Here is a 230,686-nt window from a genome sequence, read left to right as displayed (position 1 = left end):
GATGTTGATACGCGGTATAAGGTGCCGTGACGACATTCAGTTGGCTCAGGTGGATTTTTAGCCTATCCAGGGTTAGGGGTTTAAACAGACACAGATCCATGCCATGGCTCAGCGCGCGCTCACGTTCGTGCGTTTGCGCATTGGCAGTGAGTCCCCATATCGTTAGCGGGTGATTTTTCTGACGTAGCGCCTGCGTCAACTCGAACCCGTCGAGTTTTGGCATGTTGATATCAGTGATTAACAAATCAACATGCTGCTCACTGGCTTTGATAAGCGCATCCTGGCCATCGCAAGCCTCTGTCACGGCATAGCCAAGCGTATTCAGCTGTCTTTTAAGAAGGAGACGATTGGTCGGGTGATCGTCCGCAATAAGGATCTTTAAACGGGCTGAGAGCTGACAGGAATTCTGATGGTTATCGGCTACCATGCTCTTGCGTGACATGATGGCAACGGGGATAGAAATGCTGAAAGTCGACCCAACGCCAGGACAACTTTTTACGCTAATCTCACCCTGCATTTTGGCGACAAGCTGTTTGCAAATAAGCAATCCAAGCCCTGAGCCCGTTTGCTGACGCCCACATCGTGTCTGGCTGTAAGGCTTGAAGAGCACTTTTTGTTCCTCTTCGCTTAACCCGCAGCCGGAGTCTTTGACGTGGATAACCAGTCTTGCCGTGTCGTTATCTTCCTGAGTCAGCGAAGCATGAAGCGTTACGCCACCTGCCTCTGTAAATTTCAACGCATTGCTTAACAGGTTGTTAAGGACCTGCTTGATTGCCTGAGGATCAATCATGACCAGGCTATTTTGAGCGATAGAACTTTCGATCGTTAAGGCAATGTTTTTTCTGGCGGCGAGCGTGTGGTAGGCACGGTAAATCATCATGAGGTGGTCTGCCAGGCCAACCCATTCGGGCTGCAACTGATACTTGCCGGACTCTATTTTGTCGACGTCCAGGATTTCACCAATCAGGCCAAGCAGAGATTGTCCTGTTGAATACGCGAGTTTCATGGCTTCCGCCTGTTGTTCAGCGGACTGTGTTTGACTGGCGAGCAGTTCCAGAAAACCCATAATGGAGCTTACTGGTGTTCTAATCTCGTGACTCATCGTGGCCAGGAATTGACTCTTGGCTACCGTCGCGTCAATGGCTTTGTTTTTTTCAACCTCGAGTGCATGAATGAGAGAATGCGTTTCAGTGATGTCTTCCCAGCCACAAATGAACACCCTGTCTGCGCTGGCAGGCATGTCGCAAAAGGTCACCCAGTGTTTGATATAACGCGTCGCCAGGCCATTACTGATTTCAAACTCGCACGTAATGATGGGACGATAGCCGTTCTCGTCGAGTTGCAAGCCCGAAAATTCAGCCATGATGGTTAAGAATGGCGAATGCGGATGCGTTAAGGGCAACGATGCTGTCGCGTAGTATTCCGGGGTGAAATACTGAGCAAATGCGCTGTTATGACTGGCAATAAGACCTGAGGGTTCAACCACATAGCTTGGATTGGGTAAAGAATCTGACAAGGCTTTGCGAAAGGAGATTTGATTTTCCAGATCGCCCTGTATCGCTTTACGACGATTCACTTCGCGTAGCAGATAAAAGCCCCAAAGCAGGCTACTGACTATCAGTGACACCGCAAGAGCTGTGACAATGTAAAACTGCTGGCTATAAAGATCCCATGTATCGATTGTGACATTGGGCATCTTTGTCCATTTTTCGGTTAAGCGCAGCAATTCGCTCGGCGGTAAATTATTCAGGGCTTTATCAATAATACTTTTTAACTCAGGTTCACCGCGAGGCAGGGCAAAGGTAATTGCCGCACGAGGAATATCCTGAATGCGAAAGAAAATCTGCGAATCCGGATAGTAATGGTCGAGCATATATTGCGCCGTGGGCTGTAAGGTAACTAGCGCATCAAGCTTACCTTCCTGAACCTGATGAAATGCTGCACTCGCATTGTCGACAGCCACCCATTCCACATCAGGGTGCTGCGCTTTCAGCGTTTCTCCCAACCCGTAATAAAGGGGTAATCCGACCTTCATACCCGGCAGAATTTTGTGGATTTTCATCCGATCTTTTTTTATGACATAGACATAGGGTGACATCATGAGTGCATTGGTGAAAGCGACCTGATGTTCACGCTGCTCTGTATAGATTGCGCCAGGAAAAATATCCCAGTTTCCTTCAGGATGCAGGGCTTCGCCCGCGGGTGTCACGGGGGAAGAGACAGGCACAAATTTCATTCCCGTTTGCAGCTCGATGATATTAAGCAGGTCGCCCATCATGCCGCGAGGGGTTCCTTCTTTATCGGTGATGAGAAAAGGAGGGTGGAAGGACGTTACCAGCACATTGACCGTTGGGTGCTTTTTTATCCATTTCCTTTCCTGCTTCGTTAGCGCCAGAGGCTGGTTAATAAAATCCAGATTGCCGACATTAAGCCAATTTTGCGCAACATCCCGTCTGACCTCATTCGTCAGACTTTTGACAAACCTGTTCAGGATCTCGGGTAGTACGGGCATCTCTTTACGGGTGAAAAAGAAGCTGCTTTTACAGGGGCAATCATAATATTTGATAGTATTGAGAGAGTGTGTGAAGTAGCGAGAGATTAACGTACTGGTCACGATATTGCTGCCGATAAAATACAGATTATCGCCGGACGAAACGGAGGCAAGCGCCTCGTAGTAATCATCATAATCGATAATGGTGGCATTGGGGAATGAACGATAAATGTCCGAGTTCGTTGGATAGCCTTTCACCCGAGCAATGCTCACGGGCTGGTTAGTACCGATGGGGCTCATGGTGTTTTCAATCGTGGTTACCAGCACCGGATAGGTGGTGATAAGGGGTCGGGAGACGTTAAAGGAGACATCTTTCGGACGTGTGTTAAGCAGGTCCGTCAGCATGACGTCGACATCACCATTCTTTAGCGCGTTAGCGGCATCACTCGCTTGAGGATAGATCCGCAGCACGATATTAACCTTGAGGTTTTGCTGCAGTAATCCCAGATAATCGACGTTGATCCCTTTCGCTTTTTGATCAGGAACGGTTTGCAGCAGCGTCGAATGCATGGTGCGGTCGATGGCAATAAAAAATTGCTTCTTGCTGTTGAGCCAGCGAAGCTCGTCATCAGTTAAACGCAAATCGTCCAGTTCGACGCTGCCATTGGTGTACTGAATATTGACATCCGTGTAAGTTGGTAGGGCAAAGGCATGTACATGGAAAAAGAGAAAAAAGGGGATGACAAAAACGTTGATCAGATGCATTCGGTTACCAGATCTTAGTGTTCTGCGCAAACGTGAAAAGGTTCATAAGTGATTTGCACTCAAGTTTTTCCATCAGTCGACTTTTATAGGTACTTACGGTTTTATTGCTGATAAACATTTTCTCGGCGATGGTATTGTTATCACACCCGTCGAGTATGTAGCGCAGTACGGCGATCTCCTGCCGGGACAGCGAATCTAATTTCTGCTGGTCAGAAGTAAGACGTCCGGTAAAACGTTCGAGGGCGAAGGGAAAGTAACAATAACCATTTTTCGCCGCTTCAATGGCCGCAATAATATTATTGACACCCTCCTTTTTACTAACAAATCCGTTTGCTCCTGCTTCCGCACTATAGCGACCATAAAAATAATCATTTTTGGCCGAAACGATAATGACTATGCCGGTGTAATGGCGTTTTCTCAGCTTCTCTAAAACTTGAATGCCATTGTAACCTGGAATATCTACGTCAATGATCATGATGTCAGGTTTTAGCGTTTCCATGTAATGAACTGCCTTACTGCCATCGCCGAGTTCGGCCAAAATTTCCATGGCGTGCTTACGCAGTAAATTACGTATAGCCGTAATAGCAAGAGGGTGATCGTCAATGATAATCGCTTTCATTTAAATATCTTATCCAATTAAAATTGTTTTCGCTGCGAACTCAACGTGTCACAGAGATTGAAGATTCAAACGATAATAGTTCCATGTCAAAACTGACCTGGAGGAAAGAGAGGTATAAAACAAGAGTCATGGTAAAGCCAACAAAGTAAACGAAACATGAATGAATGCAATTGGAGTTATTAGTTGTTGAAAATCATGTTCTTACGGTTATCTTTTTGAGCGTGGGATGACAGTTGTAGGAATTTTGAGGCAAATATATCAGGGAAATCTGCTTTTATATTTATGAAGTCTTTCTATCCTGTTCTCATTCGCAATGGACATATTGTGCATTTCTCACAAACAGAGGTGTTTACTGTTTGTTAAATCTTATGTGAGTTATCAATACATGATCTTAACAAGAGACTGAAAAGTGGAACAGGACAAAACATTAGAAAAAAAGAAGACCAGGAAAATATATTTTGCTGTATTTTTAGTCGTGTTACTGTTGGCAGCGATTAGCCTATTTTCTTACTGGGATATTATTCTCAGGCATCAGGTTAGTACGGATGATGCTTATGTGACGGGTAACATGAATTCCATCTCATCACAAATAAGCGGCAGCGTGACGAGCGTAAATTATACCAATACGGAATATGTGCATCAGGGGGATATCCTTGTCAGTTTGGATAAAACAGATACGCTGATTGCCTTCAATCAGGCAAAAAACAATCTTGCTAATACGGTACGCGAAATGCGTAAACTTTATCTACTCGCATCTCAATATCAGGCCAATGTTGCCGCTGCGCAAATTCAATCAAAACAGGCTTCAGAGGATTATCTCAGGAGGCAACGTCTTGCGGGAAGTGGACTTATCGCCCATGAAGATTTGGAACATTCAAAAGATAATGCGATCAGCAGCAAAGCGGCACTGGAAGCGGCTATTCAGGCCTATAACGCTAACAGGGCTTTAATTATGGATACCACCCTGGAGAAACAGCCTCAGGTGCTCCAGGCCGCGGAACAGATGAAACAGGCCTGGCTTGCGCTGCAGCGAACGGATATACGCAGCCCTGTTACGGGCTATGTGGCGCAGCGTAATGTCCAGGTTGGCGAGACGATCGCTTCTGCCCAGCCGCTGCTGGCCGTGGTGCCAGCCCAGCAAATGTGGGTAAATGCCAATTTCAAAGAGACACAATTAACGAACGTCAAAATCGGCCAAAGGGTTACGCTTACCAGCGATCTCTATGGAGATAAGGTCATCTTTCACGGTCATGTTAAGGGCATCAATATGGGAACGGGCAATGCGTTTTCGCTGCTTCCATCGCAAAATGCATCCGGTAATTGGATCAAAGTTGTTCAGCGCGTGCCTGTTGAAATAGAACTGGATAAAGGTGAAATAGGACGATACCCCCTGCGAATTGGCTTGTCGATGAATGCAACAATCGATACTGACGGAACCACCAGCGCCCCGATGCCGGTGAATTCATACGTTACCTCAGTTGTTCCTGCGTACGCCAGCGATGCCCTCGTAATTGATACCGGGCCAGTAGACGATGAAATTCACACAATCATCAAAATCAATGGTCAACGCTAATGAAAACCCTCAAATCTTTGCCGGAGCCATTGCGCGGTGCGACGCTGATCTGCATGACGTTCGCGCTTTCGCTGGCGACCTTTATGCAGATGCTGGACTCCACGATTTCCAATGTCGCAATCCCGACCATTTCAGGATTTCTGGGCGCCTCCACGGATGAAGGGACGTGGGTAATCACCTCCTTTGGGGTCGCAAATGCGATCGCGATTCCTTTAACGGGTCGCCTCGCCCAGCGCTTCGGTGAATTACGCCTTTTTTTATCCTCAGTAACCTGTTTTTCACTCGCGTCGCTGGCATGCGGCTGCTCGACGAGCCTTGATATGCTGATTTTCTTTCGCGTAGTGCAGGGGGCGATGGCGGGCCCGCTTGTCCCGCTGTCACAGAGCCTGCTGCTGCGAAATTATCCGCCAGAAAAAAGGACCTTTGCACTGGCCATGTGGTCAATGACGGTGATTATTGCGCCTATTTGCGGCCCCATTTTGGGGGGATATATTTGCGATAATTACAGCTGGGGCTGGATATTTTTAATTAATGTGCCCATGGGCGTCATCGCTGTTTCACTCACCGCCACACTGTTAAAAGGACGTGAAACTGAAACGCAATCCGTGAAAATGAATTACTTTGGGTTAACCCTGCTGGTTCTGGGGGTGGGGGCCTTACAAATCATGCTTGATAAAGGCAAAGATTTGGACTGGTTTAATTCTACCACGATTATAGCACTCGCAATAATATCGGTTATCTCACTTATATCATTGATTATCTGGGAATCAACGGACGATAACCCCATTCTTGACCTGAGTTTATTTAAATCGAGGAATTTTAGCATTGGAATCGTCTGCACTTCCTGTGCTTTTCTATTTTATTCAGGTGCGATTGTACTAATGCCGCAGCTATTGCAGGAAACAATGGGGTATAATGCAATCTGGGCGGGGCTGGCCTATGCTCCAATCGGAATCATGCCTTTAATTCTATCACCTGTCATCGGCTTTTATGGCAACAAGATTGATATGCGCATTCTTGTGACCTTCAGTTTCATAATTTATGCTATCTGCTATTACTGGCGGTCAGTGACGTTTACGGCTGAGATAAATTTTCTCAATATCATTAGCCCTCAGATTCTGCAAGGCTGCGCGGTGGCGTGCTTTTTCCTTCCACTGACCACGATAACCCTTTCAGGCCTGTCGGATAATAAATTTGCTAATGCCTCAAGTATGAGTAACTTTTTCCGCACGTTGTCGGGGTCAATTGGCACCTCACTGACCATGACCCTCTGGAGTCGCTGGGAATCCGACCAGCATACGTTACTGACCGGTCCAATTAATTTTTTTAACCCCGTTTTACATGCCTTCCTTGAACAAACAGGACATATTGGGTTGTCATTTTCTCAGTCGCTAGGTGAAATTAATCAATTGATAACACAGCAAGGAATGGTGATTTCTGCAAATGAAATATTTCGCCTTTCTGCTATTGCATTTATCCTGCTCACTGTACTGGTTTGGTTCGCCCGTCCTCCTTTTAGCGAGGGAAGAAAGGGGAGCGTTACAGATCGCTAAAGGAATCCATAAAGTAATCCGCCTGGGTTGTGGATGTTAATTTCTCCCGTAATTCCCCTCAGGATGACAACGGTAAGACGGAGATGACAAAGCGTGATCTGTAATCTCATTCTTTGCTGATGTGTTAGTCATTAAAATCGTTCAAGTGTTGTATTGATTCCATTCGGGGCGTAATTCGAATCGAATCAAGACGCGTTACGTTGAACGTAATCTATTTCGCTTTATTTCACCAAGGATATTCGAGTGACGATGAAAAGTGTTAAGAAAACAATCATTAGCTTTACCCTTTTTTCAACCCTGTTGCTCTCAGGATGTTCCATGATACCTGATAGTTTGAAGGGCGGGGAGGTTGCAGTGAGTCCCGCAACCTATGAACAACTTTCATTGATGCCTGATATGTATAAGGGGCAGGAGGTTCGACTGGGCGGGAAGGTTCTGAATGTCATTAACCTTCCAAACCGTACAATTATTGAATTAGGGGTGCTGCCTCTCAATAGCTATGCGCAACCTAAAATTCAACAATCTTTCCAGGGCCGTGTGTTGATCTATTCAGATAAATTCCTTGATCCTGATAATTTCCGCAATCGATATATTACCGTTCTTGGAAAAATGGACGGAACCGAGAATCGACTTATTGGCAAGCGACCTTACCGTTTTCTGAATGTTGGCCTGATCAGTTATCAGACGTGGCAGCTCGAAAATACTTTCATGCCAAATGATGGTTGGGTTTATGCATGGTCCCCTGAATGGGGTATTGCCCCTCCGCCAGGGTACTTCTATAGTGCGCCAGAAACGGTAAATGAAAACTCGTATCTGGAACCTTGATCCAGGAGGCATTATCTTATCACGTTGGAAGCGTCAGGATTTACATCGTGACGCTTTTTAACATTGAAATACTTGCTCTAAGGCTTGGGTTTAGCGACGGTGTTGCGACGAATTAAACGTAGGCAATCCACATATGCAGAAGATACTGGTGGAGCTGGTTAGACAACCCCGATTCTTGCCAGTTATGCAGCAAAAACCGTAATGTCTGCGAATACTTTTCAGCAAATGTTCTGTTTTTCATTGCTCGTGCATACCATCGTAAAAGGTGAAAATTTTCACTATTCGAGGTCATTTCACCTCTCTGCTGCTTATGCAAATAGAGTGATATAAGTGCACACCAGATTAAATGGGAGACGCTTTCCTTTGAAACCCCTGTTTCAAACCCAGCGTATTCTTTACTATTTGTTAAATTGTTTGTCATTTTCTTCATCACTTTTTGAGGCTTATCATCCCGTTAGTCTGGCATGAACACTATCATTCATAAATCAGAAAGAATGTATGGGCCAGAAAGCGAATTCTTTCGCATGTCATCCTGATGATGATTTCGAGGAAGATCGGTGGACACATTTCTTGTTTGATTATCACAATTTATAACAAAAGAGATGTTACATGTGTTCCTTATCCATTTAATTGGCGTTTATGAAGATGGACTTACACTTCCGGAAAGAATAAATGGTGAGGTTAAAGTAAATGGATAAGTTAATGATTACCGGCGTAACCGGGTTCATTGGTGGTGCAGTTCTGGAAAAGATTATCAACCAAAATGAAGAGTTGAATTTATTATTACTTGTCAGGGCGGTCGATCATGATGCTGCACTTGAACGGGTCAAAAATAACATGCGCAAGTTCAATGTCGATGAACGATGTCTGCAGCGTTTGAATAAATCCCACATTTTACTGGGAGATTTAGCGGCTCCCGCAACGTTTCTTAACGCTACTGAACTTCAGGATGTCACTCATGTTATTAACTGCGCAGCAGTGGCCTCTTTTGGCAATAATCCGCTGATCGAAAAGGTGAATATAACGGGGACTTTTGAATTCGCTAAACGGATGAATGAAAACAAAAATCTGAAACGTTTTCTACATGTGGGCACGGCCATGTCATGCACCCCAGAACCCGATTCATTGGTCTCAGAAAATGCGAGTTTCCCACAGGATGCAGAACACCTGGTTGAATACACGCGTTCAAAATCTACCATTGAGCGCTTAATGCGCGAAAATTTTCCCCAATTGCCACTGGTTATCGCCAGACCTTCTATTGTTGTCGGTCATACGCTGTATGGGTGTCAGCCTTCAAGCAGTATTTTTTGGGTCTTCCGGATGGGGTTGATGCTACAGAAATTTATGTGTTCGCTGGACGACAAAATTGATGTTATACCCGTAGACTATTGTGCTAATGCGTTACTGATGCTTCTTGAAAGCGAGCTGGAAAACGGCGAGATTGTCCACATTTCTGCCGGGGAAGAGAATAGCGTAAAGTTTTCTGATATCGACAGGGCAATGGCACAGGCTCTTAAAGCGCAGCCTGTCGGCGATCGCTACAGGCAGGTGGATTATGAAGCGCTTGTGAAAATGCGTCATCAACTTAAAAAAATCTTTGGTCCTTGTAACGAACGGCTGATGTTGAAAGCGATGCGCTTGTATGGCGCATTTGCGATGATGAATGTGCGTTTTAACAATGAAAAATTGCTAAGACTGGGCATGGTAAAACCACCCAAATTTACCGATTACCTCTCTCGCTGTGTTCAGACCACCCGAGAGTTGCCCATTCCTCAACAAATGATTGTCGATTTTAAATAACCTTTTAGTCAATACCTCCCTCACAGATTGTAGGGGAGGGATGACTCAGGCAGAGATGCTCCATCCCACATAACTTTCCACGCAATAAATATAAGTGCTAGAGATATCCTTTTCCGACTTATGTAGGAATGATAATACAAATAGAGTATACGTGTCCTATGTTTTATTTAATAGAGCCTGTTACGATCATTAATAACTGTATTATTTAAGAAGTGAAAGGTACAGGACAAATTCTCTTTCCTATTGAAGTGGAACAGTTATGGACAATAATAAACCTAAAGCCTCATCGGCAGGTCATCAGTTGGGTGTTCTGGCGATGACGCTATTGGTCGTCAGCGCCATGTTTGGCGGCGGTATATTCAATATCCCTCAAAATATGTCCCAGTCTGCCGCGCTTGGTGCGATTATTATCGCCTGGATAGTGACAGCTCTGGGTATTTTCTTTCTGGCGAAAACGTTTCAAATACTCTCCAATGTAAAACCTGAGATGAAATCAGGAATTTATATGTACTCCAGAGCGGGCTTTGGAAAACTTGTTGGTTTTCTCATAGCCTGGGGATATTGGATGTCTACCGCATTTGGTAATGTAGGCTATGCGGTTCTCTTAATGGATGCACTTAACTATTTCTTCCCGCCCTGGTTTAAAGGCGGAAACACATGGCAGGCTGTTGCATTGGCCTCGCTCTGTATCTGGGGGATGAGTTTCCTGGTGATTCGTGGCGTAAAGGCCGCTACGCTATTGAATAATATCGGCACAATCGCAAAATTTGTTCCTGTCATCATTTTTATTGCTATCGCGCTGTTTTACGCCGTTCAATATCATCGTTTTTCTGTAGATTTCTGGGGGAACATGAAGTCGAATATACTCAGCGATAAGCCACTGGGAAGTATTTTCGACCAAATAAAGAGCACGATGCTGGTTACGCTGTGGATGTATATCGGTATCGAAGGTGCTGTGGTGCTCTCTGATAAGGCTGATAGTAAGACCGTCGGTAAAGCAACGATATTAGGTTTTATCATTACAACGGTACTCTACGTTGCCGTTTCGGTACTGCCCTATGGCTATTTCTCCCAGGGAGAACTGGCCGCTATGGCTCCGCCTTCAACCGCCGCAATATTGTCTAAAATGGTCGGGCACTGGGGGGCAGTTATGATTAATTTCGGTGTGATCGTTGCTTTACTTTCATCCTGGCTGGTGTGGACAATGCTTGTCGCGGAACTTCCCTGGGCGTGCGCTAAAGACGGGGCTTTTCCGAAGGTTTTTGCCAGAACCAATGATGCTGGCGTAGCGAATGTATCATTGTGGACGTCCACTGTGGTTATGCAGTTAGCAATGCTGCTGGTTTATTTCTCAAATAATGCATGGAACGTCATGCTGTCAATCACCGGCGTGATTTTACTTCCCGCTTATATTTGTTCTTCGGCATATTTATGGCGTTTGATCTACACAAAGAAATATCCTGCAGAAGCAGCGTACGGGGCGACGACGGCACTTCTGACGAGTATTTTCGCAACTGTCTATGGTTTTTGGCTTATTTATGCTGCGGGGCTATCGTACATCCTGGTGGGTTGCGTTATTTACACCATCGGTTTGCTGGTTTTCTATAAAGCCAGGAAAGAAGAGTCACCCGATGAACCCGCATTTACACGTCATGAACTTTATATCAGCCTGATCATGGTCGCTATCGCCATTATCTCTCTGGTTATGCTATTCGATGGCATGCTTCCGGAAATTTATTCGTTTTAATTTATCTATATATCAAGTTGAGGATCGTATGAAAGCACATATTTTACCAGCGAAGAACACATATATTACGGGCAAATGGATGCCGTCTGATGAAAATACATTGGCATTCTGGCTCAATAAAATCATGAAAGAAGAAGCGGTGACTGAACGACCTTTACTGCCGGTTATTCAGGAATTTAAAGATTTTATCGAAAGCGATCCCGTTATTTTCATGCATTTCAATGAAATGTTCGAAGAGGTTCCTCATCGTCTGACCCATTCACCGATGAACGTACCGCAGGTTAGGGATTATGAACATATGCTTCGATTAATGAACATTATCATGACACACGCTCCGGAATTCGATGAGAGCGGGTTAGTTGGATTCCCTTTTAACGCCATTTTTAACTGGTCTATGGCTACTGAAAATGGCTGGAGCGCATTCCTGAATGATAAAATTAACGCGCACCTGAAAAAAATCCTCAATGAATGGGCCGTGTTCCTGCAGTCAGCTGAAAGTGTGCGGGTCCTGAATGATGATCCTGAAACTGGCTGGTTTGGCGAGCGTGCCCGCAAAGCCATGCCCACTTTCATTGATGATTTTCAATGCGACCCAACCAGACCACACTATGGTTTTACATCATGGGATGACTTTTTCACGCGTCGTTTCAGGGAAGGGGTTCGTCCCGTAGCTTCCCCAGAAGATGACAACGTCATCATCAATGCCTGTGAATCCGCGCCTTACCGTCTGGCCACAGATGTCCAACCGGTGGACAAATTCTGGCTTAAAGCACAACCTTATGCGTTGAATTACATGCTGGATCACGACGAACTGGCCGAGCATTTTGTCGGTGGAACAATCTATCAGGCGTTCCTGAGTGCCCTTAGCTATCACCGCTGGCATGCGCCAGTATCCGGACGCATTGTCAAAACGAAAATTATAGATGGCACGTATTATTCCGAAGCGTTATCTCAGGGACGGGACGATGCGGGTCCGAATGCGTCACAGGGTTATATTACCGAGGTGGCTACCCGTGGATTAATTTTTATCGAGGCAGATAATAAAGATATCGGTCTACTCTGTTTTATGGCTGTTGGCATGGCGGAAGTGTCCACCTGTGATATCCGGGTTTACGAAGGGCAGTACGTGCATAAAGGCGATGAGCTGGGTATGTTCCATTTCGGTGGCTCGACGCATTGTCTATTCTTTGCCAAAGATGTCGTGCTCGATTTTGATCTCCAGGGACAAGTGCCTGGCCTGGAAAGTCATAACATTCCGGTTAATGCCAAAATAGCGACGGTGAAACCTAAAGATTGTTGTTGAGGATCAGAAGGCCAGACGTGATCTGGCCTATCGCTATTAAGTCGTTCAGGCTATTTTTTCAGAATTTCCTGGCGGATGATTTCCGCCCCAGCGCTCAATGCCTGCAATTTACCTTGTGCGACCTTGTGGGGCAACGGAGCCATGCCGCAGTTGGTCGACGGGTAGAGCTTATCGGCATCGACAAACTGCAGCGCTTTGCGCAGCGTATCGGCTACTTCCTCCGGCGTTTCGACGTGATTTGTCGCCACGTCAATTGCCCCGACCATCACCTTTTTACCGCGGATCAGCTCCAGCAGATCCATCGGCACGCGCGAGTTATGGCACTCGAGGGAGATGATGTCGATGTTAGACGTTTGCAGCTTCGGGAAGGCTTCTTCATATTGCCGCCACTCTGAACCCAGCGTTTTCTTCCAGTCGGTGTTGGCCTTGATGCCATAACCGTAGCAAATGTGTACCGCGGTTTCGCACTTAAGCCCTTCAATGGCGCGTTCCAGCGCGGCGATACCCCAGTCGTTGACCTCATCAAAGAAGACGTTAAAGGCTGGCTCGTCAAACTGGATGATATCGACGCCCGCGGCCTCCAGCTCCCTCGCTTCCTGATTGAGGATTTTGGCGAATTCCCACGCCAGCTTTTCACGGCTTTTGTAATGTGCGTCATAGAGCGTGTCGATCATCGTCATTGGGCCTGGCAGCGCCCATTTAATCGGTTTGTCCGTCAGCTGGCGCAGGTACTTCGCGTCGTCTACGAACACCGGTTTCTGACGCGCGACGGCATCAACCACGGTGGGTACGCTGGCGTCGTAACGGTTACGAATGCGTACCGTCTGACGGTTTTCAAAATCAACGCCGCTGAGATGCTCAATAAACGTGGTGACAAAGTGCTGACGGGTCTGTTCGCCGTCGCTGACAATATCAATGCCCGCTCGGATCTGATCGTCGAGGGATAAACGCAGCGCATCGCGTTTACCGGCAATTAATTCTTCATCCTGCAATTTCCAGGGGGACCACAGCGTCTCGGGTTGGGCAAGCCATGACGGTTTAGGTAAGCTGCCTGCCGTGGACGTCGGGAGCAATGTTTTCATAATAAAAGACCTTTGGTGACGATGTATTAAAGCGCGTAGCAATCAGACCACTGCTCGAGTATGTGTTTGTAGGGCTTAATAAAATGCTCTTGCGTGAACTTACCCTGTTCAACCGCTAAATGACTGCGTTCTTCCCGGTCGTAAACAATTTTGGTCAAGGAGTGATCCTGCTGGTTCAGATCGGGCTGATAGCAATGCCCCGCCGCCGAGTTGGCGTTGTATATTTCCGGGCGATAAATTTTCTGGAAGGTTTCCATCGTGCTGATGGTGCCGATCAGTTCCAGGTCGGTGTAATCACGGAGCAAATCGCCGGAGAAATAGAAGGCAAACGGCGCGACGCTGTTTTCAGGCATGAAATAACGCACCTGTAACCCCATTTTCCCGAAGTATTGCTCGGTCAGCGAGGTGCCGTTCGGGCGATACTCTATCCCCAGTACCGGATGCTGATTTCCGGTGCGTTGATAGGTGTCTTTGCTGGAAACGCTTAAGCAAATCACCGGCCCTTTTTTGAAATTCTGTTTATAGACGCCTGAATTGACGAAGCTTTTAAACAGATTCCCGTGCAGCACGCCAAAGTCCTCGGGAAGGCTGAACGCCGCCCGGTTTGCATTGTGCTCGGGCAGTACGACGCTGAAATCATAGTCCCGCACGTAAGAAGAGAAGTTGTTTCCGACGATCCCGTCGAGGCGTTCGTTGGTTTTTTTATCAACGATATAGGTTTTCAGGATTTCAATGGCCGGGAAGGTGGCATGGCTACCTTCTTCAGCAATATTCAGGTCGGCTGAAATGATCTCAAGTTCCACGGCGTAGCGATCCGCGTTGGGGTTATCCCAGTGGGCTAACGCGTTGAAGCGGTTGTTAATCATCACGAGAGTATTACGCAAATTTTCCTGACGTTTCTCCCCGCGTGCCAGATTGGCAAAGTTGGTCGTCGTGCGCGTGTTTTCTGAAGGGTTATAATTTTCATCAAAGCAACTGCGCTTAAGCGTAAAGGTAAAAGCCTGGCTCATCGTGGTTTGTATCCTGACTGTTCATGTTGCTGATTCGTTAACAATGCATAATTTATGCCTGAGCGACGGGGCGAGGGGAAGTGACTTAATTTCACTGCAACATGAGGGTTCTTCATTCACGCCAAACCGTGTCGCTGGCACAGCCCGGCGGATTCCAGATATAATCACTAAAATTTACAACCGGTTTAGAAACGAAAATGACAAAACTCACCCTACAAGAGCAGATGCTGAAAGCGGGTCTGGTATCAAGCAAGAAGATGGCCAAGGTTCAGCGTACGGCGAAGAAGTCACGCGTACAGGCTCGTGAGGCCAGAGAAGCAGTGGAAGAGAACAAAAAGGCGCAGCTTGAGCGTGACAAGCAGCTTAGCGAACAGCATAAGCAGGCTGTGCTGGCAAAAGAGTTTAAGGCGCAGGTGAAACAGCTTATTGAGATGAACCGCATCACCGTATCAAAGGGCAACATCACCTTTAACTTCACCGACGGCAATCTAATTAAAAAGATTGAGGTGGATAAACAAACTCAGGCTCAGCTTATTAACGGTCGACTGGCGATTGCGCGTCTGGTCATCAATGCCAATGGCGACTGCGAATATGCAATCATCCCGGCGGTGGTGGCGGATAAAATCGCCCAGCGCGATGCCGACAGCATTGTATTAAACAGCGCGCTGAGTCAGGAAGAGCAGGATGAAGACGATCCGTATGCTGACTTTAAAATTCCTGATGATTTGATGTGGTAAATACCTGTCAAAACGGTGCAGCGTGACGGGCGTTGATCGCCTCTCCGCTCACCGGATGCACAAAGTCCAGCCCGCTGGCGTGCAACATCAAACGCGGCGTCCCTTCAGCCCCCGGCATTTCAAGCCCACCGTATAAATCGCAGCCCAGAATAGGGTGCCCCAGCTGCTGGCAGTGAATGCGTAGCTGGTGGGTCCGCCCGGTTTCCGGAATCAGTTCGACGCGCGTTAACGGCAATTCCTTACCCTTATCAATACGCTCCACTACCCGAAAGCGGGAGCGGGCCGGTTTGCCGCTGATGGCGCAAATTGACATTAACGGGAACAGGGCCGGGTCTTTAGCAATTGGGGCATCGATTATCCCTTCGTCGTCCTTAACGTGTCCGCAGAGCAGGGCGGTGTACGCTTTGCTTACGGCGCGCTGGCTGAACTGATGGCACAGCGCCGCGTTGATCGCTTTGTTTCGCGCAATCACCATAATGCCGGATGTGCCGAAATCCAGGCGATGCACCAGGGTGCAGCCGGGGAACGTCTGGACCAGGCGGTAATGCACCGAATCGAGATTCTGCGGGTTCTTCCCCGACAGGCTCAGCAGCCCGCTGGGCTTGTTGATCAGAATAAGATCGTCGTCCTGCCAGAGGATCTCAATGTCTTGCGTACACGGTGGGGCAATAAAGGTATCGATAATTACAGACATCAGGCTGCCCGGCTTAAGAGTGGGAGCGGATGATAACGAAATGCGGGGAAAAAGAAAAACCCTCCCACCGGGCGGTGAGAGGGGGAATACTTAGGCTGTTACCAGGCTGTCGATAGCGGCTTTCGCATCGGACTGCGCTTTGGTCGCCACTTCCGGACCGTACGCGATACCTTCAGCGAACACGAAGTTCACGTCGGTGATGCCGATGAAGCCCAGGAACAGGGTCAGATACGGTGAAACCAGGTCAGTTGGGGTATCTTTGTGGATACCGCCACGGCTGGAGAGCACGATGGCACGCTTGCCTTTCACCAGGCCTTCTGGACCGTTTTCGGTGTAACGGAAGGTTACGCCCGCACGCGCCACCAGGTCGAAGTAGTTCTTCAGTTGAGTTGGAATGTTGAAGTTGTACATTGGGGCGTTGATGACGATAACGTCGTGCGCCTGCAGTTCAGCAATCAGTTCATCGGACAGCGCCAGGGCTTCCTGCTGACGAGGGGTCAGTGGGGCATCGCTTGGGCGCAGTGCGCCAACCAGCTCACCGTCGAGGACAGGAACAGGGTTAGCGGCCAGGTCGCGAACGGTGATTTCGTCGGCGGAGTGCTGCTCACGCCATTGTTCAACGAAGTAGTCGGAAAGCTGACCAGACTGTGAGTACCCTGCCAGAATACTGGATTTCAACACTAATACTTTGCTCATGGGTGATTCCTGTTTTGTATTTGATTGAAGGGGGTTGCCCCGTTGCTTGTTGACACTTTATTCACAATCCTGCCACAGGGATAGCGCAATATATCGAAGTCTATGTTCGAAATTTTTGAATAAGGCGCGAAAAGCGCTGATGTGGTACTCTATATCAATCATTAAAAAGAGATTTTATCCGGCAGTGCACTGCCCGTTAACGCTATGACAGAACAACAAAAATTAACCTTCCCGATGCTCCTGCAACAGCTTGATTCCCTGATGCTGCGCGATAAGCAGCGTTTTGCCCGCCGTCTGCACGGGGTCAAGAAGGTTAAAAATCCTGATGCACAACAGGCCATTTACCAGGAGATGGCAAAAGAGATTGACCAGGCTGCAGGGAAAGTTGTGCTGCGCGAAGCCGCACGCCCGGCGATTACCTACCCGGAAAACCTGCCCGTCAGCCAGAAAAAGCAGGACATCCTTGAGGCCGTGCGCGATCACCAGGTGGTGATTGTGGCGGGAGAAACCGGCTCCGGTAAAACCACCCAGTTGCCGAAAATTTGTATGGAGCTGGGTCGCGGGGTTAAAGGGCTGATCGGCCACACCCAGCCGCGCCGTCTGGCGGCACGGACCGTGGCGAACCGTATTGCCGAAGAGTTGCAGACCGAGCCGGGTGGCTGCATCGGCTACAAGGTGCGATTCAGCGATCACGTCAGCGACAACACCATGGTGAAGCTGATGACCGACGGTATCCTGCTGGCCGAGATCCAGCAGGACCGGCTGCTGATGCAGTATGACACCATCATCATTGACGAAGCGCACGAGCGCAGCCTTAACATCGACTTCCTGCTCGGCTATCTGAAAGAGCTGCTGCCGCGTCGCCCGGACCTGAAAATTATCATCACCTCCGCGACCATCGATCCGGAGCGCTTCTCGAAGCACTTCAGCAATGCGCCAATTATTGAAGTGTCGGGTCGGACGTACCCGGTAGAAGTGCGCTATCGCCCGATTGTAGAAGAGGCAGACGATACCGAACGCGACCAGCTGCAGGCGATTTTCGACGCCGTTGACGAACTGGGTAATGAAAGCGCGGGCGATATCCTGATCTTTATGAGCGGCGAGCGCGAAATCCGCGATACCGCCGATGCGCTGAGCAAGCGCGATCTGCGCCATACCGAGATCCTGCCGCTGTATGCCCGTCTGTCGAACAGCGAGCAAAACCGAGTGTTCCAGGCGCATAGCGGGCGTCGCATTGTGCTGGCAACCAACGTGGCGGAAACCTCGCTCACCGTACCGGGCATCAAGTACGTTATCGATCCGGGCACGGCGCGTATCAGCCGCTACAGCTATCGCACCAAGGTCCAGCGTCTGCCGATTGAGCCAATTTCACAGGCCTCCGCCAACCAGCGTAAAGGGCGCTGCGGCCGCGTCTCCGAGGGGATCTGTATTCGTCTCTACTCCGAAGACGATTTCCTGTCGCGTCCGGAATTTACCGATCCGGAAATTCTGCGTACCAACCTGGCCTCCGTTATCCTCCAGATGACGGCACTGGGGCTGGGCGATATCGCTGCGTTTCCGTTTGTTGAGGCGCCGGATAAACGCAACATTCAGGACGGTGTGCGTCTGCTTGAAGAGCTAGGGGCGATCACCACCGATGAACAGGCCACCGCATACAAACTGACCCCGCTGGGGCGTCAGCTGAGCCAGCTGCCGGTCGACCCGCGTCTGGCGCGTATGGTGCTGGAGGCGCAGAAGCACGGCTGCGTGCGCGAGGCGATGATCATTACGTCGGCGCTCTCTATTCAGGATCCGCGCGAGCGTCCGATGGACAAACAGCAGGCGTCCGACGAAAAACATCGCCGCTTCCACGATAAAGAGTCCGATTTCCTCGCCTTCGTGAACCTGTGGAACTACCTGGGTGAGCAGCAAAAAGCGCTCTCATCGAACCAGTTCCGCCGCCAGTGCCGCGTGGATTTCCTGAACTATCTGCGGGTACGCGAGTGGCAGGATATCTACACCCAACTGCGTCAGGTGGTGAAAGAGTTAGGCATCCCGGTTAACAGTGAACCGGCGGAGTACCGCGAAATTCATATCGCGCTACTGACCGGCCTGTTGTCCCACATCGGGATGAAGGATGCAGATAAACAGGAATTTACCGGCGCACGCAATGCGCGCTTCTCCATCTTCCCGGGTTCCGGTTTATTCAAGAAACCGCCGAAATGGACCATGGTGGCGGAACTGGTTGAAACCAGCCGTCTGTGGGGACGTATTGCCGCGCGCATCGATCCGGAATGGGTTGAACCCCTGGCTCAGCACCTGCTGAAACGCTCATACAGTGAACCCCACTGGGAGCGGGCGCAGGGCGCGGTAATGGCAACGGAAAAAGTGACGGTTTACGGGCTGCCGATTGTGGCGGCGCGTAAGGTGAACTACAGCCAAATCGACCCGGCCCTGAGCCGTGAGCTGTTTATCCGTCATGCGCTGGTGGAAGGCGACTGGCAGACGCGCCATGCGTTCTTCCGCGAAAACCTGAAACTGCGCGCCGAAGTGGAAGAACTGGAGCATAAATCGCGTCGCCGCGACATTCTGGTGGACGACGAGGCGCTGTTCGAGTTTTACGATCAGCGTATCAGCCACGACGTGATTTCTGCCCGCCACTTCGACAGTTGGTGGAAAAAGGCGAGTAAAGAGACGCCGGACCTGCTCAACTTTGAAAAGAGCATGCTCATCAAAGAGTGGGCGGAATCGGTCAGCAAGCTCGATTACCCGAACTTCTGGCATCAGGGTAACCTGAAGCTGCGCTTAACTTACCAGTTTGAGCCGGGCACGGATGCGGATGGCGTCACCGTTCACATCCCGCTGCCGCTGCTAAACCAGGTAGAAGAGAGCGGTTTTGAGTGGCAAATCCCCGGGCTGCGCCGCGAGCTGGTGATTGCGCTGATCAAATCGCTGCCGAAACCGGTGCGACGTAATTTTGTGCCTGCGCCAAACTACGCCGAGGCGTTTTTAGGCCGCGTCACGCCGCTGGAACTGCCGCTGCTGGATTCCCTGGAGCGCGAATTCCGGCGCATGACCGGCACCACCATCGACCGGGAAGACTGGAACTGGGATCAGGTGCCCGATCACCTGAAAGTCAGCTTCCGTGTCGTGGATGAGAAAAACCGAAAACTGCAGGAAGGTCGCTCTCTGACGGCGCTGAAAGAGGCGCTAAAAGGCAAAGTTCAGGAGACGCTCTCGGCGGTTGCCGACGACGGTATCGAGCAGAGCGGGCTGCATATCTGGAGCTTTGGTCAGCTTCCGGAAAGCTACGAGCAGAAGCGCGGCAACTACAAGGTGAAGGCCTGGCCTGCGCTGGTGGATGAACGTGACAGCGTTGCCATCAAGCTGTTTGATAATCCGCAGGAACAGCAGCAGATGATGTGGCGCGGTCTGCGCCGCCTGCTGCTGCTGAACATCCCGTCGCCAATCAAGTACCTGCACGAGAAGTTGCCTAACAAGGCCAAGCTGGGGCTGTACTTTAACCCGTACGGCAAGGTGCTGGATTTGATTGACGACTGCATCTCCTGCGGTGTGGACAAGCTGATCAACGAGGCGGGCGGCCCGGTCTGGACGGAAGAGGCGTTTGCCCGACTGCACGAAAAAGTCCGCGCCGAGCTGAACGATACCGTGGTAGAGATTGCTAAACAGGTCGAGCAGATCCTGACGGCGGTGTTTAACATCAACAAGCGTCTGAAGGGCCGGGTGGACATGACCATGGCGCTGGGGCTGTCAGACGTGAAGGCACAGATGGCGGGGCTGGTGTACCGTGGTTTTGTGACCGGCAACGGCTTCAGGCGCCTTGGCGACACGCTGCGTTATCTCAATGCGATTGAAAAGCGCCTGGAGAAAATGGCCGTCGACCCGCACCGCGATCGTGCCCAGATGCTGAAAGTGGAAAGCGTCCAGCAGGCGTGGCAGCAGTGGCTGAATAAACTGCCCCCGGCACGCCGGAATGATGAGGACGTGCAGGAGATCCGCTGGATGATCGAGGAGCTGCGCGTCAGCTTCTTCGCGCAGCAGCTGGGGACACCGTATCCGATTTCGGACAAGCGTATTTTGCAGGCCATGGAGCAGATTTCGGCATAAACATTAGCGGTTTGGGGGCGTCGGGCACCCGAGCCGTATGTTTCCCCTCACCCTGACCCTCTCCCCAAAGGGGCGAGGGAATGGTTCGATGCGCGCATAAGCGGCAGTAGGCCGGGTAAGGCGCAGCCGCCACCCGGCACGCTGTCACTGACTGCGCCATCCTCCGCCGAGCGCCTTATACAGATCAATCTGCGCCAGCAGCAGGTTATTTTTCACCTGCACCACGTTAGTTTGCACCGAATAGAGCGTGCGCTGTGCGTCGAGGACGTCCATATAAGAGGAGTAGCCGTTGCGATAGCGATTTTGCGCGATGCGCAGCGTCTCTTGGGAAACCGCCTGCTGGGCCAGCAGTTCCGTCAGTTGTTCCTGATAGCGCGTAATGGCGTCAAGGCTATCGTTAACCTCCACGAACGCGTTACGCACGGTCTTTTCATAGGTGTACAGCGCCTGATTGCGCTGGGATTGTGAAATGTCCACCTGCGCATTCAGCGCCTGGCGGTTCAGCAGCGGCGCAAGAATACTCCCGCCTGCGCTCCAGAGCTGGAGCGGATTGTCCAGCAGCCCCGACAGCGTGCGATCCTGTACCGATCCGGTTGCCGTCAGGTTGATCGACGGCAGCAGGCTGGCGCGGGAGGCCGCGAGCGTGGCATCTGAAGCAACCAGCGCCCGCTCTGCCTGGACGATATCCGGGCGACGGTTGAGGAGCGTGGAAGGGAGCTGTGATGGCAACTTCAGTGGCGTAAGGACATCGAAACTCTCGCTGCGCGCCACCTCGCCGGGCTGCGTGCCGAGCAGCACGCTCAACGCGTTCTCCTGCTGTGCAATCTGGTGCTTAATCAACGGCACCTGCGCGCGCGTGGCGCGCAGTTCGGAATCGGATTGCATCAGCTCCAGCCGCGAACTGTAGCCGGTTTCAAACTGACGTCGGGCGAGGTTGAATGCCTCTTCGCGGGATTTAAGCGTCGACTGCGTCACCTGAAGCTGTGCATCCAGAGAGAGCAGGGTGACATAGCCGGAGGCCACCGATGAGGCGACGGTCAGGTCTGCGGCGGCGGCGGCGGCTTTTTGCGCCTCCAGCGATGCCTCTGCGGCGTTGGCGGTGCTGCGGTTCACCCCCCAGATATCCACATCGTAGCTGGCGGTCAGGCTGCCTTTATACAGGGAGCCGTATACCGGAAGCCCGGTAGCAGCAGACTGGGAGCGGGCGCGGGTGCCCGTCACGCCCGCATCCAGGGAGGGAAACAGGCTACCGTCGGCGGCATACACCCGCGCCTGATATTCGTTAATCCGCTCGCGGGCAATCAGCACATCGCTGTTGTTTTCCAGCGCCAGATCGACGTAGCGGTTCAGGTAGCTGTCGTGAAAATTTCGCCACCACAGCTGTTCTGTCGCACTGCCCGGGCCGGTCGCCGCGCGCCATTGCGCAGGAATGTGCAGCGTCGATTGCGCGGGCTTAACGTCGACGGACTGGCAGCCGCCAAGCAGGGCGGCTATGAGTAAACCGACCAGCGGGCGAAGGATCATGGCTTCGCCTCCCGGGTATCAATCGTGACCTGCACCGACATGCCGGGGCGCAGCAGCGCAGACGCTTCCGGATCACCCAGTACCTCAATGCGCACCGGAATACGCTGGGCGATTTTGACGAAGTTGCCCGTGGCGTTGTCCGGCGTGATGGCGCTGAACTCCACCCCCGTCGCCGGCGAGATACTCTCAACGCGGCCCTGATAGGCCTTATCGTTCAGCGCATCCACGGTGAACGTGACCGGCTGTCCGACGCGCAGATTGGCCAACTGCGTCTCTTTTATATTCGCGATAACCCAGTGCTGCGGCGGGACCAGCGTGGTGAGGTGGGTGCCTGCGGTGACATAAGCCCCCAGACGGACGGCGATCTGGCCGAGCTGGCCGTCGCGCGGGGCCACGATACGGGTGTTTTGCAGGTCAATCTGCGCCAGCTCCAGCGCGGCTTTAGCGTTATCGACATCGGCTTCCAGCGAGCCGCGATTCACGATCACCGTCTGCAGATCCTGACGCGACATCTCAAGCGTGGCTTTCGCCTGTTCGATGTCAGCGCTGCCCTGAGCAGCACTCGCCAGCGCCGCGTCGCGCTCGCGAACAGAGAGCGACCCGTCTGCCGTCAGATCTTTTACGCGTTTTAAATCCGCCTGATTTTTCAGGTTCTGCGCGCGGGCATTTTTCAGGGCCGCATCGTTTTTGGCGATCACCGCTTCCGCGCTTTTGCGCTGTTGCAGGTTGTTGTTCAGCGCGGCTATCTTCATTGCCAGCTGCGCTTCGGCCTGATGGACGCGCTGGCGATAGATACGGTCATCGATTTGCAGCAGCAGGTCACCCTTTTTGACCTTATCGAAATCCTTAACTCTCACGTCCGTGATATAGCCATTGACCTGCGGGCTGATAAAGGTGGTCTGCCCCCGGACGTAGGCGTTGTCGGTAAACTGGGCGTGGCGCGTAAACGGCGGAAGCTGCCACGCATAAAGGATCACCAGCACCCCGACAATACCGATTGCCGCAGCGGTGAAAACAGACACTATGCGCACATTTTTGCGGGTATTGGCCTGCTCTTTAGCGGCATCCTGCTGACTCATAACAACTCCCAAAACGTCATTGACTCGTATCCATTATTTGTTGCCGGTGGCATTTTTTAACGCCATTTGGGCAGTGATGCGCAGACGCAGCAAGCGCCATAAAATCCACACTAGCGTGGCGGCCGCGATGCTTGCCGTCAGCAGGTAGGTATCATTGTAAGCCAGAATATTCGCCTCAAGCGCGGTCACCGTCTGGAGCTGGGTAATGGCCTGCGTGCTCAGCAGCGCGCTGTCACCGATCAGGCTTTTATACAGTTGGGTATAGGCCTGAATGCGCTCGTTGACCAGCGGATTGAGGGTGGTGAGCTGATCGGCCAGCAGGCTGGAGTGATACTTTTCGCGCCAGGTCTGGAAGGTGCCGAGTATGGCTGAACCCAGCAGGCCGCCGACGTTCTGGCTCATACCAAACAGCACCGAGAAGCTCACCAGGTTGCGCGGGTCGGCGATAACCCCGCCGATGCCCGCCAGCATGGCCGGGGCAAGGAAGAAGGCGCTGCCAAAACCCAGCAGGAACTGGCTGAACATCAGTTGATCCGGTCGGGTCAGGTTGTTCGACTGGCTGTCCAGCAGCGAGGCGATAATCATTAACACCAGCGACGTGACGATCGGCCAGGCCAGCTTCGTGGGTTTAATCGTCAGGCAGCTGGTGACGATGCCGCAGACGATACCGGCAAAAATGGCCCACGCCAGATGGGTCATCTGTTCGTTCTGTAACCCGACGTACTGCAGCCAGCCGATGACGCCGGTATTCTGTTCCGCCAGCACGATACGGATCAGCAGCATGATCAGCCCAAGGCGTAAAATACTGCCGCTCGAAAGCCAGCGGGTGTTGAGCAGAGGGTTGCTGCGGTTATGCTCAAACACGATTGCCGAGACCACCAGCACCAGCGATAACGCCAGCGACCAGCCAATCCACGGCGCTTCAAACCACCAGTCGAGGCGGCCCAACGAGAGTACCGCGCACAGCAACGCCATGCCCGGAGCCAGCAGAAAAAAGGTGAGGAAATCTTTCTTTTCAAACACCTTGCGCCGATCTCCCGGCGGGAGTTTCAACGCCATCACGCAGGCCAGCGAGATCAGCGCCAGGCCAAGCTCGAAAAAGTACAGCCCGCGCCACTCATCAAGCTGCAACAGTTCGGTGGAAAACAACCGTGCAAGGGGAATGGCCAGTGACGATCCGGTGATGCCGATGGTGAGTGCTTTCAGGCGATGCTTCGCGGGCCAGGCCTGGATCTGGTAATAGATGCCGAGCGAACTCAGCGCCGCTGCCACCATCCCGTGCGCGGCGCGGACCATCAGCGCGGAGCTAAGATCGTTAACGAAGAGGTGGAAAAAGGTCACCAGTACATAGAGCACCAGAAACCCTTCGGTGAAGGCCCGCAAACCGTACTGCTGGCGGAATTTCACCAGCAGCAGGTTAATGGAGACGTTGGTCATGACGTACACGGCAGGCAGCCAGGCAATTTCGGTTGACCAGGCGCCAAACGTGCCCTGTAAATTTTGCAGGTTGGCGGTAACGACCGCGTTGCCGAGTGCGCCCGTCAGGCAGACCAGCAACCCCACCACGCCATAAGCTATCCGTTTCGGTGTGCTGTGTTCCGGCGTTGAAGGGGAACCCAGCAGGGCGGGTTTTTCGTGTGGCTGCCACTCGCGAGGAGCATAAGGGTCGCGCTGGGGCAGGCGCATAGCGTCGTTTACCTTTGAAATTGTTGAATAGTTAGTGGGCTAATGATTCTACGTCTGCCGTAAATCATAATTCAAGTGAATATGATTATCAGACATTTTAGGTTGGGTTGAAAGGTGACAAAATGAAAGAGTACGGACACGCCGGGATTCGGAGTGATCTCCTTTTCAGGACTGACGAGTACGGTACGCTGAACCTAACTGCTGTGAGGAGGTAACAATGACACTGGCACTTTTTCCTTGTTTACCCGAGGCAACCCTGAATGCCGCTAACGTCGCAGGACGCTGGCTGGCGCAGGATGACCTGCAACCCAATGCGCCCGTCGATTTGGTTATTCTCGCGGGCAACGCGGTGATCCCGGCTATCGATGCGGCGTGCAGGGTGGCCTCGGAACAGGGTGTCCCGCTGCTGATAAGCGGTGGTATCGGACACTCCACCACCTTTTTATATGCTGCCATTGCGCGCCACCCGCGCTATAACCGCATTCCTACCACCGGGCGCGCGGAGGCGGCTATCCTGGCTGACATCGCCCGGGAGGTCTGGTCCATACCGCCCGAGCGCATCCTGGTGGAAGACCAGTCTACCAATTGCGGAGAGAATGCCCGCTTCAGCTGGGAGCGGATCAAACAGACGGGGCTGACGCCTGAACGTGTGCTGGTGGTACAGGACCCCACCATGCAGCGCCGCACCATGGCGACCTTTGCCCATGTATGTCGGGACGAACTGGCGGCCCCGCTATTCATCAGCCACCCCGGCCTGACGCCCGTTCTGCAAAACAGCGATAACGGCCTGACGTTCAGCGGCGGACACGAGAGGCTTTGGCCGGTCGAACGCTATGTTTCGCTGCTGCTGGGCGAGCTTCCGCGCTTGTGGGACGACATCAACGGCTATGGACCGGCGGGGCGTGGCTTTATCGTCCACGTGGATTTTCCTGCCGAGGTTCAAGCCGCATGGCGTATCCTGCGTGAGGATGCGATCCTTACCGAGGCGCTTGAAAGCCGTTCCCTTATCTAACCTTCTGCCCGTTTGCGGCGTCTTTTTCGCAAACGGGCATTTTGTGTTGCGACTTTGTAATTTGAATGTTCTGCTGACCCGATTCTTCTATGAGATACCTCACAAAAACAGCCTGATAGAGTAGGCAAGTGCCCCTGTGATTGTAATTTTTAACAATAAATTTACTTGTTAAAAACAGTGTAATTACAGGAGCAGGTTATGACAGTACCCGTACAACATCCTATGTATATCGATGGACAGTTTGTGGCCTGGCAGGGTGACGCCTGGATTGACGTCATCAACCCGGCAACCGAAGAGGTCATTTCCCGTATTCCCGATGGCAGCGCCGACGATGCCCGAAAAGCCATTGACGCCGCCGAACGTGCGCAGGCGGGCTGGGAGGCGCTGCCTGCGATTGAGCGTGCAAACTGGCTGCGCAAAATTTCCGCCGGGATCCGCGAGCGCGTCAGCGAAATCAGCGCCCTGATTGTCGCCGAAGGGGGAAAGATCCAGCAGCTGGCGGAAGTGGAAGTCAACTTCACGGCGGACTACATCGACTATATGGCCGAATGGGCGCGCCGCTACGAAGGAGAAATCATTCAGAGCGACCGTCCGGGCGAGAACATCCTCGTCTTCAAACGCGCCCTGGGGGTGACCACCGGGATCTTGCCGTGGAACTTCCCGTTCTTCCTGATCGCACGCAAGCTCGCGCCCGCACTGCTCACCGGCAACACCATCGTCATTAAACCGAGCGAGTTTACCCCCAACAACGCCATTGCCTTTGCCAAAATTGTCGATGATATCGGCCTGCCAAAAGGGGTTTTTAACCTGGTGCTGGGCCGTGGCGAAACCGTCGGCCAGGAGCTGGCAGGCAATCCGAAAGTGGCGATGGTCAGCATGACCGGAAGCGTCGGCGCGGGCGAGAAAATCATGGCCGCGGCGGCAAAAAACATTACCAAAGTCGGACTGGAACTCGGCGGTAAAGCGCCGGCCATCGTGATGGACGATGCGGATCTGGAGCTGGCGGTGAAAGCCATCGTTGACTCCCGCGTCATCAACACCGGGCAGGTGTGCAACTGCGCTGAGCGCGTGTACGTGCAAAAAGGCATTTACGACCGCTTTGTGAACCGTCTGGGTGAAGCGATGAAGGCAGTCCAGTTTGGCAATCCGGCAGAGCGCACGGACATTGCGATGGGGCCGCTGATCAACGCGGCCGCGCGTGAGCGTGTCGAGCAGAAGGTGGCGCGCGCGGTGCAGGAGGGGGCGAAGGTGGTGCTTGGCGGTAAAACCGTCGAGGGCAAAGGGTACTTTTATCCGCCAACCCTGCTGCTGGACGTGCATCAGGACATGGCGATTATGCATGAAGAGACCTTTGGCCCGGTGCTCCCCGTAGTGGCTTTCGACACGCTGGAGGAGGCGCTGGCCATGGCGAACGACAGCGACTACGGATTAACCTCGTCGATCTATACCCGTGATTTGAACGTCGCGATGAAAGCCATCAAGGGGCTGAAGTTTGGCGAGACCTATATTAACCGCGAAAACTTTGAAGCGATGCAGGGGTTCCATGCGGGGTGGCGTAAGTCCGGTATTGGCGGGGCGGATGGAAAACATGGCCTGAACGAATACCTCCAGACCCAGGTGGTCTATTTGCAGTCGTAACCGTGATTCCCCCTCCGGTTGCGGAGGGGGCAGAGTTTTACAGTGAAGCGAATTTGTCCAGGGTACGCACCAGCTGCGTAACAAACCCGTATTCGTTGTCATACCAGGCGACGGCTTTCACCAGCTGAACGTCGCCCGCCTCGCTGACTTCCGTCTGGGTGGCGTCAAACACCGAGCCAAAGTGCGAGCCAATCACATCCGAGGAGACAATCTCTTCATCGGTATAACCGAATGATTTGTTGCCCTGCGTCGCTTTTTTCAGCGCGGCATGAATATCCTCCACCGTCACCTTTTTCTCGAGGATCGCCACCAGCTCGGTTACGGAACCGGTTTTAACCGGGACACGCTGCGCGTGGCCTTTCAGTTTTCCGCTCAGCGCCGGGATCACCAGCCCGATGGCTTTCGCCGCACCGGTGGTGTGCGGAATGATATTCTCCGCCGCCGCCCGGGAGGCCCGCAGATCTTTCCCACGTGGGCCATCCACCAGCGCCTGCGTCCCGGTATAGGCGTGAATGGTGGTCATGGTGCCCACCTTAATGCCAAAGGCGTCGTGAAGCGCTTTCGCCAGCGGGGCCAGACAGTTGGTGGTGCACGAGGCCACGGAAACAATCGTGTCGTTCGCGTCGAGGGTGTCGTCGTTAACGTTAAACACGATGGTTTTCATCTCGCCCGCCGGGGCGGAGATCAGCACTTTTTTCGCCCCTGCATCCAGGTGCGCGCGGGATTTCTCTTCCGAGGTGTAAAAACCGGTGCATTCGACCACGATATCAACGCCTGCGGCTTTCCACGGAATATGCTTCGCCTCTTTTTCGGCGTAAACCGAAATGGTTTTGCCATCGACGATCAGCGAATCTTCGGTGAAATCGACGCTCCACGGGAATCCGCCGTAGTTGGAGTCATGCTTGAGCAGGTAGGCCAGCACTTTCGGTGAGGTCAGGTCGTTGATGGCGACCACGGTGTTGCTGTCCTGGGTTTCAAGAAGGCGACGAAGTACAAGGCGTCCAATGCGTCCAAATCCATTAATGCCAATTTTACTCATGGTTATCTCCTGGAAAACGTGTCGGTACGACAGTTTGAACTTATCCAGGCTTAGACCATGACGGGCAGGGCGGCAATTGAAGATGTTTCATTGCCTGCGAAGTAATTGAAAAACCATACAGAAAAGTTAATGAATTTTTAAGGAAAGCTGGTTATGTTGACGCAATATCAGTTCTTTATCGGGAAAAGACATGCGCACTAAATATACGGGCCTGCAAATAGGTATTCACTGGCTGGTGTTTTTGTTGGTTATCGTGGCCTATTGCGCCATGGAGTTTCGGGGCTATTTCCCGCGCAGCGATCGCCCGCTGATCAACATGATCCACGTCTCCTGTGGCATCTCCATTCTGGTGCTGATGGTGGCGCGCCTGCTTATCCGCCTTAAATTCCCGGCACCGCCCATTCAGCCGAAGCCGAAAGCGATGGTAACCGGCCTGTCGCATCTTGGGCACCTGATTATTTATCTGCTGTTTATCGCGCTGCCGTTGATTGGCATTGTCATGATGTATAACCGCGGCAATGACTGGTTTGCATTTGGCCTGGTGATGCCGCATGCGGCAGAGGGCAATTTTGACGTCGTGGACATGCTGAAAACGTGGCACGTCACGCTCGCAAACCTGGGTTATTTCGTTATTGGCCTGCACGCCTTTGCGGCGCTGCTGCACCACTACTACTGGAAGGACAACACGCTCCTGCGCATGATGCCGAAAAAGCGTCAGTAACATCGAAAAAGGGCCTGCGCAATGCAGGCCCTTCTTTTTAGTTCAGACGGGCAACTTCATCTGCCGTCAGCTCCAGCGTCTCGGTTGACCCTGTCTCAGATGATTTCACTGCCGCTTCCAGCACGGCCATCACCGCCAGCGCCTCAACGGGGTGTACCGGATTATCCATTTTGCCGAACAACGCATCACGCACGTTAATGTAATACTGGCGCTGATCGCCTTTCGGGGTTTTTACCGGGTGCGGCTCACCGCTGGCATCAAACAGCACCATATCATCATCGTCTTCGCCCCACGTCGCGCTGCCCGGCACAATACCTGCCAGCAGCTGGGCTTCCTGCTGATCGATTCTGGCTTTCAGCACGCTGGCCTTGTCACCGTGAACGGCAAAGCGCGTCGCGCCGCCAGCGACCAGCATGCTGCAATGCAAAATAACCTTATGCGACGGGTAGTTGAGCACCACATGCGCCCAGTCGTTAATCTCCGCCCCGTCACGCAGGGTGGCGATGTTGCCTTGCACGGACTGCGGAAGGCCGAAAAGCTGCAGCGTCTGGTCGATCAGATGTGGCCCCAGATCGAACCACAGGCCGCTGCCAGGGACATTTTGCTCTCTCCAGCGTGCGCGAACCTCCGGGCGGAAGCGGTCGATGTGCGCCTCGAAGTGCTTCACGTTGCCCAGGCTGCCTTGCTCAATGACCTGCTTGATGCCGAGGAAGTCGCTGTCCCAGCGGCGATTGTGGAAAACGGAGAGCAGGCGCTGTTTTTCTTCCGCCAGCGCAATCAGATCGCGGGCTTCCTGCATGTCGAGGGTAAAGGGTTTATCGACCACAACATGTTTGCCTGCATTCAGGGCCAGCGTTGCCAGCGGGGCATGCGTCGCATTCGGAGAGGCGATTACTACCAGGTCGACATCGGGGTGCTGAATGGCCTCTTCAGGCGTCGCCACCACGATAACGTCTGCAATATCGCGTTTAACCTTTTCGGCATCCCGGGAGGAGACGACTGCCAGCTTCAGCCCGTCGATGGACTGGATCAGCGGCGCATGGAAGGTTTTGCCGACAAAGCCATACCCGATCAGCGCAATGTTGATTGTCTTACCGTTAACCTTATTCATGTGTTCTCCACGTTATTGTGCCTCTGCAAGGGTCACTTGCATGGCGCCACCGTCCCCAAGCTCGGGCCAGGGACGATCTAAAAACAGTTGATGAATGCCGGATAGCCCGGAAACCAGATAGGGTTCGCAGCGGTTGAGCTTCATATGGTCTGCCACGATCCAGTGCTCATGGCTCGCAGCCAGCATGGCGCGTTTGACCTCGGCATCAGCCTCCGTGCTGGCGCTTAAGCCAAGCTGCGCATGAATGGCGCAGGCACCGAGGATGGCAATGTCTGCCCGATAGCGCGACAGCAGAGCGAGTGTGGCGCTACCGGCAAACAGGCGCTGCTGGTGATCCCATTTTCCGCCAAGCAGGATAAGCTCGATATCCTCCCGCTCGCTAAAGCACTGGGCGATATCAAGAGAAGGGGTGATAACCGTTAGCGGCCCCTTAAGGACGTTCGCCACCGCCAGCATCGTGCTGCCGGCATCAAGGAACAGCGTCGACCCCGTTGGCACGCTTTGCGCGACCCGTTTACCCAACTGCTGCTTGATCTTCGGCAGCAAGGTATTCCGCCCCTGACGATTCATGGCTGACAAATTAAGCGCAATAGCACCGCCGTGATTCTTCTGCGCCAGCCCCTGTTTTGCGAGGTCCGTCAGATCGCGGCGAACCGTATCGGCAGAAACCTGCAGCTTTTCAGCAAGGTCGACGATGCTGGCCTGGCCCTGTTCGCTCAGGATATCAAGCAGATACTTTTGTCTGGCCGTTTTATGCATGTTTTTCCAAATCCTGCAAAATATCGCAATAAGTTGCATATTACAGCATTTCCCCGGAAAAGGAATGCGACTTGCTGCCGTAATCCGTCAGGGCTCATCATCCAGGGCGGTTGTGTTGCGAAAAATTGTTCACGTAGGTAATCATTAACAACCCATTGATTAAGTGTGGTTAATAAATTTTTAAAATGTTTGATTGGTGTTAAAACAATGTGTTGCATTTAATTTGGTTAAAGGAACTAATGAATAGCCAATCATCAACGAAAAATTTTACTTTTTTATTTTAACGTGGGTTTTTATTCCGCATATTATGTTTAATGTGGAATTTAATAATTTACAGAAGGGGGCGGTTACTTAAATTGACACTTCTTTGAAAATCTTTGTGTCTGACCCGAAATGAAATTAACCCAAAAATGTACAAACCGATAATTAAGAATTTTACTTAAGAAACAACGAGTTTATATGTTTCATCTGAAAGGCTCTTTTTACGGATTTGTCCAGAAACGTGAGGATTTTTCTTATTTGTAACACCACATTAACATTGTGGCTGTAGTGGGATATAAGACATTTTGTTATGCTGCCGGCACGTTAAAGAAATAAGTAAATTCCTAATTTAAATTAGTCCTTGGTCAGGCCTTATCTCCAGCGTGGATGGGTATGGGTTTCCTTTGCCGAAAATTCTTGAGGAGGATGATGAATAATCGCCAAATTATTTTTACCTCTTATTGGGTATCTAATTGCGCGACATTCAGCGACAGGAGAGAACATGTCTATATTGCCAACAAACCTATTATTTAAAATATCCGCCGGACTGGCGTTAATTTCGCTGGCGATTAATCCGGCAGTGGCGAATAACGGCCAGGCGGCATTTGCTCCCGTCGCGGCAACTACCTTAAAAGAAAGTATCCTTTTTGCTATCGACCGCGACCCGTCCGTTAGCCAGCAGGCCGCACAGTTGGGCATTGGTCAGGCGCAAATAGATGAAGCGCGCAGCGGCTGGATGCCGCAAATATCCCTGAACGGCAGCACCGGCCATAGCCAAACCACCGACTCCAGCGGGTCGCTGCGCAATTCTGCCGCCTGGGGATTAAGCCTGACGCAGCTGATCTACGATTTCGGTAAGACCAACAATAGCATCAGCCAGGCCTCATCCCAGCGGGACAGCTATCGCTTTCAGTTGATGAGAACGTTATCTGATGTGGCCGAAAAAACGGCGCTGAGCTATGTCGAAGTGAAACGCTATGCTGACCTCCTTCAGGCCGCCAGAGAAAACGTCCAGGCGCTTAAAAACGTTGAGAAACTGGCAACCCTTCGTGCGGATGCGGGGGTGAGTTCGACCTCGGATGAACTTCAGACCCGCACGCGGATTGCCGGGATGCAGGCCACCGTTGAGCAATATACCGCTGCGTTAAACAGCGCCCGCGCCAGGCTTGCGGTACTGACGGGGATGCAGGCCGAACGGTACTCACCGGTTCCCGCCAGACTGGCCATTGAGCAGGACGCCGTTAACCGCATTGATTACGCCTCGATCCCGGCGGTCATGGCCGCGCAGAATATGGAAAAGGCCGCGCAGTACGGGATCGAAACCGCAAAGTCTCAGCACTGGCCAACGCTGAGCCTGAAAGCAGGCCGTACGCGCTATGAGTCAGATAACCGCTCATACTGGGACGATCAGATCCAGCTGAATGTTGATGCCCCGCTTTATCAGGGCGGCGCGGTATCGGCCCGGGTACGCCAGGCGGAAGGTGCGCGCGCAATGGCCGCTTCGCAGGTAGATCAGGCGCGTTTTGACGTGCTGCAAAAAGCCTCTGTGGCGCAGGCGGACTGGACCGGCGCGCTCGGCAGAAGAGAGGCGGGCAAACGGCAGCTTGAGAGCGCGCTCCGCGCCCGGGATGTCTACAAAAATGAATACACCCTGAGCAAGCGCAGCATTAACGATTTGCTCAGCGTAGAACAGGATGTCTGGCAGGCCATTTCCGCGAAAATAATGGCGGAATATGATGGCTGGAGCGCCGCAATTAATTACGCCTCTGCGGTGGATAATCTCATGCCGCTGGTCGGAATAGAGACAAATACCGCGGCGAAATTACCGGATTTGAGTTAACGGAAGACGCGATTTTCAGCGTGGAATAAGTCAAAAAAGAATGGGGCGTAATCCCCAGGGCGAGTTACAGCTATCGGGTGGACATTTTCACAGGACACCGTACACCTGCAAGGAGAAGAATATGAGTAGCGTAAAAGTTGTTGATGTCATCATTCGTAAAACGGCGGAGAAGGCAAAATTAACCGGCGAGGGAAATATGTCGGTCTCGATCTCATCGCCCGCCGTGATTGAAATTCAGGGCTCTGCACAGGACGTGGCGCGCTATGTTCGCCAGGGTAAAGACCTGCTCATTTATATGAAAGATGGCAGCGTGATCCGCTGCAATAACTATTTCGCTGAAGATCCTGAAACGCACCACCATTCTGAACTGGTGTTTAACGATAATCAGGAATTAACCCATATTTCTTTTGCCGACACCGGAGAAGTGACCGGCGTCGCAACAGCCGAGCTGACCGCGCAGGCGGCACCGATTAGCAGCATTGAACCTTTCATGGAGCAGGGCGGCGTGCTCGGCGATGCGCCGTGGGGCTGGATTGCGGGCGCGGCGCTCGGCGGGGGGGCATTAGGTGCCCTGCTGGCGCATGGCGGGGACGGTGAAACCAAAACCCGCGTCATCGACAACACCAAAGAGGTAGAGAGCGCAACGCCGACCTTTATGGTGACGGACAAAGCGGGTGACAAGCAGGGTGTGCTGAGTGCAAAAGAGGTCACGGATGATAACACCCCAACCTTCAGCGGCACCGGCCAGCCTGGCGCAACCATTCAGATTAAAGACAGTAGCGGAAGCACCATTGCCAGCGCGATGGTGGCGAAAGACGGTACCTGGACGGTAAAACTGCCTGCGCAGACCGACGGGGAACATACCTGGTCCGTCGTGCAGATCGATGGCAGTAAAACGACCTCTGCGGGCAGCATCACCGTGACCGTCTCCACCGCAGACGCGAGCCTGACCCTGGCGACCACGGCGGGTGATAACGTGATCAACGCCAGTGAACAGGCGGCGGGCTTTACCCTGTCCGGTGCCAGCAAAAATCTGGCGCAGGGCACCAGCCTGACCGTGACCCTGAACGGCAAAACTTATTCCACCGAGGTTGGAGCCAATGGCGCATGGAGCGTAAAAGTGCCTGCGGCAGACGCAAAGGCGCTGGGCGACGGCACCTGGACGGTGAGCGTCAGCGGCAAAGACGCGGCGGGAAATACCGTGACCGGCAGCCAGACGATTGGCGTGGATACCGCCGCGCCGACGCTTTCCGTCGATACCCTCGCGCATGACAACATCATCAATGCGGCTGAGCACAATCAGGCGCTGACGCTGACCGGAAAAACCAGTGCGGAAGCGGGCCAGATTGTGACGGTCACGCTAAACGGCAAAAACCATACCGCTACGGTAGGAAGCGACGGCACATGGTCCGTTACCCTGCCTGCCAGTGACGTCAAGGCGCTTGGCAATGGCGACCACACCCTGACGGTCAACGTCAGCGATAAAGCCGGGAACGGCACCACCACCACGGCTGATTTCAGCGTGGATACCGCAGCTCCCGTGGTGACAATCAATACCGTGGCGGGCGACGACGTTCTGAATACCAGCGAGCAGGCACAGGCACAGATCGTCTCCGGCCATGCAAACGGCGCGGCAGCGGGCGACGTCGTCACGGTAACCGTAGGCGGCCAGACCTTTACCGGCGTGGTTCAGGCCGACGGCAGCTGGAGCGTGGGCGTACCGGCATCGGTTATCGGTGCGCTTGGTGAAGGGAAACACAGCGTGTCGGTTTCCGTTACCGATGCCGCAGGCAATACCGGCAGCGCGACGCACGGCATTACGCTGAGCGGCAACCCGCCAGAATTCACCCTTGATGCCATCAGCCAGGATAACGTGCTGAATGCCCGGGAGGCGATGCAGCCGCTGAGCATGAGTGGCACCAGCAATCTGCCGAACGGCAGCGTCATCACCGTAACGCTTAACGGCGTTGACTATCAGACCAGCGTGACTAATGGCATCTGGTCGGTGCAGGTCCCGGTGACGGACGTGCTGAACCTGGCGAATACCCTGTACACCGTGAGCGTCAGCGGTACCGACAGCGTGGGCAACAGCGGCTCTGCAAGCGCGAACCTGCTGGTCGATACCGTACTGCCGCAGGTGATCATCAACACCTTTGCAGGCGATAACCGGGTGAATAACGCCGAGGCGGCGGTTGATCAAATCCTGAGCGGGCGCGTCACCGGCGCGGCGGCGGGGGATACGGTTTCTGTTAGCGTCGGCGGCAAGAGTTACACCGCGACGGTGGGCAACGATCTGACCTGGAGCGTGACCGTTCCGTCAGCCGATCTTACCAACTTTGGTGACGGCAACCTGACGTTCACCGCCTCCGTGACCAACGGCCACGGCAACACCGGGACCGGCGAGCGTGATATCAGCATCAACGCGGAGCTGCCGGGCCTTCGCGTCAACACCATCTCTGGCGATGATGTGATTAATGCCATTGAGCAGCAGCACGATCTGACCGTCACCGGCGCCAGCACCCATCTGGCCGAAGGGACGAAGATCGTGGTGACCATCAACAACGTTGACTACGCCGCCGTGGTGACCGCCAGCGGGAGCTGGCAAATTGGCGTGCCAGCGTCCGATCTTCAGGGCTGGAAGGCCGGAAATATCGCCGTGCACGCCAGCGCGGAAGATGCCTGGGGCAACACCGTTTCTGCCGATCGTCCCATTGAACTGGACCTTAACGCCGTGGCGGTCACCATCGATTCAGTGACCAGCGATGACATGCTCAATGCGGCCGAAAAAGGGGCCGACCTGACGCTCTCCGGCCAGACGCAGGGCGTGGAAGCCGGGCAGACCGTGGTGGTGAAATTCGCCGACCAGACCTTCACTGCCCAGGTGCAGCAGGACGGCAGCTGGAGCCTGACCGTGCCCGCCAGCGCCATGGAGACGCTGATCGACGGGCGCGCGCAGGTGAGCGTCAGCGTGACTAATGTCAACGGCAACAGTGCCGACGCGTCGCGCGTGGTGACGGTAGATACGTTACCGCCATCCATTACGCTGGATAACCTGACCGACGACAACATCATCAACGCCGCTGAAGCACAGCAGGATCTGCTGCTGAGCGGGACCAGCGATGCGCAAGCGGGCCAGACGGTGACCGTGACGCTGAACGGTAAAACCTGGCAGACCACCGTCAAAAGCGACGGCACCTGGCAGCTCAGCGTCCCGGCCGCCGACGTCGGTGCGCTGGCAGACGGCACCGTGACGGTGACGGCAAGCGTAAGCGATGTGGCGGGCAACAGCAGCAGCGTAGATCGCGTTGGGCTGGTGGATGCTACCGTGCCGCAGGTCACCATCAATGATTTCGTGACCAGCACCAACACCGTTAACCACGTGGCGCATTCTCAGGCGCAGATCCTGAGCGGCTCCGTGACGGGCGCGGCAGCGGGCGATGTGGTGACCATTAAAATTGATAACCAGAACTACACCACCGTGGTGGATGCCGCGGGTCACTGGAGCCTCGGCCTGCCAGCCTCCGTCGTACAGGGGTTAGCGGACGGTACCGTGACCATTGACGTCTCCGTGACGGACCGCTCGGGTAACACCGGCAGCAGCTCGCTGGAGGTGATCGTAAATACCGTCACGCCAGCGATCGGCATTAACACCCTGGCGGCGGACGATGTGATTAACGCCACCGAGAAAGGGGCCGATCTGCAGCTCTCCGGGACCAGTAACCAGCCGGAAGGCACAACGATTATTGTTACCCTTAACGGAGTCAACTACACCGCAGTGGCTGATGCCAGCGGGAACTGGAGCGTCACCGTGCCCGCCTCTGCGGTGAGCGCGCTGGGCGAAGCCACCTACACCGTGACGGCGAGCGTCACCGACAGCGTGGGCAACAGCGCGTCTGCCAGCCATGACGTGCTGGTGGACAGCTCGCTGCCGGTGGTCACCCTCAACACCCTGGCCGGGGATAACATCGTTAACGCGGCGGAAGTGGCGGCGGGTCAAACCCTGACGGGCAGCGTGGCAAACGCTGCGCCGGGCGATACCGTCACCCTGACGCTGGGCGGAAAAACCTACACCGCCGTCGTGCAGGACGACCTCACCTGGAGCCTGCCGTTAAGCGCAGCACAGCTAACCGCGCTGGGTAACGGCGAGTTGACCGTGTCGGCAAGCGTAACAAACGCCCACGACAATACCGGCTCTGCTTCACTCGATTTCACCATCGACGCCCAGTTGCCGGGCCTGCGTATTGATCCCGTGGCGGGCGATGACGTGATTAACATCATCGAGCATGGTCAGAACCTTATCGTCTCGGGGAGCAGTACCGATCTGCAGGCGGGCGGTACGGTTTCCGTCACCATCAATGGCAAAATCTATTCGGCAACGGTACAGGCGGATGGCACCTGGCAGGCAGCGGTGCCTGCAGCAGACGTTTCGCAGTGGGCGGACGGACAGCTGTCCATCAGCGCCAGCGCACAGGATACCTCCGGCAACCCGGTCACTATCGGAACGGTTGTGGATGTCGATCTCGCGCCAGTGGCGATCAGCATCAACAGCGTGACGGCGGATAACGTGCTGAACGCGGCGGAGAAGGGACAGGAGCTGGTACTAAGCGGGACCACCACGCACGTTGAGGCGGGGCAGACCGTGACGGTGACGTTTGGCGGGAAAACTTACACTACCCGCGTGGATGCCGACGGCAACTGGACCTACACCGTGCCGGCGGCAGATCTCACCAGCCTGAAGGACGGCGATGCCCGCGTACAGGTCAGCGTGACAAACGTAAACGGCAACGCCGCCACCTCCTCGCAGGAATATAGCGTGGATGCCACCGCGCCGACGGTGACGATTAACACCGTCAGCAGCGACAACATTCTGAATGCGGCAGAGGCCGCGCAGGATCTCACCCTGAGCGGCACCTCTACGGCCGAAGCGGGCCAGACCGTCTCCGTTACCTTCAACGGCAAGACGTACAGCGCGCAGGTCAAGACGGACGGCAGCTGGACGCTCAACGTGCCAGCGGCGGATATGGCGGGTATTACCGACGGCAATGCTGCGGTGACGGCAACCGTTTCCGATAAAGCGGGCAACCCGGCAAGCACGCAAACCACAGTATTGGTCGACACCACCGTGCCGCACATCAGCTTCAACGTGGTGGCGGAAGACGATATCGTCAATATCGCTGAACACGGCCAGGCGCTGATTGTCTCCGGCAACGTTACCGGCGCGCAGGCGGGGGATGCGATCACCGTGACCCTCAACGGTAAAGATTACACAGCGATGCTGGATGCCTCCGGTAACTGGAGCATCGGCATTCCGGCCGCCGACGTGGGCGCGCTGGGCAATGGCGACCATGCGATCACGGCGACCCTGACCGACAAAGCGGGCAACAGCGCCAGCGCGACGCATGAGATTGACGTCTCCCTGACCGCCCCGGTTATCGCCATCAACATCCTCGCGGGCGATGACGTGGTTAACGCCACTGAAAAAGGTCAGGATCTGCAGTTGTCCGGCACCAGCAACCAGCCGGACGGCACCACCATTACGGTTACCCTGAACGGGATCAACTACACGGCCATCACTGATGCCAGCGGCAACTGGAGCGTCACCGTTCCGGCCTCTGCCGTTTCTGCGCTGGGTGAAGCCCAGTACACCGTGACCGCAAGTGTGACCGACAGCGCGGGCAACGGCGCAAGCGCCAGCCACGACCTGCTGGTCGACAGCGCGCTGCCGCAAGTCACGCTCAACGCTATCGCTACCGACGACATCATCAACGCTGCAGAAGTGGCGGCGGGCCAGGCCGTAAGCGGCAAGGTCAGCGGTGCGGTAAGCGGTGACACTGTCACTATTACCCTTGGCGGCAAAACCTATACGGCCACGGTTCAGGACGACCTTAGCTGGTCAGTGACGGTGCCCTCCGACGTCTTAACCGCGCTGGGCAACGGCGATTTGACCGTGACCGCCAGCGTGACTAACGCCCATGGCAACACCGGCACGGCTGAACGCGATATCACCATTGACGCCAGCCTGCCGGGTCTGCGTATCAATATCGTCGCGGGCGACGACGTGATCAACAGCATCGAGCACGGCCAGAACCTGATCGTCAGCGGCTCCAGCGACGGGCTTACCGCCGGGTCAGCGTTGACCGTGACCGTTAACGGCAAAACCTACGGCGCAACGGTGCTGGCAGACGGCACCTGGGCGGCGGCCATTCCTGCGGCAGACGTGAGCGCGCTGGCGGCAGGGAAAGTCACCGTGAGCGTCGCCGGTCAGAGCACGGCGGGTAACCCGGTGTCCATCAGCCACGATGTGACGGTGGATCTGGCGACCGTGGCGATCAGCATCGATGCCATTTCCTCTGATGACGTGATTAACGCGGCGGAAAAAGGTGCGGATCTGGTGCTCTCCGGTACCACCACCCAGGTGGAAGCGAACCAGACCGTGACGATCATCTTCGGCGGCAAGAGCTACACGGCCACGGTCGGTGCCGACGGCAAATGGTCCACAACCGTACCGTCCGCCGACCTGGCGGGGCTGAAAGACGGCGACGCCAGCGTGCAGGCGAGCGTAACGAACGTGAACGGCAACAGCGCCTCGGCGGGCCGTGAGTACAGCGTGGACGCTACCGCACCAACGGTTTCCATCGAAAACGTCAGCGATAACAACATCATCAACGCGCAAGAAGCGCAGTCCGATTTGACCCTTCACGGCACCAGCAATGCCGAAGCGGGCCAGAAGGTGACCGTCACCCTTGGCGGCAAGTCCTGGACCACCACCGTCGGCGCAGACGGCACCTGGACGCTGGACGTCCCGGCGGCGGATGTCGGCGCGCTGGCCGACGGCAACTACACCATCGGGGCTTCGGTGGCGGACAAGGCGGGCAACCCGGCCTCCACCGCGCGCGACGTGCTGGTGGATACCACCGTGCCGCAGCTCACCATCAACGCCGTCTCCGGTGATGACGTGATCAACAGCGTCGAGCACGGTCAGGCACTGACCGTGAGCGGCAGCGCGACCGGCGCGGCGGCGGGCGACGTGGTGACCGTGACCATCAACAATAAATCCTACACCGCGACCCTGGATGCGGCGGGTCAGTGGACCATTGGCGTTCCGGCTGCCGACGTTGGCGCCCTGGTCGCCGGGGATTACACCATTACCGCCTCCGTCACTGACAAGGCGGGGAACAGCGACAGCGAAACCCACGACATTAACGTTAACCTGACCGCGCCGGTGCTAACCATCGACACCGTCTCCGATGACGATGTGATCAACAGCGCCGAGAAGACGCAGGATCTGGTCATCGGCGGAACGGCGACCGGTCTGGCGACGGGGGCGATCGTCACGGTGATGCTGAACGGCAAAGCCTACAGCGCGACGGTAGACGCGAACGGCAAATGGTCAACCACCGTTCCTGCTGAACAGGTCGGTGCGTTGGGTGAAGCCCTGTATACCGTTACCGCGTCGGCGACGGACGCTGTGGGCAACAGTGGCAGCGCGTCGCATACCGTGACCGTTGAATCCGTGCTGCCTGGCGTGACCATCAATGCCATCGCAACGGATGATGTGATCAACGCGGGCGAAGTCAGCGCGGGTCAGTCCATCAGCGGGAAAGTCATCAACGCCGAAGCGGGCAACACCGTGACGGTGACCGTGGGCGGCAAAACCTATACCACCACCGTGCAGAGCGATTTGTCCTGGAAGGTTGACGTTAGCGCGGACGATCTCAAGGCGCTGGGCAACGGCGATCTGACCGTAACCGCCAGCGTGACCAATGGCGTAGGCAACACCGGTTCCGGGGAGCGCGATATTTCCATCGACGCGAATTTGCCGGGTCTGCGCGTGAACATCGTGGCGGGCGACGACGTGATCAACAGCATCGAGCACGGCCAGAACCTGATCGTCACCGGTTCAAGCGACGGCCTGAGCGTAGGTAGCGCACTGACCGTCACCGTTAACGGCAAAGACTACGCCGCGACCGTGCTGGCAGACGGCACCTGGAGCGCGGCAATCCCGGCGGCGGACGTGGGCGCGCTGGCCGCGGGCAAACTTACGATCACTGTTGCAGGGCAAAGCAGCGCCGGCAACCCGGTGACCATCAATCACGATGTGACCGTGGATCTTGCGACCGTGGCGATCAGCATCGACGCCATTGCCTCTGACGACGTGATTAACGCCGCAGAGAAAGGCGCGGATCTGGTGCTCTCCGGCAGCACGGCGAACGTGGAAGAAAATCAGATTGTAACCATTACCTTCGGCGGCAAGAGCTACACCGCGCAGGTTGGCGCGGACGGCAAGTGGACCACAACGGTGCCGTCTGCCGATCTGGCAGTCCTGAAGGACGGCGACGCCAGCGTGCAGGTGAGCGTCAGTACGGTAAACGGCAACAGCGCGTCGGCAGGCCGCGAGTACAGCGTGGATGCCACCGCGCCGTCCGTGACCATCAACACCCTGGCGGCAGACGATATCCTGAATGCGGCAGAAGCGAAGTCTGACCTGACCGTCTCCGGCACCAGCACCGCCGAAGCGGGGCAGACGGTGACCGTGAGCCTCAACGGCAAGGATTACACCGCGAAGGTCGGGGCCGACGGCACATGGACCCTGGACGTTCCGGCCGCAGATGTCGGTGCGCTCAGCAACGGCAGCGTCACTGTCACCGCGTCCGTGAGCGACAAGGCGGGTAACCCGGCAAGCGTGGATCATAACCTGACGGTGGACGTCACCGTTCCGGCGGTGACCATCAGCGCCATTGCGGGCGACGACGTGATTAACGCGACGGAACACGGCCAGGCTCAGATCGTCAGCGGCACCGCGACCGGCGCGGCGGCGGGCGACAAGGTTACCGTGACGATTGGCGGCAAGACCTACACCACCGTGCTGGATGCAGCGGGCAACTGGAGCGTGGGCGTACCTGCCAGCGTGATTTCCGGCCTGAGCGACGGCACCGTGACCGTCACTGCGTCAGTCACCGATGCGGCGGGCAACACCGGGACCGGCACCCATAACGTGACCGTGGACACCGGCCTGCCGTCGGTGAGTTTCGACACCCTGAGCGGCGATAACGTCCTGAACGCGGTGGAGAAGGGACAGGATCTGACCGTGAGCGGCACCAGCGTCAACCTGGCAGCAGGGACCACGGTCACCGTCACCCTGAATGGCAAACAGTATACCGCCACCACGACGGCCAGCGGGGCCTGGAGCCTGACGGTTCCGGCGGCGGATCTGGCTGCGCTGGGCGAAGCAAACTACACCCTGAGCGCAAACGCCACCAACGGCGTGGGCAACAGCGTCAGCAACACGGCCGAACTGCTGGTCGACACCGCGCTGCCGACCGTTACCGTAAATATCGTGGCGGGCGACAACATCATCAACGCCGCCGAAGTGGCGGCAGGTCAGACGATTACCGGCAGGGTGGCGAATGCCGAAGCGGGCAATACCGTTACCGTGACGATTGGCGACAAGAGCTACACCGCCACCGTACAGAGCGATCTGAGCTGGTCGGTGAAAGTGCCTTCGGACGTGCTGACCGCGCTGGGCAACGGCAGCCTGAGCGTGAAGGCGACCGTCACCAACGGCCACGGCAACACCGGTTCCGGGGAGCGTGAGATTTCCATCGACGCGAATTTGCCGGGTCTGCGCGTGAACATCGTGGCGGGCGACGACGTGATCAACAGCATCGAGCACGGCCAGAACCTGATCGTCACCGGCTCCAGCGACGGGCTGGCGGTGGGTACGGCACTGACCGTCACTGTTAATGGCAAAACCTACGCCGCGACCGTGCTGGCAGACGGCACCTGGAGCGCGGCAATCCCTGCCGTGGACGTGAGCGCGTGGCCGGAAGGCACCGTGAAGATTGGCGTCTCCGGCGACAGCGCGGCGGGTAATACTATCGCCATCAGCCACGACGTCACCGTTGATCTCGCCACCGTGGCGATCAGCATCAACGCCATTGCCTCTGATGACGTGATTAACGCCGCAGAGAAAGGCGCGGATCTGGTGCTCTCCGGCGAGACCACCAACGTTGAAGCCGGGCAAACCGTCACCGTGAGCTTCGGCGGTAAAATCTACACCGCCAAAGTGGATACCGACGGCAAGTGGACCACAACGGTGCCGTCTGCCGATCTGGCAGGCCTGAAGGACGGCGACGCCAGCGTGCAGGTGAGCGTCAGCACCGTAAACGGCAACAGCGCGTCGGCAGGCCGCGAGTACAGCGTGGATGCCACCGCGCCGTCCGTGACCATTAACACCCTGGCGGCAGACGATATCCTGAATGCGGCAGAAGCGAAGTCTGACCTGACCGTCTCCGGCACCAGCACCGCCGAAGCGGGGCAGACGGTGACCGTGAGCCTCAACGGCAAGGATTACACCGCGAAGGTCGGGGCCGACGGCACATGGACCCTGGACGTTCCGGCCGCAGATGTCGGCGCGCTCAGCAACGGCAGCGTCACTGTCACCGCGTCCGTGAGCGACAAGGCGGGTAACCCGGCAAGCGTGGATCACAACCTGACGGTGGACGTCACCGTTCCGGTGGTGACCATCAGCGCCATTGCGGGCGACGACGTGATTAACGCGACGGAACACGGCCAGGCGCAGATCGTCAGCGGCACCGCGACCGGCGCGGCGGCGGGCGACAAGGTTACCGTGACGATTGGCGGCAAGACCTACACCACCGTGCTGGATGCGGCGGGCAACTGGAGCGTGGGCGTACCTGCCAGCGTGATTTCCGGCCTGAGCGACGGCACCGTGACCGTCACTGCGTCAGTCACCGATGCGGCGGGCAACACCGGGACCGGCACCCATAACGTGACCGTGGACACCGGCCTGCCGTCGGTGAGTTTCGACACCCTGAGCGGCGATAACGTCCTGAACGCGGTGGAGAAGGGACAGGATCTGACCGTGAGCGGCACCAGCGCCAACCTGGCAGCAGGGACCACGGTCACCGTCACCCTGAACGGCAAACAGTATACCGCCACCACGGCGGCCAGCGGGGCCTGGAGCCTGACGGTTCCGGCGGCGGATCTGGCTGCGCTGGGCGAAGCAAACTACACCCTGAGCGCAAACGCCACCAACGGCGTGGGCAACAGCGTCAGCAACACGGCCGAACTGCTGGTCGACACCGCGCTGCCGACCGTCACCGTAAATACCGTGGCGGGCGATAACATCATCAACGCCGCCGAAGTGGCGGCAGGTCAGACGATTACCGGCAGGGTGGCGAATGCCGAAGCGGGCAATACCGTCACCGTCACCCTTGGCGGCAAGAGCTACACCGCCACCGTGCAGAGCGATCTGAGCTGGTCGGTGAAGGTGCCTGCTGATGTGCTGACCGCGCTGGGCAACGGTGATTTAACCGTTACCGCAAGCGTGACTAACGGCCACGGCAACACCGGTTCCGGCGAGCGTGAGATTTCCATCGACGCGAATTTGCCGGGCCTGCGCGTGAACATCGTGGCGGGCGACGACGTGATCAACAGCATCGAGCACGGTCAGAACCTGATCGTCACCGGCTCCAGCGACGGGCTGGCGGTGGGCACGACGCTGACCGTCACCGTAAATGGCAAAGACTACGCAGCCTCCGTGCTGGCCGACGGCTCATGGAGCGCGGCGATCCCGGCTACCGACGTGAGTGCGCTGCCTGCGGGCAAGGTTACCGTGAGCGTTGCAGGCCAGAGCACGGCGGGCAACCCGGTATCCATCAGCCATGATGTGACCGTTGATCTCGCCACCGTGGCGATCAGCATCGATGCTATTGCCTCTGACGACGTGATTAACGCCGCAGAGAAAGGCGCGGATCTGGTGCTCTCCGGCAGTACCGTGAACGTTGAAGAGAACCAGACCGTAACCATTACCTTCGGCGGCAAAACCTACACCGCGAAAGTGGATGCCGACGGCAACTGGACCGCGACCGTGCCGTCCTCCGATCTCGCAGGCCTGAAAGATGGTGATGCAAGCGTGCAGGTGAGCGTCAGCAATGTGAACGGCAACGGCGCGTCCGCAGGCCGCGAGTACAGCGTGGATGCTACCGCGCCAACCGTCACTATCGATACGGTCGCGGGCGATAACGTGATCAACAGCAGCGAAGCGGCTGCTGGTGTGGCGATCTCCGGCACCACAACAGCAGAGGTCGGGCAGACGGTGACCGTCTCGCTCGGCGGCAAGAGCTACACCGCGCAGGTTCAGAAGGGCGGCGTGTGGAGCGTCAGTGTGCCAGCGGGCGATCTCTCTGCCATGGCCGACAACGGTTACACCGTGCAGGTGAGCGTAAGCGATGCTGCGGGTAACCCGGGCAGTGCGAACAAAGCCGTTACGCTGGATACTACGCCGCCGGTGATTCGCTTCAACGCCGTGGCGGGCGATGACATCATCAACAGCACGGAACATAGCCAGGCGCAGATCATCAGCGGGACGGCGACCGGGGCAAACGTCGGCGACAAGCTGGTCATCACGTTAGGTTCCAGTCAGTACACCACCACCGTTGACGCCAGCGGCAAATGGAGCGTGGGCGTTCCAGCCAGCGTCATCTCAGCCCTGGCGGACGGTAAAGTAACCATCAGTGCAACCCTTACCGACAGCGCAGGAAACAGCAGCACCCTGACGCATGACGTGGTTGTGAATACCGCAGCCGTGGCGCTGACGATCAACACCCTCGCGGTCGACGATGTGATCAACGCCGCAGAAGCGGGCACGTCGCTGGTCATTAGCGGCTCCAGCGCGCAGTTCGCCAGCGGCACGCAGGTGACGGTTACCCTGAACGGCAAGCGCTATACGGCGACCATTCAAAGCGACGGGAGCTGGACGACGACGGTTCCGGCGGCCGACGTGGGCGCGCTGGCCGATGGGTCACACTATCAGGTGTCCGTCTCTGCGCAGGACGACGCGGGGAACGGCGCCTCGGCGACCCACAACATCAGCGTAGACACCACCGCACCGGTGATCAGCATTAGCGCGATCGCTGGGGATGACGTTCTGAACGCGGCAGAAGCGCAGCAACCGCTGACGGTAACAGGCGCATCCAGCGCGGAAGCAGGCCAGACCGTCACCGTTACGCTCGGGGGCAAAACCTATACCACTACCGTGGCGAACGACGGCAGCTGGACGCTGAATGTCCCGGCGGCGGATCTGGCCGCCCTCAGCCAGGGCGCGCTGACGGTCACCGCGTCGGTGAGTGATAAAGCCGGTAACAGCGGTCAGGTCACCCACGGCCTGACGGTAGATACCGTGGCACCGAGCGTCACCATCAGTGCCGTTGCAGGCGATGATATCGTCAATAACAGCGAACAGCAGGCGGGCCAGACTATTAGCGGCACCACCACGGCGGAACAGGGCCAGACGGTGACCGTCAACTTTAACGGTCACAGCTATCAGGCAACGGTGGATGCCGACGGGAAGTGGTCGGTATTTGTGCCGGGACGGGATTTCCTCGGCCTGAGCGACGGGAAATACACCGTTACCGCATCGGTAAGCGATAAGGCGGGTAACCCGGGCAGCGCAACGCACGACGTGACGCTGAACGGCGATGTGCCTACCATCAGCATCAACGCCTTTGCGCAGGACGATATCGTCAATGCCGCCGAGCACGGCACGCCGCTGGTGATCAGCGGTACGACCGACGCGCCTGCGGGACAGACGGTCACCCTGACGCTTAACGGCAAAACCTATACTGCCACCGTGCAGTCGGATGGAAGCTGGCGCTATACCCTGGGCAGCGCGGACGTCACCGCCCTGGCAGATGGCGGCTCTTACGTCATCCATGCGCAGGTCAGCAACGCCATCGGCAACAGCGCCAGCGACGATCGCACGGTCACCGTGGATCTGACTGCGCCGTCGATGGGGATTGCCATTGATTCGCTGCAAAACGATACCGGCCTGAGCGCGAGTGATTTCATCACCAACGACAAAAACGTGGTGGTTAACGGCTCGCTGACCGCGCAACTCGGCAACAACGAGAAGGCGCAGATCAGCCTCGACGGCGGCGTCACCTGGATAGACCTGACCGTCACCGGCACGACCTGGCGCTACGCCGATGGCCGCACCCTGACCGACGGCACTTATCAGTATCAGGTACGGGTTATCGATAACGCGGGCAACGTCGGCGCAACCGACAGCCAGGATGTGGTGGTCGATCTCACCGCGCCGGCGGCAACCACCATCACCGTGGATGCCGTGACGCAGGATACCGGGCTGTCCGACAGCGACTTTATCACCAGTGATAATCAAATCACGCTGAACGGGACGCTCGGTGCGGCGCTGGGCCGCGGCGAGCACGCGCAGATCAGCATTGACGGCGGAACGACATGGATTGATGTGAACGTCAGCGGGCTGACCTGGACCTACGTCGATGGTCGCACCCTGGCCGACGGCGACTACAACTACCAGCTGCGGGTGATCGACGATGCGGGCAATATCAGTGCCACCACCAGTCAGGTGGTGACCATTGATACCGTGGCACCGGACGCCAGCAAAACCGTCTCTATCGACAGCATCAGTGATGATACGGGCCTGAGCAACAGCGACTTCGTGACCAATGACACCTCGCTGACGCTGCACGGCTCGCTGGGCGCGACGCTGGCCGACGGTGAAGGCGTGCAGATCAGCCTCGACGGCGGCAGCACCTGGCAGAACGTGACCGTGGTCGGTAAGACCTGGTATTACGTCGATGGCCGCACGCTGGGTAACCAGACCTATGACTACTGGGTACGCGTGATTGATGCGGCCGGCAACGTAGGCGAATCTGCGCACCAGCAGGTGACGGTGGATACCATTGCGCCAGACGCGGCGATCACCGTGACCGTGGATAACATCACCGTCGATACCGGTTTTGATGATAACGACTTCCTGACCAGCCAAACGTCGTACACCCTGAATGGCACGCTCGGCGCGGCGCTGGGCAACAATGAGTACGTACAGGTTAGCCTCGACGGCGGCACGACCTGGGTTTACGCGAAGGTTAACGGCACAAGCTGGAGCTATACCGATACGCGCACCCTCGCCGATGGCGATCACGACTATCAGGTTCGCGTGGTGGATCAGGCGGGCAACGTCGGAGCAACCACCTCGCAGGTGGTGACCGTGGACACCAAAGCGCCGCAGTACGGCATCACCATTGATGCCATCAGTGACGATACCGGGCAGTCCGGCAGCGATTTCATCACCAACGATACCTCGCTGACGGTGAGCGGCACGCTCGGCAGCGAGCTGCGCAGCGATGAACGGGTGCAGATCAGCCTGGACGGCGGGGCAACCTGGATCGACGTTACGGTGAACCATACCCAGTGGAGCTATACCGATACCCGCACGCTGACCGACAATGATTACACCTATCAGGTGCGCATCATTGACCAGGCAGGCAACGTCGGCTCAACCGCACAGCAGGTGGTGACGGTAGACACCACGCCGCCGGTGACGAAGGGCACGATCGTCAGCTATACCGATACCGACGGCGAGCGTACCGGGGTCTTTGGTGAAAACGTCTCGACGGATGATACCACGCCGCTCATCAGCGGCACCCTGAACCAGGGGCTGGCGGCCGGTGAAATTGCGCAGCTGTATCGCGACGGGGTCCTGTTGGGCCAGGTCACCATGAACGGCGCGACCAGCTGGTACTTCCAGGACAGCGGTCTGCGCGACGGTAACCATAACTACGTTCTGCGTATTACCGACGTGGCGGGGAACTACACCGACTCGAATGATTTTGTGCTGAAGGTCGATACCAGCATTCCGACCACCACGGCGACCATTGCCGCCCAGACGACGCCGGACACGACGCCGATTCTGAACGGTACCGTGTCGGCGGTGCTGACCAACGGGGAATATCTGGTCGTTACCGTCAACGGTAAAACCTACACCTCCGAAGCGGGCGGCGCGGTGGTGGTCGACCCGGACAATAACACCTGGTATCTGCAAATCCCGGACAGCGATGCACTGAGCGTGAAGAGCTATGACGTGACGGCGCAGGTGAAGAGCAGCGCGGGCAACGGCAACTCGACCGGCACCACCACGGGAAGCCTCGTGATTGGTAATGATGAGGCGATTACGCTGGGCTTCACGACGACCAGCTCAGGCTCATCGAACGCTGCGAGCTACATGCTGGATTCGGACGGGCTGTGGACGGTTACGGCGAACCAGCAAATCGCGTCGGCGAATGCCGACAGCCGCAACTCGTGGACGGTGGGAAGCAACTTTACGATGACCGGAACCTACACCTCCGGTACGTACGCGGATATCAACCGTGACGGTCTGAACGACATCCTGGCCGAAAGCACCAACTACAGCTACATGCAGCAGCTGATTAACAATGGCGACGGCACCTACACCTCGACTTCGCTCAGCGGCTTTGGGGCGCTGGTCTGGTACGGCGCGGTGGTGGCGATTGATATTCAGGGTGACGGTTACACGGACTTCGTGGTCGGCGATGCGGGCGGCCCGGACTCCAGCACCTTTATGCTGAACAACAATGGGACGCTGGTCGGTAGCTCGAAGTCCGGGACCTACGTCAACTTTGTGTCCGGCTCGACGGTGGGTAACTACAACAGCCTGATTGAAGCCTCCGGCGTTGACTTAAACAACGACGGTAAGGTGGATATTGCCCAGCACACTACTAACGGTAACAACTACTACGCGCTGTCGACGATGTTCAACCAGGGGGACGGGTCCTTTACCTGGGGGCAGAACTTCATCAACACCATGTACAGCGCTTACGGGTCTGGCGCGGCGACCAACGCCGTCAGCATGACCTGGGGCGACTTCAACGGTGATGGCTACATGGATCTGTACATGAGCATGTACCGCACCTCCAGCGGCACCGATCAGGGCGGCGTGCTGATGCTGAACGACGGCACCGGCAACCTGCTGGCGGGCACCGCGGTGGGCACCGCGACCACGGACAAATTCGTCGGTAACGTCAGCGTGGCGGTGGACTGGAACATGGACGGCAAGATGGACATCATCAAGCTGGCCAACAGCGGGCAGTCATGGCTTTACACCAACGATGGCATGCCGGGCTCGGCAAGCTTCACGGCGTCGAAGTTCAGCACTGCCACCTCCACGCAGGTGTCCGGCGCGGCGCGGCTCGACTACGACTGGGACGGCGCGCAGGATCTGCTGATCTTCCGCCAGAACGGCAGCGTGATCCTGGAGCGCAACACCAACACCGTTGCGCCGGGTACGGCCATGCATCTGAAGATTGTCGACAGCGAAGGGATCAACGCCTTCTTTGGCAACACCGTTCAGCTGTACAACTCTGCGGGCCAGCTGGTCGCCAGCCAGATCCTGAACGCGCAGTCGGGGATGGGGATTAACGACTCCTCGTCGCTGATCAGCTTCTACGGCCTGGACGCCAATGAGACCTACCACGCGGTGCTGGTGCGGGCGACCAACGGCGTCTCCAGTAACGTCACCTGGGACGGGCTGGAAGCGGGCAACGGTAAGGAAGGCTACGTGCTGACCGCAGAAGCCGCCACCGGAGGCCACAGCGGGACGATTGTCGGGACGGGCTATAACGACACCTTCGTTGCCGAAGCGGGTACCTATACCTACAACGGCTCCGGCGGCTGGTCGACGACGTCCGATCACGATACCTGGAGCAGCACCGGCGGTATGGACGTGGTGGATTACATCAATGCCAGCACGGGAGTAAACGTGAATCTGGGGCTGACGACGGCGCAAAACACCGGCTTCAACACCGCGACGCTGGTGAATATTGAAGGGGTTGCAGGCTCGAACCACGACGACGTGTTCACCGGTAACAGCGGTGATAACCAGTTCGAAGGACGCGGCGGCAACGACACCTTCAACATCGGTAGCGGCGGTCACGACACCTTGCTCTACAAGCTGATCAACGCGTCGGACGCCACGGGCGGAAACGGCAGCGACGTGGTGAACGGCTTCACCGTAGGGACCTGGGAGGGGACAGCGGACACGGATCGTATCGATCTGCGCGATCTGCTTTCCGGTAGCGGCTATACCGGCACCGGCTCGGCGAGCTATGTGAACGGCGTGGCGACGCTGGACAGCAGCGCGGGCAATATCACCGACTACATCCGTGTGGTGCAAAACGGCAGCAATACCGAGATCCAGGTTGACCTGGACGGTACCGGCGGCAATTTCTCGCCCACAACGCTTGTGACGTTGAACGGGGTGCAAACCGACCTGGCGACATTGCTGGCGAACCATCAGCTGTTAATTGCCTAAACGATGCGGCGGGGAGCGATCCCCGCCGCGCGTTGCGTGCAGTTAAACCGATTATTTGCCGGCTCGTTTAACAAGTGTTCGAATTTTAATCATTCCGTAAAGGTATCATTTCGATGCGAAATCACCGCACTGGACAGGACGTAGCATTATGAAGACTCATCCGCAGTACGAACCCTGGTTGCAGGGCATGCTTATCATCGCGAAACACTATCGGCTTGATTTCTCGGCGGAGCATGTTCGGGTCACGATTAACCATGAGAGCCACTCTCCACGCCAGCTGGTGCTGGAGGAGATGGCGCGTCAGCTCGGGCTGGGGATGCGTAAAGTGGCGGCAGAGACGGCGTCACTCGATCCATGGCGTCTGCCGATGCTGGCCGAGTTCACCGGCGGACAGATTGCGGTCATTAACCGCATGGACAGCGAAGGGAACGCGAGCCTGCAGTTTAGCGGCGACGGTGGTCTGGAGACCACGCTGACGCGTGACGCGCTGGGAACGCGTTTAAAAGCGCTCCTGGTGTTGCGCCCGCTTGAGTCCACCCCGGATGCCCGCGTCGATGACTACATCAAACCCTACGAGAAAAACTGGTTCTGGCAACTGGCGCTGAAAGACTGGCGGCGCTACAGCGATATCATGCTGGTCGCGCTGGTGGCTAACGTGCTGGCGCTGTCCGGGATGATTTTCTCGATGCAGGTGTATGACCGCGTGGTGCCGTCGCAGTCGGAAGCGACGCTGTGGGTGCTGTTTGGCGGCGTGATGGTGGCCATTCTGTTCGAGTTCATCATGCGCATGCTGCGGGTGCACATTTCCGATGTCATCGGTAAGCGCGCCGACCTGCGCATCTCCGAGCGCGTGTTTGCCCATGCGTTGCGGATTAAAAACGGCGCGCGCTCAAAATCCACCGGCTCGTTTATCGCGCAGATCCGCGAACTGGAGTCGGTGCGTGAGCTGATTACCTCAACCACCATTGCGGCGATCTCCGATCTGCCGTTCTTCCTGCTGTTTGTTTTCATCCTGTGGATGATTGGCGGCCCGCTGGTGCTGGTGGTGCTGCTCGCCGTGCCGCTGCTGCTGATCCCTGGCCTGCTGGTACAGCGTCCGCTAGGGAAACTCTCCAGCGAGGGGATGCGTGAATCCGCTATCCGCAACGCAACGCTGGTTGAAGCGGTGCAGGGCATCGAAGACATCAAGCTGATGCGGGCGGAACAGCGTTTCCAGAATCAGTGGAATAACACCAACGACGTCGCGGCAAGCGTCGGCATGAAGCAGCGCTGGCTGACGGGGCTGCTGCTGACCTGGACCCAGGAAGTGCAGTCCATCGTCTATGCCGTAGTTCTGCTGGTGGGCTGTTATCTGGTGATTGCGGGCGACATGACCACCGGTGCGCTGGTGGGGACCTCTATTCTGGCCTCGCGCACCATTGCGCCGTTATCACAGATCTCGGGCGTGCTGTCACGCTGGCAGTCGGCAAAAGTGGCGCGCAAGGGGCTGGATGAACTGATGCAGCGTCCGATTGACGACCCGCAGCAGGGCAAAAAGGTGCACAAGGCGCATCTGCGCGGCGACTATGCGCTCAACGATGTCGGGTTCTGGTACGACGACGAAGAGAAACTCACGGTGCTGAGTATCAGCAAATTGACGATCCGCGCCGGGGAGCGCATCGCGGTGCTGGGGCGTAACGGTTCGGGCAAGAGCACGCTGCTGCAGGTGCTGGCGGGGATGCAGGAGCCTCAGCAGGGCAGCATCCTGCTGGATGACATTGCGCTAAACCACCTTGATCCGGCCGACGTGCGCCGGGATATGCAGCTGCTGAGCCAGCAGGCGCGGCTGTTCTTTGGCTCTATACGCGACAACATTGTGATGGGCAACCCGCTGGCGACCGATGATGAGATCCATCAGGCGCTGGTGAACAGCGGCGCGCTGGAGTTTGTCCGCAAGCAGAAGATGGGGCTTAACTACATCATCAACGAGGGGGGCGCTGGCTTATCGGGTGGTCAGCGTCAGGCGCTGCTGCTGGCGCGCGCGCTCATCACTTCGCCAAATATTTTGCTGCTGGATGAACCTACCGCCTGGCTGGATGAGATGAGTGAGAAGCACGTTATCCAGCATCTTCATCAGTGGCTGGGCAAGCGTCGTACGCTGGTGGTGGCAACCCACCGACTGCCGATTCTGGAGCTGGTGGACCGTATTATCGTGCTGGAAAACGGCAAGATTGTGATGGACGGTCCTCGCGATGCCATCCTGCGCCAGCACGGAATGGCGGCGCAAAAAACGCCGCAGCGTACCGTCACCCTGAAACCCGCACCGGTGGCTCAGGAGGGCGTAGCATGAATGATTTAACGCGTTATAACAGCCGCCTGAAAGAGCCGCGCCTGCCGCGTTCAACGCTGGTGGCATGGTCGCTGTTTGCGCTGCTGGCGGCGTTCATCATCTGGGCGAGTCTGTTCCAGCTGGATGAAGTGACCACCGGTAGCGGCAAAGTGATCCCGTCCTCCCACGAGCAGGTGATTCAGTCGCTGGAGGGGGGGATTATCCATAGCCTGCTGGTGCGCGAGGGTGATATCGTCGAGCGCGGTCAGCAGCTGGCGCAACTGGACCGCACCAAAACCGAATCCAGCGTGCTGGAGAGTGAATCCCGGCTGAATGCCGCGCTGGCCACCGCCGCACGCCTCAATGCTGAGGTAAACAACACGGCGCTGGTGTTCCCGGATGAGCTGGACGATGACGTTGAACTGGTAAAACAGGAAACGGCGCTGTATCAGTCGCGGCGGGAGAGCCTGGAGAAAGGGTTAGCCGGCCTGCGTCAGGGGGCTGAGCTTGTGCAGCGCGAACTGGCCTTAACCCGCCCGCTGGTGACCCAGGGCGCAGCCAGTAAGGTAGAAGTGTTGCGTCTTGAGCGTCAGAAGAATGAGCTTGAGAGCAAAATCACCGAAATGAAAAACCAGTATTACGTCCGCGCCCGCGAGGAACTTTCAAAGGCTAACGCGGAAATAGAAGCGCAACGTTCGGTGATGAAAGGGCGCGAGGATTCTCTGACGCGCCTGACCTTTAACGCGCCGGTCCGAGGGATTGTTAAAGATATCGACGTGACCACGGTGGGCGGCGTCATTCCACCCAACGGTAAACTGATGAGCCTGGTGCCGCTTGACGACCAGATGGTGATTGAGGCGAAAATCTCTCCGCGCGACGTGGCGTTTATCCATCCAGGACAGAAGGCGCTGGTAAAAATTACTGCCTATGACTACTCCATTTATGGCGGGCTGGAAGGTGAGGTGACGATGATTTCGCCGGACACGCTGCAGGATGAGGTGAAAAGGGATGTGTATTACTACCGCGTTTATATCCGCACCGACAGTAATCATCTGACCAATAAACAGGGCAAGGAATTTCCGGTTTTCCCCGGCATGATCGCCACCGTGGATATCAAAACGGGAAGCAAAACGATTATGGATTATCTGCTGAAGCCGCTGAACAAAGCGAAAGAGGCGTTGCGGGAAAGATAAAAAGCTGGCGTTCGGGAGACCGGACGCCAGTTAGTTTATACGGTTGTTGTTATGATGTGTGCAGTTCGTCGTTCTTTTGGAACAATATTTATGTAGTGCGTAACATAGGCAAAATATAACGCGGCATAATTTTCGACCAGTTCAATAAACGCCGGGTATATCGCCATTCGCCCGTCACCCCGATCTTTCAAATACCCCATCTCCTGGGCTGCCTTGATAATGCGGGTCACATGAATACGCGAAACAAAAAACTCTTTTGCAAGCGTTGCAGGTGAATATTCAATGGTTGCGCCGTGTGCGGTTTTGTTTTTGACGGCCTGCAGGTAGAGATAGAGCATAATCATGCGCCCGCCGTCTTTATCAATAAAAAGTCCAACTTCAGGCAAGATCTTCCTGAAGGTTAAGCCCCGAAAAAGATATTCCGCCGCCCGGCGGAAGAAATTATTCCGCGAAACGTCATGATCCAGTAAGTTGACATCAATGTTAAACGCAGGGTACAGAATACTGACGGGCACAAATGCGCCGGACATATAACGTTTGAGTTCCTCCAGTCCTTTTTGCGTGGGGGCAATATTGGTTTTACGTCGGTCTTCGGTGCAGCGCCAGGTTTTGATTCGCCCGGTCGTTCGAAGCAGAGTGATTATCGCAATAACGCTGTTAGGACTGGCAATTTTATAACGGGAACATAACTCTTTTATCTCGGAAACCGACTCGGCCTGATTGCCAAAGATGAAACAGCACATCGAGAGGATAATATTGAATCGGGATTCCTGAAGCATGGTTTTGTAAAACAGGGGCTGCTTTTTATAGATGACATCATTGATGGTGTAGTGCTCGCGTATTGCCTCGCCAAATCGGGGGTTATTCTTGATGACATCCCTTCGATGTAGCAAGGCCCTGGATGAGATATGATTATCCATAGCATTTTCTCTTTATTTGAACGAACCGATAAATGAAGGATCCAGTCTTCGTTTCGGAATTTTATTATACCCTGACATAAGAATATTTACCGTCGTTATTTGAAAAGAAAGATATATTTATTGCGCTTATGGATGCGGAAGATGATTAACCCAAAGATGTTCAGGCTCAATTGCAGGATAACAGTATATTAACCATCGCGCGTACTGTAAGATAAATATATGCATCTGGTTAAATGATTGTTGTTAGCTTTTACCTTTAGTTCCGTATTTCTCTCAGAATCGTCTTCTGTCGGAAAGGATCGCCTTTTTGTCTTCAGGAGCAGGCCATGGCCCATCAAAATACGTTCGAAGTTTCTGCCAGCCTTGAGCAAAAATTTGTTATCTCAGCCTGCAGTTTTACCTATCAAGGATACAGCCTTTTTCTAAAGGAGCAGGGGATCACGGCTTCGCAAATCCGATTTAACGGAGAGACGATTGCCCAGGGTGATATTAAGAATATCGTTATAAATCAGTATGCCGAGATATCGGTCTTTCTTGACAATGATGTGGTTAACTTACTGGATACGCTCAAGAAATTGGCTACGTTACTCAATGTGCTGCCGGTTATCCGCACGGTGACGCTCTATGGTCAGATACCCGATAGCTGGCTGTATCGTACGCTTGAAAATATGGTGGATAATAAAAATACGCTCTCTATGGTACGCGTGGCCACGCTGGTTGATGTCATCAACTGCGTTAAAACGAGTGATGGCCTGCGCCAGGCGCGTTCTCAGTTATTAAGTAAAAAATCGTTTTACTGTGAATATAAAGGCACGATGAAAGGATTAACCCGGCGCGAGCTTGACGTGTTACTGAATTTCTACCGCGGGATTTCCATAAAAGTACAGTGTGAAAGTTTGGGGCTGTCGAACAAAACGCTTTACACTCACCGAAAGGAAGGGGTGAAAAAATTACATCTGATAAAACCCTGGTTAAGCGATCGTAACCTGTTCAGAATGGAAGAGAGTAACCACAAGGATATGCAGGAAGAAGGACTTTCATCGCGCGAAGTCGAGATCTTTAACGCGTTACTGAGGCGGGAAATATTCCCGGTGTATCAAATTATCACCGATCGCTTTAAAAAAGGGGTGGGCTTTGAAATTTTGTTACGCTGGAACAATAACGGTAAAGTCTTAAAGCCAACCGAGTTTATGACAGACATTTCCAGCGTGGAAATATGGCTGAAAATCACCGCGCTGGTGATCCACGCAGCTGTCTCAGGTATCAATAAATACAATGGTAAATTCTATTTTTCGGTGAATATTCCCCCGCAACTGGCTTCGGGTAACGCCTTGCCGGGCATGGCAAAAAAAGCGACGGGAATGCTCTTACAGCCGCAGTGGGCGTCGAAACTTGTGTTTGAGTTTGCTGAAACCATTGATGTCACAAAAGATAAAGCAATCCCGGAAACCATGCAGCGTTTACGCAATACCGGCTGCAGATTATTCCTCGACGATTGTTTCTCAGACCACCATGTGATGTTCCCGGTTCGCCAGGTGCATTTTGACGGATTGAAACTGGATCGCGATATTGTCGAACAGTTTGTCGCCAATGATAATGACTATAATCTGATCAAAACCATTCAGTTCTACAGTGATATAACAGGAAGCGAGTGCGTTGCAGAAGGCGTGGACAGCGAGGAGAAATTTGAAAAACTCGCCGCTTTAGGCATTAAAAGCTTTCAGGGATATTATTTGTCGCGTGCGGTAAAAGAGGATGAATTAGATCGTATGGTGAGATTATTTAGCTAATGCAAAAGTGGCTGGCGGGCAGCAGGGCGTGATTTAACCCTTGCTGCCCACCCGCGCAAATTCAGAGTTTTTCCATCAAGTATTAAATATCGTCTCGCGTGAAGCCTACCACAATTTCCAGGGTATTGCGGATCACATCGCAGGCTTCAGGTTCTTTCGTTATTTCCAGGGCGTGAACCAGCTGTAAGATAATCTCTTTATTTGAAAGGTTATCACCGCAAAGCATAATGCACCGTATTGCCGATCCTAACACTTCAGCCTCATCAGAAAGATGCGAACCCGCGTTAAGAAAATGCTCGGCCAGTCCCTTATCATGCAGTGCTTCGAAATTATAGGCTTGCTGTATAATCGCTTTGCTCATGGTAGTCACCGTGTTGGTCGTAAATTAGTGTTTTTTGTCGGGCGCAAGAAGCGTGTCTTTTTTAAAAAGTGAACGAATTCGACCAACGTCATAATCCCCGATCACTCTTCCACGATCTTTCGAAACGCCGGTTATGCGCTGACGCACTTCATCTTCAGCGGCAATCAATGCATTTTTGCGTTCATCATTTGACTCAACATTCGCCATCGCAAGGAGCCGATTAGCAAGAGATGCAAAGGTGATAGGCCCGTTTTCCTTGAGGATGGTTAACACGGCCTCGCCAATTAAATCATCTTTAAGTCGTTCAAATTTAGTTCTATGCATAACGTCTATCTCACTCTGCTACGGCCTTGACGCCGTAACATTGGGTTAGTTATCGCGTACTGATAAGTATATTCTCTGTCTCTGCGTAACCAACTTTGTCACTTCACAATCAATTTTCAGGTTAGCGCTCAAAGAAGAGGGCGATGAGACCGTTGTAATGTGCCTTTTCGTGCTCACAGGATGACTCTTCAATGCGTCGCAGAAGCTTTGTACAAATTGTCATTCTGCTCAGTTGTACGTTTTCTTTGATAATTTCACTGACGATCAACCCGAGCGTCTCCTGCTTGGTTGGTATGTTGTTTTTGTTAAAATACAAAGTGATAGCGTGTTCTGTTGTCGAAGGCACTGAGTTGCGACGCATCATTTTCCACCGTTATCAAACATTTTCGTAACATCGATGTGATTGAATCTATACCATCCTGGTAAATCTGTACAGAGAAAGTGTACAACTTTTTCATTTTTGTGAAGAATATATTCTCCTGCTTAAGCACACATTTTCAGATTCTCTGCAATACTTTTTCCATACCGAAAAGGAGGGTATTCCATGCAAGACGGTTACTACTGGATAAAGTTCAGGGGCATCGTGCAGAAAGCCCGCTACTCTGACATTCCCGCGACGGATGTAGAGAAGGGCGAGCAGACGAGGGGCGTCTGGCACTTAATGGGAGAGGATATCGAAGTATGTTCTTCGGCGGAGGCCGTTGTTTTGTCAGAACTTCTGGGAGAGTCTGGAGCAGATATTTATTGAACGCTAACGCAGCAAGAAAAAAGGCCCCGTGGGGCCTGATATTATTTACGGCCGAGCAGAAGGCCAAGCACCACACCTACTGCACCCGCAGCAATGAGGCCTGACAGCGGATTATTTCTGACCGCTTCCGTCACATCCGAAACGGCATCGCTGGCCTGAGCAGCGTATTTTTTCGCAGCACCTTTCATCTGGTGCTTAGGTGAGTCAACGACATCGCCAAACTGCTGCTGTGCAGAGCCTGCCAGTTCATCAAGTTTGTTTTTCGCTTTGTCGCCCGCGTAGTCGGCATTCTTATCAGCATTAAAATCAGACATTGTTTCCCTCCTTTTGTAGATAGTTTAAGGATAGACCCAGTTTCAGAATTTATGTGCTTTAACCTTAAAAGTGATGCGTTTGGAGGCCTTTTTAGGATATGTCTCCCTGTTGGGTAGCCTGGGTGCGGCTGACAACTGTTAAGTTATTTTTGTTTATATAATCCACAGAGATAAATTAATAACGCATTGATGATAAAGGATAAAATGAATAAAATAGTGGTGTAATTGTCGTTCCAGTCCAGCTCTGTGACAAAACCGAAATTTCTGGTGTACAGGTGATAAAGAAGCACGTCAGGAAGGAAGTAGCAAAGAAGTGTATATATCACGAACAACATCATTGTTTCGGCAATCCACCTCAGAGCATGTTTTTTTGCGCTCATCAGTATACCTGTATCGTGCCCAGAGCTTTTAATTGTGGTGTGACCATCATTGCTCCTGAAGAAAGTACTAAATCCACCTAATCCCACTCTCTTAACCTGATTTTTTTGTGATCAAAAAAGCGCAATAAGTGACAAGGCTTGCAAGGAAAATAGCGGTGGCGAAAAAAACGTACAAAACAAAATCCATTATTAATTCATCACCATATATTCCAAAGTGCTCCGCCATAGCGTACTGGGTCTCTGGCGTAACAAGTTTATAAAGTGTGAGTAATGACAGAAACACCACGATAAACCATATCAAAACCAACGTGATGGCTTTCATTTAATAAACCTGGACAACGCCGTGCGCGATCAAATAGTTCCCTAATTGTTGCCCTCCCGTTCTGAGCAGTGCAGATGCCAATATCTTAAAGTCGCTCTGACTATAAAGCGTGATGCAACCCTTACTCAGCCCGGACGGCCCAATGGGATGCAATCTGAATTCACCCCGCCTTACTCCCTCAACAAATGTCTCATCATTTATCACTCCATCATCACGAAGTAGCGCGAACCACTCACTTCGATTCGAGCCAGTAAAAAAAGTGTTTACGCTATCTTTTGTTTGAGTGTACCAGCCGCCCAGTCCACGCAACACTATGTAATAGCGACCAGTAGGCAGCGGCCCAATGCTTGGCATTTTTGCGCAATCTGGATCATTCGTTGCGATCCCGTTCCCGGAAAATGCTGGAAAAAATCCCACGCCTGGCACGGCTAATGTTGCGTACTTTCCGCCACTAAGTTGGAAATAGCATTGCAACAAGTTCATCAGCGGTCATTCCATGAATCTTCAAAAATTATATTTCCGTCGCAGTACTTCCATGTGATCTTCTCGTAACGCAACGAAATGTTTTCGAGATGATTGTGCTTTTCCATTGCCGGGTTTTTAACGTCATGCATCAGCGGGCATATCGAGACGACTTTGACGTTCTCAAGCAGCATATTGAAGTACTCCACCTCCTGGCCTGCATCGTTGATCTTGTACCACTTAAATTCCGCAGATTTTAGCGTCTGCCCGGTGGCTACCGCTTTGTACAAGTATGGGCTGGCGCTGTCGAACTCCTTTTCGAATACCAGTGCGCTATGCACGCGGGTACCCGTGATTTTTCCCGTCATGCTATCGGTTGGCAGGTGCATACCATGACCAAACCCTACAACCTCAATAGAACCTTCTCGGTACCTTACATCTACCGAGCCTTTAATATCCGCGCCACCGTCGTCCTTTAACCACAGGTATGCTGGAATTGCCATTGCTAAACTCCTTTTAAGTAGACATTTCGGATATCTAATAAATACCTCTTTCCCCAATGCAGTTAGACAAAAAATGTCATATAAGATATTGATAAATAAGTATGTTATTAGGGATGTGGCGAATGGTTTTTTTGAAGGACCTCATGACAATTGCCCCAAAAGCCTCAACACAAGGATGTTTACATGAAGCCGATAAACACGTTACTATACCCCCCTATAGTATATAGGAGGGCGTATGCCGCATTCACCTGCTGACAAAAAACGTATCCTTACTCGCGTACGCCGCATCCGGGGCCAGGTCGATGCCCTCGAGCGTGCGCTTGAGTCCGGCGAACCCTGTCTGGCCATTCTGCAGCAAATTGCCGCCGTGCGCGGTGCGGCGAATGGCCTGATGGGCGAAATGGTCGAAATTCACCTCAAAGATGAGCTGGTCACGGGAGAGACAACCCCGGATCAGCGGGCAGTTCGGATGGCGGAAGTCGGCCATTTGCTGCGCTCTTATCTAAAATAAACCCACAGACCTCACTACAAGGGAAGAGACACTATGAAATCTCGCGCAGCTGTTGCATTCGGTCCAGGCCAGCCGTTGAAAATCGTTGAAATTGACGTCGCGCCGCCGAAAAAAGGCGAAGTGCTGATCAAAATTACCCACACCGGCGTGTGTCATACCGACGCCTTTACCCTGTCGGGTGAGGATCCGGAGGGCGTGTTCCCGGCGGTGCTCGGCCACGAAGGCGGCGGCGTGGTGGTTGAAGTAGGCGAGGGCGTCACCAGCCTGAAGCCCGGCGACCACGTTATTCCGCTGTACACCGCCGAATGCGGTGAGTGCAAGTTCTGTAAATCCGGTAAAACCAACCTGTGCCAGGCGGTACGCGCTACCCAGGGCAAGGGACTGATGCCTGACGGCACCACCCGTTTCTCCTTGAACGGTGAACCGATTTATCACTACATGGGCACCAGTACCTTCAGCGAATACACCGTGTGTGCGGAGATCTCGCTGGCGAAGGTTAACCCGCAGGCACCGCTGGATAAAGTGTGTCTGCTGGGCTGCGGCGTGACGACCGGTATCGGCGCGGTACACAACACTGCGAAAGTGAAAGAGGGCGATACCGTTGCGGTATTCGGTCTGGGCGGAATTGGCCTTGCGGTTATCCAGGGCGCGGTTCAGGCAAAAGCCGGGCGTATCATCGCGGTGGACACCAACCCGGAGAAATTCAAACTCGCGGGTGAGATGGGCGCGACCGATTTCGTGAACCCAAATGATGACGCAAGGCCGGTTCAGGAGGTGATTGTTGAGCTGACCGACGGCGGCGTTGACTTCAGCTTCGAGTGTATCGGCAACGTCAATGTGATGCGTGCTGCGCTTGAATGCTGCCACAAAGGCTGGGGCGAAAGCATCATCATCGGCGTCGCGGGTGCGGGGCAGGAGATCAAAACCCGTCCGTTCCAGCTGGTCACGGGCCGCGTATGGCGCGGATCGGCGTTCGGTGGTGTGAAAGGCCGTACTCAACTGCCGGGCATGGTAGAAGATGCGATGGCTGGCAAAATCCAGCTCGATCCGTTCATTACCCACCGTTTACCGCTGGATCAGATCAACGAAGCGTTCGATCTGATGCATCAGGGCAAGTCCATTCGTACCGTCATACATTTCGGCGACAACTAATTATTCTGCCAGCGGTTTTTGCCGCTGGCCTTTCCTGCATATTCTTCTCTAAAGTGTGACCTGGCTGGCGCTTTTAGCCATAAGCAAATTCCCCGCCGTGCCGATGACTATTTTACAGGCGTGTTTATACGCATCTTACCTATAAGAGAGTCGACGGTCATGGACAACACAACATCGATGCAGGCGCAGCAGCGGCTGGGCTTCTTGCATCATATCCGGCTGGTTCCGCTGTTTTCCTCCATTCTCGGTGGCATTATTCTTCTGTTCGCCCTGAGCGCAGGGCTGGCAGGGTATTTCCTGCTAAAAGCCGATACCGATCAGCAGGATGTTACATCCGAAATTCAGGTACGTATGGGGCTGTCGAACAGTTCGAACCATCTGCGTACCGCCCGTATCAATATGATCCACGCCGGTGCGGCGAGCCGTATCGCGGAAATGGACGCGATGAAAGAGAACATCGCCGAGGCGGAAAAACGCATCAAGCAGTCGCAGGAGGGGTTTACCGCCTATATGAACCGTCCGGTCCGTTCCCCTGCGGATGAAGCCCTGGACAGCGATCTGAAAACCCGCTTCGATGCCTATATCGCTGGTCTTCAGCCGATGCTCAAATATGCCAAAAACGGCATGTTTGAAGCCATCATCAATCACGAAAATGAGAGCGCCCGTCCGCTGGATGATGCCTATAACGACGTGCTGTTAAAGGCGATCAAGATCCGTACCGATCGCGCTAACGCCCTCTCCACGCAGGCGTATACCCGCACCCAGCTGGGGCTGATGTTTATGGTTGGGGCTTTTGCGTTAGCCCTGGTGCTCACGGTGATGACCTTCGTGGTGCTGCGCCGTACCGTGATCAACCCGCTCCAGCGCGCGGCTACGCGCATCGAGAATATCGCGAAGGGCGATTTGACGATGCCGGACGAGTCGACGGGCCGCAGCGAGATTGGCCGTCTGACGCGGGACCTGCAGACGATGCAGCACTCGCTGGTGACCACGGTAGGGACCGTGCGTCAGGGAGCGGAGGAGATCTACCGCGGCACGAGTGAGATTTCCGCCGGTAATACCGATCTGTCATCGCGTACCGAACAGCAGGCCGCCGCCATTGAGCAGACCGCGGCCAGCATGGAGCAGCTGACGGCAACCGTGAAGCAAAACGCCGATAACGCTCACCATGCCAGCAAGCTGGCGGAGGATGCGTCCGGTAAAGCCAGCCGGGGTGGCCAGATGGTCTCCGGGGTGGTGAAAACGATGGGCAACATCTCCACCAGTTCGAAGAAAATTTCTGAAATCACTGCCGTCATCAACAGCATTGCTTTCCAGACCAATATCCTTGCGCTCAACGCCGCAGTAGAGGCGGCGCGTGCCGGAGAACAAGGGCGTGGATTTGCGGTGGTGGCAAGCGAAGTGCGTACCCTGGCGAGCCGCAGTGCCAACGCCGCGAAAGAGATTGAAAGCCTGATCAACGAGTCCGTTTCACTGATTGACCAGGGCTCTGGCGAGGTGGTAGCAGCGGGTAACACCATGAATGAGATTGTTGATGCGGTGAAACGCGTCACCGATATCATGCTTGAAATTGCTGCCGCGTCGGATGAACAGAGTCGCGGTATCGTTCAGGTAAGCCAGGCTATCTCTGAAATGGATAAAGTAACCCAGCAGAACGCCTCGCTGGTGGAAGAAGCCTCAGCGGCGGCGGCATCTCTGGAAGAACAGGGCGCGCGTCTGACCGAGGCGGTAGGGGCATTTCGTCTGAGCGGCGCGAAGCAGGGCCGCGCGGTGACGGCTGCACCGGTGGCGCAGAACGTACCGTTGCGCCAGGCGGCAACGATTTCCGGGGATAACTGGGAGACGTTCTGAGTCGCGGAGTGTATCGGGTGGCGCTTCGCTTACCCGACCTATAACATCTGACCTACAAAAAAAGGGACCTTTCGGTCCCTTTTTCATTGTTTACTTCTTGTCCGGTAACGCATACGCGATAACGTAATCACCGCGATCCGGTGACTGGCGCGCGCCGCCTGCGTTGATGATGATGTACTGTTTACCGGTTTTCGGCGAAACGTAGGTCATCGGGCCGGACTGGCTGCCCACCGGCAGACGGTCTTTCCAGATCTCTTTCCCGGTTGCGGTATCAAACGCGCGCAGGTAGAAGTCCTGGGTACCGGCAAAGAACAGCAGGCCGGACTGCGTGGAGAGTGATGCCCCAAGCGTAGGCATACCGATCGGGATTGGCATATGCATGCGGATCCCCAGCGGACCGGTGTCTTCGACCGTGCCGACCGGAACCTGCCACACCAGCTTGCCGGATTTCAGGTCAACGGCTGACATGGTGCCAAACGGCGGCTTCTGACACGGAATGCCCAGCGGCGACAGGAAACGTTCGCGCATTGCGCCGAACGGCGTGCCGTCCATCGGGACAATCCCCATTTCGATACCGCTGGCGTCTTTCGCCACGTTAGCGCGAGGAACCATGTAGTTCGCCAGCCCCAGACGCATGTCGTTAACGAACATCAGGCCATTGTTCGGGTCAACCGACACGCTGCCCCAGTTCATCCCGCCAAGAGAGCCAGGGAATTGCAGAGAGCGGTCCAGACCCGGCGGGGTAAAGACGCCCTGATGACGCATCTCTTTAAACTGAATACGGCACAGCAGCAGGTCAACCGGCGTTGCGCCCCACATGTCGGATTCGGTCAGCGTCTGGTTGCCGATCATCGGCATGCCAACGGAATAGGGCTGAGTAGGCGAATAGCGCTCACCCTCAACGTTACCCGCAGGCACAGGGCGTTCTTCAACTTTCGCCACCGGCTTGCCGGTTTCGCGGTTGAGCATAAAGATCATGCCCTGCTTGCTGGTCTGTACCAGCACTGGCGTGGTACCGCCTTTACCGTCCGGCAGATCGTACAGCAGCGGCTGGGAAGGCAGGTCGAAATCCCACAGGTCGTGGTGCGTGGTCTGGAAATGCCAGCGAACCTGGCCGGTGGAGGCGTCCACGGCGACAATCGACGAGCTGTACTTGTCATCCAGCGCGGTACGTTCACCCGCCCAGAAATCTGGCGTTGCGTTACCCGTTGGCAGATAAATCAGGTTCAGTCCGGCGTCGTAGGACATGGCAGACCAGACGTTCGGGGTACCGCGCGTGTAGGTCTTGCCTTCTGGGGGCTCGCCGGTCAATGCAGGGTTGCCCGGATCCCAGGCCCACGCCAGTTTACCGGTATGAACGTCGTAGGCACGTACCACGCCCGGCGGTTCACCGGTGGAGAAGTTATCCGCCACGCGTCCGCCGACCACGACCACGTTGCCCGCGACCAGCGGCGTCGAGGTTTGCTGGTAATAGCCGGGTTTAATTTCACCCATGCCGACGCTCAGGTCGACAGTGCCATGGTCGCCAAAGTCGTCACAGACCTTGCCGTTGTCCGCGTTGATAGCAATCAGACGGGCATCAGTGGTAGGCAGGAACAGGCGACGCGGGCAGGCCGCAGGCTGAGTTTCTGCTTGTGACGTTGTCACGCTCGAGCGATCTTCAAAGTAGCCCAGCCCGCGGCAGCGCTGCCAGTTCGGGGCCGTTGCTTTTGAGTCGTAACGCCATTTCTCTTTGCCGGAGTCAACATCCAGCGCCAGCACTTTGCTGTACGGCGTACACACGTACAGCGTGTCGCCTACCTGCAGCGGGGTGTTCTGATCTTCTGCACCCGAGCCGTTGCTTTGAGGGATGTCGCCGGTATGGGCCACCCAGGCCACTTTGAGCTCGTTGATGTTTTGCTTATTAATCTGGTCGAGTGCGGCAAAACGGTCACCGTGGGTGGTGTTTCCCCAGTGTTCCCAGTTCTTCTGCTGTTCGCCGGGTGCCACCGGTTTTACTGGCACCGGTTCGTTGGCCGCGACCAGCGTTTGCGGTTTGAACATCCAGCCGAGGCTCACCAGCATACCAACAGCCAGCACCGCCGCAACGCCAAAGGCAGGCGCTTTGTTCACCGGCGTGCCGTGCTGCGCCGCGCGCAGATAAGGCCATACGATGGCACACAGAAACGCCAGCACCGCAAAGGTGAACAGGCGTGAGAACAGCGGCCAGAAATCCCAGCCTGCATCGCTCACTGCCCAGAACAGCGAGGTGATAAACGCCAGGGCGTAGAGCACGATCCCGATGGTGCGATTGGTGAAAATCAGGATGGCAGCAATCACCATCACGATGCCCATGATCAGGAAGTACCAGCTTCCGCCCACGGTGGCGAGCTTTAAGCCCAGCCCGCCGACAGCCAGACCGATGAGCACCATCAGTCCGGCAAGAAGCCACTGCAGAATACGAGGTACTCCGCGTGGCGCGTTGCCAAATGCCATTTCTGTCTCCTTAAATACACCCGTCCTGTCAGGCTTGCGTGGTGTCTGTACCAAATGGGTAATTAATATTGAGGTTAAGCAGGGTTTCACGCTTAAGGCAGGGCTTTAAGCGGCTAAATTCACCTTTTATAAATGATGTGTGAACCATTTGGTGAATTCGTGGCTATGATAAATCTGTTAAATTGTTTTACGCAATTGTTAATGAATAATTTCGCATTTATTGATTAGCAAAAAGAAGCAACCCGTCATCACGACGGGTTAAGCAGGCGGGAGAAAAAGGGGTAATTACACCGGCATGGACTTACGAATTGCGCTCAGCAGGGTTTGCGCGCCCGCCGAGAGCGGGGTATCCACGCGGGTCAAAATGCCGATAGGTTCGCCCGCCCCGGGAGAGGTGACCGGCAGTGCAATCAGCGTGCCGCGGCGTAAATCGTCTTTGACCGCCCCTGACGGGACAAACCAGACATAGTCGTAATCGACGGTAAGTTGGCGCGAAAGGGAGGCCGACAGCGTTTCGATGCAGCCCGAGGGCAGCGAGCAGCCCTGCATCTGCAGCATGGTTTCGGCGTTCTGTCGCGGGACCGTGCCCTGCGGCGACACCACCACTGGCCACTCCATAACCCGGCTCAGGGTGACGGTGTCCTGCAAGAGTGGATGATTTGGCCGCACCACCAGCTTGAGGGATTCGAGAAACAGCAGCTCATAGTTCAGGCCGCTCATCAGTTCGGGGTCGGACATTCTGCCGATACCCAGATCCAGTTCGCCGGATTTCAGCCCCGCGAGCAGCATGGTGTTGTTCATGGTGGCGACCTGAAGCGTGGTGTGCCGTTGCTGCCGGTGAAACTGCCCGATAACCGGCGGCAAGATCCCCAGCGCCGCAGTAGGCAGCGCGCCTATGCGTACCACTTCGCAGACGGGTTCATCTTTACGGTTTAAAGCCTGACCTGCGGTGTTAAGGGCGTCAAGCACCTTAACGGCGTGCGTAAGAAATTGCTCCCCCACGATGGTCAATTGCGCCCCGAGGCGGCCGCGATCGAACAGGCGCGTTCCGGTGAGCTGCTCGAGTTCGTTCAGCGTTTTTGAAAGTGCAGGTTGACTGAGATTAAGGGTTTCAGCCGCACGCCCCAGCGTTCCCTGTTGAGCGACGGCCACAAATGTATGTAAATGGCGCAAGCGTATGCGCTGACTGAACAGACCATTTTTTTCCATAGGCGATGTTTAAAACAGAGCGATGCCGCTGACAAGCGATGTTGTTTAATTTTGATAACTTCATTGCAAAATATTATTAACATTCGATCTGTTTGAGTTACAAGCGCTTTTTGGTCCGGGCGGGCTGGCGCGCCGCCCTGACCCTGGATTTATCAGTGGTAACCTTCGGTATCAGACACTTTGCCGCGGAAAACGTAGTAGCTCCAGGCGGTGTACACAAGGATCACCGGGATGATTAACAGCGTGCCGACCAGCATAAACAGCTGACTGGAAGGCGGGGCTGCGGCTTCCCACAGGGTAATGCGCGGGGGAATGATATGCGGCCACAGGCTGATGCCCAGCCCGCTGAACCCGAGGAAGATAAGCCCAAGGGTCAGCAGGAACGGGCGGGCGTGGCTGTGCGGGTTGTGAGTCATTCGCCAAATCCACAGGCTCAGCACGCCAACCAGCAGCGGAACCGGGAGGAACCAGAAAAAGTTTGGCAGCGTGAACCAGCGCTCGGCCACGTACTGCCAGCCAAGCGGTGTCCAGATACTTACCACGGCAATCACCGCAATCAGCGCCAGCAATACCCGGCGGGTAAGATAGCGCATGCGGATCTGCAGTTCACCTTCGCTTTTCATTATAAGCCAGGTGGTGGCGAGCAGGGTGTAAGCGACCATAAGGCCCAGGCCGCAGAACAGGTTGAACGGGGTGAACCAGTCGAGCGCAGAGCCAGCGAAACGTCGGCCTTCAACGTCGAAGCCGTTGATCATCGCCCCCACGACAATCCCCTGGCTGAAGGTGGCAAGCAGCGAGCCGCCAGCAAAGGCATAGTCCCAGAATTTGCGGTGCGACGGCGTGGCCTTAAAGCGAAACTCGAACGCCACCCCGCGAAAGATCAGGCCAATCAGCATAGCGGTCAGGGGAATGGTCAGGGCATCGATGATGACCGCATAGGCCAGCGGAAAGGCGCCAAACAGCCCCGCGCCGCCCAGCACCAGCCAGGTTTCATTGCCATCCCACACCGGGGCTACGCTGTTGACCATCACATCGCGTTCTTTCGCGTCGCCGACAAAATTAAACAGCAGGCCAATGCCCAGATCGAAACCGTCCATGATGATGTACATCAGCGTGGCAAAAACGATGATCGCGATCCAGATGACAGAGATATCAACGCCCATCAGGGTCTCTCCTGTTCAGAAACCGACTCGGCGGCAGACAGCGGACGGGCAGGGGTGCCCGAGGTATTCGATGTCAGCGTGCTGACAGGTTGTGGGCCTTTCTTGATCAGCCTGACGAGATAGACATAGCCCACGCCAAAGACCGAACAGTAGACCAGGATAAAGGCCAACAGGCTGATGCTCATTTGCAGCGTGCTATGCAGCGATACCGCGTCAATGGTGCGCAGATAGCCATAGACCACCCACGGCTGACGGCCCACCTCGGTGGTGACCCAGCCCGCCAGCAGCGCGACCAGCCCGGCAGGCCCCATACAGAAGGCGAACCAGTGAAACAGACGGGAGTGGTACAGCCGGTTGCGATAGCGTAGCCAGACGCTGATCGCCCCAAGCGCAATCATCAGCAGCCCCATGCCAACCATAATGCGGAATGACCAGAAGACGATAAGCGAGTTTGGACGCTCGTCTTTGGGGAACTCTTTCAGGGCGGGAACCTGTTTATCGAGGCTGTGCGTCAGGATCAAACTGCCCAGGGCAGGAATTTCCAGCCCGTATTTGGTGCGCTCCTCATCCATATCCGGCACGCCGAACAGCAGCAGCGGGGTTGCTTCACCCGGGCGGTTCTCCCAGTGGCCTTCGATAGCGGCAATTTTCGCGGGCTGATGTTCCAGCGTGTTCAGACCATGCATATCCCCGACCACGGCCTGAATGGGCGCAACCAGCAGCGCCATCCACATCGCCATAGAGAACATTTTGCGTATGGCGGGCGTGTCGTTTCCGCGCAGCAGATGCCAGGCCCCGGAAGCGCCGACAAACAATGCGCTGCACAAGAACGCGGCAATCGACATGTGGATAAGACGATACGGGAAGGAGGGGTTAAAAATGATAGCCAACCAGTCCTGCGGGATCACCTGGCCATTTTCGATGGTGAACCCCTGAGGGGTGTGCATCCAGCTGTTAGACGCAAGGATCCAGAAGGTGGACATCAGTGTGCCCAGCGCCACCATGCAGGTTGCAAAGAAATGCAGGCCGGGGCCGACTTTGTTCCACCCAAACAGCATTACGCCAAGGAAACCGGCCTCCAGGAAGAAGGCGGTAAGCACTTCGTAGGTCAGTAACGGACCGGTGATACTCCCGGCGAACTGCGAGAAGCCGCTCCAGTTGGTGCCGAACTGGTACGCCATGACCAGCCCGGAGACGACGCCCATGCCGAAGTTAACCGCGAATATTTTGAGCCAGAAATGGTACAGCGATCGCCACACGTCGTTTTTGGTACGCAGCCACATGCCTTCAAGTACCACGAGATAGCTGGCAAGCCCAATGGTGATCGCCGGAAAGAGAATATGAAAGGAGACGGTAAAAGCGAACTGAATCCTGGCCAGATGAAAGGCGTCGAGTTCGAACATGGTTCCTACCTCTGGAACGAATGGCCTCTGGAACGGATGGTGCACTGGCGCTGCCAGACAGCGTTCAACTGTCTGGCATGCTTCTGACTATTTTTTCGCTTCGACCCCGGAGGTCTCTGAGCGTTGTAAGAACTGTTCCGTCGTCTGCGGAATATGGGTGATCAGCCACTCAGCCATCGCTTTTTCTTCGGCAAGGATAGATTCAATGGCCGGCACGGAGGCGGTATCGCCTGCGCGTTTGGCTGCCGCCAGCAGGGAGGTATAGCAGGCAATCTCAAATTGCTCGAAAACATAGCCGCTGATGGACCCTTTCACGATTTCATCGGACGGGAACATACCGCCAATGGACTGGCCGAGCGCGGCCATCTTGCTCATGGAGTCTTTGAGGACGGAACGAGAAATATCATTGCGGTCGAGGATCTCTTCCAGCAAACTGATTTGACGTTTTGTCTCGCTAATATGTTGTTCAATTCGGGAGCGGATGTCAGGGTAATTATCGATGCGGCTGGCCATGGATTCCAGCATTGATTCCGCTTGCTTTTCCATCGCATGGGCATCGCGTAGCCAGTCATGATAGTGTTCTACGTGATTCATAATCGTGTCCTCAATTATTAGATGGTCAATTTATTGTTACTCTCTGCAATTCGAACTGCACCTGCAGTACACTACTCATTCATTATAAAAACAGAAGGAATAACGAGAATTAACCACAGCAGTGCTGCCGCTAAAAAGCATCCTTTAACGATCGCCAGACAGATGCTTATTTAAAATATCTGTGTTAAATCGTTATTTCTTCGCTTTTTTATTGATATTACCTACGGCAAGATCGGTGAGTTTAAGATCGGTTTCTTTTTCTTCTTCAAGCGTTTCCGCCAGTAACTTAACGGCTTTAGTATAGCCTAACTGTTCCGCTAAGGTCGCCAGGGTACCGTAACTGGCAATTTCGTAATGCTCTACTTTTTGCGCAGCGGCAATTAATGCGGCATCACGGACTTCATTTTTTTCAGTACTCTCAATGACTTCATTTGCCTCTTCAATCAAGCCTTCCATTGCAACACACTTCATACGCTTAATTTTGAGGCCGTCTTCCTGCTCAATGATTTGATCGATACGCTCGATCTGACCCTGTGTTTCCTCAAGGTGAGCAGTGAAGGCTGCGCTAAGCTGTTCGCTGGAGGCGGCGCGGGCAAGTTTGCTCAGCGCACGAGTCAGTTGCTTTTCCGCGCTGTAGGTGTCGGAGAGAAGGTGAATAAAGACGTCTTCGATGCTTTTCATATTCATATTTACGTTCCGATTAAATATGTGAAGGGTACTGCGAGCCGTCTGGCCCGCAGCAAGCTCTTTAGGTATTTAAAGAGACGTAATTAAGATCAGGATTTGTCAGAACCACGGCCTCCGCCATGACTATTCTGACCCCCTTTCTTACCTGCTTCAGAGGCGCGTTGCGGGTCGTTTTTGAAATTCCCACCGCTCTGCTGTCCACCTTTACGTCCTGCGTCAGATGCTTTATCACGATCTTCAGCGAAATTACCGGAACCACCACGATGCTCTGCCATATTAAACCTCATATTTCATATATTGGTCATGTCAGTAAGATACGAATATATTCCGTATCACTCGTCGTTCGATTAATAACTGTAGTCGCTGGTGGAGGTTCGTCAAATTTAATTAATGGCCCTGTTTGATTTATCGCAAAATAATGAGGCAATTAACGCTTCGCTTGCTAAAAATATATTCTTCCAGGAGGGCAGGTAAGTTGTTGTGTTTTCTGAGGGTATTCAGATTCTGTGCGCGCTAAATGATATTTTAGCCAAAAGTTATTGGCCCAAAAAATGCGGGTAGATGCCGTTTGCAGATTATTCCTGGTGATATTTCATCATAGCGAGACATAGCGGTAGAAAATAATTACAGGAGACTATTTTAGGCCTCATTTGTTACAAGGTGCGTCAACGCACGTGTTGACCACACGCGTCTTAAGATCACAATTTGTAAATTCTTCCCCCCGGAAGGAACGGCCTTTTCTACACTCCAGGTAATATTCACTGGAGGCAAGACATCATGGCGAACACCATCACGGCTGATGAGATTCGGGAGCACTTTTCGCAGGCTATGTCGGCGATGTACCAGCAGGAAGTTCCGCAGTACGGCACATTGCTTGAGCTGGTGGCAGATGTGAACCTTGGAGTTCTGGAAAATAATCCTTTATTACATGAACAGCTTGCGAATGCAGATGAACTGGCGCGCCTTAACGTTGAGCGTCACGGTGCGATTCGCGTGGGGACCGCGCGGGAACTCTCTACCCTGCGCCGGATCTTCGCCATTATGGGCATGTTTCCGGTCAGCTATTACGATCTCTCACAGGCGGGGGTACCCGTTCACTCCACGGCGTTTCGTCCGGTTGACGATGCGGCACTGTGTCGCAATCCGTTTCGTATTTTTACCTCGCTGCTGCGTCTGGAACTGATTGAAAACGCCGCGCTGCGCGAACGCGCGGCTGAGATCCTCTCGCGGCGGAACATCTTTACGCCGCGCTGTCTGGCACTTCTTGACCTGTATGAATCAGAAGGGGGCTTTACCGACGCACAGGCGAGCGAGTTTGTTCAGGAAGCGCTGGAGACGTTCCGCTGGCACCATCACGCGACGGTAGACCGGGAAACTTATCTGGCGCTGAGCAATGCGCATCGCCTGATTGCCGACGTCGTCTGCTTCCCCGGATGCCATATCAACCATCTCACGCCGCGCACGCTGGATATCGACCGCGTACAAGAGCTGATGCCGAAATACGGTATTGAACCCAAAGTTCTGGTGGAGGGGCCGCCGCGCCGCGAGGTGCCGATCCTGCTGCGCCAGACCAGCTTTAAAGCGCTTGAAGAGCCGGTGCTCTTTGCCGGGGAAGATAAAGGAACGCATACCGCCCGCTTTGGTGAAATAGAACAGCGCGGCGTGGCGCTCACCTCGAAAGGACGCGCGCTGTACGACAGCCTGCTGAGCCAGGCGGGGACGGGCAAAGACAACCTGACGCACCAGCTGCATTTGCGCGAGACGTTTAGCGCCTTCCCGGACAGCGAAATGTTTCTGCGCCGTCAGGGTCTGGCCTATTTCCGCTACCGCCTGACGCCTTCAGGCGAGGCACACCGCCATGCGTTTCGCCCCGGCGACGATCCGCAGCCGCTTATCGAGCGTGGCTGGGTGGTGGCGCAGCCGATCACCTATGAAGATTTTCTGCCCGTGAGCGCTGCCGGTATTTTCCAGTCCAACCTCGGCAATGAAACGCAGGCGCGCAGCCACGGTCATGCCAGCCGGGAGGCATTCGAGCAGGCGCTGGGCTGCCCGGTGCTGGACGAATTTACGCTGTACGAGGAGGCGGAAGCGCGCAGTAAACAGCGTTGCGGTTTGCTCTAAAATCGTTACTCTGCAAGGGTGTGATGGAAAAGAAGGTGAGTATGCATAATCCCTCCGCCCCTGTGGTTGAAACGCGCCAGGGCGCGCTGCTTGGTTTTACAGATGAGGATGTTTACGTCTGGTGCGGTATCCCTTATGCCGCACCGCCTGTCGGTGAATGGCGCTGGCGCTCACCGCGCGCGCCTGAGCGCTGGGAGGGCGTTCGTCAGGCCACGGCGTTTTCCCCGTCGAGCTGGCAAAGCAGCGAATATTGTCAGCAGCTCGGCGGCGGCGATCCCGGCATGTTTTCGGAAGATTGCCTCTACCTTAACGTGTGGTCACCGGCTGCACGTACCTCGCCGCGCCCGGTGATGGTATGGCTTCACGGCGGGGGCTTTACTCTCGGTGCGGGTGGGTTGCCTCCCTATCAGGGGAAAGCGCTGGCCCGGCGCGACGTGGTAGTCGTGACCCTCAACTATCGGCTTGGTCATCTTGGCTTTTTCGCGCATCCCGCACTGGAGGGGGAGGAGGAGCGCGTGGTGCATAACTTTGCGCTGCTCGACCAAATTGCCGCGCTGAACTGGGTACGGGATAACATTGCTGCCTTTGGCGGCGACCCGAATGCCATCACCCTGTTTGGTGAATCTGCCGGTGCACGCAGCGTGCTGTCGCTGCTGGCGTCTCCGCTGGCGAAAGGGCTTTTCCATAAGGCGATTGTGCAAAGTGGCTACACCTTGCCGGACACGCCGCGCGAACAGGCTTTGAAGAAAGGGCAAGCGCTGGCCCACCACTTTGGCCTTGAGAACGCCACGGCCGATGAGCTGCGTGCCATTCCGCCGGAGGCCTTCTGGCCGTTAACGGCTCCGCTGAATATCGCCCCTGCGCCCATCGTTGGTGATTGCGTGTTGCCGGAAGCGATGCTGGATTTCTTCTTTGCAGCCCGTCAGCATCCAATGCCGATCATGATTGGATCGAACAGCGACGAGGCCAGCGTCATGGCGGTCTTTGGTATCGATCTCGCCGGGCAGATCCAGAAGCTGCGGCGCGAAAGACGTTTTGGGCTGGGGCTGATCAAGCTGCTCTATCCCGGCGTGAAGGGGGATGAAGAGCTGGGCAGGCAGGTGTGCCGCGACATGGCGTTTACCACCATGGGGTACGTGGTGATGCAGGCGCAGCAGCGCGCCGGAGCGCTCTGCTGGCGCTACTGGTTTGATTATGTGGCAGAAGCGGAACATGCCACCTACGTCAACGGTGCCTGGCACGGCAATGAAGTTCCTTACGTGTTTGATACGCTTGGGCAGGTTGAGCCGTCTCGTCACTATGTGAATGAGCGCGACCTCCATTTTGCAGCCCAGGTGGCGGATTACTGGGTCAGCTTCGCCCGTGATGCAGGCACCCGCGACAGTCTGCCGGGGCCAGTCCGCTGGCCCGCATGCCGAAAAGGTCGGGATGTGCTGCTACGAATTGGCGTGAATAAACATGCAGGTTTCAGGCTGGAAAACCGCTTTATGCGCGCGCGCATGAGCCTCTTCAAACGGGTGATGAAACACCACGTCAGCCTCGACTGAGCAGGCAGGCGCGAAACGCCGCCAGTCCGTCCTCCTGACCGGGCGAGTCGCGCCATACCAGGCGGTAACTCGCCCCGGTTTTAATACTGGTGTCATAAGGCCGCGTCAGCCGCCCGGCACGGATATCCTCCTCCACCAGCGTTTCGTCAGCAATCGCCATCCCCAGCCCCTGAATCGCCGCGGTAATGGCGAGATCCATGGTATCGAAGTGTTGATTTTTGAGCATGGCTGCGCCCGGCTGTGCCTGATGTGCCAGCCATAATGACCAGTCCGTTCTGTCGCGGGTCGGGTGCAGAAAGGTTAAGGACTCAGGTGCGACGCCGGCGCGCTGGGGGCTTACTACCGGGGTTAAGGCCTCTTCAAACAGCAGATCGCCCGCGCTCATGTGGGTGCCAAAGACGATTGCCGCATCGTAGGACTCGGTTTTGAAATTGACGTTATGATCGGTCGTGGTGGTGAGCGCGATCTGCAGATCCGGCTGTTCACGTTCAACCTGAAGCAGACGCGGCACCAGCCAGCGCATGGCGCAGGTGGGCGCTTTCAGGCGGATCACGGTCTGGTGCGTTCGCGCGCGATCGGCCACCGTCAGCAGATGCTCAAAGGCAGATTGCAATTCCGGAAGCAGGGCGCTTCCCTGGGATGAGAGCCGCAGCCCGCGGGCGTGGCGTTCAAACAGCGGAAAGCCGAACCATGTCTCCAGCGCCGCAATTTTACGGCTTACCGCGCCCTGCGTCAGACAAAGTTCTTTGGCGGCGTGGGTAAGATTAAGATGCCGCGCGGTGACCAGAAATGCATCAGCGGCGTTGAGCGGGAACGAGCGGCGCGACATAAAAACTCCTCAGCTATGCATTTTTATCATGGCTATTATGACAACAATTCGGTTGTTCCAACAGCTCAGTTGTTGTTTGAATAGTTATGCACTCACCATGAGAAGGACAGAGGATGACTATACGAACCCCGGTGCAAACTCGCTCAAAATTGCCTGACGTGGGGACCACCATTTTTACCGTTATCGGCCAGCTGTCCGCTCAGCATAACGCCATCAACCTGTCTCAGGGCGCGCCGAATTTTTCCTGCGATCCGGGCCTGGTCGCTGGCGTGACCCGCGCCATGGAAGCCGGGCATAACCAGTACGCCTCGATGACCGGCCTGCAGTTGTTGAAGGAGCGGATCGCAGAGAAAATCGGTACGCTGTACGGCACGCAATACGATCCCGGCACGGAGGTGCTGGTGACCGCCAGCGCTAGCGAAGGCCTTTACTCGGCGATTGGCGGCCTGGTGCATCCGGGCGATGAGGTGATTTACTTCGAACCCTCGTTCGACAGCTACGCCCCGATTGTGCGTTTGCAGGGTGCCACGCCCGTCGCCATCAAGCTGACCGTGCCAGATTTTGCCGTCGACTGGGACGAGGTTCGCGCGGCCATCACCCCGAAAACCCGGATGATCATCGTCAACACGCCGCATAACCCGAGCGGGCAGGTCTTCTCGGCAGACGACCTGCAGCAGCTTTCAGCCCTCACGCGCAATACCGACATCATTATTTTGTCGGATGAAGTGTACGAACATGTGGTGTTCGACGGCCAGCCGCACCACGGTATGGCGACGCACCCGCAACTCGCCGAGCGCAGCGTGATTGTCTCCTCGTTTGGGAAAACCTATCACGTCACCGGCTGGCGAGTGGGGTACTGCGTTGCGCCCGCGGAGCTGATGGAGGAGATCTGCAAGGTCCATCAATTTTTGATGTTTTCTGCCGATACCCCTATGCAGCACGCCTTTGCCGAGCACATGACCGATCCGCAAACCTGGCTGTCGCTGGCGGCGTTTTATCAGCGCAAGCGCGACCTGCTGCAAAGTTTGTTGGCAGAGTCACCGTTCAGGCTGCTGCCGAGTGCGGGATCGTTCTTCCTGCTGGCAGACTACCGTTCGTTCAGTGATGAGCGCGACAGCGAACTGGTGAAACGGCTGATCACCGAGTGCGGCGTTGCCACCATTCCGCTGTCGGCGTTTTATGCCGACGGCACGGACAATAAGTTGATCCGCCTCTCATTTGCTAAAGACGAGGCGACGTTACGGGCAGGTGCCCAGGCCCTGTGTCGGGTTAAACCACGCTAAGGAGTTTGAGATGAAATTACGCGCGTTAGTTGTCGGCATGGGACTGCTGTGTTCGTTCTCGTCGTTTGCGGCCACCGAGCTGCGTTACGGGCTGGAAGCAGAATATCCGCCGTTTGAAAGTCGCAATGCTTCGGGTGAACTCGAAGGGTTCGACGTGGAATTGGGTAATGCCATCTGCAAAGCGGCGGCGCTGAAATGCAGCTGGGTAGAAACCTCATTTGATGCGCTCATTCCGGGGCTGGTGGCGAAGAAATTTGACGCGATTAACTCAGCGATGAACATCACCGCGCAGCGCGAGAAAAGCATCGATTTCACCCAGCCGATTTACCGTATTCCGTCGCAACTGGTCGGCAAAGCCGGCAGTGCGATAGACGCGACGCCAGAAGGACTGAAGGGTAAAACCATCGGCGTTCTGCAAGGCTCTATTCAGGAAACCTACGCAAAAGAGCACTGGGAAAAGCTGGGTGTCACCGTGGTGTCTTATAAAGATCAGAATATGGCGTGGGGAGATTTGCTGAATGGCCGCATCGACGCCTCGCTGGTGATGTCCGCGGCCGGGCAGGCAGGCTTCCTGAGCAAGCCGCAGGGCAAAGGGTTTGGCTTTATTGGCAAGCCGGTGTCGGACGACACTATCCTCGGCAGTGGGATCGGTTTTGGGCTGCGTAAGGGGGATGAGGCCACCAAAAAGCAGCTTGATGCCGCTATCGATAAAGTACGTGCCGATGGCACGATCGCTAAACTCGCTGATAAGTACTTCCCGGGTATCGATGTCAGCGTGAAATAACCGCCTCGCTTTGTCCCGGCTGTCGATGTCCAGCCGGGTACTTTTTTATCCCCTGGACGTTGTCAATGTATCCTGCTCTTGTGGTGAGTCTAAATTCAGTCTATATTCAATCCAACAAACCGCCCCCATCATCAGGTTGCTCATGAAAGTTGAAACTATTAGCTACGTAAAAAAGAACGCGGCTACGCTCGACCTTTCCGAGCCTATTCTCGTTACGCAAAATGGCGTTCCCGCTTATGTTATTGAGTCTTATGACCAGCAGCAGGAGCGTGAAAATGCTATTGCACTTTTGAAATTGATGACGCTTTCAGAGAAGGATAAATCCGAAGGGAAAAAGTATTCGAAAGCGCAACTGCTTGATAGTCTCGACTGGTAAGGATGCAGCCTCCAAAAAGGGTTGGACATGGAACAAAGCTCGGTAGTTTTTGAGTACACGTTTACCGCAAAATTTTGCATTGAACATATCGTCAGTTTTCTTCGCAACGCGGATGTTGAGCCACGACCCATCATAGAAGAACTTTTAACGCAATTTGAAAGTCGCGTTGGCCAATTTCCCCTTGGTAGCCAGATTTGCCCTGAACTGGTGAAAATCGGATGTGCTAAGTACCGCGAGTTCAATAGCGCAGGCGGGTATCGTGTACTTTATTCGGTAGAAGAACATTGCATAACTGCGCATGCCATTCTTTCCCAGCGGCAGGATATTAAACAACTTCTGTTTACGCGCCTGATTCAACCCTGAGTGCATGCATAAAAGGTCCGGCATGCCCGGGCCTCTTTACATAAGCATACCTGTCTTTACACCACTTTCAGGCCGTTCTGGTCGACAGAAAATATTTCATACTTTGTTCAGATAATCACCGGCCAACAATTGGATTTCTAACCGTTTTTGTTTAGGCTGTGCGTTCTTTCTTGCCGTCGTTTCGCCCTGTGCGAAATACATTCACACGACCATAAGGACGTTTTCTCAGGCATGAATCGCAGACGTTTTTTAAAAGGCTCACTGGCTATGGCCGCCCTGAGCGGCACCTCTGGCCTGTCTTCCCTGTTTTCTCAGGCAGCATATGCTGCAGACTCTGACATAGCTGACGGCCAGAGCCGTCGTTTCGACTTCTCTGTTCTGCAATCTATGGCGCACGACCTGGCGAAAACCCCGTGGGGCGGTGCGCCGCGTCCGCTGCCGGAAACGCTGGCGACCATGACCCCGCAGGCCTACAACGCTATTCGCTATGATGAGAAGCAGTCGCTGTGGAACAACATCGAAGGCCGCCAGCTGGACGTGCAGTTCTTCCATATGGGCATGGGCTTCCGCCGTCGCGTACGGATGTTCTCCCTGGATCAAACCACCTCCCAGGCGCGTGAGATCCATTTCCGTCCGGAGCTGTTTAGCTACGGCGACACGGGGGTCGACACCAGACAGCTGGAAGGGCAAAGCGACCTGGGCTTTGCGGGCTTCCGCGCCTTTAAAGCACCGGAGCTGGCGCGTCGCGATATCGTCTCATTCCTCGGCGCAAGCTACTTCCGCGCGGTGGATGACACCTATCAGTACGGTCTGTCGGCGCGCGGGCTGGCTATCGATACCTTTACCGATACGCCGGAAGAGTTCCCGGACTTCACCGCATTCTGGTTTGAAACCGTTAAACCTGGTGATACCACCTTTACCGTCTACACGCTTCTGGACAGCCCAAGCATCACCGGTGCCTACAAGTTCGTGATCCACTGTGAAAAGAGCCAGGTGATAATGGACGTAGAAAACCACCTCTACGCGCGTAAGGACATCAAACAGCTCGGTATCGCACCGATGACCAGTATGTTTAGCTGTGGCAATAACGAACGCCGCATGTGCGACACCATTCATCCGCAAATTCACGACTCTGACCGTCTGGCCATGTGGCGCGGCAACGGCGAGTGGATCTGCCGCCCGCTGAACAATCCGCAGAAACTGCAGTTCAACGCTTACATGGACAAAAACCCGAAGGGCTTTGGTCTGCTACAGCTTGACCGTGATTTTTCCCACTATCAGGACATCATGGGCTGGTACAACAAACGCCCGAGCCTGTGGGTTGAGCCGCGTAATAACTGGGGCAAGGGGGCGGTCGGGCTGATGGAGATCCCTACCACGGGCGAAACGCTGGATAACGTGGTCTGCTTCTGGCAGCCGGAGAAAGCGATTAAGGCGGGGGACGAGCTTGATTTCAAATATCGCCTCTACTGGAGCGCACAGCCGCCGGTACGTTCTCCGCTGGCAAACGTCTACGCCACCCGCACCGGCATGGGCGGCTTCCCGGAAGGTTGGGCACCGGGCGAACACTACCCGAAAGTGTGGGCGCGTCGCTTCGCCATTGATTTTGTCGGGGGCGATCTGAAAGCCGCTGCACCGAAAGGTATTGAGCCGGTAATCACACTCTCCAGCGGTGAAGCCAGACAGGTTGAGATCCTCTACGTTGAGCCGTTCGACGGGTATCGCATTCTGTTTGACTGGTACCCCACCTCGGACTCCACGGAGCCGGTGGATATGCGGATGTTCCTGCGCTGTCAGGGCGACGCCATCAGCGAAACCTGGCTGTATCAGTATTTCCCGCCCGCGCCGGATAAACGCAACTACGTTGACGACAGGGTAATGCGTTAGTCCTTATGGCATGGTGCCGGGTGGGCTAACGCTTACCCGGCACTGGCAGTGCCTTCAGCGTCCGCCACCTGGCCATTGAGAGGGAACATGTCTTCAGAAATCATACCCGTCACCCCGAATATTGAACTTCGCGCCGTCGACGAGCGCTATACCTCCGTCCTGCATCATTTAGTTGTCAAAAACAAAGCCTGGCTACAAACCGCCTTCGACTGGGCGCAACACGTCGGCAGTGAAGACGACACCCGGCGTAACGTGCAGAGCAATCAAATGCTGCATCAGCGTGGTTACGCCAAAATGTTCCTGATTTTTCTCGAAGATCAGTTAACCGGCGTGCTGTCATTTAACGCAATCGAACCGGCAAACAAAACGGGATACATCGGCTACTGGCTGGATGAAGAGCATCACGGGCAGGGGATTGTGTCTCAGGCGCTGCAGGCCTTTATACGTTATTACGCCGGGCGCGGGGAAATTCGTCGCTTCGTCATCAAATGTCGGGTTGCTAACCACAACAGTAACCGCGTCGCACAGCGTAACGGTTTCACGCTCGAAGGCTGTCTGCGCCAGGCCGAGTTCCTTAATGGTCGTTTTGACGACGTTAACCTGTACGCGAAAATCGTCGCGCTATAGCGCACCCAGCAGGGGCGTGCGGGTGATCCGCTGCCTGCCGTTGATAACCTTCTCGCCGCGCAGGTGAATGCTCTCGCCTGCAAAGGCCTCTATAACGGCATCGTCTGTGATCTCAATACGATGCTCGATCAGCACATCGCCAGTGATACGCGCCCGGCCCTGGATCACCACGCGGTCGTCTATCAGAATCGGCCCGCCGCGTAACCACGCCTGACCGCCGATCAGCACATGATGTTTGATCACGCAGTTCCCCTCGACCACGGCGTTCTCTGCAACCTGCGAGCTGTAGCGCAGGGTCGGTATGGCGTCCTCTTCTTTTCCCGCTATCAGTCGGGCGTGACCGTAGACCTTTGCGCAGTCGCAAACCCAGACGTTATTAAGTTCGTTACCCTCAAGAATGGCGTGGTCGAACACCTCCGCACGGTGTTCAACAAAGGCATTGCTCACCATTGCTTCACCGTATATTTGCGCCTGATGGACGATGCGCGATTCGCTCACCGTCGCGTTGCCGTAAATCTTCAGGATCTGCTCATGGTCAGGGGTTAACCCTTTGGCGGCGATAACCTGGCTGTGGTGAAGCACGCGGGCGTTACCGTAAATATGACATTCGCCACGCACAATTGCCTGCTGGATGGTGACGTTGTCACTTATTATCGCGCCATGGCTGACCTGCGCCGCATCCAGCCAGCTGTTGCCGCCTACCTGCGCGCGATGGCTTATCACGCAGGGCTGGGTGATCCGAGCGTTGTCGCAAACGCGTGCGCCGGCAAACACTACGCTGTTTTCATCGTATATCCAGCAGTGCCCTTCGTGCGCGAGGGCACTCTCATCTTCAACCCAGCCGCCTTTATTGCCGCTGGCGACATCGTTGAAATCCATCGTGGCGATAAGCTGCCGTAAGATAATCGGGGAGCGGGGCTCGTCGTTTTGGCTGTGCCAGATCCGCGTCTCGTCGCTAAGCCGGTATTTTTTCATTCTGTTTTCTCTGAAAAGCGTCTTTACTAAACGTAGCAAATTTTCCGCGTTTCGAAGTGCTGGCGTCCCGTGCGGAAACCCCTTAAAATGGCATTTCAAATACATTTTAAAATATCAAATAAATGCATAAAAATAACACTTCCCAACAAGCTCTTAACTTGCCCGCAGGCTATTTCGGCATGGTGCTGGGAACCATTGGGATGGGCTTTGCGTGGCGCTATGCCAGTACACTCTGGCCGGTGTCGCACTGGCCCGGCGATATACTGGTCGCGCTGGCGGTGGCAATCTGGTTTTTACTGACGCTGGCGTTTATCAGCCGCGCAATCCGGTTTCCGCACAGCGTGCTGGCAGAGATGCGCCATCCGGTGATGAGCAGCTTCGTCAGCCTTTTTCCGGCCACAACCATGCTGGTGGCGATCGGTTTTGTCCCCTGGTATCGTCCGCTGTCGCTGGTGTTATTCGTCGCTGGCGTGGTGATACAGCTCGGCTATGCGGCCTGGCAAAGTGCAGGGCTGTGGCGTGGGAAACATCCGGAAGAGGCGACCACGCCCGGTTTGTATCTGCCTACCGTGGCCAATAACTTTATTAGCGCGATGGCCTGCGGGGCGCTCGGGTTTAACGATGCGGGCCTGGTGTTTCTCGGGGCGGGGGTATTTTCGTGGCTTAGCCTCGAGCCGGTGATTTTACAACGCCTGCGCAGTGCTGGCGAACTGCCGTCAGCCCTTCGTACCTCGCTCGGTATACAGCTTGCGCCCGCGCTGGTCGCCTGCAGCGCCTGGCTGAGCGTAAACGGGGGCGATGCCGATACCTTTGCCAAAATGCTGTTCGGCTATGGTTTATTGCAGCTGCTGTTTATGCTGCGCCTGATGCCGTGGTATCTGTCTCAACCCTTTAACGCGTCGTTCTGGAGTTTCTCGTTCGGCGTCTCCGCGCTGGCAACCACCGGCCTGCACTTAGGGCATAGCAGCCCGTCGGGCTTCTTTCACGCCATCGCCATTCCGCTGTTTATTTTTACCAACATCATCATTGCGATGCTGCTGGTTCGTACGTTTATCTTGCTGATGCAGGGCAAACTTCTGGTGCGCGCTGACAAAGCACAGCTTATGCAATCTGAGGAAAAGAAATGACTGTTGACGAGAACTACTTCACCGAAAAATATGGCCTCACCCGTACGCACTCTGAGGTGCTGTACAGCGCCGGGATCGTCAAGCCGGGTAAAACCCTTGATCTGGGCTGCGGTAACGGGCGCAACAGCCTGTATCTGGCGGCCAACGGCTATGATGTGACCGCCTGGGATAAAAATCCCATGAGCATTGATAACATCGAGCGCATCAAAGCGGCAGAAGGGATTAGCCATTTGCAGACGGCGATCAAAGACCTGAACACCCTCAGCTTTGACGGCGAGTACGATTTTATCCTCTCCACCGTGGTGATGATGTTCCTGGAAGCGAAGACCATTCCCGGCCTGATTGCCAATATGCAGCAGTGCACCAAACCGGGCGGGTATAACCTGATTGTCGCCGCGATGGACACGGAGGATTACCCTTGCACCGTGGGCTTCCCGTTCGCGTTCAAAACGGGCGAACTGAGCAACTACTATGAAGGCTGGGAGTTGCTCAAGTACAACGAAGAGGTCGGTGAGTTACACCGCACCGACGAGAACGGCAACCGCATTAAACTGCGCTTCGCCACGCTTCTGGCGCGCAAGCCAGCTTAACGCGCGGCCAGCAGACAGAGCTGAAGGGCGGTGTGGTAAGAGGCCTCGAACGAACTGAGCGGGAGAAACTCAAACTTCGAATGGAAGTTATGGGCACCGGTAAAGAAGTTCGGGGTCAGCAGCCCTTTGGCTGACAGCGCTGCGCCGTCCGTACCGCCGCGCATGGGCGTCGGTTTTGGCGTAATGCCAAGCGACGTCATGGCCTCAAACATCAGGTCGATGGCGCGCCTGTCTTCCCCAATTGCGTTGCTGATGTTGCTGTACGTATCCTCTATGTGGAATGCGACCCTGGCCGTTGGGTGCTGCGCGGCTATCTTCTCTGCCACGATTGCGATCTGCTGCTTACGTGCGGCAAAGCCTGCGGTATCGAAATCACGAATGTTTGCCTTGAGCATCGCCTCACTTTGCCCGGCCTGAATGCCGTTGAACCAGATATAACCTTCACGTCCCTCGGTACATTCCGGGGTTTGCTGGCGATCGAAATGGCTGATGAAATCAGCGGCCATCAGCAGCGGGTTTACCAGCACGCCTTTGGCTGACATCGGGTGCGCGGTGACGCCGGTGAAACGGATCTCCGCCGCTGCGGCGTTGAAGTTCTCATACACAATCTCGCCCAGCTCACAGCAGTCGATGGTCCAGGCAAAGTCCACGTCGAAACGTGCCAGGTCCAGCGCTTTGGCACCACACAAACCAATCTCTTCGTCGGGCACAAACGCCACGACAATGTCGCCATGGCGATGTTCTGCCGTCAGGTTTTCAAGCAAGGTCATGACCACGGTAACGGCGGATTTATTATCTGCGCCTAATACGCTGGTTCCGTCGCTAAAAATAATCTCTTCATCAGGGTAAGCCAGAATTTCAGGGTGCTCTTTTACGCGAAGCCAGATGTCTTTCTCTTTATTCAAACAGAGGTCTTCACCGCGAAAGGTTAATATTTGTGGATGAATATCCGGTGATAATCCGACATCAACGGTATCGATATGGGTAATAAATCCAATTCGTGGTGCGCCCTCAACATTTCCCTTTTTTATCGCGGTGACGGTGGCGAATTCATCGATCGCTATGTCGCTTAAACCCAGATCTTTCAACTCGTTAGCCAGCTCACGCGCCATGTCATGCTGGCCCGGCGTGGAGGGCAGGGTTTCCGCTTTCGGATCGCTCTGGCTGGTAATGGCGAGATAGCGAAAAAAGCGTTGGGTTAATTGTCTGGAGAGGGGGGAAGCCATAGTGATTCCTTCTTTTTTGTTTTATCAGGTGTTTGCAATCTCACTTTAATGTTATTTATGAAATGGCAAAAGAATTAATTAGCCGTCGAATTAAAAAGACAGGATCAGCCAATGAATTGCAAACTTACAACGTTAACTCTGGCACTTGCTGCGCTGACGGTCAGTTCCACCGTCGCGGCAAAAACGCTGGTGTATTGCTCCGAAGGATCGCCAGAAAACTTCAACCCTCAACTGTATACCTCCGGCACCAGCGTGGATGCCAGCGCTGTACCGGTCTATAACCGGCTGGTGGATTTTAAACCGGGCACCACGGAGCTGGTACCGAGCCTCGCAGAACGCTGGGAGGTGAGCGAGGACGGCAAGGTATATACCTTCCACCTGCGTAAAGGCGTTAAATTCCAGAGCAACAAAGCGTTTACGCCGACGCGCGACTTCAACGCCGACGACGTGATCTTTTCGTTCATGCGCCAGAAGGACGTTAATCATCCTTACCATAACGTCTCTAATGGCAGCTATTCCAACTTCGAGAGCCTGGAGTTCGGCAGCCTGATCGTCGCTATCGATAAGGTCGATGACCATACGGTGCGCTTCACGCTGGCCCATCCGGAAGCGCCGTTCGTGGCTGACCTGGCCTGGTATTTCGCCTCGATCCTGTCAGCGGAATATGCTGACGCGATGCTTAAAGCGGGCACGCCAGAGAAGGTGGACATGGATCCGATTGGCACCGGGCCGTTTAAGCTGGCGCAATACCAGAAGGATTCCCGCATCCTGTTCACGGCGTTCCCGGAATACTGGCAGGGCAAATCAAAGCTCGATCGTCTGGTGTTCACCATCACGCCGGATGCCTCGGTACGGTTTGCCAAAATCGAGAAGAACGAGTGTCAGGTGATGCCTTTCCCGAACCCGGCAGATCTGCCGCGCATGAAGGCGAACAAGGACATTAACCTGATGAGCAAGGCCGGGCTCAACACCGGTTTTCTCGCTTTCAACACCCAGAAACCGCCGCTGGATAACGTAAAAGTTCGCCAGGCGCTGGCAATGGCGATTAACAAACCGGCGATCATTGATGCGGTGTTCCACGGCACAGGTACGGAGGCGAAAAATCTGCTGCCGCCGGGCGTCTGGAGCGCGGACGATAAGCTCAAGGATTACGCCTGGGATCCTGAGAAGGCAAAAGCGCTCTTAAAAGAGGCCGGATTCGCCAACGGGGTAAGCATCGATCTGTGGGCGATGCCGGTGCAGCGTCCGTACAACCCCAACGCCAAACGCATGGCAGAGATGATTCAGGCAGACTGGGCGAAGATCGGCGTGCAGACCAAAATCGTGACGTATGAGTGGGGGGAATACCTCAAGCGCGTGAAGGGCGGTGAACATCAGGCGGCGTTGATGGGCTGGACCACCGCGACGGGAGATCCGGACAACTTCTTCGGGCCGCTCTTTACCTGTACCTCGGCGAATGGCGGGTCGAACTCGGCCAGGTGGTGCTATAAGCCGTTCGACAAGGTTATCGCCGAAGCAAAATCGATAACCGATCGCGATAAACGTGTCGCGCTGTATAAAGAGGCACAGCAGATGATGCACGACCAGATGCCCGCCGTGATGATTGCGCATTCCACCATTTTCGAGCCGGTGCGAAAAGAGGTGACAGGCTACGAAATTGACCCGTTTGGCAAACATCTGTTCTGGCAGGTGGATATGAATAAGTAATATCTGAATTGCCCGGCGCGCCGGGCAATCTTTTCGCATTTTGTGCTGCCATCGTCATTTTTTGCCACAACAGACGCCCCCTTTTTTGCTATAACTTCAACTGCATACTTGCAGATAACCTGGAATCCCATCATGCGTACTCATTCCCTGTTTAAGGTCGCGTTGCTCTCCGGCCTTTTGGCAATGGCGGGCTGTGCCTCTAAAGTCGCAGCACCTGACCAGTTTTCTGGTTTTTTAAAAGACTACTCTGGCTTGCAACAAACAACGTCTGCGACGGGGAAACCCACGCTGCGTTGGGTAGATCCGTCGTATAACCCCGATAATTACGACAGCATTATCTGGACGCCGATTACCTATTATCCGGAACCCAAACCCACTACGCAGATTGGTAAACGCACGCTTGATGAGTTGCGCAATTACACCAACGACAAGCTGAAAGCGGCCGTTGCCCAGCGTAAACAGATTGTCACCACCCCGGGTAAACACAGCCTGATCTTCCGTGGCGCAATCACCGGCGTCAGCTCGCAGAAAGAGGGGCTGCAGTTCTACGAAGTGGTTCCTGTTGCGCTGGTCGTGGCCGGCACGCAGATGGCGACCGGGCATCGCACCATGGACACGCATCTGTTCTTTGAAGGTGAGCTGATTGATGCCGCCACCAACAAACCGGTGGTGAAGGTGGTTCGTAAAGGAGAAGGGAAAGAGCTGGCGAATGAAAATACGCCGCTGACCTTCCAGACGCTGAAGCAGGTGGTTGATGACATGGCGACGGACGCCACCATGTTTGATGTGAATAAGACTGCGAAATAATGGATAAGGCCTGCAATGTGCAGGCCTTATTTTTCACGCCATCCGCAGACGTCTGAACCAGGTCTCCGGTTTCGTAAACATCACCATATTCCCGCCCAGGATCAGCACTAACCCCACGATCCCATTCATGTGCCAGACATACCCCTCGTAAAATGTTGAGATAGTCAACGCCACCAGTGGAAACAGCAGCGTACTGTAAGCCGCTTTCCCGGGGCCGATGCGTCCCACCAGCGTAAAGTACGCGCCAAACGCAATTACCGATCCGAACAGGGCAAGATACAGCAGAGCGCCCAGGTAGGTCACCGTCCACTCCGGCACAAAGCTATCGCCGCGGAACAACGCAATGACGCCCATGATTACCGTTCCGTAAAGCATCGCCCAGGCGTTGGTCGTCATGGTTTCCAGCCCGTTGCGCTGATGACGCATACTGATCATATTGCCCAGCGAGAACCCATAGGTACCAAGCGCTGAAAGGCCAATCCCGGTCAGCAGCGAGGCGCTCCAGCCGCTCGCCAGCAGATCGTCCCAGAAGAGGGTGACAATTCCCGTCAGGCCCAGCGCGGCTGCCGTCCAGAATCGTGCCGGCGGGCGCTGCCCGAAGAAGATGAAGCTGTTAATGGCGTTATACAGCACTGCCATCGAGAAGATAACTGACTCCAGCCCGGTGTTGATATGCGCCGCCGCGGTGTAAAAACACCAGAAGTTGAAACAGAAGACGCAACATCCCTGAAGTACGCAGAAGAGGTGATCCCGTACCGCCAGCCTGCGCAAGCGACGCAGGGTAACCAGTACGATCATCATCGTGGCGCTGGCGACGGCGAAGCGCCAGAAAATCGACACGGGCGCCGCAACCGGCCCCTGTTGCAGAAAAATGGCGATCCAGGTGGTTCCCCAGATGATAACCACCAGCCCGTACAGTAGTGCGTTCATTGTTCCTCTCTTACGTCACGGCGAAAAGGAGAGTGTGGCGCGTTCTTCCCGGGCTGGCTTTCAACGGTTTGCGCAGGACTTGCAAATTCTTGCGCTTTTTTATCCGCCGGGATCTGGCAAGTGGCTGCAACACTTCTTAGACTGACACTCTGATTAATCACCTGTTAACGGCCATGTCTCACGCTTACGACACCTTTGAAACGCTACGCCAGCAGAACGCGGTGCTTCGGGAAACCGTGGCGCTCAACTCCGGCATTCAGCTGGCGGCGTGGTACAACAAGCACGATACGATCACCGTTAAAAGTAACCACCATACGCTGAGCCTGTACGTGGCGGACGGTTACGAGAGTTACCAAAAAACGCCGGGCGGCTGGAAGAACGGCGGCGGCCCCGATCGTTTTTGCCTGATGCCCAAAGAGAGCGAATCGACCTGGGATATCCGCGATGACCTGTCGTTTGTGCATCTCTACTGTACCGACGAACATTTACGGGACGTCGGGGAGAAGATCTGGGACAAACGGCCACTGTCGCTCACACTGGACGAAAAAATCTTCGGCAGCGACCCAAAAATTACCGCCCTGTACCGGCAGTTTTTGCTCGGCTGCGACTGGCAGCAAAAAGCCAATCAGCTCACCCTGAGCACGGCATCAACGCTGCTGCTGACCCATCTTTTGCAGAATTACGCCAACGTGCAGTGGAAACTGCCGGTGGTGACCGGCGGGCTATCGCCGTTTGTACTGCGCAACGTGGTGGCGTTTATCGAGGAAAACCTCGCGCAGCCGCTGACTCTGGCGGATCTGGCAAGCCAGGCGGCGCTGAGCGAATATCATTTCGCCAGGATGTTCCGCCAGTCTATGGGGCAAGCCCCGCACCAGTACGTCATGCACCGGCGGATGGAAAAGGCCAAAGCGCTGATCCAGCACACCGCCATGCCGCTCACTGATATCGCGATGGCCTGCGGATTTAACTCCGCCAGCCATTTCAGCAACCGCTTTCGCAGCGTGCTGGGCGTCACCCCGTCACAGTTACGCGCGACGAAGGTGTGAAAACACGCCGTAGCACAGTCCGCCCAGGATAAGCCCCCAGAACGCCGAACCAATCCCCATCATCGTTACGCCGCTGGCGGTCACCAGAAAGGTGATAATGGCTGCGTCCCGCTCCGTTTCGTTGTGCAACGCCTGGTAAAGGCTGCCGCTGATAGTGCTGAGCAGCGCCAGCCCGGCCAGCGTCTGGATCCAGCTCAACGGCAGGGCAGCCATCAACCCGGTGATGGAGCCGCCAAACAGACCGGCCAGCAGGTAAAACACCCCTGCGGCGGCGGCCGCTATCCAGCGTTTACCGGCGTCCGGGTGTGCATCCGGGCTTTGGCAGATGGCCGCGGTAATGGCGGCGATACAGATCGAAAACACGCCGAAGGGCGAAAGCAGCAGGGCCAGCCCGCCGGTAAAGATCATCAGCGGCGATACCTCCAGCGGATACCCGGACGCCTTCATGGTGGCAAAACCGGGGGCATTTTGTGAGGCCATGGTGACGAGGAAGAAGGGTAGCCCGATGCTTATTAGGCTGCTGAAAGAGAAGGTCGGCACCACAAACTCAGGCATGACGAAAGAGAGAACAATCTTATTTGTGACAATGTCACCTCCGGCCCATGCTGCTGCGATGCCAGTGAGTAAAGTTGCGACGATGGCATAGCGCGGCGCAAGGGCTTTCGCCAGCAGCCAGGCGAGCAGCATACTGCCGCAGAGCAGAAGATGACCGTCAAGATGGCTGAAAGCCTGCAGGCCAAAATGGAGTAACACCCCGGCCAGCATCGCCGCGGCGAGTGAATGGGGGATCAGCTGCATCAGGCGCGCAAACAGCCCGGTCGCGCCGCACAACAGGATCAGCGCATTGGCAAAGATAAAAATGCCGATGGTTTCCGAAAGCGGGACGCCGTTCAGGCTGGTGGCCAGCAGCGCCGCGCCGGGCGTTGACCAGGCCGTCAGCACCGGCGCTTTGTACCACCACGACAACGCGAGGGTGCTGATCCCCATGCCAATCCCGAGGGCGGTCATCCAGCCGGCAATCTGCTGCGCGCTGGCACCCGCTGCAGCGGCAGCCTGCCAGATGATGGCCGCCGAGCTGGCGTACCCAACCAGTACGGCAACGAACCCGGCCAGCATGGCTGGGAAGAGAGGAGAGGGACTGCGCATAAAAAACTCCGTTGTGCGTTATAACGTCCGATATACGGTATCACTGTGCGTTATAGCGCACAAGTGGTATGCTATCCGCTAATGGAGGGACTATGGACATGACACAACACCTTGCATCCACGTTGAAGGCGCTACGCCAGGCGCGCGGATGGAGTTTATCGATGCTGGCAGAAAAGACCGGCGTCTCAAAAGCGATGCTGGGGCAGATTGAACGCAACGAATCCAGCCCGACGGTCTCGACGCTGTGGAAGATTGCCACCGGCCTGAACGTGCCGTTTTCGGCATTCATTACGCCAGAGGCTGAATCCCCGGCGGTTTACGACCCTCAGCAGCAGGCGATGGTGGTTAAACCGCTGTTTCCCTGGGATGAGGCATTAAAGTTTGACCATTTCTCCATTACCCTGGCGCCGGGTGCCCTGAGCGAATCCACGCCCCACGAGGCCGGGGTGATTGAACATGTGGTGGTGATAAGCGGCGAACTGGAGATGAATATCGACGGTGTCTGGCGCACGATCGCCGCCGATTCCGGGGTCCGTTTTGCGGGCGACAAACCGCACGCCTACCGCAACAGCGGCACCCGCACCGTGCATTTTCATTCGCTGATCCATTATCCCCGCTGAGGGTACGTAAAATGGTTCCGTTGGCGCAGAGTTCTGACTACAATAGCCGCCATTTTGACCATAACGGATAACGACGAAGTATGCGCCTGCACTCCCATCATCTTGAACTGTTAAGCCCGGCCCGCGACGCCGCCATCGCCCGTGAAGCGATCCTTCACGGTGCCGATGCCGTCTACATTGGCGGCCCGGGCTTTGGTGCCCGCCATAACGCCAGCAACAGCCTGAGCGATATTGCCGGTCTGGTGCCGTTCGCCCACCGCTACGGCGCAAAGGTGTTTGTGACCCTGAACACCATTCTTCATGATGATGAGCTGGAACCTGCGCAGCGTCTGATCACCGACCTGTACGAAACGGGCGTAGATGCCCTGATCGTTCAGGACATGGGCGTACTGGAGCTGGACATCCCACCGATTGAGCTTCATGCCAGCACCCAGTGCGATATCCGTACCGTGGAAAAAGCGAAGTTCCTCTCTGACGTCGGTTTTTCGCAAATCGTTCTGGCGCGAGAGCTGAACCTGAACCAGATCCGCGATATTCACCAGGCAACGGATGCGACGATTGAGTTCTTCATTCACGGCGCGCTGTGCGTTGCCTACTCCGGTCAGTGCAACATTTCTCACGCCCAGACCGGGCGTAGCGCCAACCGCGGAGACTGCTCGCAGGCCTGCCGTCTGCCGTATACCCTGAAAGACGATCAGGGCCGCGTCGTCGCGTTCGAAAAACACCTGCTGTCGATGAAAGACAACGATCAGACGGCCAACCTTGGCGCGCTGATCGACGCCGGCGTGCGCTCCTTCAAGATTGAAGGGCGCTACAAAGACATGAGCTACGTGAAGAACATCACCGCGCATTACCGCCAGATGCTGGATGCGATCATCGACGATCGCGGGGATCTGGCGCGCGCGTCGGCGGGGCGGACAGAGCATTTCTTTATCCCGTCCACGGATAAAACCTTCCACCGCGGCAGCACAGACTACTTCGTGAACGCGCGTAAAGGGGATATTGGCGCGTTCGATTCACCGAAGTTTGTCGGCCTGCAGGTTGGCGAAGTGCTGAAAGTCGCGAAAGACTATCTGGATGTGGAAGTGACCGAGCCGCTGGCAAACGGCGATGGCCTGAACGTAATGATCAAACGTGACGTGGTGGGATTCCGCGCCAACACGGTGGAGAAGACCGGGGAAAACCGCTATCGCGTCTGGCCCAACGAAATGCCTGCCGATCTCTACAAAGCGCGTCCCCATGCTGCGCTCAACCGTAACCTCGATCACAACTGGCAGCAGGCGCTGCTGAAAACCTCCAGCGAGCGCCGTATTGCGGTCGATATTGAGCTGGGGGGCTGGGAAGAGCAGCTGATCCTGACTATGACCTGTGAGGATGGTGTTAGCGTTACGCATACCCTCGACGGCATGTTTGACGTCGCGACCAATCCGGAAAAAGCGCTGAACAACCTGAAGGATGGCGTGGCGAAACTGGGGCAGACGCTGTACTACGCCCGCAACATCGACGTGAAACTGGCGGACGCGCTGTTTGTCCCGAACAGCCTGTTAAACCAGTTCCGTCGTGAAACGGCAGACATGCTGGACGCAGCGCGCCTGGCCCAGTACCCGCGCGGCAGCCGTAAAGCAGAAACCGTGCCTGCGCCCGTTTACCCTGACACCCATTTATCCTTCCTGGCGAACGTCTACAACCACAAAGCACGGGCGTTTTACCACCGCCACGGTGTGCAGTTGATCGACGCGGCTTACGAGGCGCATGAAGAGAAGGGCGATGTCCCGGTGATGATCACCAAACATTGTCTGCGCTTCGCCTTTAACCTCTGCCCGAAACAGGCAAAAGGCAACATCAAAAGCTGGAAAGCCACGCCGATGCAGCTGGTCAACGGGGACGAGGTGTTAACCCTGAAATTTGACTGCCGCCCGTGTGAAATGCACGTCATTGGCAAAATGAAAAATCACATCTTCAAAATGCCGCAGCCGGGCAGCATTGTGGCCTCCGTCAGCCCTGACGAGCTGATGAAAACCCTGCCAAAACGTAAAAGCTAACTAGCGAAAATAGGTCTCCGGTTTGCGCGACTTCTGCCAGGAATGGTGTTCGCGCAGACCTTCCGCTGACTCCTCCGCAACCGCTCTAAGCTCATCACTGTCCGCCTCATGGCGAAGCTGGTGATCGACCGTCCTGACCCACAAATATTCATGCCCTTTATGTCCGGCCATCACCTGGCCTGAGAACAGTGCGCACACAAGCATTACAATAGATAACCCTTGCTTCAACATAACTTCACCACTGAATAACATTTGCGGCTATCATGCCGATAATTCCCTCAGGTTATTATTCGATATTTCAAATAAGCGCAAAGCAAACGTCAATTTATGTCTGGTCAGAGCATTTAATGGGCAAAATGTCACTGCCATTTATGGTGTGCAATCATCACTTAGATTTATCAGTTTTTGATATATAATAAGAATCTTCTGACTAAGGAATGGGTACGATTTAATGGGTAAGGTATTAGGTGTTGCGCTACTTGTCATTGCGCTGGGCGTTACGGCCTGTGTGAGCTATTCCTGGGATGACAAACCCGAATATATTCAGTCTGCAGAAACACGCGTAAGTTCCTATTTGACCAGCGACGTGGGCCGGGTCGCCTGCAATAGTACAAAAAAGAACGATCAATACTGGGAATTAGGTTGCACCACCCAGGCTAGCGGTAAAACGTTCCAGTTTGCCGTGTATCCAGCCGACCGTGCACCGTACGGGGTTTCACGTCCGTTTTATCTCGAAGCTATCAATGATGAGGCAAAACAGAGTGCAACGGTGGGGCTGATGCGTTATCTGCAAATTAATACGCAGCCAGGCTAAATGTTGTTTAATCTCTGTTGAATCAGTGGATGGTAGAGTTTGGGTGTTCCGCAGCCCGGCCTGATGTGTCGGGACGTAGAGACCAAAATACAAATCTATCCATGCAAGCATTTACCGCCAGATTATGGCGGTTTTTTTTGCCGTTTTACCGGGCTTTTAGCGCACAGGCTTTACGGTACTGGGCCGGTGTTTGCGAAAACTGCAGGCGGAAGTGGTGACGAAGCGTACTTGCCTGCCCGAATCCCGTCTGCTCTGCAATGTTCTCGACGCTTAAGCGGCTGTGTTCCAGAAACGCCTTCGCCTGCATCAGGCGCGCATTCAGCAGCCAGCGCGTGGGCGTCGTGCCGGTGGCATCCTGGAAGCGCCGCAGGAATGTTCGCTGGCTCATGCCAACCCGCTGCGCCAGCGCGTCAACCGTGTGCGGTGAGCTCAGGTGCTGGTGGAGATAATCAAACAGCTGACCAAGGCGTTTGCTCTCACGCAGCTGGGCGACCGGGTGGTTGGGCTGCTGCGTCTGCGAACCGTCCCGGTGCGGGGGAATAACCAGCCGGCGCGCCACCCGGTTGGCCGCCTCGACGCCGTAATCCCGGCGCACCACATGCAGACATAAATCAATACCTGCCGCGCTGCCCGCGGAGGTCAACATATCCCCCTCATCCTGATACAGCACATCTTCAACCACGTTAATCGCCGGAAAGCGCGTTTTCAGCGTGTCGATGTAGCGCCAGTGGGTGGTGGCTTTTCGCCCGTCGAGCAGGCCGGTTGCCGCCAGAACAAAGACGCCGGAGCAGATGGTAAGCACCTGGCAGCCGCGGGCGTTCGCCACGCGCAGTGCCTGACACAGCGCCGGTGGAACCGGCTCATCCACACCACGCCACCCGGGAATGATGACCAGGTCGGCGTCATCAAGCAGGCTCAGATTGCCATCCGTCACGATCCGTATCCCACCTGTGGCCCGCAGTTCACCCTCGTCAACGCCCGCAACGGCAAACCGATACCAGGACTCGCCCATTTCCGGGCGCGGGAGGCCAAAAATCTCCACCGCCACGCCGAACTCAAAGGTGCATAACCCGTCGTAGGCCAGGACGACGACGCGGGGGCCGGTTTGCTGACGTAAGGTTGTCATCTTTTGGCTGTTTTCTGGCATAAACGGGGGCATTCACTGGCTGAATTATTCAATAAAGTAGTGGTAACACAAACGCCAACAATGAGGAAGGATCATGAGCTATGTTACTGAATTTCCGGCTGCCGGGGCGCAGGACGCTGCGGCACACTTTCTGCGCCGGCTGAGCGTCGAGACGGACTGCGCGGACGTCCATCATGCGCTTAACAACCCTGAGCAGGACTTTGTGCTGCTGCACGTCGTCGGCAGTGCTGAGCAGTTTGCCCGTCGTCACATACCCGGTGCGCTGCACTTGCCCTGGCGGCAGATGACCGAAGATCGCATGGCGCACTGGCCGGCCGGAACGCTGTTCGTGGTTTACTGCGCTGGCCCGCACTGTAACGGGGCGGACAGAGCGGCGCTGCAGCTGGCGCGCCTGGGTCGGCCGGTCAAAATCATGATCGGTGGCATCACCGGCTGGGAGGACGAACAGTTCGAATTTGCGGCGCAACATTCCCCTGTCGGGCGGTGATGATGAATTTATTTCATCACCCGTGAAATTTTCTCAGTTGTCGCCGGGCGGCAGGTATGGCATCTTTTTTGGACATTTAGACATCCAGAAGTCTAAAATTCAAATACTGAATTATCACTGTCGGCAACTATCGCCGACAGCCAAAGGAGATTGCCATGCAGCGACAACACGCCCCATACCGCGCCGACGTAGTCGGCAGTTTCTTACGTCCGGACGCCATCAAACAGGCTCGCGTGCAGTTCGCCCGGGGTGAAATTGATGCCGGGCAGCTGCGGGCAGTGGAAGATGAGGCCATCCGCCATGTTGTCGAACAACAGTGCGCCTGCGGCCTGCATGTTGTCACCGACGGCGAATTTCGTCGGGCCTGGTGGCACTTCGATTTCTTCGACGGTTTGCAGGGCGTCGAGCGCTACGATTCGCAGCAGGGCATTCAGTTTAACGGCGTACAGACCAAAGCTCACGGGGTTCGCGTGACGGGCAAGCTCGGCTTTGGCGACCATCCTATGCTGGAAGATTTCCGTTATCTTAAAAGCATCAGCGGCAACGCGCAGCCGAAGATGACTATCCCAAGCCCGAGCGTGCTGCACTTCAGGGGCGGTCGCAAAGATATCGATGCGACGGTTTATCCGGATCTCGACATCTATTTTGACGACCTGGCGACCACCTGGCGTAATGCGATCCACGCGTTTTATGAGGCGGGATGCCGCTATCTGCAGCTGGATGATACCGTCTGGGCGTATCTCTGTTCAGACGACCAGCGCCGGCAGATCCGCGAGCGCGGGGATGATCCCGACGAACTGGCGCGTATCTATGCGCGCGTGCTGAACAAGGCGCTGGAAGGCAAGCCGGACGATCTGACCATTGGTCTGCATGTCTGTCGCGGTAACTTCCGCTCGACGTGGATCTCCGAAGGGGGCTATGAACCGGTGGCGGAAACCCTGTTCGGCACCGTCAACGTCGATGCCTTCTTCCTGGAATACGATAACGACCGCAGCGGTGATTTCGCGCCATTACGATTTGTGCGTCCCGGCAAACAGCAGGTGGTGCTGGGGCTTATTACCACTAAAAACGGCGAGCTGGAAAACCCGGAGGGCGTTAAAGCGCGTCTGGAAGAGGCGTCGCAGTACGTCGCCAAAGCGCAAATTTGCCTCAGCCCGCAGTGCGGTTTTGCCTCCACGGAAGAGGGCAACAGCCTGAGTGAAGATCAGCAGTGGGACAAAGTACGGCTGGTCACGCAAATCGCCAGCGAAGTCTGGTTGTGATCTGAAATGTTATAATATAACATACCTCACTCTTATAACACGGAGTGAGGGTTTTGTTGTGGCTGCACATATTGGAAAATTTGCAATGACTCTGGGGGCCCTGCTGGTCAGCGGCCAGCTGTTTGCGCATTCGCACGGTCACCAGATGACGGAAGCGGAGCAGAAAGCGGCAAACGGCGTTTTTGAAGACAAAGACGTTAAGGACAGAAAACTGTCCGACTGGGACGGCGTCTGGCAGTCGGTCTATCCTTTCTTACTCGACGGCTCGCTGGATCCGGTTTTCAAAAAGAAAGCGGAAAAAGACAAAAGCAAATCCTTTGATGAAGTGAAAGCCTACTACCGCACCGGCTATGCGACCGACGTCGACACCATTGGCATCGAAGATAACGTGATGGAATTCCATAAGGGCAAAGAGGTCAGCCGTTGCCATTATGACTACAGTGGCTACAAAATTTTGACCTACACCTCAGGCAAAAAAGGGGTGCGTTATCTGTTCGAGTGTAAGGACGCCAGCAGCAAGGCACCGAAATTCGTGCAGTTCAGCGACCACACCATCGCGCCGAAAGCCTCTGCGCACTTCCATATCTTTATGGGCAATACCTCACACGACGCGCTGCTGAAAGAGATGGATAACTGGCCGACCTACTATCCTAACGAGATGTACAAAGAGCAGGTTGTAGAAGAGATGTTGCACCACTAAGCTGTTGCGTTTGCTGTTGATTTTGCCGGGTGGCGGCTTCGCCTTACCCGGCCTACAACGACGTGAATGTAGGCCGGGTACGCGGAGCGCCACCCGGCAGTTAAACTTCTCATGCCACGTTGGGCGTTTCACACCACGCCTTCACGCGCATCCCACGCAATATCATCAGCCACGCCACGACAATGGCCGCCATCATAATCGCAAACAGCGACCAGTGCGGTAAATGGGTGAGAATGATCCCGGTGATCATCGGGTTTGCCGCAGCGCCCAGCCAGCCGAGCGCCTGCGCGGAAAAATAGCTCGCTTTCATCCCCGGCGGGGCGATGTTGTCGATCAACATGTATTCACCAGGTGCATAAATAATCTCCCCCAGGGTAAAGATCGCCGCGGCGATGCCCCAGTAAACCAGATTTTCGCCGGAGAACATAAACCCACCCAGCCCCAGAATGAAGAACAGCGTCGCAACGGTCATCAATGGCCGAATGTTGCGGGCAGTGATTTTGCGCCCGAGCGCATACTGCAGCGTTACCACCACGGCGGCGTTAACCGGCAGCACCACGGCGACCACCTTTTGGGCGAAATCGCTGTCGTCATTCGCCGCCAGAACATATTGTGAAATGCAGCTGGCAAAGGAGCCACCCACGTACGAGGCGAGCAGGCCGGAGAGCGTGAACCAGAAAAGGGCGCGGTCTTTGAGCAGCACGGAAGGCTGCCAGGGCGTGGTCTCCTGCGCCGTATCCAGGGCGACGCTTTTCTGCACCCAGAAATGGATAAAGCCCAGTGGCAGCGCGGCGCAGAACGCCGCCAGCCAGAACGGCAGTTGCAGGCTGTACATGACCAGTAGCGTGCCGATCGGTGGCCCGATGGTCCAGCCGATATTCAGAAAGCTGTAGTTCAGTGAGAAAACGCGCGCTTTTTCGCTGGAGGTCAGCACATCGGCGAACCAGGCCTTTAGCACCGTGGAGAAAACCGAGTAGGCGCAGTTAATGAGGGCGAAGAACAGTACCACCAGCGTGACGTTATCCACCAGCGGGATCGCCACAAAACCTGCGATAAACGCCGCGATGGAGATAAGCATGTAGCGTTTCTTGTCAAACTTATCGGCCAGAATGCCAAACCCGAGGCTGAACACCACGCCAATGGTCAGCGCCACCGTCAATGCATAGCCAATATTCTCCACGCTCATGCTGTAGACGCGCGTGAGATAGATGGTCATAAACGGCAAGGTTGCCCCACGACCGATGGTTAATAACAGTGACGATGCCAGTAACGCTGCGGTGGAGCGCCTGAGTGAGGATTTCATATGCCTGCCCGACATTGCTTAATCTTATTGTTGTGTGCATTCAGGAGTATCACGACATGCGGGGGATTGTATAGCGTCTGATTTATCCGTAAGTGCCGCGTCTGACTGCCAGAATTAATGATCTTTTCCTCCCGCTGTTTTTTCGCTACCTTGAAGTGTTTACAAAAATTTAATAATCAGGGGCAGGGTATGACGCGTAAAGACGGACTGCTGGCGTTGCTGGTGGTTGTGGTGTGGGGCCTCAATTTTGTGGTCATCAAAATGGGCCTGCATAACATGCCCCCGCTAATGTTGGCAGGGTTGCGTTTTCTGCTGGTGGCGTTTCCGGCGCTCTTTTTTGTCGCCCGCCCGAAAATCCCCTTCAGACTGCTGCTCGGCTATGGCCTGACGATTAGCTTTGGTCAGTTTGCCTTTCTGTTTTGCGCCATCAAATTCGGTATGCCCGCCGGGCTGGCCTCGCTGGTGCTGCAGGCGCAGGCGTTCTTTACCATCATTCTCGGGGCGTTTGTCTTTGGCGAACGTTTACAGGGGAAACAGCTGGCGGGGATTACCCTCGCGGTGTTTGGCGTGCTGGTGCTGATTGAAGCCAGCCTCAACGGCCAGCACGTTGCGCTGCTGGGCTTTATGCTGACGCTGGCGGCGGGGCTAAGCTGGGCGTGCGGAAACATCTTCAACAAGCTGATCATGCAGCATGATGCGCCTCCGCCGGTGATGTCGCTGGTGGTCTGGAGCGCCTTAATTCCCATCATACCTTTCATGGCCGCGTCGTTTGTTCTGGACGGGCCGCAGCTGATGCTTAACAGCCTGGTTGAGATTGATCTCACCACTATTTTGTCGCTTATCTATCTGGCGTTTATCGCGACCATTGTCGGGTATGGCATCTGGGGATCGCTGCTGGGCCGCTACGAAACGTGGCGCGTGGCGCCATTATCCTTGCTCGTGCCGGTGGTCGGGCTTGCCAGCGCGGCCATCCTGCTGGATGAAGAACTGAGCGCATTGCAGCTGTTTGGCGCGGTGCTGATTATGGCGGGTCTGTATATCAACGTCTTTGGATTGCGCGTCATGCGAATGAGGCGGGCAAGGGGATAGGCAAAAAAAGCCCCGCATCTGCGGGGCAAAAACGAATCAGAGGTCGTGGTTGTAGTACGGCACGCCTAATTCGTCGGATTTGTCGCTGCCAGCGCCCATATGGTTAAAATCATAGGGAGACTGGTCATGTGCTGACGGCAAAACTATCGTGTTACAACTGTTTTGCTGCGTTGCACAGTGTGTTTGCTCCGCGAAGGCCTGGCTGGAAATAAGCGCCAGCAGGGCGAGGGCGGCGGAGGCGGTGAATTTCATGATTTCCTCGGTTACGTCTTTAAAGGCGATGATTAACTGCAATGTTTAAGTGGATACAGATAACGGGATTCACCCGGCATACTGGTAATACGATACTTATGAGGCGGCACGTCGAAATAGTTCTTAAACGTCCGCGTCAGGGTTTGCTGTGACTCAAAGCCGTAACGCTCCGCCAGATAAAGGATCGGTTCATTGCTTTCTTTTAGCTTTTGGGCAATTTCCGTCAGCTTGCGGCTACGAATGTATTGACCTAATGAATGACCGGTCTCTTTTTTGAACATCCGTTGCAGGTGCCATTTTGAGTAACCTGAACGCTCTGACACCTTTTCAAGGGAGAGCGGCGATTCCAGGTTATCTTCGATCCAGTCCAAAATGCTATGAATGGTGATAGCGTCAGTATTGCGTCTGGACATCGTCATACCTCTTTTCTGTATTACGGCAGTATTTTCTTAAGCAAAAGCTCAAGTGTTGCCACTTCATCTGCCGTTAAGTTTTTTGTTAGTTCCTGGTGCAGTGTTAGTCCTACTAATTGATGACATTGCTCACACATCTCCGCGCCGTCGCTGGTGAGTTTCACCAGTACGCCACGTTTGTCATTCGGGTTAGGGCTACGTTCTATCCACCCCTTGCAGACCAGGCGATCCAGCATGCGGGTTAACGCACCGAGATCGACAGAGAGCACCTTCTTCAGCTCAACCGGCGTGATACACACTTCGCAGCGAATGGAACACAGCACTTTGAACTGTGTTGCGGTGATATCCAGCGGAGAGAGATAGTCATTGAGCAGGCGATCTTTCTTCTGATTCACCATGTGAATAAGACGACCCAGTGGAATTATGTCGTTAAAGAGGTCACTGGTGCTTTTCACAATGGTTGCCCTGGCAAGTAGTTTAGTCACGGCAGATATTATTGCTCAGGCAAGTATAAGTCAACTGAATGAATCAGCCGATGCCACGAATTGCTAAAACGTTTCATGAACTTTTTTTGAACGCTTTTATATCAATTACATAACGCAGGGTTATTTTTCTGTACGCAAATAATCCTTACGTTGTATCCGTGGCTCCGCGAGTGGGTTTCACCCTATACTTGCGGTGTTGAAAATGGATAAGGACAGCGACACATTATGGTGGATTTGATTAAAGCAATTGGTCTTGGGCTGGTGGTGTTGCTGCCGCTGGCTAACCCACTGACCACGGTTGCGCTCTTTTTGGGGCTGGCAGGGAACATGAACAGCGCCGAGCGCAATCGTCAGTCGATGATGGCCTCGGTGTATGTGTTTGCCATCATGATGGTGGCCTATTATGCCGGGCAGCTGGTGATGAACACCTTCGGGATCTCCATCCCCGGTCTGCGGATTGCGGGTGGGCTGATTGTGGCGTTTATCGGCTTCAGGATGCTGTTCCCGGCGCAGAAAGCGCACGAGTCACCGGAAGCTAAAAGTAAATCCGAAGAGATGGAAAACGAATCGTCGACTAACATCGCCTTCGTTCCCCTGGCCATGCCGAGCACGGCGGGCCCGGGGACCATTGCAATGATCATCAGCTCCGCCTCAACGGTACGCGACGGGTCCACTTTTCCGGACTGGGTGATTACCGTTGCACCACCGCTGATCTTCGCGTTGATCGGCATTATCGTATGGGCCTCTTTGCGCAGTTCAGGGGCGATTATGCGCTGGGTTGGCAAGGGCGGGATAGAAGCCATCTCGCGGCTGATGGGCTTCCTGCTGGTGTGTATGGGCGTGCAGTTTATTATTAACGGCGTGCTGGAAATTATAAAAACCTACCATTAGCGTCATGCCCGACGGCGCTGCGCAAACGGGGTTGTAGGCCGGGTAAGCGCAGCGCCACCCGGCAAACGCTTTAGCCGTTATTCACCCGTTCCTCCAGCGCCACCGGCCATTTGCGGAAGATAAGTACCGACCACACCAGCGCTATCGCTGCCGGGATCGCGCCCAGGTAGCCGATGGCCGACATCGAAACGTGCAGGCTGATCTGATTTCCCACCAGCGCACCCGCGCCGATCCCCAGGTTGAAGATGCCCGAGAACAGCGACATCGCCACGTCGGTGGCATCCGGTGCCAGCGCGAGCACCTTTACCTGCATACCCAGCCCGATAATCATGATGGCAACGCCCCAGAACAGGCTGAGGATCGCGAGGTGGTTTTCACTTGCTGCCGCAGGCATGAGCAGGAGCAGACAGGCCAGCAACAGCCCGATTGCACTGCTCACCAGGGTCGACGCATGCTGATTACCGAGCTTCCCGAACAGAATACTACCGATGATGCCCGCGCCGCCCAGAATCAGCAGCAGGATGGTGGCAAAGTTCGCGCTAAAGCCCGCCACGACCTGTACAAACGGCTCAATGTAGCTGTAGGCCGTGTAATGGGCCGTCACTACAATCACGGTTAACAGATAAATACTCATCAGCGCCGGGCGGCGGATCAGCAGCGGCAGGCTTTTCAGCGAGCCAGAATGCTCGCTGGGCAGTTTTGGCAGCAGCTTGACGAGGCAGATAAGGGTGATCAGCGCGCCCATGCCGATAGCGAAAAACGTCGTGCGCCAGCCGAAATATTGCCCCACGATGCGCCCGATAGGCAGCCCGAGCACCATCGCCAGCGCGGTGCCGGTAGCAATCAGGCTCAACGCCTGAGCGCGTTTACCCGCAGGGGCGAGGCGAATGGCCAGCGAGGCGGTAATTGACCAGAACACCGCATGCGCAAACGCAATCCCGACGCGGCTTATCACCAGCACCGTGAAGTTCCATGCCATAAACGACAGCACATGGCTGGCGATGAACACCACAAACAGGCCGATTAACAGCTTGCGCCGCTCCATCTGGCTGGTCAGCAGCATAAAGGGCAATGACATCAGGGCCACCACCCACGCGTAGATAGTGAGCATAATCCCCACCTGCGCTGTTTCCATCCGGAAACTTTGGGCAATGTCAGAGAGCAGCCCCACGGGGACAAATTCAGTGGTGTTAAAGATGAATGCGGCAATAGCGAGCGTGACCACACGTAGCCACGCGACCTTGCGGGAAACAGTGTTCGTTGTCATAGAAGCGTCTGGGATTGGTTGCAAAGAAGAGAAGAGAAGAGACGATCTTAAAGCGTTCAACGGCGAAAACTCAACCATTATGTGACGCAGATCGCAAAATTTACCGGCGGAGAGCGGTAGCGGAGCGCACTGTTTTCCCTGAAGATAAAGGTCAGCACAGCGATTACAGGCGGTAAAACAATGCAGGAAATTGATTTTTATCTGGTAGATGCCTTTAGCGACACGGCGTTTGGCGGCAACGCGGCAGCGGTATGTCCACTGGAAGCGTGGCTCGCGGACGAGACGCTGCTCAAAATGGCGCAACAGCATAACCAGTCCGAAACGGCGTTTTTCGTGCGCACCGACGAGGGCTTCGAGCTGCGCTGGTTCACCACACAGTCTGAAATTAACCTTTGTGGTCATGCTACGCTGGCGGCGTCCCACGTCATTTTTGAATACCTGGACTACCCACAGACGGAAATTACCTTTTCAACCCGCTTTGTCGGCAACCTGACGGTTAAACGCAACGGCGACTGGCTGACGCTCAATTTCCCGGCGTGGTCGACTGAGGCCGTCGACCAGCCACCGGCAGCACTGTTCAGCGCGCTGGGCATCAGCGGGGCGAAAGAGGTGCGCCTGGGGCGGGATTATCTGGTGGTACTCGACAGCCAGCAGCAGGTGGAAGAGCTTACACCCGACATACCGGCGATGCTCCCGCTGGATAAGATGGTTTGCGTCACCGCGCCCGGTGAGCAGTACGATTTCGTCAGCCGCTTTTTCTGCCCGGGGGAAGGGGTGCCGGAGGATCCGGTGACGGGGTCCACCCACTGTATGTTGATTCCCTACTGGAGCGAAAAAGTGGCGAAAACCCGGCTTAATGCTCGCCAGGTTTCAGCCCGTGGCGGGGATTTGCGCTGTGAACTGATCGGCGATCGCGTACTGATTAGCGGCCAGGCCACGCTGTATCTTAAAGGAAAAATATTCCTCCGCCAGTCTTGATATCAGCCTGCGGGCGCGGGCAACTCGCGCTCATTTAGCAGGGCGATAAAGGCTTCAAGCTGGCGCGTCATTGCGCCGCGCCGCCACACCAGCCACGTTGTCAGCCAGCGCCAGTTTTCCGCCAGCGGCCACGCCTCCACCTGATGATGTCCCGGCATGCTCTGCAGCATTGAGCGGGGCATCAGCGCAATGCCTGCGCCCGCAATCACGCAGGCCAGCATTCCGTGATAAGACTCCATCTCATGGATGCGCCCTGGCATCGCCCGGTCTGCATGAAACCAGCTTTCCAGATGTCGGCGATACGAGCAGTTGGCGCGAAAGGCGTAGACGTCGCTGCCGTTTACCTGCGCGGCGCGGGAGACGACATCGTGTCCCGCGGGTGTCACCAGCATCATCTCTTCCCGGTACACCGGCATCCCTTCCAGTTCAGGATGGGAGAGCGGGCCGTCGACAAACGCGGCGCTCAGCGTCCCTTCCAGCACGCCGTCGATCATGGTCCCGGACGGGCCGGTCGAGAGGGCAAACTGTATGCGCGGATAGCGCTGGTTAAACTGCGCCAGGCTTTCCGGAATGCGAACGGCGGCGGTGCTTTCCAGCGCGCCAAGGGCAAACAATCCCTGCGGTTCATCCCCGGCGACAACCATGCGCGCCTCGTCAACCAGCGCGAGGATCTGCTTGCTGTAGCGCAGAAAGTTGTGCCCGGCGGGGGATAAACGCAGACGCTGGTTTTCACGGATAAACAGCTCAACGCCAAGATCGGCCTCAAGCTGACGAATGCGGGTCGTCAGGTTTGAGGGAACGCGATGCACTTTTTGCGCCGCCTGGGTGATGCTGCCGGTCTGCGCGACGGCGTTAAACATTTCAAGCTGGGTCAGGTCCATAGCATTCTCGATTCGTGAATAAGGTGGTCAATATTATTCATTTTTAAGAAATAGCAGATCGGGCCACACTGAATCAACTCTTATAATACGTGGAGAACATCATGACGCATTCCCCTGCAACACACGCACTCTCTGTAAACCCGGCGACAGGCGAAACCCTGGCCGCTTATCCGTGGGCAACGTCCGACGAGGTCCAGCACGCCATTGCGCTGGCCGATAGCGGTTTTCGTCAGTGGCGCAATGAAAGCGTGGCGCACCGCGCGCAAAAACTGCGCGACCTCGGTGCGACGCTGCGTAACCGTGCGGAAGAGATGGCGCAGATGATGTCCCGTGAGATGGGCAAACCCATCCTGCAGGCGCGTGCTGAGGTGGCCAAGTCTGCTGGCCTCTGTGACTGGTACGCCGAACACGGCCCGGCGATGCTAAGTACGGAAGCCACCCAGGTCGAAAATAACAACGCGGTGATTGAGTACCGTCCGCTGGGGCCGATTCTGGCGGTCATGCCCTGGAACTTCCCGCTCTGGCAGGTGCTGCGCGGCGCGGTGCCTGTCCTGCTGGCGGGCAACAGTTATCTGCTCAAGCACGCACCCAACGTGCTCGGCTCGGCGCAGCTGATTGCGCAGATCTTCACCGAGGCCGATTTCCCTGAAGGGGTGTTTGGCTGGGTTAATGCTACCAACGAAGGCGTGAGCCAGGCGATTAACGATCGCCGCATTGCGGCTATCACCGTGACCGGCAGCGTGCGTGCGGGGGCAGCTATTGGTGCTCAGGCGGGGGCCGCGCTGAAAAAATGCGTGCTTGAACTCGGCGGTTCCGATCCTTTCATTGTATTAAACGACGCGGATCTGGATCTGGCGGTCAAGGCGGCGGTGGCCGGACGTTACCAGAACACCGGGCAGGTATGTGCGGCGGCGAAGCGTTTTATCGTCGAAGAGGGCATTGCCGATCGCTTTACCGAACGTTTCGTGCAGGCTACCGCGGCGCTGAAAATGGGCGCACCGGATCACGAAGAAAACTACCTTGGCCCGATGGCCCGCTACGACCTGCGTGATGAACTGCATCAGCAGGTGCAGGCAACGTTAGCCGAAGGGGCAACCCTGCTGCTGGGCGGTGAGAAGGTTGCCGGGAAGGGGAACTACTATGCGCCAACCGTACTGGGTAACGTGACGCCTGAAATGACGGCTTTTCGCCAGGAGCTGTTTGGCCCGGTGGCCGCCATTACGGTGGCAAAAGATGCGGAACATGCCCTCGCACTTGCCAACGACAGCGACTTTGGCCTATCCGCCACGGTGTTTACCGCAAACCCAGAGCAGGCCGAGAAATTCGCTCAAGGGCTGGAGTGCGGCGGGGTGTTCATCAATGGCTATAGCGCCAGCGATGCCCGCGTGGCGTTCGGCGGCGTGAAGAAGAGCGGATTTGGCCGCGAGCTGTCTCACTTCGGTTTGCACGAGTTCTGCAATGTACAGACGGTCTGGAAGGATCGCGTTTAACCTCCCTCAAGGCCTTCCGCGTGAAGGCCTTTGTCATGTTTCTGCAATGGTTCTGTCATTTTCCTCTCGTAGACTGCCACGCGTCTAACGCTTTGTTACAGAAGAAAATTATGAACCTAACGCAAATTTTTCGCCGTATTGCGCCGCGTCTTTTTCCGCGTCAGTTTGGTCTGCTGGCCGGTATTTTTTGTATTATTGGACTCTTCTCGGCATTACAACTTTCCTCCTCGATTCTCCTTGGCGCATCGCTAAAAGACGCTCAGCGCAACGAACGGCATAACCAACTGGCCTATCAGCAGCAGGGCAAGCTGGATTTAGCCCGCGTCTCCCTGCTGGCGGCAAGCGATCTGCTTAACCGTTCCGGCGTCTATTTTATGCAGGACAAAGAGACAGGCTCTGAGGGTAGCTGGCACAGCCTGATGGACGAAGCGCAAAAGGCGCTGGCGGTGTCGCAACAGGCCTGGCAGGCTTGGCTGGCACTGAACCCGCCGAAAGATGAGGCGCTGGTGAACAGCTATCAACTGTTTTACGGCGCTATCAAAGAGCAGGCCGACGGGCTGGTCGACACTCATTCCATCGACGCTTTTTTTGCCGTGCCTGCTCAGGCATTTCAGACTGATTTCAACGACAACTACGCCCGTTATCAGCAGGCAAGCGAGAAGCAGGCCATGCAGGGGCGGCAAACCTTAATGGCGCAGCTCTCCGGCCTACAAACGGCGTTTCTGTTTGCGCCGCTGGTACTGCTGACGATTGCCGTTGCCGTGTGGTTTGGGATGGCAAAATGGGTCATCACGCCGCTTCGTCGGTTAATTGCGCATATCGATCGTCTCGCGGCGGGCGATTTGTCCGGTATGCCGCCGGATGTGGTGCGCTTTAACCGGGAGATAGGGCAACTGAGCGACAGCATCCGCACCATGCAGCGTGGCTTGCAGGCACTGGTGACACAGGTCAGCGATGCCACGTCGTCAATGGTCGAAAACATTGGCGCCCTGGCACAGGGCAACGAGGCGCTGTATCACCAGTCAGCGCGTCAGGCAAAAGAGCTGGAAGAGGTAACTGCTCATATCGCCACGCTTGAAACCCACGTCGAAGGCAATACAGGCTATGCAAAACTTGCCAGCTCGCGCGCGGACGAAGCACGTCAGGCGGCTGCGGGGGGCGATCGTATGATGTCGACCGTGAATGCCTCCATGCAGGCGATCGTCGACCGATCCGCCGAGATGCGGGGGATCGTCGCCATGATCGATAACGTGGCATTTCAGACCAACATCCTCGCGCTGAATGCCGCCATCGAAGCCGCGCACGCGGGCAACCAGGGACGCGGGTTTGCGGTGGTGGCGAGAGAGGTCGGGTTACTCGCCAGAAAGAGCAGCCATTCCACGCAAACCATCCAGGAGCTGATCAATCACTCTCTGCAGGGCATCGAGGATGGTTCAAAAGCCGTTAGCCGTCTGGAAGATAACCTGCAGCAGGTCACCGGGCTGGTGGCGACGCTGAGCAGCCTGCTGAGCGATATCTCCTCGGCCACGCTGAGTCAGGGAGAAAGTATTCACCTGATGACGCGGCAGCTGCAGGCGCTGAATCGCGTTTCGCGTCAAACGGACCTGCTGGTCAGCGATGCGTCGCAGGCTTCCGCGCGGCTGCATCAGGAGTCGGGCCAGCTGCTGACGGCGGTTTCGCGTTTTCGTCTCCCGGCCTGACGCAATATCGCAGCCTCTGGTATACTCGCAGCCCGTTTTAGCCTGAGGGCAAGGAGCAAAGAGTGGCTGCGGTCATCCATAATGAGATGCTGGACGAGATTCTGGCGCAGGTTCGCCCGTTAATTGGGCAGGGTAACGTTGCCGACTATATCCCGGCGCTGGCGTCCGTGAACGGTAATAAGCTGGGGATTGCCATCTGCACCGTAGACGGGCAACGTTTTCAGGCCGGGGACGCGGAAGAGCGTTTCTCTATTCAGTCGATCTCAAAAGTGCTGAGCCTGGTGGCGGCTATGCGCCAGTATGACGAAGAGGAGATCTGGCAGCGCGTTGGCAAAGATCCTTCCGGCCAGCCGTTCAACTCGCTTTTGCAGCTTGAGATAGAGCAGGGTAAACCGCGCAATCCGTTCATCAACGCCGGGGCGCTGGTGGTGTGCGATATGCTGCAAAGCCGTCTCAGCGCACCGCGTCAGCGGATGCTCGAAATTGTCCGTCAGCTTTCTGGCGTGCAGGACATTACCTACGATCCGGTGGTGGCCCGCTCTGAGTTTGAGCACTCGGCCCGTAACGCCGCCATTGCCTGGCTGATGAAATCCTTCGGCAATTTTCATAACGACGTTGCCACCGTTCTGCAAAACTATTTCCACTACTGCGCCCTGAAAATGAGCTGCGTTGAGCTGGCGCAGACCTTTTTATTTCTCGCCCATCAGGGCCACGCGCCGCACCTCGCTCAGGAGGTGGTGTCACCTATGCAGGCCCGGCAGATTAACGCCCTGATGGCGACCAGCGGTATGTATCAAAATGCCGGCGAATTTGCCTGGCGCGTGGGGTTACCCGCCAAGTCCGGCGTGGGCGGCGGGGTGGTGGCGATTGTGCCGCATGAGATGGCGATTGCCGTCTGGAGCCCGGAACTGGATGAGACGGGGAATTCACTTGCAGGTGTGGCGGTACTGGAAAAGCTGACGCACCGGCTGGGACGTTCTGTTTACTGATGTCGACGTTAGATCCTCTTTTTACCCGCCTTGCGCGGTCAACCTTCCGCTCGCGTTTTCATTTAGGCGCGAAAGAGCGGCAATACTGCTGGGATAAAGGCCCGGACACCATCGATCGGCATGCGGCTGATTTTATCGCGCAGCGCCTGGCTCCTGCCCAGCCAACGAATGACGGAAAACAAACGCCGATGCGCGGGCACCCGGTGTTTATCGCTCAGCATGCGACGGCCACCTGCTGTCGTGGCTGTCTGGCAAAGTGGCATGCCATACCGCAGGGGCAGGAACTGACTGCGCAACAGCAGCAGTACGTCGTGAGCGTGATTCATCACTGGCTGGTAAAAGAGATGAACGCCTAAATTTGACGAGTTATGATCCTGTTGTATCTGTGCTATAGATACTTATTCACTTATTTCCCTTCATGAAAATGACCGCAAATAATTGCCATACGTCATTATATGGATCCCTGTTTAATGCGTTCTGAACTCTCGTCCTTCAAGCTATTTTCACCAGACAGCCCTCTGCGTAACGCGGCAGGGATATTTGCTCTTACCACCTTGTTCTATTTTATTGGTGCTGAGCTGCGTCTGGTGGAAGCCTTATCCCTTTTCTGGCCGCTCAACGGCGTGATGGCGGGGATCTTTGCGCGTTATGCTTACCTTAACCGGCTGCATTATTACGCGGTGTCGTATGTCGCGATGTTGTTATATGACGCGGTGACGACCAACTGGGGCGTGGCGTCTCTGGTTATCAATCTGTCGAATATGGTGTTTATTATCACCGTCGCGGTGCTGGTGCTGCGGGATAAACGGCTGATGAAGAAAACGCCCGATCCGCTCAACGCGCTGCGGCTGTTTAACTATTGTCTGATCGCCGCCTTGCTGTGCGCGCTGCTGGGCGCATTAGGCTCGGTCGGGATCGACAGTCATACCTTCTGGCCGCTGTTTGCCGACTGGTTTAGCGAGCAGTTTTCAACGGGCGTGTTAATTGTGCCCTGTATGCTGACGGTGACAATGCCGGCGCGACTCCCACGCCTGACGCCGGAGGCACTGTTACCGGTGCTGGCGCTGATGGTCTCCGTGGCGGCGTCCGTGGTGATTGGCGGAGCAGGGAGTCTGGCTTTTCCGCTGCCTGCGCTTATCTGGTGTGCGGTGCGGTACTCGCTTCCGGCCACCTGTCTGCTGACCTTTATCACCGGCGCGGTAGAAGTTGTGCTGGTGGCGAACTCCGTCATCAACATTGCCGTTGCCGCGCCGCTCTCCACGCCAATGATGTTTTCCGCCCGTCAGGGCATTGCGACAATGGCGATTTGTCCGGTGATGGTCTCCGTGAGCGTGGCGGCCATTAACTCGCTGATCCGCCAGGTGTCATTGCGGGCGGATTATGATTTCCTGACCCACGTCTATTCCCGTTCCGGATTGTATGAAGCGCTGAAACAGGAAGAGACGCACAAGCACTCCCGCTTTCTCACGGTGATGCTGCTGGATATCGATTATTTCAAAAGCATCAATGATAACTACGGTCACGAGTGCGGCGATAAAATCCTGACCGCGTTTGCGCAGAAGGTGCAGCAGGTTGTCGGTGAGGACGGGCTGGTGGCCCGGATGGGCGGAGAGGAGTTTGCGGTGGTGGCCAATACCGGTGATGCGCAACGTGGCTTTGAGCTGGCCGAGCGCATCAGGCTGACGATCGCCAATCATCCCTTTACCTGGCGTCAGCAGACGTTGTTTTTGACGGTCAGTATCGGGCTGGGAAGCGGGAAAGCCGACCCGCGGGCGTTGACCGAGGTTTTCAACACGCTGCTGACCGAAGCGGATGACTATCTCTATCGTTCGAAAAAAGCAGGGCGAAATCGTACCAGTGCGCGTATGCAGGACGATACGATTGTGGCCGACGCTGAACGGGATGCGGAAGAGGCGTAACCGTCACCACCTTAGGTAGCGCGCGGTATTAAAGCGAATGAATATCCGATAAATTGCTTGCTACGTATTTTCAAGCTCAATAAGATACCGCAAGAAACATATCGGAAAAATCTTAGCATGAATGCAACCGACCCTCTCAGCATGAAGCCTCGCTTACAGGGACGTCGGTTTGTCAAACGTATGTATCTGATGCGTATGCTCGGTACGCTTCTCTGCTTTTTCCCCATTCTGTCGGTATTGCTTGAGCAGCAGCGCCCCCCGTGGCTTATTGGCCTGCTGGGGGCTAACGCCTTTATCTGGCCGACGGTGGCTTGGTATCGTGCACGACATTCAACGACCCCCCTGGCGACTGAACATCAAAACCTGGTCCTTGACGCTGGAGCAGGCGGATTCTGGATTGCCATGATGGCGGTAAATCCGCTGCCCTCTGTGGTAATTGCTACTATTCTGCTAGCCGATCGGCTCTCTGCGGGCAGCTACACACTGCTGAAAAAAGCGGCCGCACTGATGCTGGCGGTTTTTCTGGTGAGCTGGCTGAGTCAGGGAATGGCCATCAATCCGGTGGTCTCTTCGCGGACCCTTTACGCTACCTTGCCGCTGATCGCCATCTATATCATCGCCCTGAGCGTTCTGACGGACGGGATCGCCTTGCGCCTGCGGATCAAAAGTCGCGAGCTGGAACGGATCGCAATGATGGATCCGCTACTGGATATTGCTAACCGGCGACTGCTTGAAAAGCGTATTGAGCATGAGCTGAGTAAACTTCGCCAGGCATGCCGTGATTCTGCGCTGATGTTTATTGATATCGATAATTTCAAGGACGTTAACGATCGCTACGGCCACAAAGTCGGGGACGTGATGCTGGCTACTGTGTCGGAAATTCTGCATCTGGCCACGCGCCCGACGGATACCCCTGCACGGCTGGGCGGCGATGAGTTTGTCATTCTTCTGCCGAATACCACCGTCGACGAGGCGCAGGTTGTCGCCACGCGCATTATGGACGCCACGGCCGTGATGAAAGATGTGGCTCAGGAAGCGGTCCCTTGCACGCTCAGTATCGGCATTGCCTGTGCCACCCGCGACATGGAAAGCGTGACCGACTGGCTGCAGGCGGCCGATAGCGCCCTCTATCATGCGAAACGCGAAGGTAAGAACCGGATCTTCGCGCACTGACAAAGTGCCGGTTTAAGCTACGCTGTTAATAACGCAAGGCACAAGGAGATGTCATGAAAGCCCCTGCTACCCCTACAGATGAAAATGAACGCCTGGCCGCACTGCGCGAATCGGGCCTGCTTGATATTGACCGTTCTCCGGCTTTTGATCGCCTGACGCGGCTGGCGAAGCGCTTTTTCCAGGTACCGCTGGCTATGGTTAATCTGATTGATGAGCATTCGCTTATCGTCAAGTCGGCCGACGGCAAAGCGCCTGACGTGGTACCGCGCCACATCTCTTTCTGCGGTCATACTATCCTCGGTGAAAAACCGCTGGTGGTGGGGGATATGCTTCAGGATCCCCGCTTCGCGGATAATCCGCTGGTGGCAGGCGAACCCAATGTGCGCTTCTATGCCGGATTTCCGCTGCGCCTGCGTAACGGGGCAAGCGTTGGCTCGCTGTGTCTTATCGACTATGCGCCCCGGGAGTTTAACGCGGCGGATCTCGCCGTGCTGAGCGATTTAAGCGCGCTGGCGGAAGATGAGTTTGCGGCGGTCAGCGCGGCAACCACGGATGAACTGACGGGGCTGTTTAACCGCCGCGGCTTTAACCAGATTGTCGAATTTGCGCTCTCCGTCGCCAGACGGCGGGCAGAGCCACTGACCCTGGGCTGGATGGATTTAGATTACTTTAAGGATATCAACGATCGCTTTGGGCATGATGAAGGCGATAAGGCTCTTAAGGCGATGGCTCGTCTGATGCAAAGTTCTTTTCGCGAGGCTGACCTGCTGGTCCGCTTTGGCGGAGACGAATTTGCGGTGCTGTTTGCCGATACCGACGAACAGGGGGCCTGGATCGCCATGCACTATCTTGTCGAAAAGGTTGAACACTACAACGCGCGTCAGCTGCACCCATGGTCGCTCCATTTTTCCTGGGGCGTGAGCGAATTCGATCATCACGGCAACGATATGCAGCAGTGGCTGAAAAATGCCGACGAGAAGATGTACGCCATGAAACGCCAGCGTCACCAGAAGGGATAACATAACAAAAGCCTATGGCTGAAGGGGTTGCGTTGCCCAAAGGTGACCCGCAAAGTGAAGCGGTACTCAACACAGGGAAAATCCATGAACGCACCGCTTCAGCTCCAGAGCTTGTCACGAGACACCCTTCTTACCCACCTTGATGCGCTGGCCGACATCCTTGAAAACTGCGTGAACGGCGGGGCATCGGTAAGTTTTATGCTGCCCTTTAGCCATGAGAAAGCCCGCGCGTTTTGGCTGAATATCGCTGCGAGCGTGGCACGAGGCGAGCGTACCGTGCTGGCCTGTTTTGACGAGCAGCGCCAGCTTATCGGGACGGTTCAGCTCATCACCGATCAGCCTGAAAACCAACCCCACCGTGCCGACGTAGCAAAACTGTTGGTTCACGAAAAGGCGCGACGCAAAGGCGCTGCACTGGCGCTCATGAACGCGCTTGAACAGGTGGCGCGGGACAAAGGGATTTCGGTTCTGGTGCTGGATACGGCAACCGGGAGCGGTGCCGAACACTTTTACCTGCGGGCTGGATGGCAAAAAGTCGGTGAGATCCCACGCTATGCGCTTATGCCGGACGGTGAACTGACCGGCACCACGCTGTTCTATAAATTCCTGTAATTATTTTTTACAACCACTCGCTCCCTTGATCAAAACAGGGTTTATGGTCGTTAAGTTTTGGTAAGTTATTAGACCAATCTTATCAGGCTGTATGACTAATCATAAAAGGAACCCTGTCGTGAACACACTCAACCGTCGTGATTTCCCTGGCGAGCTTTACCCGGAGCGTATCATTCAGTTTGGCGAAGGTAATTTCCTGCGCGCGTTTATCGACTGGCAAATCGATCTGCTCAATGAACATACCGACCTTAACTCCGGGATCGTGATTGTTCGCCCGATTCAGAGCGATTTCCCGCCGTCGCTGAGCACGCAGGACGGTCTCTATACCACGATCATTCGCGGATTGAACGAACAGGGCGAAGCCGTGAGCGATGCACGCCTTATCCGTTCGGTTAACCGTGAAATTAGCGTCTACAGCCAGTACGACCAGTTCCTGAAACTTGCCCACAATCCGTACATGCGCTTTGTTTTCTCGAACACCACCGAAGCGGGGATCAGCTATCACGCCGGGGATGCGTTCGACGATGCGCCTGCGGTTAGCTATCCGGCTAAACTGACGCGTCTGCTCTACGAGCGTTTCAGCCACTTTAACGGGGCGGCGGATAAAGGCTGGGTCATCATTCCGTGCGAGTTGATTGATTACAACGGCGATGCGTTACGAGAGTTAGTGCTGCGTTATGCCCATGAGTGGGCGCTGCCTGCGGCCTTTATCCAGTGGCTAAACGAAGCCAACACCTTCTGCTCCACGCTGGTCGACCGTATCGTAACTGGCTATCCGCGTGATGAAGCTGCAGAACTGGAGGCCGGGCTGGGGTATCACGACGCGTTTCTCGATACCGCCGAACATTTCTATCTGTTTGTTATTCAAGGGCCTGAATCCCTCGCCAGGGAGCTGCGTCTGGACCAGCTCCCGCTTAACGTAAGGATTGTGGACGACATTAAGCCGTATAAAGAGCGTAAAGTGGCGATCCTCAACGGGGCGCACACCGCGCTGGTGCCTGTGGCATTCCTGGCGGGGCTGGATACGGTAGGCGAGGCGATGAACGACACGGACGTCTGCGCGTTTGTGGAAAAGGCCATTTACGAGGAAATTATCCCGGTGCTGGACCTGCCGCGCGATGAGCTGGAATCCTTTGCCCGCGCCGTCACAGGGCGTTTTCGCAATCCGTACATCAAGCATCAACTGCTGTCGATTGCCCTGAACGGGATGACCAAATACCGCACGCGTATTCTGCCGCAGCTGCTGGCGGGGCAGAAGGCCACCGGTAAACTGCCGGCTCGTCTGACCTTTGCGCTGGCGGCACTGATGGCGTTTTATCGGGCGGAGCGTAACGGTGACGTTTATCCGGTGCAGGATGATGCTCACTGGTTGACGCGTTATCAGCAGCTCTGGGCACAGCATACTGATAAGCAAATCGATACCCGTGCGCTGGTGACTGCGGTTCTGAGCGTCATCGAACACTGGGAAAGCGATCTCACCCAGGTTCCGGGACTGGTAGAGCAGGTTGCCACGGATCTGGATGCCATTCTGGAGCAGGGTATGCGCGCTGCCGTTAAGCCGCTCTGCTAATCTTCTCGTCCCGGCTTCGGCCGGGATAATTTATAATATTAGTTACAACATACTATTTACCCCTGTTCTTAAAAAAGAACATCAGCACCGTGCGCTTTACGCTTATCAGGAGAGAAAATGCAATGTTCTATTAACAGACTTGCAACCGTGACGGGGATCACGTTTAATAGCGGCGCATTTTCCTTTCCTGAAGCTCACTATGATTGTTCGCCCTCAACAGCACTGGTTACAACTCATTTTCGTCTGGCACGGTTCCGTTTTACCCAAAATCTATACCCGCCTGCTGCTTAACTTCCTGCTTTCGATTACTGTGATCGCGATGCTGCCCTGGTATACCTCGCTCGGCGTCAGGTTTACCGTGGCACCGTTCAGCATTCTTGGCGTGGCTATCGCGATCTTTCTGGGTTTCAGAAATAACGCCTGTTATTCGCGCTACGTCGAAGCTCGCCAGCTTTGGGGGCAGTTGATGATAGCGGCCCGGTCGCTGTTTCGCGAGGTAAAAAACACCTTGCCTGACGATGCCCATCTCGGGGAATTCGTGCGCCTGCAAATTGCGTTTGCCCACTGCCTGAGAATGACGCTTCGCCGCCAGCCTCAGGCCGATCGGCTTTCAGCCTATTTATCCGCTGAACATCTGCATAAGGTGATGGCCTCAAACTCTCCGGCAAACCGCATTTTGCTGATCATGGGGGAATGGCTTGCCGTCAGGCGTCGGGAAGGGCAGCTCTCAGACATTTTGTTCCACAGCCTCAACAATCGACTTAACGATATGTCCGTGGTGCTTGCCGGCTGCGAGCGCATTGCCACCACGCCCGTGCCGTTTGCCTATACGCTGATTTTGCACCGCACGGTTTATCTCTTCTGCATCATGCTGCCGTTCGCCCTGGTGGTGGATTTGCACTACATGACACCCTTCGTATCGGCGCTGATTTCATACACGTTTATCTCGCTGGACACCCTGGCAGAGGAGCTGGAAGATCCATTCGGTACCGAGGATAACGATCTGCCGCTGGACGCCATCTGCAACATGATGGAACGCGACCTGTTGCAGATGAACGATGAAGAGAACATTCCAGCGCGACTGATGCCGGATAAACACTATCAGCTGACGTAACGGGCATTCCATTCGTCGCGGGTGATTTCCCACAGTTCAGAGTCCAGCAGGCCGCTGACGTAGGCTTTCTTTTCAGTTCGGATAAGCCGCATGCCGCTACTGGCTGAAATACGCTGCGAGCGGCTATTGGCGGCCGCTTTCGGCGCACGGAGCACCGGTTTGTTCAGCGTATTGAACCAGTAATCCGTCGCCGCAATGCTGGCTTCCCGCATGTACCCCTGGCCCTGAAATTCCGGCGCCAGCCAAAAACCACGGTTATTGTCTTCCACATCGTATAAGCAGATGATCCCCATCAGCTCGTCCGGGGCTTCGCGTCGGCGGATGCTCCAGAACCACGCAATCCCTTTGTCCATGTCAGGCAGAGCGACGTTATTGACATAATATTCTGCACCATCATCGGGATAGGGCCACGGAACGGATGAAACCATATAACGAACGATCTCCCAGCGCGGGTATCGCTGTTGGATCTGTGGCGCATCTTCAGCAACCAGGGGCTTAAGTAGTAAACGAGGCGTCGTCAGGATAGGTATCGTCATCCGCTGTTCTCCTTTTTTTAGCGTTATGCATTTGCGCACCTTCTGGTATTTTCATCATTACCACAATCCAGACTGAGAATCTCTCGTTCCTGAACATTAATGAGTGAGGAAGACATGGCCGTAACGGTACGTGCTTTACGTGAAGATGATTACCCCCGGTGGCGCACGCTGTGGGATGGATATACCCATTTTTATGACTGTGAACTGGATGAATCCGTTACGGCCTCCACCTGGCAACGCGCGCTAAACCCAGATTCTGCTCTGTTGTGCCGCGTTGCTGAAATCGAGGGCAAGGTGGTGGGTTTCGCCCTGTGCGTGTTGCATGACGGCACATGGTCAACGGCGCCGATTTGCTATCTTGAGGATCTGTTTGTCGACGCTGAGGTCAGGGGGGCGGGGGCCGGGAAGGCGTTAATCGATGCGCTGATGGAAGAGGGCAAGCGCGAAGGGTGGTCAAAACTTTACTGGGTCACCCGACACAATAATCCGGCGCGCAAGCTGTACGACAAATTTGGCGAAGCGGACGATTACGTTCGTTATCGTATCTCGCTCTAAGCCTTTATGCCTGGGTTTGTATCACAGTGTATCTGTGCCGGAGATACATACACAGGCATGCAATAAAGAGCCTTTCACACATATCCGCTATACAAAACAGTGGTGTTATATCCCCGTCAACTGTACTCACTCGGAGATAACATCATGTTTAGCAAACTCGCTTATTCCACACTCGCGTTAACCGTTTCTCTCGGCACCGTCATGTCCTGCCAGGCTGAAGTTACCGGAGCCGATTACAAAAACGCCTTTAATCAGGTCCACCAAATCAACGCCGGCGATCTTAACGTTGGCTATGTCGATATCGGCCCGAAAGATGGGCAGCCCGTCATATTGTTGCACGGCTGGCCGTATGACATTCACAGTTACGCGGACGTTGCGCCCCTGCTGGCGGCGAAGGGGTATCGCGTAATCGTGCCTTCTCTTCGTGGCTACGGCACCACGCGGTTTATCTCGGACAAAACGCCGCGCAACGGCCAGCCGTCGGCGATGGCGAAAGACATCGTTAACCTGATGGATGCCCTGAATATCAAGCAAGCGGTCTTCGCGGGCTATGACTGGGGTGCCCGTACGGCGGATATCGTCGCCGCGCTCTGGCCGGAGCGGGTGAAATCCCTTGTATCGGTCAGCGGATATCTCATCAGTAGCCAGGCGATCGGCGAAAAACCGCTGCCTCCCAAAGCGGAAGTACAGTGGTGGTATCAATTCTATTTCGCTACCGCACGCGGGGCAGAAGGCTACGCCAAAAATACGCATGACTTTGCCCGCCTGATCTGGTCCCAGGCATCTCCTGACTGGAAATTTACCGACGCGACCTTTAACGCCAGCGCCGCCTCGCTCGATAACCCGGACCACGTCGCCGTCACCCTCAGCAACTACCGCTGGCGTTTAGGGCTGGAAAAAGGCGAGCGCAAATATGATGCCTACGAGCAAAAACTTGCTGCGCTGCCGAACATCACCGTACCGACGATCACTATCGAAGGCGGTAACAATGGCGCGCCACACCCTGCACCTGAGGCCTATGCGGGCAAATTTACCGGTAAATATGAACACCGCACCTTTGGGGCAACCGTTGGTCACAATCCACCGCAGGAAGATCCGCAGGATTTTGCTAAGGCGGTTATCGACGCTGACAAGCTCTGATATGTGCTATTTTCAATTGGTTACCCTTCTGTCAGGAGCCTGCGGTGGAGCATATTGATCATATCCTTGTCGTCGATGACGACAGGGATATTCGTGACTTAATCGTCGATTACCTTAATAAATCAGGCTATCTCGCCTCCGGCGCGGCTAACGGCAAAGAGATGCGCGTGGTGCTTGATAAACAGCATATCGACCTGGTGGTGCTGGACGTCATGATGCCTGGCGATGACGGACTAACCCTCTGTCGACAGCTACGCAGCAGCAAATTTAAAGATTTGCCGATCCTGATGCTTACCGCACGAAACGAAGAGACCGACCGGATCCTCGGCCTGGAAATGGGGGCCGACGATTACGTTGTCAAACCCTTTGTCGCTCGCGAACTGTTGGCGCGGATCAAAGCCATCCTGCGCCGTTTCCGCACCATGCCGCCCAATCTGCAGGTTACCGAGGCCGGTCGTTTAGTGGTGTTTGGCGAATGGCAGCTGGATACCGTTGCCCGCCATCTCATCGACAATGAAGGTATGGTGGTAGCGTTGAGCGGGGCGGAGTACCGGCTTCTGCGCGTGTTCCTCGACCATCCACAGCGCGTGCTGACACGCGACCAGCTGCTGAACCTGACGCAGGGGCGAGATGCCGAGCTATTCGAACGTTCGATCGACCTTCTGGTGAGCCGCGTTCGCCAGCGTCTCAATGAGGATGCCCGCACACCTGCCTATATCAAAACCGTGCGCAGCGAAGGCTATGTTTTCACCATGCCCGTGACCATTATCGAGGCAAATGAATGACCCTTTGGCCCCGTTCGCTACTGGCCCGGCTGCTGATTATTGTGCTTCTGGGACTGTTGCTGGCTAACTCTCTCAGCCTGACTCTGGTACTTTACGAGCGAATGCGCAGCGCACGCACGGTGATGCTCGGTAATCTGGAATATGATGTGGCGACCAGCGTGGCCATCCTGGACAGGCTGCCGGCGAACGAACGTCCGCAGTGGCTGGATCGCCTTGACCGGGGTAACTATCGTTATCTGCTCGGGCCGGGAGAGCCGGGTTCTCCTCCCCGGGATAAACGCTCGCGCGACGCCATTCGCACCTTAAAAGAGACGCTGGCAGACAGCTACCCGTTGTACTTTACCGCCGTTCCCGGGCCGATCTCGCACATTCAGGCGCATCTGACGCTGAGCGACGGCGCGCCGTTAACCATCGATCTGATCCCCCGCATGCCGCCGGTCGCCAGCTGGCTTCCCGTAGTGCTGGTTTTGCAGCTGCTGCTGGTTGCGCTTTGCTCATGGATTGCCGTGCGTCAGGTGGTGCGGCCATTTTCACAGTTCACGCGCGCGGTGGACACCCTCGATCCCGCCGCTAACATGCCCATGACGGAGAAAGGGCCGATGGAAGTCCGTCGGGCGGCACACGCGTTTAATGCGATGCAGTCGCGCATTCAGTCCTACCTGCGGGAGCGGGCGCAAATCCTGGCCTCGATTTCGCACGATCTTCAGACCCCCATAACCCGCATGAAGCTGCGCGTGGAGATGGCCGAACAGCCAGAACTTCGCGACAAGCTGCTGAATGACCTGGACAATATGTCGCGCCTGGTACGTGAAGGCATTGCGTATGCCCGGTCATCAGAAACCCTCGAAGAGACCATGCTAAAGATGGAACTTAACGCGTGGATCAACAGTATTGCCAGCGACTATCAGGACATTGGTAAAAACGTGCAGTTTCATGCAAACGAGGCGCGATTGCCCATCGTCACGCGTCCGCAGGCGCTACGCAGGGTGATGACCAACCTGCTCGATAATGCCCTGAAGTTTGGCGGAGAGGCCATCATCAGAATTGATAATATCAGTGAAGAAGAGGTTGTTATTCATATTCTGGATAACGGCCCGGGGATCCCGGAGGCGGAGATCGAGGCGGTACTGCAGCCATTCTACCGGGTCGAGACGTCGCGTAACCGCGAGACCGGCGGAACCGGGCTAGGGCTGGCAATCGCCACCCAACTTACCGCCCAGCTCAACGGCAAACTGCATCTGGCCAACCGGGCAGAAGGCGGGCTGGACGTGAGCGTCACGCTGCCACGCCGGTAATTGTACGGCTTTGTATCGCATTGCCACCGCGATACGCTGAAAGACAAAATTCGCCGTTTTGCACATAACCTGAATACATCAGTACGTTCAAATGACCCCACTGCAGTTTCGCAGCCACTCTGATATGTGAGGTCATTATGTTTCTGATAATCGCTTTTTTGGGCGGGATGATAAGTCTGCTCAGCCCCTGTACGCTCCCGGTTATTCCGCTGCTGTTTGCGGGTTTCCAGGGACAGCGCCGTCAGATCCTGGCGCTCCTCTCCGGTATGATCGTGATGTTTACCCTGGTGGCGATGGTCGTCACGGTTGCCAGCGACAGCATTGCACAGGCGACGGTGATAGGGCGCGGGGTTGCTCTCGTTATTCTTGCGGTAGCGGCCCTGGCGCTGATCTTTCCGCAGTTTGCTCAACGCATTGCCGGGCCTGCAGTTGCCGCAGGAAATGTGTTAAACGCCCGCAGTGGACAGACGCGCGGGGTGCTTTCCGCTTTCCTCGGCGGGCTGGCGGTAGGGCTGCTCTGGTCACCCTGTGCCGGACCGATCCTTGGCGCGATTTTTAGCATCAACATTGCTGGCCATTCGGCTATCGCAACCGGCGCGCTGCTCGCCGCATACGGCAGCGGTTGTGCGGTGATGCTGGGGCTGCTTGCCGTGGGCGGACGCCGGCTGATGGCGCCTTTACGGGCAAAATCGGCCCTTATGGAGCGACTGCGTCAGGGGGCGGGCGTCATGATGCTGGTCGCCGTGGTATTCAACGCCACCGGAATGACCTCGGCGTTGCAAGGGGCCAACGGGCTTGCCGATCGGCTCGAGAATACGCTCTTAACACTGGTTAAACCCGCCAGTACCGGGGTGAAACTGCAGCCTGTGGTGCAAACGACGACGACCAGCCAGTTACCTTCTCTGGACGGCGGAACCGGTTGGGTAAATGGTGACCCTGTCACTTCTGAATCACTACGAGGCAAGGTGGTCCTGATCGATTTCTGGACCTGGGACTGCATTAACTGCCAGCATACGCTGCCGCATATGCGTGACTGGGCGAATAAATACCAGTCGCAGGGCCTGGTCGTTATCGGTGTCCATACGCCAGAATACCCGTGGGAAAAACCGCTTTCGTCCGTTAAAAACGCGGTGAATAAATGGCAATTGCCGTACCGGGTAGTGGCGGATAATAACTATAAAATCTGGACCGCGTTCGGCAATCAGTACTGGCCCGCACACTATTACTTCGATGCGAAAGGCCAACTGCGTTACACCGCTTTTGGCGAGGAGGATTATGAAAAACAGGAGCAGGTTATTCAGCAGCTGCTGAAAGAAGCCCGCTCCTGATCGTCGCCTCAGGGTACGCGTTTGGCGACAATAAACAGTCGTGGAAAGGCCAGCAGTATCTGCCCGTTTTCCTGGAGCGGATACTGCGCTTCCAGCAGCTGATGGTAGCGTTTGAGGTAGTTTTTCTGCTCACTCTCGTTGAGATCCTGCAACCACGGGCGTAAACCCGTCGCACTGACCCAGTCAATAATCGCCTGATGTGAACCCATTTTGTGGAAATAGGTGGTCCGCCAGATATCCACCTCGCAGCCTGCCTCCGTCAGAATATCGTAATAGGCGTGAACGCCCGGCAGCGGTTCCCGACCACGGTTCGGGTAGCCTTGTTCGCTGGCCACGTCACGCATGGCGACGTGGGTTGGTTCGAGCCAGTTATCCGGCATCTGGATCGCCAGCACACCGTTTAAGCGCAGCAGGGAAACCAGATGCGGCAGCAGATCGTAATGATTGGGTATCCACTGCAGCGAGGCGTTGGCGTAAATCAGGCTAAGCGGTTCCTGCGGCTTGTACTGGCGGATATCCGCCTCTACGAAGCGGCAGCCGGGCAGGGCAGCTCGTGCTTCCTCCAGCATCGCCGGAGAATTATCCACCCCGGTAATGTCGGCATCAGGCCAGCGCTGGCGAAGCAACGCGGTACTGTTTCCGGGGCCGCAACCCAAATCGACAATCGAGGCGGCATCATCAAGCTGAACGCGAGCGAGCAGTTCTGCGGCGGGTCGTGTGCGTTCTTCACCATATTGCAGGTAAAGAGAGGGATTCCAGTCGGCCATTTATTAACATCTCCGTCATGCATGGTTCAGCAAGAATAGCACAGGCAGCCACCTGCACGGCGGCAGGCAGCTGTTAAGACACAAGCCTATAAAATGCCTTTCAGCGCAACGTGATACAGCAGCATGATGGTTTTACCGTCGACGATCAGACCCTTTTCAATGCCCTTTAACGCCTCGTCGAGCGTAAGCTCCAGCACCTCGATATCTTCGCCTTCAGCCTTGATCCCGCCACCGGCGCTGGCCCGATCCTGGGGGTGATATTCCGCGAGGAAGAAATAGAGTTTTTCCGTGACCGAGCCAGGGCTCATGTAGGCCTCGAACACTTTTTCCACGCGCGATACCCGAAAACCGGTCTCTTCCTCGGCTTCCGCCTTAATACGGCTTTCAGGATCCAGATTATCGAGAAGCCCGGCAGCGGCCTCAATGAGATCGCCCGCATGACCATTGATAAATACCGGAAATCGGAACTGGCGCGTCAAAATGACCGTCTTTTTGTCGCGGTTGTAGAGCAAAATCGTCGCCCCGTTTCCCCGGTCGTAGACCTCACGAGTCTGACGCTGCCACTCCCCGTCGTGGCGCTGGCGGTCGAATGTGTATTTTTTCAGGCTGTACCAGTTATTGGACAATATTTCGTCCGCGATAATGCGTATATCTGCACGTTGTAAGGGCATGTTTGCTTCTCCTTAGGGTGAGAAGCTATAATAAGCAGCAATAACGTGCATCATCAAGATAAAACATGCAACTTCAGGATCTGATTATGCTGACCAGCCAGCGAAAGCAATTTATTCTCGACATACTCCACGCCGACGGACAGGTGCAATCGAAGGCGTTAAGCCTTCATTTTGGCGTTTCGGAGGATACCATCCGCCGCGATTTACGTGAGCTTGCGGCAGAAGGGCGTTTACAGCGCGTTCACGGCGGGGCGCTGCCGGCATCATCCGCGACGGCACCTTTTGCCGAACGCCAGACTTTAAAGGTGGATGCCAAAAAAAACGTAGCCCGCTGTGGCGCGCAGCTGATTTCGCCAGGTCAGGTTGTGATTATCGACGGAGGAACCACGACGTCCGAGCTGATTACCTTTCTGCCGCAGGATTTGAACATTACCGTTGTGACGCACAGCCCGGGCATTGCGCTGGGCCTTATCAATCATCCTTTCATCGAGGTGATTTTGATTGGAGGTCGGCTCTACAAACACTCCATTGTGACGGTCGGCGCGGCGGCAGTGGAGGGCATTGAAAAGATCCAGGCCGACCTGTTCTTTATGGGCGTCACGGGCATCCATCCGGAAGCCGGGCTGACAACCGGTGATTATGAAGAAGCCTCTATCAAACGCGCTTTCTCAGGCAGAGCTGCAGAGACGGTCGTGCTCGCTTCGCCGGAAAAAATCAACGCGGCATCATCTTTTGTTATCGGCGGCCTGTCGCTCGCCAATACGATTGTGGTTGAAGCGAATACCGATCGCGCGTGGATAAATGCCATCGAAGAAAAGGGCGTTTCAGTCGTTAAGGCCGCGTAACCGCTAAACCAGGTTTCGTTATCCCTTAGAAGGGATATTATTTGATTTATCCCCTATCGGGGATAATACTGTGCTTATCCCCGATAGGGGATAAACTCACGGTGAGAGCGAGACACGATGAAAGCATCCATGATATACAGTCCGACGCAGCTGGCGAACGCCATGAGGCTGGTCCGCCAAAAAAACAACTGGACCCAGAGTGAGCTGGCAAAAAAGATAGGCATTAAGCAGGCGACGATTTCCAATTTTGAAAATGCCCCGGACAATACCACGCTGGCGACGTTTTTTAAGATACTCCAGTCGCTTGAGATGAGCGTGTCTTTGCACGAAGCAGACCATGCGGTTGCCGATAATCCACAGGAGCTGGACTGGTAATGCCGACATTAGTGACATGGATGAATAACGAACGCGTCGGTGAACTGACGAAATTGCCAACCGGCGCACATACGTACAGGTATGACAAAACGTGGCTTTCAAGCCCGTACGCCCGACCTTTGTCGTTATCTCTGCCGCTGCAAACCGGTAATATCACCTCTGATGCCGTTTTTAACTTCTTTGATAACCTCCTGCCGGATAGTCCTGTCGTCAGGGATCGCATCGTGAAGCGCTATCAGGCGAAATCTAAACAACCTTTTGATTTACTTTCAGAAATAGGTCGCGACAGCGTGGGCGCCGTGACGTTACTGCCGCCAGAAGAAGCGAGCCTTAATCCGGTCATGGCCTGGGAAACGCTCAGCGAGCAGAAGCTGGAAGCAATCCTCTCGGCCTATAAATCCGATATTCCACTGGGGATGATTGATGACGAAAATGATTTTCGCATTTCCGTCGCCGGCGCCCAGGAAAAGACGGCGTTATTAAAGAAGGGAGATGACTGGTGCATCCCGAAAGGCACGACGCCAACGACCCATATCATTAAGTTGCCGATCGGCGAAATCAGGCAGCCTAACGCTACGCTGGATTTACGCGACAGCGTCGATAACGAATATTTCTGCCTCAAGTTCGCAAACGCACTGGGTTTTGAGGTGCCGAAAGCGGAAATCATCAACGCGGGCAGGGTGCGCGCGCTTGCCGTGGAACGCTTCGACAGGCGCTGGAATGCAGACCACACCGTGTTACTGCGGCTGCCTCAGGAAGATATGTGTCAGACATTCGGACTGCCTTCCTCGTTAAAGTACGAATCCGACGGTGGCCCCGGCATTGCGCAAATCATGTCATTTTTACTCGGCTCTAGCGCTGCACTGAAAGATCGCCACAACTTTATGAAGTTCCAGGTGTTTCAGTGGCTGTTGGGCGCAACCGACGGCCATGCTAAAAATTTCTCGGTATTTATACAGGCGGGCGGAAGTTATCGGCTGACGCCATTTTATGACATCATCTCGGCATTCCCGGTACTCGGTGGCGCCGGTATTCACATCAGCGATTTGAAACTGGCAATGGGCCTGACGGCAACCAGGGGCCGAAAAAATGCCATCGATAAAATTCATCCGCGCCATTTTATGGCAACTGCAAAAGCGGTGAAGTTCCCGGAGGATCGGATGAGAGAGATTATGCAGTCGTTCGCAGATCACGTCCCGCTGGCGCTTAATGAGGTTATGGATTCGCTGCCGGAAGGTTTTTGCGACAAGGTGGCGACGTCGATAACGTCCAACGTACTCCGGTTGCATGCGCGGTTATGTAAAGAGGTTGGAAAATGAGCGGTCTGGGTGATGCGATGAAGGTGGTCAATGACGTTGTAGAATTACTGGTTTTGATGTGATGATATGTTAGTGCGCATAATGTATATTATGTTAAATGAGATAATTGGTAGCGACCCCAGCTAATGACTGGATGCCCTGTCTCTTCTTATAAAGCACTATGGAAGTTTGAGGACATATTCAGGCAGCGCGTAAACCACCACCTGGTCGCCAACCTGATCCTTCAGAATGGTATTGCCGCCGGCAACGAAAGCCACATACTGGCGACCCTTATACTCATACACCGACGGGTTGGCAACCGCTGGCGCCTCGACCTGATCGGACCACAACTCTTCGCCGGTCTCTACCGAGTAGGCGCGCACTTTGGCGTCCATTGAGGCGCCAATGAAAATCACGCCGCCCGCGGTCACAGCCGGGCCACCGATGGTAGGAGAACCCCAACTTTCCGGCATAAAGAAGCCATACTGCTGCGATGCACCTATCGGACGACGCCATTTAACATCCCCCGTATGCATATCCAGCGCCACGATTTCACCAAACGGTGGCTGCCAGCATGGCATGCCCAGCCAGTTGTTCGCGACCATCAGGCGCAGGCCGTAAGGTGCCCCTTCCTGTGGTGCAAAACCACTCTCATTGCCGGCGCTTTTATCCGCTTTGTCGTAGTCTTCGCGGCTATACAGCTTCACATACTGAACAATGTGGGAGGTGTTAACGATAGCAATTTGTTTATGCGGGTCAAACGCCACGCCACCCCATTGAACACCACCCGCACTGTCCGGATAGGTCAGTGCGCCCTCGCCTTTCGTTGTTGGCGGCGTGTACATACCTTCATAGGTCAAGTTATCCCAAAGGCGGCTACATTGCCCGGCACCGACAACATCTGCCAGTTTCCAGATGGCTGGTTTTTTCGACTGGTCCAGCAGCGGCGCAGGTTTGGTGGGGAACGGCTGCGTAGGCGAAAGAACTTCCCCCTTCACTGAACCATCACCCTGCGGTACCGGGCGTTCTTCGATAGGCCATACATCTTCCCCCGTAAGACGGTTAACCACAAACAAAAAGCCCTGCTTGGTTGCCTGAACCAGTGCCGGGATCTGTTTGCCGTTGACGGTGATATCCATCAGCGTTGGCGCAGAGTTAATATCGTAATCCCACACATCATGGTGCACCCATTGACGCGACCAGACCACTTTGCCTGTATTGATGTCCAGCGCGGTGGTCGACGTGCCGAGGGGAATAGCGTCGACACGATTACCGCCCCAGTAGTTAGGTGATGGAGATGAGACCGGAAGGTAGACCAGCCCGTTCGCCTCGTCGGCAGACATATGTGTCCAGACGTTGGCCGTTCCGGTGCGTTTGCGGATGTCAGCGGGGATCGCTTCGAAAGACCATTCCCGCTTGCCGGTCTGAGCGTTGAATGAAAATACGGTGCCTGGAGGTGCTTCAGCATACGCCCAGTCCTTGCCGGCCCAGCCTACAAGCAGATGATTACCGACCACCGTTGGTGGCTGAAGAATGGACAGCGGATATTTGGCATTCTCCGTGTTCCACTGATTGATATCCAGCACGCCATTGTCCGCAAAGCCGCTGCACGGTTTGCCTGAATCGGCATCCAACGCAAAGAGCTTGCCATCAACGGTGCCCATATAAACGATTTTCTGACAGGCTTCTCCGGCGACCGGTTGTTTTGCCTGCCAGTAAGAGACACCGCGGTTTTTCAGTACCGGCTGAGTGAGCGCTTTTCGAGAAGATTTCGTGTCATAATGCCACTTCTCTTTGCCCGTCCCCGGATCCAGCGCTATCAGGCGATCAAAAGGGGTACCAATGTAAATGGTCTGATTGGCAAAAATTGGCGTCGCTGACCAGACGGTAGCAGGCGTCTCCCCTTTCCCATCCGACACGTCACCGGTATGAAACTCCCACACCTTGGTTAATTTGTTAACGTTCTCCGCCGTGATCTGTTTCAACGGGCTGTATTTCTGCGCGTTGAGTTGCCCGTGAAAGCTATCCCAGATGGCCTCAGAAGGTACCAGCGGCGTGGCCGGTTGGCTGGCTGAAGCGACATTCTGCCCCACGCTTTTGCCGGTAGAAGCCTCATTCGTGGTTTTGGTGGTTCCCTGTTTTTGCTGATCGGCGGCGTCGACGTTGAGCTCTTCCTGAGTCCCCTGTGAGGCCTCAGCGGCTTTATCCTGCGCCTGTGTTAGCGGTGTGACCAGCAATGCGAGTGTTGTCATGCTGACTTTTAATAACGGGTAGTGTTTATTGTTATGCACGGGTGGCTCCTCAGGCGCTGACGCGTTGATTGTGACGGGCGGAATTGCTGCAAAGCGCAATCAGACCAATCAGGCCGACCACCATGGCTGCGGTGATGATGTACTGGTGCAGTAGCGCGGCGGCGAAACCAATACCAAACAGCACCACAAGAGTGACGATGATCAGGAAAATGCGCGCACCGCGACGGGTGGCGGCACGTAACAGTAAGGTCAGTATCGCCAGTACGGCGCTGGCGATGACGACGCCCAGTGCCCCGATGGTACCGGTGACGCCCGTAAGCGGCGTTAACCAGGCGTATAGCGCCACCGCGAAACTGATTACCGCGGCCAGTAGCAGCAATATGCTCCCGACCCGGGAAGAGTGAGAATGCAACATACCAGGAAATCCCCTTAAAAAAATGAATCATAAACTCAACGTGTTTTGTGAGCATGTGCGACTGTTATTCGCGCAGGCGAAGGCCAAGAAATCAATGCGATGTGAAGAACAGCGGCAAAATTCACTAAACGTAACTGAGTATAGAAGAGGATATTTTTTGTGGGCGAGACAGATGCCAACGTAGCACGTGTTGCTTACAATTCGGGGCGGTGTTGTACCAGCCCCTTCCCTGTTCATCACGACACCGCCCGACAGACTTCCCGCACCTTCTCCCGTAACCACCGGTGACCCGGATCATTTTCCATTTTAGGGTGCCACATTTGCGAAACCGTTATGACCCGGGCAGTAAACGGTAATTCGAAAATATGCAGTTTGTCGGTCATCTGCTGGTTCAGCAGATACAGTGCGGGCACCATCGCGATGAGACTGGATTCCAGCGCCACCGATAATGCAGTCGGAAAACCGGGGACGACGCTGGCGACTTTACGTTTAAGGCCCAGCTCCGCCAGCGCTTCGTCGACAAAACCGTTGAGCGAGCCGTCGGGCGCTGCAACCACATGTCCCCAGGAAATAAAGGCATTCACGTCTATCTTTGGCAATGAAACCAGCGGGTGCGCTTTGCGAACCGCGCCGACAAAACGATCCTGGAACAGTCGCTGAATGCGGATCTCTGGCCCCATGTTGCTTTGCACACCGATTTCCAGATCAACCAGGCCTTCACGCAAATAGCGCGAGGTTTTCTCCGGTTTCGGCGCAAATCGCAAACAGACGTCAGGGGCCGCTTTTGCGACGGATGCAATCAGCGCGGGTCCAAACGCGACCACAAAGCCATCGTTCGCTCTGATGGTGAAAAGCCGCGCAAGTTCTTCCACCTTCAGTGTGTCGGCGGACGGCTGAAGAACCACCCTCGCCTCGTGCACCGCATTTCTGGCACGCTCTCTGGCGGCTTCAGCCCAGGGCGTCAGGACCATATTGCGGCCTGCGCGAACCAGAATCGGATCGCCCGTCACATCACGCAGCCTGCTCAACGTGCGGCTCATGGCCGATGTACTGAGGTTTAAACGCCGTGCTGCGCCGGCCACGCTGGCTTCGGTGAGCAGTACATCAAGCGCAACAAGCAAATTAAGATCCGGGTCCGCCATACAAGCCTCGTGAGAAAGTGATAAGGCGTTTCATGCAACGATTAAGTGCAAACGCTGCGCCTTCCGCCCGTTATATCCCATGTTTATAGTTTCGTCATCAAAACCTGACTGCAGGAGTAAACACCATGATGCTCTTTTCACATCAGCCCGGCGATGAGGGGCTACCAGGTCACGCGCGCGCGCGAGTGATGGCCGCCGTTATGACGACGACGCTAATGGGCGTATTTGATGGCACCATGATCAACATTGCGCTGCCCTCAATGGCGAACGCGCTGCACGTCTCCGCCAGCGTCGCCGTCTGGTTCGCCAACGCTTATCTGCTGGCGGCCGCGATGATGCTTGCCATCTTTGCGGCGCTCGCGACTCGCGTGGGATTTCGGCCCGTGTTTCTGTACGGCCTTGCAGCATTTACGCTGGCTTCGTTAGGCTGTGCGCTGGCAAGTTCTGCGGAGCTGCTGATTGGCATGCGGGTGATACAGGGCATTGCCGGTGCCGCCACGTTAAGCATCGCCCCGGCAATACTGCGCTCCGTCTTTCCGGGACGACTGCTGGGGCGCGTGCTCGGCCTGCACGCCCTGCTCATCGCCTCAAGTACCGCCATCGCGCCCGTGCTCGGCGGTGTGATACTGCACGCCCTGAGCTGGCAATGGCTGTTCGCGATCAACGTTATTCCGGGCACCGTCGCGCTGTGGCTGGCCTGCAACGCGTTGCCACGCCCGAAAGCTGTCGATAAAACGCCGTTTGACGTGCCCGGTGCCCTGCTCTCGGCGATGTTTTTAGGTGCCACGGTGATGACGGCCAACAGTTTTTCCGGCTTACAGGGCATCAACACGGATGTTTTGAGTTGGGCAAGCGTCGCCCTCGTAAGCGCCGTAGCGTTTACCCGGCACAGCCGTCGCACACGGGATCCGCTGTTGCCGCCGGTAATCTTCCAGAACGCGCGCTTTACGTTGGCCGCCCTGACCTCGTTGGCCTCTTTTGTCAGTCAGGGGGCAACCTTTATTGCGCTGCCATTCCTCTTTCAAAACGTCTATGGCTTTAGTCCCGTTGTCGCGGCGCTGCTGTTCACTCCATGGCCGATAGGGATCGTCTTGATCGCACCTCATGCCGGCCGCTGGGCAGATACTTTCTCTGCGCCGGTGATATCGACCCTGGGTCTGATGATTTTTGTGGTGGGATTAGTCCTGCTGGCCATGCTGCCCGCCTCTCCCTCGACGTGGGATATCTGCCTGCGTAACCTGGTGTGCGGTATAGGCTTTGGCTGTTTCCAGAGCCCTAACAACCGGGAAATGCTCTCGAATGTAGCCCGGGAATATGCCAGCTATGCATCCGGGGTATTAGCCATCGTCAGGACCTTTGGGCAGTGTCTTGGGGCCGCCGCGGCTGGCGTGGTGTTAGCGATGATAACAACCGCCTCCCGGCCAGGGCTGGATGTCCAGGCGGTTCATCTGTCGCTGTGGATTGCCGTTGCGGCATCAGCAGCCTCGGTCGCGTTTAGCCTGAGCAGGCTGCGCAAACCCGTGCGGGCGGGTGCATCGGAACAGGAGCAGCGGTGAGGCTGCTCCCTTCTCACCTTACTCCAGTGCCAGGAGAGCAAAGCTGGCAAGCCAGTGCCCGCCGCTATAATGGCTCCCCACCACATGCTCAACGCTGGCGGACAGATGCTGTTCAACCGCCTTGCTTAGCGCCGGTTGCGCTACATGGTTTTCCGGCAGCGCGTTGGCGATATGCTTCATGCACCAGGCGCGGCTGAGGTTTAGCCCGTCGAGGTGAGCAATTTTCGGATCGGTACGGTCGCTGACCTGTGCCGGTTCCATGAGCGCCGTAATCGATCCGACGTTCGGCAGGAATGAGTCGAACCAGGCCGGGAAGTGTTCGGCCACTTTGCTCATCAGCAGCGCTTCGGTGAGCGCACCGGAAATATACTCATCACCGCCCGGCTCGTAATGTGCCGGATAGTGCGTGTCGCGGGCATAGAAACGGTTTGCCGCCGCCAGGATAGATTCTTCCAGCGCGCTATCCTGCACCGCGCGGGCATAATCCAGCGCCAGCGCCAGGGCGAATGCCGTGTTGTAGTGCGTCCCGACGCGGATCGGGTACGTTAACTTGCTGAGGTAATCCACCAGCCTGTCGCGAATATCCTGAGTTAACGGCTCAAGGGTTTGATACCAGCGTTGCGCCTGTGGCAATGCGGAGTGTTTCAGTTCCTGAGCCAGCGCCAGTAGCCAGCCGTAGCCGTAAGGGCGCTCAAAGGAGGCGCGGAACGGTGCGTTGAAATAAGCCAGCTCCTGCGCCACGTTCTCAGCTGTAATGTGTTCTTCAAACAGCGCGACGATCGCCTCCCGGCACGGCAGATCCGGATAAAGACGAACGCAGCGCAGCAGCAGCCAGTAGCCGTGTACCGCCGAATGCCAGTCGAAACAGCCGTAAAAGACAGGGTGCAGCACGCGAGGCGGTAATACATCCCCGTCATCATTAAGCAGGTGCATAATGTGGTTCGGATATTCCTGGCGCAAATAGGTTAAAGGCATACGGGCAAAAGCGTCCGCCTGATGTTGCGTTAATTCCATAACAGCTCCTTAGCGAAACACGAGGAAATACATTAAGAACACGTTCACCACCAGCAGGGTTAACGCGGTCGGGATCTGGATCTTAATGACCTGATATTTGTCCTTCAGCTCCAGCAGCGCGGCAGGAACGATATTGAAGTTCGCGGCCATCGGCGTCATCAGGGTGCCGCAGTAACCGGCGTACATCCCGATAGCCAGCAGCGGTGCCGGGTTGCCATGATGAACGTTAATCAGGAAAGGCAAGGCGATACCGGCGCTCAGCACCGGGAAGGCCGCAAACGCGTTACCCATAATCATGGTGAATAACGCCATGCCGATGCAGTAGATCACCACCAGCATGAAGCGGTTATCCGGATCGACAAACAGGCTGACAACTTTCTGTACCGACTCCCCGGTATCCGCAACCACAAACACCCCACCGAGCATGGCCAGCATTTGCGGCAGGATCACCGCCCAGCCGATGGTATCCACCAGGCGACGGGACTGACGGATAGCGTGCAGCGGCGTCCCCTTCGTCAGCCACCAGCCCGTCAGGATCGCCGCAACGCACGCGACGCACAGCGCGGCCAGCGTAAGCTGTTTCTGATCGAGAAGATAAACGCCGCCAATGGACACGCCTTTAAGGAACAGCGTCCCGATAACCGTCACCACGGGGATCATCAGCGCAGGCAGGAACAGCCAGTTTTTCAGCCGGTTCGATGAGGCAACGCGTTCCTCATCGGTCGACATTTTATAGTGCCCTTTGCCAACCAGCCCAAAGCCGGCCAGCAGGGCGATAACGATAACGCCGCCGCCAATGATCCGGTACGCCAGGGATTTACCCAGCTCCTGCACCATCAGATCGCCAAACAGGAAAATCCCGCCGAACAGGAACCAGAACAGCGCCGTGGTAAAGCGTTTAGGGTTGGCACGATCCCGCAGGGTCATAATGACCAGCAGCATAACGACAAAGCCAATCAGGTAGTAAACGCGGTTAATGGTGATTAACGTCATCATGGTGCGATCTCCTGCGTACCCTGCTCTGCTCGCCAGGCCATGACGTCGCGACGGATGCTGGCATCCAGGCGCAGCAGACGCGTCATATGAATGATCAGCGCCGCAATGGCGGTGGGAATGGCCCACAGGCCGATGTGAAGCGGCTCGATCCCTTCAATGCCGTTCTCTTTCAGGAACGCGTCAATCAGCAGCACCGCCCCGAAAGCAATAAAGATATCTTCACCAAAGAAGACGGCAATATTGTCGCATGCGGCGGCATGGGCTTTGATTTTGTCGCGAATATGCTGCGGGAGCTCGCCGTATTCATTAAGCGCAGCCCCTTCCGCCATGGGTGCCAGCAGCGGACGCACGGTCTGTGCATGACCGCCAAGGGACATCAGCCCCAGGGCAGCCGTACCTTCACGCGCCACAAAGTAGAGCATCAGAATACGCGCCGAGGTCGCGCTGGCAATTTTTGCGACCCAGGCCTGGGCCCGCTCTTTCAGCCCGTAGTACTCCAGAAGACCAATCACAGGCAGGATCAGAATGAAGGTGGCGAGCGAACGGCTGTTAACGAACTTCTCGCCGAAGGTCTCCAGCAGCATGCCGAGATCCATGTCGACCAGCAATCCCGTCGCCAGCCCTGCAACCACGACAACCAGCAGCGGGTTGAAGCGCAGTGCAAAACCAATAACCACCACCGGTATCCCGATAAGCGGCAACAGTGTAGAACCGTCCATAAACGTTTACCCTATCCAAAGTGAGCGTTGCGCGCCGGCGGCGATTTTTTTAATACTTCGCATCAGGGCGAAGTGGCTGCTTTGCGGCGAGCGATGTTGTGTTTTGCGTCAGGCTCCACAGAACCTGGACTAAAAAGCTATATCTGAAGCGCAAAAACATGTAAACAATTTATCAATAAAATGTTCTTATTTTATCGATGAGTTTACATTTCCGGGCGGATTATACGCGCCCATAAGGATCGTTATGACCGCAAAAAAAAGTGCGACCTCCGCGAACAGCGATGACATTACCGATGGCCGTATCGTGTCATCCCGCCATCTGGTTTCTGAGCGCTGCGCGGAGCTCTCGGAGCTGGAATATGCGCTGATCATGACCAGCAACGCGTTTAACAAATGGATGGTGCGCTGCATGACCGCAGCCGGAGAGCCGGATATGGGGGCCTTTGACGTGTCGCTTCTGCATCACGTCAATCACCGTGACCGTAAAAAGAAGCTGGCCGATATCTGCTTCGTGCTGAACGTGGAAGATACCCATGTCGTGACCTATGCCCTGAAGAAGCTGGTCAAAGCGGGCTATGTCACCAGTGAGAAAGCCGGCAAAGAGCTTTATTTTTCGACGACAGAAGAAGGTAAGGCGCTGTGCATGAAGTATCGCGATGTGCGGGAAGCCTGCCTGATCAACATTCAGGCGGAAAGCGGTATTGCGGGGGCGTCTATCGGGGAGACCGCGCAGCTGCTGCGCACGATCTCCTCGTTGTATGACACCGCCGCCCGGGCGGCGGCATCACTGTGACTCAGGGACGTCTGAACAGGGTGATACTGCGTCCCGGCAATTCATAATCAACGGCCGTGGTAAAGACTTCCCCGGTGGTCACGTCTTCAGCCGTTGATAATTCCAGGACCCAACCCCCTGTACCAAACTGCGGGATCTGGAACGGCACGACGCCCTCGAAAGGATTAAAGAGCATCAGGATATCGTGCCAGATGCCCTCCTCCTGCTGAAGGTCGGGCCGGCTGATCGCCACCCCCAGAGTGGCCCCTTCGTCCCACTGCTCTGACTGCTGCGGCCCGCCGCCGGCGTTGAACCAGCGGATCTCCAGCCCGTCGCGCCAGCTCTCGCGGCGCAGCAGGGGTTGCGTCGCCCGAAGCGCGATCAACCGTTGAGTAAATTCGCGCAGCGCAACGTCGTTTTCAGACATGCCGTACCAGTCAATCCATGAGATCTCGCTGTCCTGGCAGTAGCCGTTATTGTTGCCTTTCTGGGTGCGCCCGAACTCATCGCCCGCCAGCAGCATCGGCGTGCCGTGAGAAAACATCAGCGTGGTAAGGAAATTGCGTTTCTGCCGCTCGCGGGTAGCGATAATGTTCGGATCTTCGGTTGGTCCTTCCTCGCCATAATTACAGGAGCGGTTATCGTTATGGCCGTCGTTGTTCTCTTCCCCGTTATCGGCGTTATGTTTCTCGTTAAACGAAACCAGATCGTTTAGCGTGAAGCCATCATGGGCGGTGATGAAGTTGACGCTCGCCCACGGGCGACGCCCGCGCAGATCGTACAGGTCACCGGAGCCGAGCAGCCGCGCGGCAAAATCGGTCGAGACATTATCCCCCTTCCAGTATTCGCGTACGGTATCGCGATACTTATCGTTCCACTCGCCCCAGCCGGGCGGGAAGCCTCCCACCTGATAGCCGCCCGGGCCGATATCCCAGGGTTCGCCAATCAGTTTCAGCCGGGATAACACGGGGTCCTGCGACATCGCATCAAAAAAGCCGCCGCGCGGATCAAACCCTTCCGGTTCACGCCCCAGAATGGTGCCGAGGTCAAAGCGGAAACCGTCAATATGCATTGATTCCGCCCAGTAGCGCAGGGAATCCATCACCATCTGCAGCACGCGTGGATGTGATGTATTTACCGTATTTCCGGTGCCGGTGTCGTTAATGTAATAGCGATGCTGATCCGGTAACGTGCGGTAATAGCAGAAGTTGTCGATGCCTTTGAACGACAGCGTTGGCCCCAGCTCATTGCCCTCTGCGGTGTGGTTATAGACCACATCGAGGATCACTTCGATGCCCGCGTCGTGGTACGCGCGCACCATATCCCGGAATCCCTGAATCCCCGCCGGGCCGTAATAACGCGACGCCGGGGCAAAAAAGCCCAGCGTGTTATACCCCCAGAAGTTCTTCAGACCCCGGTCAAGCAGGTGCTGATCGTCCGGGAACCAGTGAACCGGCAGCAGCTCCACCGAGGTGATGCCCAGACTTTTAATGTAATCAACCGAGGCTTTATGCCCCATTCCCTCAAAGGTGCCGCGCAGCTCGGGCGGAATCGCCGGGTTTAGCTGCGTAAAGCCCTTAACGTGGCTCTCATAGACCACGGTATTGGGCCACGGAATGTCTGGCCGGTTGTTATCCTGCCAGTCAAAGGCATTAGGATCGACGACCTTACATTTTGGCGTAAACGGAGCACTGTCACGGGTATCAAAGCTCAGGTCTTTCTCTTCGTGACCCAGTTCGTAGCCAAAATGGGCGTCGTTCCAGTCGATGTCCCCGACCAGTTCGCGGGCATAAGGATCGACAAGCAGCTTGTGCGGATTAAAGCGATGGCCATTCTCCGGATCGTAAGGCCCGTAAACGCGATAGCCATAAAGCGCACCCGGCTGCAGGTCGGGCACATAGCCATGCCAGACTTCGTGGGTATACTCCGGCATCTCCAGCCGGGCGATTTCCGTTTTACCGGAAGGATCGAACAGGCACAGTTCCACCCGCTCCGCATGGGCGGAGAAGAGCGCGAAGTTCACCCCACTGCCATCATAATTAGCGCCCAGTTGCTGGCCATGACCAGACCGAATTTCAAACTTACTGTCCTTAGGCATTTTTATTTCTCCACGATTATTCGCAGGTAAGCAGTACCACTAAACATCCTGTTTCTGATGTCAAATCCAGAGTGTCTTGCAGAAGGCGGCTTTCGCCGGTAAACAGATCCCGGTAACGCTTTCCGGCCAGCTCGGCTGGCAGGGCTACCGTCGTGTTGGTCCACAGTTTTTCATTTGCGGTGACGTTAAAGACCAGACGCGGCACGGCAACAATCAGCGCCTCGCCGTCCTTAACGCGGGCATAGGCAATCAGGTTCTCTTCGCGCTCGCCGGTCACCTTGAGCGGCAGCCAGTCGCCGTAGCGGAACAGCGCTGAATAGTGCGGTCTGAGGCGCAGCAGCGTGGCGGTGACATACTGCTTCACGCGGCCATCTTGCCAGCACTGCTCATGGTCAAATACGCTTGCATCCAGGGTGCTGAGATCCTGTACCAGCGTCGCGAAGTCCGGCTCGCGTCGGTTGTCCGGGTCGACAAGGCTGAAGTTAAGCGCTTCGCTGCCCTGGTAGATATCGGGTACGCCTGGTGCGGTCAGTTTGATCGCCGTCTGGCTCAGGCTGTTCATCAGGCCAGCGCGAATAAACGGCTGCAGGGTTTCACTGAAATCATGCAGGAACACAGTGTTATCCGGCGAGAGGAGATGCCGGACGTAATCCATCACCACGTTCTCATAGCTCTCGTTGCTGTCGATCCAGTCGGTGCGCTGTTTGGCCTCGCGCAGCGCTTTTTCGATAAAGCCCAGGAAGCGCGTTTCGAGCGATTTAAGGCCGTCGTGGTCATCCGGAGAGAGCGTGGCGGGCCACACCCCCGCCAGCGCCTGATAGATCATCCAGGTATCCGCGGCGTTCGGCGCGGTGCCGTCATTGAGGAAACGCACCTGGGTCTGGTTCATCTTTCGCCAGCGCGCCAGGTTTTCTCCCCACTGCTCAGGCGCTTCCGTCAGGGTGTAAAGACGCGCCCGCGTATCTTCCCCACGCTTGGTATCGTGGGTTGAGGTGCCAAGCAGCGCATCGGGCTGACGGGCCAGACGGATGCGCATTTCCTGATGAAAACGCGATATCGAGAAAGTGCGAGGCGTGGGATCGGCCCCCACCTCGTTCAGGGCAAGCTCCAGGTTGTTCCTGAAGAACAGCGTGTCTTCGACGGATTTCGCCATCAGCGGGCCGGTCAGCTGCTGGAAACGGGTTCTGAACAGCGTGGCGGAATCGCGGTCGCGCTCCGGGAGGTCGCCGGTAAGAATGTGCACAATCAGACTCAGCGCAGGTTCCGAAGTGTTAACGCTGGCAACCACGCGATTAAGCAGCACGACATCGCTCGGCGTTAAGCCCTCTGCGGTGCCGTAGGTACGGTAGACAGGAAACGCGATCAGCAGCTCGCGCAGGGCATGGCGGATCTCCTCAACCGGGATCTCCGCGCCATTGTGCTGTGCAAGCTCCGTTGCGATGGTAAGCAGCGTGGTGAATTCGCCTTCGAAATTGCGATCGGTCATCAGACCTTTGGCATCCCGCAATTCTGCGTATCGATCAACCGTCGTGCCCAGCGTCTCTTCGTGGATTTTCTCCAGCCGCTCAAGGCTGTTGTCATCCACCAGCACCTCCGCCAGCGAGGCGATAAACTCGTACCCGGTGGTGCCCGATACCGGCCAGTCAGCGGGCAGTTGTTCACCTTTCGCCAGTATTTTCTCCACCGTGATGTAGCAGTCTGGCCCGGTCGCCTCACGCAGACGGTTGAGATACCCCAGCGGGTCTGCAAGACCGTCGATATGGTCAATGCGCAGGCCATCAACGATACCGGCGTGAACCAGCTCAAGGATCAGACGATGCGTGTCGTCAAACACCGCGTCATCTTCCACCCTGACACCCACCAGCCCCGTTATCTCAAAGAAGCGTCGCCATGAGAGCTGTTTGGGTGCCTCGCGCCAGGACATCAGTCGCCAGCTCTGCGCCTCGTGCAGCTCTGCAATGCTCTTATCTTCAGAGAAGGTGCCGGGGTTAAGCGGATATACCGCATCGTAATACACCAGCGACGCCTTATCGGTGACACTGTCACGCTGTAAGGTGATGGCACCCTTCTCCAGTTCGGCCTCAAAGGTGTCGCCCAAGAACGGCAGCGTGAGCGGGCGCGACCAGTCGATATCAAAGTAGTGCGCATAGCGGCTCTGGCTGCCATGTTCGATCACGTCTCGCCACCAGAGGTTTTCCAGCGAGGTCGACATGTGGTTGGGGACGATATCAAGAATCAGCCCCATGCCCGCCTGTTTCAGCGCGGCCGCCATGCGGTCAAAGCCTTCTCGTCCGCCAATGGCCGGATCGATCTCGTTGGGATCGGTCACGTCATAGCCGTGCGTCGAGCCGGACGTCGCCGTAAATATCGGTGAGGCGTACAGGTGGCTAATGCCGAGGTCTTTAAAATAGGGCACCAGTTCGACAACGCGATCGAAGGTCATGCCATTGCGAAACTGAATACGGTACGTGGCGGCAGGGATCATAACGATGCTTCTCCTTCAGCAAAGCGGACAACGACGCTGTACGGGGGCAACGCGTCGCCCGGTTCAGGCCAGGCAAACAGCGTTTCGCCGGGAAGATCGGGCAATGCAGCGGACGTCTCTGCAATATTCAGCGCCAGAGAAAGCGTCCCGGACGGGAAGCGCCAGCTTACCGCCACCATGCCGGGAGCCGTCTGCACCACGGTGCCCTCAACGGTACCGCCCTGGCGAAGTAACGGCACGATATGAGCATGGCGCAGGGTAAGCAGGTGGCGCGTAAAGCGTAGCCACGTCTTGCCCTCATCCGTCGCCACGTTATTCCAGTTGATTTTTGAGCGAATAAAGGTGTTCAGATCGTTCGGATCCGGGACGGTCTCATCATGTCCCGAGTGGCCAGAAAACTCTTTGGCGCGCCCTTCCCGCACGGCTTTCGCCAGGTCGCCATTGAAGTCGGTGAAAAACAAAAACGGATGGGTTTCGCCAAACTCTTCGCCCATAAACAGCAGCGGAATATGCGGTGAAAGCAACAGCGCGGCCAGCAGAACGCGGGTTTTTTCCGGCCCTGCCAGGGTGATAAGCCGCTCTCCCTGTGCGCGGTTGCCGGTTTGATCGTGGTTTTGAATAAAATCGACGAAGAACTGCGGCGGCTGGCTGCGGCAATCTACGCCGCGCGGTTCGCCGGTCTGGAGAGATACCTCGCCCTGGTAGACAAACCCTTCCGCCAGCGCGCGGGCGAATTTTTCCTCAGGCCGATCCGCAAAGTCCTGATAGTAGGCATGCGTTTCGCCGGTCGCAAAAACGTGGGCGGCATTGTGAAAATCATCGTTCCACTCGGCGGTAAAGCGTGGCGTTTCGCCTTGCGCATCCCGGGGATGCAGAAAAATCACGTTGCGGCTGTCTTCGGTGGTGAGATGAATATGCCGGTCAGGAATCACCTCCCGAATGCGGTCGGCAATCTCTTCCAGTACAGGGGTTTCAGACGGGTCGTGGATCTGGTCAATGGCATCAAAGCGTAAACCGTCCAGATGATATTCAGTCAGCCAGTAAAGCGGCGCGTCGACAATGTATCGCCTGACCGCCTCGGTCTGGTAGGCAATACCGTTGCCCCACGGCGTCATGCGCTCCGGGTCGAAAAAGGCGTGCGACAGCAAAGGCAGGTAGTTACCTTCGGGGCCGAAGTGGTTAAGGACGATATCCAGCACTACCGACAACCCCAGCCCGTGCGCGGCATCGATAAAGGCGTGGAAGTCTTCCGGCGTGCCGTAGGCCGAGTGCGGCGCATACAGTAAAACGCCGTCGTATCCCCAGCCGCGCGCACCGCCAAACTGCGAGACGGGCATCACTTCAAGCTGCGTAACACCCAGTTCAACCAGGTAAGGCAGTTTATCAATCGCCGCAAGGAACGTGCCCTGCGGGGTAAAGGTGCCGATATGAAGTTCGTAAATCACCGTCTCTTCCCACGGGCGTCCTTTCCAGTCAGGGTGAGCGTGAGGATAACGCCCCGAATCGATGACAATGGAAGGTCCGTTAACATCCCCTTTCTGGGCTCGCGAAGCGGGATCGGGAATGGCCATGCCGTCCTGCAAAACAAACTGATACTCTGTCCCGTGCTTCACATCCGGTACGTCGACCTGGAACCAGCCATGCCCTGTCGCCACCATGGGAATATCGGTTTCCGTAAGACGCAGCGTGAGATCCTGTTGTCCTTCAGCCCAGACGCGAAAACGTACGACGTCAGAGGAGATGAACTCAGCGCCCCAGCGTGTGTGAAATGTCCTGAATTCCATTTATTGTCCTCGATTGACCCTAATTTACGCCCAACGAAGTACAAGCTTAGTTCAGGAATGAAAGAGTGTTACGGCGGGCGTACGTTAACCGCCCAAACTGCGGGGTTTAGGCTTTTTGGCGAGGGAATATAGATTTATCTGATTTTCCGCGTTTTGCTCGTCCAGGTCGCATTTCCGGCTACGCTTGAAATTCATCACTAAGGAGGCCGATATGACGACAGGAACTAACCCCACTTTGCATTACCCTCGCCCGCCATTTGTGGAACAGCCACAGCAGGCCCCCGGACTGGCATCAGAAATGAAGCCTATTCCGGATCATGGTGAAACCAGCTATATCGGTTCAGGCAAACTGGAAGGTAAAAAAGCCCTCATCACCGGCGGTGACTCTGGTATCGGGCGCGCGGTGGCTATCGCCTATGCGCGTGAAGGTGCTGACGTCGCGATTGGCTACCTTCCTGAGGAAGAGTCCGACGCAGCGTCGGTGATTGCCCTGATTCAGGCAGAGGGTCGTAAAGCCGTCGCCATTCCGGGCGATATTCGCGTTGAGTCGTTCTGCGATACGCTGGTTGAAAAGGCCGTGGCGGAGCTGGGCGGGCTGGATATTCTGGTCAATAACGCAGGCCGTCAGCAGTACTGTGAATCGATTGAAGATCTCACCACCGCCGATTTTGACGCGACGTTCAAGACTAACGTTTACGCGCCGTTCTGGATCACCAAAGCCGCGCTGCGTCATCTAAAAGAGGGGGCGGTTATCATCAATACCTCTTCCGTTCAGGCCTTCAAACCGAGTGAGATTCTGGTGGATTATGCCCAGACCAAAGCCTGCAACGTGGCGTTTACTAAGTCTCTCGCTAAGCAGCTTGGGCCGCGCGGTATTCGGGTAAACGCCGTGGCGCCGGGTCCGTACTGGACACCCCTGCAGTCGAGCGGCGGCCAGCCTCAGTCTAAGGTTCAGTCTTTCGGCAAAGACACGCCGCTGGGGAGACCGGGCCAGCCTGTTGAAATCGCCCCGCTGTATGTCCTTTTTGCCTCGGATACCTGCTCCTATGCCTCTGGCCAGGTCTGGTGTTCGGACGGCGGCACGGGCGTAGCGTAATTACGCCTGAGCAAGCGTGGTTAAGAATTTCTTCAGCACTTCAGAGCGAATGAAACGGTGACAAATCAGCGTCAGTTCGCTCTCTTTAATGCGATCGAGGATATCGATATAGACCACGTTTTCAACGCGTAACGTCCTGGCTGATGCGGGAAGCAAGGCGATACCAAACCCCGCGGACACAAGGCTCACCACGGTAGGCACATCGCTCGCCTGTTGAACCACGCTGGGTTGGATCCCTGCTCCGGCACAGACATCATTGAAATACTGCTCCAGCCCCATGCCCTGCGGATCGCGCAGGGCAATCCATTTCTCCCCTTTAAGCGATGCCAGCGTCAGCGCAGCGGACGTTGCCAGCGGATGTTCGCTGTACAACGCCAGAATGCTTTTTTCCCCGGCAAAATGAATGCTCTGCAAATCGTCAGGAAGCGCGGGCAGCGGCGCGCGGACAATCGCCACGTCCAGATCGTTACGCTGAATTGAGGCATAAAGGTTCTGCACATTTCCGGTCGTCATGGAAAGCGTGACGTTAGGCCACCGCGCATGAAAATGACGAAGCACGGCAGGCAGTTTCGCCTCGAACATCGCGCTGGAGACGCACCCCAGGTTCAGTATGCCCTGCTCGCCTCTGGCGGTTTGCCTGGCATCCAGAATGGCCTGTTCTGTCATGGCGATGGCCAGCCTAGCTTTGGTCAGAAAGGCCTCCCCGGCGGGCGTAAGCGTCAGCCGCCGGTTAGCCCGGCTAAAGAGCGTGACGCCCAGTTGCGTCTCAAGGGACTTAATCTGCTGGCTGAGCGCCGGTTGCGCCATGTTCAGGCGTTCTGCGGCCCGGTGCATGTGCAGCTCTTCAGCCACCGTAATGAAATGACGCATCAAACGAAATTGCATAAAGCCACCCCGCAAACCAATCGATAATGAATTTCATATCAAAATAGCAGTAATGATGCAATTGATAGAGATTATTAATCCCCTGACAATGGAGGCATTCACTCAAGGGAGGACAGTATGGAAAAGCCAGTCAACGATCTCAGAAGCGCCATCGCATTACTGCAACGCCACGAGGGGCAATATATTGAAACCGACCATCCGGTTGACCCCAACGCCGAACTGGCGGGCATCTATCGCCACATTGGCGCAGGCGGCACGGTAAAACGCCCTACGCGCATTGGCCCGGCAATGATGTTCAACAGCATCAAGGGCTACCCGGATTCCCGCATTCTGGTGGGGATGCATGCCAGCCGGGAAAGAGCGGCGCTGCTGTTAGGGTGTGAACCCTCCGAACTGGCGAAACACGTAGGCCAGGCGGTAAAAAAACCGATTGCCCCGGTCGTCGTCCCGGCAGCCCAGGCACCGTGTCAGGAGCAGGTATTTTACGCTGACGATCCTGATTTCGATCTCCGCAAGCTGCTGCCTGCGCCCACCAACACGCCGATTGATGCCGGTCCGTTTTTCTGCCTTGGGCTGGTGCTGGCAAGCGATCCGGAAGACGCTTCGCTGACCGACGTGACCATTCACCGTCTTTGCGTGCAGGAGCGCGATGAGCTTTCGATGTTCCTTGCCGCCGGGCGACACATTGAGGTCTTTCGTCAGAAAGCCGAAGCGGCCGGTAAGCCGTTGCCGGTCACCATCAATATGGGGCTGGATCCGGCTATCTATATTGGCGCGTGCTTTGAGGCACCGACCACGCCGTTTGGCTATAACGAACTGGGCGTGGCGGGCGCGTTACGCCAACATCCGGTTGAGCTGGTCCAGGGCGTGTCCGTTAATGCAAAAGCCATTGCTCGCGCCGAGATCATCATTGAAGGCGAACTGTTGCCGGGCGTGCGCGTCAGGGAAGATCAGCATACCCATACCGGCCATGCGATGCCGGAATTCCCCGGCTACTGCGGTGAAGCGAATCCCTCCCTGCCGGTCATCAAGGTTAAAGCAGTGACCATGCGCCATCAGGCCATCCTGCAAACGCTGGTCGGCCCCGGGGAAGAACATACCACGCTTGCCGGTCTGCCTACCGAAGCCAGCATCCGTAACGCCGTGGAAGAGGCCATTCCGGGCTTTCTGCAAAACGTCTATGCGCACACCGCGGGCGGCGGGAAATTCCTCGGTATTTTACAGGTGAAAAAACGTCAGCCCTCGGACGAGGGGCGTCAGGGTCAGGCGGCGCTGATCGCGTTAGCCACCTACTCTGAGCTTAAAAATATTATTCTCGTGGATGAGGACGTGGATATTTTCGACAGCGATGACATTCTGTGGGCCATGACGACCCGGATGCAGGGCGACGTCAGCATCACTCATCTGCCCGGCATTCGCGGACACCAGCTGGATCCGTCTCAGACCCCCGACTACAGCACCTCGATCCGTGGCAACGGCATTACCTGCAAGACGATATTTGACTGCACGGTCCCCTGGGCGCTGAAATCCCGGTTCGAGCGTGCACCGTTTATGGAGGTTGATCCGCGCCCATGGGCGCCCGATCTGTTTAAATCCTGACAGCCCTCTTTCTTCACCCCGGATGGGGTGAAGAAACGCACGCGAAAATTGCTGCTTTCCCGCCTTTCTTGTACCCTTCTCTTCGTTGCTTTCCCCCACACTTTTTAAGACATCCGGACGCGCTATGACTGCACACGTTTCGAAAGACCCTCTCCACGGCGTAACCCTGGAAATGCAGGTAACCGCGCTGGTTGCGCGCTACGGCTGGAACGAATTAGGCAATCGAATCAAAATTAACTGTTTCAGAAAAGATCCCAGCATAAAATCGAGCTTAAAATTCCTGAGGCGTACCCCGTGGGCGCGCGCCGAAGTGGAAGCGCTGTATCTGGACTCACTCAATGACGATGACGTTGAACCACAGCCTGAGCCAGCCTTTAATCCCTGGGCCAACAGCCGGATCACGAAGAGCTAATACATCCATGACACAACATGTAAAACGGATTGGTGCGCTGGTGGGTTGTGCACTTTTACTTGTTAGTTGCGCCTCAAAACCACCGAAATCACTGGTTACCCCACTCCCGTCGGCGAATAAACCGACGCCACGGACTCATGAACCGATGCGCGGGATCTGGCTGGCGACGGTCTCCCGACTTGACTGGCCGCCGGTATCGTCGGTAAACACCCTCAATGCCGATCAGCGCGTTGCACAGCAAAAACGGGCGCTGACGGATAAGCTCGACAAGCTCCACACCCTCGGCATTAACACCGTCTTTTTCCAGGTGAAGCCCGACAGCACCGCGCTCTGGTCATCTAAAATCCTGCCATGGTCAGACACCCTGACAGGGAAAATTGGCGAATACCCCGGCTACGATCCACTGCAGTTTATGCTGGACGAAGCCCATAAGCGCGGTATGAAAGTTCACGCCTGGTTCAATCCTTACCGGGTATCCACCAACGTAAAACCGTCAACCGTTGCCGAACTCAACCGCACCGCATCGCTGCACCCTTCCAGCGTCTACGTGCAGCACCCCGAGTGGGTACGCGTTTCCGGCGATCGGTTCGTGCTCGACCCCGGCATTCCTGAGGTCAGGGACTGGATAACCCAGGTGGTGTCCGAGGTGGTCGCGCACTATGCCATCGACGGCGTGCAGTTTGATGATTACTTTTATACCGAAACGCCCGGCTCAACCCTGAATGACGCGCAGACTTACCGGCAGTATGGTCAGGGATTCAGTTCGAAAGCAGACTGGCGTCGTCACAACACCCATCAGCTTATCGTTCAGGTCTCCAGAGCCATTAAGCAGCTTAAGCCGGACGTTGAGTTTGGCGTAAGCCCGGCAGGCGTGTGGCGCAACCGTTCGTACGACCCGGCAGGGTCCGACACGCGCGGGGCGGCGGCTTATGATGAGTCCTACGCTGACACGCGTCAGTGGGTGCAGCAAGGTCTGCTGGACTACATTGCGCCGCAGATCTACTGGCCATTCTCGCGGGATGCGGCGCGCTATGACGTGCTGACAAAGTGGTGGGCCGACGTCGTAAAACCGACCCATACTCGCCTGTATATCGGCGTTGCGTTCTATAAGGTGGGCGCACCGTCCAAAAAAGAGCCAGACTGGACGGTGAATGGCGGCGTGCCGGAGCTGAAAAAACAGCTCGATTTGAACGATTCGCTGCCTAACGTTAACGGCACCATTCTGTTCCGCGAAGACTATCTCAATCAGCCTCAGACGCAGGACGCGGTGACGTACCTCAGGGGCCGCTGGGGACGTTAAGACAAAAATTAAGCTAAAAAAGGCAGGCAGAAACGTCCTGTTTCTGCCTGAGTTGATTAGGGTTTAGGCCCGAACATCGCCTCCAGCTGTTTCTCGTCCGGCATTCCTACCACCTGCTGTAGCTCGTTATCGGCGTTGAGATAATAAATCGCGGGCGTGGCATTCGCCCCGAGGCTGTCCATTAACTGCTGATGCTGCTGTAACAGCGCAACGGTCTCACGCGACGCCTTGCCCTCGTTTTTCGGTAATTTTTTGCCACCGGAAAGCTCATACTCTTTCCAGGCGTTGACCGGGTCCCTGGCATTGAGGATCAGGGACGCGTTACGCCCGCTTTGAGGGTTGAGAAACGCAACCAGCAGCGTATTCAGCTGAACCTTATCCGCCTTCACCCACGGCTGCGCGGCAGACCAGAAGGCTTTGCAGTAAGGACAGAACGGATCGGCGAACACGAATACTTTGCGCGGCGCGGTATCCGCCCCCTCTTTCAACGGCTGCGCGGCGTTCAGCTTCTTCCACATCTCCCGGCCCAGCGGGGCGTAGATCTCTTTCTGGAAATAGTCCTCGCTGAGGTTTTTGCCCTTCTCATCATACAGATAACCGGAAATCACGTGCCTGCCGTCGGGCGTTAAAAAGAGGGTCACGCCCATATCCTGATATTGCCCAAGCCAGGCCGGTGCCCCGCCGGGGGCATCGATTTTCTTGATGATCGTAATGTTTTGCTGCTCGCTGAAGTGCTTAACCACCTCCGGCACGGCCTCAGCGGCCTGCGCAAGGCCGGATGCCATCAGCAGTGAAAGTAACAGTCGTTTTTTCATTTTCCTCTCCGGAGTGCGTCGCTGACGATTTCATCGAATTGTTCATAGGGAACCCAGCCAGGCAACAGGACATCACCGATGAGCGTTGCGGGCGTGCCCTGAATACCGAGTTTTTCTGCGATCAACAGGCTGCGTTTGATCGTAACCAGGCTTTCGTCATCCGGGGTCGTGATGTTGACCCCCGCCCGTTTCTGGGCCTCCTGAATACTGGCGTTGTCGTGGTAACCCTTTTTCGCCATCAGAGTATCGTTAAATTTCATAAATTGCCCGGGATGGCTGCGCCAGAGGGTTAAGGCGTCACGTGCCGCCGTAACGGAACTCTCAGCGCGGTATGGCAGAAACTTATACACCACTGCCACCTCCGGATGTTTTTCTACAATCTTTTCCAGATAAGGATCGAATTTTTTGCAGTAGGGGCAGTTGTAGTCGGTGAACACCACCAGCGTCAGCTGGGGTTTAGTAGCCCCGATGCGCGGGGAATTCGGATCGTTAAACAAGAAGTCAAAGACGATCTTCTGCGCGCGCTGCTCCTGCGCCTGCTCCGGCGTAAGCGCATCTGCGGCCATCGCCTGAACGGAGGTAAAAAGCAGCAGCAGTGTAATCATTAATTTTTTCATCATGTTAACCTTTGGCGTTATTCAGCGTGGCGATCAGGTCGCGTTTATCGAGCAGCGGCGAGAGGATCACGCCGTCGGGCTTGCCGGGGCCGGAAACCTCGTTGAACGGGATGGCGTAGCGGTTTCGTCTGGCGAGGAAATCGGCAATCAGCGGCGAAGGCTTGCTCCAGTCACCGCGCAGGGCCACCACGTCCGGCTCACTCAGGGCGGCAATCACCTCAGGCTGATTTAATACCCGATGTTCGTTGACCTTGCAGGTCACGCACCAGTCGGCGGAAATGTCCACGAACACGCGTTTCCCCTGCGCCAGCGCGCGCTGAATAGCCTCCTCGGTTAAGGGTTGCCACGGGATCGCTGCTCTACTGGCCTCGCTCCGGGAAGCAGGCTCAGCGAGCACCAGCCCACGCAGCTGGTAGCCGCCAAAGACTGCCAGCGACATCACCACCAACCAGAAGATCGGCGCGTTTTTTTGCCCAATTCGGGCGTAAATCACGATCGCTACCACGATCATGGCAAGCATGATGACGTGGCTTATAACGTTACCTAAATGCTGCTGGAGCAGCGTCGCCAGCCAGAGACTGGACGCCAGCATCATCGCCCCGAGAATGATCTTGAGCGTATTCATCCAGCGACCCGGATGTGGCAGCAGCATGGCGGTTTTCGGGATCAGCGCGACAAACAGCCAGGGCAAGCTCATCCCCACGCCAAGCATCAGGAAGATCAGCCACAGCGTCGGCAGGGGTGACGCCAGCGCAAAGGCCACGGCGGTCCCCAGGAATGGCGCGGAGCACGGCGTGGCGAGCAGCGTGGCGAACACGCCCTCACAAAAACTGCCCGTTAAGCCTGAGCCACCCGCCGTTGCCAGCCGACCGGCTGCGGCAGAAGGCAGCAGCATTTCAAACGCGCCAAACAAATTCATCGCAAAAATGAATGTCACCGCGACCATCAGGCCGATAAACCAGGGATTCTGGAACTGAATGCCCCATCCGAGCGATGCGCCTGTCAGCTTAAGGGCCGTCACCATCGCGGCCAGCAGCGCAAAGGAGGTCAGAATACCGGCGGTCGTCGCCAGGAAACGTACCCTGATCTTGCGCCTGTCGGAGCCAGCGTGCAGCACGCTGCTCAGCTTCATCCCCATAACCGGCAGTACGCAGGGCATCAGGTTCAGGATCACCCCGCCGAGCAGTGCAAAGGCCAGCATGCTGAAGAGGTTCGTCGAACGGCCCTGAGCGGCGGGTTCCGCGCCCACGGTCATCACGGTTTCCTGAGCCTTGTCGCCGTTGGTCAGCACAAACGACAGTTTTTTTCCTTCAAGCGTAGCGGGCTTATCTCCCCACTCATCGGTCACCGGCACCGTGACGCGCAGCTGATTGCCGGTGTGCTTAATCACCGGCTCGCCGGGCAGGATATCGCCCTCCAGCGGGTCAAAGTAGATCCCGGGATTATGCCACTCGCCGTCCGTCGTGCCCGTCACCACCAGTTTGTCACCGGACAGCCAGGCCTCAAGATGGGAAGAAACGCCCGAGTCCCCCGGTATGGCGCGCATGGCATCGTCAAATGCGTCCTGGAACCCCGCATCAACGGGCGCGTTGAAATCCAGGTGCAGCTTGTAGTCCGTCAGCAGACAGACATTGCTACAGGTAGAGAGCGTCAGCGTGCCATCCAGCGTGTCGCTGTTCAGGCCGGTCAGGGTCATCGGGATGACGACCTTATCGTGGAAACCCTGGGTGGTCAGGCCCGAGATGTCAAAGCGCGAGGGAACGGGCCAGTGCCAGGTGTCCTGGACGCCTTTCGGCCAGTTAATTTGCGGGGCAACGCCGCCCTCGCCCGGCGAACGCCAGTAGGTTTTCCAGCCGGGCTGCAGCTCGACGGTAAGTAATGCCACTGTGTCGTGCTGGCGCTTTTCCGCCTGGACGCGAACCCGGGCGTGATCGTTTTGTGGGGAGGTTAACCAGCCTGTATCTGCCGCATGGGCGATGCCAATGCAGGACAGCAACAGGAGGACAAAGCCCCTGAAGACGTTAAACATGTTTTACTCCGTGATTAGTGAAAATTATCGTGTGGTAACGATGTTTTCACTCACGGAAGACGCAGTTTTTGAGGTGTATTCGGGGAGGCGGGGCCTGAACAGGCTGTTCCCGGTAAACCCACGCACGCGCCTGGGTAACCAGGTGCAGCAGCGCGAAGAAAATCACGATGGCGGGCAGCGCGCCGTCGAAGAACAACGGCTGGGCGCACAGCAGGGAGTGCGCGCCAAGCTGACACGGTGATGGGCCAGACTGCTCTGAGTCGGAGGTGTTACCCGCCCCGTCAGTCATCAGTACCGTTTGCGCCTGCTGATCCAGCCCCTGCAAAAAATGGTTGAGATAGACCGCCCGCTGAACCAGGCAAAGCGCCATCGCCAGACAGGTGATTATCAAAAGCCATTTACCGAGAAGCGGACGGTTGCGCATAAGTTTCCATAATGATTGAACGTTTGGATCATAAACGATAGCGATGAATCTACAAGCCCCGGCGTGTAAGGTTTTGTCGGGCGACGCGTTTATGTACGGGTCAGCGCATCATATGCGGCCAGTGAATATCCCCTACGCCGTTCAGCTGAGGACGGGCAAACAAGAACCCCTGGAAACGGCGAATGCCCGCCGATTCGAGCCAGCACCACTCTTCCAGCTTCTCGATGCCTTCCGCCACCAGGGTGATTTCCAGATCGGTGCAGCAGCTGACAATCGATTTCACGATGGCCTGCTTCGGGCCGCTAAGGTGGATATCGCTGACAATCTCGCGGTCGATCTTGAGTTTATCCGGCTGGAATTTCGTCAGCAGTGACAGCCCGGCATACCCGGAGCCAAAATCGTCAATTGCCAGACCAATGCCCTCTGCCCGGAGCTGTTTGATGGCGCTGTTAAACTGGTTGAAACCGGAAATGATCTCGTTTTCTGTCACCTCAATCACCACCTGCTCCGGCTGAAGCCCGTGGATCTTAATTTGATCCACCAGAAATTCGACCGCGCCGGGCACTTTGACGAGTGACATGGGCAGCAGGTTCACGGCGATTTTATGCCCGCCTATTCCCAGCTTTTCCGCCAGCGCAAACGCATAAGCTTTTGTCTGGAGGTCAACTTCGTAGATTTTTTCCGGATCGAGCGTCTGAAAGAAATGTTCCGGGCTGCCGCCGTCGTTGCCGCGTATCAGGGCCTCGAGGGAGCTGATTTTACCTTCGGCAGGCTCCACGATCGGCTGGAGAGCAAACTGGCAGGACTGATCGGCCAGCAGGCCCACGTCGGTGGCAAACGGGGCGCGCTCCCGGGACAGCGTCCATTGGCTGGCATCAAATGTCGTGCCGGGATTTGCCGTCCCTTTTCGGTTGATAAATGACTGGATGAACTTAAAGACCCGGTCCCCGGAGGCGAGATAGCTTTCCAGCTTGCTGTAGTGCAGCACCGACTGGAGAACGTCCTTCGGGGATTGCACCTGCAAATTAAACAGCAACATGCCGACATGCTCGAACCGTCTGCGCGGACCATAGTCACGCATCAGTTCCACAACATCGCAGTGGCGTTTGTCCTCCCGAATCTTGAGGAAAAGCGTAACGACGCTCTCTTCCTTTCCTTCAAGGATTTGCAGAATTTCATGCCCGCTGGAGAGCAAAATGCCGGTGATGTTCAGACCCGTATTGCGGATCTTAGCCTGCTCAACCAGCGTGCCCAACTTAGCGGCATCACAGGATGAATGTAACCGGCTTCGATAAATGAGTGTAGTCAGCACAGCAACGGGTCCCGATAGTTAAGAAACGCTGAAAGCGAAGCTCCAGCATACTGCAAGCGGCTGAACTAATACATATACATAAGTCAGGCAAATGTTTAATGACTTTTCGCCGGCTCGCTCAGCGTATCAATGCGCCCCTGCATATAGCTGTAGAACGGATTAGAGGTGACGCGCATCAGCGCCTCTTTACCCACGCTCAGCACCGAGGTTTCGCCCCACAGCGCAATGGTCCCGAGGCTGATGCCATAGCGGTTCTTCACCTCAGGCTGACGGCCATAGAGATCGTCATCCGGCGGGAACGGCACCGCCACGTGCGACAGCGAGTAGACGTCTTGCGGGTAAGGCAGCGACAGCGCCACGGACGTTTCAGCCGTACGGCCTGCTGGCGTGGTTTTCGCCACGGTATTGAAACTGTGCGGGCCGTCATTCGTGATAACTGTGACAGTGTAACGCCTTACTGCCGGAGGCAGGAGTTCAGAGACGGCGGTCCAGGACGAGGGTCTGAACAACGGACGGAAGCTCGCGGCCTGGTTGATGTCAAACATCACCAGCTCGCTGCCGTTAGCCGGAAGCCGATCGAACAATTCGGTGACCACGGCGCGGGTACTGACCGTGGAATCCATCACCGACTGAAACGCCAGCACGGGCGGCAGTGCATCAAGCCTGTTCTCTTTGCTGTCGCGGGTCAGTTGCTGCTGCAGAGCCTGGGTCAGCAGCCAGGACTGACGCGCGGCGTTAACCGGAAACGAGTTGTATTTATAAGGATTATATTCCGGCGAAATGTTAAGCCAGGCCGCCTTGGCAAAAGCGGGGAGCATTGCCGGTAGCCCGGCTAACCCGGCAAATCGGGCAAACGCGGTCACGCCAATCATCGGCGACAGCAGGACCAGTTGCTGGGGTTTACGAAGCTGCGGGTTGTCCAGCGCGTCGAGGGCGTATTTCATCGCCAGCGCCCCGCCGTTGGAATAGCCCACCAGATGCAGCGGAACATCGCCACCAAGACGGGTAGCTTCACGCACGGCAAGGCGCGTGGCGGCCAGCCACGTCTCCCAGTCCACATTCGTCAGCGCGCCGGGGGCCGTGCCGTGACCGGGCAGACGCGGCACCACCGCCACAAAGCCGTGCTGCTGGTAGCGAATGGCCAGATGCCTGACGCTGTAGGGCGAGTCCGTCAGCCCGTGCAACAGCACGACGGCCCCGCGAGGTTTCCCGGCAGGCATCAGAACCATGGAACGGTTGGCATCAGGGGTGAACTGCCCGGGCCAGACAAGGCTCTGGCGGGCGTAGCGGTTAAGCGGCGTGCGCTCTGTCGCGTCGGTCTTCGACGTTACCTCAGCATCCAGGCTGGCGAAAATGGCCTTTTCGCGGGAGAGGTACTGCGCAAATGTGGCCTTATCCATCTCAGGGGCTGACAGCTCATCGGCGCGCCAGGTATGCCAGAGATGCAGCGCCGGGCCTTGCTGCGAGAGATAAACCCGCACCGCGAGGAGCACAATCAGCACGATCCCCAGCACCATTGCCACTTTTTTTGCAAGAACGATCAGACGCACGCTGACACGCCAGGGCAAATTCGCCATGCCGATATCCCTTTGATAATCACAGTTTTACTATCTTAACAAAAAAGCGAAACGTCTGGAGTATTGATGAGGTGTATGAAATGCGGATGAGAGACAGGAAAAAGCCGGGCATCGCCCGGCTCTGACTTAGTTCAGCGTGTAATCAAGGGTGATTTCCGCTTTCAGCACCTGCGATACCGGGCAGCCGACTTTGGCTTTCTGAATGATGCCGTCAAACTGCTGAGGATCGATGCCAGGCACCGTGACTTTGCTTTTCAGCGCGATTTTGCTGATTGCAAAACCACTGTCGGTCTTGTCGAGCGACACGTTCGCCGTGGTGTCAATGGAATCCGCCGTGTAGCCGCTTTCGCCCAGCATCAGCGACAGCGCCATGGAGAAACAGGCCGCGTGTGCCGCGCCAATCAGCTCTTCCGGGTTAGTGCCCTTTTCCCCTTCGAAACGGGTATTAAAGCCGTAAGGTTGCTGGTTAAGGACGCCGCTCTCTGTGGAAACCGTCCCTTTGCCGCGCTTAATGTCGCCAGACCAGTGTGCTGAACCGTGCTTATGAATCGTCATTCTTGCTCTCCTTTTGGCTTACAAAGAGATAAGTATAGGACGCTATGTGTTTTCTGCAGGAAAGACAGACGAGTCTGACAGGGGTGCCAGATATGCAGCCAGCGCATCAAGGAACACCCGCTGCGCGGCGGGCTGGTAGTCACGCGACTGATAAATACCGAAAATCCCGATCGCTTTGGGCGTGTAGGCGCTCAGCACTGGCACCAGTTGCCCCGTCTGTAAGGCATCTCGCGCCTCACGCTCCGGCAGCATCGCAATGCCGCAGTGGTTAATGGCCGCCTCCATCAGCAGCGACGAAATGCTGGCACTCAGATTGCCGCTTACCGCTGTAGAAACCAGCTCCCCCTGTGGGCTGACAAAGCGCCACGACTGCCCGGCGAAAAAGCTGTAGTGCAGGCAGTTGTGCTGCATCAATTCCTCAAGCTGTTGCGGCGTACCCGCCTCTGCGAGATAACCTGGAGAGGCGCAGAGTACCGAATCGCACTCCCCCAGCCGGCGGGCGATCATGCCTGGCTCAGGATTATCGGTGATGCGGATCGCCACATCGATACGCTCGCCCACCAGGCTTACCGGATGGTTGTTGACGTCCAGCTCAATACGCAGCTGGGGATAACGCGCCAGCAGCCCGGGTAGCACCGGCGAAATAATTTGCATGGCGGTAAAATGCGCGCAGGCCACCCTCAGCGTGCCCGCGGGGGAGTCTTTCGCAGACTGGTCCTCAATCTCCTGGGAAATTTGCGAGAGCGTACGGGTTTTTTGCAGCACTTTTTCACCCGCCGCCGTCAGCGTCAGTTTGCGGGTTGAGCGGTTAACCAGCCGTGTTCCCGCCCATTTTTCCATCTGCTCCAGATAACGACTCACCATCGGACGGGAGATCCCCAGCGCCCGTGCCGCCGCGCTCAGGCTCCCCAGTTCGCAAATGCGGTTATAGACCTGAGCGGCAATAACGCGATCCATCTTATGCTCCATCTGCTCGATTTATGAAACTAAGCATGTCTTGTTTCAGGAATTCTGGCAAATGGTGAAATCCGTACAATAGAGTCTTTCCCGAACAACAGAGACAATATGATGAAGCTCACTCGCCTTGCATTGCTGTGCACCCTCTTCACCCCAGCGGTTTTTGCCGCACCGTTAACCATTGATACTTATAACCCGCAGGAGAAAGGTATTTTCGCGGTCTCCTCGACGCTGGTCTCCGGGCCGACAGAGGCTGTGCTGTTTGACGCACAGTTCAGCGTGAAAGACGGTGAAGCGCTGGTGGAAAAAATCCGCCGCACCGGCAAGACCCTCAACAAGATTGTGATCACCTCCGGCGATCCGGATTTCTACTTCGGCCTGCAGCCGCTGGTCAGCGCTTTCCCGAATGCCAAAGTGGTTGCCACGCAGCAGGTCGTTGATCATATCAACGCCACGAAAGAGGCCAAGCTCGCCTTCTGGGGACCCCAGATGAAAGACGGCGCGCCCGCTAAACTTGTGGTGCCGCAGGTCATTGCCTCAAACACCTTTATGATCGACGGCGAGAAAGTCGATATCGAAGAGCCTGAAAGCTACGCGGCGTACGTGTGGATCCCGTCGGCCAAAACGATTCTGGGCGGCACCGGCGTCTCCTGGGGTATTCACGTCTGGACGGCGGACACGCAAACCAAAGCCAGCCGTCAGCAATGGCAGCAGACGCTGGAGAATATGGCCGCGCATCAGCCAGAGCGCGTGATCCCGGGGCATTATCTCGGTACGCCGCCAGCCAGTACCGGGGCCATAGACTTCACCAAAGCTTATCTGGCCCAGTTTGAGAAAACCCTGGAGGAGCATAAAGACTCCGCAGGCGCGATCGCTGCAATGAAAAAAGTGTACCCCGCGCTTGCAGAAGAGAGTTCGCTTGAGCTGAGCGCCAAAGTGAATACCGGCGAGATGAAATGGTAATGAACTGAATACCTCCTGCTATATTTATTTTTTTATAGCAGGAGGAAATGATGACTTCGTCAGTTCGCGGTATTGACCACATTGGTATTACGGTTCCTGATATTGAACAGGCCACCCTCTTTTTTAAACAGGCATTCGACGCAACGGTTTTATACCACTCGGTTGACCCCGGCAGTGAAAATATTGACCATGACGCGCAGGAAAAAACATTAAGGTTATTTCCCGGCACAAAAATCCGCGCCATCCGTATGCTGGCTATGCCACACGGCCCGGGCGTTGAACTGTTCGAAATGCACGGCCCTGAACAGGGTCACCCCGCCCGCGCCAGCGACTTTGGCCTCCAGCACTTTGCCGTGTATGTGGATGATTTTAAAAAAGCCATCTCCGCCTTCACCGCCGCAGGGGGAGGAATGTTTACCCAACCCAAGCCGCTCACGTTCCCGGCTGAACAGGGCGACGGCAATGCTTTCTGCTATGGCCAGACCCCGTGGGGAAGCGTGGTGGAATTGATCTCCTGGCCCTCTCCGATGCCTTTTGAAAAAACGACAAAATTACGCCGCTGGAAACCCTAAATTTTAATTCTGTGCTATGGAAAATGATATTTTTATTTCCAGGACGAATCTGAGCCACAACGCGAAAAATATTTGTCACTCTGTTTGTGAATTAAGATTTTGCAAGCCGTAACATTAAACAGACAACGACACGGAGGCAGCATGTTTACTTATTATCCGGCACACACCACAGCAGCTCAGCCAGAACTGGTCAACGCAATCGCGCAGGGTCTTCACGCCGAGCACGGTGCTGTTACTGAAGATGACATTTTGATGGAACTGACCCGGTGGGTGGAAGCCACAGACAATGACATCCTCAGTGACATCTACCAGCAGACCATTAACTATGTTGTCAGCGGGCGTAATGCCCCGTTGTAAAAATCTGCTATGCTGGATCTGCAACCTAAGGGGTTACATTTCGTTTGCGAAAGCAAACTTGTCCTTAAAACTATCAACAGGATTGAGGAGTAAATATGAAATCGAACCGTCAGGCACGCCACATTCTGGGGCTGGACTACAAACTCTCTAACCAGCGTAAAGTGGTGATTGAGGGCGACAGCGAGAAGCAAGTCACCCACGCTACCGGCAGAAAACGCCACGCAGGTAAGTAAGTCCCGTTAAGGATCCACAACACCATCGGTCACCCCGGTGGTGTTTTTTTTATGGTTTGCGGTAATTACCATTTACCTCCTTTATAATACCGCCCGACCCCACCCCGCAGCACAGGCCAGAAAGATGACAAACAGCAGTGTCAGGGACGGATCTTCAAAAAAGAGTGAGTGACATGGACAACAAACTGAAAAAACATCGTTCCTTATATATCCCTTATGCCGGACCGGTTTTACTGGAATTCCCCCTGCTGAACAAAGGCAGCGCTTTCAGCATGGAAGAGCGCAGCAGCTTTAACCTGCTCGGTCTGCTTCCGGAAGTGGTAGAAACCATTGAAGAACAGGCGGATCGCGCCTGGATCCAGTACCAGGGTTTCAAAACGGAAATCGACAAACATATCTACCTGCGTAATATCCAGGACACCAACGAAACCCTTTTCTACCGTCTGGTACAGAACCATCTCGAAGAGATGATGCCGGTGATCTACACCCCAACGGTGGGCGCGGCGTGTGAACGCTTCTCCGAGATCTACCGCCGCTCGCGTGGCGTCTTCATCTCCTGGCCGAACCGTCACAATATGGACGACATTCTGCAGAACGTGCCGAACCACAACATCAAAGTGATAGTGGTGACCGACGGCGAACGTATACTGGGCCTTGGGGACCAGGGCATCGGCGGAATGGGGATCCCTATCGGGAAACTCTCGTTATATACCGCCTGCGGGGGCATCAGCCCGGCGTATACCCTGCCAGTCGTACTGGATGTCGGCACGAATAATCAGCAGCTGCTGAGCGACCCGCTGTATATGGGCTGGCGTCATCCGCGCATTACCGATGACGAGTACTATCAGTTTGTTGACGATTTCATTCAGGCCGTGAAGCAACGTTGGCCGGACGTGCTGCTGCAGTTCGAAGACTTTGCGCAGAAAAACGCCATGCCGCTGCTCAACCGCTATCGCGATGAAATCTGCTCGTTCAACGACGACATTCAGGGCACGGCGGCGGTCACCGTCGGCACGCTGATTGCCGCCAGCCGCGCGGCAGGCAGCCAGCTGAGCTATCAAAAAATCGTCTTCCTCGGCGCGGGTTCTGCGGGCTGTGGTATCGCCGAGCAGATCATCGCCCAGACGCAGCGCGAAGGCTTAAGCGAAGAGCTGGCCCGCTCGCGCGTCTTTATGGTCGACCGCTTTGGCCTGTTGACCGACGGCATGCCAAACCTGCTACCGTTCCAGACCAAACTGGTACAGAAAAAAGACGCGCTGAAAAACTGGGATACGGACAATGAAGTGCTCTCCCTGCTGGACGTGGTGCGCAACGTTAAGCCGGATATTTTGATCGGCGTGTCCGGTCAGACGGGTCTCTTCACGGAGGAGATCATTCGCGAGATGCATAAACACTGCGAACGTCCTATCGTCATGCCGCTGTCCAACCCGACGTCCCGCGTGGAGGCCACCCCGCAGGACATCATCGCATGGACCGAAGGCAATGCGCTGGTTGCCACCGGCAGCCCGTTCGAGCCGGTGCTGTGGAAAGACAAACTTTACCCCATCGCCCAGTGCAACAACTCCTATATCTTCCCGGGGATTGGCCTTGGCGTTATCGCCTCTGGCGCGTCGCGCATTACCGACGAGATGCTCATGTCGGCGAGCGAAACGCTGGCGAAGCACTCTCCGCTGGTGAACAACGGCGAAGGTCTGGTTCTGCCGGAGCTGAAGGACATTCAGACGGTGTCACGTGCCATCGCATTCGCGGTAGGCAAAATGGCGCAGCAGCAGGGTGTGGCGGTGAATACCTCTGCCGATGCGCTGCAACAGGCCATCGACGACAATTACTGGAAGCCGGAATACCGCAGCTATCGTCGTACTTCAATTTGATCTGCGCTCCGACCTGGCCCTCTCCCTGTGGGAGAGGATCAGGGCACCCGATCGCAGTGCAGCCTAATCGCCCGGTGGCGCTTCGCTTACCGGGCCTACGGGCCAGGTGTTCTCCCTTCCCCTGTGGCAGAGATCCCCACTAGCCAAACGTGTGTTCCCCCGCTACACTCCTCTCATCCATTAACCAACTGAATATATAAGGAGGCCTGTTATGCTGTACTGTGAAATTTTTAATTTTTCACATACTCTTGGTGATCGTACTTGCTCAGGCGTTATCGATATCGTGCTGCGATAACTTCGGCTTGAGCGAAGACACTACCCCCCTGAATCCCTTCTCTCGGGCTTACTGAGTTATCGTCAGCGATGTTTGACGAGGCATAAACATGCCTGTAACTCCTGGGTAAGCAACAATGAGCACACTCCTCACTGCACAATCTTTACGTGTTGATACGGCGTTTGGCACGCTCTTCGACGCACTCTCCTTTACGCTGAAAAAAGGCGACCGCATTGGTCTGCTGGGCGATAACGGCTGTGGCAAAAGCACGCTTTTGAAGATCCTCGACGGCACGGACTCCCCTGCCGCTGGCAGCGTCTCTCTGGCCGGGCGTTGCCTGGTGGCGCGCATCGAGCAACATCTTCCAGAGAGCCTGTTTCCGCTGACCATGCTGGACGCGGTTCTGGCGCAGCTTGCGCAGAGCGAGCGCGAAAGCCTGCGCTGGAGGGCCGAAACGCTGCTGGCCAGCATGGGCTTCTCTGCGCAGGATATGGCCTTGCAATCCGCCACGCTGAGTGGCGGGCAGCATACCCGCCTGCTGCTGGCGCGGGCGTTGATACGCGAGCCGGACCTGCTGCTCCTGGACGAGCCGAGTAACCATCTCGATCTGCCCACCATGCTGTGGCTTGAACAGTTCCTGCAAAACTGGTCCGGCAGCTTTGTGCTGGTCTCCCACGACAGACAACTGCTGGATGCCGTCACGAACGGCAGCTGGATCCTGCGGGATAAAACGCTCCACCATTTCGCGCTTCCCTGCACCGCCGCGCGTCGGGCGCTGGTAGCAAAAGACGAAAGCGATGCACAGCGTTTTAAGGCGGAACAAAAGGAGATCGACCGCGTCGCCGCCAGCGCTAAACGGCTGGCGACCTGGGGCAAGGTGTACGACAACGAGGATCTGTCCCGTAAAGCGAAACAGATGGAAAAACAGGTCGAGCGGCTGAAAGAGAGCCAGACGGAGGTCACGGCGGGCAGCCAGTGGACCTTGACCCTGCGCGGCGACGCGCTGCGGGCTGACCGTCTGCTGGAGATGGAAAACCTTGAGGTACCGCCTGCACCGGGGCTTCCGGCGCTGTTCAGCGTCGAGGCGGCCAGGCTTAAAAGCGGCGACCGGGTGGCGATTGTGGGACGTAACGGCTGCGGTAAATCATCGCTGATGAAGCTTATCTGGCGGCATTTTCGCGGTGAACTGACGGACGCGAGGCTGAAACTCCATCCCCGCGTCTCGCCAGGTTACTACGACCAGACGCTGCATCAGCTGCCGGACGCGGCATCCCTGCTGGATGCGCTTGAGCCGTTTGCGCCCGATCCCCACAACCGCAAAATGGCGCTCATCAGCGCCGGGTTCCCGTGGGCGCGTCACGGGCAGAAAGTCAGTACGCTGAGCGGCGGCGAGCGTTCTCGCCTGTTGTTCGTTGGCCTGACGCTTGCCCGCTATAGCCTGCTGATGCTGGATGAGCCGACCAACCACCTGGACATGGAAGGCAAAGAGGCGCTTGCCGACACCCTGCAACAGTTTGCAGGCGGCGTGCTGTTAGTCAGCCACGATCGTCAGTTAATCAGTCAAAGCTGCAACCGGTTCTGGCTGATTGAGGACGGTATGCTGACCGAATGGCACGATGCCGACGCGGTGTTTGCGCGTCTGCGTGAAGCGTCGGGTATCGCGCCTCAGGCGGCGTCATCCCGGCCTGCGGAACAGACGCTTTCATCAGCAGACGATCTGCTTGAACGGCTGGTTACGCTGGAGACGCTGCTTGAAGAGGATCTGGCCCGAAAGCCAAAGCATCAAAAGCCGCAGCTACAGGCACAGTGGCGTAAAGAAATTGAGGTGATAGAAGCACAGCTGTAAGTCTGCGCCCGGCGGTAGCCTCGCCGGGCCCATTTTTTACTGCGGGTTTTTCGCTTTCCAGGCATCCCACGCCTGTTTGATCTCCTGCTTCGCGGTGGCGGCATCGTTGAAACCGCTCAGCTCCACCTTTTTACGCCCTTCCGGTAATTGCTTGTAGACCCTGAAAAAGGCCTCAAGGCGCTGTACCTCGATTTTTGGCAGATCGCTTAGCGCGTGAATATCGTCGTAGGTAGGGTCAATTTTGCTCGCCGGTACCGCAACGATTTTGTCATCCTTATCTCCGCCATCCACCATCTTCAGCACGCCAATCGCCCGCAGCTTGATCAGCGTGCCCGGAGCCATTGGCGCACGGGTATAGAAAATGACGTCCAGCGGATCGCCATCCCCCGCCAGAGACTGGGTCAGCGAGCCGTAGTTTGCCGGATAGGCCACAGGCATCGACTGAAAACGATCGGCCACGATAAAGCCGGTTTTAGCGTCGGTTTCATATTTAACGATCCCGCCCGCCGGAATTTCGGTCACGGCGTAGAATTCTTCGGGGGCGTTTTCCGGCTGAGGAAATTCGAGAATATTTTGTGCCTGAACGGAGGCAGACAGAAGAACGCTGATTGCGATAAGTTTTTTCACCAGATGCATTGTCTTTTAACTCTTCGGTTATCAAGAAGACAACACGTTACGTTTGGTACATGACAGAACCATGACGTTTTTTTGGCACTTTTTTGGCCCCCTGATTATGGGTGGATCGCTGTATTCTTAATCTGAAATCGGATGAAAGTATGACAATCTGTTGCGGCCGCCTTGCATTACCGCGCTAAACTCTTAATCCTTAATGGGTATCACACCTGCAATGCAGATGCACATCATGAACAAGGAGAAACAGATGAAAGCTGCTGTCGTAACTCAGGATCATCAGGTAAACGTCACCGAAAAAACCTTACGCCCTCTCAAGCACGGCGAAGCGCTGCTGAAAATGGAATGCTGTGGGGTGTGCCATACCGACCTTCACGTTAAGAACGGTGATTTTGGCGATAAGACCGGCGTCATTCTCGGCCATGAAGGGATTGGTATCGTCAAAGAGATTGGCCCGGGCGTGAACTCGCTTAAGGTTGGCGACCGCGCGAGCGTGGCATGGTTCTTCGAAGGCTGCGGGCACTGCGAATACTGTAACGCCGGCAACGAGACCCTGTGCCGCAGCGTGAAAAATGCCGGTTACTCGGTTGATGGCGGTATGGCAGAAGAGTGCATCGTCACGGCGGATTACGCGGTCAAAGTCCCGGACGGACTGGATTCCGCTGCGGCCAGCAGCATCACCTGCGCGGGCGTCACTACCTATAAAGCCGTAAAAATTTCGACAATCAAACCCGGCCAGTGGATTGCGATTTACGGTCTGGGCGGTCTGGGCAACCTTGCGCTGCAGTACGCTAAAAATGTCTTCAACGCGAAGGTGATCGCCATTGATGTGAATGACGAGCAGCTGAAGCTGGCTGCCAGCATGGGCGCAGACCTGACCATCAACTCGCGTAACGAAGACGCGGCAAAAGTGATTCAGGAGAAAACCGGCGGCGCACATGCTGCGGTGGTGACAGCGGTCGCGAAAGCGGCGTTTAACTCTGCGGTTGACGCCGTGCGTGCCGGTGGCCGCGTGGTGGCCGTTGGCCTGCCGCCAGAAGCGATGAGCCTTGATATTCCTCGCCTGGTGCTCGACGGCATTCAGGTCGTGGGCTCGCTGGTTGGCACCCGTCAGGACCTGGTTGAAGCCTTCCAGTTCGCGGCGGAAGGTAAAGTGGTGCCAAAAGTAACGATGCGTCCGCTGGAAGATATCAATGCCATCTTCAAAGAGATGGAGCAAGGTCAGATCCGTGGCCGTATGGTAATTGATTTACGCGCGTAAGCGTCTGATGCCGGGCGGCGGCCTCGCCTGCCCGGCCTGTTATGAAGATCGTCTGTCGGAAATCCACTCCTGCACTTCAATCTGAAACGTGTCCGGCGCTTTGCGGTACATCTTGCGCGCAAGATCCAGAATCGTGTGGCGCGATAACTCCTCCTCCATCCTCTGCTGCGCGCTGTCCATTACAGAACGCACGCCGCAAGGACCGTCGCACACCCACGCGGGCGGCGTTTCGTCAAACACGGCCAGCCGCTGGCGTACTTCGCGGCACTCAAACATGTTTTTTTCACCATCGATGGCGTGCGCCACATCCAGGACGGAGATCAGCTCTGCGGGCCGCGCCAGCTTAAATCCCCCGCCCTTGCCTTCCGTACTGCTCACCAGCCCGGCGCGCGACAGGCGCGTAAAGATTTTACCGAGATAGTCATAAGGAACGCCCTGCAGGGCCGCCATCTCCCGGACGCTCATCTCTCGCTCGCACCCTTTCGCATCCACCATGCACATCAGGCTGTGAATGCCGTATTCCACACCGGAACTGTAAAACGCCATGATTAACTCCGAAGTCATTTATCCGGGTCATTATAGCGGCGTTCGACGTGATAAACACCGCCATCGTCACCGCATCTGATTAACCTGCTGATTTTAGGCACCATTTAAATTTAACTCAGAAAGAAGTTGTCGCAGTTAACTCCGACAAGTATAGTTGCAGTTATGTCAGACACCCAGCCTGACGACCAAAAGGATCGAAGATGAAAAAGCAGATTTTAATTGTGGGTAGTGGTTTTTCCGGTATGTGGGCTGCGGTCAGTGCCGCTCGCCTGTCCGCGCTGACGGGGAATAACGCTCTGTCGATTGCCGTTCTGGCGCCCGTCGCGGAGTTGCGCGTTCGTCCCCGCTTTTATGAAGAAAAGGTCGCCACGCTGGTTGCGCCGCTGAGCGATCTCTTTGCCGAACTGGACATTGAATTCATTGCGGATAGCGCAGAACGTATTGATGCAAATAATAAAAGCGTTGTCTGGCGCGATGCGAATGGCCAGGAAATGACCCTGAGCTATGAGCGCCTGGTGCTGGCAACGGGTAGCCAGACCAAACGCCCACCGATTGCCGGGCTGGCTGAATATGCGTTTGATATCGACCAGCTGGAATCCGCTCAGGTCTTTGAGCAGCACCTTGATTCACTGGTTGCGCGCCCTTCGACGCCCGAGCGTAACACCATTGTGGTCTGCGGCGGTGGTTTTACCGGTATTGAGCTGGCGACCGAACTGCCTGCCCGTCTTCGCGCCCGTTTCGGTAACGAGACAACGACTAAAGTTATCGTAGTTGAGCGCGGCGCGGCGATCGGCGGGCGCTACAGCGAAGCCCTGCGCAATACCATCGAAGCTGCCAGCGAGGAGCTGGGCATTGAGTGGCGTTTGAACAGTGAAATTGAAGCCATCGACGCCGGTGGCGTCACGCTGAAAAACGGCGAGCGTATCGCATCTGCTACCGTTGTCTGGACGGCAGGCGTAGAGGCAAACACCCTTAGCCAGCAGATTGACGGCGAGCGCGACAGCCAGGGGCGTCTTGTCGTTAACGAAAACCTTCAGGTTCCCACCCACCCGGATATTTACGCCACGGGCGATATGGCGCATGCCAAAACCGACGACGTGGGCAATACGGCGCTGATGACCTGCCAGCACGCCATTCAGCTCGGCAAGTTTGCGGGCCATAACGCCGCGGCCAGCCTGCTTAATCAGCCGCCGCTGCCTTACCGTCAGGTGAACTATGTGACCTGTCTTGATTTAGGGGGCTGGGGCGCGGTCTACACCGAAGGCTGGGAGCAGGAGGTGAAATCCGTGCGTGATGAGGCGAAGAAGATCAAAATCGCTATCACTAACGAGCTGATTTATCCGCCTGCGGCAGACCGCAGCGTCGCGTTTGCGGCGGCCGATCCGCTGGCGAAATTTGTGTAGGGAGTATCCCGTCAGGCTAGCGCTCGCGCGTTAGCCTGCGTACGTTTGGCCTTCTGATAGCCGTAGAGCAACAGCGATACCATCGCGGAGAACGACAGCAGCGCCGCAGGTAGCGTAACGTAGCTCCAGCTAAAGCCGAGCGTGATCATCATCCCGCCAAAATATGCGCCAATTGCGCTGCCCAGATTGAACGCCATCTGGCCTCCCGCCGCCCCGAGCAGTTCGCCCCCCTTCGCATTTTGCAGCAGCAGGATCTGCAGCGGCGCAGAGAGCGCAAACAAACCGGCACAGCAGATGAACCCCATCGTCAGCGAAGCGGTCTGATGCTCGCCAAACGCGAAGAGCAGCAGCAGCGAGGCGACAATCACCAGATCGGTTGTAGCGGCAATCCGTAACGGGCTAAAGCGGCCGGAGAGTTTCCCGCTCATCAGGTTGCCCAGCACCATCCCAAGCCCCATCAGCATCATAATCGCCGTCATTCCCCCTTCAGAGAAACCGGAAACGTTGAGCATAAAAGGCTTCACGAAGCTAAACCAGGCAAACACCCCGGCGTTGCCAAACATGGTGGCGGCAAAAATCAGCCAGGGTTCCGGGCGCTTCAAAAAATGAAACTGTTCGGTCAACCGGGCAGCGGTTTTATCGTGGATTGTGGGCACCCACAGCAGCACGGAGAGAATAACCAGCGCATCGAACAAGGCAATCAGGAAGAAGGTATAACGCCAGCTGAATGCATGTCCGAGCCAGGTTCCCAGCGGTACGCCCACCAGGTTGGCAACGGTCATCCCGGCAATCATCCCCGCGACCGCGACCGTTACCTTCCCCGGCGGCGCGATTTTCGACAGCACAATCGCCCCCACGCCAAAGATGGCACCATGAGGGAAACCGGAAATCAAACGTCCCATCGCCAGACCATACCAGGAGGATGAGAACGCAAAAATGGCGTTGCCGATTGCGCACATCGCCACCAGAAACAGTAGCGTGGATTTCAGCGAGAACTTGCTGGAAAAGAGCGCCACAATCGGTGCGCCAATCACCACGCCGAAGGCGTAAAACGAGATCATGTTTCCAGCGGATGGAATGGATATCCCGGTGTCGTGCGCCAGTTCGGTGAGCACGCCCATAATGCCAAACTCGGCCATCCCCAGGCCAAACGTGCCCAGTGCCAGCGAAAATATTGTTTTTTTCATACCGCAACCGCAAATAAATGAGAGGCAGCGAGCATTATTGACCAAACTGGTATGGTGAGCCAGTTCAAAACCGATCTCTGACACGTTAATCCATTTATTCAGGTCGATTACACTTCAGGTGGGTCCGCAAGAGGATGACAAGTATGGTCAGCAAAAAGAACGCGAGCAAAGTGGTTGATGACGCGACGAAAACACCGCTTAAAACGAAAGAGTATGAAAAAGAGCTGCGCCGCCTGCACGTAGAGCTGGTGAAGCTTCAGCAGTGGGTGGTGAGCAAAGGGTTGAAAGTCTGTATCGTGTTTGAGGGGCGAGACGGCGCAGGCAAAGGGGGAACCATCAAGGCCATCACCGAGCGCGTTAGCCCCCGGGTATTCCGGGTTGTCGCCCTGCCGGCTCCCACAGAAAAGGAGAAGAGCCAGCTCTACTTGCAGCGTTACGTCTCCCACCTGCCCTCGGCGGGTGAAATCGTCATCTTCGATCGCAGCTGGTATAACCGCGCGGGCGTTGAGCGCGTGATGGGTTTTTGCACCCCGGAACAGGTGGAAAAGTTTCTTGATGGCACGCCGGTTATGGAAAAAGCGATGGTTGATGCGGGGATCATCTTACTGAAATACTGGCTTGAAGTGACGCCAAAAGAGCAGGAGCGCCGCCTGCGCGACCGTATTAACGACGGACGGAAAACCTGGAAACTGTCGCCGATGGACATTAAATCGTTCAATCTATGGGATGAGTATACGGTCGCGCGCGACGAGATGTTCAAAGCCACCGACACCGCCTGGGCACCGTGGTTCGTCGCCCGGTCGGAGGATAAAAAACGCGTGCGGTTAAATATTATTTCGCACCTGCTTTCCCAGATCCCCTATAAAGACCTGCATATCGAAACGCTGGATTTACCGAAGCGTAAAATAGGTAAGGTAAAGCCGACAAAATACCCGTTCAGGTATGTAGAAGAACGATTTTAACCACGGTCTGAAAGCAAAACGCCGCCGGTCGAAACCGGCGGATCGCTTTCCCTTATGAGAAGCAGATTGGAAAGTGAATGACCCTGAAAATCACGGCTGACGTTGTCTCCCATCACTGGTACGATATCAATCTCTTTGCCAGCCCCTTATACGTACATCGCTATGAATGACATTCACATTGGCTATGCCCGATGTTCAACTGACTGCCTGCATTTGACCTTACAGCAGGACGCCCTGCTCAGCCTGGGGGAGCAATCATGAGGTTCAGATATTTAGCCCTGACGGGAATCATTATGCTGACCGGTGCCTCAGCGATCTTACTTCCTGGTATATTTTCACGACTCAACGACACACCTGAAATAAGTTATTACAAAGATCATCCCGATCTGACTTATAGCGTATTTAGCGGTTGTAAGTCTGACCCGGTCAATATAGATGAGTGTTATGCGGCTTATAATGCGGCTGTGTTTCTGGCCGACTCAGCAGACTGCAGCGCTCAGGGGAAAGAGATAAAACGTAGATTTAAGCGGCTTGTCGAACATGCAAAAGCAGAAATTATCACAAACGAAATTAACGCTGACTGTCATACGAACAAAACGAAATCCTTTTTTGCACAATTGATGGCGGGAAGCAAATAAAGCAAAACGCCGCCGGTCGAAACCGGCGGCGTTTAATACTATTTGAGCCCTTTGGTGCTCTCTTCTTTCGCTTCCTGACGTTCAACGTCGCGGTACCAGCGCGGGTGGTGTTTCTGCGCCCAGCGGCGACTCACCTTCCCTTCAATCATCCCCTTAATCGACCCTTTCACCCAGAAAGCCATATACATATGGATCAGGATGGCGTGGATCAGGATGATGGCCGAGGTCGCGTGGATCAGCAGCGCATAGCGAACCCACTGGATCGGGAAATAAGGCGCAAAGTACGGACGCCAGATGATCACGCCAGTCACCAGCAGCACGAAAATCATGCTCATGATGGTCCAGAACATCATCTTTTGTCCGGCGTTATATTTGCCGACTTTGGCGACCTTATGCTCGTTGCCTTTCAGAACTTCGATAATCCCCTTCACCCACGGAATGTCCTGCTTGTCCGGGATGTTGTGGTGTACGAAGCGTACGAACATAAACATCAGCACCACGAAAATCAGCACGCCAAAGAACGGGTGCAGAATGCGCCCCATCTGCGGTGTACCAAAGGTTTCCGTCAGCCACTGCAGCGTCGGGAAGAAGAACGATATCCCCGATACCGCCACCAGGAAGAAGCAGATCACCACCGTCCAGTGACAGGCGCGGTCGATAAATTTCGTGCGCACAATCATCTTTGACTTACTCATGATGCTCCTCCTCGTCGTCATCCACCTCTTTGTTCGGACCAATGCCGATATAGTGATAAATCAGCCCGGCAAAGGTGGCGATAAAGCCCGCCGCGGAGAGCGGCTTGAGCGCCCCTTTCCACAGGTTGATCGAGGTGTCGATCGCCGGATCTTTCGGCAGATTGTGGTACAGCTCCGGCTGGTCGTTGTGGTGCAGTACATACATCACGTGCGTTCCGCCTACGCCCTGCGGGTTATACACGCCTGCGTTTTCGTAGCCTCGCGCTTTTAACTTATCGACGCGCTGCTGCGCCACTTCCAGCATCTCGGTTTTGGTCCCGAAGTGAATGGCCCCGGTCGGGCAGGTCTTCACGCAGGCAGGCTCTTGCCCGACGCTGACGCGATCCACGCACAGGGTGCATTTATAGACCCGGTTATCCTCTTTATTGAGGCGCGGGACGTTAAACGGACAGCCCGCGATGCAGTAGCCGCAGCCGATACAGTTGTCCTGCTGGAAATCCACGATGCCGTTGGCGTACTGAATAATCGCACCGGCAGACGGGCAGGCCTTAAGGCAGCCCGGATCTTCACAGTGCATACAGCCGTCTTTACGGATCAACCACTCCAGCTTGCCGTTCTGCTCGGTTTCGCTAAAGCGCATCACCGTCCAGGATTTGGCGCTCAGATCGGCCGGGTTATCGTAGACCCCAACGCAGTGACCCACCTCATCACGAATATCGTTCCACTCTGAACATGCCACCTGGCAGGCTTTACAGCCCACGCAGGAGGAGACATCGATAAGCTTGGCAACTTCAGCCTTGTAATCCCGCCCGCGAGGCGCGGGCGTGATAGGGTTAGTCGCGGAGCGTTTGATAATGTCTTGTGTTTCCATCGCCATTTAATCGCTCCTTACGCTTTCTCGATGTTGACCAGAAACGCTTTGTACTCCGGCGTTTGCGAGTTGGAATCGCCGACGTTAGGCGTCAGGGTATTGGCGATGTAGCCCTTCTGCGCTACGCCTTCAAAGCCCCAGTGCAGCGGAATACCGACGGTTTCCACCTGCTGGCCATGCACGTTCAGGCTCTGCAGACGGCGGGTCACCACCGCAACGGCGCGAATAAAGCCGCGCTTGCTGCTGACCTTCACGCGATCGCCGTTGGCAATCCCCTTCGCTTTCGCCAGCGTCTCGCTGATCTCCACAAACTGTTCCGGCTGCGCGATGGCGTTAAGCCGCGCGTGCTTGGTCCAGGTGTGGAAATGCTCGGTCAGGCGGTAGGTAGTCCCCACGTAAGGGAACTTGTCCTTCTTGCCTAAACGCAGCACGTCGTCTTCGTAGATACGCACCACCGGGCTGGACACCACGTTCGGGTGCAGCGGGTTGGTGCCCAGCGGCGTTTCCATCGGCTCGTAGTGTTCCGGGAACGGCCCTTCAGCCAGCTTGTCGAGGGCAAACAGACGTCCCAGCCCTTCCGGCTGCATGATGAACGGCCCGGTTTTGCTGCCCGGCGCGGCGGTGTTGAAGTCCGGGATATCGTTCCCCGTCCACTTCGAACCGTTCCACTCGATCAGCATACGTTTTGGATCCCACGGCTTGCCGTTGATGTCCGCAGACGCACGGTTGTAGAGCACGCGACGGTTAAGCGGCCACGCCCATGCCCAGCCCAGCGTATTGCCAAGGCCTGACGGGTCGGCGTTATCGCGATTAGCCATCTGGTTACCCTGCTCGGTCCAGCTGCCGGCATAAATCCAGCACGAAGAGGCCGTGGTGCCGTCATCACGTAGCAGAGCGAAGCTGTTCAGCAACTGGCCTTTCTTCGCCAGCAGGTTGCCGTTAGCGTCATAGAGATCCGCCAGCGCAACGCCGTTGTTCTCTTTGGCCACTTCCTCTGACTCAGGATGGTCCGGCTGCTTGTAGTTCCAGCTCATTTTCAGCAGCGGCTCGGCGCCTTTGCCGCCTTCCGTGCGATACATTTCGCGCAGACGATGGTAAATGCCCGCCAGAATTTCGCCGTCGTTACGGGCTTCACCCGGTGCATCCTGGCCTTTCCAGTGCCACTGCAGCCAGCGACCAGAGTTGGCAATAGAGCCATCCTCTTCCGCGAAGCAGGTAGACGGCAGGCGGAACACTTCGGTCTGAATCGAGGCCGGATCGACGTCGTTGGATTCCCCATGGTTCTGCCAGAAGGTCGAGGTTTCGGTCACCAGCGGATCGATAACCACCATGTACTTCAGCTTGCTCAGGCTGCGGACCACTTTGTTTTTGTCCGGGAACGACGCAACAGGGTTAAAGCCCTGGCAGATGTAGCCCGTGACGTTACCTTTATCCATCATGTTGAAATACTTGATGACATCGTAGGCCTGGTCCCATTTCGGCAGCCACTCAAAGCCCCAGTCGTTCTCTTTCTGCGCCGCATCGCCGTAGAAGGATTTCATCAGGCTGACGGCGAACTTCGGATAGTTACTCCAGTAGTTCACCTGATCCGGCAGCGTGGCTTTTGGCGTATTTGCCGTGAGCCAGGTCTGGAAATCAGTCTGTTTTTCTGACGGCAGCGTCAGATAGCCCGGCAGGCTGGTCGACAGCAGGCCAAGATCGGTCAGGCCCTGAATGTTGGAGTGACCACGCAGCGCGTTCACGCCGCCACCGGCCATCCCCATGTTGCCGAGCAGCAGCTGGATCATCGCCATGGTGCGGATGTTCTGCGCGCCCACGGTGTGCTGTGTCCAGCCAAGCGCATACAGGAACGTGGTGGTTCTGTCTGCTGCACTGGTAGACGCCAGCACTTCACACACTTTCAGGAAATCTGCTTTTGGCGTACCGCAGATATTTTCAACCACATCCGGCGTGTAGCGGGACACGTGCTGTTTCAGCATATTCCACACGCAGCGCGGATCGGTCAGGGTGTCGTCGCGTTTCGCGTAGCCGTTTTCGTCGAACTGGTAGTTCCAGGAAGACTTATCGTACTGACGTTTTTCCGCGTCATAGCCGCTGAACAGGCCGTCTTCAAAGGCAAAATCTTCCCGCACCAGCAGGCCGGCGTTGGTGTAATGCTTAACGTATTCAGCGTTAATTTTGTTGTTTTCGATCAGGTACAACAGCACGCCAGACAGGAACGTAATGTCCGTACCGGAGCGGATTGGCGCATAAATATCGGCCACCGATGCCGTACGCGTAAAGCGCGGATCGACGACGATAAGCGTCGCATCGTTGTTGTTTTTCGCTTCCATCGCCCAGCGGAATCCCACCGGATGGGCCTCAGCGGCGTTACCGCCCATGACCACGACGACGTTGGCGTTTTTGATATCAACCCAGTGGTTGGTCATCGCACCGCGACCAAATGTTGGAGCAAGACTTGCTACCGTTGGTCCGTGTCAGACGCGCGCCTGGTTGTCTACTGCCAGCATGCCAAGGGAGCGCACAAATTTTTGCGTCAGCATGCCGGTTTCATTGCTTGCCGCGGATGCGCAAAGCATCCCGGTGGAAAGCCAGCGGTTAACCGTGACACCCTGCTCGTTCTTTTCAATAAAGTTGGCGTCGCGGTCGGCTTTCATTAATTTTGCAATGCGGGTGAACGCGTCATCCCAGGAGATACGCTGCCATTTGTCAGAACCTGGCGCGCGGTACTCCGGATAGCGCAGACGGTTTTCGCTGTGAACGTAGTCCAGCAGCCCCGCGCCTTTCGGGCAAAGTGCCCCACGGCTCACCGGATGATCCGGATCCCCTTCAATATGATAAATCGCTTCTTTGGCGTTTTTTGCGCCATCACCCAGGCTATACATCAATAGCCCACAACCCACGGAGCAGTATGTGCAGGTGTTACGGATCTCTTTGGCGCGCAGCAGTTTAAAGTTGCGCGCCTGAGCCAGTGCCATTTTGGGAGCGAATCCCAACGCAGCGACTGTTGTCCCGGCCATACCGCCCGCGCAGATTTTGAAAAATTGTCTGCGGCTGACGTCCATTGCTGTCCTCGTTTACTTTTGAGAATTCGCGCCGCAAGCTAACAGCAAAGCCCCTGTTTTTTTTGCGTCAAATCAAGTACACCTTATTTAGCCCCCTAAATAGTCATGGCCGCTGGGTTTATGTACTCCTTAGGGGCTACTTTGCGCGCACATTATTCGCAAGGTGAATGGAATCAATGTTATAACTTTTCCCTTTGAATATAAGAACACTGGCGAAGAAATGGACAGAAAGAGAGCGACGCTCACAGGACTGGCGGCAATACTGTTATGGAGCACCATGGTCGGGCTGATTCGCAGCGTAAGCGAAGCGCTGGGGCCGGTGGGCGGCGCGGCAATGATTTACACCGTGAGCGGTCTGTTATGTCTGGTCACGGTGGGTTTTCCCGATGTAAGACGCTTTTCCCCGCGCTATCTTATTGCCGGGAGCGTGCTGTTCGTCAGCTATGAAATTTGCCTGGCCCTGTCGCTGGGCTACGCCGCCACGCGTTCGCAGGCCATCGAAGTGGGGATGGTCAATTATCTGTGGCCGAGCCTGACGATTGTGTTTGCGATTTTGTTCAACGGCCAAAAATCGACTCTTTGGGTGATCCCCGGCCTGGCCCTCTCCCTGCTGGGCGTGAGCTGGGTATTAGGCGGCGAACAGGGATTACAGGTAGATGAAATCCTCCGCAATATTACCTCCAGCCCGCTGAGTTATGCCCTGGCCTTCTCCGGGGCATTTATCTGGGCGGCTTACTGCACCGTAACCAGCAAATATGCCGGCGGGAAAAACGGTATTACCCTTTTCGTGTTGCTGACGGCGCTCAGCTTGTGGATCAAATATGTCCTCAGCGATCAGCCAGAAATGATGTTCAACGTACCGGTGGTGGTGAAGCTATTACTCTGTGGCGTCGCGCTGGGTTTTGGCTACGCAGCCTGGAATGTCGGTATTCTGCACGGTAATGTGACCCTGCTCGCCGCCGCCTCCTATTTTACGCCGATATTATCCTCCGCGCTGGCGGCCGCCCTGTTAAGCGCGCCGCTCTCCTTCGCTTTTTGGCAGGGCGCGGTGATGGTATGCGTCGGGTCATTGTTGTGCTGGCACGCCACGCGAAAATGAGCCGCTTTAATGCTGCCGGGCACAACACTTGCCCGGCAGAACAGGTACGGAAATATGAATACTATCGCAAGTGCGCTTACAGATAATCGAATGACGCAGGTAGGACATGTTTACCCTACTCAGGATCGGTATGACGATCCTGAATAGCGTCATCTTCAAAACCCGCTTAAGTAATTTGACGACAGCACAAAAACATTCATACACGAATGAATTGCAATAGGATAAAAAAGGCCTCTACTTTTTATCCTGACCATCAAAAGCAATATTGATATCATAAAAAGAATCGCCTGATCTAACACATTATAATACTGTCCATGCATCAGGCAAAAAATCAGTGAAGTCAGTATGCAGGGAATCAAATAACTTTTATTAAAGACGGAGTATAAGCAACCGAAGATACATCCCCTGTAAATGATCTCCTCATAGTAGGGCACGACGAAGGAGGCGACCATGAAAGCGATCAAATTTATCTGTGCAGGCTCATAATGATATAAACTCTCTCTGTAAACACAAATAGCATACTGAACCAACAGAATGATAAGCAATACAATAGCTGAAAATATGAGTGACGATACATTTGTCATTGGCGTTATTTTAAAGCCATCGACACTTCTTAAATAAAAGAAGTATACAAAAAGAGCAATTAAAAAATTCGCAATAAACACTAAAAGAAATGACTCATCGAAAGAAAGATAGCTGAGCGTGATGGCTGGTGATAACGTTATAGCTATTGCAATAACAGACACAATGAAAAAAACGAGTACGTTTTTTTTGCTATAAGTGAACGGACTGACATGTCTCAACATGATCATGTTCAGCATGGTATATTTCATGGTTTAAACATTTTCTCTATAAAATCAATTAATAGGGTTACGATACTCAAATCATTTTTAGTTTTGCATTTTGTGCTAAAAAATATCTTATAATACCTATGTAAATGATAGTGAATATATGTAAGTAAATGTAAGGCTGCCATTGTACATGTTAAAGCAGTCTGCTCGACGACGGCACCTTTATTGTCTGCTATACCCCGGGCTGTTCGCCCCCTGCGGCACGGCGCAGCCAGTTTTGCAGCAGCTTGCCGTCCTCGGTCATGTCCGTGTCAGACCGCACGCACAGGTAGTAATCTCGCCCGTCGTCGATCGGCGCATTGAAAATTTTCACCAGCTCACCGCTCTCAAGATAAGGCGCAATCAGCGGCTCGCGCATCAGCGCGCAGCCCAGCCCGGCCTGCACGCCCGCGAGCGTCAGCAAGCCATCTTCAAACATCGGGCCGCTGCGGCGCGGGGGACGTTTCACCCCCTGCTGCACAAACCACTGCTGCCAGGTGGATCGCTCCTCATCGTGCAGCAACGGCATTTGCAGAAGCTGCTCCGGGGTGTCGATATGCCCGTGAATGCGTAAAAATGCGCGGCTGCACACCGGGACCATTTGTCCTGAAATCAACTTTTCACTTTGATAGCCCGCCCACTGCCCGTTGCCGAAGCGGATCGACATATCCGAGGCATCGCTCAGGTAGTTGCGATGGTTGGCATACACCACGTTGATTTCGGTTTGGGGATTCGCCCGCATAAATGCCGGCAGGCGTGGAATAAACCAGCCCATGCCGAACAGCGGGATCAGACTGATGGTGACTTGGCGCGTTTGCGACTGTTCTACCAGATGTTCCGTCGCCTGACGCAGCACGTTAAAGGCCGCGCGGATGGAACGGTAGTAATCGCGTCCCTGCTGGCTCAGCACCAGCTTCCTTCCCTGGCGCTCGGTCAGCGGCATCTGGAGATACCCTTCCAGCACTTTCAACTGATGGCTCACGGCTGAGGGCGAAATATCCAGCTCCTGCGCGGCCTGCGTTACGCTTCCCAGCCGGGCAATGGCTTCAAAGGCACGAACGGCACGCAGCGGCGGGTCGTTTGCCAGGCGGCTTTCACCATAGGCGGGCGCAGCGTTCGATTGTTCTGTTTTATTCATATATTGATTTCTTTAGGCTTTTTACCCCGTCATGGGCTTTCAATATAGTCATGCAAATCATAAAGATAAAACAATACCGGTTTATCATAAGAAATAATTTATCTGTATTTTACAATTTTATTCATTTGTTGGATGGTAGCCGCTGAAAGAGCAATTTGTCGGGTACGAACGTTGGACACACTCATACAACAACTGATCAACGGTGTGATGCTGGGAAGCATCTACGCGCTGATCGCGCTGGGCTATACCATGGTGTATGGCATTTTGCGCATTATTAACTTTGCCCACGGCGATATTCTGATGGTTGGCGCGCTTACCACGCTCTCCGCCCTCAACGCCCTGAACACAACCTTCCCGCACATGCCGCAGCTGCTGCAGCTCGGCTTTGCCCTGTCGATTGCCATGGCGGTTTGCGCCCTGCTGGCCATGGCGGTAGAACGCTTCGCCTATCGCCGCCTGCGCAACGCGCCGCGCCTTGCACCGCTGATCTCCGGGATTGGCGTCTCCGTATTACTGCAAACGGTGGCGATGATTATCTGGACGCGTAATCCGCTGATGTTCCCGCAGATCCTGCCTATGGACCCCATTGCCATCACCGCCGGTAGCGAAGCGCATCCCCCTGCCATTATCACCGTAACGGGGATTGTCACCGTCGCGCTGGCGCTGATCGTGATGATCGGGCTGTGGCTGCTGGTGGAATACACCCGGCTCGGGCGCGGCATGCGGGCGGTTGCTGAAAACCCACGCGTCGCCACGCTGATGGGGGTCAATCCAAACGCCATTATTACGCTGACCTTTGCCATCGGCGGGATGTTTGCCGCACTGGCGGGCGTGATGATGGCCAGCAACTACGGCAACGCCAGCTTCTCGATGGGCTTTTTGCCGGGCATTAAAGCCTTTACCGCGGCGGTACTCGGCGGGATTGGCAATATACGCGGCGCGATGATCGGCGGGATCTTACTCGGCGTCATCGAAGCGCTGGGTGCAGGCTACCTCGGTGAACTCACTGACGGCGTGTTGGGCAGTAATTATCAGGACGTGTTTGCCTTCATCGTGCTGATTCTAGTGCTGGTCTTCCGCCCGGCCGGTTTACTTGGCGAGCGCGTGGCGCACAGAGCGTAAGGGAAACGATGACAACCATACCACTACCTACACCCGCCGCGACGCGCAAATTCTGGTCCGGCATGACGCTGTTCTGCCTTGCCCTGCTGGTGGCGCCCGTCGTTGCCACCCAACTCGGCGGTAACTACTGGGTGCGCGTGATCGACTTCGCGCTGCTCTACATCATGCTGGCGCTGGGGCTGAATATCGTCGTCGGCTACACCGGCCTGCTGGATATGGGCTTTATTGCCTTTTACGCGGTCGGGGCGTATCTCGCCGCGCTGTTGGCTTCTCCACATCTGCTGGAGGTGTTCCCGATCCTCGCCGTCTGGTTCCCCGACGGGCTGCACACATCCTATCTGCTGATCATCCCCGTCGCCGCACTGGTTGCGGCGGTGTGCGGCATCGTTCTCGGCGCGCCGACGCTGAAGCTGCGCGGCGACTATCTGGCCATCGTGACCCTCGGCTTCGGGGAGATCATCCGTATCCTGATGCGCAACCTTGACCGCCCGGTGAACATCACCAACGGCGCTAAGGGCATTACCGGCGTTGATACCCTGAACCTGTTTGGCCTGAAGTTCAGCGGCGTATACCACTGGTTCGGCGTGAAGGTGCCTGCCCTGTGGCTGTGGTACTACCTGCTGATGCTGGTGATCGTGGGGATTATCTTCGTCTGCCTGCGTCTGCAGCATTCGCGCATTGGCCGCGCCTGGCACGCCATCCGTGAAGACGAGGATGTTGCCCGGGCGATGGGCATTAACGTGCGCAACTACAAGCTGCTGGCCTTTGCGATGGGTGCCTCGTTTGGCGGCGTAGCGGGCGCGTTGTTTGGCGCGTTTCAGGGATTCGTCTCACCGGAATCCTTCACCCTTCAGGAGTCCATTGCCGTGCTGGCGATGGTGGTGCTCGGCGGGATGGGACACATCCCGGGCGTGATCCTCGGCGCGGTACTGTTAACCGCCCTGCCGGAGCTGCTGCGCAGCCAGGCGGCACCGGTGCAACAGGCACTGTTCGGAACGGTACTCATCGATCCCGAAGTGTTACGCCAGCTGTTTTACGGACTGGCGCTGGTGCTGGTCATGCTCGTTCGTCCGTCCGGCATCTGGCCGGTACGTCATAAGGAGGTGAAAGCATGAGCCTGTTAACCGTGCGTAACATGTCCAAACGTTTTGGCGGCCTGACCGCGGTCGATAACGTCTCGCTCTCCATTAACCGGGGCGAGATCTACGGCCTGATTGGCCCTAACGGCGCGGGAAAAACCACCTGCTTCAACCTGATCACCGGGCTTTACCCGGCCGACAGCGGTGAATTTTTCATTGCGGACAAACCCTACTTCCCGAAACAGATCGAGAAGGTGACCGCCGCCGGGATCGCCAGAACCTTCCAGAACGTGCGCCTGTTTAACGACATGTCGGTGCTTGAAAACGTGATGGTCGGGCGGCATGTGCGCACCCGCAACGGACTATGGGCGGCGCTGAGCCGTCACAAACGCGCCCGCGCGGAAGAAGCACAAACTCGTGAACAGGCCTGGCACTGGCTGGAGTACACCGGCATTGCGAAGTATGCCCACTACCGCGCCTGCGATCTGGCCTATGGACACCAGCGTCGGCTCGAAATCGCACGCGCCATGGCAACGGACCCGCAGCTTCTGGCGCTGGATGAACCCGCCGCCGGAATGAATGCGACGGAAAAAGTCGCTCTGGGCGAGCTGTTAATCCGCATCCGCGACGACGGCAAAACGCTGCTGATGATTGAACACGACGTCAAGCTGGTCATGGGCATCTGCGACCGCCTGACGGTCCTCGACTATGGCAAAACGCTCGCCAGCGGTACGCCGGAAAGCGTGCGACGCGATCCGGCAGTTATTGCGGCCTGGCTTGGAGGCAACGCCCATGTCTGAACTTCTTAAGGTCGAACGCCTCGACGTGCATTACGGCGGCATTCAGGCAGTACGCGATGTCTCCTTCACCTTGCACGACGGTGAGCAAGCCACGCTTATCGGCGCAAATGGCACCGGTAAAAGTTCCACCGTTCGCGCCATTACCGGGCTGGAACGTTTTACCGGCACCATCACCTTTAATGGCAAAAATGTCCGCAAACAGAAACCCGAAGCCCTGCTGCGCGACGGCCTGGTGATGGTTCCCGAAGGGCGCGGCATCTTCGCCCGAATGACGGTACTGGAAAATTTGCAGATGGGTGCCTGGCTGAGAAGTGACAGCGTCACCGTTAAGCGCGAAATGAACGAGATTTTTGACCGTTTCCCGCGTCTCGGTGAGCGCCAGCACCAGCTGGCAGGCCTGCTCTCCGGCGGGGAGCAACAGCTGCTGGCGCTGAACCGCGCCCTGCTCAGCCGCCCGCGGCTGCTGATCCTCGACGAGCCGTCGATGGGGCTTGCGCCGAAGATGGTTGAACACATTTTTGCCGTCATCGCCGGGCTGCGCGAACGCGGCGTCGCCCTGCTGCTTATCGAACAGAATGCCCGTCTGGCGCTTGAGGTCACGGACAGCGCCTGGGTGATGGACAGCGGCAGCATTGTGCATCGCGGTGAGTCTCACGCGCTGCTCAATGATGACCAGATTGCACACATTTATTTGGGCGAAATGCCCGTTTAACAACACCAACCAACATCAGGGAAAACAATGAAAACAGTAAAAATCAGTGCGCTTAGCGCCGCTATTCTGCTCAGCGGTTTTGCCTCTACCGGCGCATGGGCAGCAGACAGCGAAACCGTGGTCATTGGCCTGGCGGGGCCGTTAACCGGGCCGTCTGCCCGTATCGGGAAAGATCTCGAAAACGGCGCGCAGCTGGCTATTGATGATATCAACAAACAGCACCCGACCATCGGCGGCAAAGCCGTGACCTTTAAGCTGCAGTCCGAAGATGACCAGTCCGACCCGCGTACCGCCGTTGCCGTGGCGCAGCGTCTGGTCGACAGCGGCGCGGCGGGCGTGGTCGGCCACTGGAACACCGGCACCAGCATTCCGGCAGCGCGGGTCTATCACGACGCGGGTATCGCGCAGGTTGCCCCGGTCGCAACCGGTCATGCCTATACCAAACAGGGCTTTGACACCAGCTTCCGCGTGATGGGTCACGACGATGACGGCGGCCAGTTTGCCGGTCAGTACGCGGTCAATACCCTGAAAGCGAAACGCATTGCGGTGATCGACGACCGTACCGCCTTTGGTCAGGGTCTGGCGGACGAGTTCATTAAGTCGCTGGATGCACAGGGCGTGAAGATCGTTGACCGCCAGTATGTCGACGATAAAACCGTCGATTTCAGCGCCGTGCTGACCGCGATTCGCAGTAAAAATGCCGACCTGATCTTCTTCGGCGGCGTGGACAGCCAGGCCGCCCCGCTGGCGCGACGCATCAAACAGCTGGGCATGAAGGCCACTCTGATGGGCGCGGGCGGCTTCGTCAGCCAGACCTTCCTGCAGCTGGCACAAAAAGAGGGTGAAGGCGTCGTGGCGCTGGAGCCGGGCCTGCCGGTAGAACAGATGCCGGGCGGTAAAGCCTTCGAGCAGGCGTACCAGTCCCGCTATCACACCCATATCGAACTGCATGCGCCGTTTGCCTATGACGCTACCCGCGTGCTGGTTGCTGCCATGGAAAAAGCGGACTCGGTCGATCCTGCCGACTATCTGCCTGCCCTGCGCGCCATCAGCTATTCCGGCGTGACCGGACAAATCGCGTTTGATAAAGAAGGCAATCTGACCTCGCCGTCGTTCACCGTTTACAAAGTTGTCGACGGGAAATGGCAGCCGCAAACCGTGCTCGGCGGCGCGAAATCCAGATAACCGCAGTGAGGCAATGTGATGAGTGATAATAATGAGCTGGGCATTCTTGCCCGCCGCAAAATTGAAGCAGAAATTATTAAGCCAATTTATGAAATCCTCGTGCGCGAGATTGGTAAAACCCGCGCGCAGGCCGTCATTGGCGAGGCCATTGAGCAGGCCGCCATCAACGCGGGCAAAGAATTTGCCAGCAAGGAACCGCACGGCGCAGATGTGAAAAGCTTTATCGCCCTGCAGTATCTGTGGGAGAAGGACAACGCGCTGGACGTGAAGGTCCTCGACGCCGACGACACGCAGTACAACTATAACGTCACCCGCTGCCGTTACGCCGAGATGTATCACGAGATGGGGCTGGGAGAGATTGGTCATCTGCTCTCCTGCGCGCGCGATGAGAAGTTTATCGTCGGCTATGCGCCGGATGTGGAACTGACCCGCACCACCACCATCATGCAGGGCGGCTCGTGCTGTGACTTCCGCTACCGCAGCAAAAAGGACAACGCATGATCAGGGTTAACGCCGAACGACTCTGGTCGACGCTGGAGATGATGGCGCAGATCGGCGGCACTCCCGCCGGAGGCGTCACCCGCCTGGCGTTAAGCGAGGAAGATCGCATTGCGCGCAACCTGCTGCGCGACTGGGCGCTGGAGGCGGGCTTCACCTGTGACGTTGACAGCATGGGCAACATGTTTATCCGTCGCGCGGGTAAAAACCCGGCGCTTGCCCCGGTCATGACCGGATCGCATGTGGATTCGCAGCCGCTCGGCGGCAATTACGACGGTATTTACGGCGTGCTGGCCGGGCTGGAACTGCTGCGCACCCTGAACGATAACGCGATTGAAACCGAGCGCGACATCGTGCTGGTGAACTGGACCAACGAAGAAGGCGCGCGCTTCGCCCCGGCGATGCTGGCCTCCGGCGTCTGGGCAGGCCAGCTCTCGGAAGACTTTGCTTACGCCAGGATGGACAACCAGCGGGTCACCGTTCGCGAGGCGCTGGAAGCGATTGGCTATCGTGGCGAACGCCCTGCCCGCGCGTTTCCGGTTCACGCCTGCTATGAGCTGCATATTGAACAGGGGCCGATTCTCGAAGAGGAAGAGATCGACATCGGCCTGGTGCGGGCGGCCATGGGTCAGCGCTGGTTTACGGTAACGCTCGACGGTTTTGCCGCCCATGCGGGAACGACGCCGATGCACAGCCGCCGCGATGCGGTCATCGCCTTCGCCGGGCTGGCGCTGAACGTGGAGGAGATCGGGTATCAATTTGCACCGGACGGACGCGCCACCATCGGCATGGTGCAGGTCACGCCGAACTCGCGTAACGTTGTCCCTTCACGAGTGGAGTGCAGCGTGGAGTTTCGCCACCCTTCACAGGACGCGCTCGACTCTATGGAAGCCGGGCTGTATGAGGCGACGAAAAACCTGGCCGCACGCGGCGTGACGGCCAACGTCGAGCGCATCTTCGACTATGCGCCCATCGCCTTTAACGAAGCCTGCCTGGCCCGTACGGAAAATGCCGTCGCCGCGCTGGGCTATTCGTCAAAATCGATGGTCTCCGGCGCCGGACACGACACCTGTTACGTCAGTAAGGTGGCCCCCGCCAGCATGATCTTTATTCCGTGCGTGAAAGGCATCAGCCATAACGAAGCAGAAAAGATCCTGCCAACGTGGTCAGAGAAAGGGGCCAACGTGCTGTTGCACAGCGTGTTGGCCGCCGCGCTGGAAAAATAAGCCGGGTGACGGCTTCGTCTTATCGGGCCTGCATTCACACGTCAGGCCCGGTAAACGCAGCGCCACCGGGCTTGTTTTACGCCTTCGGTACCTTCGCCAGGCTAAACCAAATCCCCACCGCCAGAAGCAACAGCATGCCCCCCGCGCTGCCGAGCGCCACGCTGTGTGAGGTGATAAATGCCGTCTTCGCCGCCTCGATGACCGACTCCGCTAACGCAGGCGACAGATCCTGCGCCGCCTTCACCGCTTCGCCGATAGATGAGGACGCTTTATCCGCCAGGGATGCGTTCAGCCCCTGCGGCAGGACAATCGATGCCGAGAAGCTGCGGGTCAACAGCAGGCCAAAAATAGCGATCCCGAGACCCGCGCCCAGCTCGTAGGACATGGTCTCGATAGCGCCCGCCGCCGCCGCTTTCTCTTTCGGTGCCGCCGCCATAATCGCCGAGGTGGAGGCCAGCAGCGCGCTCGCCGCGCTAAAGCCTAACAGCACCATCAGGCACCACGCCTGCCACTGCTGGGTACTGAAATCGAGCATCGACAGCCCGATAAAGCTCACTGCACTCAGCCCCATACCGCCAGCCGCCACGATGCGCAGCCCCAGACGCCCCACCAGCACACCGGCAATCGGGCCGCTGAATCCGCTGGCAACCATCACCGGCAGCATAAACATACCGGCGTCAAACGGCGTGAAACCGTGAACAAACTGCAGCTCCTGCGCCATCAGCAGTTCGAAGCCGACCAGGGCGATCATGGCGGTCATCGCCATCACCACCCCGCTCAGGATGATGCGATGGCAGAACAGCCGCATATCGATCATCGGCACGCGGGCGCGCAACTGGATACGCACGAAGATAAACAGCATCACCGCCCCGACAACCAGCGCAGAGGCCACCAGCCACGGAGAGAGATCGCCTTTCAGCGCCGTTTTCGCGCTGTAGACCAGGAGTAAAATCGCCACAATCAACATGATCGCATGGCCGATATTCAGCGGCTGCTCGGGCCGCCCCTGCTGGGCAGGCACAAACCGGGCGGCGAGAGAAACCACCACCAGCACGATCGGCACGTTGATCAAAAAGACCGAGCCCCAGTAGAAGTGCTCAAGCAAGATGCCGCCAATCAGCGGGCCAAAGGCCGCGCCGCCGGACCCAACGGCCGCCCAGACGCCAAGCGCAATGTTGCGGTGACGGGCATCGGTAAACAGCGTGCGGATCCCGGCAAGCGTTGCCGGAATGATCATCGCCGCACCGATGGCCAGCGAGGCACGAGCAGCAATCAACCACCCTGCCGTCGGCGCAAAGGCCGCCGCCAGGGATGACAGGCCAAACAAGGTACTGCCGATCATCAGCAATCGCTTAAAGCCGATGCGATCCCCCAGCGCGCCCATGGGCAGCACCATCCCCGCCATCACCAGCGAGTAAATATCAATAATCCACAGCAATTCATTGCCGCTGGCACCCAGCGTCATGCTCAATGTCGGCGCCGCCACGTGCAGCACCGTCGCGTCAATCGCTACCGGGATATAAACCAGCACGATAATCACTAACGCTAACCACTGACGAAACATAAATATCCTTTTTATTCTGAAAACTGGACACATGTCCAGGCTGCGATCCTACGTAAAGTTGAACACTTGTCCAGTGCTTTGTTACACTTGTTTCATCCCCATTGAGAGTGAGAAAAAATGCGTTATCTGAGCAAGGATGAGCGACGGGAAGAGATTTTACTGGCAGCCATGCGCGTCGCGCTGAGCGAAGGACTGGCGGCCATGACGGTACGGAGGATTGCAGCGGAGGCCGGGGTCGCCACGGGACAGGTGCATCACCATTTCACCTCCGGTGGCGAACTCAAATCGCTGGCGTTCGTTCGGCTTATCCGCGAGCTGCTGGACGCGGAAGTGGTCGGTGACGACGCAAGCTGGCGTGAACGGCTGCGCGCCATGCTCGGCAGCGATGAAGGTGGCTTTGAACCCTATATCCGCCTGTGGCGCGAAGCGCAGATTCTGGCGAGCCGTGACAACGATATCAAAGGCGCGTACGTGCTGACGATGGAGATGTGGCATCAGGAGACGGTCGCCATTATTAATGCAGGTGCAAACGCCGGAGACTTTACCCTGACCGACCGCGCCGAAGACGTTGCCTGGCGCTTGATCGGCCTGGTCTGTGGTCTCGACGGCATTTATGTTTTAAATATGCCTGAAATAGACGACGCCGCCTTTAATAAACATCTGGATAAAATGATTTCGCTGGAATTGTTTTAATACTCCCTCGGTGGTAGTAATTCCCACAAAAAGTTACAATTGGTAACACATAAAGCGACCCTGCTTTCCCATCTCTTTCTCCCGGGGTCGCTTTTTTATCTATCCTTTCAGAAGTATCCCAAAACATCCAAAAAATATATTTAACATCCTTCAAGCATCTGACTGTTTTCACTTAATTTTTTCTTCATTTAATTAAGCAAGAGGGCGCTATGTCACAACAAAATGAGAAAAATAATCATTACCTTTTGAGTAACTGGAAACCGGAAAACGCGCAGTTTTGGGAAAATAAAGGGAAACATATTGCGCGACGAAATTTGATTATCTCCGTGGCCTGTCTGCTACTCGCCTTTTGCGTATGGATGTTATTTAGCGCCATTGCGGTAAATCTTAATAAAGTCGGATTTAATTTCACTACCGATCAGCTGTTTATGTTAACCGCGTTACCCTCTCTTTCCGGGGCAATATTGCGCGTCCCCTATTCCTTTATGGTGCCGATATTTGGCGGGCGTTACTGGACCGTCTTCAGCACCGTAATTCTGATTATTCCCTGCGTGTGGTTAGGCGTTGCGATTCAGAACACCGCCACGCCCTACTGGGTATTTATCGTGATCGCCCTGATGTGCGGTTTTGCGGGCGCAAACTTTGCCTCCAGTATGGGCAACATCAGCTTCTTCTTCCCGAAATCCCGCCAGGGTAGCGCGCTGGGCATCAACGGTGGGCTGGGCAATCTCGGCGTGAGCGTCATGCAGCTGATCGCCCCGCTGGTGATCTTCCTGCCAATGTTCACCTTCCTTGGGGTTCACGGCGTGCCCCAGGAAGACGGCTCAACCCTGTGGCTGGCGAATGCCGCCTGGATTTGGGCGCCGCTGCTGCTGCTGGCCACTATTGCCGCGTTCTTCGGCATGAACGATATCGCCAGCTCTAAGGCCTCGATTGCCAGTCAGCTTCCGGTTCTGAAGCGTTTTCACCTCTGGCTACTGAGCCTGCTCTATCTCGCGACCTTCGGCTCGTTTATCGGTTTTTCGGCGGGTTTTGCCATGTTGTCGAAAACCCAGTTCCCGGACGTCAATATCCTGCACCTCGCCTTCTTTGGCCCGCTGATTGGCGCTCTGGCGCGCTCGGCGGGCGGCATGATCTCCGACAGGCTGGGCGGCGTACGCGTGACGCTGATTAATTTTATCTTTATGGCCGTGTTTAGCGCGCTGATCTTCCTGACGCTGCCCGGTAGCGGGTCCGGCAGCTTCATCGCCTTCTACCTGGTCTTTATGGGGCTGTTCCTCACCGCAGGCCTCGGCAGCGGCTCGACGTTCCAGATGATTGCGGTTATTTTCCGCCAAATCACCCTAAACCGCGTTAAGCAGGAAGGCGGAACGGACGAACAGGCGCAGCACGAAGCGGTAACCGAAACGGCCGCGGCGCTGGGCTTTATCTCTGCGATTGGCGCGGTGGGCGGGTTCTTTATTCCCAAGGCCTTCGGTACTTCGCTGGCGATGACCGGTTCGCCGGTGGGCGCCATGAAAGTGTTCCTCGTGTTTTACATCGTTTGTGTCTTTGTCACCTGGCTGGTTTATGGCCGTAAATCCTCACAACAATAACAAAATTCTCTTTTGCCGGAGGGCGGTGCAGTGCTGTCCGGCAATGTTATCGGAGCAGGAGAAATGTCATGAGTAAACTGTTGGATCGCTTCCGTTACTTCAAAACCAAAGGCGACAGTTTCGCCGATGGTCACGGTCAGGTGTATCACACCAACCGCGACTGGGAGGACAGCTATCGCCAGCGCTGGCAGTTCGATAAAATCGTGCGATCCACCCACGGCGTGAACTGTACCGGCTCCTGTAGCTGGAAGATTTACGTCAAAAACGGCCTGGTGACCTGGGAGACGCAGCAAACCGACTACCCCCGCACCCGCCCCGACCTGCCTAACCATGAGCCGCGCGGCTGCCCGCGTGGCGCAAGCTACTCCTGGTATCTCTACAGCGCTAACCGCCTGAAGTATCCGCTGGTGCGCCGCAAACTGATTGAGCTGTGGCGCGAGGCGCTCGCCCAGCATATTGACCCGGTGCTCGCCTGGGATGCCATCCAGAGCGATCCGCAGAAAGCGCAGAGCTACCGCCAGGCGCGTGGACGCGGCGGGTTTATTCGCTCGAACTGGAAAGAGCTGAACCAGTTGATTGCCGCTGCCAACGTCTGGACCATCAAAAACTACGGCCCCGACCGCGTGGCGGGCTTCTCGCCGATCCCGGCGATGTCGATGGTCTCTTACGCGGCGGGGACGCGCTACCTCTCCCTGCTGGGCGGCACCTGCCTGAGTTTTTATGACTGGTACTGCGATTTACCGCCCGCCTCGCCGATGACCTGGGGCGAGCAGACCGACGTGCCGGAATCCGCCGACTGGTACAACTCCAGCTACATCATCGCCTGGGGCTCCAACGTGCCGCAGACGCGTACCCCGGATGCCCACTTCTTTACCGAAGTGCGCTACAAGGGCACTAAAACCGTCGCCATCACGCCGGACTTCTCCGAGGTGGCGAAGCTCAGCGATCAGTGGCTGGCCCCAAAACAGGGCACCGACAGCGCGCTTGCCATGGCGATGGGCCACGTGATCCTCAAAGAGTTTCACCTCGATAACCCGAGCGACTACTTCCTCAACTACTGCCGTCGGTACACCGATATGCCAATGCTGGTGCTGCTGGACGAGCAGGCAGATGGCCGCGTGGTGCCGGGCAGAATGCTTCGCGCCTCCGACCTGGCCGACGGCCTGGGGGAAGCCAATAACCCCGAGTGGAAAACCATCGCCTTTGACGCCGCCGGGGATCTGGTTGTGCCGAACGGATCGATCGGTTTCCGCTGGGGTGAAAAAGGCAAATGGAACCTTGAGTCGCTGTCTGCCGGTCAGGAGACCGAGCTGACGCTCTCTCTGCTCGACAGCCACGACAGCATTGCGGACGTAGCCTTCCCCTATTTCGGCGGCAATGAAAACCCGCACTTTCGCAGCGTGAAGCAGGAGCCGGTGCTCTTGCGCCGCGTGCCGAGCAAAACCCTGACGCTTGCTGACGGCAGCCAGCAACGCGTCGTCAGCGTGTACGATCTGGTGCTGGCGAACTACGGCCTCGACCGCGGTCTGGAGGACAGCAACGCGGCGGTAAATTACGCCGACATCAAAGCCTATACCCCGGCATGGGGCGAGCATATTACCGGCGTGCCCGCCTGGCTGATTGAAAAAATCGCCCGCGAGTTTGCCGACACGGCGCACAAAACTCACGGACGCTCAATGATCATCCTTGGGGCCGGTGTGAACCACTGGTACCACATGGACATGAACTACCGCGGGATGATCAACATGCTGGTCTTCTGCGGCTGCGTCGGGCAAAGCGGCGGCGGCTGGTCGCACTATGTCGGCCAGGAAAAACTGCGGCCACAGACCGGCTGGCTCCCCCTCGCGTTCGCGCTGGACTGGAACCGCCCGCCGCGCCAGATGAACAGCACCTCATTCTTCTACAACCATGCCAGCCAGTGGCGTTACGAAAAGCTGACCGCGCGGGAGTTGCTCTCGCCGCTGGCGGACGCCACCAAATTCACCGGCCACCTGATTGACTTCAACGTTCGCGCCGAGCGCATGGGCTGGCTCCCGTCGTCGCCGCAGCTGAACCTCAACCCGCTACACATCAAAGCCCGCGCCGACGCGGCCGGAATGACGCCGCAGGAGTATACCGTTCAGGGGCTGAAATCGGGGGACGTACGCCTCGCCTGCGAACAGCCCGACAACGGCAAAAACCATCCGCGCAACCTGTTCGTCTGGCGCTCGAACCTCCTCGGCTCGTCCGGTAAGGGCCACGAGTACATGCTCAAGTACCTGCTGGGTACCGAAAGCGGCATTCAGGGGGAAGATTTAGGCTCGACCGACGATGTGAAGCCGGAAGAGGTGGAGTGGCAAACCGCTGCCATCGAAGGGAAGCTGGATCTGCTGGTCACGCTCGATTTCCGTATGTCCAGCACCTGCCTCTTCTCCGATATCGTCCTGCCGACCGCCACCTGGTATGAAAAAGACGACATGAATACCTCGGATATGCATCCGTTTATTCACCCGCTCTCCGCCGCCGTTGACCCTGCCTGGGAATCACGCAGCGACTGGGAGATCTACAAAGGCATTGCCAAAGTGTTCTCGGAGGCCTGCGTCGGCCATCTGGGTACCGAAACCGACGTGGTGTTGCAGCCTTTGCAGCACGACTCCCCCGGCGAGCTGTCGCAGCCGTTTGATATTCAGGACTGGCGCAAGGGTGAATGCGATCTGATCCCGGGTAAAACCGCGCCGGGCATCGCCGTTGTCGAACGTAACTATCCGGAAACCTACGAGCGCTTTACCGCCCTCGGTCCGCTACTGGATAAACTCGGCAACGGCGGGAAAGGCATCTCGTGGAATACCCAGAAGGAGGTCGAATTCCTTGGCAAGCTCAACTACGTCAAGCTCGACGGCCCGGCCAAAGGCCGCCCACGTATTGAAACGGCAATTGACGCCTCGGAAGTGATCCTCGCCCTCGCCCCGGAAACTAACGGTCAGGTGGCGGTGAAAGCCTGGGAAGCGCTCGGGGAGATGACCGGACGCGACCACACTCATCTGGCGTTGAACAAAGAAGACGAGAAGATTCGCTTCCGCGATATTCAGGCTCAGCCGCGCAAAATCATCTCCAGCCCAACCTGGTCCGGGCTTGAGAGCGAACACGTCTCCTATAACGCCGGGTACACCAACGTTCACGAGCTGATCCCGTGGCGCACGCTGTCTGGCCGTCAACAGCTGTATCAGGACCATGTCTGGATGCGCGCCTTTGGTGAAAGCCTGGTGGCCTATCGCCCGCCGATAGACACCCGCAGCGTCACCCACATGCGCGAAATCCCGCCGAACGGCTTCCCGGAGAAAGCGCTGAACTTCCTGACGCCGCACCAGAAATGGGGCATTCACTCCACCTACAGTGAAAACCTGCTGATGCAGACGCTGTCTCGCGGTGGCCCGATTGTCTGGATAAGCGAAACCGACGCCCGTGAACTGGGCATTGAGGATAACGACTGGATCGAAGCCTTCAACGCCAACGGTGCGTTAACCGCCCGAGCGGTGGTCAGCCAGCGCGTGCCGCCGGGCATGACCATGATGTACCACGCCCAGGAGCGCATCCTGAACATTCCAGGCTCTGAAGTGACCGGGCGGCGCGGCGGGATCCACAACTCGGTGACGCGCATCTGTCCAAAACCGACGCACATGATTGGCGGATACGCGCAGCTGGCCTACGGCTTTAACTATTACGGAACCGTTGGCTCCAACCGCGACGAGTTCATCATGATCCGCAAAATGAAAAACATTAACTGGCTGGACGGCGAAGGTCGGGATCAGGTTCAGGAGGCGAAAAAATGAAAATACGCTCACAGGTTGGAATGGTACTGAATCTCGATAAGTGCATCGGCTGTCACACCTGCTCGGTCACCTGCAAAAACGTCTGGACCGGGCGCGAAGGGATGGAATATGCGTGGTTTAACAACGTTGAAACCAAACCGGGCATTGGCTATCCGAAAAACTGGGAAGACCAGGACGAGTGGCAAGGCGGCTGGATCCGCGGCATTCACGGCAAGCTGACCCCGCGCCTCGGCAGCAAGCTCGGCGTCCTGTCGAAAATCTTTTCGAACCCGGTCATGCCGCAGATTGATGATTATTATGAACCGTTCACTTTTGATTATCAGGATCTGCACCGCGCGCCGGAGGGCGATCACCTCCCTACTGCGCGCCCGCGCTCGCTTATCGACGGCAAGCGAATGGATAAAATCGTCTGGGGGCCAAACTGGGAAGAACTGCTCGGCGGCGAGTTCGAGAAGCGCGCCCGCGACCGCAACTTCCAGAAGATCCAGAAAGAGATGTACGGCCAGTTTGAAAACACCTTCATGATGTACCTCCCGCGCCTGTGCGAGCACTGCCTGAACCCAAGCTGTGCGGCCACCTGCCCAAGCGGCGCGATCTACAAACGTGAGGAAGACGGGATTGTCCTGATCGACCAGGACAAATGCCGCGGCTGGCGTCTGTGCATCAGCGGCTGCCCGTACAAGAAAATTTACTTCAACTGGAAAAGCGGTAAGTCCGAAAAATGCATCTTCTGCTATCCGCGCATTGAGTCCGGCCAGCCAACGGTCTGTTCGGAAACCTGCGTGGGACGAATCCGCTATCTCGGCGTGCTGCTGTACGACGCGGATCGGATTGAAGAAGCGGCCAGCACCGAGCACGAAACCGATCTGTACGAGCGTCAGTGCGACGTCTTCCTTGACCCGCACGACCCGGCGATCATTGAAGAAGCGCTGAAACAGGGTATTCCTCAGAACACAATCGACGCCGCGCAGCGTTCGCCAGTCTACAAACTGGCGATGGACTGGAAGCTGGCCCTGCCGCTGCACCCGGAATACCGTACCCTGCCGATGGTCTGGTACGTTCCGCCGCTGTCGCCTATTCAGTCTTATGCCGATGCGGGCGGTCTGCCGCAAAGCGACGGCGTTCTGCCGGCGGTGGAAAGCCTGCGCATTCCGGTGCAGTACCTGGCAAACATGCTGAGCGCCGGTGACCCGGCTCCCGTGCTGCGCGCCCTGAAGCGCATGATGGCGATGCGTCACTACAAACGCTCCCAGACCGTGGAAGGCGTGACCGATACCCGCGCCATTGAAGAGGTGGGGCTGACCGAAGCGCAGGTTGAGGAGATGTATCGCTATCTGGCTATTGCCAACTACGAAGACCGCTTTGTGATCCCGACCAGCCACCGCGAAATGGCGCGTGACGCCTTCCCGGAGAAAAACGGCTGCGGATTTACCTTTGGCGACGGCTGCCACGGCTCCGACACCAAATTCAACCTCTTCAACAGCAGCCGCATTGATGCCATCAACATCACCGAGGTGCGCGAACACGGGGAGGGAGAATAATGCAGATCCTGAAAATCATCGCGCTACTGATTGAGTATCCCGATGAGGTGCTGTGGGAAAGCCGCGAGGAGGCGTTTTCCCTTATCGAACAGGATGCCCCCGCGCTGCTGCCGTTTGCCCGGCAGCACCTTGGGGCAGCGCTGCTGGATAAGCAGGCCGAGTGGTGCGAGGTGTTTGAGCGGGGTCGCGCCACCTCGCTGCTGCTGTTCGAACATGTGCACGCCGAGTCCCGCGATCGCGGGCAGGCGATGGTCGATCTGATGGGCCAGTATGAGAAAGCCGGGCTTGAGCTGGACTGCCGCGAGCTGCCGGACTATCTGCCGCTCTATCTGGAGTATCTCAGCATTGTCAGCGACGCGGAGGCACGCGAAGGGTTGCAAAACGTCGCGCCGATCCTGGCGCTGATTGGCGGACGCCTGAAGCAGCGCGGCGTAGCGCATTATCAGCTTTTTGATGCGCTACTGCGTTTTGCCGACAGTCGTCTCTCCAGCGACAGCGTGGCGCAGCAGGTTTCCGGTGAAAAAAGGGATGATACCCGCCAGGCGCTGGACGCCGTCTGGGAAGAGGAACAGGTGAAGTTTATCGAGGACAACGCCACATCGTGCGACAGTTCGCCGATGCAGCAATATCAACGACGCTTTAGCCAGGACGTTGCACCGCAGTATGTGGACGTCGGCGCCGGAGGCCCAAAATGACGCACTACCTCAACGTGTTTTTCTATGACATTTACCCCTACATCTGCGCCACCGTCTTTTTCATTGGCAGTTGGTTGCGCTACGACTACGGACAGTACACCTGGCGCGCCTCGTCGAGCCAGTTGCTCAGCAAGCGCGGCATGAACTGGGCGTCGAACCTGTTTCACATCGGGATCCTCGGGATTTTCTTCGGGCATCTGTTCGGGATGTTAACCCCGCACTGGATGTACGCCTGGTTTTTGCCGGTGGCCGTTAAGCAGCAGCTGGCGATGATCGCCGGGGGGATTTGCGGCGTGCTGACGCTGATCGGCGGCTCCATGTTGCTGGTCCGCCGGCTGTTTAACCAGCGCGTGCGCGCCACCTCGACCACGCCGGATATCATTATCATGAGTATCCTGTTGATTCAGTGCATTCTCGGGCTGACGACGATTCCGTTCTCGGCGCAGTATCCAGACGGCAGCGAGATGATGAAACTGGTGGGATGGGCGCAGGGAATTGTAACCTTCAAAGGCGGATCGTCGGAAATGCTGAGCGGCGTAGCGCCCATTTTCCGCATCCACCTCGTGCTGGGCATGACCATCTTCCTGATCTTCCCATTCACCCGTCTGGTACACGTCTGGAGCGCGCCGTTCGAGTATTTCACCCGTCGCTACCAGGTGGTGCGCTCGCGCCGCTAATCGGTGTTTTTCCCCCCTCTCCCTGTGGGAGAGGGCCGGGGTGAGGGCATTAGCCCGCACAGGAATATTTTGCCGGGTGGCGGCTACGCCTTACCCGGCCTACTTCCCCGCCGTTCCGGGCTATTTCCCGGCCTGCGGATGCGTATCAAACCCCGCCATCACCGCAGTCAATTCTGCTAGTGTAAAGCCGTGCTTCGGATCGTCAACCCCGGGACCAAACCGTGACTGCATCAGCTGATAAAGCGCCTGCGCGTCCGGCAAATGGATCTGCTCCTCCACATGGCCGTTGTGCCAGTGCGTGAAGTTAAAATTAGTCAGCGTCAGCTTGCCGCCGTCCGGGAGATGGCGACACATCAACAGATGATGACGGAAGTGCGATTGCGGCCAGTGCGCGGACCAGAAGTTACCCATCACGTAATCGTTAAAGTACTGCGTCGCCAGGTCAAAGTGGTACATCGATTGCCAGTGATCATGATGGCGGAACTGCAGCACCCAGTCGTTACCTTCGCTTAGCAGGCGGTACAGGCCGTGCGGCGTACTCTGCTCCTCGTTGGCGAGTAAGCGTATGGGCGCCGTCAGCGTCTGTCCGCCAAACCCGACATCCGCTATCCAGCGTTCGCCGTTCAGTTCGACCAGCAGTAAACGGTGAGTACGCGGCGGCATCTGCGGCGGATTCGCCAGCACCACCCGCCCCAGCACGCTACGCACCGTAAACCCCACTTCGCGTAATACGCGCTCGAACAGGCCATTTTGCTCAAAGCAGTAACCGCCGCGGCGCGCGGTGACCAGTTTGTCGACCAGGCTTTGATCGTCAAGATGGATCTCACGCGGCAATACCACATCGATATTCTCAAACGGGATCGCGCAGTTGTGGTGTAAATGCAGCGCACGAAGGGTGTCGATATCAACCTGCGCGGGCTGTTGCCAGCCCGTGCGGGCAAAATAAGCACTCAGAAATGGGGACATGGTTGGCTTCCTTGATGTGATATTCCTTGTTTATAAACTATTTTACCCGCCCCATATGCGCAAATGTGCTTTTTAGCGCTGCTTGGCGCGCTGCATAATACCCAGCGCGCTGAGCATCAGGAGAAGCCCCGTCACCAGCGTCAGCGTCGCCATTGCCATGCCTTGCCCTACGGAGCCTTGCTCGAACTGCCGCCAGATAAACACCGAGACCGTCTGTGTGCCCGCCGGGGTAAGCAACAGTGATGTCACCAGCTCACGCGAGGCAATCGCAAACACCATCAGCATCGCCGCCAGCAGCGCGGGAGAGACGAGCGGCATCACGATATAGCGCAGTGCCTGAAACGCCGAGGCTCCGTGAACCCGCGCCGCAGGCTCCAGACTCCCGCCCAATTGACGCAGCGCGCTGCCAACGTAGCGCACGGGCCACGGCAGCAACAGACAGCAATACGACAGCAGCAAAATCACCCAGCTGTTATACGGCGAGACCGGCCAAAAGGACCGGTTCCAGAGCAGAATTAAACCGACGCCCACGACAATGCCGGGCAGCGCGGCGGGCATCAGCGAGAGCGCATCAAGCATCGCGCGCCCTTTTATCTTTTGCATTACCACCAGCCACGATGCCAACAGCCCCAGCAGCCCGGTAATGCACGCCGTCCCGAGCGCCAGCGACAGGCTGGTTCCCAGCGCCAACAAGGCCTCTCCCTGCTGGCTGAACAGCGCCGCATAATGTGACGTTGTCACGTTATCAAGCGTTACACCTCCAGATAATGTACCCAGCACGCCGGAGAGCGCCATCGATGCGCCGGGTAACAGCACCGCGACCGCACTCACCACAATCATCAGCACAACCATCGGCAGCGTGTAGAGACCGGCGTTTGCCCCACTGTTTTCGGTCGGCTTGCCGGTTATGCTGGTGACGTCATGTTGACCCGTCAGTTTTTTCTGCATCGCCCAGGCGCCAAGGGCAATGACCACAAGCACCACCGAGAGCATCGCCGCCCCGGGCAGATCCACCGGCCAGTCGGCCAGCTTCTTCTCGATATCGGTTGTTAACATCAGCACGCCCGCGCGCGCCCCCAGCGCAGCCGGAACGCCAAACTCCTCAATTGCGAGGGTAAACGCCAGCAGCATTCCCGCCGCCAGCGACGGGGAGAGCATTGGCAGCGTGATGTGCCAGAACGCCCTGCCCGCGCTTGCGCCGTGCACCCGGGCAACCTGCGCCAGTCGCTGACCGCTCGCCAGCAGGCTACGCGATACGGCAAAATAGACCACCGGGAAAATATTCAGCGCCATCACCAGCACGATCCCGGTTTTGCTGAACAGCAGATCGTTGAGGTTTATCCCGGTCAGCTGTTGCAGATACCCGTTGGTTTGCAGCACCAGCATCCATGAGAGCGCCGCGATATAGGGCGGCGTCAAAAACGGGATCAGGAAAAGCAGATCCCACAGACGCGGCCACGGCAGGTTGAACACCCCCCGCGCCACGCCCAGCGGAAAGCCGATCAGCGCGCTGACCAGCGCAACGCCTAACCCGACCTGCAGCGTTCCGCCCAACATGCGGGGCAACTGCGGCTCTGCCAGCAGCGTCTGTACACCGCTAAACGCGCCGCTGAAATTGCCAGCGTTGAACTGAGGAAATATCGCCTGCATAGCGATGAACAACAGCGGAGACGCCACTAGGACGACCAGCAGCGTCAGCGTCATGGCCGATAACATTCGTTGATTCACAGGAGCTTCCTGAAGACGGGGTTGCCCCCCGTCACTTGCATTACAGAGAGAAAAGGTTCGTAAAACGCTTGAGGATGTCGCTGCGTGAGCCCGAGGACTCGCTTTTCGTGGGCAGCACCGTCAGCTCGTTCAATAGCGGACGTTTCGCCTTGACGTCTTCGCGCGCGGGCATCAGCCACGCATCGGCGACCATCGCCTGGCCTTCCGGGGAGAGGACGTAATCGACAAAAGCCTTAGCCTCGTCGGCGTGCCGGGTCGATTTAAGGATCATCATCGGACGCGGCGCAATCACCGTGCCGCTGGCCGGGAAGATCACCTTAAGCGACTCCCCCTGGCTGATGTTGCCATAGGAGACATAATCCACCGCACCAAACACCGCCGCTTTTGCCCCCTGCATCACGGGCGTTACCGCCTGCGCGTTCGGGCCGCTGACTACCATGCCGTTCTTTTTCAGCGCATCGAACAGCGCCCAGGCATTGTCGCCCATGCCGTTTTGTAGCCCGATCAGCAAATCCAGCGACGCGCCGGAGAGCGCCGGATCGGGGGTGGTGACCTTGTCCCTGAAGGCGTCGGTGGTGAGATCCCGCCACTCCTTCGGCTCCGGCGTACCGCTTTTGGTATTCCAGACAATCCCTAACGCCGAGACGCCCTGCGCCACGTAATCCGCGGATTTCAGATCCGCCGGAACGTGTTGCGCATTGACGCTTTGATAAGGCAGCAGCCAGCCGCGTTTGTGGAGGTCTTCCGCCGTGTCCCAGGAGGCGGAGATCAGAATATCCGCCTGCGGATTGGCCTGCTCTGCCTCCAGGCGCGCCATGACTTTTCCGGTGGTCGCCTGGAAGATATCGACTTTCACCCCGGTTTTCTGTTCAAACCCATTTGCCAGATTTTTCGCGAGGGAACCCGGCCCTGCGGTGTAGACCGTCAGCGCATGGGCGCTGGAAACTGTAACAGTAGATAGCGCCATTGCGAGCAGGACTCCTTTTTTCACAGACATGGTGGCTTTCATGCAAACTCCCCTGAGGTTGAAATCAAACGATCGGCAGCCACGCTGCCAGCAGACAGATGCACGATGCGATCGGCGAGAATCTCAGCCTCCCGGCGGTCGTGAGTGACATACACGGCGGTGGTCCCGAGCTGGCGCAGCAGCGTGGCCATCTCCTGACACAACGATCCACGCAGTTCGCTGTCGAGGTTAGAGAGCGGCTCGTCAAAGAGCAGGACGCGAGGTTCAGCGACTATCGCCCGGGCCAGCGCCACGCGCTGCTGCTGCCCGCCCGATAGCCCGGCAGGTTTGCGGTCAGCAAAGGCCGCTAACCCGACGCGGGAGAGCGCCTGCGCGACGCGATCCTCACGTTCCTGACGCGGGACATGGCGCATTTTTAACGGGAACGCGACGTTTTGCGCCACCGACATGTGCGGCCACAGGGCGTAGTCCTGAAAAACCATGCCGATATCCCGCGCCTCGGGCGGCAGCGACCAGCCCGCTTTCGCAACCTGACGATCGCCAAAATGGATGTCGCCCCCCGCAGGCTGGGTTAATCCCGCCAGCAGCCGGAGTAACGTGCTTTTTCCGCAGCCTGATGGCCCCAGTAGCGCAACGACGCTGCCGGCCTCGATATGCAGATCGATTTGATTCAATACGGTGTGCGCGCCAAACGCGTACGAGACGCGGTTGAGCGTGATGGAGGTGAGCATAGTGTGATCCTCTTTGGGATTTACTGCCCGCCACTGTAGGGTGCGAGTATGACGAACGCATGACGGTAGCGTTGCGGCTTGATTTCGACCGCCTTTCAGTCGTTTAATGCCGGAAAGCCTGCGCAGAGGAAATCCCATGAGCCCGTTTCGCCCCGTCGAGTTAACACACGCCAGTCGCCTGCTGAACCACGGTCCTACCGTACTGATTACCAGCCGCGATGAAACCATTGACCGCCGCAACGTTATGGCCGCCGCCTGGTCGATGCCTGTCGAATTTGATCCGCCCCGCATCGCGATTGTTGTCGACAAAAGCGCCTGGTCACGGGAGCTGATTGAGCGCAGCGGGACATTCGGCATCGTCATTCCGGGCGTGGCGGCCGCCAACTGGACCTGGGCCGTGGGCAGCGTCAGCGGACGCGACGAAGACAAGTTCAACTGCTACGGCATCCCGGTCATCAATGGCCCGGTGCTGGGCCTGCCGGTAATAGAAGAAAAATGCCTGGCGTGGATGGAGTGCCGGTTATTGCCCGCCACCGCCGCAGCCGAGAAATATGACACGTTGTTCGGCGAGGTGGTATCCGCTGCAGCGGATGCACGCGCCTTTGTCGCCGGGCGTTGGCAATTTGACGGGGATAAGCTGAATACCCTGCATCATCTGGGGGCCGGAACCTTCGTGGCGAGCGGTAAAATGGTGAAGGCACCGGAGTGAGCGCGTGGAATATATCAGCCTGAAATATAATGATTTTCTATGGCATTTTATGTTTACCGACAGAGTATAAATCAGAGCATATTTCCGGGGCTGTTGCTATAACAGCCTCTCAATAAGGAAATATCGATGTCATGGAATAAAGATGGCGCAATCTCATATGCGAAATCACACGCCCAATCTAAGAGCACGCTCATTACGGGACAAAGTGACCGAACCATCCAGCCCCATTACGAACTCTTCAGGCATGACTAATGAAAACAGGCTTACTTTTTCTTATCCTGTTGTCCCCGTTGTCTTTCGCAGAAACTCTCTACGAACCCGACGTGACGGCGCTCAAATTTAATCAGTGGTATATCGCGCAGTTGAACCAGAATAATCCACCCGTCCTCGATCCCGATAGTCTGCATGATTACGTTGCGTCCGGGACTATTGCAGCCATTAAAGAATTGTATTCAGGAGACATTAACGAAAAAGACATGCCCGATGCGGATATGTTCCTTAAATCGCAGGACTGGGATGAGGACTGGGATCAGATAAAGGTCCTGTATTCTGATTTTGATGCTGTGTGCACAAACGTGTATGTCGCATTTGGCAAGAAACAGGATCACGTTGTCGCAGATTGTCTCGTTCAGGAAAATGGGAAATGGAAAGTCCGATCGGCAACCCTGATTAAGTAATACGATGCGTCGAACCCATCCTGGCAAGAAAAAACGCATGGTAGCCTCAAGGCTACCATGCAATAACCTAACTCTTCGCACGCCGTGCAATGATTTCTTCCGCCACATTTCGCGGCGCTTCGGCGAAATGGTCGAATTCCATCGTATAGGTCGCGCGTCCCTGGGACATCGAACGCAGCGTGGTGGCGTAGCCGAACATCTCTGCCAGCGGCACGTCAGCACGAATGATCTGGCTGCCGTACTGCTCGGCCATTCCCTGCACCATACCGCGACGAGACGAGAGATCGCCCATGATATTTCCGGCGTACTCTTCCGGCGTTTCCACCTCGACATGCATCACCGGCTCAAGAATAGCCGGGTCCGCCCTGCGTGCGCCCTCTTTGAACCCGAGGATCGCCGCCATGCGGAACGCCATCTCCGAGGAGTCCACGTCGTGATACGAACCAAACGTCAGGGTCGCCTTCACGTCGACAACCGGATAACCGGCCAGCACGCCGCTGTTCATGGCTTCACGCAGCCCTTTCTCAACAGAAGGGATGTACTCACGCGGCACTACGCCGCCCTTGGTGGCATCTTCAAAGGTGAAACCACTTCCGGGTTCAGACGGCTCAAGGCTCAGCACAACGTGGCCATACTGCCCTTTCCCGCCGGACTGCCGGACAAACTTACCTTCAATATCCTTCACCGCTTTACGCAGAGTCTCACGGTAGGTGACCTGCGGACGGCCGATGTTGGCTTCTACGCCAAACTCGCGCTTCATGCGGTCAACGATAATCTCCAGATGCAGCTCGCCCATGCCGGAAATAATCGTCTGACCGGACTCTTCGTCCGTGTGCAGGCGGAACGAGGGATCTTCCGCAGCCAGACGCTGCAGCGCCAGCCCCATTTTTTCCTGATCGGCCTTGGTCTTCGGCTCGATCGCCAGCGAAATCACCGGGTCCGGAAACTCCATCCGCTCAAGGGTGATTACCGCATCGGGATCGGTCAGAGTGTCACCCGTGGTGACATCTTTCAGCCCCACGCAGGCGGCAATATCCCCGGTACGCAGTTCGTCCACTTCATGACGGTCGTTGGCATGCATCAGCACAATACGCCCGATGCGCTCTTTTTTACCTTTAACCGGGTTATACACCGTGTCGCCTTTTCTCAGCACGCCGGAGTAAACGCGTATAAAGGTCAGCTGGCCCACGTACGGGTCACTCATCAGCTTGAATGCCAGCGCTGAGAACGGTTCTTCATCGCTCGGATGACGCTCGGCGTGCTGCCCTTTTTCATCAATACCATCGATGGCGGGCACGTCCAGCGGCGACGGCATCAGTTCGATCACCGCGTCCAGCATGCGCTGCACCCCTTTATTTTTAAAGGCGCTGCCGCACAGCATCGGCTGGATTTCACCGGCAATCGTCCGGATACGCAGCCCCTGGATAATGTCAGCTTCGTCCAGATCGCCCGTTTCGAGGTACTTATCCATCAGCGCGTCGTTCGCTTCCGCCGCTGCAGAGACCATGTTATCCCGCCACGTCTGCGCGGTGTTGAGCAGATCCTCAGGAACGGGCGCGTAGCTAAACGCCATCCCCTGGGTGGCATCGTCCCACATGATGGTACGCATCTTGATGAGATCGACCACGCCGCTGAAATGCTCCTCGGCACCCACCGGAATAACGATCGGCACCGGGTTGGCCTTCAGGCGCTCCTGCATCATTCGCACCACGCGGAAGAAATCGGCCCCCGGGCGGTCCATCTTATTGACGAACGCCAGGCGCGGAACGTGATATTTGTTGGCCTGACGCCAGACGGTTTCCGACTGCGGCTGCACGCCGCCCACCGAGTCATACACCATCACCGCGCCGTCGAGCACGCGCATGGAACGCTCAACCTCAATGGTGAAGTCAACGTGCCCGGGGGTGTCGATGATGTTGATCCGGTGCGGTTCAAACCCACGGTCCATACCCGGCCAGAAGCAGCTCACGGCTGCGGAGGTAATAGTTATCCCGCGCTCCTGCTCCTGCGCCATCCAGTCGGTTGTTGCCGCGCCATCGTGTACTTCGCCCAGCTTGTGGCTCATCCCGGTGTAAAACAGGATGCGCTCGGTGGTGGTCGTTTTGCCGGCATCGATATGCGCGGAGATACCGATGTTGCGATAACGTTCGAGAGGGATGGGTCGGGGCATGATAAATCCTTAGTCATTAAGACATTTATGAGACGACCAGGATGGTCGTGGGTAACGTCGTTTGTTATAATAGTCCTATTGTACGAGTATTATCGAACTATTTTTTAACGGTTCACCTATTGTTCATATAGCTCAATCTGACATCAGATGCAGGAAAACGATGATCCCAAACCACCCGGAACCTGAACAAATACAGCTGGAAAATGTGCTCTTCGCCCTTGGCAACCCGCTACGCCTGGCGATCGTTCGCCGCCTCGCTGACGGCGGCGAACTGAGCTGTAACGCGCTGCGCCCGGCGGATGTGGTGAAATCCACCATGACTCACCACTGGCGCGTATTACGCGATAGCGGCGTTATCTGGCAGCGGGCACAGGGACGAGAAAATATGATTTCACTGCGACGAGAGGATCTTGACGCCCGTTTTCCAGGGCTGATGGCGATATTGCTGAAGAAAAACTGACGTTATTATTTTATCAGCAATGTCGAAAGCCAAAACAGACTTTTGCAGAACTACCGTGTGGGGAAATTACGTTGCCAAATGAGTCAGGCTTTACTGTCGTTGCTGATCATCTGGCAGGTGCGGGCGTTTAGAGTCGCTGCGTTGATTTAAATAACGTGCTGCAGTGCGGGCAAACAAGTTGGGCACCTTTTTGAACTCGACTAAAGCTGTGTTCAGAATCTTTTGAACAGTTTGGGCATGGGCATTTAACTAAATAATTACGACGAGCTAGCGTGTTTTTACGTCCAGACATAGGCATCTCCTGATTTAAGGGACTGCCACCATACACGTTTACGCCACCCGTTGCTTGCTTTTATTTTCCAGTGACTTGCCGTTTCGGACAAACCGGACGACAGCGTTAATGAATATTGCCGGGCGGGATCCCGCCCCTGCCCGGCAGAATAATTACATCGAGTAGCCCGGTTTTTTAATCAGTTCATCCAGCTTCGGGCCAATCTCGGTATCCCAGACCTGCGCCTTCCAGTCATCCTGCTGCACCTGATTAAGCGCAACCGATATAGAGCCGTCTTTGCTGTTCAGATGGCGAATAATCACGTCGGCAATATCCGCTGCCAGCGCGGTTTTTTGCTCGTCATTTAGCTCGCGGGGAAAACATTTAATATCAACGTGTGGCATGGGCTGACTTCCTGTTGTGAGTGAGTATTCCACGTTATCAGATAATTTCGTTAGCCTTTAACACCTTGTGCAGTTCAGGACGCTGACACATCGCGTCGGCAATGGCCGTGATCTTTGGCGTATTGGCTGCAAACCAGTCATGACGCGGCCCCCAGGTGCGCATCACCACAATATAGGCGTCAATCAGGGTCAGCTGCTCGCCAAAGGCATACGGCGTGGCTTTCAGGTGATTATCCAGCCACGCGTACAGCGTTTTGCGGTACGCGATACAATTGTCCTTCAGCTGTTCAGGGGCGTCCGGCGCCCAGCGTTCAGGATAATCGGCAAAGGTAAAAGTGGGATAGACATTGGCGACCAGCCAGATCAGCAGACGCTGAAACTGCGGGCGATCGGCGTGCCCGACGGGCGGCGCAAGATCGGGGCATTTGTCGAGCACCATCAGCGCTATCGCCGCCGTTTCGGTCAGGATCGTGCCATTTTCCAGCTCCAGCGTCGGGACCTGGCACAGCGGGTTACGCTGTTGCAGCAGGTCGCGCTGCGGGCCGGGCCGATCGAATCCGTCCACGTTGATCAACCGGTAGGGAATGTCGGCCAGCGTCAGCATGATTTCACCGATCGCCGACCCCCAGCCGGGTACACCATAAAGCGTGATCATGTTGCCCCCTCAGGGTTCAAAACCCTAAGTGTAGAGCATGCTCAGTAGGTTATCCCTGGCGGATTGACCTGTGAATGGTCCACCGCTTCGCCCTCCTCACCCCAGCGTGCCAGCACCTTCTGATATTCCCCTCGCGTAATTGCCCCATCCAGCGCGGCCTGCAGGGCATATACCAGCCCGTTGCCTTTTTTGGTGGTGGTGGCGACGTAGGCTTTTTTGGGGCCCAGGCCTACAACGCGGGTTTTACCCGTGAGCGCCGCTTTATAGGCCGAGACAGACTGCGGCCCGAAGAAAACGTCCGCCCTGCCGGACTGAATATAGAGATTGGCCGAGGCGTCATCCGTCAGATAAAGCGGCAGCGCTGGTGCGCGTCCGGCTTGCCTGTTCTCGTCGTTCCAGCCGAGCAGAATGCGTTCCTGATTGGTGCCGGAGCCAACGATCACTTTCTTGCCCGACAAATCCCCTGCGCCTTTGATAGACTGAATGCTGCTGTTGGATTTCACCGAAAAGGCCAGGGAATCGACGCGGTAGGTCGCAAAATCAAACTTCTCTTTGCGCTGCTCGGTCACCGCAATGTTCACCAGCGCCACGTCATAGCGCCCGGAGACAATCCCGAGCGGCCAGTCCTCCCATGCCGTCGGCACCAGTTTGAGTTTCAACCCCAGGCTTCCCGCCAGCAGCCGGGCGATGTCCGGGTCGCTGCCGATGCGCGTGCGGTTATCGCTGGCAAGCAGCGCCAACGGTGGCGAGTTAAGTGCCGAAATGGCGACGGTAAGCGTGCCGGGTTCAACAAAAGAATACTTTGCCGGGATCTTCGCCACCGCCTGCGGGTCAACCGCCACCGGCAGCGGTTGCTGGTTGGCGTTCAAGTCAATGCTGGCATCGGCCGCCGTGGTGAAAATCAGCCCCAGCAGAAGTCCATATTTCATTCGCTCTCCTTACAACACTTTTGACAGGAACTGGCGGGTGCGCGGGTGCGACGGATGGTTTAACACCTCGTCGCTGCTGCCCTGCTCCACAATTTTACCGTCGACCATAAACACCACCTGATCCGCCACTTCGCGGGCAAACCCGATCTCGTGCGTCACCACCACCAGCGTCGTGCCGGAGCGGGCGAGCTTTTTGATCACGTCCAGCACCTCACCCACCAGCTCCGGATCGAGCGCGGACGTTGGTTCATCAAACAGCATCACCCGAGGGCGTAACGCCAGCGCGCGCGCGATGGCGATCCGCTGCTGTTGCCCGCCGGAGAGATGTCGTGACCAGGCATCGGCCTTGTCTCGCAGCCCCACCACGTCCAGCAGGCTGTATGCGCTGTCGATAGCCTCTTTGCGGCTGAGTTTTTTGTGCGCGATGGGCGCTTCAATCAGGTTTTCCAGCACCGTGAGGTGCGGGAAAAGATTAAAGTTCTGGAACACATACCCCACGTTGACGCGCTGTTTCAGGATCGCGTTCTCCTTCAGCTCGTAGAGTTTGTCGCCCTGACGACGGTAGCCAACGTACTCCCCGTCTATCTGAATAAAGCCTTCATCGACGCGCTCCAGGTGGTTAATGGTGCGCAGCAGCGTCGATTTGCCCGAACCGGACGGCCCGAGGATCACTGTGACGGAACCGGGCGGGATCTCAAGCGAGACGTTATCCAGTGCCTTATGGCGGCCAAAGAATTTGCTGACGCCGGTGATGGAAATATGTCCTTCAGGAGAGGCTTGCATGGACGGGCTCCTGTACTGGGGTGTTGACGGAACGGGTACGGCGGGATGCGCGGTGATGATTTACGGCGGAGCGGCGTTCGCTGCGGGCAAGCCCGCGTTCCACGACATGCTGGATCGCTGACAGGACGGTGGTTATCACCAGATACCAGACGGCCCCGACCATCAGCAGCGGAATGACCTCCTGCGTGCGGTTGTAGATCATTTGAATGGTGTAGAACAACTCCGGCATTGCCAGGACGTATACCATTGCCGTGCCTTTGGCGAGACTGATGATCTCGTTAAAGCCGGACGGTAGTATGGTGCGCAGCGCCTGCGGCAGGATAATGCGCACGGTGCGCCGCCAGGCCGGGAGGCCGAGCGCGGCGGCGGCTTCATACTGACCGTGATCGACCCCGAGGAATCCTCCGCGAACGATCTCGGCGGTATAGGCGCTCTGCACCAGCGTCAGCCCCACCACGGCGGTAGAAAACTGCCCCAGCACGTTGATGGTCTCAAAGCGCCCCCAGAGAATATCGGTAAACGGCACGCCCAGCGAAAGGGTGTCGTACAGATAGGAGAAGTTATAGAGAATAATCAGCACCACGATCAGCGGCAGCGAACGAAACAGCCAGATGTAGGCCCACGCCAGGCTACTCAACAGCCAGCTGGAAGAGAGTCTCGCCAGCGCCAGCATCCCGCCGAGGAATACGCTCAGCACGGTGCCAATGAGCGTCAACAGCAGCGTCTGGCCGACGCCCTCCAGAATAACCGGATCGAAGAACCAGCGGGCGAAGACCGCCCACTCCCAGCGCGGGTTAAAGGCCACGGACTGGATCACCACGGCCAGGATAAACAGCGCGGCCACCGCGCCAACGGTGCGCAGCGGATAGCGCGCCGGGACCACTTTAATGGTTTCAACGTTGTTCATCGTCGTTCCTCATGCGGATTTGCTGAGCGCTTCGCGGATCAGCGTTTTGGTGAAACGCAGCCGGCCATCGAACGGCGGCTGGCTGTACTCTTCCGGATCGCGGTGAAGATCGAACTGCGGCTGATATCCCTGGCTAAGATACAGCCGTACCGCTTCCGGCTGGCGAAAACCGGTGGTGAGGTAAATCTGACTGTAGCCCGCCAGTGCCGCCCGCCGCTCCAGCTCCTGCACCACCCGGCCCGCCAGCCCCTGCTGGCGCAGCGTTTTGTCGGTCCAGATGCGCTTGATCTCCGCGGTGCGTTCATCAAAGGGTTTGTAGGCCCCGGTAGCGATAATTTTCCCGTCGCGTTCCAGCACGATAAACAGCCCCTGCGGTGCGAGATACCATTCGGTCAATTCCACCTCGGCGTCTTTCGAAAAGTAGTCCCCGTATCGGGCAGCGTATTCGCCGAATAACCCCTCGATGATGGGCTGAAGTTCGGCGTCTTCCGGCGATACATCACGAAATTGCTCGCGCATAATCCCCCCCTTAATCGCCCAGACCTGCCGGGTTAACTTCAGAATTCGGGATACGCTCAACGCCTTCCCCCCAACGGTTGAGGACTTTGTCGTAATCACCGTTTTTAATCACGCCGTTTAGCGCAGTCTGCACCGGCTCAACCAGGCCGCTGCCTTTTTTCAGCGTTACCGCGATGTGCGCCGCCTTCGGCCAGCCGCCGTCGACGCTGCCGACCAGCCGGGTTTTGCCGCTCAACGCCGCTTTCCACGCGCCAATAACGTTTGGGCCAAACCAGGCGTCCGCGCGCCCGGATTGCAGCGCCAGGGTTTGCGCAGCATCGTCTTTGGTGTAGACCGGGGTGAACGGCTTAAGCCCTTTTTTCAGGTTTTCAGCATTCCACGCCAGCAGGATGGCTTCCTGATTGGTGCCGGAGCCAACGATGATGCGCAGACCGGCGATATCTTCCGCCTTCTCAAGCGTTTTTATCGGGCTGGTCGATTTCACGTAGAAGCCCAGGGAATCCTTACGGTAGGTGGCAAAATCAAACTTCTCTTTACGCGCTTTGGTGACGGTAATATTGCTAATAGCCGCGTCATATTTCCCGGACGCCACGCCGAGCGGCCAGTCCTCCCAGGAGGTCGGCACCACGTTCAGCTCAAGCCCCAGGCTATCCGCCACCAGACGAGCAATATCCACCTCGCTGCCAAGCAGCGTTTTGTTATCGTCGGCAAACACCGTCAGCGGCGGCTGGTTCAGCCCTGCCACGGCGACGGTAAATTTTCCAGGGATGGCAAAGTGATAGTCTTTCGGCAGCTGCGCCACCGCCGCGCTGTTTTTAGCGGTATTAATCGCCGTTTTGTTGGCTTCCAGGCTTACGCCGGTGCCATTGATAGTGACATTCTCAGCCCAGACTGCAGGAGTAATGGCCAGCGCAAGCGCCAGAATAAGCGATGTTTTCTGCATAGCGGCGTTCTCTTATTGTTGTGTGAACTGATTTGTGGGTTCGGCTAAACCCAGACTGTCGCGCAGCGTGGTGCCGGGGTAGTCAGTACGAAACAGGCCGCGAGTCTGTAATACCGGCACGACATGGTCAACAAAGCGCGGGAAGGTGTCCGGCGTGCCGCCCTGAATGATAAAACCGTCGGCTGCATGGCCCTCGAACCACTCCTGAAGGCCATCCGCCACCTGTTCCGGCGTGCCGGAAAAGCGCGGGCGCGGGGATGCTGCTTCCAGCGCTACCTGACGCAACGTTAACTGGCGCTCAGCGGCATTGCGCTTGATCTCATCGGTGGTGCTGCGAAAGCTGTTTTTACCTAAATCGCCCACGTCCGGGAACGGCGCGTCCAGGGGATACTGGCTAAAATCGTGGTGTTCAAAGTAGCGTCCAAGGTAATTCAGCGCGTCGGTAATGGACACCAGCGCCGCCGTAGTTTGATACTGATTTTCCACGTCTTCGGCATCTTTGCCGACAATCACGCTGACGCCCTGGAAAATATGTAAATCCGACGCGCGACGACCGTTATTTTCCAGTTGTTGCTTCACGTCGCGATAAAATGCTTGCGCGTCGTCTAGCGTTTCGTGGTGGGTAAATATGGCATCAGCGTGTTTCGCTGCCAGCTTTTTACCGTCATCCGACGCGCCCGCCTGAAATATAATCGGGCGTCCTTGCGGCGTGCGGCCAATATTCAGCGGTCCGGCAACCTTAAAGAAATCACCGTGATGATCGAGAGTATGCAGTTTATCCGGGTCAAAAAAGCGTCCGCTCGCTTTATCTCGGATAAAGGCATCGCCTTCCCAGGAGTCCCATAACCCTTTTACCACGTCGAGATATTCATCAGCGATGCGATAGCGCAACGCGTGTTCCGGGTGTTTCTCACGAGAGAAGTTTTTGGCCGAGCCTTCCAGCGGAGAGGTCACTACGTTCCAGCCCGCGCGGCCATGGCTCAGATGATCGAGGCTGGCAAACTGGCGCGCCACGGTAAACGGCTCGCTGTAGGAGGTTGACAAGGTGCCCACTAATCCCAGTCGGGAAGTAAGACTTGCCAGCGCCGATAATACCGTCAGCGGTTCAAAGCGATTTAAAAAGTGCGGAATGGATTTCTCGTTAATATAAAGTCCGTCGGCGACAAAAAGAAAATCCAGTTTGCCCTCTTCCGCTTTTAGCGCCGTCTCTTTAACAAAATCAAAATTAATGCTGGCATCGGCGACGGCCGCCGGATGTCGCCATGCAGACATATTCCCGGATGCGCCGTGCAAAATAGTGCCCAGCCGCAGCTGACGAGTTGCAGACATATTCACCTCTTATAATTAAACGTATTGCAGCGCTTTTTCCGCCAGCTGCGCAAAATAGGCGGCAGCGGGTTCAATTAACGCTTCGTCCGGGTTAAACGCCGGGTGATGTAAACCAAAGGGGCTGGCGCTGCCGATGCTGACAAACGCGCCGGGTATATTTTGCAGATACACCGCAAAATCTTCCCCGCCCATATGCAGCTCCGCATGATGGGTTTCGTAGCCCGCTTCTCTGGCGACCGAGGTGGCAAACGCCGCCCAGTGCTCGTCGTTAACCAGCGCGGCGGGTCCGGCATACCAGGTGATATCAATTTGGGCGTTAAAGGCGCTGGCAAACCCGGCGGCGATGTCGCCGACACGCGCTTTTACCTTTTGCTGCACGTCGCTGCGATGAGTGCGCAGCGTCCCCTCCAGCTCTACCGTCTCCGGCAGAACATTCCAGGTATTCCCCCCGGTGATGCGCGTGACGCTGAGCACCACCGAATCCAGCGTGTTGACGTTCCGGCTGGCCACGCTTTGCAGCGCCGTCACCAGCTGACTTGCCAGAACGATGGCATCGTTGCCCTCGTGAGGACGCGCCGCGTGTGCGCCCTTGCCGGTAATACGGATGGCAAAGCGATCAACGTTGGCGTAAAACGGCCCGCCGCGGGTGGCAAATTCACCAACCGGCAGCGACGGCTCGTTATGCATACCGAAGATGGCGCTCACGTCGCGTAACGCACCGGCACGGACCATGCTTTTCGCTCCGCCAAAGTTCTCTTCGGCTGGCTGGAAGAGGATCCGCACTCGCCCGGCAAGCGAAGCTTCCCGCGCTTTCAGTTTTAGCGCTGCGCCAAGAATAACGCTGGTATGCACGTCATGACCGCAGGCGTGCATCACCCCCGGGCGCTGCGAGCTAAACGGCACGCCGCTGCGCTCCTCAATGGGCAGAGCATCAATGTCCGCCCGTAAGGCAATTAGCTTTTTACCCGACCCAATTTCCGTCACCAGTCCGGTTTGAAGGTCATAGGGCAGCGGCGCGATCCCAGCCTGAGTCAGCCACTGGCGCAGCCGCGCGGTTGTTTCAACCTCCTGACCGGACAGCTCGGGGCGCTGGTGCAGCTCACGACGCCAGGAAATTAGCTGTTCGCTAAGATTCATACCGTCACCGCCTTATTCTGTCTGGCCTCTGCCAGCAGACGAAGGGATCGCGTGCGGCGTGTACCTTCTGCAATCGGGGTATCGATGATGAACTCATCAATGCCCCACTGTTGATGCAAGGCTTCAAGCTGCGCCACCACCGCATCAGCCGTTCCGGCCAGCAGAGACTGCGCCCGGCGGGCAATACGCAGCGGTTCGCTCCCGGCCTGATGCGCAAAGGCGTAGGCCTGCTCCTCGCTGGCTACCGTCACGCGCTGGCCGTTTGCCAGCTCAACGCCCCACACTTCCACCTTCTGCGCCAGGGCTTGTGCCTCGGCCTGCGTCGTTGCCACGATGGCCTGCACGGCCACGATAACGTCAAGGGTGCTGTGCTCGCGCCAGGTCGCCACCACCTCGCGCAGCAGATCCGGATCGCCATTGAGATGAGCAGCAAAGACAAAGTGCCAGTCGAGCGACGCCGCAAGAAGCGCGCTTTCGACGCTGGCTCCAAGCAAAAAGCCCTGTGCGGGCAGCGGCGGCAGCGGCGTGGCGCGCACGGCCTCGTCCGCAGACTGATGCTCAGGGCGAAGCCAGCGATCAAGCTGCGTGAGCTGATCGGCAAAGCTGCCTTTTTCCTGCGGGTTCAGGCCATGCTGTAGCGCACGGGTAGAGAGCGGCAGGCCACCAGGCGCTTTTCCGACGCCAAGATCGACCCGTCCAGGGGCTAAAGCGGCCAGCAGGTTAAAATTCTCTGCCACCTTGTAAGGGCTGTAATGCTGAAGCATGACGCCGCCCGATCCCACGCGGATACGCCGTGTTTGCCCGAGGATCCAGGCAATCAGCAGCTCCGGTGAGGGGCTGGCAAGCTGAGGGGTATTGTGGTGCTCGGCAATCCAGAAGCGGTGGTAACCCAACGTTTCCGCCAGCTGCGCCAGGCTTAGGGTTCGCGCCAGCGCATCGGCGGCCGTTTCATTTTCCGCAACGGGGCTTTTATCCAGAATGCTGATTCGCCAGGACATGTTCGCTTCTCGTTTGACTTAACATGCCGTCATTATTAAAGGCGTATTTCATCGCTGAGAAACAATTAATTTACATTTGGTTTGCCGGAAATCAGATATACAAAACCATGCAAAGAATAAGGCCTTGGCGGTTTTTCCCGTCGGTGGTCAGGCCCCGGGGTACTGTTCGTCGGTGACTTTTTCCAGCCATTCCACCGGGCTGCCGTTAACCGATTCGGCAATCGCAATATGGGTCATTGCTGTTTCGGCGCAGGCACCGTGCCAGTGTTTTACCCCTGGCTCGATCCAGGCGATATCGCCGTGGTTTAGCGGCTCGGCCTCTTCTCCCCACGCCTGCAGCCAGCCGCGCCCTTGGGTGACGATCAGCGTCTGCCCGAGCGGATGCGTGTGCCAGGCGGTGCGCGCACCCGGCTCGAACGTCACCGTTGCGCCGCCCACTTTTGCCGGTTCGGTTGCCTGGAACGGGGCGTCAATGCGTACGGTACCGGTAAACCAGGCTTCCGGCCCCTTCGCGGAAGGTAATGAACCACTGCGGATAATCTTCATCGTTGTCTCCTTTTTAGCTGTTGAGGTAACAGTAGCGCAAAGCGCAGGCGCGAATTAGAGTGCATAATCAAAAAGGAACTATGAGACGAATTCATAAATCAGGGCGTCAGTATGCTTAAAGACAATTTTAACGATCTGCTCTCGTTCATGGTGGTTGCGCGGGAACGCAGCTTTACCCGTGCGGCCGCGCAGCTCGGGGTTTCCCAGTCGGCGCTCAGCCACGCGATGCGTAACCTGGAGGCGAGGCTCGAGGTTCGGCTTTTAACCCGCACCACGCGCAGCGTGGCCCCGACAGAAGCCGGTGAAAGGCTGTTAATGCGGCTCAGCCCGCACCTGCTGGAGATTGAACAAGAACTCACTGCACTGCGTGATACTCGCGATCGACCCGCCGGTAATATTCGCCTGACCGCCGGGGAGCATGCGATGTCTGCCGTGCTGTGGCCGGTGCTTAAACCCTTTATGGCGCAATACCCTGACATTCACGTCGAGGTTACGGTAGACAACGGGCTGACGGACATCGTTGACGGGCGCTTCGACGCGGGCGTGCGCCTCGGCGAACAGGTGGCAAAAGACATGATCGCCGTACGCATCGCGGCGGATATGCGCATGGCGGTGGTCGGTTCATCAGACTATTTTGAGCGTTACGGCACGCCTGATACGCCGGAACAGCTCCAGCATCACCGCTGCATCAATATGCGCCTGCCGACGCGCGGCGGTTTATACGCATGGGAGTTTGAGCGCGACGGCCGCGAGCTGCGCGTGCGGGTTGACGGCCAGCTGACGCTGAACAATCTTCCGCAGCGTATTGATGCCGCCGAAAGCGGTCTGGGCCTCGCTTACGTTCCGGAAGATACCGTCCGCGAGGCGCTCGACCAGGGGCGATTACTCCGCGTGCTGGAGGCGTGGTGCCCGCCCTTTGACGGGTACCACCTTTACTACCCGAGCCGCCGCCAGCACACCACCGCGTTCTCGCTGCTGGTTGACGCGCTGCGCTATCGGTAGCTTATTTCCCAACACGTGACTGGAGGTGAGCCGGATAACGCTCGCCGACTACGTCAATGTCTGCCAGCGCGTGATGAATGTTGGCAAGATCACTTTGTGACAGGGTCACGCTTGCCGCAGCCAGATTTTCCTCCAGCCGGTGCAGCTTGGTCGTGCCAGGAATCGGGACAATCCATGGGGCTTTTGCCAGCAGCCACGCCAGGGCGATTTGGGCTGGCGTTACGCCCTGCTCCGCTGCCAGGCTCTTGACCACCTCAACCAGTTTCTGATTCGCCTGGCGCGACGCCTCGCTAAAGCGCGGAACGACGTTGCGAAAATCGCTGCTGTCGAAGGTCGTACTGGCGTCGATTGCCCCGGTCAGAAAGCCTTTACCCAGCGGACTAAAGGGTACAAACCCGATGTTCAGCTCCTCCAGTAGCGGCAGGATCTGCTGCTCTGGTTGCCGCCACCACAGGGAATATTCGCTCTGCAATGCAGTCACCGGACATACCGCGTGGGCGCGACGAATGGAATCTACGCCTGCTTCAGAGAGGCCAAAATGCTTCACCTTGCCTTCGGCAATCAGATCGGCAACGGTTCCGGCAACATCTTCCATTGGTACGTCAGGATCGACGCGATGCTGATAATAGAGGTCGATATAATCGGTTTTCAGTCGCGCCAGAGATCCTTCCACCGCCGCGCGGATATGTTCCGGACGACTGTTTAGCGTCTGCCCCGGCCGTTCGCAATCAAAGCCGAACTTAGTGGCAATCACTACGCGGTTGCGAAACGGTGCCAGCGCCTCGCCAACCACCTCTTCATTGATATAGGGCCCGTAAATCTCCGCCGTGTCGAAAAAGGTCACCCCGCGCTCGACCGCCTCGCGGATAAGCGAGATGGCCTGCTGTTTGTCCGTTGCCGGGCCGTAACCGTAGCTTAATCCCATGCATCCCAGCCCAAGCGCTGAAACCGTCAGTCCGTCTTTACCTAACTGTCGCTGTTGCATTCTTCACCTCGTGTTTTATTTCTGTCGGGATAACTTTAGGTGGGTTTGTTTATGAACACTACAGCGCAAAACTGCTAGTGCTTATGAATTTTACTCATTAATGACTTCGGGCGACCGGTAAGCAGTGCTGATGAATAAATCATCACTGCGCCTGCTGCTTTGTCTAAAAACTCGCCGACTTTTAGTGCGTTATGATCCGCTCTGCTCGGACCACACGATTTCCTTCGATGAGCATCACTTTCGGCACGGTTATATTTTGCGTCACCTATAAATTGCAGGTAGGATGCCACGCCATGTTTTGCCTTATCCATACGCAGAATGACTGGAAAGGCGGCATGTGCCTGCGCAGAAGCAATCGTTTGTGTCGCTCTCTGCCAGACAGGACTATCACGTTAATGGTTCAGACAGGTAAACAGGTAACTCAATGAAAACAAGCAATAAAAGCGCGGCCGAACATCACGCTGCGAAACGTCGCTGGTTGAACTCTCACGAAGAGGGCTACCACAAGGCGATGGGCAACCGTCAGGTTCAAATGATTGCCATCGGCGGCGCTATCGGTACGGGTCTGTTTTTGGGTGCTGGCGCACGTCTTCAGATGGCTGGCCCTGCTCTCGCACTGGTTTATCTGGTGTGCGGGATCTTCTCTTTCTTCATACTCCGCGCGCTGGGCGAACTGGTACTGCATCGCCCCTCCAGCGGCAGCTTCGTCTCTTACGCCCGCGAATTCCTCGGTGAAAAAGCCGCCTACGTGGCGGGCTGGATGTATTTCGTTAACTGGGCGATGACCGGGATCGTGGATATCACCGCGGTTGCGCTGTACATGCACTACTGGGGCGCGTTTGGCGACGTACCGCAGTGGGTCTTTGCCCTCGGCGCGCTGGCGATTGTCGGTACCATGAACATGATCGGCGTGAAGTGGTTCGCCGAGATGGAGTTCTGGTTTGCACTGGTGAAAGTGCTGGCGATCGTAATCTTCCTGGTGGTCGGTACGGTGTTCCTCGGCACGGGTAAACCCCTGGACGGCAACGCCACGGGCTTCCACCTCATCACCGATAACGGCGGCTTCTTCCCGCACGGCCTGCTGCCCGCACTGGTGCTGGTTCAGGGCGTGGTGTTCGCCTTTGCTTCTATTGAGCTGGTCGGCACCGCCGCTGGCGAGTGTAAAGATCCGCAGACCATGGTGCCAAAAGCGATCAACAGCGTGATCTGGCGTATTGGTCTGTTCTACGTTGGCTCCGTGGTGCTGCTGGTACTGTTGCTGCCGTGGAATGCCTATCAGGCGGGACAAAGCCCGTTTGTGACCTTCTTCTCTAAGCTTGGCGTGCCGTACGTGGGCAGTATCATGAATATCGTGGTACTGACCGCCGCCCTCTCCAGCCTGAACTCCGGCCTCTACTCGACTGGCCGTATTCTGCGCTCGATGTCCATGGGCGGCTCCGCGCCGAAATTCATGTCGAAGATGAGCAAGCAGCAGGTGCCGTACGCCGGTATCCTCGCCACGCTGGTGGTGTATGTCTTTGGCGTGTTCCTGAACTATCTGGTGCCGTCTCAGGTGTTTGAGATTGTCCTGAACGTGGCCGCGCTGGGCATCATCGCCTCCTGGGCCTTTATCGTGGTTTGCCAGATGCGTCTGCGCAAAGCGATTAAAGAAGGGAAAGCCGCCGAGGTGAGCTTTAAGCTGCCGGGTGCGCCGGTGACATCCTGGCTGACCCTGCTGTTCCTGTTCAGCGTGCTGGTGCTAATGGCGTTTGACTACCCGAACGGTACATACACCATCGCGACCATTCCGGTGTTAGCCGTTGTACTGATTATCGGCTGGTTTGGCGTGCGTAAGCGCGTTAACGAAATTCACAGCACCGCGCCGGTTCATCATGATGATGATCAGCATGACCGCCCGCTGGTTGAAGAGACATCACGATAATAAAAAAGCCGGGTGGCGGCTTCGCCTTACCCGGCCTACGGTTCACGGATTTGTAAGCCCGGTAAGCGCGTTAACGAAATTCACAGCACCGCGCCGGTTCATCATGATGTTGACCAGCATGACCGCCCGCTGGTTGAAGAGACATCACGATAATAATAAAGCCGGGTGGCGGCTGCGCCTTACCCGGCCTACGGTTCACGGCTTTGTAGGCCCGGTAAGCGGGTGAACGAAATTCACAGCAACGTGCCGGTTCATCATGATGAGGACCAGCATGATCGCCCGCTTGTTGAAGAGACGTCACGATAATAAAAAAGCCGGGTGGCGGCTTCGCCTTACCCGGCCTAAGGTTCACGGTTTTGTCGGCCCGGTAAGCGCATTAACGAAATTCACAGCACCGTGCCGGTTCATCATGATGTTGACCAGCATGACCGTCCGCTGGTTGAAGAGACGTCACGATAATAAAAAAGCCGGGTGGCGGCTTCGCCTTACCCGGCCTGCGGTTCACGGTTTTGTAGGCCCGGTAAGCGCAGCGCCACCGGGCAATACCCACATTACAGCGCGATACGAATGACATCGTCAGGTTGGGTTGCTTCCTGCTGGCGAGTCGATTTCTGCTTCACCGTCACATACAGCGTTTTACCGTCGGCAGACAGCGCCAGGCTGTTCGGGTAGACCGGCGTATCATAGGTTTTCGTTACTTTGTAGGTTTTCGCGTCAATCACGCTGACCTTGCCCGCTTCGCGATGGGTCACGTACGCCTCATTGCGCGCCGGGTTGAACAGCACCGCCAGCGATTCCGGCGCGGCGATTTTCTCGACAACGCTTCCGTCTTTCAGGCTCACCACCAGCACTTCAGGCTGCTTTGAATCAGTCACAAACGCGCGTTGGCCTGCGGTATCAAGACTCAGATTCAGATAGAAGTGTTCTTTGCCGTCGTCCTGCAACTTCTTACGGCTCAGGATTTTGTTGGTCGCGGTATCAATCGTCAGCAACTCGCCGTCGCCGTTAGTGGTGTACAGACGTTTCGCCTGCGCATCCAGCGCCAGGCCAGTACCGTAAGTGCCCGTATTGGCGATGGTCTCTTTCAGTTTCAGCGTGGCGCCGTCGACTACCCAGATCACGCTCTCTTTGCCGACACCGGTGATGTAAACGGTATGGGTGGTGTCATCGGCAACCAGCTGGCGCGGCTGAAGCGGTTTAACCGTTTCGCTACGCTTGCGGTCATCCAGCACCAGACGCCCTTTCACGTCGCCCGTTTTCGCGTCAATGGCCGTCACGGCGCTACTGGTGGTGTTGCCGAACCACAGGGTCTGGGTGGATTTGTCGAAGGTGGCGCCAAACGGTTTGAGATCGTTATGAATGGCCTGCGTCACTTCCAGCGTAACCGGATCCAGTCGATAGACCACGCCGCCCTTGTCGAGCTTGCGGCTTTGCGACGTCGCAACCCACAGCGCATTCTCCTGCTGGCTCACCGCCATTTCGTAAGCACCCTTACCCACAGCCTTACGCAGCATGTCGTCGGCGGCGTGCGCCTGGAACGCTCCGGCAAGGAGTAACGAACTTAACAGCAGAGAATTTTTCAGGCGCGGTGAGCACAGATGACGTAAAGACATAACAATTCCTTTTTAAAAAAGAGTGTGTACTGCTGACATCGCTTCCGGGGGACAAAGTCGTGGCTTTGTCCATTTTTAATGAGAATAGTAATCATTAATTTGTTAAATGTGGAGTTTTTCTTTCCTCTCTGCCCTTCCATTAACGCAACGTGCGGTTATAGTTTTCAAAAGATTTACAAAAGATTTAACATGTATGCACATGTTCCATTTGGTTCGTTTTCTTTCATAACCGGTTTATTTCATGAAAATCATTTCTGCCCGTAGGGCAACGCTCCCGCTGTTGTTGGTTCCCGTCACGTTTGGCCCGCTGAGCGCCGGGGCCGCAGAGGAACAGACCATGATCGTCAGCGCGACCCCTCAGACCGTCTCCGAGCTTGATACGCCTGCGGCCGTAAGCGTGGTGAACGGCGATGATATGCGTCACGCCGCGCCGCGCATTAACCTGTCTGAATCGCTCGGCAGCGTGCCGGGGCTACAGGTTCAGAACCGTCAGAACTATGCGCAGGATCTTCAGCTTTCGATGCGCGGCTTTGGCGCACGCTCAACGTTCGGCGTGCGTGGTATCCGCATGTATGTGGACGGTATTCCGGCGACCATGCCCGACGGTCAGGGCCAGACCTCAAACATCGATCTCTCCAGCGTGGAGAGCGTTGAAGTGCTTCGCGGCCCCTTCTCGGCCCTGTACGGAAACGCCTCTGGCGGCGTCATTAATATCAACACCCAAACCGGACAGCAGCCGCCAACCATTGAAGCCAGCAGCTACTATGGCAGCTACGGTACCTGGCGCTACGGCATGAAGGCGACCGGCGCAATGGGCGACGGGACGCACGCGGGCGATGTGGATTACACCGTCTCAACCACCCGCTTCACCACCAAAGGCTATCGCGACCACAGCGGCGCGCGTAAAAACCTTGCCAACGCTAAACTTGGCGTGCGCATTGATGACGTCAGCAAGCTGACGCTGATCTTTAACAGCGTGGACATGAAAGCCAACGATCCGGGCGGGCTGAGCTATCAGGAGTGGCAAAACGATCCGCGCCAGTCGCCGCGCGGCGATGCGTTTAACACGCGCAAAACCATCAAGCAGACCCAGGCCGGGCTACGCTATGACCGCCAGATGAGCGAGCAGGACGATCTCAGCGTGATGATGTACGCCGGTGAGCGCGAGATGACGCAGTATCAGTCGATTCCTTACCAGCCGCAGCTGAGGCCCACCCACTCCGGCGGCGTGATTGATATGCAGCGCCACTATCAGGGTATCGACACCCGCTGGACCCACCGTGGTGAACTGCTGGTGCCGGTCACTTTCACCACCGGCCTGAACTATGAAAACCTTAGCGAAGATCGTCGCGGCTACGAGAACTTCGTGATGCATAACGGTGTGCCGGATTACGGCGTCAAAGGCGACAAGCGCCGCAACGAACGCAATTTAATGTGGAACGTTGACCCTTACCTGCAAACCCGCTGGCAGCTGACGCAGAAACTCTCGGTGGATGCGGGCGTGCGCTACAGCTCGGTCTGGTTCGACTCGAATGACCACTATGTTACCCCGCAAAACGGCGATGACAGCGGTGACGCGAGCTACCACAAATGGCTCCCGGCTGGTGCGGTGAAATACGCCGTGACCGACGCGTGGAACCTGTATGCCGCAGCCGGTCGTGGCTTTGAAACGCCGACCATCAACGAGCTTTCCTATCGTCCGGATAACCAGGGTGGCCTGAACATTGGTCTGCAACCCTCAACCAACAACACCTATGAAGTGGGCAGTAAAACCCGCATCGGCAATGGCTTGCTGACGGCGGCGCTGTTCCGCACCGACACCGACGATGAGATCGTGGTGGATTCCAGCGCGGGCGGGCGCACCAGCTATAAAAATGCCGGTAAAACCCGACGTCAGGGTGTGGAGGTTTCGCTCGACCAGCAGTTCGCCGAAAACTGGAAACTGAAAATGGCGTGGACTTATCTCGATGCCACCTACCGCACTAACGTGTGCAGCGAGGGAGACTGTAACGGCAACCGGATGCCGGGGATCGCCCGTAATATGGGTTACGCCGCGTTCGGCTGGCAGCCGGAGGATGGCTGGTACGCCGGTACCGACGTGCGGTATATGAGCGATATTATGGCGGACGACGAAAACACGGCGAAAGCGCCATCGTATACGGTCGTCGGGTTGAACACCGGGTATAAGTTTAACTACGGTAACTGGGGTATGGACGTCTTTGGTCGCATCGACAACCTGTTCGACAAAGAGTATGCCGGATCGGTGATCGTCAATGAATCTAACGGGCGTTATTACGAACCTGCTCCGGGTCGTAACTATGGCGTAGGATTGTCGGTGTCTTACCGGTTTGAATAAACAATGATTCGGCCTCGCCATTTAACCTGCGTTATTGGCGAGCCTGATTCTCGAATGGATTTAGAAATGCGTATTCCCGGTGGCGAAATGCCCCGGGAATTATTCATCAAATAAATGTGTTGAATATAAAATAGACTCTTGACCCGATAATTCCCTAGCTAAAATATTGCCGCTGTAAAAGTGCATCCGCTTCATCAATCAATTTATCGATCGCTTTTTGGCTGGCGACGACATCTTTTCGCTCAAGGGCGTCAAGCAGCTCCGCATAGTGGTAAGTGTCAACCGGAACGTCCTTGAACTCGTCATGCAAATAGTTAATGCACGGCCCGATGCGCACCCACAGTTGCTCAATAAGCGCGCTCAGCGTTGGCATTTCAGCGTACTGATAGAGGCTGAAACGAAATACGCGGTTAGCGTGCAGCGCACGCTGCACATTGCCCTGCCGCATGGCCTCATGAAAAGCTTCTGACATTTCACGTAACGCATTCACTTTGGCTTCAGACATGTGACCACAGGCAGCAGCGACAGCCATCGGCTCCAGCTGCTTTCTGATGGTATTGATCTCTTTGTAGCGTTCGAGCGTCACTTCCGGCACCAGAAAAGCCTGTGCTGGCGTGGCATGCAGTGCCCCTGCGGAGACCAGCCGCAAAAGCGCCTCACGCACCGGCGTAATGCTGGTGCCTAGTTTATCTGCAATTTCTTTGGTGATCAGCCGTGCGCCAGGTTTGAGGGAGCCGGTAATTAATGCCCCTTTCAAACTGATCTCAACTTGCATAGTCAGACTGATTCGTTGTGCCTTTTCTAAATGATCCAAATCAAGCATATTCACTTCCCGTAGCCAAAACAAAATGCTCTTTGCAGCGGCCGTTAAAAAACGCCGCCGGGTTGATATATCCTGTATCGTTATGCCTGGTATTGGGAGATGCGCATAAACGCAAATACTGCAAACGGTATTTTTTATCGCGGTCGGGCCGTCTATGCTGATGACGCCGAGCGCTATGCTGTTTAATTAAAGACAATATATCGTATCTTCACAAATGATTATGGCGGGAAAACCCGCCATGAACGATTTATTTGTTATCAGCCGCCACGCGTATCACGACTTTGCCGAAGTTTTTCCCTTCTAGCAGGCCGATCAATGCCTGAGGTGCATTTTCCAGCCCATCCGTGACCTGCTCACGATAATGGATTTTGCCCTCCTGCACCCAGCGGCCCATCTGCGCCTGGAACTCGTCGATGCGATCCCCATAGTCCTGGGCGATGATGAACCCCTGCATACGAATGCGCTTCTTGAGGAGTGTGCCCATCAGCAGCGGCAAACGATCGGGGCCGTCCGGCAGGTCGGTGGCGTTATAGCCGCTGACCAGGCCGCAAATCGGTACGCGGGCGGAGGTGTTCAACAGCGGCAATACGGCATCAAAGACTTTACCGCCGACGTTCTCATAGTAGACGTCGATGCCGTCCGGGCAGGCATCGGCCAGCTGCTGCGCAAAGTTATCCGCATGGTGATCGATACACTTGTCGAATCCCAGAACCTCGACCGCATGACGGCATTTTTCCTCGCCACCAGCTACGCCCACGACGCGGCAGCCTTTGATTTTACCGATTTGCCCGACCGTCGCGCCGACAGGCCCGGTTGCTGCGGCCACCACCAGGGTTTCGCCGGTTTTGGGCTGCCCGATATCCAGCAGGCCCATATAGGCCGTAAAGCCCGGCATACCCAGGATCCCCAGCGACCACGAAGGATGCGCAGGGTTGTCACCGAGTTTCACCAGATCCTTTCCGTCGGACAACGCATGGGTTTGCCAGCCGCTGTAGCCGAGCACCCACTCGCCGGGTTTGAAATCGGGATGGTTTGACCGCTCAACGCGGCTGACCGTTCCCCCCACCATCACCGCCCCAATCTCAACAGGTGGCGAATAGGATGGCGCATCGCTCATGCGTCCGCGCATATACGGATCGAGTGACAGCCACTCGGTGCGCAACAGCACCTGGCCCTCTCCCGGCTCGGGAATGGGCTGTTCCTCTAAACGAAAATTCTCTGGCGTCGGTGCGCCATGCGGGCGAGACGCCAGTACCCAGCGACGATTTTGCATTGCAGATTGACTCATAGATCGCTCCTCATTTGTGCAAATGTCCTGCGCGGCCCGTCTCGACGGGCCACATGATTGTTACGTTCCGGACTGATTAAGCCTGACTACCAGATACACGCACGGTGCATCGGTCTCGTTGATAAACCGACAGTCGTTGGGCGGCCCCAGCTCCAGGCAATCTCCCGCGTTCATTTCATGGCGGGTGTCCCCCTCCAGAAAGACCAGCTTCCCGGACTGCAGCCAGATCAGCTGGCGCGCCAGCGCGTAGGATGATGCGGGCATGGGCACGTCGCTGCCTGCAGGGAGTTCAACCTGGACGAGATCGATAGGCAGGTCGGTTCGCGGTGAGACGTGGCGGCGAAGATAGTGCGTTTGCGGGTCGCGCCATACCGGCTGGTTCGCCAGACGCAGCAGTTTGCCTTCCTGCATTTCGGCGCGGGCAATAAGGGTCGACATGCTGATGCCAAATGCCCCGGACAAACGCGCAAGCAGCGTCGCCGTGGGGCTGCTTTCTCCGCGTTCAATTTTGTGGATCATGGCACGCGACACGCTGGCCCGGTCGGCCAACTCGCTCAATGACCATCCCCGGGATTCCCGTTCAAGGCGAATTCTGGCGCTAATCCGTTGATTCATATTGTCTGAAATAGTGTTCATGACGTCATACTATAGTGTATGAACAGCATTTCAACGCAGTTTTCATAACAAAAAAATATGGATTATGCCGTAGCGTAGTCACGTCACCCTTGTGTAATATCGTGACAAATCCGTACTACTATAGTGAACAACACGCTCAGAGGGTTCGCCATGATCGTTCGTCATGCCTGCAAAGAAGATTGCGCCGCCATCGGTGATATCTACAACCATGCGGTATTGCACACCGCTGCTATCTGGAACGACAAAACCGTGGATGTCGATAACCGCATCGCATGGTTTGAAGCGCGGACGCTGGCCGGTTTTCCGGTACTGGTCAGCGAAGAGAACGGCACGGTGACGGGCTATGCCTCGTTCGGCGACTGGCGGGCTTTCGAAGGTTTTCGCCATACGGTTGAGCACTCGGTGTACGTTCACCCGGACCATCAGGGAAAAGGGATTGGCCGGGTGCTGATGAATGCGCTGATTGATGAAGCCCGCAAAATGGGCAAACACGTGATGGTGGCGGGAATAGAGACGCAAAACCACGCCTCGATCCATCTGCACGATACGCTGGGTTTTATCACTACCGGGCAAATGCCGCAGGTGGGCACCAAGTTTGGCCGCTGGCTGGATTTAACCTTTATGCAGCTGCAGCTGGATGAGCGCAGCGATCCGGACGCCCTGCCATGAATCAGTCGATTACGCTGGCCTGTCTGGTTGCGGCGGGCATCGGTCTGGTGGTGCAAAATATGCTGATGGTGCGCATCACCCAGTCTTCGTCCACCATCCTTATCGCCATGCTGCTCAATTCGCTGGTCGGTATCGTGTTGTTTGTCAGCATTTTACTGATTAAGCAGGGTTTTAGCGGATTCGGTGAACTGGCCGCGACGATACGCTGGTGGACGCTGATCCCCGGTTTGCTGGGATCGTTTTTTGTCTTTGCCAGTATCAGCGGATACCAGAACGTTGGCGCGGCAACGACCATCGCCGTGCTGGTAGCCAGCCAACTGATTGGCGGGCTGGTAATGGATATTCTGAAAAGCCACGGGGTCCCGCTGCGCGCCCTGATCGGGCCGGGATGTGGCGCAGTAATGCTGGTGGTCGGCGCGTGGCTGGTGGCCCGCCGTCAGTTCTGAGTTAAAGGATTGTGCCGCCCTTCGTCAGCTGTTCGAGGCGAGCGTCCATCTCTTCTTTGTGCTGCTTGCCGTGATGGGCAATTGCGGTACGTAACCGCTGCTGCTGGGTGTAACGATCTTCCCGGCTAAGCTCAGTGTCGTCGCTCAGTTCGATCAAGAGTTCATTCATGTGGGCGATTACGCTCTCCTGTAGAGCGGCGTCGACGCGGGCAATCACTTCATTTAAATGTGACACTGTCACTCCTTATAATTTGCCGGGTGGCGGCTACGCCTCACCCAGCCTACCCAAGACTTGTAGGCCCGGTAAGCGCAGCGCCACCGGGCAAAATGGTTAATTCAATCTCGCCTTCGAGAAATCGCTGCCCATCAGGCTGACGCTATACCCGGTGACGTTGCTGCGGGTGGCATAGAACGTCTTGCCGTTTGCAAGGGCAATCCACGGAGCCTGCTGGTAGAAAATCTCCTGCGCCTGGCCGTAGAGTTTCGCACGCTCGGTTGGGTCACTGGTTAATTTTGCTTTTTGCACCAGCCCATCATACCCCTTATCACACCAGCGCGCGGCGTTGGATCCGGTTTTGATGCTGTTGCAGCCCAGCAGAACGTCCGCGAAGTTATCCGGATCGCCGTTGTCCGACATCCAGCCAAACAGCGCCGAGTCGTGCTCGCCTTTGCGCATGCCGGAGAGATACTCGCCCCACTCGTAGGAGACGATTTTGGCCTTCACGCCAACTTTCGCCCAGTCGCTCTGGATCATCTCTGCGATGCGACGCGAATTCGGGTTATAAGGCCGTTGAACCGGCATGGACCACAGCGTCACTTCCGCGCCCTTCTCAAGCCCGGCCTGCTTCAGCAGCGCTTTGGCTTTTTCAGGATCGTAGGCGTAATCTTTCAGGTCGTGATTAAAGCCCATCATATTCGGCGGGATCGGCGATTTTGCCACCGTACCGGACCCCATAAAGACCGCATTCACGATGGCTTTTTTATCCGTCGCGTAGTTCAGGGCCTGGCGTACCAGCACGTTATCAAAAGGTTTTTTCTCGGTGTTAAACGCCAGATAGCCCACGTTCAACGCATCCACCGAGTGCAGCGTCAGATCTTTGTTTTTCTTGATGACATCAAACTGCACCGGCGACGGCGCAGGGATCACCTGGCATTCATTGGTTTGCAGTTTCGCCAGACGGGTTTCCACGTTAGGCGTGATGGAGAAGATCAGGTGCTTCGTGGGAACCGCGCCATCCCAGTAGTTGGGGTTCGCCACGTAGCGGATCAGCGAATCCACTTTGTACTGCTGGAGAACATACGGGCCGGTACCGATTGGCCAGGTATCGACGTTCTCTGGCGTTCCTTTTTTGAGCATCACGTCCGCATACTCTGCTGACAGAATGGAAGCAAAGTCCATTCCCCAGTCCGCGAGGAACGCCGCGTTTGGCTCACTGAGCGTAAACTGTACGTGATAATCATCGATCTTTTTCACGTCCTGAATCAGCTTATCAAGGCCCACGTCGTTAAAGTATTCGTAATTCCCCTGAGAGACATTGTGATACGGATGCTTAGGGTCTTTCTGACGCATGACGGAGAAAATAACGTCATCGGCGTTAAAATCGCGGGTAGGTTTGAAGTATTTGTTGCTGTTGAACTTAACCCCTTTACGCAGCGTAAAGGTATAGGTTTTGCCGTCAGGAGAAATGGTCCATGACTCCGCCAGGGATGGCACCGGCGTATTTTTCACCGGATCAAAGTTAATCAGGCGGTTGTAAAGTACCTGAGAGCTGGCGACAAACGTCGGGCCGGAGCTGGCGATCTGCGGGTTAAACGACTCTGGCGAGGCTTCAGAGCAGTAAATAAGCGTATCGTTATTTGCCGCCCATGCGGCGCTTGCCGGTAAAAGAGTGCTCAGCGCGAGGGCGAGCAGCGTTTTCCCTGTAGACATGGTTATAACCCTTTCGGTTTTATTATTGTGGACAGTAATAACAGCACAGCCGATATCACCTGGCAAATAACGAAACACTATCAGGTTATTCTAAAGCAGTGTTTTTCGCTGATTTTCCAACCAGCGCAGAGAGTGTGATTTGCCTTAAGTTCCCTTCTTCGTCAAGCACAACCGTTACGAACAATGCCGCAAGAAATCGGCGCTTTTGGCGTCTCCTCTGCCGTTTGCTTGTTTTACCTTTTCGTTAAAGTAACGGTGTAAAGAAGTCTATGGGAACACATCGTGGCAAAAACACTTTTACGCAGCGGTAATCTGGATGATTTTCAGGCCGTTGGCGGCGGCGGACAGGCCGTATTTGAATCAGCGCTGCAAATCCGGGAAGCACTCCGCTTGCGCAAGCAACAGTCGATAGTTGATTGTCTGGCTATCCCGCAGGTCAACGACGGCGGCGATCGCGTTGACTGGTACGCCCCCATTGAGGGAGCGGTGACAAGCTGGAAAGCCGCCGGAGAAGACGACCGGTTTCGCGCCCTGCGCTACCTCGAAAGTACGCTGGCGAGCGTGGAGTCGCTGAGCAAAAAGTGTATCCAGTCGCCGAAAACCGCCCAGCAGCTGTTTGGCTCCCTGCTTTCCAAAGCGTTCCAGTTCCCTGGCGAAAACTTTCTGTATTTGGTGGATGGCAAACCGGTGATCTGCTTCTGGGGCTTCGTAAATCTTAACGAAAACGCCCGCGATGATGTACTGAGCTGCCTGCGCGACGCGCTGATCCCTGAACCGGACCCGGTGGTCATCGAAGAACCCGAGCCAGAACCGGAACCCGAAGCCCCACCTGTCACGTTCGCCCAGGCCGACGAGCCGCTGATGACTCCCGCCCCGCCCGCTCCCGGCGTACGCATTACGGAAGAGGCGCTCTATGAGCCAGCGCCCGCCCACAAGGTGACGGAACCCGCTGGCGAACCTCCGGCCAAAATCGTGGTAAAAAAACGCCGCGTCCCGCTGTGGTCGCTGCCCGTTGCCGCCGTGATTGTTGCCGCCATCGCCACTCCGCTGCTGTGGCCTGAACAGGCACCTTCAGCCGAACCTGCTCCTGTAGCAGCGCCTGCTGCGGTCGTTATCGCGCCTGCTCCGGTGAAAACGGTCGAACCGCTGACGATGAATTTGCCGCTGCACCAGGCCGTCGTCGTGGCACCACAGGTGAAAGCGCCTGAGCCGGAGCCTGTAGTGATTGCTGCGATCCCGAAAGATGCCATGGTCATGGAGGCCGATCAGGTGAAAGCCGGTTCGACCCGCTTCCTGAACGGTACCTGGCGCGTGATTCTGGACGTAAAAGATCCGATCACCGGCAAGCCGCCCTCGCTGCGCTATCAGATCCAGAACAACAAAGGTACTGCCCGCGTCGTTCACGGGGACAATATTGTCTGTCGCGCGGAGATCTTCTCCGGCTTGCACAGCAACGGTGAACTGATGATCAAAAGCCGCGGCAACGCCCGCTGCACGGATGGCTCGCGTTATCCGATGCCGGAAGTCTCCTGTAAATCCGGCACCAGCGACGTGGCGGAATGCAGCGCCCGATATGATGCCAAAACCGTTGTTCCTTTGACGTTCAAAAAAGCAGGTGCCTGATCCTATGCTGGTAAATCTTTGCGACTACAAACAGAGCGTCACGCTTATTGCTAACAGCGGCGTGCAATTTCTGGATTTTGGTCTGACGCCCCAGGACACCGCCAGCACCGGGCGGTTTGTCCGCAAAACCGCCAACGGCCCTCTGCTGCGTCTTGATTACGATCTGGTCAATGGCCGCTACACGCTCCCGGCGACGGGCGGCGGCCAGCCAGAAGTCCTGAAGCCCGAGAGCACCATTACGCTGCACCAGTCCCTTGCTGTGCTGGACGGCGTCTGGCTTCCTCTGCCGTTTCTGCGCTTTAACCCGCCGCGCACCTTTGTAGAGGGGCCTGATAACTGGGCACGCGTGCAGATCCGCAAGCTAACTGCACCGGATTCGGCAGGCAATACGCACCGCGTCACCCTGGCGCTCGACAGCCAGATTGCGGAGCATGCCACCGCCGCACTCTCCCCCGTTGAAAACGATATTCTGAACGGCACACGGTTTGCGCTTGCCTGGCGTGATAGCGAAGTCGAAAGCTTCCTCGACCAGACCTGGATCGACGGCTGGCTGCGCGAAGCCTTTAGCCAGTACGCGACGGTAGTTGAAAACCGCGCCGAGCGCGATCTGCATCAGGCCATGCGCAGCTTTGAATACCAGGCGCACTGGCTGAACCTGCTGACGTTGCTCGGCGAGCAGCTTACCGTGCCCGAGGTGAAATTTGTCACCCATACGCTCAGCACCCCGGCGATCCCCGTCGACCTGATCCTCGACGTGGGAAACACCCATACCTGTGGCGTTATTATCGAAGATCATGGCGATGCCAATGACGGCCTGCGTCAGACCGCCGAGCTGCAGGTGCGTTCCCTGAGCGAACCGCAGTTCCTTAACGATCCGCTGTTCACCAGCCGCCTGGAGTTTTCAGAGGCCCGCTTTGGCAAACAGCACTTCTCGGTGGAAAGTGGCCGCGAGGATGCCTTTGTCTGGCCCTCTATCGTTCGCGTGGGCGACGAGGCCCGCAAGCTGGCGATGCAGCGTCTGGGCACCGAGGGCAACAGCGGTATTTCCAGCCCGCGCCGCTACCTGTGGGATGAAACCCCGGTTGTGCAGGACTGGCGCTTTAGCCAGATGAACAGCAAAACGCAGCGGGAACCCCTGGCGACGGCGTTCCCGCTGATGAACCTGATGAACGACGACGGCGAACCGCTCTTTACGCTGCCGCAGGATGAACGGCTGCCGGTTTTCTCGCCGCAGTACAGCCGCAGCACCCTGATGACGCATATGCTGTGTGAACTGCTGGCGCAGGCGCTGGGACAGATTAACAGCGTCGCCACCCGCCTGCGCCTTGGCTTCCCGGCTTCGCCGCGCCAGCTGCGCACCCTGATCCTCACCCTGCCGTCGGCCATGCCGAAACAGGAGCGTGAGATCTTCCGCCGTCGCATGTTTGAAGCGATCGCCATCGTCTGGAAAGCGATGGGATGGCACCCGCAGGACGACGATTTTGCCAGCCGTAAACAGCAGGAAAAAAGCGTTGTGCCGGTTCCTGAAATCCAGATGGAGTGGGATGAGGCGAGCTGTGGCCAGCTGGTGTGGCTGTACAACGAAGCGATATCTCATTTTGGCGGACAGACCGAAGCCTTTTTCGCTTCGCTTGCTCGTCCCGATCGTGAACCGCAGCCTGGCGTTGAGCCTGGTCGGGCGCTGCGCGTCGCCTCTATCGACATTGGCGGCGGCACGACCGATATGGCCATTACCCACTATCAGCTCGACGACGGCTCGGGTAACAACGTTAAAATTACCCCGCAGCTGCTGTTCCGTGAAGGGTTCAAGGTCGCAGGGGATGACACCCTGCTGGACGTTATCCAGCGCTATGTCCTTCCCGCACTGCAAACCCAGCTGCAAAAATCCGGAATGGCGGACGCGTCCCTGCTGATGGCTTCGCTGTTCGGGGATTCAGGCCGTATTGATACCCAGGCCGTGCTGCGCCAGCAAACCGCCCTTCAGCTCTTTATGCCTTTGGGGCACGCGATTCTGGCGGCGTGGGAATCGAGCGATATCGACGATCCGCTGGCCGGGCTGCACGCCACTTTTGGCGATTTGCTCCCACAGAAGCCTACGCGCAACGTGATGAACTATCTGCAACAGGCCATCGACCACGCCCTGCCAGCAGGGTCCGACGCGTTCGACCTGTTCGCGGTTCCGCTGCACGTCAATTTCCGGGAAATGCAGGACGCGATGCTGGCGGGCCAGTTCACGCTGGCGGCACCGCTTCATGCGGTGTGTGAAGCGATCTCGCATTACAGCTGTGACATTTTGCTGATCACTGGCCGTCCGGGTTGTCTGCCCGGTGTCCAGGCCTTAATCCGCCACCTGCAGCCGGTGCCGGTAAACCGCATCGTCTGGCTGGATAAGTACCAGGTTCACGAGTGGTATCCCTTCAGCCAGCAGGGGCGCATTGGCAATCCGAAATCAACCGCTGCGGTGGGGGCGATGCTGTGCAGCCTGGCGCTTGATCTTCGCCTGCCGCGCTTTAACTTCAAAGCGGCTGACATCGGTGCGTACTCCACCGTGCGTTATCTGGGCGTACTGGACAACACGGTGAATACACTGCGCGACGAGAACGTCTGGTATCAGGAGGTCGATCTTGATAAGCCGGGTGCCAGACTCGACGCACGGCTTCACTTCCCGCTGCGCGGAAACGTCACCCTGGGCTTCCGTCAGCTGGCAAACGCCCGCTGGCCGGCTACGCCGCTGTACACCCTGAGCATCAACTCTGCCGAACTGGCAAAAGCCATTGCCGGCGACGGCGTGCTGAACGTGCGCCTCAAACTGCGCGGCGGCGGCAAGCATGAAGGCCCGGAATCGTTCGAGCTGAGCGACGCGTGGCTGCAGGACGGCACGCCCGTTCCGCCAGATGCCTTAACGTTTAAACTGAATACCCTGGCCGATCGCCGTCATAGCGGTAGCCATTACTGGATCGACAGCGGGAGCGTATACCTGAAATGACTGCGATGACGACCACCACTCAGGCCCTGATCGGGTGGATTAACGAGACGCGCCAGCATGCCCCGATGCTGGATAACGATGCGGATGCGCTGCTGGCGCGACTGAATGCAGCCCAGGCGCGTGAACAGGCGATTGACCGCGCGCTGGCAAGCCAGAGCAGCATTGGCCTGTACGGTCATTCGCAGGCGGCGAAAGCGCACCTGCTCACCTCGCTGTGCGGCAGCGGTAGCGGCCGAATGAACGTGTCCCTTGGGCAGCGCACGTTCGACTATTTTTCGCATATTAACCCGGGCCACGGCCTGACCAACATGGCCGTTCGCTTTACGAAAAAGCACCCTGACATTGCGGATGACGCCTTCCCGCTGCGTCTGAGCCTGGTCACGGAAGCGGAACTGGTACAGCTGTTTATCGCACGCACTCTCCTTCATCCG

Annotated in this window: 192 protein-coding genes and 3 pseudogenes (2 of these 195 only partly in view); 102 read left to right on the top strand and 93 right to left on the bottom strand. The window is 56.1% G+C overall.

All coding sequences use genetic code 11. From position 1 onward, the window contains the following. Positions 1 to 3,256, bottom strand: the 5' portion of a protein-coding gene (locus I6L58_RS02060) for a response regulator (protein ID WP_088207322.1). Its footprint begins 338 nt before the window's first position; 3,256 of the gene's 3,594 nt are visible here — the first part of the coding sequence; the start codon lies at positions 3,254 to 3,256; the stop codon falls past the left edge of the window. A 4-nt stretch (positions 3,257 to 3,260) separates the two neighbouring features. Beyond that, complete coding sequence (gene evgA, locus I6L58_RS02055; RefSeq protein WP_058608847.1) at positions 3,261 to 3,875, bottom strand: acid-sensing system DNA-binding response regulator EvgA; 615 nt, start codon at positions 3,873 to 3,875, stop codon at positions 3,261 to 3,263. 409 nt (positions 3,876 to 4,284) lie between these two features. On the opposite strand from evgA, the gene I6L58_RS02050 reads away from it, so the two are divergent. The 6 genes from I6L58_RS02050 to I6L58_RS02025 all read left to right on the top strand — a co-directional run bounded on the left by I6L58_RS02050 (position 4,285) and on the right by I6L58_RS02025 (position 12,676). After that, entirely contained in the window at positions 4,285 to 5,448 is a 1,164-nt protein-coding gene (locus tag I6L58_RS02050) for an EmrA/EmrK family multidrug efflux transporter periplasmic adaptor subunit (RefSeq protein ID WP_088207321.1), read from the top strand. Then, positions 5,448 to 7,001 (top strand): DHA2 family efflux MFS transporter permease subunit, encoded by a 1,554-nt coding sequence (locus I6L58_RS02045; RefSeq protein WP_088207320.1) that lies wholly within the window; start codon positions 5,448 to 5,450, stop codon positions 6,999 to 7,001. The genes I6L58_RS02050 and I6L58_RS02045 overlap by 1 nt, the downstream gene beginning before the upstream one ends. Before the next feature lie 249 nt (positions 7,002 to 7,250). After that, positions 7,251 to 7,826: a Slp family lipoprotein gene (locus I6L58_RS02040; protein ID WP_088207319.1), complete on the top strand. Its 576-nt coding sequence runs from the start codon at positions 7,251 to 7,253 to the stop codon at positions 7,824 to 7,826. A gap of 690 nt (positions 7,827 to 8,516) precedes the next feature. Further along, the gene (locus tag I6L58_RS02035) at positions 8,517 to 9,626 is read left to right on the top strand and encodes an SDR family oxidoreductase (protein WP_088207318.1); all 1,110 of its coding nucleotides are present in this window, start codon (positions 8,517 to 8,519) and stop codon (positions 9,624 to 9,626) included. A gap of 259 nt (positions 9,627 to 9,885) precedes the next feature. Then, positions 9,886 to 11,373 (top strand): basic amino acid/polyamine antiporter, encoded by a 1,488-nt coding sequence (locus tag I6L58_RS02030; protein WP_088207317.1) that lies wholly within the window; start codon positions 9,886 to 9,888, stop codon positions 11,371 to 11,373. A 28-nt stretch (positions 11,374 to 11,401) separates the two neighbouring features. After that, positions 11,402 to 12,676 carry a phosphatidylserine decarboxylase family protein gene (locus I6L58_RS02025; protein ID WP_088207316.1) on the top strand — a complete coding sequence of 425 codons (1,275 nt, stop codon included), beginning with the start codon at positions 11,402 to 11,404 and terminating at the stop codon, positions 12,674 to 12,676. Between the two features lie 50 nt (positions 12,677 to 12,726). Here the strand turns inward: I6L58_RS02025 and I6L58_RS02020 are convergent, their stop codons facing one another. Beyond that, positions 12,727 to 13,758: a methionine synthase gene (locus tag I6L58_RS02020; protein ID WP_058608840.1), complete on the bottom strand. Its 1,032-nt coding sequence runs from the start codon at positions 13,756 to 13,758 to the stop codon at positions 12,727 to 12,729. 26 nt (positions 13,759 to 13,784) lie between these two features. Continuing rightward, positions 13,785 to 14,768, bottom strand: a complete 984-nt coding sequence (locus I6L58_RS02015) for a DUF1852 domain-containing protein (RefSeq protein WP_088207315.1) — start codon at positions 14,766 to 14,768, stop codon at positions 13,785 to 13,787. Positions 14,769 to 14,965: 197 nt separating this feature from the next. Here I6L58_RS02015 and I6L58_RS02010 point away from each other — a divergent pair, with 197 nt between their 5' ends. Continuing rightward, the gene (locus I6L58_RS02010) at positions 14,966 to 15,505 is read left to right on the top strand and encodes a DUF2058 domain-containing protein (RefSeq protein WP_088207314.1); all 540 of its coding nucleotides are present in this window, start codon (positions 14,966 to 14,968) and stop codon (positions 15,503 to 15,505) included. 7 nt (positions 15,506 to 15,512) lie between these two features. On the opposite strand, the gene I6L58_RS02005 is transcribed toward I6L58_RS02010, so the two are convergent. Both I6L58_RS02005 and azoR read right to left on the bottom strand, forming a co-directional pair. Then, a complete protein-coding gene (locus tag I6L58_RS02005; RefSeq protein WP_088207313.1) occupies positions 15,513 to 16,199 on the bottom strand; it encodes an RluA family pseudouridine synthase in 687 nt (228 codons plus the stop codon). Positions 16,200 to 16,289: 90 nt separating this feature from the next. Further along, entirely contained in the window at positions 16,290 to 16,895 is a 606-nt protein-coding gene (gene azoR, locus I6L58_RS02000) for an FMN-dependent NADH-azoreductase (protein ID WP_088207312.1), read from the bottom strand. Between the two features lie 204 nt (positions 16,896 to 17,099). Here azoR and hrpA point away from each other — a divergent pair, with 204 nt between their 5' ends. After that, positions 17,100 to 21,002, top strand: coding sequence for an ATP-dependent RNA helicase HrpA (gene hrpA / locus I6L58_RS01995; RefSeq protein WP_088207311.1), 3,903 nt, complete (start codon positions 17,100 to 17,102; stop codon positions 21,000 to 21,002). A gap of 144 nt (positions 21,003 to 21,146) precedes the next feature. Here hrpA and I6L58_RS01990 read toward each other — a convergent pair whose 3' ends face one another. Genes I6L58_RS01990 through I6L58_RS01980 form a run of 3 tightly spaced genes read right to left on the bottom strand, consistent with a single transcriptional unit; the run spans position 21,147 to position 25,291 of the window. Continuing rightward, positions 21,147 to 22,526: an efflux transporter outer membrane subunit gene (locus I6L58_RS01990; protein ID WP_088207310.1), complete on the bottom strand. Its 1,380-nt coding sequence runs from the start codon at positions 22,524 to 22,526 to the stop codon at positions 21,147 to 21,149. Continuing rightward, positions 22,523 to 23,605: an HlyD family secretion protein gene (locus I6L58_RS01985; RefSeq protein WP_006175130.1), complete on the bottom strand. Its 1,083-nt coding sequence runs from the start codon at positions 23,603 to 23,605 to the stop codon at positions 22,523 to 22,525. Before I6L58_RS01985 ends, I6L58_RS01990 begins: the two co-directional genes overlap by 4 nt. Before the next feature lie 33 nt (positions 23,606 to 23,638). Next, complete coding sequence (locus tag I6L58_RS01980; RefSeq protein ID WP_006175134.1) at positions 23,639 to 25,291, bottom strand: MFS transporter; 1,653 nt, start codon at positions 25,289 to 25,291, stop codon at positions 23,639 to 23,641. Between the two features lie 217 nt (positions 25,292 to 25,508). Here I6L58_RS01980 and I6L58_RS01975 point away from each other — a divergent pair, with 217 nt between their 5' ends. Further along, positions 25,509 to 26,303: a YdcF family protein gene (locus tag I6L58_RS01975; RefSeq protein ID WP_088207309.1), complete on the top strand. Its 795-nt coding sequence runs from the start codon at positions 25,509 to 25,511 to the stop codon at positions 26,301 to 26,303. A gap of 198 nt (positions 26,304 to 26,501) precedes the next feature. Further along, positions 26,502 to 27,941, top strand: a complete 1,440-nt coding sequence (gene aldA, locus I6L58_RS01970) for an aldehyde dehydrogenase (RefSeq protein WP_088207308.1) — start codon at positions 26,502 to 26,504, stop codon at positions 27,939 to 27,941. 37 nt (positions 27,942 to 27,978) lie between these two features. Here aldA and gap read toward each other — a convergent pair whose 3' ends face one another. After that, positions 27,979 to 28,980: a type I glyceraldehyde-3-phosphate dehydrogenase gene (gene gap, locus I6L58_RS01965; RefSeq protein ID WP_006175144.1), complete on the bottom strand. Its 1,002-nt coding sequence runs from the start codon at positions 28,978 to 28,980 to the stop codon at positions 27,979 to 27,981. A 190-nt stretch (positions 28,981 to 29,170) separates the two neighbouring features. Here gap and cybB point away from each other — a divergent pair, with 190 nt between their 5' ends. Beyond that, positions 29,171 to 29,701, top strand: a complete 531-nt coding sequence (cybB, locus tag I6L58_RS01960; RefSeq protein ID WP_088207307.1) for a cytochrome b561 — start codon at positions 29,171 to 29,173, stop codon at positions 29,699 to 29,701. A 37-nt stretch (positions 29,702 to 29,738) separates the two neighbouring features. On the opposite strand, the gene I6L58_RS01955 is transcribed toward cybB, so the two are convergent. Next, on the bottom strand, positions 29,739 to 30,812 hold the full coding sequence (locus I6L58_RS01955) for an oxidoreductase (protein ID WP_088207306.1): 1,074 nt from the start codon (positions 30,810 to 30,812) through the stop codon (positions 29,739 to 29,741). Positions 30,813 to 30,824: 12 nt separating this feature from the next. Continuing rightward, a complete protein-coding gene (locus tag I6L58_RS01950; RefSeq protein WP_088207305.1) occupies positions 30,825 to 31,571 on the bottom strand; it encodes a DeoR/GlpR family DNA-binding transcription regulator in 747 nt (248 codons plus the stop codon). 763 nt (positions 31,572 to 32,334) lie between these two features. On the opposite strand from I6L58_RS01950, the gene I6L58_RS01945 reads away from it, so the two are divergent. The 5 genes and pseudogenes from I6L58_RS01945 (at position 32,335) to I6L58_RS01930 (ending at position 55,348) form a co-directional block, all read left to right on the top strand. Next, positions 32,335 to 33,672: a TolC family outer membrane protein gene (locus tag I6L58_RS01945; protein WP_088207304.1), complete on the top strand. Its 1,338-nt coding sequence runs from the start codon at positions 32,335 to 32,337 to the stop codon at positions 33,670 to 33,672. Between the two features lie 40 nt (positions 33,673 to 33,712). Then, positions 33,713 to 34,144: pseudogene (locus I6L58_RS23095) on the top strand (BapA/Bap/LapF family prefix-like domain-containing protein); the annotation flags it as partial. A gap of 72 nt (positions 34,145 to 34,216) precedes the next feature. Beyond that, positions 34,217 to 51,847: pseudogene (locus tag I6L58_RS01940) on the top strand (Ig-like domain-containing protein); the annotation flags it as partial. 148 nt (positions 51,848 to 51,995) lie between these two features. Beyond that, entirely contained in the window at positions 51,996 to 54,176 is a 2,181-nt protein-coding gene (locus I6L58_RS01935; RefSeq protein WP_088209057.1) for a type I secretion system permease/ATPase, read from the top strand. After that, positions 54,173 to 55,348, top strand: a complete 1,176-nt coding sequence (locus I6L58_RS01930) for an HlyD family type I secretion periplasmic adaptor subunit (RefSeq protein ID WP_088209058.1) — start codon at positions 54,173 to 54,175, stop codon at positions 55,346 to 55,348. The genes I6L58_RS01935 and I6L58_RS01930 overlap by 4 nt, the downstream gene beginning before the upstream one ends. A gap of 35 nt (positions 55,349 to 55,383) precedes the next feature. Here I6L58_RS01930 and I6L58_RS01925 read toward each other — a convergent pair whose 3' ends face one another. Further along, positions 55,384 to 56,268 (bottom strand): hypothetical protein, encoded by an 885-nt coding sequence (locus I6L58_RS01925; RefSeq protein WP_006175158.1) that lies wholly within the window; start codon positions 56,266 to 56,268, stop codon positions 55,384 to 55,386. A 326-nt stretch (positions 56,269 to 56,594) separates the two neighbouring features. Between I6L58_RS01925 and I6L58_RS01920 the strand changes: the two genes are divergently transcribed. Beyond that, positions 56,595 to 58,058 (top strand): EAL domain-containing protein, encoded by a 1,464-nt coding sequence (locus tag I6L58_RS01920; protein WP_088209059.1) that lies wholly within the window; start codon positions 56,595 to 56,597, stop codon positions 58,056 to 58,058. A gap of 82 nt (positions 58,059 to 58,140) precedes the next feature. Here I6L58_RS01920 and I6L58_RS01915 read toward each other — a convergent pair whose 3' ends face one another. From I6L58_RS01915 to ycgZ, 3 genes are all read right to left on the bottom strand, one after another. Next, entirely contained in the window at positions 58,141 to 58,419 is a 279-nt protein-coding gene (locus I6L58_RS01915) for a biofilm development regulator YmgB/AriR family protein (protein WP_006175161.1), read from the bottom strand. A gap of 24 nt (positions 58,420 to 58,443) precedes the next feature. After that, complete coding sequence (locus I6L58_RS01910) at positions 58,444 to 58,743, bottom strand: hypothetical protein (RefSeq protein WP_006175163.1); 300 nt, start codon at positions 58,741 to 58,743, stop codon at positions 58,444 to 58,446. A 121-nt stretch (positions 58,744 to 58,864) separates the two neighbouring features. Then, a complete protein-coding gene (gene ycgZ / locus I6L58_RS22875; protein ID WP_042319765.1) occupies positions 58,865 to 59,104 on the bottom strand; it encodes a regulatory protein YcgZ in 240 nt (79 codons plus the stop codon). A 183-nt stretch (positions 59,105 to 59,287) separates the two neighbouring features. Here ycgZ and I6L58_RS01905 point away from each other — a divergent pair, with 183 nt between their 5' ends. Further along, positions 59,288 to 59,491 (top strand): hypothetical protein, encoded by a 204-nt coding sequence (locus I6L58_RS01905; RefSeq protein WP_006175166.1) that lies wholly within the window; start codon positions 59,288 to 59,290, stop codon positions 59,489 to 59,491. 41 nt (positions 59,492 to 59,532) lie between these two features. Here the strand turns inward: I6L58_RS01905 and I6L58_RS01900 are convergent, their stop codons facing one another. The 4 genes from I6L58_RS01900 to I6L58_RS01885 form a co-directional block, all read right to left on the bottom strand. Then, on the bottom strand, positions 59,533 to 59,805 hold the full coding sequence (locus I6L58_RS01900; RefSeq protein ID WP_058608818.1) for a CsbD family protein: 273 nt from the start codon (positions 59,803 to 59,805) through the stop codon (positions 59,533 to 59,535). 471 nt (positions 59,806 to 60,276) lie between these two features. Next, positions 60,277 to 60,507, bottom strand: a complete 231-nt coding sequence (locus tag I6L58_RS01895; protein ID WP_088209061.1) for a hypothetical protein — start codon at positions 60,505 to 60,507, stop codon at positions 60,277 to 60,279. Further along, positions 60,508 to 60,990, bottom strand: a complete 483-nt coding sequence (locus I6L58_RS01890) for a DUF2778 domain-containing protein (protein WP_088209062.1) — start codon at positions 60,988 to 60,990, stop codon at positions 60,508 to 60,510. Then, positions 60,990 to 61,472: an Hcp family type VI secretion system effector gene (locus I6L58_RS01885; RefSeq protein WP_088209063.1), complete on the bottom strand. Its 483-nt coding sequence runs from the start codon at positions 61,470 to 61,472 to the stop codon at positions 60,990 to 60,992. The genes I6L58_RS01890 and I6L58_RS01885 overlap by 1 nt, the downstream gene beginning before the upstream one ends. A gap of 235 nt (positions 61,473 to 61,707) precedes the next feature. Between I6L58_RS01885 and I6L58_RS01880 the strand changes: the two genes are divergently transcribed. The 3 genes from I6L58_RS01880 to I6L58_RS01870 all read left to right on the top strand — a co-directional run bounded on the left by I6L58_RS01880 (position 61,708) and on the right by I6L58_RS01870 (position 64,986). After that, complete coding sequence (locus tag I6L58_RS01880; protein WP_006175178.1) at positions 61,708 to 61,983, top strand: metal/formaldehyde-sensitive transcriptional repressor; 276 nt, start codon at positions 61,708 to 61,710, stop codon at positions 61,981 to 61,983. A gap of 33 nt (positions 61,984 to 62,016) precedes the next feature. Beyond that, positions 62,017 to 63,135, top strand: coding sequence for an S-(hydroxymethyl)glutathione dehydrogenase/class III alcohol dehydrogenase (locus I6L58_RS01875; RefSeq protein WP_006175179.1), 1,119 nt, complete (start codon positions 62,017 to 62,019; stop codon positions 63,133 to 63,135). A 159-nt stretch (positions 63,136 to 63,294) separates the two neighbouring features. Further along, on the top strand, positions 63,295 to 64,986 hold the full coding sequence (locus I6L58_RS01870; protein ID WP_088209064.1) for a methyl-accepting chemotaxis protein: 1,692 nt from the start codon (positions 63,295 to 63,297) through the stop codon (positions 64,984 to 64,986). 90 nt (positions 64,987 to 65,076) lie between these two features. Here the strand turns inward: I6L58_RS01870 and I6L58_RS01865 are convergent, their stop codons facing one another. From I6L58_RS01865 to I6L58_RS01835, 7 genes are all read right to left on the bottom strand, one after another. Further along, positions 65,077 to 67,461 (bottom strand): glucose/quinate/shikimate family membrane-bound PQQ-dependent dehydrogenase, encoded by a 2,385-nt coding sequence (locus I6L58_RS01865; RefSeq protein WP_088209065.1) that lies wholly within the window; start codon positions 67,459 to 67,461, stop codon positions 65,077 to 65,079. Positions 67,462 to 67,746: 285 nt separating this feature from the next. Next, a complete protein-coding gene (locus I6L58_RS01860) occupies positions 67,747 to 68,670 on the bottom strand; it encodes a LysR substrate-binding domain-containing protein (RefSeq protein ID WP_058608811.1) in 924 nt (307 codons plus the stop codon). Between the two features lie 152 nt (positions 68,671 to 68,822). Further along, complete coding sequence (gene cydB / locus I6L58_RS01855; protein WP_006175183.1) at positions 68,823 to 69,833, bottom strand: cytochrome d ubiquinol oxidase subunit II; 1,011 nt, start codon at positions 69,831 to 69,833, stop codon at positions 68,823 to 68,825. Then, on the bottom strand, positions 69,833 to 71,236 hold the full coding sequence (locus I6L58_RS01850; protein ID WP_088209066.1) for a cytochrome ubiquinol oxidase subunit I: 1,404 nt from the start codon (positions 71,234 to 71,236) through the stop codon (positions 69,833 to 69,835). Before I6L58_RS01850 ends, cydB begins: the two co-directional genes overlap by 1 nt. An 87-nt stretch (positions 71,237 to 71,323) precedes the next feature. Next, the gene (locus I6L58_RS01845) at positions 71,324 to 71,830 is read right to left on the bottom strand and encodes a ferritin-like domain-containing protein (RefSeq protein ID WP_006175186.1); all 507 of its coding nucleotides are present in this window, start codon (positions 71,828 to 71,830) and stop codon (positions 71,324 to 71,326) included. Between the two features lie 192 nt (positions 71,831 to 72,022). After that, a complete protein-coding gene (locus tag I6L58_RS01840) occupies positions 72,023 to 72,517 on the bottom strand; it encodes a YciE/YciF ferroxidase family protein (protein WP_088209067.1) in 495 nt (164 codons plus the stop codon). 89 nt (positions 72,518 to 72,606) lie between these two features. Next, positions 72,607 to 72,792, bottom strand: a complete 186-nt coding sequence (locus I6L58_RS01835) for a con-10 family general stress protein (protein WP_042319775.1) — start codon at positions 72,790 to 72,792, stop codon at positions 72,607 to 72,609. Positions 72,793 to 73,294: 502 nt separating this feature from the next. On the opposite strand from I6L58_RS01835, the gene hglS reads away from it, so the two are divergent. Both hglS and I6L58_RS01825 read left to right on the top strand, forming a co-directional pair. Next, complete coding sequence (gene hglS, locus I6L58_RS01830; protein ID WP_088209068.1) at positions 73,295 to 74,638, top strand: 2-oxoadipate dioxygenase/decarboxylase HglS; 1,344 nt, start codon at positions 73,295 to 73,297, stop codon at positions 74,636 to 74,638. Between the two features lie 41 nt (positions 74,639 to 74,679). Continuing rightward, positions 74,680 to 76,185, top strand: coding sequence for a carboxylesterase/lipase family protein (locus I6L58_RS01825; protein WP_088209069.1), 1,506 nt, complete (start codon positions 74,680 to 74,682; stop codon positions 76,183 to 76,185). Here the strand turns inward: I6L58_RS01825 and I6L58_RS01820 are convergent. Beyond that, positions 76,172 to 77,014 (bottom strand): LysR substrate-binding domain-containing protein, encoded by an 843-nt coding sequence (locus I6L58_RS01820; protein WP_088209070.1) that lies wholly within the window; start codon positions 77,012 to 77,014, stop codon positions 76,172 to 76,174. The genes I6L58_RS01825 and I6L58_RS01820 overlap by 14 nt on opposite strands. Before the next feature lie 113 nt (positions 77,015 to 77,127). Between I6L58_RS01820 and I6L58_RS01815 the strand changes: the two genes are divergently transcribed. The 6 genes from I6L58_RS01815 (at position 77,128) to rimL (ending at position 82,334) form a co-directional block, all read left to right on the top strand. Beyond that, the gene (locus I6L58_RS01815; RefSeq protein WP_088209071.1) at positions 77,128 to 78,297 is read left to right on the top strand and encodes a pyridoxal phosphate-dependent aminotransferase; all 1,170 of its coding nucleotides are present in this window, start codon (positions 77,128 to 77,130) and stop codon (positions 78,295 to 78,297) included. A gap of 10 nt (positions 78,298 to 78,307) precedes the next feature. Then, positions 78,308 to 79,081, top strand: a complete 774-nt coding sequence (locus I6L58_RS01810; RefSeq protein ID WP_088209072.1) for a transporter substrate-binding domain-containing protein — start codon at positions 78,308 to 78,310, stop codon at positions 79,079 to 79,081. 142 nt (positions 79,082 to 79,223) lie between these two features. Further along, entirely contained in the window at positions 79,224 to 79,457 is a 234-nt protein-coding gene (locus tag I6L58_RS01805; protein ID WP_088209073.1) for a type II toxin-antitoxin system Phd/YefM family antitoxin, read from the top strand. Between the two features lie 27 nt (positions 79,458 to 79,484). Then, positions 79,485 to 79,820: a type II toxin-antitoxin system RelE/ParE family toxin gene (locus I6L58_RS01800; protein ID WP_088209074.1), complete on the top strand. Its 336-nt coding sequence runs from the start codon at positions 79,485 to 79,487 to the stop codon at positions 79,818 to 79,820. 231 nt (positions 79,821 to 80,051) lie between these two features. Continuing rightward, on the top strand, positions 80,052 to 81,707 hold the full coding sequence (locus I6L58_RS01795) for a glucan biosynthesis protein D (protein ID WP_088209075.1): 1,656 nt from the start codon (positions 80,052 to 80,054) through the stop codon (positions 81,705 to 81,707). Between the two features lie 87 nt (positions 81,708 to 81,794). Continuing rightward, positions 81,795 to 82,334: a 50S ribosomal protein L7/L12-serine acetyltransferase gene (rimL, locus tag I6L58_RS01790; protein ID WP_058608803.1), complete on the top strand. Its 540-nt coding sequence runs from the start codon at positions 81,795 to 81,797 to the stop codon at positions 82,332 to 82,334. Here the strand turns inward: rimL and ydcK are convergent. Then, a complete protein-coding gene (gene ydcK, locus I6L58_RS01785) occupies positions 82,329 to 83,309 on the bottom strand; it encodes a YdcK family protein (protein WP_088209076.1) in 981 nt (326 codons plus the stop codon). The genes rimL and ydcK overlap by 6 nt on opposite strands. 122 nt (positions 83,310 to 83,431) lie before the next feature. On the opposite strand from ydcK, the gene tehA reads away from it, so the two are divergent. Together tehA and tehB are read left to right on the top strand one after the other, a co-directional pair. After that, positions 83,432 to 84,436 carry a dicarboxylate transporter/tellurite-resistance protein TehA gene (tehA, locus tag I6L58_RS01780; RefSeq protein ID WP_088209077.1) on the top strand — a complete coding sequence of 335 codons (1,005 nt, stop codon included), beginning with the start codon at positions 83,432 to 83,434 and terminating at the stop codon, positions 84,434 to 84,436. Further along, a complete protein-coding gene (gene tehB, locus I6L58_RS01775) occupies positions 84,433 to 85,026 on the top strand; it encodes a tellurite resistance methyltransferase TehB (protein WP_006175209.1) in 594 nt (197 codons plus the stop codon). Before tehA ends, tehB begins: the two co-directional genes overlap by 4 nt. On the opposite strand, the gene pepT is transcribed toward tehB, so the two are convergent. Further along, positions 85,023 to 86,252, bottom strand: coding sequence for a peptidase T (pepT, locus tag I6L58_RS01770; RefSeq protein ID WP_088209078.1), 1,230 nt, complete (start codon positions 86,250 to 86,252; stop codon positions 85,023 to 85,025). The genes tehB and pepT overlap by 4 nt on opposite strands. Positions 86,253 to 86,363: 111 nt before the next feature. Here pepT and I6L58_RS01765 point away from each other — a divergent pair, with 111 nt between their 5' ends. Next, positions 86,364 to 87,959: an ABC transporter substrate-binding protein gene (locus I6L58_RS01765; protein ID WP_006175212.1), complete on the top strand. Its 1,596-nt coding sequence runs from the start codon at positions 86,364 to 86,366 to the stop codon at positions 87,957 to 87,959. 132 nt (positions 87,960 to 88,091) lie between these two features. Next, positions 88,092 to 88,766 (top strand): DUF3313 domain-containing protein, encoded by a 675-nt coding sequence (locus tag I6L58_RS01760; protein WP_006175214.1) that lies wholly within the window; start codon positions 88,092 to 88,094, stop codon positions 88,764 to 88,766. Positions 88,767 to 88,799: 33 nt separating this feature from the next. On the opposite strand, the gene I6L58_RS01755 is transcribed toward I6L58_RS01760, so the two are convergent. Continuing rightward, positions 88,800 to 89,696 (bottom strand): DMT family transporter, encoded by an 897-nt coding sequence (locus tag I6L58_RS01755; RefSeq protein ID WP_088209079.1) that lies wholly within the window; start codon positions 89,694 to 89,696, stop codon positions 88,800 to 88,802. A gap of 173 nt (positions 89,697 to 89,869) precedes the next feature. On the opposite strand from I6L58_RS01755, the gene I6L58_RS01750 reads away from it, so the two are divergent. Continuing rightward, entirely contained in the window at positions 89,870 to 90,742 is an 873-nt protein-coding gene (locus I6L58_RS01750) for an AraC family transcriptional regulator (protein WP_006175222.1), read from the top strand. Here I6L58_RS01750 and I6L58_RS01745 read toward each other — a convergent pair. Further along, complete coding sequence (locus I6L58_RS01745) at positions 90,722 to 91,888, bottom strand: benzoate/H(+) symporter BenE family transporter (protein ID WP_088209080.1); 1,167 nt, start codon at positions 91,886 to 91,888, stop codon at positions 90,722 to 90,724. The two genes, I6L58_RS01750 and I6L58_RS01745, sit on opposite strands and share 21 nt — an antisense overlap. A gap of 92 nt (positions 91,889 to 91,980) precedes the next feature. Between I6L58_RS01745 and I6L58_RS01740 the strand changes: the two genes are divergently transcribed. After that, the gene (locus I6L58_RS01740) at positions 91,981 to 92,508 is read left to right on the top strand and encodes a helix-turn-helix domain-containing protein (protein ID WP_042319789.1); all 528 of its coding nucleotides are present in this window, start codon (positions 91,981 to 91,983) and stop codon (positions 92,506 to 92,508) included. A gap of 80 nt (positions 92,509 to 92,588) precedes the next feature. Beyond that, positions 92,589 to 94,550 (top strand): peptidase U32 family protein, encoded by a 1,962-nt coding sequence (locus I6L58_RS01735; protein ID WP_088209081.1) that lies wholly within the window; start codon positions 92,589 to 92,591, stop codon positions 94,548 to 94,550. Here I6L58_RS01735 and I6L58_RS01730 read toward each other — a convergent pair whose 3' ends face one another. Beyond that, positions 94,551 to 94,781: a DUF2554 family protein gene (locus tag I6L58_RS01730; protein ID WP_058608827.1), complete on the bottom strand. Its 231-nt coding sequence runs from the start codon at positions 94,779 to 94,781 to the stop codon at positions 94,551 to 94,553. 220 nt (positions 94,782 to 95,001) lie between these two features. Between I6L58_RS01730 and I6L58_RS01725 the strand changes: the two genes are divergently transcribed. Then, positions 95,002 to 95,364: a hypothetical protein gene (locus I6L58_RS01725; RefSeq protein WP_006175230.1), complete on the top strand. Its 363-nt coding sequence runs from the start codon at positions 95,002 to 95,004 to the stop codon at positions 95,362 to 95,364. A gap of 145 nt (positions 95,365 to 95,509) precedes the next feature. Here I6L58_RS01725 and ftrA read toward each other — a convergent pair whose 3' ends face one another. Further along, positions 95,510 to 96,511 (bottom strand): transcriptional regulator FtrA, encoded by a 1,002-nt coding sequence (gene ftrA, locus I6L58_RS01720; protein WP_088209197.1) that lies wholly within the window; start codon positions 96,509 to 96,511, stop codon positions 95,510 to 95,512. 73 nt (positions 96,512 to 96,584) lie between these two features. Between ftrA and I6L58_RS01715 the strand changes: the two genes are divergently transcribed. From I6L58_RS01715 to zinT, 3 genes are all read left to right on the top strand, one after another. Further along, positions 96,585 to 96,998, top strand: a complete 414-nt coding sequence (locus tag I6L58_RS01715; RefSeq protein ID WP_088209082.1) for a rhodanese-like domain-containing protein — start codon at positions 96,585 to 96,587, stop codon at positions 96,996 to 96,998. Between the two features lie 155 nt (positions 96,999 to 97,153). Beyond that, on the top strand, positions 97,154 to 98,260 hold the full coding sequence (locus tag I6L58_RS01710) for a cobalamin-independent methionine synthase II family protein (RefSeq protein ID WP_088209083.1): 1,107 nt from the start codon (positions 97,154 to 97,156) through the stop codon (positions 98,258 to 98,260). 58 nt (positions 98,261 to 98,318) lie between these two features. Then, positions 98,319 to 98,960, top strand: coding sequence for a metal-binding protein ZinT (gene zinT, locus I6L58_RS01705; protein WP_058608793.1), 642 nt, complete (start codon positions 98,319 to 98,321; stop codon positions 98,958 to 98,960). A gap of 109 nt (positions 98,961 to 99,069) precedes the next feature. Here the strand turns inward: zinT and ydeE are convergent, their stop codons facing one another. Continuing rightward, positions 99,070 to 100,263, bottom strand: coding sequence for an efflux MFS transporter YdeE (gene ydeE / locus I6L58_RS01700; protein ID WP_088209084.1), 1,194 nt, complete (start codon positions 100,261 to 100,263; stop codon positions 99,070 to 99,072). 189 nt (positions 100,264 to 100,452) lie between these two features. Between ydeE and eamA the strand changes: the two genes are divergently transcribed. After that, on the top strand, positions 100,453 to 101,352 hold the full coding sequence (gene eamA, locus I6L58_RS01695; RefSeq protein ID WP_088209085.1) for an O-acetylserine/cysteine exporter: 900 nt from the start codon (positions 100,453 to 100,455) through the stop codon (positions 101,350 to 101,352). A gap of 36 nt (positions 101,353 to 101,388) precedes the next feature. On the opposite strand, the gene marB is transcribed toward eamA, so the two are convergent. From marB to marR, 3 genes are read right to left on the bottom strand one after another with little or no spacing between them, the layout of a single operon-like run. Then, on the bottom strand, positions 101,389 to 101,604 hold the full coding sequence (gene marB / locus I6L58_RS01690; protein WP_042319804.1) for a multiple antibiotic resistance protein MarB: 216 nt from the start codon (positions 101,602 to 101,604) through the stop codon (positions 101,389 to 101,391). A 32-nt stretch (positions 101,605 to 101,636) separates the two neighbouring features. Then, positions 101,637 to 102,017, bottom strand: a complete 381-nt coding sequence (gene marA / locus I6L58_RS01685; RefSeq protein WP_001303241.1) for an MDR efflux pump AcrAB transcriptional activator MarA — start codon at positions 102,015 to 102,017, stop codon at positions 101,637 to 101,639. A gap of 20 nt (positions 102,018 to 102,037) precedes the next feature. Next, positions 102,038 to 102,472 (bottom strand): multiple antibiotic resistance transcriptional regulator MarR, encoded by a 435-nt coding sequence (gene marR, locus I6L58_RS01680; protein ID WP_042319808.1) that lies wholly within the window; start codon positions 102,470 to 102,472, stop codon positions 102,038 to 102,040. A 255-nt stretch (positions 102,473 to 102,727) separates the two neighbouring features. Here marR and I6L58_RS01675 point away from each other — a divergent pair, with 255 nt between their 5' ends. Further along, on the top strand, positions 102,728 to 103,393 hold the full coding sequence (locus tag I6L58_RS01675; RefSeq protein WP_006175246.1) for a MarC family NAAT transporter: 666 nt from the start codon (positions 102,728 to 102,730) through the stop codon (positions 103,391 to 103,393). Positions 103,394 to 103,463: 70 nt separating this feature from the next. Here the strand turns inward: I6L58_RS01675 and I6L58_RS01670 are convergent, their stop codons facing one another. Further along, positions 103,464 to 104,660 carry a sugar transporter gene (locus I6L58_RS01670; RefSeq protein ID WP_088209086.1) on the bottom strand — a complete coding sequence of 399 codons (1,197 nt, stop codon included), beginning with the start codon at positions 104,658 to 104,660 and terminating at the stop codon, positions 103,464 to 103,466. Between the two features lie 180 nt (positions 104,661 to 104,840). Here I6L58_RS01670 and I6L58_RS01665 point away from each other — a divergent pair, with 180 nt between their 5' ends. Continuing rightward, positions 104,841 to 105,638: a PhzF family phenazine biosynthesis protein gene (locus I6L58_RS01665; protein WP_088209087.1), complete on the top strand. Its 798-nt coding sequence runs from the start codon at positions 104,841 to 104,843 to the stop codon at positions 105,636 to 105,638. Positions 105,639 to 105,640: 2 nt separating this feature from the next. On the opposite strand, the gene ptrR is transcribed toward I6L58_RS01665, so the two are convergent. Beyond that, positions 105,641 to 106,519, bottom strand: a complete 879-nt coding sequence (gene ptrR / locus I6L58_RS01660) for a putrescine utilization regulator PtrR (protein WP_006175252.1) — start codon at positions 106,517 to 106,519, stop codon at positions 105,641 to 105,643. Between the two features lie 101 nt (positions 106,520 to 106,620). Here ptrR and sad point away from each other — a divergent pair, with 101 nt between their 5' ends. From sad to I6L58_RS01610, 10 genes are all read left to right on the top strand, one after another. Beyond that, entirely contained in the window at positions 106,621 to 108,009 is a 1,389-nt protein-coding gene (gene sad / locus I6L58_RS01655; protein ID WP_088209088.1) for a succinate-semialdehyde dehydrogenase, read from the top strand. Positions 108,010 to 108,119: 110 nt separating this feature from the next. Next, positions 108,120 to 109,709: a methyl-accepting chemotaxis protein gene (locus I6L58_RS01650; RefSeq protein ID WP_088209089.1), complete on the top strand. Its 1,590-nt coding sequence runs from the start codon at positions 108,120 to 108,122 to the stop codon at positions 109,707 to 109,709. Positions 109,710 to 109,795: 86 nt separating this feature from the next. Then, entirely contained in the window at positions 109,796 to 110,698 is a 903-nt protein-coding gene (gene glsB / locus I6L58_RS01645; protein ID WP_006175257.1) for a glutaminase B, read from the top strand. Beyond that, positions 110,698 to 111,054: a DUF4186 domain-containing protein gene (locus I6L58_RS01640; RefSeq protein WP_006175259.1), complete on the top strand. Its 357-nt coding sequence runs from the start codon at positions 110,698 to 110,700 to the stop codon at positions 111,052 to 111,054. The genes glsB and I6L58_RS01640 overlap by 1 nt, the downstream gene beginning before the upstream one ends. Before the next feature lie 114 nt (positions 111,055 to 111,168). After that, positions 111,169 to 112,617, top strand: a complete 1,449-nt coding sequence (locus I6L58_RS01635; protein WP_088209090.1) for a GGDEF domain-containing protein — start codon at positions 111,169 to 111,171, stop codon at positions 112,615 to 112,617. Between the two features lie 180 nt (positions 112,618 to 112,797). Beyond that, positions 112,798 to 113,790, top strand: coding sequence for a sensor domain-containing diguanylate cyclase (locus tag I6L58_RS01630; protein ID WP_088209091.1), 993 nt, complete (start codon positions 112,798 to 112,800; stop codon positions 113,788 to 113,790). A gap of 53 nt (positions 113,791 to 113,843) precedes the next feature. Next, the gene (locus tag I6L58_RS01625) at positions 113,844 to 114,809 is read left to right on the top strand and encodes a sensor domain-containing diguanylate cyclase (protein WP_088209092.1); all 966 of its coding nucleotides are present in this window, start codon (positions 113,844 to 113,846) and stop codon (positions 114,807 to 114,809) included. Positions 114,810 to 114,893: 84 nt separating this feature from the next. Then, a complete protein-coding gene (locus tag I6L58_RS01620; RefSeq protein WP_088209093.1) occupies positions 114,894 to 115,421 on the top strand; it encodes a GNAT family N-acetyltransferase in 528 nt (175 codons plus the stop codon). A gap of 118 nt (positions 115,422 to 115,539) precedes the next feature. After that, the gene (locus tag I6L58_RS01615; protein WP_088209094.1) at positions 115,540 to 116,991 is read left to right on the top strand and encodes a tagaturonate reductase; all 1,452 of its coding nucleotides are present in this window, start codon (positions 115,540 to 115,542) and stop codon (positions 116,989 to 116,991) included. 199 nt (positions 116,992 to 117,190) lie between these two features. Continuing rightward, positions 117,191 to 118,105, top strand: a complete 915-nt coding sequence (locus tag I6L58_RS01610) for a bestrophin family protein (protein ID WP_006175268.1) — start codon at positions 117,191 to 117,193, stop codon at positions 118,103 to 118,105. On the opposite strand, the gene I6L58_RS01605 is transcribed toward I6L58_RS01610, so the two are convergent. Then, positions 118,093 to 118,641, bottom strand: a complete 549-nt coding sequence (locus I6L58_RS01605; RefSeq protein ID WP_088209095.1) for a GNAT family N-acetyltransferase — start codon at positions 118,639 to 118,641, stop codon at positions 118,093 to 118,095. The genes I6L58_RS01610 and I6L58_RS01605 overlap by 13 nt on opposite strands. 114 nt (positions 118,642 to 118,755) lie before the next feature. On the opposite strand from I6L58_RS01605, the gene I6L58_RS01600 reads away from it, so the two are divergent. From I6L58_RS01600 to I6L58_RS01580, 5 genes are all read left to right on the top strand, one after another. Beyond that, positions 118,756 to 119,196, top strand: coding sequence for a GNAT family N-acetyltransferase (locus I6L58_RS01600; RefSeq protein ID WP_088209096.1), 441 nt, complete (start codon positions 118,756 to 118,758; stop codon positions 119,194 to 119,196). Between the two features lie 144 nt (positions 119,197 to 119,340). Further along, the gene (locus tag I6L58_RS01595) at positions 119,341 to 120,336 is read left to right on the top strand and encodes an alpha/beta fold hydrolase (protein ID WP_006175273.1); all 996 of its coding nucleotides are present in this window, start codon (positions 119,341 to 119,343) and stop codon (positions 120,334 to 120,336) included. 44 nt (positions 120,337 to 120,380) lie between these two features. Then, a complete protein-coding gene (locus tag I6L58_RS01590; RefSeq protein ID WP_006175274.1) occupies positions 120,381 to 121,121 on the top strand; it encodes a response regulator in 741 nt (246 codons plus the stop codon). Continuing rightward, positions 121,118 to 122,416, top strand: a complete 1,299-nt coding sequence (locus tag I6L58_RS01585) for an ATP-binding protein (protein ID WP_088209097.1) — start codon at positions 121,118 to 121,120, stop codon at positions 122,414 to 122,416. The genes I6L58_RS01590 and I6L58_RS01585 overlap by 4 nt, the downstream gene beginning before the upstream one ends. 137 nt (positions 122,417 to 122,553) lie before the next feature. Then, a complete protein-coding gene (locus tag I6L58_RS01580; RefSeq protein ID WP_088209098.1) occupies positions 122,554 to 123,744 on the top strand; it encodes a cytochrome c biogenesis protein/redoxin in 1,191 nt (396 codons plus the stop codon). A gap of 8 nt (positions 123,745 to 123,752) precedes the next feature. Here I6L58_RS01580 and tam read toward each other — a convergent pair whose 3' ends face one another. Together tam and I6L58_RS01570 are read right to left on the bottom strand one after the other, a co-directional pair. Continuing rightward, positions 123,753 to 124,511 (bottom strand): trans-aconitate 2-methyltransferase, encoded by a 759-nt coding sequence (gene tam / locus I6L58_RS01575; protein WP_088209099.1) that lies wholly within the window; start codon positions 124,509 to 124,511, stop codon positions 123,753 to 123,755. Positions 124,512 to 124,597: 86 nt separating this feature from the next. After that, a complete protein-coding gene (locus I6L58_RS01570; RefSeq protein WP_006175284.1) occupies positions 124,598 to 125,182 on the bottom strand; it encodes an NUDIX domain-containing protein in 585 nt (194 codons plus the stop codon). 86 nt (positions 125,183 to 125,268) lie between these two features. On the opposite strand from I6L58_RS01570, the gene I6L58_RS01565 reads away from it, so the two are divergent. From I6L58_RS01565 to I6L58_RS01555, 3 genes are all read left to right on the top strand, one after another. Next, positions 125,269 to 126,027 carry a DeoR/GlpR family DNA-binding transcription regulator gene (locus tag I6L58_RS01565; RefSeq protein WP_088209100.1) on the top strand — a complete coding sequence of 253 codons (759 nt, stop codon included), beginning with the start codon at positions 125,269 to 125,271 and terminating at the stop codon, positions 126,025 to 126,027. Between the two features lie 117 nt (positions 126,028 to 126,144). Next, complete coding sequence (hipB, locus tag I6L58_RS01560; protein WP_088209101.1) at positions 126,145 to 126,402, top strand: type II toxin-antitoxin system antitoxin HipB; 258 nt, start codon at positions 126,145 to 126,147, stop codon at positions 126,400 to 126,402. Continuing rightward, positions 126,402 to 127,721, top strand: a complete 1,320-nt coding sequence (locus I6L58_RS01555; RefSeq protein ID WP_088209102.1) for a type II toxin-antitoxin system HipA family toxin — start codon at positions 126,402 to 126,404, stop codon at positions 127,719 to 127,721. The genes hipB and I6L58_RS01555 overlap by 1 nt, the downstream gene beginning before the upstream one ends. Positions 127,722 to 127,879: 158 nt before the next feature. Here the strand turns inward: I6L58_RS01555 and I6L58_RS01550 are convergent, their stop codons facing one another. The 3 genes from I6L58_RS01550 to I6L58_RS01540 all read right to left on the bottom strand — a co-directional run bounded on the left by I6L58_RS01550 (position 127,880) and on the right by I6L58_RS01540 (position 131,509). Next, the gene (locus I6L58_RS01550; protein ID WP_088209103.1) at positions 127,880 to 129,991 is read right to left on the bottom strand and encodes a pyrroloquinoline quinone-dependent dehydrogenase; all 2,112 of its coding nucleotides are present in this window, start codon (positions 129,989 to 129,991) and stop codon (positions 127,880 to 127,882) included. A 10-nt stretch (positions 129,992 to 130,001) separates the two neighbouring features. Further along, on the bottom strand, positions 130,002 to 130,367 hold the full coding sequence (locus I6L58_RS01545) for a hypothetical protein (RefSeq protein WP_088209104.1): 366 nt from the start codon (positions 130,365 to 130,367) through the stop codon (positions 130,002 to 130,004). A 236-nt stretch (positions 130,368 to 130,603) separates the two neighbouring features. After that, the gene (locus tag I6L58_RS01540; protein ID WP_088209105.1) at positions 130,604 to 131,509 is read right to left on the bottom strand and encodes a LysR family transcriptional regulator; all 906 of its coding nucleotides are present in this window, start codon (positions 131,507 to 131,509) and stop codon (positions 130,604 to 130,606) included. A gap of 125 nt (positions 131,510 to 131,634) precedes the next feature. Between I6L58_RS01540 and I6L58_RS01535 the strand changes: the two genes are divergently transcribed. Next, a complete protein-coding gene (locus I6L58_RS01535) occupies positions 131,635 to 133,065 on the top strand; it encodes an MFS transporter (protein WP_088209106.1) in 1,431 nt (476 codons plus the stop codon). Between the two features lie 18 nt (positions 133,066 to 133,083). Here the strand turns inward: I6L58_RS01535 and I6L58_RS01530 are convergent, their stop codons facing one another. The 3 genes from I6L58_RS01530 to I6L58_RS01520 are packed head-to-tail and all read right to left on the bottom strand — an operon-like array spanning position 133,084 to position 135,794. After that, positions 133,084 to 134,079: a DUF2891 domain-containing protein gene (locus I6L58_RS01530; protein ID WP_088209107.1), complete on the bottom strand. Its 996-nt coding sequence runs from the start codon at positions 134,077 to 134,079 to the stop codon at positions 133,084 to 133,086. Between the two features lie 9 nt (positions 134,080 to 134,088). Next, on the bottom strand, positions 134,089 to 135,075 hold the full coding sequence (locus I6L58_RS01525) for a DUF979 domain-containing protein (protein WP_006175307.1): 987 nt from the start codon (positions 135,073 to 135,075) through the stop codon (positions 134,089 to 134,091). Then, the gene (locus I6L58_RS01520) at positions 135,072 to 135,794 is read right to left on the bottom strand and encodes a DUF969 domain-containing protein (RefSeq protein ID WP_088209108.1); all 723 of its coding nucleotides are present in this window, start codon (positions 135,792 to 135,794) and stop codon (positions 135,072 to 135,074) included. The genes I6L58_RS01525 and I6L58_RS01520 overlap by 4 nt, the downstream gene beginning before the upstream one ends. 244 nt (positions 135,795 to 136,038) lie before the next feature. On the opposite strand from I6L58_RS01520, the gene I6L58_RS01515 reads away from it, so the two are divergent. Further along, positions 136,039 to 136,587: a winged helix DNA-binding protein gene (locus I6L58_RS01515; RefSeq protein ID WP_006175310.1), complete on the top strand. Its 549-nt coding sequence runs from the start codon at positions 136,039 to 136,041 to the stop codon at positions 136,585 to 136,587. Between the two features lies 1 nt (position 136,588). Here I6L58_RS01515 and glgX read toward each other — a convergent pair whose 3' ends face one another. Genes glgX through treZ form a run of 3 tightly spaced genes read right to left on the bottom strand, consistent with a single transcriptional unit; the run spans position 136,589 to position 142,933 of the window. Continuing rightward, the gene (gene glgX / locus I6L58_RS01510) at positions 136,589 to 138,664 is read right to left on the bottom strand and encodes a glycogen debranching protein GlgX (protein ID WP_088209109.1); all 2,076 of its coding nucleotides are present in this window, start codon (positions 138,662 to 138,664) and stop codon (positions 136,589 to 136,591) included. A 16-nt stretch (positions 138,665 to 138,680) separates the two neighbouring features. Beyond that, complete coding sequence (gene treY / locus I6L58_RS01505; RefSeq protein WP_088209110.1) at positions 138,681 to 141,149, bottom strand: malto-oligosyltrehalose synthase; 2,469 nt, start codon at positions 141,147 to 141,149, stop codon at positions 138,681 to 138,683. After that, a complete protein-coding gene (gene treZ, locus I6L58_RS01500) occupies positions 141,146 to 142,933 on the bottom strand; it encodes a malto-oligosyltrehalose trehalohydrolase (protein WP_088209111.1) in 1,788 nt (595 codons plus the stop codon). The genes treY and treZ overlap by 4 nt, the downstream gene beginning before the upstream one ends. A gap of 211 nt (positions 142,934 to 143,144) precedes the next feature. On the opposite strand from treZ, the gene I6L58_RS01495 reads away from it, so the two are divergent. Next, entirely contained in the window at positions 143,145 to 144,029 is an 885-nt protein-coding gene (locus tag I6L58_RS01495; RefSeq protein ID WP_042319827.1) for an SDR family oxidoreductase, read from the top strand. Here I6L58_RS01495 and I6L58_RS01490 read toward each other — a convergent pair whose 3' ends face one another. Continuing rightward, positions 144,030 to 144,914 carry a LysR substrate-binding domain-containing protein gene (locus I6L58_RS01490; protein ID WP_006175323.1) on the bottom strand — a complete coding sequence of 295 codons (885 nt, stop codon included), beginning with the start codon at positions 144,912 to 144,914 and terminating at the stop codon, positions 144,030 to 144,032. A gap of 117 nt (positions 144,915 to 145,031) precedes the next feature. Between I6L58_RS01490 and I6L58_RS01485 the strand changes: the two genes are divergently transcribed. From I6L58_RS01485 to I6L58_RS01475, 3 genes are all read left to right on the top strand, one after another. Continuing rightward, positions 145,032 to 146,513, top strand: a complete 1,482-nt coding sequence (locus I6L58_RS01485) for a UbiD family decarboxylase (RefSeq protein ID WP_088209112.1) — start codon at positions 145,032 to 145,034, stop codon at positions 146,511 to 146,513. 124 nt (positions 146,514 to 146,637) lie between these two features. Continuing rightward, positions 146,638 to 146,925, top strand: coding sequence for a VF530 family protein (locus I6L58_RS01480; RefSeq protein WP_088209113.1), 288 nt, complete (start codon positions 146,638 to 146,640; stop codon positions 146,923 to 146,925). A gap of 7 nt (positions 146,926 to 146,932) precedes the next feature. Next, positions 146,933 to 148,225 carry a glycoside hydrolase family 10 protein gene (locus I6L58_RS01475; RefSeq protein ID WP_088209114.1) on the top strand — a complete coding sequence of 431 codons (1,293 nt, stop codon included), beginning with the start codon at positions 146,933 to 146,935 and terminating at the stop codon, positions 148,223 to 148,225. Between the two features lie 56 nt (positions 148,226 to 148,281). Here I6L58_RS01475 and dsbG read toward each other — a convergent pair whose 3' ends face one another. The 8 genes from dsbG to I6L58_RS01435 all read right to left on the bottom strand — a co-directional run bounded on the left by dsbG (position 148,282) and on the right by I6L58_RS01435 (position 156,511). Beyond that, on the bottom strand, positions 148,282 to 149,040 hold the full coding sequence (gene dsbG / locus I6L58_RS01470; RefSeq protein WP_088209115.1) for a thiol:disulfide interchange protein DsbG: 759 nt from the start codon (positions 149,038 to 149,040) through the stop codon (positions 148,282 to 148,284). Beyond that, entirely contained in the window at positions 149,037 to 149,657 is a 621-nt protein-coding gene (locus tag I6L58_RS01465; RefSeq protein ID WP_088209198.1) for a DsbA family protein, read from the bottom strand. Before I6L58_RS01465 ends, dsbG begins: the two co-directional genes overlap by 4 nt. A 4-nt stretch (positions 149,658 to 149,661) precedes the next feature. After that, positions 149,662 to 151,686 (bottom strand): protein-disulfide reductase DsbD family protein, encoded by a 2,025-nt coding sequence (locus I6L58_RS01460; RefSeq protein WP_088209116.1) that lies wholly within the window; start codon positions 151,684 to 151,686, stop codon positions 149,662 to 149,664. A gap of 46 nt (positions 151,687 to 151,732) precedes the next feature. After that, positions 151,733 to 152,110, bottom strand: coding sequence for a hypothetical protein (locus tag I6L58_RS01455; RefSeq protein ID WP_088209117.1), 378 nt, complete (start codon positions 152,108 to 152,110; stop codon positions 151,733 to 151,735). Between the two features lie 100 nt (positions 152,111 to 152,210). Then, positions 152,211 to 153,422 carry a diguanylate phosphodiesterase gene (locus I6L58_RS01450; RefSeq protein ID WP_088209118.1) on the bottom strand — a complete coding sequence of 404 codons (1,212 nt, stop codon included), beginning with the start codon at positions 153,420 to 153,422 and terminating at the stop codon, positions 152,211 to 152,213. Positions 153,423 to 153,517: 95 nt separating this feature from the next. Then, positions 153,518 to 154,999, bottom strand: a complete 1,482-nt coding sequence (locus I6L58_RS01445) for an alpha/beta hydrolase (protein WP_088209119.1) — start codon at positions 154,997 to 154,999, stop codon at positions 153,518 to 153,520. Between the two features lie 126 nt (positions 155,000 to 155,125). Further along, complete coding sequence (locus tag I6L58_RS01440; protein WP_088209120.1) at positions 155,126 to 155,554, bottom strand: OsmC family protein; 429 nt, start codon at positions 155,552 to 155,554, stop codon at positions 155,126 to 155,128. Positions 155,555 to 155,596: 42 nt separating this feature from the next. Then, a complete protein-coding gene (locus I6L58_RS01435) occupies positions 155,597 to 156,511 on the bottom strand; it encodes a LysR family transcriptional regulator (protein WP_254082143.1) in 915 nt (304 codons plus the stop codon). A gap of 111 nt (positions 156,512 to 156,622) precedes the next feature. Here I6L58_RS01435 and I6L58_RS01430 point away from each other — a divergent pair, with 111 nt between their 5' ends. From I6L58_RS01430 to I6L58_RS01405, 6 genes are all read left to right on the top strand, one after another. Continuing rightward, positions 156,623 to 157,474 carry a Vmh family MBL fold metallo-hydrolase gene (locus tag I6L58_RS01430; RefSeq protein ID WP_088209122.1) on the top strand — a complete coding sequence of 284 codons (852 nt, stop codon included), beginning with the start codon at positions 156,623 to 156,625 and terminating at the stop codon, positions 157,472 to 157,474. A gap of 50 nt (positions 157,475 to 157,524) precedes the next feature. Beyond that, a complete protein-coding gene (locus I6L58_RS01425; protein ID WP_088209123.1) occupies positions 157,525 to 158,046 on the top strand; it encodes a VOC family protein in 522 nt (173 codons plus the stop codon). 141 nt (positions 158,047 to 158,187) lie between these two features. Beyond that, positions 158,188 to 158,403 (top strand): biofilm-dependent modulation protein, encoded by a 216-nt coding sequence (bdm, locus tag I6L58_RS01420; RefSeq protein WP_042319838.1) that lies wholly within the window; start codon positions 158,188 to 158,190, stop codon positions 158,401 to 158,403. A gap of 95 nt (positions 158,404 to 158,498) precedes the next feature. After that, a complete protein-coding gene (sra, locus tag I6L58_RS01415; RefSeq protein WP_006175351.1) occupies positions 158,499 to 158,636 on the top strand; it encodes a stationary-phase-induced ribosome-associated protein in 138 nt (45 codons plus the stop codon). Positions 158,637 to 158,809: 173 nt separating this feature from the next. After that, positions 158,810 to 160,507 (top strand): NAD-dependent malic enzyme, encoded by a 1,698-nt coding sequence (locus I6L58_RS01410; RefSeq protein WP_088209124.1) that lies wholly within the window; start codon positions 158,810 to 158,812, stop codon positions 160,505 to 160,507. Positions 160,508 to 160,917: 410 nt separating this feature from the next. Then, positions 160,918 to 162,627: an ABC-F family ATP-binding cassette domain-containing protein gene (locus I6L58_RS01405; RefSeq protein WP_088209125.1), complete on the top strand. Its 1,710-nt coding sequence runs from the start codon at positions 160,918 to 160,920 to the stop codon at positions 162,625 to 162,627. Positions 162,628 to 162,663: 36 nt separating this feature from the next. On the opposite strand, the gene I6L58_RS01400 is transcribed toward I6L58_RS01405, so the two are convergent. Further along, complete coding sequence (locus I6L58_RS01400) at positions 162,664 to 163,263, bottom strand: inorganic diphosphatase (RefSeq protein WP_088209126.1); 600 nt, start codon at positions 163,261 to 163,263, stop codon at positions 162,664 to 162,666. A gap of 244 nt (positions 163,264 to 163,507) precedes the next feature. Between I6L58_RS01400 and adhP the strand changes: the two genes are divergently transcribed. Further along, the gene (adhP, locus tag I6L58_RS01395) at positions 163,508 to 164,518 is read left to right on the top strand and encodes an alcohol dehydrogenase AdhP (protein ID WP_088209127.1); all 1,011 of its coding nucleotides are present in this window, start codon (positions 163,508 to 163,510) and stop codon (positions 164,516 to 164,518) included. Between the two features lie 39 nt (positions 164,519 to 164,557). On the opposite strand, the gene I6L58_RS01390 is transcribed toward adhP, so the two are convergent. Beyond that, a complete protein-coding gene (locus I6L58_RS01390) occupies positions 164,558 to 165,064 on the bottom strand; it encodes an RrF2 family transcriptional regulator (protein ID WP_042320552.1) in 507 nt (168 codons plus the stop codon). 200 nt (positions 165,065 to 165,264) lie between these two features. On the opposite strand from I6L58_RS01390, the gene I6L58_RS01385 reads away from it, so the two are divergent. Next, a complete protein-coding gene (locus I6L58_RS01385; RefSeq protein WP_088209128.1) occupies positions 165,265 to 166,467 on the top strand; it encodes an NAD(P)/FAD-dependent oxidoreductase in 1,203 nt (400 codons plus the stop codon). 11 nt (positions 166,468 to 166,478) lie between these two features. Here the strand turns inward: I6L58_RS01385 and araJ are convergent, their stop codons facing one another. Further along, positions 166,479 to 167,654 (bottom strand): MFS transporter AraJ, encoded by a 1,176-nt coding sequence (gene araJ, locus I6L58_RS01380; protein WP_058608758.1) that lies wholly within the window; start codon positions 167,652 to 167,654, stop codon positions 166,479 to 166,481. 143 nt (positions 167,655 to 167,797) lie between these two features. On the opposite strand from araJ, the gene ppk2 reads away from it, so the two are divergent. Together ppk2 and I6L58_RS01370 are read left to right on the top strand one after the other, a co-directional pair. Beyond that, positions 167,798 to 168,616: a polyphosphate kinase 2 gene (gene ppk2, locus I6L58_RS01375; protein WP_006175363.1), complete on the top strand. Its 819-nt coding sequence runs from the start codon at positions 167,798 to 167,800 to the stop codon at positions 168,614 to 168,616. A 293-nt stretch (positions 168,617 to 168,909) separates the two neighbouring features. Continuing rightward, positions 168,910 to 169,254 (top strand): hypothetical protein, encoded by a 345-nt coding sequence (locus I6L58_RS01370; RefSeq protein ID WP_137273146.1) that lies wholly within the window; start codon positions 168,910 to 168,912, stop codon positions 169,252 to 169,254. A 38-nt stretch (positions 169,255 to 169,292) separates the two neighbouring features. Here I6L58_RS01370 and fdnI read toward each other — a convergent pair whose 3' ends face one another. From fdnI to fdnG, 3 genes are read right to left on the bottom strand one after another with little or no spacing between them, the layout of a single operon-like run. Then, the gene (fdnI, locus tag I6L58_RS01365; RefSeq protein ID WP_006175368.1) at positions 169,293 to 169,949 is read right to left on the bottom strand and encodes a formate dehydrogenase-N subunit gamma; all 657 of its coding nucleotides are present in this window, start codon (positions 169,947 to 169,949) and stop codon (positions 169,293 to 169,295) included. Continuing rightward, positions 169,942 to 170,826: a formate dehydrogenase subunit beta gene (gene fdxH, locus I6L58_RS01360; protein ID WP_006175370.1), complete on the bottom strand. Its 885-nt coding sequence runs from the start codon at positions 170,824 to 170,826 to the stop codon at positions 169,942 to 169,944. Before fdxH ends, fdnI begins: the two co-directional genes overlap by 8 nt. A gap of 11 nt (positions 170,827 to 170,837) precedes the next feature. Next, positions 170,838 to 173,885 carry a formate dehydrogenase-N subunit alpha gene (gene fdnG / locus I6L58_RS01355; protein WP_088209129.1) on the bottom strand — a complete coding sequence of 1,016 codons (3,048 nt, stop codon included), beginning with the start codon at positions 173,883 to 173,885 and terminating at the stop codon, positions 170,838 to 170,840. A gap of 220 nt (positions 173,886 to 174,105) precedes the next feature. On the opposite strand from fdnG, the gene yddG reads away from it, so the two are divergent. Continuing rightward, complete coding sequence (yddG, locus tag I6L58_RS01350) at positions 174,106 to 174,984, top strand: aromatic amino acid DMT transporter YddG (RefSeq protein ID WP_088209130.1); 879 nt, start codon at positions 174,106 to 174,108, stop codon at positions 174,982 to 174,984. 155 nt (positions 174,985 to 175,139) lie between these two features. On the opposite strand, the gene I6L58_RS22870 is transcribed toward yddG, so the two are convergent. Together I6L58_RS22870 and I6L58_RS01340 are read right to left on the bottom strand one after the other, a co-directional pair. Next, a complete protein-coding gene (locus I6L58_RS22870) occupies positions 175,140 to 175,436 on the bottom strand; it encodes a CPBP family intramembrane glutamic endopeptidase (RefSeq protein WP_254082170.1) in 297 nt (98 codons plus the stop codon). Positions 175,437 to 176,007: 571 nt separating this feature from the next. Further along, on the bottom strand, positions 176,008 to 176,952 hold the full coding sequence (locus I6L58_RS01340) for a LysR substrate-binding domain-containing protein (RefSeq protein WP_088209132.1): 945 nt from the start codon (positions 176,950 to 176,952) through the stop codon (positions 176,008 to 176,010). A 171-nt stretch (positions 176,953 to 177,123) separates the two neighbouring features. Between I6L58_RS01340 and I6L58_RS01335 the strand changes: the two genes are divergently transcribed. Genes I6L58_RS01335 through I6L58_RS01305 form a run of 7 tightly spaced genes read left to right on the top strand, consistent with a single transcriptional unit; the run spans position 177,124 to position 183,574 of the window. Further along, positions 177,124 to 178,074 carry a branched-chain amino acid ABC transporter permease gene (locus I6L58_RS01335; RefSeq protein WP_088209133.1) on the top strand — a complete coding sequence of 317 codons (951 nt, stop codon included), beginning with the start codon at positions 177,124 to 177,126 and terminating at the stop codon, positions 178,072 to 178,074. Positions 178,075 to 178,082: 8 nt separating this feature from the next. After that, complete coding sequence (locus tag I6L58_RS01330; protein WP_088209134.1) at positions 178,083 to 179,189, top strand: branched-chain amino acid ABC transporter permease; 1,107 nt, start codon at positions 178,083 to 178,085, stop codon at positions 179,187 to 179,189. Continuing rightward, positions 179,186 to 179,953: an ABC transporter ATP-binding protein gene (locus I6L58_RS01325; RefSeq protein ID WP_088209135.1), complete on the top strand. Its 768-nt coding sequence runs from the start codon at positions 179,186 to 179,188 to the stop codon at positions 179,951 to 179,953. The genes I6L58_RS01330 and I6L58_RS01325 overlap by 4 nt, the downstream gene beginning before the upstream one ends. After that, on the top strand, positions 179,946 to 180,665 hold the full coding sequence (locus tag I6L58_RS01320) for an ABC transporter ATP-binding protein (protein ID WP_088209136.1): 720 nt from the start codon (positions 179,946 to 179,948) through the stop codon (positions 180,663 to 180,665). The genes I6L58_RS01325 and I6L58_RS01320 overlap by 8 nt, the downstream gene beginning before the upstream one ends. A 27-nt stretch (positions 180,666 to 180,692) precedes the next feature. Continuing rightward, positions 180,693 to 181,850, top strand: a complete 1,158-nt coding sequence (locus I6L58_RS01315) for a branched-chain amino acid ABC transporter substrate-binding protein (protein ID WP_088209137.1) — start codon at positions 180,693 to 180,695, stop codon at positions 181,848 to 181,850. Positions 181,851 to 181,868: 18 nt separating this feature from the next. Next, positions 181,869 to 182,351 (top strand): L-2-amino-thiazoline-4-carboxylic acid hydrolase, encoded by a 483-nt coding sequence (locus tag I6L58_RS01310; RefSeq protein WP_088209138.1) that lies wholly within the window; start codon positions 181,869 to 181,871, stop codon positions 182,349 to 182,351. Beyond that, positions 182,348 to 183,574, top strand: coding sequence for a Zn-dependent hydrolase (locus I6L58_RS01305; RefSeq protein WP_088209139.1), 1,227 nt, complete (start codon positions 182,348 to 182,350; stop codon positions 183,572 to 183,574). The genes I6L58_RS01310 and I6L58_RS01305 overlap by 4 nt, the downstream gene beginning before the upstream one ends. A 76-nt stretch (positions 183,575 to 183,650) precedes the next feature. On the opposite strand, the gene I6L58_RS01300 is transcribed toward I6L58_RS01305, so the two are convergent. Beyond that, positions 183,651 to 185,138 (bottom strand): MFS transporter, encoded by a 1,488-nt coding sequence (locus I6L58_RS01300; protein WP_042319854.1) that lies wholly within the window; start codon positions 185,136 to 185,138, stop codon positions 183,651 to 183,653. 117 nt (positions 185,139 to 185,255) lie between these two features. On the opposite strand from I6L58_RS01300, the gene I6L58_RS01295 reads away from it, so the two are divergent. The 6 genes from I6L58_RS01295 to narI all read left to right on the top strand — a co-directional run bounded on the left by I6L58_RS01295 (position 185,256) and on the right by narI (position 194,148). Further along, positions 185,256 to 185,831 carry a TetR family transcriptional regulator gene (locus I6L58_RS01295; RefSeq protein WP_088209140.1) on the top strand — a complete coding sequence of 192 codons (576 nt, stop codon included), beginning with the start codon at positions 185,256 to 185,258 and terminating at the stop codon, positions 185,829 to 185,831. 209 nt (positions 185,832 to 186,040) lie between these two features. Continuing rightward, positions 186,041 to 187,426: a NarK family nitrate/nitrite MFS transporter gene (locus I6L58_RS01290; protein ID WP_006175396.1), complete on the top strand. Its 1,386-nt coding sequence runs from the start codon at positions 186,041 to 186,043 to the stop codon at positions 187,424 to 187,426. A 68-nt stretch (positions 187,427 to 187,494) separates the two neighbouring features. Next, positions 187,495 to 191,235 carry a nitrate reductase subunit alpha gene (locus I6L58_RS01285; protein WP_088209141.1) on the top strand — a complete coding sequence of 1,247 codons (3,741 nt, stop codon included), beginning with the start codon at positions 187,495 to 187,497 and terminating at the stop codon, positions 191,233 to 191,235. Then, positions 191,232 to 192,776, top strand: a complete 1,545-nt coding sequence (narH, locus tag I6L58_RS01280; RefSeq protein ID WP_006175398.1) for a nitrate reductase subunit beta — start codon at positions 191,232 to 191,234, stop codon at positions 192,774 to 192,776. The genes I6L58_RS01285 and narH overlap by 4 nt, the downstream gene beginning before the upstream one ends. Continuing rightward, on the top strand, positions 192,776 to 193,471 hold the full coding sequence (narW, locus tag I6L58_RS01275) for a nitrate reductase molybdenum cofactor assembly chaperone (protein ID WP_088209142.1): 696 nt from the start codon (positions 192,776 to 192,778) through the stop codon (positions 193,469 to 193,471). The genes narH and narW overlap by 1 nt, the downstream gene beginning before the upstream one ends. Next, positions 193,468 to 194,148 carry a respiratory nitrate reductase subunit gamma gene (narI, locus tag I6L58_RS01270; protein ID WP_006175400.1) on the top strand — a complete coding sequence of 227 codons (681 nt, stop codon included), beginning with the start codon at positions 193,468 to 193,470 and terminating at the stop codon, positions 194,146 to 194,148. The genes narW and narI overlap by 4 nt, the downstream gene beginning before the upstream one ends. 120 nt (positions 194,149 to 194,268) lie before the next feature. Here the strand turns inward: narI and nhoA are convergent, their stop codons facing one another. The 4 genes from nhoA to I6L58_RS01250 form a co-directional block, all read right to left on the bottom strand. Then, positions 194,269 to 195,114 carry an N-hydroxyarylamine O-acetyltransferase gene (gene nhoA, locus I6L58_RS01265; protein ID WP_088209143.1) on the bottom strand — a complete coding sequence of 282 codons (846 nt, stop codon included), beginning with the start codon at positions 195,112 to 195,114 and terminating at the stop codon, positions 194,269 to 194,271. 72 nt (positions 195,115 to 195,186) lie between these two features. Further along, positions 195,187 to 196,842 carry an ABC transporter permease gene (locus tag I6L58_RS01260; protein WP_088209144.1) on the bottom strand — a complete coding sequence of 552 codons (1,656 nt, stop codon included), beginning with the start codon at positions 196,840 to 196,842 and terminating at the stop codon, positions 195,187 to 195,189. A 40-nt stretch (positions 196,843 to 196,882) separates the two neighbouring features. Further along, positions 196,883 to 197,851 carry an ABC transporter substrate-binding protein gene (locus tag I6L58_RS01255; RefSeq protein ID WP_088209145.1) on the bottom strand — a complete coding sequence of 323 codons (969 nt, stop codon included), beginning with the start codon at positions 197,849 to 197,851 and terminating at the stop codon, positions 196,883 to 196,885. After that, positions 197,848 to 198,540 (bottom strand): ABC transporter ATP-binding protein, encoded by a 693-nt coding sequence (locus I6L58_RS01250; protein WP_088209146.1) that lies wholly within the window; start codon positions 198,538 to 198,540, stop codon positions 197,848 to 197,850. The genes I6L58_RS01255 and I6L58_RS01250 overlap by 4 nt, the downstream gene beginning before the upstream one ends. A gap of 136 nt (positions 198,541 to 198,676) precedes the next feature. Here I6L58_RS01250 and I6L58_RS01245 point away from each other — a divergent pair, with 136 nt between their 5' ends. Continuing rightward, the gene (locus tag I6L58_RS01245) at positions 198,677 to 199,249 is read left to right on the top strand and encodes a flavin reductase family protein (protein WP_088209147.1); all 573 of its coding nucleotides are present in this window, start codon (positions 198,677 to 198,679) and stop codon (positions 199,247 to 199,249) included. 251 nt (positions 199,250 to 199,500) lie between these two features. Beyond that, positions 199,501 to 199,926, top strand: a complete 426-nt coding sequence (locus I6L58_RS01240) for a DUF3828 domain-containing protein (protein ID WP_088209148.1) — start codon at positions 199,501 to 199,503, stop codon at positions 199,924 to 199,926. 67 nt (positions 199,927 to 199,993) lie between these two features. Here I6L58_RS01240 and fusA read toward each other — a convergent pair whose 3' ends face one another. Next, a complete protein-coding gene (gene fusA / locus I6L58_RS01235; RefSeq protein ID WP_088209149.1) occupies positions 199,994 to 202,096 on the bottom strand; it encodes an elongation factor G in 2,103 nt (700 codons plus the stop codon). A gap of 160 nt (positions 202,097 to 202,256) precedes the next feature. On the opposite strand from fusA, the gene I6L58_RS01230 reads away from it, so the two are divergent. Then, positions 202,257 to 202,556, top strand: coding sequence for an ArsR/SmtB family transcription factor (locus I6L58_RS01230; RefSeq protein ID WP_088209150.1), 300 nt, complete (start codon positions 202,257 to 202,259; stop codon positions 202,554 to 202,556). A 127-nt stretch (positions 202,557 to 202,683) separates the two neighbouring features. Here the strand turns inward: I6L58_RS01230 and I6L58_RS01225 are convergent, their stop codons facing one another. The 11 genes and pseudogenes from I6L58_RS01225 to I6L58_RS01170 form a co-directional block, all read right to left on the bottom strand. After that, positions 202,684 to 202,848 carry a YnfU family zinc-binding protein gene (locus I6L58_RS01225; protein ID WP_216647794.1) on the bottom strand — a complete coding sequence of 55 codons (165 nt, stop codon included), beginning with the start codon at positions 202,846 to 202,848 and terminating at the stop codon, positions 202,684 to 202,686. Positions 202,849 to 203,000: 152 nt separating this feature from the next. Continuing rightward, on the bottom strand, positions 203,001 to 203,231 hold the full coding sequence (pptA, locus tag I6L58_RS01220; RefSeq protein ID WP_088209151.1) for a tautomerase PptA: 231 nt from the start codon (positions 203,229 to 203,231) through the stop codon (positions 203,001 to 203,003). 37 nt (positions 203,232 to 203,268) lie between these two features. Further along, on the bottom strand, positions 203,269 to 203,886 hold the full coding sequence (locus I6L58_RS01215; RefSeq protein WP_088209152.1) for a glutathione S-transferase family protein: 618 nt from the start codon (positions 203,884 to 203,886) through the stop codon (positions 203,269 to 203,271). Between the two features lie 41 nt (positions 203,887 to 203,927). Next, on the bottom strand, positions 203,928 to 204,815 hold the full coding sequence (locus I6L58_RS01210; RefSeq protein WP_088209153.1) for a transporter substrate-binding domain-containing protein: 888 nt from the start codon (positions 204,813 to 204,815) through the stop codon (positions 203,928 to 203,930). Positions 204,816 to 204,824: 9 nt separating this feature from the next. Beyond that, positions 204,825 to 205,598: an amino acid ABC transporter ATP-binding protein gene (locus I6L58_RS01205; RefSeq protein ID WP_006175420.1), complete on the bottom strand. Its 774-nt coding sequence runs from the start codon at positions 205,596 to 205,598 to the stop codon at positions 204,825 to 204,827. Then, on the bottom strand, positions 205,582 to 206,505 hold the full coding sequence (locus tag I6L58_RS01200) for an amino acid ABC transporter permease (RefSeq protein WP_058608739.1): 924 nt from the start codon (positions 206,503 to 206,505) through the stop codon (positions 205,582 to 205,584). Before I6L58_RS01200 ends, I6L58_RS01205 begins: the two co-directional genes overlap by 17 nt. 9 nt (positions 206,506 to 206,514) lie before the next feature. Continuing rightward, on the bottom strand, positions 206,515 to 207,024 hold the full coding sequence (locus I6L58_RS01195; protein WP_006175422.1) for a GNAT family N-acetyltransferase: 510 nt from the start codon (positions 207,022 to 207,024) through the stop codon (positions 206,515 to 206,517). Between the two features lie 10 nt (positions 207,025 to 207,034). Beyond that, positions 207,035 to 209,296, bottom strand: a pseudogene (locus tag I6L58_RS22865) (NtaA/DmoA family FMN-dependent monooxygenase). Between the two features lie 15 nt (positions 209,297 to 209,311). Beyond that, the gene (locus I6L58_RS01180) at positions 209,312 to 210,433 is read right to left on the bottom strand and encodes a M20 peptidase aminoacylase family protein (RefSeq protein ID WP_088209156.1); all 1,122 of its coding nucleotides are present in this window, start codon (positions 210,431 to 210,433) and stop codon (positions 209,312 to 209,314) included. Next, a complete protein-coding gene (locus tag I6L58_RS01175; protein ID WP_088209157.1) occupies positions 210,430 to 211,431 on the bottom strand; it encodes an LLM class flavin-dependent oxidoreductase in 1,002 nt (333 codons plus the stop codon). Before I6L58_RS01175 ends, I6L58_RS01180 begins: the two co-directional genes overlap by 4 nt. Positions 211,432 to 211,578: 147 nt before the next feature. Beyond that, positions 211,579 to 211,977 (bottom strand): (R)-mandelonitrile lyase, encoded by a 399-nt coding sequence (locus tag I6L58_RS01170; protein ID WP_088209158.1) that lies wholly within the window; start codon positions 211,975 to 211,977, stop codon positions 211,579 to 211,581. Positions 211,978 to 212,088: 111 nt separating this feature from the next. Here I6L58_RS01170 and I6L58_RS01165 point away from each other — a divergent pair, with 111 nt between their 5' ends. Continuing rightward, positions 212,089 to 212,979 carry a LysR family transcriptional regulator gene (locus I6L58_RS01165; RefSeq protein WP_088209159.1) on the top strand — a complete coding sequence of 297 codons (891 nt, stop codon included), beginning with the start codon at positions 212,089 to 212,091 and terminating at the stop codon, positions 212,977 to 212,979. A gap of 1 nt (position 212,980) precedes the next feature. Here I6L58_RS01165 and I6L58_RS01160 read toward each other — a convergent pair whose 3' ends face one another. Then, positions 212,981 to 213,964 (bottom strand): aldo/keto reductase, encoded by a 984-nt coding sequence (locus tag I6L58_RS01160; protein WP_088209160.1) that lies wholly within the window; start codon positions 213,962 to 213,964, stop codon positions 212,981 to 212,983. 424 nt (positions 213,965 to 214,388) lie between these two features. On the opposite strand from I6L58_RS01160, the gene ansP reads away from it, so the two are divergent. Beyond that, entirely contained in the window at positions 214,389 to 215,885 is a 1,497-nt protein-coding gene (gene ansP, locus I6L58_RS01155; RefSeq protein WP_006175442.1) for an L-asparagine permease, read from the top strand. 551 nt (positions 215,886 to 216,436) lie between these two features. Here the strand turns inward: ansP and yncE are convergent. Continuing rightward, on the bottom strand, positions 216,437 to 217,498 hold the full coding sequence (gene yncE, locus I6L58_RS01150) for a 7-bladed beta-propeller protein YncE (RefSeq protein ID WP_088209161.1): 1,062 nt from the start codon (positions 217,496 to 217,498) through the stop codon (positions 216,437 to 216,439). A gap of 241 nt (positions 217,499 to 217,739) precedes the next feature. On the opposite strand from yncE, the gene pqqU reads away from it, so the two are divergent. Beyond that, positions 217,740 to 219,854 (top strand): TonB-dependent receptor PqqU, encoded by a 2,115-nt coding sequence (gene pqqU / locus I6L58_RS01145; protein WP_088209162.1) that lies wholly within the window; start codon positions 217,740 to 217,742, stop codon positions 219,852 to 219,854. A 154-nt stretch (positions 219,855 to 220,008) separates the two neighbouring features. Here the strand turns inward: pqqU and I6L58_RS01140 are convergent, their stop codons facing one another. From I6L58_RS01140 to I6L58_RS01130, 3 genes are all read right to left on the bottom strand, one after another. After that, positions 220,009 to 220,677: a GntR family transcriptional regulator gene (locus tag I6L58_RS01140; protein WP_006175449.1), complete on the bottom strand. Its 669-nt coding sequence runs from the start codon at positions 220,675 to 220,677 to the stop codon at positions 220,009 to 220,011. Positions 220,678 to 220,924: 247 nt separating this feature from the next. Then, positions 220,925 to 221,965, bottom strand: a complete 1,041-nt coding sequence (locus I6L58_RS01135; protein ID WP_088209163.1) for an NADP-dependent oxidoreductase — start codon at positions 221,963 to 221,965, stop codon at positions 220,925 to 220,927. Between the two features lie 60 nt (positions 221,966 to 222,025). Next, positions 222,026 to 222,601, bottom strand: coding sequence for a helix-turn-helix domain-containing protein (locus tag I6L58_RS01130; RefSeq protein ID WP_006175453.1), 576 nt, complete (start codon positions 222,599 to 222,601; stop codon positions 222,026 to 222,028). A 150-nt stretch (positions 222,602 to 222,751) separates the two neighbouring features. Here I6L58_RS01130 and I6L58_RS01125 point away from each other — a divergent pair, with 150 nt between their 5' ends. Both I6L58_RS01125 and I6L58_RS01120 read left to right on the top strand, forming a co-directional pair. Then, complete coding sequence (locus I6L58_RS01125; protein WP_006175455.1) at positions 222,752 to 223,270, top strand: GNAT family N-acetyltransferase; 519 nt, start codon at positions 222,752 to 222,754, stop codon at positions 223,268 to 223,270. Continuing rightward, positions 223,267 to 223,716, top strand: a complete 450-nt coding sequence (locus tag I6L58_RS01120) for a DMT family transporter (protein WP_006175457.1) — start codon at positions 223,267 to 223,269, stop codon at positions 223,714 to 223,716. The genes I6L58_RS01125 and I6L58_RS01120 overlap by 4 nt, the downstream gene beginning before the upstream one ends. A 1-nt stretch (position 223,717) precedes the next feature. Here I6L58_RS01120 and I6L58_RS01115 read toward each other — a convergent pair whose 3' ends face one another. Further along, complete coding sequence (locus I6L58_RS01115) at positions 223,718 to 223,951, bottom strand: YdcY family protein (RefSeq protein WP_042319865.1); 234 nt, start codon at positions 223,949 to 223,951, stop codon at positions 223,718 to 223,720. A gap of 96 nt (positions 223,952 to 224,047) precedes the next feature. After that, positions 224,048 to 225,646, bottom strand: coding sequence for an ABC transporter substrate-binding protein (locus tag I6L58_RS01110; protein WP_006175459.1), 1,599 nt, complete (start codon positions 225,644 to 225,646; stop codon positions 224,048 to 224,050). A 282-nt stretch (positions 225,647 to 225,928) separates the two neighbouring features. Between I6L58_RS01110 and I6L58_RS01105 the strand changes: the two genes are divergently transcribed. The 3 genes in view from I6L58_RS01105 to I6L58_RS01095 are tightly spaced (at most 4 nt apart) and all read left to right on the top strand, a layout consistent with a single transcriptional unit that may run on beyond the window. Further along, the gene (locus I6L58_RS01105) at positions 225,929 to 227,269 is read left to right on the top strand and encodes an SrfA family protein (protein WP_088209164.1); all 1,341 of its coding nucleotides are present in this window, start codon (positions 225,929 to 225,931) and stop codon (positions 227,267 to 227,269) included. A 4-nt stretch (positions 227,270 to 227,273) separates the two neighbouring features. Beyond that, positions 227,274 to 230,255: a virulence factor SrfB gene (locus I6L58_RS01100; protein WP_088209165.1), complete on the top strand. Its 2,982-nt coding sequence runs from the start codon at positions 227,274 to 227,276 to the stop codon at positions 230,253 to 230,255. Continuing rightward, positions 230,252 to 230,686: the 5' portion of a virulence factor SrfC family protein gene (locus I6L58_RS01095; protein ID WP_088209166.1), read on the top strand. 1,740 nt of this gene lie beyond the right edge of the window; 435 of the gene's 2,175 nt are visible here — the first part of the coding sequence; it begins with the start codon at positions 230,252 to 230,254; its stop codon lies beyond the right edge, outside the window. Before I6L58_RS01100 ends, I6L58_RS01095 begins: the two co-directional genes overlap by 4 nt.

The sequence above is a fragment of the Enterobacter cancerogenus genome, assembly GCF_019047785.1.
In the GTDB taxonomy this organism is placed as follows: Bacteria; Pseudomonadota; Gammaproteobacteria; order Enterobacterales; family Enterobacteriaceae; genus Enterobacter; species Enterobacter cancerogenus.
This window is presented reverse-complemented; position numbering and strand designations above follow the sequence as displayed.

Bases quoted from the DNA above. Each gene is read 5' to 3' on its own strand.
- evgA (WP_058608847.1), bottom strand. From the start codon at position 3,875: ATGAAAGCGATTATCATTGACGATCACCCTCTTGCTATTACGGCTATA.
- I6L58_RS02045 (WP_088207320.1), top strand. From the start codon at position 5,448: ATGAAAACCCTCAAATCTTTGCCGGAGCCATTGCGCGGTGCGACGCTG.
- I6L58_RS02040 (WP_088207319.1), top strand. From the start codon at position 7,251: ATGAAAAGTGTTAAGAAAACAATCATTAGCTTTACCCTTTTTTCAACC.
- I6L58_RS02035 (WP_088207318.1), top strand. From the start codon at position 8,517: ATGGATAAGTTAATGATTACCGGCGTAACCGGGTTCATTGGTGGTGCA.
- I6L58_RS02030 (WP_088207317.1), top strand. From the start codon at position 9,886: ATGGACAATAATAAACCTAAAGCCTCATCGGCAGGTCATCAGTTGGGT.
- I6L58_RS02025 (WP_088207316.1), top strand. From the start codon at position 11,402: ATGAAAGCACATATTTTACCAGCGAAGAACACATATATTACGGGCAAA.
- I6L58_RS02020 (WP_058608840.1), bottom strand. From the start codon at position 13,758: ATGAAAACATTGCTCCCGACGTCCACGGCAGGCAGCTTACCTAAACCG.
- I6L58_RS02015 (WP_088207315.1), bottom strand. From the start codon at position 14,768: ATGAGCCAGGCTTTTACCTTTACGCTTAAGCGCAGTTGCTTTGATGAA.
- I6L58_RS02010 (WP_088207314.1), top strand. From the start codon at position 14,966: ATGACAAAACTCACCCTACAAGAGCAGATGCTGAAAGCGGGTCTGGTA.
- I6L58_RS02005 (WP_088207313.1), bottom strand. From the start codon at position 16,199: ATGTCTGTAATTATCGATACCTTTATTGCCCCACCGTGTACGCAAGAC.
- azoR (WP_088207312.1), bottom strand. From the start codon at position 16,895: ATGAGCAAAGTATTAGTGTTGAAATCCAGTATTCTGGCAGGGTACTCA.
- hrpA (WP_088207311.1), top strand. From the start codon at position 17,100: ATGACAGAACAACAAAAATTAACCTTCCCGATGCTCCTGCAACAGCTT.
- I6L58_RS01990 (WP_088207310.1), bottom strand. From the start codon at position 22,526: ATGATCCTTCGCCCGCTGGTCGGTTTACTCATAGCCGCCCTGCTTGGC.
- I6L58_RS01985 (WP_006175130.1), bottom strand. From the start codon at position 23,605: ATGAGTCAGCAGGATGCCGCTAAAGAGCAGGCCAATACCCGCAAAAAT.
- I6L58_RS01980 (WP_006175134.1), bottom strand. From the start codon at position 25,291: ATGCGCCTGCCCCAGCGCGACCCTTATGCTCCTCGCGAGTGGCAGCCA.
- I6L58_RS01975 (WP_088207309.1), top strand. From the start codon at position 25,509: ATGACACTGGCACTTTTTCCTTGTTTACCCGAGGCAACCCTGAATGCC.
- aldA (WP_088207308.1), top strand. From the start codon at position 26,502: ATGACAGTACCCGTACAACATCCTATGTATATCGATGGACAGTTTGTG.
- gap (WP_006175144.1), bottom strand. From the start codon at position 28,980: ATGAGTAAAATTGGCATTAATGGATTTGGACGCATTGGACGCCTTGTA.
- cybB (WP_088207307.1), top strand. From the start codon at position 29,171: ATGCGCACTAAATATACGGGCCTGCAAATAGGTATTCACTGGCTGGTG.
- I6L58_RS01955 (WP_088207306.1), bottom strand. From the start codon at position 30,812: ATGAATAAGGTTAACGGTAAGACAATCAACATTGCGCTGATCGGGTAT.
- I6L58_RS01950 (WP_088207305.1), bottom strand. From the start codon at position 31,571: ATGCATAAAACGGCCAGACAAAAGTATCTGCTTGATATCCTGAGCGAA.
- I6L58_RS01945 (WP_088207304.1), top strand. From the start codon at position 32,335: ATGTCTATATTGCCAACAAACCTATTATTTAAAATATCCGCCGGACTG.
- I6L58_RS01935 (WP_088209057.1), top strand. From the start codon at position 51,996: ATGAAGACTCATCCGCAGTACGAACCCTGGTTGCAGGGCATGCTTATC.
- I6L58_RS01930 (WP_088209058.1), top strand. From the start codon at position 54,173: ATGAATGATTTAACGCGTTATAACAGCCGCCTGAAAGAGCCGCGCCTG.
- I6L58_RS01925 (WP_006175158.1), bottom strand. From the start codon at position 56,268: ATGGATAATCATATCTCATCCAGGGCCTTGCTACATCGAAGGGATGTC.
- I6L58_RS01920 (WP_088209059.1), top strand. From the start codon at position 56,595: ATGGCCCATCAAAATACGTTCGAAGTTTCTGCCAGCCTTGAGCAAAAA.
- I6L58_RS01915 (WP_006175161.1), bottom strand. From the start codon at position 58,419: ATGAGCAAAGCGATTATACAGCAAGCCTATAATTTCGAAGCACTGCAT.
- I6L58_RS01910 (WP_006175163.1), bottom strand. From the start codon at position 58,743: ATGCATAGAACTAAATTTGAACGACTTAAAGATGATTTAATTGGCGAG.
- ycgZ (WP_042319765.1), bottom strand. From the start codon at position 59,104: ATGCGTCGCAACTCAGTGCCTTCGACAACAGAACACGCTATCACTTTG.
- I6L58_RS01905 (WP_006175166.1), top strand. From the start codon at position 59,288: ATGCAAGACGGTTACTACTGGATAAAGTTCAGGGGCATCGTGCAGAAA.
- I6L58_RS01900 (WP_058608818.1), bottom strand. From the start codon at position 59,805: ATGTCTGATTTTAATGCTGATAAGAATGCCGACTACGCGGGCGACAAA.
- I6L58_RS01895 (WP_088209061.1), bottom strand. From the start codon at position 60,507: ATGAAAGCCATCACGTTGGTTTTGATATGGTTTATCGTGGTGTTTCTG.
- I6L58_RS01890 (WP_088209062.1), bottom strand. From the start codon at position 60,990: ATGAACTTGTTGCAATGCTATTTCCAACTTAGTGGCGGAAAGTACGCA.
- I6L58_RS01885 (WP_088209063.1), bottom strand. From the start codon at position 61,472: ATGGCAATTCCAGCATACCTGTGGTTAAAGGACGACGGTGGCGCGGAT.
- I6L58_RS01880 (WP_006175178.1), top strand. From the start codon at position 61,708: ATGCCGCATTCACCTGCTGACAAAAAACGTATCCTTACTCGCGTACGC.
- I6L58_RS01875 (WP_006175179.1), top strand. From the start codon at position 62,017: ATGAAATCTCGCGCAGCTGTTGCATTCGGTCCAGGCCAGCCGTTGAAA.
- I6L58_RS01870 (WP_088209064.1), top strand. From the start codon at position 63,295: ATGGACAACACAACATCGATGCAGGCGCAGCAGCGGCTGGGCTTCTTG.
- I6L58_RS01865 (WP_088209065.1), bottom strand. From the start codon at position 67,461: ATGGCATTTGGCAACGCGCCACGCGGAGTACCTCGTATTCTGCAGTGG.
- I6L58_RS01860 (WP_058608811.1), bottom strand. From the start codon at position 68,670: ATGGAAAAAAATGGTCTGTTCAGTCAGCGCATACGCTTGCGCCATTTA.
- cydB (WP_006175183.1), bottom strand. From the start codon at position 69,833: ATGGGCGTTGATATCTCTGTCATCTGGATCGCGATCATCGTTTTTGCC.
- I6L58_RS01850 (WP_088209066.1), bottom strand. From the start codon at position 71,236: ATGTTCGAACTCGACGCCTTTCATCTGGCCAGGATTCAGTTCGCTTTT.
- I6L58_RS01845 (WP_006175186.1), bottom strand. From the start codon at position 71,830: ATGAATCACGTAGAACACTATCATGACTGGCTACGCGATGCCCATGCG.
- I6L58_RS01840 (WP_088209067.1), bottom strand. From the start codon at position 72,517: ATGAATATGAAAAGCATCGAAGACGTCTTTATTCACCTTCTCTCCGAC.
- I6L58_RS01835 (WP_042319775.1), bottom strand. From the start codon at position 72,792: ATGGCAGAGCATCGTGGTGGTTCCGGTAATTTCGCTGAAGATCGTGAT.
- hglS (WP_088209068.1), top strand. From the start codon at position 73,295: ATGGCGAACACCATCACGGCTGATGAGATTCGGGAGCACTTTTCGCAG.
- I6L58_RS01825 (WP_088209069.1), top strand. From the start codon at position 74,680: ATGCATAATCCCTCCGCCCCTGTGGTTGAAACGCGCCAGGGCGCGCTG.
- I6L58_RS01820 (WP_088209070.1), bottom strand. From the start codon at position 77,014: ATGTCGCGCCGCTCGTTCCCGCTCAACGCCGCTGATGCATTTCTGGTC.
- I6L58_RS01815 (WP_088209071.1), top strand. From the start codon at position 77,128: ATGACTATACGAACCCCGGTGCAAACTCGCTCAAAATTGCCTGACGTG.
- I6L58_RS01810 (WP_088209072.1), top strand. From the start codon at position 78,308: ATGAAATTACGCGCGTTAGTTGTCGGCATGGGACTGCTGTGTTCGTTC.
- I6L58_RS01805 (WP_088209073.1), top strand. From the start codon at position 79,224: ATGAAAGTTGAAACTATTAGCTACGTAAAAAAGAACGCGGCTACGCTC.
- I6L58_RS01800 (WP_088209074.1), top strand. From the start codon at position 79,485: ATGGAACAAAGCTCGGTAGTTTTTGAGTACACGTTTACCGCAAAATTT.
- I6L58_RS01795 (WP_088209075.1), top strand. From the start codon at position 80,052: ATGAATCGCAGACGTTTTTTAAAAGGCTCACTGGCTATGGCCGCCCTG.
- rimL (WP_058608803.1), top strand. From the start codon at position 81,795: ATGTCTTCAGAAATCATACCCGTCACCCCGAATATTGAACTTCGCGCC.
- ydcK (WP_088209076.1), bottom strand. From the start codon at position 83,309: ATGAAAAAATACCGGCTTAGCGACGAGACGCGGATCTGGCACAGCCAA.
- tehA (WP_088209077.1), top strand. From the start codon at position 83,432: ATGCATAAAAATAACACTTCCCAACAAGCTCTTAACTTGCCCGCAGGC.
- tehB (WP_006175209.1), top strand. From the start codon at position 84,433: ATGACTGTTGACGAGAACTACTTCACCGAAAAATATGGCCTCACCCGT.
- pepT (WP_088209078.1), bottom strand. From the start codon at position 86,252: ATGGCTTCCCCCCTCTCCAGACAATTAACCCAACGCTTTTTTCGCTAT.
- I6L58_RS01765 (WP_006175212.1), top strand. From the start codon at position 86,364: ATGAATTGCAAACTTACAACGTTAACTCTGGCACTTGCTGCGCTGACG.
- I6L58_RS01760 (WP_006175214.1), top strand. From the start codon at position 88,092: ATGCGTACTCATTCCCTGTTTAAGGTCGCGTTGCTCTCCGGCCTTTTG.
- I6L58_RS01755 (WP_088209079.1), bottom strand. From the start codon at position 89,696: ATGAACGCACTACTGTACGGGCTGGTGGTTATCATCTGGGGAACCACC.
- I6L58_RS01750 (WP_006175222.1), top strand. From the start codon at position 89,870: ATGTCTCACGCTTACGACACCTTTGAAACGCTACGCCAGCAGAACGCG.
- I6L58_RS01745 (WP_088209080.1), bottom strand. From the start codon at position 91,888: ATGCGCAGTCCCTCTCCTCTCTTCCCAGCCATGCTGGCCGGGTTCGTT.
- I6L58_RS01740 (WP_042319789.1), top strand. From the start codon at position 91,981: ATGGACATGACACAACACCTTGCATCCACGTTGAAGGCGCTACGCCAG.
- I6L58_RS01735 (WP_088209081.1), top strand. From the start codon at position 92,589: ATGCGCCTGCACTCCCATCATCTTGAACTGTTAAGCCCGGCCCGCGAC.
- I6L58_RS01730 (WP_058608827.1), bottom strand. From the start codon at position 94,781: ATGTTGAAGCAAGGGTTATCTATTGTAATGCTTGTGTGCGCACTGTTC.
- I6L58_RS01725 (WP_006175230.1), top strand. From the start codon at position 95,002: ATGGGTAAGGTATTAGGTGTTGCGCTACTTGTCATTGCGCTGGGCGTT.
- ftrA (WP_088209197.1), bottom strand. From the start codon at position 96,511: ATGCCAGAAAACAGCCAAAAGATGACAACCTTACGTCAGCAAACCGGC.
- I6L58_RS01715 (WP_088209082.1), top strand. From the start codon at position 96,585: ATGAGCTATGTTACTGAATTTCCGGCTGCCGGGGCGCAGGACGCTGCG.
- I6L58_RS01710 (WP_088209083.1), top strand. From the start codon at position 97,154: ATGCAGCGACAACACGCCCCATACCGCGCCGACGTAGTCGGCAGTTTC.
- ydeE (WP_088209084.1), bottom strand. From the start codon at position 100,263: ATGAAATCCTCACTCAGGCGCTCCACCGCAGCGTTACTGGCATCGTCA.
- eamA (WP_088209085.1), top strand. From the start codon at position 100,453: ATGACGCGTAAAGACGGACTGCTGGCGTTGCTGGTGGTTGTGGTGTGG.
- marB (WP_042319804.1), bottom strand. From the start codon at position 101,604: ATGAAATTCACCGCCTCCGCCGCCCTCGCCCTGCTGGCGCTTATTTCC.
- marA (WP_001303241.1), bottom strand. From the start codon at position 102,017: ATGTCCAGACGCAATACTGACGCTATCACCATTCATAGCATTTTGGAC.
- I6L58_RS01675 (WP_006175246.1), top strand. From the start codon at position 102,728: ATGGTGGATTTGATTAAAGCAATTGGTCTTGGGCTGGTGGTGTTGCTG.
- I6L58_RS01670 (WP_088209086.1), bottom strand. From the start codon at position 104,660: ATGACAACGAACACTGTTTCCCGCAAGGTCGCGTGGCTACGTGTGGTC.
- I6L58_RS01665 (WP_088209087.1), top strand. From the start codon at position 104,841: ATGCAGGAAATTGATTTTTATCTGGTAGATGCCTTTAGCGACACGGCG.
- ptrR (WP_006175252.1), bottom strand. From the start codon at position 106,519: ATGGACCTGACCCAGCTTGAAATGTTTAACGCCGTCGCGCAGACCGGC.
- sad (WP_088209088.1), top strand. From the start codon at position 106,621: ATGACGCATTCCCCTGCAACACACGCACTCTCTGTAAACCCGGCGACA.
- I6L58_RS01650 (WP_088209089.1), top strand. From the start codon at position 108,120: ATGAACCTAACGCAAATTTTTCGCCGTATTGCGCCGCGTCTTTTTCCG.
- glsB (WP_006175257.1), top strand. From the start codon at position 109,796: ATGCTGGACGAGATTCTGGCGCAGGTTCGCCCGTTAATTGGGCAGGGT.
- I6L58_RS01640 (WP_006175259.1), top strand. From the start codon at position 110,698: ATGTCGACGTTAGATCCTCTTTTTACCCGCCTTGCGCGGTCAACCTTC.
- I6L58_RS01635 (WP_088209090.1), top strand. From the start codon at position 111,169: ATGCGTTCTGAACTCTCGTCCTTCAAGCTATTTTCACCAGACAGCCCT.
- I6L58_RS01630 (WP_088209091.1), top strand. From the start codon at position 112,798: ATGTATCTGATGCGTATGCTCGGTACGCTTCTCTGCTTTTTCCCCATT.
- I6L58_RS01625 (WP_088209092.1), top strand. From the start codon at position 113,844: ATGAAAGCCCCTGCTACCCCTACAGATGAAAATGAACGCCTGGCCGCA.
- I6L58_RS01620 (WP_088209093.1), top strand. From the start codon at position 114,894: ATGAACGCACCGCTTCAGCTCCAGAGCTTGTCACGAGACACCCTTCTT.
- I6L58_RS01610 (WP_006175268.1), top strand. From the start codon at position 117,191: ATGATTGTTCGCCCTCAACAGCACTGGTTACAACTCATTTTCGTCTGG.
- I6L58_RS01605 (WP_088209095.1), bottom strand. From the start codon at position 118,641: ATGACGATACCTATCCTGACGACGCCTCGTTTACTACTTAAGCCCCTG.
- I6L58_RS01600 (WP_088209096.1), top strand. From the start codon at position 118,756: ATGGCCGTAACGGTACGTGCTTTACGTGAAGATGATTACCCCCGGTGG.
- I6L58_RS01595 (WP_006175273.1), top strand. From the start codon at position 119,341: ATGTTTAGCAAACTCGCTTATTCCACACTCGCGTTAACCGTTTCTCTC.
- I6L58_RS01585 (WP_088209097.1), top strand. From the start codon at position 121,118: ATGACCCTTTGGCCCCGTTCGCTACTGGCCCGGCTGCTGATTATTGTG.
- I6L58_RS01580 (WP_088209098.1), top strand. From the start codon at position 122,554: ATGTTTCTGATAATCGCTTTTTTGGGCGGGATGATAAGTCTGCTCAGC.
- tam (WP_088209099.1), bottom strand. From the start codon at position 124,511: ATGGCCGACTGGAATCCCTCTCTTTACCTGCAATATGGTGAAGAACGC.
- I6L58_RS01570 (WP_006175284.1), bottom strand. From the start codon at position 125,182: ATGCCCTTACAACGTGCAGATATACGCATTATCGCGGACGAAATATTG.
- I6L58_RS01565 (WP_088209100.1), top strand. From the start codon at position 125,269: ATGCTGACCAGCCAGCGAAAGCAATTTATTCTCGACATACTCCACGCC.
- hipB (WP_088209101.1), top strand. From the start codon at position 126,145: ATGAAAGCATCCATGATATACAGTCCGACGCAGCTGGCGAACGCCATG.
- I6L58_RS01555 (WP_088209102.1), top strand. From the start codon at position 126,402: ATGCCGACATTAGTGACATGGATGAATAACGAACGCGTCGGTGAACTG.
- I6L58_RS01545 (WP_088209104.1), bottom strand. From the start codon at position 130,367: ATGTTGCATTCTCACTCTTCCCGGGTCGGGAGCATATTGCTGCTACTG.
- I6L58_RS01540 (WP_088209105.1), bottom strand. From the start codon at position 131,509: ATGGCGGACCCGGATCTTAATTTGCTTGTTGCGCTTGATGTACTGCTC.
- I6L58_RS01535 (WP_088209106.1), top strand. From the start codon at position 131,635: ATGATGCTCTTTTCACATCAGCCCGGCGATGAGGGGCTACCAGGTCAC.
- I6L58_RS01530 (WP_088209107.1), bottom strand. From the start codon at position 134,079: ATGGAATTAACGCAACATCAGGCGGACGCTTTTGCCCGTATGCCTTTA.
- I6L58_RS01525 (WP_006175307.1), bottom strand. From the start codon at position 135,075: ATGATGACGTTAATCACCATTAACCGCGTTTACTACCTGATTGGCTTT.
- I6L58_RS01520 (WP_088209108.1), bottom strand. From the start codon at position 135,794: ATGGACGGTTCTACACTGTTGCCGCTTATCGGGATACCGGTGGTGGTT.
- I6L58_RS01515 (WP_006175310.1), top strand. From the start codon at position 136,039: ATGACCGCAAAAAAAAGTGCGACCTCCGCGAACAGCGATGACATTACC.
- glgX (WP_088209109.1), bottom strand. From the start codon at position 138,664: ATGCCTAAGGACAGTAAGTTTGAAATTCGGTCTGGTCATGGCCAGCAA.
- treY (WP_088209110.1), bottom strand. From the start codon at position 141,149: ATGATCCCTGCCGCCACGTACCGTATTCAGTTTCGCAATGGCATGACC.
- treZ (WP_088209111.1), bottom strand. From the start codon at position 142,933: ATGGAATTCAGGACATTTCACACACGCTGGGGCGCTGAGTTCATCTCC.
- I6L58_RS01495 (WP_042319827.1), top strand. From the start codon at position 143,145: ATGACGACAGGAACTAACCCCACTTTGCATTACCCTCGCCCGCCATTT.
- I6L58_RS01490 (WP_006175323.1), bottom strand. From the start codon at position 144,914: ATGCAATTTCGTTTGATGCGTCATTTCATTACGGTGGCTGAAGAGCTG.
- I6L58_RS01485 (WP_088209112.1), top strand. From the start codon at position 145,032: ATGGAAAAGCCAGTCAACGATCTCAGAAGCGCCATCGCATTACTGCAA.
- I6L58_RS01480 (WP_088209113.1), top strand. From the start codon at position 146,638: ATGACTGCACACGTTTCGAAAGACCCTCTCCACGGCGTAACCCTGGAA.
- I6L58_RS01475 (WP_088209114.1), top strand. From the start codon at position 146,933: ATGACACAACATGTAAAACGGATTGGTGCGCTGGTGGGTTGTGCACTT.
- dsbG (WP_088209115.1), bottom strand. From the start codon at position 149,040: ATGAAAAAACGACTGTTACTTTCACTGCTGATGGCATCCGGCCTTGCG.
- I6L58_RS01465 (WP_088209198.1), bottom strand. From the start codon at position 149,657: ATGAAAAAATTAATGATTACACTGCTGCTGCTTTTTACCTCCGTTCAG.
- I6L58_RS01460 (WP_088209116.1), bottom strand. From the start codon at position 151,686: ATGTTTAACGTCTTCAGGGGCTTTGTCCTCCTGTTGCTGTCCTGCATT.
- I6L58_RS01455 (WP_088209117.1), bottom strand. From the start codon at position 152,110: ATGCGCAACCGTCCGCTTCTCGGTAAATGGCTTTTGATAATCACCTGT.
- I6L58_RS01445 (WP_088209119.1), bottom strand. From the start codon at position 154,999: ATGGCGAATTTGCCCTGGCGTGTCAGCGTGCGTCTGATCGTTCTTGCA.
- I6L58_RS01440 (WP_088209120.1), bottom strand. From the start codon at position 155,554: ATGACGATTCATAAGCACGGTTCAGCACACTGGTCTGGCGACATTAAG.
- I6L58_RS01435 (WP_254082143.1), bottom strand. From the start codon at position 156,511: ATGGATCGCGTTATTGCCGCTCAGGTCTATAACCGCATTTGCGAACTG.
- I6L58_RS01430 (WP_088209122.1), top strand. From the start codon at position 156,623: ATGAAGCTCACTCGCCTTGCATTGCTGTGCACCCTCTTCACCCCAGCG.
- I6L58_RS01425 (WP_088209123.1), top strand. From the start codon at position 157,525: ATGACTTCGTCAGTTCGCGGTATTGACCACATTGGTATTACGGTTCCT.
- bdm (WP_042319838.1), top strand. From the start codon at position 158,188: ATGTTTACTTATTATCCGGCACACACCACAGCAGCTCAGCCAGAACTG.
- sra (WP_006175351.1), top strand. From the start codon at position 158,499: ATGAAATCGAACCGTCAGGCACGCCACATTCTGGGGCTGGACTACAAA.
- I6L58_RS01410 (WP_088209124.1), top strand. From the start codon at position 158,810: ATGGACAACAAACTGAAAAAACATCGTTCCTTATATATCCCTTATGCC.
- I6L58_RS01405 (WP_088209125.1), top strand. From the start codon at position 160,918: ATGAGCACACTCCTCACTGCACAATCTTTACGTGTTGATACGGCGTTT.
- I6L58_RS01400 (WP_088209126.1), bottom strand. From the start codon at position 163,263: ATGCATCTGGTGAAAAAACTTATCGCAATCAGCGTTCTTCTGTCTGCC.
- adhP (WP_088209127.1), top strand. From the start codon at position 163,508: ATGAAAGCTGCTGTCGTAACTCAGGATCATCAGGTAAACGTCACCGAA.
- I6L58_RS01390 (WP_042320552.1), bottom strand. From the start codon at position 165,064: ATGGCGTTTTACAGTTCCGGTGTGGAATACGGCATTCACAGCCTGATG.
- I6L58_RS01385 (WP_088209128.1), top strand. From the start codon at position 165,265: ATGAAAAAGCAGATTTTAATTGTGGGTAGTGGTTTTTCCGGTATGTGG.
- araJ (WP_058608758.1), bottom strand. From the start codon at position 167,654: ATGAAAAAAACAATATTTTCGCTGGCACTGGGCACGTTTGGCCTGGGG.
- ppk2 (WP_006175363.1), top strand. From the start codon at position 167,798: ATGGTCAGCAAAAAGAACGCGAGCAAAGTGGTTGATGACGCGACGAAA.
- I6L58_RS01370 (WP_137273146.1), top strand. From the start codon at position 168,910: ATGCTGACCGGTGCCTCAGCGATCTTACTTCCTGGTATATTTTCACGA.
- fdnI (WP_006175368.1), bottom strand. From the start codon at position 169,949: ATGAGTAAGTCAAAGATGATTGTGCGCACGAAATTTATCGACCGCGCC.
- fdxH (WP_006175370.1), bottom strand. From the start codon at position 170,826: ATGGCGATGGAAACACAAGACATTATCAAACGCTCCGCGACTAACCCT.
- yddG (WP_088209130.1), top strand. From the start codon at position 174,106: ATGGACAGAAAGAGAGCGACGCTCACAGGACTGGCGGCAATACTGTTA.
- I6L58_RS22870 (WP_254082170.1), bottom strand. From the start codon at position 175,436: ATGGTCGCCTCCTTCGTCGTGCCCTACTATGAGGAGATCATTTACAGG.
- I6L58_RS01340 (WP_088209132.1), bottom strand. From the start codon at position 176,952: ATGAATAAAACAGAACAATCGAACGCTGCGCCCGCCTATGGTGAAAGC.
- I6L58_RS01330 (WP_088209134.1), top strand. From the start codon at position 178,083: ATGACAACCATACCACTACCTACACCCGCCGCGACGCGCAAATTCTGG.
- I6L58_RS01325 (WP_088209135.1), top strand. From the start codon at position 179,186: ATGAGCCTGTTAACCGTGCGTAACATGTCCAAACGTTTTGGCGGCCTG.
- I6L58_RS01320 (WP_088209136.1), top strand. From the start codon at position 179,946: ATGTCTGAACTTCTTAAGGTCGAACGCCTCGACGTGCATTACGGCGGC.
- I6L58_RS01315 (WP_088209137.1), top strand. From the start codon at position 180,693: ATGAAAACAGTAAAAATCAGTGCGCTTAGCGCCGCTATTCTGCTCAGC.
- I6L58_RS01310 (WP_088209138.1), top strand. From the start codon at position 181,869: ATGAGTGATAATAATGAGCTGGGCATTCTTGCCCGCCGCAAAATTGAA.
- I6L58_RS01305 (WP_088209139.1), top strand. From the start codon at position 182,348: ATGATCAGGGTTAACGCCGAACGACTCTGGTCGACGCTGGAGATGATG.
- I6L58_RS01300 (WP_042319854.1), bottom strand. From the start codon at position 185,138: ATGTTTCGTCAGTGGTTAGCGTTAGTGATTATCGTGCTGGTTTATATC.
- I6L58_RS01295 (WP_088209140.1), top strand. From the start codon at position 185,256: ATGCGTTATCTGAGCAAGGATGAGCGACGGGAAGAGATTTTACTGGCA.
- I6L58_RS01290 (WP_006175396.1), top strand. From the start codon at position 186,041: ATGTCACAACAAAATGAGAAAAATAATCATTACCTTTTGAGTAACTGG.
- I6L58_RS01285 (WP_088209141.1), top strand. From the start codon at position 187,495: ATGAGTAAACTGTTGGATCGCTTCCGTTACTTCAAAACCAAAGGCGAC.
- narH (WP_006175398.1), top strand. From the start codon at position 191,232: ATGAAAATACGCTCACAGGTTGGAATGGTACTGAATCTCGATAAGTGC.
- narW (WP_088209142.1), top strand. From the start codon at position 192,776: ATGCAGATCCTGAAAATCATCGCGCTACTGATTGAGTATCCCGATGAG.
- narI (WP_006175400.1), top strand. From the start codon at position 193,468: ATGACGCACTACCTCAACGTGTTTTTCTATGACATTTACCCCTACATC.
- nhoA (WP_088209143.1), bottom strand. From the start codon at position 195,114: ATGTCCCCATTTCTGAGTGCTTATTTTGCCCGCACGGGCTGGCAACAG.
- I6L58_RS01255 (WP_088209145.1), bottom strand. From the start codon at position 197,851: ATGAAAGCCACCATGTCTGTGAAAAAAGGAGTCCTGCTCGCAATGGCG.
- I6L58_RS01250 (WP_088209146.1), bottom strand. From the start codon at position 198,540: ATGCTCACCTCCATCACGCTCAACCGCGTCTCGTACGCGTTTGGCGCG.
- I6L58_RS01245 (WP_088209147.1), top strand. From the start codon at position 198,677: ATGAGCCCGTTTCGCCCCGTCGAGTTAACACACGCCAGTCGCCTGCTG.
- I6L58_RS01240 (WP_088209148.1), top strand. From the start codon at position 199,501: ATGAAAACAGGCTTACTTTTTCTTATCCTGTTGTCCCCGTTGTCTTTC.
- fusA (WP_088209149.1), bottom strand. From the start codon at position 202,096: ATGCCCCGACCCATCCCTCTCGAACGTTATCGCAACATCGGTATCTCC.
- I6L58_RS01230 (WP_088209150.1), top strand. From the start codon at position 202,257: ATGATCCCAAACCACCCGGAACCTGAACAAATACAGCTGGAAAATGTG.
- I6L58_RS01225 (WP_216647794.1), bottom strand. From the start codon at position 202,848: ATGTCTGGACGTAAAAACACGCTAGCTCGTCGTAATTATTTAGTTAAA.
- pptA (WP_088209151.1), bottom strand. From the start codon at position 203,231: ATGCCACACGTTGATATTAAATGTTTTCCCCGCGAGCTAAATGACGAG.
- I6L58_RS01215 (WP_088209152.1), bottom strand. From the start codon at position 203,886: ATGATCACGCTTTATGGTGTACCCGGCTGGGGGTCGGCGATCGGTGAA.
- I6L58_RS01210 (WP_088209153.1), bottom strand. From the start codon at position 204,815: ATGAAATATGGACTTCTGCTGGGGCTGATTTTCACCACGGCGGCCGAT.
- I6L58_RS01205 (WP_006175420.1), bottom strand. From the start codon at position 205,598: ATGCAAGCCTCTCCTGAAGGACATATTTCCATCACCGGCGTCAGCAAA.
- I6L58_RS01200 (WP_058608739.1), bottom strand. From the start codon at position 206,505: ATGAACAACGTTGAAACCATTAAAGTGGTCCCGGCGCGCTATCCGCTG.
- I6L58_RS01195 (WP_006175422.1), bottom strand. From the start codon at position 207,024: ATGCGCGAGCAATTTCGTGATGTATCGCCGGAAGACGCCGAACTTCAG.
- I6L58_RS01180 (WP_088209156.1), bottom strand. From the start codon at position 210,433: ATGAATCTTAGCGAACAGCTAATTTCCTGGCGTCGTGAGCTGCACCAG.
- I6L58_RS01175 (WP_088209157.1), bottom strand. From the start codon at position 211,431: ATGTCCTGGCGAATCAGCATTCTGGATAAAAGCCCCGTTGCGGAAAAT.
- I6L58_RS01170 (WP_088209158.1), bottom strand. From the start codon at position 211,977: ATGAAGATTATCCGCAGTGGTTCATTACCTTCCGCGAAGGGGCCGGAA.
- I6L58_RS01165 (WP_088209159.1), top strand. From the start codon at position 212,089: ATGCTTAAAGACAATTTTAACGATCTGCTCTCGTTCATGGTGGTTGCG.
- I6L58_RS01160 (WP_088209160.1), bottom strand. From the start codon at position 213,964: ATGCAACAGCGACAGTTAGGTAAAGACGGACTGACGGTTTCAGCGCTT.
- ansP (WP_006175442.1), top strand. From the start codon at position 214,389: ATGAAAACAAGCAATAAAAGCGCGGCCGAACATCACGCTGCGAAACGT.
- yncE (WP_088209161.1), bottom strand. From the start codon at position 217,498: ATGTCTTTACGTCATCTGTGCTCACCGCGCCTGAAAAATTCTCTGCTG.
- pqqU (WP_088209162.1), top strand. From the start codon at position 217,740: ATGAAAATCATTTCTGCCCGTAGGGCAACGCTCCCGCTGTTGTTGGTT.
- I6L58_RS01140 (WP_006175449.1), bottom strand. From the start codon at position 220,677: ATGCTTGATTTGGATCATTTAGAAAAGGCACAACGAATCAGTCTGACT.
- I6L58_RS01135 (WP_088209163.1), bottom strand. From the start codon at position 221,965: ATGAGTCAATCTGCAATGCAAAATCGTCGCTGGGTACTGGCGTCTCGC.
- I6L58_RS01130 (WP_006175453.1), bottom strand. From the start codon at position 222,601: ATGAACACTATTTCAGACAATATGAATCAACGGATTAGCGCCAGAATT.
- I6L58_RS01125 (WP_006175455.1), top strand. From the start codon at position 222,752: ATGATCGTTCGTCATGCCTGCAAAGAAGATTGCGCCGCCATCGGTGAT.
- I6L58_RS01120 (WP_006175457.1), top strand. From the start codon at position 223,267: ATGAATCAGTCGATTACGCTGGCCTGTCTGGTTGCGGCGGGCATCGGT.
- I6L58_RS01110 (WP_006175459.1), bottom strand. From the start codon at position 225,646: ATGTCTACAGGGAAAACGCTGCTCGCCCTCGCGCTGAGCACTCTTTTA.
- I6L58_RS01100 (WP_088209165.1), top strand. From the start codon at position 227,274: ATGCTGGTAAATCTTTGCGACTACAAACAGAGCGTCACGCTTATTGCT.